Annotated in this window: 162 protein-coding genes and 6 tRNA genes (1 of these 168 running past the window's edge); 72 read left to right on the top strand and 96 right to left on the bottom strand. The window is 66.6% G+C overall.

Annotated elements, in window-relative coordinates:
- Positions 1-383 precede the first annotated feature (383 nt).
- The 15 genes from ML539_RS05340 to ML539_RS05270 all read right to left on the bottom strand — a co-directional run bounded on the left by ML539_RS05340 (position 384) and on the right by ML539_RS05270 (position 14,921).
- Positions 384-455 (bottom strand) — tRNA-Gln (locus tag ML539_RS05340).
- Positions 456-519: 64 nt separating this feature from the next.
- Positions 520-879 carry a SpoVG family protein gene (locus ML539_RS05335; protein ID WP_243321351.1) on the bottom strand — a complete coding sequence of 120 codons (360 nt, stop codon included), beginning with the start codon at positions 877-879 and terminating at the stop codon, positions 520-522.
- A 52-nt stretch (positions 880-931) separates the two neighbouring features.
- Positions 932-1,597 (bottom strand): polyphenol oxidase family protein, encoded by a 666-nt coding sequence (locus tag ML539_RS05330; RefSeq protein WP_243321348.1) that lies wholly within the window; start codon positions 1,595-1,597, stop codon positions 932-934.
- Positions 1,598-1,601: 4 nt separating this feature from the next.
- Positions 1,602-2,438 carry a serine hydrolase gene (locus ML539_RS05325; RefSeq protein WP_243321346.1) on the bottom strand — a complete coding sequence of 279 codons (837 nt, stop codon included), beginning with the start codon at positions 2,436-2,438 and terminating at the stop codon, positions 1,602-1,604.
- Between the two features lie 81 nt (positions 2,439-2,519).
- Positions 2,520-3,422: a UbiA family prenyltransferase gene (locus ML539_RS05320; protein WP_243321344.1), complete on the bottom strand. Its 903-nt coding sequence runs from the start codon at positions 3,420-3,422 to the stop codon at positions 2,520-2,522.
- The gene (locus ML539_RS05315) at positions 3,419-4,207 is read right to left on the bottom strand and encodes a DUF116 domain-containing protein (protein WP_243321342.1); all 789 of its coding nucleotides are present in this window, start codon (positions 4,205-4,207) and stop codon (positions 3,419-3,421) included. Before ML539_RS05315 ends, ML539_RS05320 begins: the two co-directional genes overlap by 4 nt.
- The gene (locus ML539_RS05310) at positions 4,204-5,670 is read right to left on the bottom strand and encodes an MlaD family protein (RefSeq protein ID WP_243321341.1); all 1,467 of its coding nucleotides are present in this window, start codon (positions 5,668-5,670) and stop codon (positions 4,204-4,206) included. The genes ML539_RS05315 and ML539_RS05310 overlap by 4 nt, the downstream gene beginning before the upstream one ends.
- The gene (locus ML539_RS05305) at positions 5,667-6,458 is read right to left on the bottom strand and encodes an ABC transporter ATP-binding protein (RefSeq protein WP_243321339.1); all 792 of its coding nucleotides are present in this window, start codon (positions 6,456-6,458) and stop codon (positions 5,667-5,669) included. Before ML539_RS05305 ends, ML539_RS05310 begins: the two co-directional genes overlap by 4 nt.
- 4 nt (positions 6,459-6,462) lie before the next feature.
- Entirely contained in the window at positions 6,463-7,239 is a 777-nt protein-coding gene (locus ML539_RS05300; RefSeq protein ID WP_243321337.1) for an ABC transporter permease, read from the bottom strand.
- A gap of 34 nt (positions 7,240-7,273) precedes the next feature.
- Positions 7,274-8,659, bottom strand: a complete 1,386-nt coding sequence (gene glmU / locus ML539_RS05295) for a bifunctional UDP-N-acetylglucosamine diphosphorylase/glucosamine-1-phosphate N-acetyltransferase GlmU (protein ID WP_243321336.1) — start codon at positions 8,657-8,659, stop codon at positions 7,274-7,276.
- 37 nt (positions 8,660-8,696) lie between these two features.
- Positions 8,697-10,682 (bottom strand): PAS domain-containing protein, encoded by a 1,986-nt coding sequence (locus ML539_RS05290; protein ID WP_243321335.1) that lies wholly within the window; start codon positions 10,680-10,682, stop codon positions 8,697-8,699.
- On the bottom strand, positions 10,682-11,386 hold the full coding sequence (locus ML539_RS05285; RefSeq protein ID WP_243321334.1) for an aminotransferase class IV: 705 nt from the start codon (positions 11,384-11,386) through the stop codon (positions 10,682-10,684). The genes ML539_RS05290 and ML539_RS05285 overlap by 1 nt, the downstream gene beginning before the upstream one ends.
- A complete protein-coding gene (locus ML539_RS05280; protein WP_243321333.1) occupies positions 11,383-12,531 on the bottom strand; it encodes a 4-hydroxythreonine-4-phosphate dehydrogenase PdxA in 1,149 nt (382 codons plus the stop codon). The genes ML539_RS05285 and ML539_RS05280 overlap by 4 nt, the downstream gene beginning before the upstream one ends.
- Before the next feature lie 27 nt (positions 12,532-12,558).
- Positions 12,559-13,041, bottom strand: a complete 483-nt coding sequence (locus ML539_RS05275) for an LSm family protein (protein WP_243321332.1) — start codon at positions 13,039-13,041, stop codon at positions 12,559-12,561.
- 194 nt (positions 13,042-13,235) lie between these two features.
- Entirely contained in the window at positions 13,236-14,921 is a 1,686-nt protein-coding gene (locus ML539_RS05270) for an ATP-binding protein (protein ID WP_243321331.1), read from the bottom strand.
- Between the two features lie 24 nt (positions 14,922-14,945).
- Here ML539_RS05270 and ML539_RS05265 point away from each other — a divergent pair, with 24 nt between their 5' ends.
- The 4 genes from ML539_RS05265 (at position 14,946) to amrB (ending at position 17,037) form a co-directional block, all read left to right on the top strand.
- Positions 14,946-15,380, top strand: a complete 435-nt coding sequence (locus tag ML539_RS05265) for a transcriptional repressor (RefSeq protein WP_243293660.1) — start codon at positions 14,946-14,948, stop codon at positions 15,378-15,380.
- A 36-nt stretch (positions 15,381-15,416) separates the two neighbouring features.
- Positions 15,417-15,491: transfer RNA gene (locus ML539_RS05260), tRNA-Gly, on the top strand.
- Positions 15,492-15,552: 61 nt separating this feature from the next.
- Positions 15,553-15,627: transfer RNA gene (locus ML539_RS05255), tRNA-Cys, on the top strand.
- A gap of 258 nt (positions 15,628-15,885) precedes the next feature.
- On the top strand, positions 15,886-17,037 hold the full coding sequence (amrB, locus tag ML539_RS05250; protein WP_243321330.1) for an AmmeMemoRadiSam system protein B: 1,152 nt from the start codon (positions 15,886-15,888) through the stop codon (positions 17,035-17,037).
- Between the two features lie 10 nt (positions 17,038-17,047).
- On the opposite strand, the gene mnmA is transcribed toward amrB, so the two are convergent.
- The 4 genes from mnmA to ML539_RS05230 form a co-directional block, all read right to left on the bottom strand.
- Positions 17,048-18,169 carry a tRNA 2-thiouridine(34) synthase MnmA gene (mnmA, locus tag ML539_RS05245; protein WP_279341518.1) on the bottom strand — a complete coding sequence of 374 codons (1,122 nt, stop codon included), beginning with the start codon at positions 18,167-18,169 and terminating at the stop codon, positions 17,048-17,050.
- Between the two features lie 45 nt (positions 18,170-18,214).
- Positions 18,215-20,161 (bottom strand): alkaline phosphatase family protein, encoded by a 1,947-nt coding sequence (locus ML539_RS05240; protein WP_243321325.1) that lies wholly within the window; start codon positions 20,159-20,161, stop codon positions 18,215-18,217.
- A 153-nt stretch (positions 20,162-20,314) separates the two neighbouring features.
- Positions 20,315-22,534 carry an LptF/LptG family permease gene (locus tag ML539_RS05235; RefSeq protein WP_243321323.1) on the bottom strand — a complete coding sequence of 740 codons (2,220 nt, stop codon included), beginning with the start codon at positions 22,532-22,534 and terminating at the stop codon, positions 20,315-20,317.
- A gap of 74 nt (positions 22,535-22,608) precedes the next feature.
- On the bottom strand, positions 22,609-23,595 hold the full coding sequence (locus tag ML539_RS05230) for a KpsF/GutQ family sugar-phosphate isomerase (RefSeq protein ID WP_243321322.1): 987 nt from the start codon (positions 23,593-23,595) through the stop codon (positions 22,609-22,611).
- 137 nt (positions 23,596-23,732) lie between these two features.
- Here ML539_RS05230 and ML539_RS05225 point away from each other — a divergent pair.
- Positions 23,733-23,808: transfer RNA gene (locus ML539_RS05225), tRNA-Ile, on the top strand.
- Positions 23,809-23,851: 43 nt separating this feature from the next.
- On the opposite strand, the gene ML539_RS05220 is transcribed toward ML539_RS05225, so the two are convergent.
- Positions 23,852-24,568 (bottom strand): FadR/GntR family transcriptional regulator, encoded by a 717-nt coding sequence (locus ML539_RS05220; RefSeq protein WP_243293666.1) that lies wholly within the window; start codon positions 24,566-24,568, stop codon positions 23,852-23,854.
- Between the two features lie 164 nt (positions 24,569-24,732).
- On the opposite strand from ML539_RS05220, the gene ML539_RS05215 reads away from it, so the two are divergent.
- The 8 genes from ML539_RS05215 to ML539_RS05180 all read left to right on the top strand — a co-directional run bounded on the left by ML539_RS05215 (position 24,733) and on the right by ML539_RS05180 (position 35,814).
- Positions 24,733-26,490 carry an L-lactate permease gene (locus tag ML539_RS05215; RefSeq protein WP_243321319.1) on the top strand — a complete coding sequence of 586 codons (1,758 nt, stop codon included), beginning with the start codon at positions 24,733-24,735 and terminating at the stop codon, positions 26,488-26,490.
- A gap of 95 nt (positions 26,491-26,585) precedes the next feature.
- Positions 26,586-29,441 carry an FAD-binding and (Fe-S)-binding domain-containing protein gene (locus ML539_RS05210; RefSeq protein ID WP_243321317.1) on the top strand — a complete coding sequence of 952 codons (2,856 nt, stop codon included), beginning with the start codon at positions 26,586-26,588 and terminating at the stop codon, positions 29,439-29,441.
- Positions 29,438-30,184, top strand: coding sequence for a (Fe-S)-binding protein (locus ML539_RS15640; RefSeq protein WP_243321315.1), 747 nt, complete (start codon positions 29,438-29,440; stop codon positions 30,182-30,184). Before ML539_RS05210 ends, ML539_RS15640 begins: the two co-directional genes overlap by 4 nt.
- Positions 30,174-31,607 carry a LutB/LldF family L-lactate oxidation iron-sulfur protein gene (locus ML539_RS05200; RefSeq protein WP_243321314.1) on the top strand — a complete coding sequence of 478 codons (1,434 nt, stop codon included), beginning with the start codon at positions 30,174-30,176 and terminating at the stop codon, positions 31,605-31,607. Before ML539_RS15640 ends, ML539_RS05200 begins: the two co-directional genes overlap by 11 nt.
- Positions 31,600-32,262: a lactate utilization protein gene (locus tag ML539_RS05195; RefSeq protein WP_243321312.1), complete on the top strand. Its 663-nt coding sequence runs from the start codon at positions 31,600-31,602 to the stop codon at positions 32,260-32,262. Before ML539_RS05200 ends, ML539_RS05195 begins: the two co-directional genes overlap by 8 nt.
- A 36-nt stretch (positions 32,263-32,298) precedes the next feature.
- Positions 32,299-32,375 (top strand) — tRNA-Met (locus tag ML539_RS05190).
- Between the two features lie 624 nt (positions 32,376-32,999).
- The gene (locus tag ML539_RS05185; RefSeq protein WP_243321309.1) at positions 33,000-33,362 is read left to right on the top strand and encodes a hypothetical protein; all 363 of its coding nucleotides are present in this window, start codon (positions 33,000-33,002) and stop codon (positions 33,360-33,362) included.
- Between the two features lie 79 nt (positions 33,363-33,441).
- Positions 33,442-35,814, top strand: coding sequence for a hypothetical protein (locus ML539_RS05180; RefSeq protein WP_243321308.1), 2,373 nt, complete (start codon positions 33,442-33,444; stop codon positions 35,812-35,814).
- A gap of 571 nt (positions 35,815-36,385) precedes the next feature.
- On the opposite strand, the gene ML539_RS05175 is transcribed toward ML539_RS05180, so the two are convergent.
- Together ML539_RS05175 and ML539_RS05170 are read right to left on the bottom strand one after the other, a co-directional pair.
- A complete protein-coding gene (locus tag ML539_RS05175) occupies positions 36,386-36,781 on the bottom strand; it encodes a hypothetical protein (protein WP_243321306.1) in 396 nt (131 codons plus the stop codon).
- 53 nt (positions 36,782-36,834) lie between these two features.
- Complete coding sequence (locus ML539_RS05170) at positions 36,835-37,518, bottom strand: hypothetical protein (RefSeq protein WP_243321304.1); 684 nt, start codon at positions 37,516-37,518, stop codon at positions 36,835-36,837.
- On the opposite strand from ML539_RS05170, the gene ML539_RS05165 reads away from it, so the two are divergent.
- The gene (locus ML539_RS05165) at positions 37,517-38,005 is read left to right on the top strand and encodes a hypothetical protein (RefSeq protein WP_243321302.1); all 489 of its coding nucleotides are present in this window, start codon (positions 37,517-37,519) and stop codon (positions 38,003-38,005) included. The genes ML539_RS05170 and ML539_RS05165 overlap by 2 nt on opposite strands.
- A gap of 287 nt (positions 38,006-38,292) precedes the next feature.
- On the opposite strand, the gene ML539_RS05160 is transcribed toward ML539_RS05165, so the two are convergent.
- The 7 genes from ML539_RS05160 to ML539_RS05130 form a co-directional block, all read right to left on the bottom strand.
- A complete protein-coding gene (locus ML539_RS05160) occupies positions 38,293-38,616 on the bottom strand; it encodes a hypothetical protein (protein ID WP_243321300.1) in 324 nt (107 codons plus the stop codon).
- A gap of 544 nt (positions 38,617-39,160) precedes the next feature.
- Positions 39,161-39,868: a hypothetical protein gene (locus tag ML539_RS05155; protein ID WP_243321297.1), complete on the bottom strand. Its 708-nt coding sequence runs from the start codon at positions 39,866-39,868 to the stop codon at positions 39,161-39,163.
- A gap of 9 nt (positions 39,869-39,877) precedes the next feature.
- Positions 39,878-40,996 carry an endonuclease NucS domain-containing protein gene (locus tag ML539_RS05150; protein ID WP_243321295.1) on the bottom strand — a complete coding sequence of 373 codons (1,119 nt, stop codon included), beginning with the start codon at positions 40,994-40,996 and terminating at the stop codon, positions 39,878-39,880.
- A gap of 22 nt (positions 40,997-41,018) precedes the next feature.
- Positions 41,019-42,662 carry a hypothetical protein gene (locus tag ML539_RS05145; protein ID WP_243321293.1) on the bottom strand — a complete coding sequence of 548 codons (1,644 nt, stop codon included), beginning with the start codon at positions 42,660-42,662 and terminating at the stop codon, positions 41,019-41,021.
- 56 nt (positions 42,663-42,718) lie between these two features.
- Positions 42,719-44,419 carry a restriction endonuclease subunit S gene (locus tag ML539_RS05140; protein ID WP_243321290.1) on the bottom strand — a complete coding sequence of 567 codons (1,701 nt, stop codon included), beginning with the start codon at positions 44,417-44,419 and terminating at the stop codon, positions 42,719-42,721.
- Positions 44,416-45,945, bottom strand: a complete 1,530-nt coding sequence (locus tag ML539_RS05135) for a class I SAM-dependent DNA methyltransferase (protein ID WP_243321288.1) — start codon at positions 45,943-45,945, stop codon at positions 44,416-44,418. Before ML539_RS05135 ends, ML539_RS05140 begins: the two co-directional genes overlap by 4 nt.
- A gap of 65 nt (positions 45,946-46,010) precedes the next feature.
- Positions 46,011-48,371: a DEAD/DEAH box helicase family protein gene (locus ML539_RS05130; protein ID WP_243321285.1), complete on the bottom strand. Its 2,361-nt coding sequence runs from the start codon at positions 48,369-48,371 to the stop codon at positions 46,011-46,013.
- 540 nt (positions 48,372-48,911) lie between these two features.
- Between ML539_RS05130 and ML539_RS05125 the strand changes: the two genes are divergently transcribed.
- The 6 genes from ML539_RS05125 to ML539_RS05100 all read left to right on the top strand — a co-directional run bounded on the left by ML539_RS05125 (position 48,912) and on the right by ML539_RS05100 (position 54,264).
- On the top strand, positions 48,912-49,802 hold the full coding sequence (locus ML539_RS05125) for a hypothetical protein (protein ID WP_243321283.1): 891 nt from the start codon (positions 48,912-48,914) through the stop codon (positions 49,800-49,802).
- A 542-nt stretch (positions 49,803-50,344) separates the two neighbouring features.
- Positions 50,345-51,040: a hypothetical protein gene (locus ML539_RS05120; protein ID WP_243321281.1), complete on the top strand. Its 696-nt coding sequence runs from the start codon at positions 50,345-50,347 to the stop codon at positions 51,038-51,040.
- Positions 51,041-51,252: 212 nt separating this feature from the next.
- Positions 51,253-51,474 (top strand): hypothetical protein, encoded by a 222-nt coding sequence (locus ML539_RS05115; RefSeq protein ID WP_243321279.1) that lies wholly within the window; start codon positions 51,253-51,255, stop codon positions 51,472-51,474.
- A gap of 415 nt (positions 51,475-51,889) precedes the next feature.
- Positions 51,890-52,651 carry a glucose 1-dehydrogenase gene (locus tag ML539_RS05110; RefSeq protein ID WP_243321277.1) on the top strand — a complete coding sequence of 254 codons (762 nt, stop codon included), beginning with the start codon at positions 51,890-51,892 and terminating at the stop codon, positions 52,649-52,651.
- A 25-nt stretch (positions 52,652-52,676) separates the two neighbouring features.
- Positions 52,677-53,717, top strand: a complete 1,041-nt coding sequence (locus ML539_RS05105) for an AraC family transcriptional regulator (protein WP_243321275.1) — start codon at positions 52,677-52,679, stop codon at positions 53,715-53,717.
- Between the two features lie 16 nt (positions 53,718-53,733).
- Positions 53,734-54,264, top strand: coding sequence for a hypothetical protein (locus ML539_RS05100; protein WP_243321274.1), 531 nt, complete (start codon positions 53,734-53,736; stop codon positions 54,262-54,264).
- A gap of 218 nt (positions 54,265-54,482) precedes the next feature.
- Here the strand turns inward: ML539_RS05100 and ML539_RS05095 are convergent, their stop codons facing one another.
- Together ML539_RS05095 and ML539_RS05090 are read right to left on the bottom strand one after the other, a co-directional pair.
- Positions 54,483-57,377, bottom strand: coding sequence for a hypothetical protein (locus ML539_RS05095; RefSeq protein ID WP_243321271.1), 2,895 nt, complete (start codon positions 57,375-57,377; stop codon positions 54,483-54,485).
- A 3-nt stretch (positions 57,378-57,380) separates the two neighbouring features.
- The gene (locus tag ML539_RS05090; protein WP_243321269.1) at positions 57,381-58,502 is read right to left on the bottom strand and encodes a hypothetical protein; all 1,122 of its coding nucleotides are present in this window, start codon (positions 58,500-58,502) and stop codon (positions 57,381-57,383) included.
- 174 nt (positions 58,503-58,676) lie between these two features.
- On the opposite strand from ML539_RS05090, the gene ML539_RS05085 reads away from it, so the two are divergent.
- Both ML539_RS05085 and ML539_RS05080 read left to right on the top strand, forming a co-directional pair.
- Positions 58,677-59,333, top strand: a complete 657-nt coding sequence (locus tag ML539_RS05085; protein ID WP_243321267.1) for an SOS response-associated peptidase — start codon at positions 58,677-58,679, stop codon at positions 59,331-59,333.
- 55 nt (positions 59,334-59,388) lie between these two features.
- Positions 59,389-59,757, top strand: coding sequence for a DUF6876 family protein (locus ML539_RS05080; RefSeq protein WP_243321265.1), 369 nt, complete (start codon positions 59,389-59,391; stop codon positions 59,755-59,757).
- Positions 59,758-59,806: 49 nt separating this feature from the next.
- On the opposite strand, the gene ML539_RS05075 is transcribed toward ML539_RS05080, so the two are convergent.
- Positions 59,807-61,423, bottom strand: coding sequence for a site-specific integrase (locus ML539_RS05075; protein WP_243321263.1), 1,617 nt, complete (start codon positions 61,421-61,423; stop codon positions 59,807-59,809).
- A 686-nt stretch (positions 61,424-62,109) separates the two neighbouring features.
- Between ML539_RS05075 and ML539_RS05070 the strand changes: the two genes are divergently transcribed.
- From ML539_RS05070 to dinB, 3 genes are all read left to right on the top strand, one after another.
- Positions 62,110-63,096 carry an aldo/keto reductase gene (locus ML539_RS05070; RefSeq protein ID WP_243321262.1) on the top strand — a complete coding sequence of 329 codons (987 nt, stop codon included), beginning with the start codon at positions 62,110-62,112 and terminating at the stop codon, positions 63,094-63,096.
- 131 nt (positions 63,097-63,227) lie between these two features.
- A complete protein-coding gene (locus tag ML539_RS05065) occupies positions 63,228-63,653 on the top strand; it encodes a nuclear transport factor 2 family protein (RefSeq protein WP_243321260.1) in 426 nt (141 codons plus the stop codon).
- A gap of 45 nt (positions 63,654-63,698) precedes the next feature.
- The gene (gene dinB / locus ML539_RS05060) at positions 63,699-64,865 is read left to right on the top strand and encodes a DNA polymerase IV (protein WP_243321259.1); all 1,167 of its coding nucleotides are present in this window, start codon (positions 63,699-63,701) and stop codon (positions 64,863-64,865) included.
- A 9-nt stretch (positions 64,866-64,874) separates the two neighbouring features.
- Here the strand turns inward: dinB and ML539_RS05055 are convergent, their stop codons facing one another.
- The gene (locus tag ML539_RS05055) at positions 64,875-67,418 is read right to left on the bottom strand and encodes a two-component regulator propeller domain-containing protein (RefSeq protein ID WP_243321256.1); all 2,544 of its coding nucleotides are present in this window, start codon (positions 67,416-67,418) and stop codon (positions 64,875-64,877) included.
- Positions 67,419-67,486: 68 nt separating this feature from the next.
- The gene (gene bshA, locus ML539_RS05050; protein WP_243321254.1) at positions 67,487-68,596 is read right to left on the bottom strand and encodes an N-acetyl-alpha-D-glucosaminyl L-malate synthase BshA; all 1,110 of its coding nucleotides are present in this window, start codon (positions 68,594-68,596) and stop codon (positions 67,487-67,489) included.
- A 50-nt stretch (positions 68,597-68,646) separates the two neighbouring features.
- Between bshA and ML539_RS05045 the strand changes: the two genes are divergently transcribed.
- The 3 genes from ML539_RS05045 to ML539_RS05035 are packed head-to-tail and all read left to right on the top strand — an operon-like array spanning position 68,647 to position 70,678.
- The gene (locus ML539_RS05045; RefSeq protein WP_243286192.1) at positions 68,647-68,904 is read left to right on the top strand and encodes a YggT family protein; all 258 of its coding nucleotides are present in this window, start codon (positions 68,647-68,649) and stop codon (positions 68,902-68,904) included.
- 8 nt (positions 68,905-68,912) lie between these two features.
- Positions 68,913-69,464 (top strand): DivIVA domain-containing protein, encoded by a 552-nt coding sequence (locus ML539_RS05040; RefSeq protein ID WP_243321252.1) that lies wholly within the window; start codon positions 68,913-68,915, stop codon positions 69,462-69,464.
- A gap of 41 nt (positions 69,465-69,505) precedes the next feature.
- Entirely contained in the window at positions 69,506-70,678 is a 1,173-nt protein-coding gene (locus ML539_RS05035) for a thiolase family protein (RefSeq protein ID WP_243321251.1), read from the top strand.
- A gap of 70 nt (positions 70,679-70,748) precedes the next feature.
- On the opposite strand, the gene ML539_RS05030 is transcribed toward ML539_RS05035, so the two are convergent.
- The 8 genes from ML539_RS05030 to ML539_RS04995 form a co-directional block, all read right to left on the bottom strand.
- Complete coding sequence (locus ML539_RS05030) at positions 70,749-72,248, bottom strand: outer membrane protein transport protein (protein WP_243321249.1); 1,500 nt, start codon at positions 72,246-72,248, stop codon at positions 70,749-70,751.
- A 138-nt stretch (positions 72,249-72,386) separates the two neighbouring features.
- Positions 72,387-73,142, bottom strand: coding sequence for a tryptophan synthase subunit alpha (trpA, locus tag ML539_RS05025; protein ID WP_243321247.1), 756 nt, complete (start codon positions 73,140-73,142; stop codon positions 72,387-72,389).
- Position 73,143: 1 nt separating this feature from the next.
- Positions 73,144-74,328 carry a tryptophan synthase subunit beta gene (trpB, locus tag ML539_RS05020; protein WP_243321245.1) on the bottom strand — a complete coding sequence of 395 codons (1,185 nt, stop codon included), beginning with the start codon at positions 74,326-74,328 and terminating at the stop codon, positions 73,144-73,146.
- The gene (locus ML539_RS05015) at positions 74,321-74,959 is read right to left on the bottom strand and encodes a hypothetical protein (protein WP_243321242.1); all 639 of its coding nucleotides are present in this window, start codon (positions 74,957-74,959) and stop codon (positions 74,321-74,323) included. The genes trpB and ML539_RS05015 overlap by 8 nt, the downstream gene beginning before the upstream one ends.
- Complete coding sequence (locus ML539_RS05010) at positions 74,956-75,792, bottom strand: indole-3-glycerol-phosphate synthase (protein WP_243321240.1); 837 nt, start codon at positions 75,790-75,792, stop codon at positions 74,956-74,958. The genes ML539_RS05015 and ML539_RS05010 overlap by 4 nt, the downstream gene beginning before the upstream one ends.
- Positions 75,789-76,823 carry an anthranilate phosphoribosyltransferase gene (trpD, locus tag ML539_RS05005; RefSeq protein ID WP_243321238.1) on the bottom strand — a complete coding sequence of 345 codons (1,035 nt, stop codon included), beginning with the start codon at positions 76,821-76,823 and terminating at the stop codon, positions 75,789-75,791. Before trpD ends, ML539_RS05010 begins: the two co-directional genes overlap by 4 nt.
- Positions 76,824-76,876: 53 nt before the next feature.
- Positions 76,877-77,497: an aminodeoxychorismate/anthranilate synthase component II gene (locus ML539_RS05000; RefSeq protein WP_243321236.1), complete on the bottom strand. Its 621-nt coding sequence runs from the start codon at positions 77,495-77,497 to the stop codon at positions 76,877-76,879.
- On the bottom strand, positions 77,494-78,879 hold the full coding sequence (locus tag ML539_RS04995) for an anthranilate synthase component I family protein (protein ID WP_243321234.1): 1,386 nt from the start codon (positions 78,877-78,879) through the stop codon (positions 77,494-77,496). The genes ML539_RS05000 and ML539_RS04995 overlap by 4 nt, the downstream gene beginning before the upstream one ends.
- A gap of 316 nt (positions 78,880-79,195) precedes the next feature.
- On the opposite strand from ML539_RS04995, the gene ML539_RS04990 reads away from it, so the two are divergent.
- The 8 genes from ML539_RS04990 (at position 79,196) to ML539_RS04955 (ending at position 89,805) form a co-directional block, all read left to right on the top strand.
- Positions 79,196-80,122 carry a hypothetical protein gene (locus ML539_RS04990; protein WP_243321232.1) on the top strand — a complete coding sequence of 309 codons (927 nt, stop codon included), beginning with the start codon at positions 79,196-79,198 and terminating at the stop codon, positions 80,120-80,122.
- Positions 80,103-80,900 carry a 5'-nucleotidase C-terminal domain-containing protein gene (locus ML539_RS04985; protein ID WP_243321230.1) on the top strand — a complete coding sequence of 266 codons (798 nt, stop codon included), beginning with the start codon at positions 80,103-80,105 and terminating at the stop codon, positions 80,898-80,900. The genes ML539_RS04990 and ML539_RS04985 overlap by 20 nt, the downstream gene beginning before the upstream one ends.
- Positions 80,901-80,908: 8 nt before the next feature.
- Complete coding sequence (locus ML539_RS04980; protein ID WP_243321228.1) at positions 80,909-81,838, top strand: metallophosphoesterase; 930 nt, start codon at positions 80,909-80,911, stop codon at positions 81,836-81,838.
- A gap of 165 nt (positions 81,839-82,003) precedes the next feature.
- On the top strand, positions 82,004-84,229 hold the full coding sequence (locus ML539_RS04975) for an NADP-dependent isocitrate dehydrogenase (RefSeq protein WP_243321226.1): 2,226 nt from the start codon (positions 82,004-82,006) through the stop codon (positions 84,227-84,229).
- A gap of 473 nt (positions 84,230-84,702) precedes the next feature.
- Positions 84,703-85,245: a DUF4402 domain-containing protein gene (locus tag ML539_RS04970; RefSeq protein WP_243321223.1), complete on the top strand. Its 543-nt coding sequence runs from the start codon at positions 84,703-84,705 to the stop codon at positions 85,243-85,245.
- Positions 85,246-85,312: 67 nt separating this feature from the next.
- Positions 85,313-86,158 (top strand): fimbria/pilus periplasmic chaperone, encoded by an 846-nt coding sequence (locus ML539_RS04965; protein WP_243321222.1) that lies wholly within the window; start codon positions 85,313-85,315, stop codon positions 86,156-86,158.
- Entirely contained in the window at positions 86,159-88,867 is a 2,709-nt protein-coding gene (locus tag ML539_RS04960; RefSeq protein WP_243321220.1) for a carboxypeptidase-like regulatory domain-containing protein, read from the top strand.
- Positions 88,864-89,805 carry a DUF4402 domain-containing protein gene (locus tag ML539_RS04955; RefSeq protein WP_243321217.1) on the top strand — a complete coding sequence of 314 codons (942 nt, stop codon included), beginning with the start codon at positions 88,864-88,866 and terminating at the stop codon, positions 89,803-89,805. Before ML539_RS04960 ends, ML539_RS04955 begins: the two co-directional genes overlap by 4 nt.
- 1 nt (position 89,806) lies before the next feature.
- Here ML539_RS04955 and ML539_RS04950 read toward each other — a convergent pair whose 3' ends face one another.
- Together ML539_RS04950 and ML539_RS04945 are read right to left on the bottom strand one after the other, a co-directional pair.
- The gene (locus tag ML539_RS04950; protein ID WP_243321215.1) at positions 89,807-90,226 is read right to left on the bottom strand and encodes a hypothetical protein; all 420 of its coding nucleotides are present in this window, start codon (positions 90,224-90,226) and stop codon (positions 89,807-89,809) included.
- Between the two features lie 271 nt (positions 90,227-90,497).
- Entirely contained in the window at positions 90,498-92,405 is a 1,908-nt protein-coding gene (locus tag ML539_RS04945) for a formate--tetrahydrofolate ligase (RefSeq protein ID WP_243321213.1), read from the bottom strand.
- Between the two features lie 108 nt (positions 92,406-92,513).
- Here ML539_RS04945 and ML539_RS04940 point away from each other — a divergent pair, with 108 nt between their 5' ends.
- The 5 genes from ML539_RS04940 (at position 92,514) to ML539_RS04920 (ending at position 96,271) form a co-directional block, all read left to right on the top strand.
- Positions 92,514-93,122: a YigZ family protein gene (locus tag ML539_RS04940; protein WP_243321211.1), complete on the top strand. Its 609-nt coding sequence runs from the start codon at positions 92,514-92,516 to the stop codon at positions 93,120-93,122.
- A gap of 200 nt (positions 93,123-93,322) precedes the next feature.
- Complete coding sequence (locus ML539_RS04935; RefSeq protein WP_243321209.1) at positions 93,323-93,748, top strand: hypothetical protein; 426 nt, start codon at positions 93,323-93,325, stop codon at positions 93,746-93,748.
- The gene (locus tag ML539_RS04930) at positions 93,745-94,455 is read left to right on the top strand and encodes a DUF5668 domain-containing protein (protein ID WP_243321207.1); all 711 of its coding nucleotides are present in this window, start codon (positions 93,745-93,747) and stop codon (positions 94,453-94,455) included. Before ML539_RS04935 ends, ML539_RS04930 begins: the two co-directional genes overlap by 4 nt.
- Positions 94,455-95,519, top strand: coding sequence for a histidine kinase (locus tag ML539_RS04925; protein ID WP_243321204.1), 1,065 nt, complete (start codon positions 94,455-94,457; stop codon positions 95,517-95,519). The genes ML539_RS04930 and ML539_RS04925 overlap by 1 nt, the downstream gene beginning before the upstream one ends.
- Positions 95,516-96,271 (top strand): response regulator, encoded by a 756-nt coding sequence (locus tag ML539_RS04920; RefSeq protein ID WP_243321201.1) that lies wholly within the window; start codon positions 95,516-95,518, stop codon positions 96,269-96,271. Before ML539_RS04925 ends, ML539_RS04920 begins: the two co-directional genes overlap by 4 nt.
- Before the next feature lie 13 nt (positions 96,272-96,284).
- Here ML539_RS04920 and ML539_RS04915 read toward each other — a convergent pair whose 3' ends face one another.
- The 5 genes from ML539_RS04915 to ML539_RS04895 all read right to left on the bottom strand — a co-directional run bounded on the left by ML539_RS04915 (position 96,285) and on the right by ML539_RS04895 (position 100,818).
- Positions 96,285-96,509, bottom strand: a complete 225-nt coding sequence (locus ML539_RS04915; RefSeq protein WP_243321199.1) for a hypothetical protein — start codon at positions 96,507-96,509, stop codon at positions 96,285-96,287.
- Positions 96,510-96,516: 7 nt separating this feature from the next.
- Positions 96,517-97,698, bottom strand: a complete 1,182-nt coding sequence (locus tag ML539_RS04910) for an SCP2 sterol-binding domain-containing protein (protein WP_243321197.1) — start codon at positions 97,696-97,698, stop codon at positions 96,517-96,519.
- 173 nt (positions 97,699-97,871) lie between these two features.
- Positions 97,872-99,188, bottom strand: coding sequence for a M56 family metallopeptidase (locus ML539_RS04905; RefSeq protein WP_243321195.1), 1,317 nt, complete (start codon positions 99,186-99,188; stop codon positions 97,872-97,874).
- The gene (locus ML539_RS04900; RefSeq protein WP_243321193.1) at positions 99,185-99,571 is read right to left on the bottom strand and encodes a BlaI/MecI/CopY family transcriptional regulator; all 387 of its coding nucleotides are present in this window, start codon (positions 99,569-99,571) and stop codon (positions 99,185-99,187) included. Before ML539_RS04900 ends, ML539_RS04905 begins: the two co-directional genes overlap by 4 nt.
- Positions 99,572-99,654: 83 nt before the next feature.
- Positions 99,655-100,818: a hypothetical protein gene (locus ML539_RS04895; protein WP_243321191.1), complete on the bottom strand. Its 1,164-nt coding sequence runs from the start codon at positions 100,816-100,818 to the stop codon at positions 99,655-99,657.
- Positions 100,819-100,949: 131 nt separating this feature from the next.
- Here ML539_RS04895 and ML539_RS04890 point away from each other — a divergent pair, with 131 nt between their 5' ends.
- Together ML539_RS04890 and ML539_RS04885 are read left to right on the top strand one after the other, a co-directional pair.
- Positions 100,950-102,446, top strand: a complete 1,497-nt coding sequence (locus tag ML539_RS04890; RefSeq protein WP_243321189.1) for a Ppx/GppA phosphatase family protein — start codon at positions 100,950-100,952, stop codon at positions 102,444-102,446.
- Between the two features lie 7 nt (positions 102,447-102,453).
- Complete coding sequence (locus ML539_RS04885; RefSeq protein WP_243321187.1) at positions 102,454-103,653, top strand: LeuA family protein; 1,200 nt, start codon at positions 102,454-102,456, stop codon at positions 103,651-103,653.
- Here ML539_RS04885 and ML539_RS04880 read toward each other — a convergent pair.
- The 5 genes from ML539_RS04880 to ML539_RS04860 all read right to left on the bottom strand — a co-directional run bounded on the left by ML539_RS04880 (position 103,622) and on the right by ML539_RS04860 (position 109,151).
- A complete protein-coding gene (locus ML539_RS04880) occupies positions 103,622-104,914 on the bottom strand; it encodes an NAD(P)/FAD-dependent oxidoreductase (RefSeq protein ID WP_243321185.1) in 1,293 nt (430 codons plus the stop codon). The genes ML539_RS04885 and ML539_RS04880 overlap by 32 nt on opposite strands.
- Before the next feature lie 6 nt (positions 104,915-104,920).
- Complete coding sequence (locus tag ML539_RS04875; RefSeq protein ID WP_243286159.1) at positions 104,921-105,229, bottom strand: hypothetical protein; 309 nt, start codon at positions 105,227-105,229, stop codon at positions 104,921-104,923.
- A gap of 24 nt (positions 105,230-105,253) precedes the next feature.
- Entirely contained in the window at positions 105,254-107,542 is a 2,289-nt protein-coding gene (locus tag ML539_RS04870; RefSeq protein WP_243321182.1) for a nitric-oxide reductase large subunit, read from the bottom strand.
- 141 nt (positions 107,543-107,683) lie between these two features.
- Positions 107,684-108,355 carry a hypothetical protein gene (locus ML539_RS04865; RefSeq protein WP_243321180.1) on the bottom strand — a complete coding sequence of 224 codons (672 nt, stop codon included), beginning with the start codon at positions 108,353-108,355 and terminating at the stop codon, positions 107,684-107,686.
- 1 nt (position 108,356) lies between these two features.
- Positions 108,357-109,151 carry a type III pantothenate kinase gene (locus ML539_RS04860; RefSeq protein ID WP_243286156.1) on the bottom strand — a complete coding sequence of 265 codons (795 nt, stop codon included), beginning with the start codon at positions 109,149-109,151 and terminating at the stop codon, positions 108,357-108,359.
- Between the two features lie 108 nt (positions 109,152-109,259).
- Between ML539_RS04860 and ML539_RS04855 the strand changes: the two genes are divergently transcribed.
- The 3 genes from ML539_RS04855 (at position 109,260) to ML539_RS04845 (ending at position 113,431) form a co-directional block, all read left to right on the top strand.
- On the top strand, positions 109,260-110,630 hold the full coding sequence (locus ML539_RS04855) for a tryptophanase (protein ID WP_243321177.1): 1,371 nt from the start codon (positions 109,260-109,262) through the stop codon (positions 110,628-110,630).
- 75 nt (positions 110,631-110,705) lie between these two features.
- Positions 110,706-112,106 (top strand): aldehyde dehydrogenase family protein, encoded by a 1,401-nt coding sequence (locus ML539_RS04850; protein WP_243321175.1) that lies wholly within the window; start codon positions 110,706-110,708, stop codon positions 112,104-112,106.
- A gap of 56 nt (positions 112,107-112,162) precedes the next feature.
- Positions 112,163-113,431, top strand: coding sequence for a chloride channel protein (locus ML539_RS04845; protein ID WP_243321173.1), 1,269 nt, complete (start codon positions 112,163-112,165; stop codon positions 113,429-113,431).
- Positions 113,432-113,467: 36 nt separating this feature from the next.
- Here ML539_RS04845 and ML539_RS04840 read toward each other — a convergent pair whose 3' ends face one another.
- From ML539_RS04840 to ML539_RS04800, 9 genes are all read right to left on the bottom strand, one after another.
- Positions 113,468-114,277: an SDR family oxidoreductase gene (locus ML539_RS04840; protein WP_243321171.1), complete on the bottom strand. Its 810-nt coding sequence runs from the start codon at positions 114,275-114,277 to the stop codon at positions 113,468-113,470.
- A 41-nt stretch (positions 114,278-114,318) separates the two neighbouring features.
- Positions 114,319-115,095 carry a PhzF family phenazine biosynthesis protein gene (locus tag ML539_RS04835; protein WP_243321169.1) on the bottom strand — a complete coding sequence of 259 codons (777 nt, stop codon included), beginning with the start codon at positions 115,093-115,095 and terminating at the stop codon, positions 114,319-114,321.
- Positions 115,096-115,123: 28 nt separating this feature from the next.
- The gene (locus ML539_RS04830) at positions 115,124-117,175 is read right to left on the bottom strand and encodes an ABC-F family ATP-binding cassette domain-containing protein (protein WP_243321167.1); all 2,052 of its coding nucleotides are present in this window, start codon (positions 117,173-117,175) and stop codon (positions 115,124-115,126) included.
- 107 nt (positions 117,176-117,282) lie between these two features.
- Positions 117,283-117,358, bottom strand: a tRNA-Ala gene (locus ML539_RS04825).
- A gap of 50 nt (positions 117,359-117,408) precedes the next feature.
- Complete coding sequence (locus ML539_RS04820) at positions 117,409-119,394, bottom strand: lytic transglycosylase domain-containing protein (RefSeq protein WP_243321165.1); 1,986 nt, start codon at positions 119,392-119,394, stop codon at positions 117,409-117,411.
- Positions 119,395-119,398: 4 nt separating this feature from the next.
- Positions 119,399-119,785: a glycine cleavage system protein GcvH gene (gcvH, locus tag ML539_RS04815; protein WP_243321163.1), complete on the bottom strand. Its 387-nt coding sequence runs from the start codon at positions 119,783-119,785 to the stop codon at positions 119,399-119,401.
- Positions 119,786-119,839: 54 nt separating this feature from the next.
- A complete protein-coding gene (gene gcvT, locus ML539_RS04810; protein ID WP_347710739.1) occupies positions 119,840-120,943 on the bottom strand; it encodes a glycine cleavage system aminomethyltransferase GcvT in 1,104 nt (367 codons plus the stop codon).
- Between the two features lie 39 nt (positions 120,944-120,982).
- Positions 120,983-121,723 (bottom strand): DNA/RNA nuclease SfsA, encoded by a 741-nt coding sequence (gene sfsA, locus ML539_RS04805; RefSeq protein ID WP_243321159.1) that lies wholly within the window; start codon positions 121,721-121,723, stop codon positions 120,983-120,985.
- Positions 121,720-122,271 carry an HAD family hydrolase gene (locus tag ML539_RS04800; RefSeq protein WP_243321157.1) on the bottom strand — a complete coding sequence of 184 codons (552 nt, stop codon included), beginning with the start codon at positions 122,269-122,271 and terminating at the stop codon, positions 121,720-121,722. Before ML539_RS04800 ends, sfsA begins: the two co-directional genes overlap by 4 nt.
- A gap of 81 nt (positions 122,272-122,352) precedes the next feature.
- On the opposite strand from ML539_RS04800, the gene ML539_RS04795 reads away from it, so the two are divergent.
- Positions 122,353-123,063 carry a CoA transferase subunit A gene (locus ML539_RS04795; RefSeq protein WP_243321155.1) on the top strand — a complete coding sequence of 237 codons (711 nt, stop codon included), beginning with the start codon at positions 122,353-122,355 and terminating at the stop codon, positions 123,061-123,063.
- On the opposite strand, the gene ML539_RS04790 is transcribed toward ML539_RS04795, so the two are convergent.
- Genes ML539_RS04790 through ML539_RS04760 form a run of 7 tightly spaced genes read right to left on the bottom strand, consistent with a single transcriptional unit; the run spans position 123,044 to position 133,121 of the window.
- Positions 123,044-124,864 carry a response regulator gene (locus ML539_RS04790; protein ID WP_243321153.1) on the bottom strand — a complete coding sequence of 607 codons (1,821 nt, stop codon included), beginning with the start codon at positions 124,862-124,864 and terminating at the stop codon, positions 123,044-123,046. The genes ML539_RS04795 and ML539_RS04790 overlap by 20 nt on opposite strands.
- Complete coding sequence (locus ML539_RS04785; protein WP_243321151.1) at positions 124,861-126,522, bottom strand: ATP-binding protein; 1,662 nt, start codon at positions 126,520-126,522, stop codon at positions 124,861-124,863. Before ML539_RS04785 ends, ML539_RS04790 begins: the two co-directional genes overlap by 4 nt.
- 49 nt (positions 126,523-126,571) lie before the next feature.
- Positions 126,572-129,121, bottom strand: a complete 2,550-nt coding sequence (locus ML539_RS04780; RefSeq protein WP_243321149.1) for a methyl-accepting chemotaxis protein — start codon at positions 129,119-129,121, stop codon at positions 126,572-126,574.
- Positions 129,084-129,614, bottom strand: coding sequence for an RsmD family RNA methyltransferase (locus ML539_RS04775; RefSeq protein ID WP_243321147.1), 531 nt, complete (start codon positions 129,612-129,614; stop codon positions 129,084-129,086). The genes ML539_RS04780 and ML539_RS04775 overlap by 38 nt, the downstream gene beginning before the upstream one ends.
- Positions 129,615-129,626: 12 nt before the next feature.
- A complete protein-coding gene (locus ML539_RS04770) occupies positions 129,627-130,655 on the bottom strand; it encodes a ketoacyl-ACP synthase III (protein WP_279341507.1) in 1,029 nt (342 codons plus the stop codon).
- A gap of 23 nt (positions 130,656-130,678) precedes the next feature.
- Complete coding sequence (locus tag ML539_RS04765) at positions 130,679-131,110, bottom strand: chemotaxis protein CheW (RefSeq protein WP_243321144.1); 432 nt, start codon at positions 131,108-131,110, stop codon at positions 130,679-130,681.
- Positions 131,103-133,121, bottom strand: coding sequence for an ATP-binding protein (locus tag ML539_RS04760; RefSeq protein ID WP_243321142.1), 2,019 nt, complete (start codon positions 133,119-133,121; stop codon positions 131,103-131,105). The genes ML539_RS04765 and ML539_RS04760 overlap by 8 nt, the downstream gene beginning before the upstream one ends.
- 93 nt (positions 133,122-133,214) lie before the next feature.
- Here ML539_RS04760 and kdsB point away from each other — a divergent pair, with 93 nt between their 5' ends.
- The 3 genes from kdsB to alr all read left to right on the top strand — a co-directional run bounded on the left by kdsB (position 133,215) and on the right by alr (position 136,211).
- Positions 133,215-134,000 carry a 3-deoxy-manno-octulosonate cytidylyltransferase gene (gene kdsB, locus ML539_RS04755; RefSeq protein ID WP_243321140.1) on the top strand — a complete coding sequence of 262 codons (786 nt, stop codon included), beginning with the start codon at positions 133,215-133,217 and terminating at the stop codon, positions 133,998-134,000.
- Positions 134,001-134,092: 92 nt separating this feature from the next.
- A complete protein-coding gene (gene trxB, locus ML539_RS04750) occupies positions 134,093-135,061 on the top strand; it encodes a thioredoxin-disulfide reductase (RefSeq protein ID WP_243321138.1) in 969 nt (322 codons plus the stop codon).
- 10 nt (positions 135,062-135,071) lie between these two features.
- A complete protein-coding gene (gene alr / locus ML539_RS04745; protein ID WP_243321136.1) occupies positions 135,072-136,211 on the top strand; it encodes an alanine racemase in 1,140 nt (379 codons plus the stop codon).
- Between the two features lie 9 nt (positions 136,212-136,220).
- Here alr and ML539_RS04740 read toward each other — a convergent pair whose 3' ends face one another.
- From ML539_RS04740 to ML539_RS04730, 3 genes are read right to left on the bottom strand one after another with little or no spacing between them, the layout of a single operon-like run.
- Positions 136,221-138,503, bottom strand: coding sequence for a putative LPS assembly protein LptD (locus tag ML539_RS04740; protein WP_243321135.1), 2,283 nt, complete (start codon positions 138,501-138,503; stop codon positions 136,221-136,223).
- A gap of 36 nt (positions 138,504-138,539) precedes the next feature.
- Entirely contained in the window at positions 138,540-139,262 is a 723-nt protein-coding gene (locus tag ML539_RS04735) for a ZIP family metal transporter (protein ID WP_243293735.1), read from the bottom strand.
- Between the two features lie 6 nt (positions 139,263-139,268).
- Positions 139,269-141,566: an Rne/Rng family ribonuclease gene (locus tag ML539_RS04730; RefSeq protein WP_243321133.1), complete on the bottom strand. Its 2,298-nt coding sequence runs from the start codon at positions 141,564-141,566 to the stop codon at positions 139,269-139,271.
- A gap of 348 nt (positions 141,567-141,914) precedes the next feature.
- On the opposite strand from ML539_RS04730, the gene ML539_RS04725 reads away from it, so the two are divergent.
- The 6 genes from ML539_RS04725 (at position 141,915) to ML539_RS04700 (ending at position 146,916) form a co-directional block, all read left to right on the top strand.
- Positions 141,915-142,760: a phosphate ABC transporter substrate-binding protein gene (locus ML539_RS04725; protein WP_243321131.1), complete on the top strand. Its 846-nt coding sequence runs from the start codon at positions 141,915-141,917 to the stop codon at positions 142,758-142,760.
- A gap of 68 nt (positions 142,761-142,828) precedes the next feature.
- The gene (gene pstC, locus ML539_RS04720) at positions 142,829-143,869 is read left to right on the top strand and encodes a phosphate ABC transporter permease subunit PstC (protein ID WP_243321129.1); all 1,041 of its coding nucleotides are present in this window, start codon (positions 142,829-142,831) and stop codon (positions 143,867-143,869) included.
- Positions 143,869-144,750, top strand: a complete 882-nt coding sequence (gene pstA / locus ML539_RS04715; RefSeq protein WP_243293739.1) for a phosphate ABC transporter permease PstA — start codon at positions 143,869-143,871, stop codon at positions 144,748-144,750. Before pstC ends, pstA begins: the two co-directional genes overlap by 1 nt.
- Entirely contained in the window at positions 144,750-145,532 is a 783-nt protein-coding gene (gene pstB / locus ML539_RS04710) for a phosphate ABC transporter ATP-binding protein PstB (RefSeq protein WP_279341438.1), read from the top strand. Before pstA ends, pstB begins: the two co-directional genes overlap by 1 nt.
- Positions 145,532-146,197 carry a phosphate signaling complex protein PhoU gene (phoU, locus tag ML539_RS04705; RefSeq protein WP_243293740.1) on the top strand — a complete coding sequence of 222 codons (666 nt, stop codon included), beginning with the start codon at positions 145,532-145,534 and terminating at the stop codon, positions 146,195-146,197. The genes pstB and phoU overlap by 1 nt, the downstream gene beginning before the upstream one ends.
- Positions 146,198-146,211: 14 nt before the next feature.
- Entirely contained in the window at positions 146,212-146,916 is a 705-nt protein-coding gene (locus tag ML539_RS04700) for a response regulator transcription factor (protein WP_243321127.1), read from the top strand.
- Positions 146,917-146,965: 49 nt separating this feature from the next.
- On the opposite strand, the gene ML539_RS04695 is transcribed toward ML539_RS04700, so the two are convergent.
- Positions 146,966-148,318, bottom strand: a complete 1,353-nt coding sequence (locus ML539_RS04695) for a HAMP domain-containing sensor histidine kinase (RefSeq protein ID WP_243321125.1) — start codon at positions 148,316-148,318, stop codon at positions 146,966-146,968.
- Positions 148,319-148,434: 116 nt separating this feature from the next.
- On the opposite strand from ML539_RS04695, the gene ML539_RS04690 reads away from it, so the two are divergent.
- The 8 genes from ML539_RS04690 to ML539_RS04655 all read left to right on the top strand — a co-directional run bounded on the left by ML539_RS04690 (position 148,435) and on the right by ML539_RS04655 (position 155,665).
- Positions 148,435-149,082, top strand: a complete 648-nt coding sequence (locus tag ML539_RS04690; RefSeq protein ID WP_243286126.1) for a DUF47 family protein — start codon at positions 148,435-148,437, stop codon at positions 149,080-149,082.
- Positions 149,083-149,095: 13 nt separating this feature from the next.
- Entirely contained in the window at positions 149,096-150,103 is a 1,008-nt protein-coding gene (locus ML539_RS04685; protein ID WP_243321123.1) for an inorganic phosphate transporter, read from the top strand.
- Between the two features lie 90 nt (positions 150,104-150,193).
- Positions 150,194-150,730 carry a GNAT family N-acetyltransferase gene (locus ML539_RS04680; RefSeq protein WP_243321121.1) on the top strand — a complete coding sequence of 179 codons (537 nt, stop codon included), beginning with the start codon at positions 150,194-150,196 and terminating at the stop codon, positions 150,728-150,730.
- Entirely contained in the window at positions 150,730-151,410 is a 681-nt protein-coding gene (locus tag ML539_RS04675; protein WP_243321119.1) for a lysophospholipid acyltransferase family protein, read from the top strand. The genes ML539_RS04680 and ML539_RS04675 overlap by 1 nt, the downstream gene beginning before the upstream one ends.
- Positions 151,400-152,338 (top strand): arginase family protein, encoded by a 939-nt coding sequence (locus ML539_RS04670; protein ID WP_243321117.1) that lies wholly within the window; start codon positions 151,400-151,402, stop codon positions 152,336-152,338. Before ML539_RS04675 ends, ML539_RS04670 begins: the two co-directional genes overlap by 11 nt.
- A 7-nt stretch (positions 152,339-152,345) precedes the next feature.
- A complete protein-coding gene (locus ML539_RS04665; protein ID WP_243321115.1) occupies positions 152,346-152,840 on the top strand; it encodes a hypothetical protein in 495 nt (164 codons plus the stop codon).
- Positions 152,841-152,874: 34 nt separating this feature from the next.
- Positions 152,875-154,803, top strand: coding sequence for a site-specific recombinase (locus tag ML539_RS04660; RefSeq protein ID WP_243321113.1), 1,929 nt, complete (start codon positions 152,875-152,877; stop codon positions 154,801-154,803).
- Complete coding sequence (locus ML539_RS04655) at positions 154,796-155,665, top strand: DUF2911 domain-containing protein (RefSeq protein ID WP_243321111.1); 870 nt, start codon at positions 154,796-154,798, stop codon at positions 155,663-155,665. The genes ML539_RS04660 and ML539_RS04655 overlap by 8 nt, the downstream gene beginning before the upstream one ends.
- Before the next feature lie 3 nt (positions 155,666-155,668).
- Here ML539_RS04655 and ML539_RS04650 read toward each other — a convergent pair whose 3' ends face one another.
- Both ML539_RS04650 and ML539_RS04645 read right to left on the bottom strand, forming a co-directional pair.
- Positions 155,669-156,337 carry a radical SAM protein gene (locus ML539_RS04650; protein ID WP_243321109.1) on the bottom strand — a complete coding sequence of 223 codons (669 nt, stop codon included), beginning with the start codon at positions 156,335-156,337 and terminating at the stop codon, positions 155,669-155,671.
- Between the two features lie 157 nt (positions 156,338-156,494).
- A complete protein-coding gene (locus ML539_RS04645) occupies positions 156,495-157,229 on the bottom strand; it encodes an SDR family oxidoreductase (RefSeq protein WP_243321107.1) in 735 nt (244 codons plus the stop codon).
- Between the two features lie 25 nt (positions 157,230-157,254).
- Between ML539_RS04645 and ML539_RS04640 the strand changes: the two genes are divergently transcribed.
- From ML539_RS04640 to ML539_RS04630, 3 genes are read left to right on the top strand one after another with little or no spacing between them, the layout of a single operon-like run.
- Entirely contained in the window at positions 157,255-159,813 is a 2,559-nt protein-coding gene (locus ML539_RS04640; protein ID WP_243321106.1) for a SpoIIE family protein phosphatase, read from the top strand.
- A complete protein-coding gene (locus tag ML539_RS04635) occupies positions 159,810-160,301 on the top strand; it encodes a hypothetical protein (RefSeq protein WP_243321105.1) in 492 nt (163 codons plus the stop codon). Before ML539_RS04640 ends, ML539_RS04635 begins: the two co-directional genes overlap by 4 nt.
- Positions 160,301-161,098, top strand: coding sequence for a transglutaminase-like domain-containing protein (locus ML539_RS04630; RefSeq protein ID WP_243321102.1), 798 nt, complete (start codon positions 160,301-160,303; stop codon positions 161,096-161,098). The genes ML539_RS04635 and ML539_RS04630 overlap by 1 nt, the downstream gene beginning before the upstream one ends.
- Before the next feature lie 7 nt (positions 161,099-161,105).
- Here ML539_RS04630 and ML539_RS04625 read toward each other — a convergent pair whose 3' ends face one another.
- From ML539_RS04625 to ML539_RS04615, 3 genes are all read right to left on the bottom strand, one after another.
- Positions 161,106-161,552 (bottom strand): PAS domain-containing protein, encoded by a 447-nt coding sequence (locus tag ML539_RS04625; protein ID WP_243321100.1) that lies wholly within the window; start codon positions 161,550-161,552, stop codon positions 161,106-161,108.
- Between the two features lie 88 nt (positions 161,553-161,640).
- A complete protein-coding gene (locus tag ML539_RS04620; protein ID WP_243321098.1) occupies positions 161,641-162,024 on the bottom strand; it encodes a DUF302 domain-containing protein in 384 nt (127 codons plus the stop codon).
- Between the two features lie 92 nt (positions 162,025-162,116).
- A complete protein-coding gene (locus ML539_RS04615) occupies positions 162,117-164,369 on the bottom strand; it encodes an NADP-dependent malic enzyme (protein ID WP_243321097.1) in 2,253 nt (750 codons plus the stop codon).
- Between the two features lie 181 nt (positions 164,370-164,550).
- On the opposite strand from ML539_RS04615, the gene ML539_RS04610 reads away from it, so the two are divergent.
- Both ML539_RS04610 and ML539_RS04605 read left to right on the top strand, forming a co-directional pair.
- Positions 164,551-165,099, top strand: coding sequence for a hypothetical protein (locus ML539_RS04610; RefSeq protein WP_243321096.1), 549 nt, complete (start codon positions 164,551-164,553; stop codon positions 165,097-165,099).
- 23 nt (positions 165,100-165,122) lie between these two features.
- Entirely contained in the window at positions 165,123-166,097 is a 975-nt protein-coding gene (locus tag ML539_RS04605; protein ID WP_243321094.1) for an alpha/beta fold hydrolase, read from the top strand.
- A gap of 15 nt (positions 166,098-166,112) precedes the next feature.
- Here the strand turns inward: ML539_RS04605 and ML539_RS04600 are convergent, their stop codons facing one another.
- The 5 genes from ML539_RS04600 to ML539_RS04580 form a co-directional block, all read right to left on the bottom strand.
- A complete protein-coding gene (locus tag ML539_RS04600) occupies positions 166,113-167,372 on the bottom strand; it encodes a hypothetical protein (RefSeq protein ID WP_243321092.1) in 1,260 nt (419 codons plus the stop codon).
- 108 nt (positions 167,373-167,480) lie between these two features.
- Positions 167,481-168,641 (bottom strand): aminotransferase class V-fold PLP-dependent enzyme, encoded by a 1,161-nt coding sequence (locus ML539_RS04595; protein WP_243321090.1) that lies wholly within the window; start codon positions 168,639-168,641, stop codon positions 167,481-167,483.
- Positions 168,642-168,646: 5 nt separating this feature from the next.
- On the bottom strand, positions 168,647-169,474 hold the full coding sequence (locus tag ML539_RS04590) for an alpha/beta fold hydrolase (protein ID WP_243321088.1): 828 nt from the start codon (positions 169,472-169,474) through the stop codon (positions 168,647-168,649).
- Between the two features lie 4 nt (positions 169,475-169,478).
- Positions 169,479-170,660: an alanyl-tRNA editing protein gene (locus tag ML539_RS04585; protein ID WP_243321086.1), complete on the bottom strand. Its 1,182-nt coding sequence runs from the start codon at positions 170,658-170,660 to the stop codon at positions 169,479-169,481.
- A gap of 9 nt (positions 170,661-170,669) precedes the next feature.
- Positions 170,670-171,185, bottom strand: a complete 516-nt coding sequence (locus tag ML539_RS04580) for a hypothetical protein (protein WP_243321084.1) — start codon at positions 171,183-171,185, stop codon at positions 170,670-170,672.
- A 94-nt stretch (positions 171,186-171,279) separates the two neighbouring features.
- Between ML539_RS04580 and ML539_RS04575 the strand changes: the two genes are divergently transcribed.
- Positions 171,280-172,641: a replication-associated recombination protein A gene (locus ML539_RS04575; protein WP_243321082.1), complete on the top strand. Its 1,362-nt coding sequence runs from the start codon at positions 171,280-171,282 to the stop codon at positions 172,639-172,641.
- Here the strand turns inward: ML539_RS04575 and ML539_RS04570 are convergent, their stop codons facing one another.
- Positions 172,642-173,508 (bottom strand): pirin family protein, encoded by an 867-nt coding sequence (locus ML539_RS04570; protein ID WP_243321080.1) that lies wholly within the window; start codon positions 173,506-173,508, stop codon positions 172,642-172,644.
- 9 nt (positions 173,509-173,517) lie between these two features.
- Positions 173,518-174,216, bottom strand: coding sequence for a pirin family protein (locus ML539_RS04565; RefSeq protein ID WP_243321078.1), 699 nt, complete (start codon positions 174,214-174,216; stop codon positions 173,518-173,520).
- A 115-nt stretch (positions 174,217-174,331) separates the two neighbouring features.
- On the opposite strand from ML539_RS04565, the gene ML539_RS04560 reads away from it, so the two are divergent.
- Complete coding sequence (locus ML539_RS04560) at positions 174,332-174,760, top strand: universal stress protein (RefSeq protein WP_243321076.1); 429 nt, start codon at positions 174,332-174,334, stop codon at positions 174,758-174,760.
- Position 174,761: 1 nt separating this feature from the next.
- On the opposite strand, the gene ML539_RS04555 is transcribed toward ML539_RS04560, so the two are convergent.
- The 6 genes from ML539_RS04555 to ML539_RS04530 all read right to left on the bottom strand — a co-directional run bounded on the left by ML539_RS04555 (position 174,762) and on the right by ML539_RS04530 (position 181,093).
- Positions 174,762-175,730, bottom strand: coding sequence for a patatin-like phospholipase family protein (locus tag ML539_RS04555; protein WP_243321074.1), 969 nt, complete (start codon positions 175,728-175,730; stop codon positions 174,762-174,764).
- A gap of 62 nt (positions 175,731-175,792) precedes the next feature.
- Positions 175,793-176,983 (bottom strand): acyl-CoA dehydrogenase family protein, encoded by a 1,191-nt coding sequence (locus ML539_RS04550; RefSeq protein WP_243321072.1) that lies wholly within the window; start codon positions 176,981-176,983, stop codon positions 175,793-175,795.
- 180 nt (positions 176,984-177,163) lie between these two features.
- Positions 177,164-177,751 carry a thymidine kinase gene (locus tag ML539_RS04545; protein ID WP_243286098.1) on the bottom strand — a complete coding sequence of 196 codons (588 nt, stop codon included), beginning with the start codon at positions 177,749-177,751 and terminating at the stop codon, positions 177,164-177,166.
- A gap of 9 nt (positions 177,752-177,760) precedes the next feature.
- Entirely contained in the window at positions 177,761-178,921 is a 1,161-nt protein-coding gene (locus ML539_RS04540; protein WP_243321070.1) for a DUF4388 domain-containing protein, read from the bottom strand.
- A gap of 1 nt (position 178,922) precedes the next feature.
- Entirely contained in the window at positions 178,923-180,788 is a 1,866-nt protein-coding gene (locus ML539_RS04535; RefSeq protein ID WP_243321068.1) for a tetratricopeptide repeat protein, read from the bottom strand.
- Between the two features lie 17 nt (positions 180,789-180,805).
- Positions 180,806-181,093 (bottom strand): DUF1844 domain-containing protein, encoded by a 288-nt coding sequence (locus ML539_RS04530; RefSeq protein WP_243321065.1) that lies wholly within the window; start codon positions 181,091-181,093, stop codon positions 180,806-180,808.
- A gap of 185 nt (positions 181,094-181,278) precedes the next feature.
- Between ML539_RS04530 and ML539_RS04525 the strand changes: the two genes are divergently transcribed.
- Positions 181,279-182,301: a carboxypeptidase-like regulatory domain-containing protein gene (locus ML539_RS04525; protein ID WP_243321063.1), complete on the top strand. Its 1,023-nt coding sequence runs from the start codon at positions 181,279-181,281 to the stop codon at positions 182,299-182,301.
- A gap of 60 nt (positions 182,302-182,361) precedes the next feature.
- On the opposite strand, the gene ML539_RS04520 is transcribed toward ML539_RS04525, so the two are convergent.
- The 4 genes in view from ML539_RS04520 to metG are tightly spaced (at most 14 nt apart) and all read right to left on the bottom strand, a layout consistent with a single transcriptional unit that may run on beyond the window.
- The gene (locus ML539_RS04520; RefSeq protein ID WP_243321060.1) at positions 182,362-183,138 is read right to left on the bottom strand and encodes an exodeoxyribonuclease III; all 777 of its coding nucleotides are present in this window, start codon (positions 183,136-183,138) and stop codon (positions 182,362-182,364) included.
- A gap of 10 nt (positions 183,139-183,148) precedes the next feature.
- Positions 183,149-183,490 (bottom strand): ArsC/Spx/MgsR family protein, encoded by a 342-nt coding sequence (locus ML539_RS04515; protein WP_243321058.1) that lies wholly within the window; start codon positions 183,488-183,490, stop codon positions 183,149-183,151.
- Between the two features lie 14 nt (positions 183,491-183,504).
- Positions 183,505-183,846 (bottom strand): hypothetical protein, encoded by a 342-nt coding sequence (locus ML539_RS04510; protein ID WP_243321057.1) that lies wholly within the window; start codon positions 183,844-183,846, stop codon positions 183,505-183,507.
- Positions 183,843-185,703, bottom strand: the 3' portion of a protein-coding gene (gene metG / locus ML539_RS04505) for a methionine--tRNA ligase (protein WP_243321056.1). 41 nt of this gene lie beyond the right edge of the window; 1,861 of the gene's 1,902 nt are visible here — the last part of the coding sequence; its start codon lies off the right edge, out of view; it ends in the stop codon at positions 183,843-183,845. The genes ML539_RS04510 and metG overlap by 4 nt, the downstream gene beginning before the upstream one ends.

Here is a 185,703-nt window from a genome sequence, read left to right as displayed (position 1 = left end):
CCCCGACTGGCCCTACCTGCGCGCCATCCCTGATTCGAATCCTCCATACGCTCCCCAACGAAAACGACCGCCTGGCGGGACCTCGGTAGGGAGTGCAAGCGAAAGGCCCGGTTATGCCGGGCCTTTCGCGCGGGGGCCCGGGGGTATGCGCGAAGCGCGGAACCCCCGGACAACATTGGTTGGGGAGGAAGGATTCCCTCCGCGTCATCCTGCGGGTGACGCTCCGGCCGCAGGGCTGGCTGCGCACGGGCCTCCGGCTACCGCCGGACCGCCGGGGACAGCCCCCGGGCTGTCCCCGGCTGGCCCTACCTGCGCGCCATCCCTGATTCGAATCCTCCATACGCCCCCCAACGAAAACGACCGCCTGGCGGCGGCCGTTTTCGTTGGGGAGGAAGGATTCGAACCCTCGGTACGCAGGATCAAAACCTGCTGCCTTACCACTTGGCTACTCCCCAGGCGGAAAGGCAAGCATAGCGCGGGTTCGCGTCCCGCCCAAGCCCTCAGGCCCGGGGTGCGGCCTCAGGAGCTGGTCTTGGGGGTGAAACCGAATTCCTCGACGCTCAGCAGGTCGGGACGCACCTGGGCGGCTTCGCCGCGCTCAAGGCGGCTGAGGGCGCGGTGGCCGGTGGCGGCCTCGTAGGCCAGCAGCACCTTCTCCTCGATCTGCTCGCGGAGGGGGTTGTTCAGGGGGTAGGCGATGTCCTTGAAGCTGCCGTCCCGCTTGCGGCGGCTGGGCATGGCCACGAAGTAGCCATCCTCGCCTTCCACCACCCGCAGGTCGCCCACCAGGAAGCAGTCGTCGATGACCAGGGCCGCGAAGGCCCGCAGCTTGTCGTCGCCTTCCACCTTGGTGATGCGGATATCGGTGATGTTGAGCATGGCGGTCCCCGGTTCCTCGGCCTCCGTCCTTGGGGCAGGGCCGATCTCCAGGTTAGCCGATCTCGATCCAGCCCCACTGGCGCCCGGTAGTCTCGCCACGGCGGTAGGAATAGAGCAGGTCGGGGCGGCACACGGTGCAGAGGGCCACGCTGCCCTCCTTCGCGGGATCCAACCCGAGATCCAGCGCCTGGGCGCGCAGGAACCCGTGCAGGTCGAGGTGGGCCTTGCCGGAGGGGCCTTCGCTGTGCAGGGCCTCGTGCCAGGCGGCGTCCTGCCGGGCGGCCTCGACGACCTCGTCGCCCACTTCGAAGTGGCAGGCCAGGATGGCGGGACCGAAGGCCCAGACGAGGTCGGCCGGGTGCCCTCCCAGGTTGCGGTAGCGTGCCGTGCCGCGGCGCAGGATGCCGCCGCCGGCCCCAGGGTCCCCGTGGCCTGTGGCGCCCCGCCAGCCCGCATGCAGGGCGGCCGCCCACGGCGTTCCGTCCGCCAGCGGCCCCGCCAGCAGCACGGGCACGCAGTCGGCCACGCGCACGCCGATGCGGACGCCGGGTGTGGTGGTCCAGAGGCCATCGCCCTCCACAACCCCATCCGTGGCCTCCACGATGCCGCAGCGATGCACCTGGTTCAGGCGCCGGGAGGGCAGGGCCTCCGGCGGATCAAGGCGGGTGGAGAACCCCCAGATCAGCGGGAAGGGGGGCTGGACGGATGGGACGAGCAAGGCCTCAGCCTTTGGAGCCGAGCTTGGCTTCCAGCCACGACTTGATGCGGTTGGCGTCGCCCAGCCGCGAGTACTTGCCCCAGGAATCCAGCAGCACGATGAGCACCGGGCGGTTGGCGAGCATGGCCTGCATGACCAGGCAGCGGCCAGCCTCCTCGATGTAGCCGGTCTTGGAGAGACCGATGTTCCAGCGGGGGCTGCGCACCAGGGCGTTGGTGTTGGGAAACTGGATGCTGCGGCGGCCCGACTGGAGGGTGGTCTCGGGCCGGGTGGTGAAGTCGCGGATTTCGGGATAGCGGTAGGCCGCTTCCATGATGCGGGCCAGATCGTGGGCGGTCGCCACATTGCCCGCGGAGAGGCCCGTCGGGTCCTCGAAGCGGGCGGCCTCCAGGCCAAGGGCCTTGGCCTTGGCATTCATGGCGTCGACGAAGGCGGAAAGGCCGCCGGGGAACGTGCGGCCAAGTGCGTGGGCGGCGCGGTTCTCAGAGGCCAGCAGGGCCAGGAGCAGGGCCTGCTCCCGGGGCAGGTGGGTGCCCACGGGCAGGCGGGACCTGCTGTGGCGAAGCATGTCCATGTCGTCCCGGGTGATGGTGAGCATCTCCTGGGGATCCAGGCGGGCGTCCAGCAGGACCATGGCCGTCATGAGCTTGGTGAGCGAGGCGATGGGCTGGATGGCCCCGGCCTGCTTCTCGATCAGGGCCTGGCCGGTGCTCTGGTCCAGCACCAGCGCCGAGGCCGACTTGAGCGACAGCTTGGCCTGGGAGCGGGAGGCCGCTTGCAGGGCGGTGAGGCCCACGAAGCACAAGATTGCCAGCCTCTGGATTCCGCGTTTGAATCCCATGCCTGCTCCATGAAGATAACGATTGTCGTCACTCGTTCCTAGTCTACTGGATCGAATGGTCGATTCCTTCAGAGAAAATGGTCAGGGCCAGAGCAGGACCAAAAGGCTGAGGTCGGTCACCGCCCAGGCACCCAGACCCCAGTACATGCCAGTTTCGTGCCGGTGGTCGCTCCAGGCGCGCCAGCCGGCCAGCCAGGGCAGGAGCACGGCCAGCCAGGCGGCCAGGGAGATCCCGAGGGGCCAGAGGTGACGCCCCAGGGCCATGACCGCGGCCCCGAAGAGCAGGTGGGCCACCAGGGCGGCAACCAGGGCCAGGGCGAGGCTCCGGCCCACGCCCATCCGGATCACCAGGGTGCGGTCGCCCCGGCGGGTGTCCTCCGCCACCTGGTAGATCTGGGTCATGGGGTAGAGGGTGGCGAAGAGGAAGGCGAAGCCCCAGGAGGCCCGCAGGATGGCCGCGTCGAAGGGCCGCCCCGTGATGGCCCAGCCCGCCAGGGGCGTGAACAGGCCGAATCCGATGCAGTTGATGAGCAGGTCCCAGCCGGCCCGGGCCTTCATGCGGATCGGGGGCACCGAATACAGCACGCTCATGACCACACAGCCGAGGTTGATCAGGGCGAAGGGCCGCGGCAGCAGGAAGCCCAGCAGGCCGGAGGCGGCCAGCAGGGCGGACGAGAAGGCCAGGAGATGCTCCGGGGGCTTCGGCGGCGCCTTCAGGTAGCCAATGTCGCCTTCGTCCTGGTCGAAGGCGCTGTTGATGGCCAGGGTGCCGCCGTTGAGCAGGGCGACGAAGACGAGCCATCCCAGCAGCGTGGGCGCGGCTTTCAAGGCCCAGCCGGCGGCCAGCAGCGTTCCCAGCAGGAAGTGGGCCGTCATGATGGGCCATTCCAGGGGCCGCAGGTGCAGCAGATAGGCCATGGTCCTGGGGCCCAGGAGGCGCTGGAAGAAGGCCCGGATGGGAAAGCCGCCGGCTCCTGCCGTCACGCGATGCCTTCGTGCCGCAGGGCCTGGACTTCGCCGGAAGGGCGCCGGGGCTCCACCAGGGTCTCCATGGCCGCCAGCAGGTGGGGCACGCTGAAGTCCGTGTCCACGCACATGCCATGGGGCAGAGACAGGGAAATCACATAGCAGGGGATCTCGGGCATTTTCGTGAGGCCCTTGAGCAGCCGGTCCGAGCAGCTGACCGCCACCACCAGGTCGGGCCGGTATTCCCTCGCTTCGCGGTAGGCCTTGTGGCTGCGGTTGGTGATGCGTCCCTCCCAGCGGTTCGTGAGCACCAGGTTCATGTAGTCGCCCACGGGGCACAGGCCGCAGTCGTAGCAGGCCTCGAGATCATCGAGGATGCCGGCCTTGCAGCGGGCCATCTGGATGCAGTGGGGGAGGAGGATGAGGGCCCGCCTGGCCCGGTGCCCGCTGAAGGCCTCGCGGACCTGCTGGTTGTTGTAGCCGCAGTAGGAGAGGATCCAGGCGTCCTCCTGCCCGAGCCAGCGGGCGATGGGCCTGAAGGCATGCGCCCAGATGCTGTCCTGGCGGCGGATCGCCGCCCCGTTCCGGAGGAGGGCTTCGCCTCGCAGGAAACTGGGCCAGGCCGCGGCGAGCGCGGCCACACCGGCCAGCAGCCACCACCCGCGGCCCGCGGAATGGAGCGCCGCCCCCGCGAACGCCACGACCGAGACGGCGGTGGGCAGGCCCCGGCGGACCCAGAGGAAGAGCGCGCCCCGTTCGTCCGGCAGGCTGCCGGGCTGAGGCAGGGCGCGGGCTTCCTTCACTTGGAGGCTCCGGCCAGGCCGATGATCTTCTTGAGATCGTCGTCCTTCCAGCGGAGGCCGCCGCCGAAGAAGACCGTGCGGAGGTCCTTGTTGCCGATGTCCTGGACGCCGGCCTGGACGTAGGCGCCCTTCCAGAACTGGTAGCTGGTGGTGAAGCGGTAGCGCGGATTCGGCTTCTCGGGGCGCTTGGTGAAGTCGTAGGCCAGGACGCCGAGCCGCAGGCGATCGTTGTCCAGGGTGCGGAACTCGATGCCGCCGCCGCCCTTGCCCTCCACGATGCCGGCGGAGAAGACGGCCGCGCCCAGGCGCTTGGCGAACTGCGCGGACACGGTGAAGCTCTGGTCTGTCGTGACGGACCTGGTCTTCTCCAGGACGGTGACGGGCAGGCCCGTGACGGGGTCGAGCTGGGTCACCGTGCGGGTGCTCTCACTCAGCTTCCCGTCGGGGGTGGAGGCAAAGCCCAGCGCGTACCAATAGTCCGGCTTGGGCGCGATCTCGAGGCCGAGGGCCACGCGGCTGTCGTTGCGCTTGTCCCACTGGGCCGCATCCATGTCGAGGCGGAACTCCATCTTGTTGAAGCCGCCCAGCAGACCGTTCACATTGTCCACCGCCTCGTTGATCTTCTTGATGGTGGTCTCGTCGTTGAGCAGCTTGCCGATGGTGCCCTGGCCGTTGTTGATGCGGTCGGTGAGGACCTTCAGGTTGTCCGCGGTGCCCTGGAAACTCTGGGCCAGCTTGCGGACATCCGTCATCACGCCTTTCAGTTCCGGTCGGTTCTCCTCGAGGATGGCGTTCAGGTTCTTGCCCACCGTCTCGAACTGCTGGGCCAGCTTGGGCAGCTTGTCCCGCAGGTCGGCGGTGATGGCTTCGACATTGCCCATGGTGTTGTTGATGGCGGCGTGGTTCTCCTGGGCCATGGACCGGAATTCGGCGGTGAGCACACGGATGTTGTCCACGATCTCGTCGAGCTTCTCCCGGCCCTGTTCCCCGCCGATGGATTCGTTCAGGGCCTGGGTGACGCCCTTCACGTTCTTTCCGATCTCGGAGAGGGTCTCCATGAGGTTGTCGAGGCTCACGCCCGCCTTGCTGGGCAGGGGCTGGCCCTCGGGGAAGAGGCCCTTGGCGCTGTGGCCCGCGTCCAGGTCGATGAACTTCTCGCCCAGGATGCCGATGGAGCCCAGCGACACGAAGGCATCCGCATAGACCGGCACGGAAGGGTCCAGGCCCACCACCACGCGGGCCTTGCCGTTCTCGAGGGCGATGGTGCGGACATCGCCCACCTTCACGCCGGCGATGCGCACGGCGCTCTGGACGTTCAGGCCCGCCACCGAGTCGAAGAAGGTGAACCGCTCGGACTGGTTCTTCTTGCCGCCGATCTCCAGCTTCTCGGAGCGGAAGACCAGCACGGCCAGAAGAACAATGGCTCCCGTGAAGAAGAGGCCGACCTTGGTTTCGGGCTTCATGCTTGGCCCTCCTTGGTTTTTCTTTTTGGCGGGGGCGGATCTTGAAGGAACGGGCCATCCGCGTCCCCCCGCAGGAACTGCTGGATGACGGGATGCGGGTTCACCTTGAAGGCGTCCGGCGGCTCGCAGGCGATGCACTCGCCCCGGAAGAGCAGGGCGATGCGATCGGCGATCTCGAAGGCGGACTTGAGGTCGTGGGTGATGGTGATGGTGGTGACGCCCAGCTCGTGCTTGAGGTCGAGGATCACGCGGCCGATGACGTCGGTCATCACGGGATCCAGGCCGGTGGTCGGCTCGTCGAACAGGAGGATCTTGGGCTTGAGGGCGATGGCCCGGGCGAAGCCCACGCGCCGCTTCATGCCGCCGGAGAGCTCCGCGGGCTTCAGCTTGTCTGTGCCCTTCATGCCCACCAGGGAGAGGCATTCATCCACGCGGGACCGGACCTCCTCCTCGCTGATGCTGAGGTGCCGCCGGAGCCCGAAGGCCACGTTCTCGAAGACGGTCATGGAGTCGAAGAGCGCGGCCATCTGGAAGCACATGCCGATGCTCTGGCGGACCTTGAAGAGCTCTTCCCGCTTGAGCTGGGCGATGATCTTGCCCTCGATGGCCACGTGCCCGGCGTCCGGCGTGAGCAGGCCCATGATGTTGCGGAGGAGCACGGTCTTGCCGGTGCCGGAGCCGCCCAGCACCACGAGGCTCTCGCCCTCCTGGACCTGGAGGTTCACGTTGGACAGCACGACCTTCGGACCGAAAGCCTTGGACAGGTTGACGACGTCGATCAGAGCCATGCCGTCACACCAGCAGGAGTTTGGTCAGGAAAAAGTCGGAGATCAGGATCCACAGCGAGCTGGTCACGACGCTGCTGGTCGGGGCGTTGCCCACGCCCTCGGCGCCGCCCTGGGTTCGGTAGCCCTTCCAGCAGCCCACGAGCGCGATGATCATGCCGAACACCAGGGCCTTGTAGAGCGCGATGCGGAGGTCCCGGAAGGCCAGCAGCTTGTAGAACTCGTGGCTGTAGACGAAGGCGCTCTGGCCTTCCACGCCCACCAGGATGAGGTAGCCGCCCCAGAAGCCGACGTAGATGGAGATCACCGTCAGCAGGGGGACCACCACGATGGAGGCCAGGAAGCGCGGCACGAAGAGGTAGTGGATGGGATCCGTCGCCAGGCACTCCAGCGCGTCGATCTGCTCGGTCACCTGCATGGTGCCCAGCTCCGCGGCCATGGCCGAGCCGATGCGGCCCGAGAGCATGAGGCCCGTGATCACCGGACCGAGCTCGCGGACGATGGCCAGGCCCTCTACCTGCGCGGCCAGGCCCTCGGCCTGGAACTGTCGGAAGCCGAAGGCCAGCTGCACCGCGAACACCATGCTCACCGCGACGCTCGTGAGGATCACGACCGGCAGGGAGTGGACGCCCACGGCCTGGAACTGGTTCAGTAGGTTCTTGCCGTCGAAGGGCCGCTTGAAGATGGCCACGAAGGTCCGCCCCGCCAGCGTGGCGAAGTCCCCCGCGGTATCGAGCGCACTGAGGACGCTGGCACCGGTCTTGTCGATGAAGGTCAGAACCATGGGGCTCCGGGGGCAAAAAACTAGCTTACCCGAGTCAGCCCTTCTTCTGCCGGGCACGGAGTTTTGATGCGCCGCCTTCTTTTTCCGTCTGGGCCGTCCGGCTCAGGGCCAGGGCATCCGCAGGCACGTCGCGGGTGATGGTGCTGCCCGCTCCGATGAGAGCGCCATCGCCGATGGTCACGGGAGCGACCAGCTGGGTGTCTGATCCCACGAACACACGGTTGCCGATGATGGTTCGGTGCTTGTTCACGCCATCGTAATTGCAGGTGATGACGCCCGCGCCGATGTTGGTGCCCTCGCCGATCTCCGTATCGCCGAGGTAGGCGAGGTGGTTGGCCTTGGCGCCGCGATGCAGCTTCGCCTTCTTGGTTTCGACGAAATTCCCGACGTGGACGTTCTCAGCCAGGTCCGTACCCTCGCGCAGCCGGGCGAAGGGCCCCAGCTTGGCCCCGGGGCCCACCAGGGCCTGCTCGATGACGCAGTAGGGCCGGACCTCCACGCCTTCACCCAGCACGGAGTCCACGATCACGCTCCCCTGGCCGATGCGGCAGCCCTCACCGACGCGTACTGCACCCTCCATGCGGACGCCGGGTTCCAGCAGGACGTCGCGCGAGAGGACCACCCGCGGGCCGACGAGCGTGCTGTCCGGATGGAGGAAGGTCACGCCCTCGGCCATCCAGTGCCGCTGGATGCGCCGCTGGGCCGCGGCCTGAAGGGTGGCCTGATCCTGCCGCGAGTTCATGCCCGCCAGCTCCTCGGGATCGCAGACCTCCACGGCCACGGGGAGCTCCCGGGCCACGGACGCCACGGCATCCGTGAGGTAGTACTCCTTCTGGGCGTTGTGGTTGGTGAGGCCCTGGAGGGCCCTCCTCAGGGCGGGCCAGGGGAGGGCATAGGCGCCTCCATTCACGCGCTGCACGGCCAGCTGCTCGGGCGTGGCGTCCTTGGCTTCCACCATGGCCGCCAGGCGGCCATCCGGATGCTGGATCACCCGCCCGTAGGAGCCCGGGGTCTGCATGTCCATGGCCAGGAGCAGGGCTTCCGCGGAGCAGAGGCGGGTCACCGTGGCAGGAGACGTGAGAGGGACATCGCCGCAGAGGATGACCACTTTGGAGGCGCCGAGTCGGTCGAGATCGGGGATGCAGACCTGCAGAGCGTGACCGGTGCCCAGGGGCTCGCCCTGATCCACGACCGTGACGGGGCAGGGCAGCAGGCCCGCCTTCCGCCAGGCTTCGAGCGCGCCCAGGACCAGTTCCTTGGCGTGGTGGACCACCACGATCGCCCCGCCCAGGTCGGGCGGCAGCGTTCGCAGGGCCCAGAGGAGGGAGGGATCGCCCAGGATCGGGTGCAGGACCTTGGGAAACCGTGATTTCATGCGGGTTCCAAGCCCCGCCGCCAGGATCACCGCTACCGTCGACATACTGCCTCCCGTCTCCAGCCTACAACAGCCACCAGGTTCACTCGGTCGGGGGCCGCAACAGCGCCAGCACGGATTTGGCGAAGTCCGCGGACTCGAAAGGCTTCTCCAGGAATGCGATCCGGCGCAGGCCCAGGGAGCCAGGATCCATGGGCAGCGGCTGGCCCATGCCGATCACCAGGGTCGGGATGGGCTGTTTCTGGAAGGCGCGGAGGGCCCGGTGGAAGCGTTCAAGCTTCGGGGTGCGCTCCAGGATCAGGGCATCGGGTTGCGGCTGCCCTCGGCTTCCCCTCAGGAGGTGCGGCAGATCCTCGAAGCTCTCCGATCGCCCTCCCAGAAGGTGGACGAGGTCGGCCAGCGCACTCCGGGCCAGGGGGTCGCCGTCCACGATCCAGAGCATTCGTCCGGCCAGCATGGGGCCATTCAATGGGCGTGCCGGCGTGACCGCGGGAAGGTACACCCTCGGGCGGACTCCCGCCTGGTGGTCCCGCTCCAGCTCCAGCATCCCCCCGGCCTCCAGCACGGATTCCCGCAACCAGCCCAGGCCGAACAGCTCACGGGACCAGCCCCCGGCTTCTCGTGCGGTTTCCGCATGGAGCAGGCCGAAGTCGTGGCCTCCCAGGTCCGCGGTCTCCAGGATCAGGACCAGATCCTCCCGGCCCGTGCGATCGCGGGCGTGGAGCAGCAGTTGGGTCGCGATGCGTTTCAGGGATTCCGGCGCCACGGCCAGCGAGAGGGGCACGGCGCGGAGATCCAGGCTCCGGCCGGGTGGCAGGACCTTCCGGAGGCCGGGAAGCAGGTTTTCCAGCGCTGGCCGGCCTTCCACCTGGCCGCGTGCGGTTGGAGGCGGGTACAGCCGGCCGGAGGCCTCCTTCACCCGCCCAGCGGCTTCGCGGAGAACTCCGTCGGGGGCGTCGGCCAACAGGCGGTCCGAGGCTGCGGAGAGGGCCAGCAGGGCGTTCGCGCCGAGCCTGCGGCGATCCTCGTCGCCGCTGGCGCGGAGCGCCCCGCCAGCCTGCAGGGTCAAGGCCCCGGCGGCGGAATGGGCGATCCACACGAGGCCCATGCCACGATCGAAGGCCGTGGCCTCCAGCAGGACTTCGCTGAAGGTTCCGTCCTCGCTGACCTGAGTCGCCACCACGGAGGCGCTCCCGAACTGGAGGAGCTGGTCCCGGATGGCCTGCCAGACGGGCTGGTCGCCTCCCTGGAAGAGCGCATCCATGACGTAGCCGCGCAGTTGATTGCGGGGCAGCCCCACCAATTGGCTGAAAGGGCCATTGGATTCGAGGACGCGACCCTGGTCGTCCACCAGCCACATGGGCTGGCGGGGATCGAGTCCCAGGGCCAATCCGGGGAGTTCCGCAGGTCGCGATTTCTCGATCAGGGCCAGAGCCATGCGGAGCCCCTGGCCCCGTCCCTCCACCCACGCTCCCTGCTCCCGCAGCCACTTCAGCTGCTGGAGGGCGACCAGGCCGAGAAGCAGTCCCGCGAGGAGGGCCGATGGCCAGGAGAACCGCGGCGCGCCTGGCGGCAGCAGGAGCTGGGCAAGCGCGCCCGCGCCCAGGGTGGCGGCCCCCACCAGGGGCATCCGCAACTCCAGTTGGCGACCGTGGGTCCACCGGTAGGCCAGGTCTGAGAGGACCAGCCAGAGCAGGGCTTCGAAGGCCGCACCGATCCAGAAGCGCACGACCTCCTGCCAGGGCAGGTGGAGCCTCGCCAGGAAGAGGGCGAGGAAGAGGCTCGCTCCGCCGACCCCCACGGCCAGGCGCCTCACCCCCTGGACGCCCTCCCGCTGGGCCTGCAGGAAGAGGGTGAATCCGAACAGGGCGGCGCCGAGCTGGGCCGCCGGCAGGGGCAGGCCGGTGAGGAAGGCCCACGGCTGTGCCAGCACGGCGAGAATGCCGCCCAGGAAGTAGCCATAGCTGAGGCCCACGCGCCCCCTGCGGCGGAAGATCCAGAACCCCAGCCAGGGCGGAAGGGGGAGCAGGAGGGCGGAAACCAGGTCCGCGAAATCCATGGCGTGCATCAGAGGAGCGTGGCGGGCCAGAGACCGCGGAGGGCGTTCAGGCACCAGAGCTGACCTTGAGCGCAATCTTCGAGGGCGATGGGAGCGTGCTGCACCCGCCAGCCCCGCTCCTCCGTCCAGCGGGGGAGGTCCATGCGCTCCGCCACGCTGGCCACGCGGCCTTCGATTGGCGGCAGGGTCAGGAATTCTTCACGCTCCAGGGCGACGGTGGCGATGGCGCTTTCGGCCAGGGTGCCGTCCGGCCACAGCAGCAGCGCATCCTCCGCCCCCTGCCGCCAGGCCTCGGAAAGAACCTGGGGCCGCCAGGGGCCGGAGAGCCCCTTGTGGAGTGCCAGGGGATCGGGCCGGAGATCTCCCATGGGATGCGGCATGGGCGCGAGCCGGTAGGGCGCCGTGGCCTGGGGAAGAGGCTCCAGCCGGGCATCCAGGAGGTTGAGGTCCAGGTGGAGTTCCAGCCGCAGCGCCGCCTCGGGAGCGGCATGGCGCTCCAGCCAGCGGCGGAGCTCCCCGGCGGCCTCGTCCAGCCACGCGGGAGATCGGCCCAGGGCGCCAGCCCCAGCCTGCAGGCGATCCATATGGGCGTCCAGGTGCAGGGGCGATCCGTGGCGCACGGGCAGCGCGGTGCGGGGGATCGCGCCGGCATGGACGTCCACGCCGGACAGCGTGGCGCCCGGCCCGAATTCGGCTCGCAGAGCCGGGCTCAAGAGCCGACCACCTGGGCGGCCCAGGGTTCCTGGCGGGCCCGCCCGGCGAGCCGCACCCCCAGCGCAGCGGCTTCGAGGAAATTCCTGGGATCCGCCGCCCACTTGCCCGCCTTGTCGAAGGCGGTGCCGTGATCGGGGCTTGTCCGGATGAAGGGCAGCCCCAGGGTGAGATTCACCGCCCGGGCTGGCTCCAGCAGCTTGATGGGGATGAGCCCCTGATCGTGGTACAACGCCACCACGAGGTCGAACTCGCCCGAGACGGCGCGATGGAACAGGCTGTCCGAGGGCAGGGGGGCCGAGAACCGTGGCGCCGAGGCGGCTTTGGAATCCCTCGGGAACGGGGACGGGAGGTCGGCGAAGGGACCCGCTGGCCCCGCTTTGCGAAATGCGGCCTCGGCTCGGTCGCGGGCTTCCGCCAGCAGGCCTTCCTCGTCCCCGAAAGCGCCAGCCTCACCCGCATGAGGGTTGAGGGCGCAGAGGGCCACGCGGAGATCCGGATTCCCCGTGAGCCGGATGAACTGGTCTGCCGAGAAGGCCAAGGTCTCGGCCACGGCTTCCGCGTCCAAGTCCTCCACGACGGAGCGCAGGCTTTGATGCACCGTATGCAACACGACGGACAGGCGAGGGCTGACGAAGGCCATGCGGACGATGGGCGCGCCGGCCAGGGTCTGGAGGAACTCGGTATGGCCGGGAATGGGGTACCCGGCGAGATGCGCGGCGGATTTGGCCATGGGCAGGGTTGTCAGGGCATCCACGCGGCCGGACAGGGCCATGCCCGCAGCCCATCGGATGGCTTCCACCGTGGCCCGACCGGAAGCAGCGGAGCCGCGGCCCAGCTCCAGACGCTCCACGCGGATTTCAGGGGTGGGATCCAGCCAGAGGGCGGTGGCCGACCCGCTGGGGTCGCCCACTTCGAGGCCGCAGGCCGTTCCCAGGAAGCCTTCCGGAGCGGGGGCCGGGGCGTCCGTCCACTGCCAGAAGGCGCGCCTTCCCTCCGTCCCCTGGAGCAGGTCCACACCGGCTCGGGAGCCTACGACGGTCACGTTCCCCCAGGAGCGCAGGGTCGGCAGCGACCTCAACAGCAGCTCGGGCCCGATGCCGCAGGGATCCCCCAAGGTGATGGCGATGTGCGGTGGGCGGCTCATGGTGGTCCCGGTCGGGCGCTTCCATCCTCAGTCGTAGGCGGGGATCTCCACCTCCGCGTTCAGCGCCTCCTCCTTCTTGGTCGGGCGGCTGCGGCGGATCCGGGGCTCCTCCTCCTGCTTGTAGATGTACTTGATGTTGTGCTTGGGCACCAGGACGTTGGGTTCCTTCACCCGATTGATCTTCAGGCAGTGCTTGTCGTACCACTCGATGACGCCACGCACCTTCTCGTCGTCCTGGAGCACGATCACCATCGGCGTCTTGGACTGCATCTGCTTGAGGTAGTAGAAGCTCTCGGCGTTGGTCTGTTCAGGCGGCGCGATCTTGCGTCGGGGGCTTCCCAGCCCCTGGGGCGCGGTGGCCGCCGCCGGATTGACGGCCGGATTCGGCTCTCCGCCCGCAGTGATGGGAGGCGGTACCGGCGTCATGACCTCCCCGCCGCCCCCCTTGGCGGGGATGCCCAATTTGTCCTTGAGTTCGGTGAGGTTCGGTCGGATGAGCTTCCGATTCATGGCAGATCCTGGCCCGGTGGGCGGTGCGGGGGCATGTCAAAGGCATTGGCGTGTGGCCATTCCTTCTCAAGCCGGGCGGTGCCTGCGCAATGGCAGGATCCAAAAGCCGTAGAAGGGATGAACCACTTTGGCAGGTGCCAAGTGGACCCTGCAAGGGTGTGTCTTGATTTAGATGACGGAAAGCTGCCGGAAGTTTACGCCTGATCCTTGTGCTGTGCCAACGGCTCTGCTTGGTGACACACGGGTAGGAAAATCCGGACCCGGGTGCCCGCTCCAGGGCGGCTCCGGACTTCGATTCGCCATCCCATGGCCTCAGTGAACTTGTAGACCAGGCTCATGCCCAGTCCCGACCCCTCCTCGAAGCTGCCGGAGAAGGGCACGAACAGGCGATCCAGCTGCTCAGGGGCCATGCCGCAGCCGTTGTCTTCCACTTCCAGCCGGACCTGCCCCTCGGAAAGGCTGGCGGTGAGCCGGACCTGGGGCCGTGGTACACCTTTCACGGCCTTGCGGGCGTTGCTGAGGAGGTTCATGAGCATCCGGTGGACCCCGACCGGATCCACAAGGATGAGCGCTGGAACCGGCTCCGGCATGTCCAGGGGGAGCCCTTCGGTCCGGGGGTCCATCTCCCAGCTCGCGCGGGCTTCTTCGAGAATCCTGCCGAGAGGGAGTATCTGGCCTGGGCCGGCTTCTGGCCGGGCGAAATCGAGGAAGCCCGAGACGATGGCGCCCACCCGCTGGGATTCCCGGTCCAGGATGCCCAGTACGCGCGACCTGACATCCTCAGGAGCCTCCGGTCGCCGCAGCAGCTGAACGCATCCGCTGATGGAGGCCAGCGGGTTCCTGAGCTCGTGGGCGAGGCCGGCCGCCAGCTGCCCGATGGATGCCAGCCGCTCGCTGATCCGCGTGCGCTCCTCGAGGGCCTTGATTTCCGTCAGGTCCTGGAACAGCAGCAGTTGACCCGTTTCCTGGCCGTTGGGGGCCCGGAGGGAGGTTAGATGTCCACCCAGGATCTGGGGAGGACGACCTGCCACCGGAAGCGCCACCTCGAAGCGGTGCTGAGCTGGGAGGGGTGGCGCCAGGGGAAGCACCTCGTGGACGGGGCGGCCCAGGGGCACGGGATGGCCCAGGATGGCGGTCGCGGCGGGATTCGCCGACGTGATGCGTCCATCCAGATCCAGTGTGATGAGACCGGAGGACATGGACTCGACGACTCGGAAGTGCAGGGCCGACAGCTCGTCCACGGTGGCTTCGCTGGCGCTGAGGTCTGTGCGCAGGCGGTCGAGGTTGCGGCGGATGAGCACCACCACCAAGGTGGTGGCGAAGATCTGCAAGGAGGCGATGCCGAGCAGGAAGGGCAGGTGCGTGCCATCGGGATCCGTGGTTTCGCCCGACAACCCGAAAGCCGGAAGCAGCCCGAAGGTGAAGCCCAGCACCAGGATGATGTGGGTGATGGATGAGACGACGCCCACCCAAACGATCTCCGAAGTGCCCAGGTAGAAGGCGGAGGCCAGCACGGGGAAGATGTAGAGGGTGGAGAAGCGCTCATGGGCCACCCCCTGGTACGCGATCACCAGGGTGACCAGGGCCAAGTCCAGCACCAGGTTCCACCAGATCCAGGGCAGGGCGGGCGTAGGGAAGATCTGGTCCCGGGCACGGAGGCCGAGGCTGGCCTCCCAGATCGACTCGAGAAGCAGCAGCGCCAGGCAGGTCAGATACAGATCCTCGCCTGCGCCCACGACGCGCCCTTCGGCGGGCAGGGCGAGATGCAGCACGAGCAGGCCGAAGCTGGCGTAGAGCCGGAAGGCGAGTGGAAGGAACGGCTGGCTGGCGTCCGGGGCGCCCAACCGCCCCAATGTGCGCTGGAGCATAGGGTCCAGCATGCCCGAATCTGGCATCCTAGGACCATGCCTGACCCTGCCCCCGTTCCCTCGCCTTCCCTGCGCGCCGCAGGCATGCGGCAGACGCCTCAGCGCGAGGGGATTCTCCAGGTCCTCCGGAATTCGGATCGTCCGCTCACGGTGGAGGAGATCTGGGAGCGCATGCCGGAACGCCGCTCGGGCCTGCCCACGGTGTACCGCAACCTCGAACGCTTCGTGCAGGAGGGCTGGGCGGAGAGCATCATGGGCCCGGACCAGGTGATGCGCTTCGTCCGCTGCGACTCGCGTCGGCATCACCACCACCTCCAGTGCGAGCGGTGCGGTCGCACGGTGGAAGTGGACGCGTGCGGTCTCGACGAATCGCTGATCGAACTCGAGACCCTGTCGGGATTCCGCATCACCCGGCATCAGCTGATGCTGTTCGGACTCTGCCCTACCTGCCGATCCGAAAAAGACCGTTGACCGTATCGCGCGCCATTGCTAGTCTTGATGTCTCACGCGGGTGTAACTCAGTGGTAGAGTGCAACCTTGCCAAGGTTGAAGTCGTGGGTTCAAATCCCATCACCCGCTCCACTCCACCCGGGCCGCGCAAGCGGCCCGGATCATGTCAGAAGCCTCATCGCACCAAACGCAAGGCGCCGTAGCCAAGTGGTAAGGCCCGGGACTGCAAATCCTGTATTCATCGGTTCGATTCCGATCGGCGCCTCCAACCAGCCCCCGCAAGGGGGCTTTTTCGCGTCGATCGGAATCGAAGTCGCGGATGGCGCGCAGGTAGGCCCCGCCGGGGACGCCACTCGATGTGCCGTCCCCGGCGACCAGGGCCGTGCGCAGCCAGCCGCGCGGCGGGAACCGGATTCCGATCGGCGCCTCCAACCACCCCCCGCAAGAGGGCTTTTTCGTGCGCCGATCGGGGTCGAAGTCGCGGATGGCGTGCGTTCGTGCTGTTACGGTGGTTCCGGAGATCCCCATGAAACGCGTCGCGGCCCTCTTCTGCGCCAGTCTCCTCGAATGCCTGCCGGGCCTCGCCCAAGCTTCGCTCTCCACGGTTCCCGCCCCCCTTCCGCGGCCCACGGTGGAAGAGGTGAGGAAGGCCATGGGCATTCCCTCCCAGGGAGATCTCCGGGGTCAGCAGGACGCCGTGGGGTTTGCCTCGACACCGAACCAGATGGCCAAGGTGTGGGAACGGGCCGCTCTTCCGCCGGCCCCAGAAGCGCTCGGGCCCATGCCTCCCCCTGGGGTGGCAGGTCTCATCTGCCCCCACGACGACTACCTCTATGCCGGCCGCGTATATCGCCGGCTGATCCCGTTGGTGAAGGCCAGGACCATCGTCCTGGTGGGGGTTTTCCACAAATACCGCCGCTTCGGCGCCAAGAACGCCCTGGTGTTCGATCCTTACCGGGCCTGGCGCTCCCCGGATGGCGAGATCCCTGTCTCCGGCCTGCGGGAGGACCTGCTGAAGCGGATCCCCGCCATGGATGTCATCCAGGACGCGGCCATGCAGGACAGCGAGCACTCGGTCGAGGCCATCGCCTACTGGCTGAAACACCAGGACCCGAGCGTCGAGATCGTGCCCATCCTCCTGCCCTCGGCCTCTTTCGAGCGGTTCCAGGAGTTGGCCTCCCACCTCGGCAGGGCCCTGGCGGAAAGCATGCGGGCACGTGGCTGGACGCTCGGCCGGGATCTGGCCATCGTCATCTCCTCCGACGGCATTCATTACGGCGAGGACTTCAAGTACACACCCCACGGCAGCGGCGGTGCGCAGGCCTACACCGAGGCCATCGAGCGCGACCGCCAGCTGCTGAAGGGGCCCCTGGCCGGGTCGGTGACGCCGGCGAAGGCCCGGGCCTTCTACGAGGCGGTGGTCAATCCGCAGGATCCCGACCAGTACCGCATGCCCTGGTGTGGTCGGTTCTCCATACCCTTCGGCCTTCTGCTCCTGGATGAAACGGCCAGGAGCCTAGGTCGGCCCGCTCCGGTCGGGCACCCCGTCGCTTTCGGCACCTCCATCAGCTTCCCCCAGCTCCCGGTTCGGGACCTGGGCCTGGGGGCGACCGCGGAGGCCAACCTCTGCCACTTCGTGAGCTACCCAGGCGTGGCCTACACCCTGGGCGGGCCGTGACCCCACTGTCTCACTCTGGCCGGGCGCTGATCCAGCCGCCGCCCAGCACATCCCCGTCCCGGTAGAAGACCACAGCCTGGCCCGGGGCGATGGCCCGTTGGGGTTCATCGAACACGACCTTCATCCGGCCATCCGGCAGGGGGATCACGAGGGCGTCAGCCTCGGGAGCCCGGCTGCGGATGCGCGCCTGGCAGACCAGGGGGCCTCGGGGCGGGGCATCCACCCAGCTCAGCTCTTGGGCCACCAGCTCCCGGCTGAAGAGTTCGGACTCGCCGCCCACCCAGACGGTGTTCGTGGCGGGTTCGACCCGGACCACGTACAGGGGTTCGGCGAAGGCGATTCCCAGCCCCCGCCGCTGGCCCACCGTGTGCCGCCAGTACCCGTGATGCCGGCCAAGAACGCGACCGTCGAGGTGGCGGATGTCCCCATCTCCCAGGCCTGGATCACGGCCCTCTGCTTCAAGGAAGGCATCGTAGCGGTCCTGGGTGACGAAACAGATCTCCTGGCTCTCGGCCTTTTCTGCCAGATGTAGACCCAATTCAGCACCTAGACTCCGAACTTCGGGTTTGGTCAGGTGAGCCAGGGGGAACAAAGTCCGTGCGAGGGTGGCCTGGGTGTGATGGAAGAGGAAGTAGCTCTGGTCCTTGGCCGGATCGGAGGCCTTCCGCAGGTGCCAGCGGCCATCTTCGAGCCGGATGGTCCCGTAGTGCCCCGTGGCGACGAAGGGAGCCCCCAGCGAATCGGCCCGCTCCATCAGGGCAGAGAACTTGAGGTGCTGATTGCAACGAATGCAAGGGCTTGGTGTTTCACCATCCAGATAGCTCTGGATGAAGCCCTCGATGACCGTATCTCTGAACTGGGTCTCGAAATCCATCACATAGTGGGCAAACCCCATCTCGAAGGCCACCCTGCGAGCGTCCTGGAAGTCATCAAGGGTGCAGCATTTCCCGTCTGAACTTTGAGTGGTCTTCTTGTCGAAGAGCTGCATGGAAATGCCGATGACCTCGTAGCCGCTCCGATGGAGGAGAGCGGCCATGACCGAGCTGTCGACCCCGCCGGACATGGCCGCAAGAACCCTGTCCCCAGGCCGGAGCGAGGGGTGGTCTTGGAGGGACGCTTGAGCGTGGGACAGCAGTGAGCTCACGATTCAGATCCCGAGGCGGTCAGAAAGCGGTGATCAGTTGTAATTCCTGGATTTGAAGAGCTCGTAGGCGGTTTGGTAGTAGGCCACGGTGAGGTCGTCATGCCCCTGTCCCGATGGGGCGGGGAGGTATCTGTCCTTCTCGAAGTCGTAGATCTTCGACACCCTGCTGCCGTGCAGGCCGAGGACGGTGAGGAGGCCATCCTTCATCAGGGCCACGTGATCGTTGTGATTGAACAGCAGGACCCGTCCCGATTCCGGCGTGTTCAGCGCATCCTGGCCGAACCAAGGCGCCGTGTAGGGCAGGCCAAGCAGGCCCATCAGGGTGGGGGCCAGGTCGATCTGGGACATGAGGCCATCCGAGCGCCTGGGGGACAGATGAGCCGGCGAGTAGAACATCAGCGGGATTTCGTAGGTCCGAAGGGGGATCTCTTGGCGGCCGTAGACCCTGGCACCATGATCCGCCACGACGATGAAGAGCGTGTCCTTGAACCACGGGTGCTTTTCCGCCTCCCGGAGGAACTGCCCCTGGGCGAAGTCGGCGTAGCGCACGCCGGACTCCCGGCCTCCTCCCGAGGCCTTCACGCCGATGGCTTCCAGGCCGGGACGGAAGGTGAAGGGCTTGTGGTTGGAGGTATTCATGATGTGGATGAAGAACGGGCCGCCCTTGGCCGACTGCTGATCCGCGTAGGACAGGGCCATGTCGAACAGATCCTCGTCCGAGACCCCCCAGATGTTCTCGAATCGGGGTTTGGTCTTCAGGTTGGTCCGGTCGAGGACGTCATAGCCGTTGCTCTGGAAGAATGCGTTCATGTTGTCGAAATAGCCGTAGCCGCCGTACAGGAAGGCGGTCTGGTAGCCCTGGGCCCGGAGGACGGACCCGAGGGTGGCCATGCCTTCGTGACCGGGCCGCCGGAGGATCGATTCGGTGGGAACCGGGGGCAGGGAGGTGGACAGGGCCTCCAGGCCGCGGACCGTACGGGTTCCCGTGGCGTACACATGGCTGAACCAGAGCCCCTTCTGGGCGAAATGGTCGAACTCGGGCGTCCAGTCCCGGGATGATCCGTAGAGGTGACTGAATTCGGCGCCGAAGGATTCGCTCGATACGAGGATCACGTTCAGCTTCCCCAGGCCGTCGGGGCGGGACGGAAACTGGCGATCCAGACGGCCTTCGGACAACCGGGTGAAGGTCCCACCCCCCATGGCCAGCTGGGAGGTGAGCCGCTTTAGGTTTTCGGCGCGGGGTCGGGTGGCGTAGTAGGCGTGATAGTCGATCTCGCTGGTCCGGAGCGCCCGGAAGAAGGTGGACAGACCGTTCTCCGCCAGCTCGTTGGTGACCCGGTTCTGGGAAGCGGCGACCAGGGTGGCGGGGATCCAGGCGATGGCGATCGCCAGTGCGGCACCATAGAGGGCCATGGCGTAGCTGCGCTTCTTGAGGGTCATGGGCGTGGACAGTGCCTTCGACCAGTGGCTCCGCAGCCGCCATGTGGCGATGGCCGCCAACACGGCGCAGGCGAGGAGGATCTTGACGACGGGGTATTCCGACCAGATGTCCCCGGCCACTTCCGTCGGGTACATCAGGTAGTTCACCGAAACCAGGTTGAACCTGGAGTTGAACTCTTCGAAGAAGAAGAACTCGCAGGCCGCGAGGAAGAGCCCGCCCAGCACGTACAGGAAAGTGGCGGCAGAGGAGGCGATGGGTGCCCCGGCGCGCCCGGGTTTGGCGGGAGCCTTGAGCCACAGGTACAGGGCCAGGGGGAAGAGCACGTAGAGAGCCTGGACGGCGTCGGAAACCAGCCCTGCCGGCAGGACCCAGAGCAGGGAAGTGATGGACACCTGCGCCTCGCGACCGGACGTCAACCAGAGGGCCACTCGGAGGAGCGACCCGAGGCCGAGGTACCAGGCGGCCAGCAGCAACAGCGGGCGGTATCTGGCGGCCAGGCCGTTGTCGGGGGAGGGGGGCGTCGGTCGGTCAGCGGTCAATCGGATTCCCAAGAAGGTTCCTTTCGAATTCAGCAGCAGAAAACAAGCACGCCACTAGGAAAAGCGTGGAATGCATTTTCCCATTCTCGCATCCCCCGCGGGACCTCGTCCATGAGACCGGCTCTCAAAAGCATCAACCGGCCCTAAGAAGCGTCAGGTCCGCAGCTTCGACACGCGGAGCAGGGCGCCGGCGCCCAGGAGGAGATAGGGGGCGAGGATCCCCCAATAGGCGGGCATTTCGGAGGCTCGGGCCGCGCCTCCGAACAGCGTCTGGAGGCCGAAGAAGACGAGCCCACTGACCAGTCCGGCCCCGATGGCCTGGCCGCGACCCCCACGGGGGCCCGGGAAGGTATAGGAGAGCATGGCCAGGACGAGCAATGGCCCAGCCAGCCAGCCCAGGAGGCGGCTCCACAGCAAGTACGAGCGCTCGGGATCCGGCGCCCACCGCTGCCATTGGATCAGGTCGAGGGTCGAGGCCTCGGCTGCGGAAGGAGCCGTCCGGAGGGCCCGGTCCGGGAAGAGGTCCTGGGTGGCCGGGCCAGCCACCAGATGGGCTCCCCCCCAAGCCAGAGCTTCCGACCGTTCGGCGCCGGGCTGCCACCGAAGGAGGATGGGGGCCTCGCCCGGAGCCTTCAGGGGGAAACCCCATCGGGTCTCCGGCGCCAGGTGCCACAGGACTCCTGTGGAGCCGAGGTACATCCACGGCGTGGATGAGGAAGATCCCCGTGGCCGCTGCAGGATCTGCTGATACAGGGCCCGGGCCTGGGTCCTGGCCAGCGGCGCCAGGCCCGCCTGGAGGAGGAAGGTGGCGAGGACCACCGCACCCCAGGCGAACCGACTGGCCCAGATCCACTGGAGCAGGCTGACCCCACCCGCGCGGATGGCCAGCCATTCCCGGTTGAGCGCGGCTTCAGAGAGGGCGAGCATGCTGCTCAGGAGGAAGGAGATGGGGAAGGCAACCTCCAGGAATGGTGGAAGATTCCACACCCAGTATTTAATGAAGACAAATAGATGGATGTTGTTCTTCGACAGGTCTCCAGCAAGGTTCGAGAACTCGATGAGGAGGTCCAGCGCCAGGAGGCTCCCCAGGGTCAACCCCCAGTTGCGCCACCAGGCCAACGTAGACCAGTGCCGAAAAATGCCGCGCCGCGTCCCCTGGCCGTGGATCCAGCGGAGGATTGAGGTTTTTGCGGCCGACCAGCGCGCATGCAAGGGAGTCAGGTGCAGGGCGCGGGTGAGCGGACGAAGCCATCGGGAGAGGATGCCCCGGCGGGTCCGGTGAGGTGAAAGCCGATGGCTGAGGATCAGCCAGCCAGCGCCAAGAAAGAGGAAGGGCAGGAGCAGGGTCGGATATATCGATTTAACTTTCCCGCTCAAGATCATGTTTTCAAAATATTTCATCAACAAGTAGTAGACGAGGATCACGCCCAGGCTCTTGAGGACGGCCCCCCCTCGGTAGAACCTCGGATGGCTGAAACCCAAGGCGATGCCCATGAGCAGCAGGGCAATCCCGGCCACCGGGAGGGTGAGTCGGCGACTGAGCTCCAGGGCCGACTGCTGGCGCTGGGTGTCCGGAACCGCAGTGTCCCGGTGGATCTGCATCAGGGCCCTGGAGGACTCGTACCTCAGCGGCACCGGAGCGAGGAGACGAGGGCCCGAGGGTATGGCGAACCGGAGGATCTGTTGTTCTTGCCGCAGATGGATGACACTGCCGTCCCCGGACGACTGGAACAGCACTCCCTGGAGGTCAGACAGGTGGAGCCGGATTTCCGAGCCCCCCGACAGCGTGTTCTCCAGGGCGTAGGTCATCCGGGACGCGGTCATGTGCTGTGTGCCCTGAGGCGTTGATTCCATCAGATGGATCTGGCCGTTCTCCGAGACCCAGATGGCGGTATCCGGGGAACCCGGGGGGTGCCAGGGGGGGCTCCCGGGGCGAAGGAACCTGGCCTTGGCCTCCTCGGACATCTTCTGGCGCAGGGTCTGTTGGAGGCCCGCCGAGACCGGCACCAGGACGTGGGCGTTGACGGAAGCCAGCACCAGGAGGCCGCAGGCCATGATCAGCCAGGGGAAGGACCAGGTTCGGCGCCCCGCGCCGAGCCCTTGAGCCGCAACGAGTTCGGATCCCTCCATCATCTGCTGCGTCCCCAGCAGCCCCCCGAGCACGGCCGCCATGGGGAGAACCATGGAGAAGGTTTCCGGCAGGGACAGAAGGAGAAGCGGGAACATCCAGCGCAGGGGGGCGCCCTGGGAGAAGATCTCCCGCGAGATGGCGATCATCTCCCACGAGACCAGGAGGAACCCATAGAAGAACAGCGCCCCCAGGAAGGGGGTCGCCCAGCGGCGCAGGATGTATCGGGTCAGAACGGAAGGCACTCGAGGTCCAGATTTAGCTTTCGATAATGTATATTATGTAACCTTGGAACCAACCTGGAAACCGGGGATGGAACTCACAAGACCTTTGCTGTCAAGAGGTCATGGATGTGGATGAGGCCGACAGGGCGATCTGGCTTCCCCACCATGAGGAAGGTGATCTTCCGGGCCTCCATGTCACTGGCGGCTTCCAGGGCCAGCGCGTCCTCCCCGATCATCGCGGGAGTCCGGCTCATCATCTGCTCGGCCTGGAGGTCGAGCGGGTTCCTTCCTCCCTTCTCCGCTCCCTCCAGGGCGCGGCGGATGTCCCCATCGGTGATGACACCCAGGAGCTTTGGGCCCTCCATCACGCTGGCCATCCCCAATCGTCCTCCCGTCATGGCCCGCAGCACCTCGGTCAACCCGGACGAGGCCGGGACCATCGGCCAGGTTGTATGCATCAAGGCCTTAACCTTCATGAGCTTCGCTCCCAAACTTCCAGCGGGATGATTCAAGGCGAAGCTGTCCCGGGTGAATCCTCGACGGGACATGAGGCTGGCGGCCAGGAGGTCTCCCCAGATCAGCTGGAGGGTCGTGCTGGCCATGGGGGCCAGATCCAGAGGGCATCCCTCACCCTGAGGGAGCCGGTAGCAGAAGGTCCAATGCGCTGCCTGCCCCAGGCTGCTTTCGGGACGGGCGGTGATGGCCGCCAGCGGGGTGCCCAGGCGGAGGAGGCTTGGCAGCAGCCGGACGAGTTCTTCGCTCTCCCCGCTGTTGGACAGGGCCAGCACAGAATCCTCGCGGGTCACCATCCCGAGATCTCCGTGCAGGGCTTCTGCCGGATGCAGGAACAGGCTCGGGCATCCCGTGGAGGCCAGGGTGGCGGCAACCTTTTGGGCGACGAGCCCGGACTTGCCCATGCCGGTGAGCACCACCCGGCCAGAGCGGGACAACACGCTGCCGCACCAGTCATCCACCTGGACGGGATCCCAGGTATCCCGCAATTCCTTGAGGGCGGCCTGAGCGGCCTCAAGCACCGCCTGTCCGGCTTCCTGGGCCCCTGTCGCGTGATTCTGATCCTTCACGGTTCCGGCTCCGATGGCATGGTGAACAAAGGGTTCATGCTACCAGTCATTCTCCATCCTCATGTCCCGGCCCGCGCCCCTTCCCTTCGCGGCCGATGCCGCCGATGGGCTGTCTCCGCGTTTGCTACACTGGCCCCGGCCCTGTAGCTCAGCGGTCAGAGCTGGCGGCTCATAACCGCTTGGTCGTGGGTTCGAACCCCACCGGGGCCACCATCTGCGCGGGCCGCTCTCGCGGCTCGCGCAGGCGGCGTCGGGCTCAGACGATCCACTTCCGCAATTCGCCTTCCGCGAAGTTCAGGTGCGCCAGCATGGCTTCCGAGGCCTTCTGGGGCGAGCCCGAACGGATGGCCTGCAGGATCTCCGAGTGCTGGTCGATGATCCTCTGCGCGTTCTGGACGTTGTCCTGGTACAGCTGGCGGCGCGCCACGGAGTTGGCCTTGGCGAACTCCTCCGACACCGTCTTGAAGAGCTTGGTCAGGAGGCTGTTGTGAGTGGCCTCGGCCACCGCGTAGTGGAAGGCGGCGTCGAACTCCTCGCCCTTCTCCGAATCCTGGAGGTTGAGCCGCTCCCGCATGTTCGCCAGCATGGACTCGATCTGGTCGAGCTCTTCGAACGTGGCCCGCTGAGCGGCCAGGCTGGCCGTGGCGGTCTCGAAGATCCGGCGCATCTCGAACATGTCCAGGAGTGAGTTGCGCTCCACCGCCAGGAACATGGCCAAGGGGCGGATGATGTCGTCGGTCTCAGTGCCCCGGACGAAGGTGCCCTCGCCGGGCCGGATGTCGATGATGCCGAGCATCTCCAGCGTCCGGATGGCCTCGCGCACCGAGGCCCGGCTGACCTGGAACCGGTCGGCGAGGTCCCGCTCGGCGAGCAGCTTGTCGCCAGGCTTCAGCTTCCCCTCGGCGATGAGGTGCTTGATCTGGTCCACGATCTCTTCGTAGAGGCGTTTGGTCTTGATCGGGGTAAGTTCCATACTCATAACATCCTAAGTGACGAAAAGCGAATGAGATGCGAAATGTGACCAAAAACCGGATTCTTGCGTATGGTCTGACCACTAGACCCATTGTAGGCTTCAGCCAGGCTCTTTTCCAAAACTCTACCTTTTCATCTCCTACCCCCCCTATCCCTGGAGGCTTCATGACCCCCTGGACCCAAGTCTATTCCCCGGTAGCGGGGAATATCTTTCTCTCCGCACTGGTGGCCGCGTTGCCAGTCTTCGTGTTGCTGGGCTTCCTCGCCAAGCACGTGAAGGCCCACTATTCAGCCATCCTGGGCCTGGTCACCTGTTACGTGGTGGCCGTCCTCGTCTACAGGATGCCGGCCGGCATGGCGGGCATGGCCGCGGTGCACGGCGCTCTCTATGGCCTGCTGCCCATCGGCTGGATCGTGCTCAACGCCATCTTCATCTACGACATCACGGTGAAGTCCGGCGATTTCGAGGTGGTGAAGCACTCCATTGCCGGTCTGGCGGCGGACCGCCGCATCCAGGCCCTGCTGATCGCTTTCAGCTTCGGCGCCTTCATTGAAGGCGCGGCCGGCTTCGGAACGCCCGTGGCAATCTCGGCCGCCATGCTGATCGGCCTGGGCTTCCGTCCCCTCCAGGCCGCGGGTATCGCGCTCATCGGCAACACGGCCCCCGTGGCCTACGGTGCCCTGGGCAGCCCGCTCCTGGCCCTCGCCGGCGTGACCGGCCTGCCGCTCGAGATGCTGAGCGCCGCCGCGGGCCGCATCCTGCCCATCTTCTCCCTCATCGTGCCCTTCTGGATCATTTGGACCATGGCGGGCCGCAAGGCGATGATGGAAGTCTGGCCGGCCTGCCTCGTGGCAGGCGGCAGCTTCGCCATCACGCAGTTCCTGGTGAGCAACTTCCACGGTCCCTGGCTGGTGGACATCATCGGCGCCATCGTTTCCATGGTCGCCCTGGTCCTGTTCCTCAAGGTGTGGCAGCCCAAGACCATCTGGCGCTATGAGCACGAGCGCGAGGAGGCCCACGAGTCCGGCCCGAGCCACAACACCGGCAAGGTCGTGAAGGCCTGGATGCCCTGGGTGTTCCTGTCCCTGTTCGTGTTCGCCTGGGGCACCCCGCAGGTGAAGACCTTCCTCAACGGCGGCCCCAAGGACAAGCCGAACTTCCTCGCCGGCTACACCGTCAAGAACTTCGAGATCCCCCTGCTCCACAACAACGTCCAGAAGGCTCCCCCCGTCGTGGCCAAGGTCCACAAGGAGCCCGCCGTCTGGACCTTCAACTGGCTCTCCCTCACGGGCACCAGCCTCCTGCTGGCCGGCATCTGCAGCGGCCTGCTGGCCGGGTTCGGCCCCGTGGAGCTGGTCAAGATCTTCGGCAAGACGGTCGCCCGCGTGAAGATCTCCCTGCTCACCATCGCCGCCATGCTGGCCCTGGGCTTCACCTCCAAGGCGGCGGGCCTGGACGCCACCATGGGCCTGGCCTTCGCCAGCACCGGCGTGCTCTTCCCCTTCTTCAGCGCCATGCTGGGCTGGCTGGGCGTGGCCCTGACGGGCAGCGACACCTCCTCCAACGTGCTGTTCGGCGGCCTCCAGAAGATCACCGCCCAGCAGCTGGGCCTGAATCCCATCCTCACCGCCGCGGCCAACACCACGGGCGGCGTCATGGGCAAGATGATCGACGCCCAGAGCCTTGTGGTGGCCTCCGTCGCCACGAACCAGCAGGGCGAGGAAGGCACCATCCTCCGCTACGTGTTCTTCCACAGCCTGGCTCTGGCGGCCATGGTCGGCGCCGTGATCTTCCTCTACGCCAAGGTCCTGCCCGCCAACTGGATGCCCCAGCTGCCTCCGGCCCCTGCCGCCGTGACCTCGGCTGCTCCAGCCGCCACGGCCGCTCCGGCCACCCTGCCCGCCCCCGCCCCTGCCAAGTAGGCCGGGCGGCATCTTGACGTAAGACCCGGGTCCCGCCGCGCCCAGCAGGCCGGCGGGACCTTTTTCCGCGATACCCCGACCAGAGGATGTTTCTCATGAGCACCGCCACCGCCACTTCCCTGAGGGATTCCCTCGTCTCCATCGTCGGGCCGGACCGCGTGCTCGACCGCCCCGTGGACCTGATCGCCTTCGCCGCCGACGCGAGCTTCTACCGCCTCATCCCCAAGGCGGTGGTCTTCGCGGCCGACGTGGAAGAGGTCAAGTCCCTGTTCCGCGTCAGCCACGAAACCCGCACCCCCATGACGTTCCGGGCGGCGGGCACCAGCCTCTCTGGCCAGTCCGTCTCGGACGGCATCCTGGTGGAGGTGGCCCGCAACTGGCGAGGCATCCAGGTGCTGGAAGGCGGCGCCAAGGTGAAGGTGCAGCCCGGCGTCATCGGCGCCCACGTGAACCATGCCCTGCGGGCTTACCGCTCGAAGATGGGCCCCGATCCGGCCTCCATCAACACCTGCACCGTGGGCGGCATCCTCAACAACAACTCCAGCGGCATGTGCTGCGGCGTGGTGCAGAACGCCTACCACACGCTGGAGTCCCTGACCTTCGTGCTTCCCTCCGGCACCGTGATCGACACGGCCGCGCCCGATGCCGACCAGCGCTTCCGCGAGGCTGAGCCTGCCCTGGCCGAGGGGCTGCTCAAACTCAAGGCCGAGATCGAGGCGAACCGCCCCCTGGCTGAGCGCATCCGGGCCAAGTACCGGATGAAGAACACCACCGGCTACTCGCTGAACGCCTTCATCGACTTTGCCCGGCCCGTGGACATCTTCCGGAATGTGCTGGTGGGTTCCGAGGGCACCCTGGCCTTCATCGCCGAGGCCGTGCTGAACACCGTCCCCGATCTCCCCGTCAAGGTGACGGGCTTCCTGATCTTCCCCGACCTGCATGCCGCCTGCGCGGCCATTGTCCCCCTGCGCGACGCCGGCGCCGCGGCCCTGGAGCTGCTGGACCGTGCCTCGCTGCGCTCCGTGGAGAACCAGGCCGGCACGCCCGCCAGCATCAAGACGCTGCCCGAAGGCGCGGCCGCGCTGCTGGTGGAGTTCCAGGGCAAGGACGAGTCCGCCCGGGCCGAGCTGGAGCGCTTGGCTCTGGACGCCGCCGCCCACCTGACGCTGCTCGAGCCCGCCCGCTTCACCCACGATCCCGTGGAGCAGGCCCTCATGTGGAAGATCCGCTCGGGCACCTTCCCCTCCGTGGGGGCGGTCCGCCAGCGCGGCACCACGGTGCTCATCGAGGACGTGGCCTTCCCCATCGAGAAGCTGGCGGATGCCGCGGTGGACCTCACGAAGCTCTTCGCGAAGCACCGCTATGACGAGGCCATCCTCTTCGGCCACGCCAAGGACGGCAACCTGCACTTCGTCATCACCCAGTCCTTCAACGACCAGGCCGCCGTGGACCGCTACTCCGCCCTCATCGACGACGTGGTGGAACTGGTGGTCAAGAAGTACGACGGCGCGCTCAAGGCCGAGCACGGCACCGGCCGCAACATGGCGCCCTTCGTGGAGGCCGAGTGGGGCCCCGAGGCCAAGGCCGTCATGGAGCGCCTGAAGGACCTGGTGGATCCTGCGCGGCTCCTGAACCCCGGGGTCATTCTCAACGCCGATCCCCACTGCCACCTGTCGAACCTTAAGCCCATGCCCGGCGTGGAGGAGGAAGTCGACAAGTGCATCGAGTGCGGCTATTGCGAACCCAAGTGCCCCAGTCGCGAGCTCACCCTCACGCCCCGGCAGCGCATCGTCGTGCGCCGCGAGATGGCCCGCCTGGAGGGCAACCGCGAGAACCCCACCCTGCTTTCCTCCCTGCAGGAGGCCTTCCCCTACATGGCGCTGGAAACCTGCGCCACCGACGGCCTCTGCGCCACGGCCTGCCCCGTGGGCATCGACACCGGCCAGCTCACCAAGCGCTTCCGCCGCGCCAGCCACAGCCGCCGGGCCCAGAAGATCGCCCTCTCCGTGGCCCGCCACTTCGCCACAGTGGAGCCGACCATGCGCCTGGCGCTCCGCTCGGGCCACCTGGTCCAGAGCATCTTCGGTCCCAAGGCCATGCCCTTCATCACGCGGACCATGAAGGCCTTCGGCGCCTCCCACCAGTGGAGCCCGGAGATGCCCAAGCCCGCGAAGGCGCCCCTGCCCTCCACCTCCCTGGAAGGGGCGCAGGCCATCTACTTCCCCGCCTGCCTCTCCCGCATGATGGGCCACCTGCCCGGTGAGCCCGAGGAGATGAGCCTGGTGGAAGCCCTGGTGAAGGTGTCCCAGCGGGCCGGCTACCCGGTCCACATCCCCTACGATGTGGAAGGGACCTGCTGCGGCGTGCCCTTCAGCTCCAAAGGCTATGACGAGGCCCACCGCTACACGATCAACCGCACCATCGAGAAGTTCTGGGAGTGGACCCAGCAGGGCCGCCTGGCCATCGTCATGGACACCAGCCCCTGCACCTACGGTGTGCTCACCAGCCGCGGCTACCTCACGCCCGAGAACCAGGCGAAGTTCGACAAGCTGAAGATCCTCGACAGCCCCTCCTTCGCCCATGACGTGCTGCTGCCCCGCCTGCGCGTCACGAAGAAGGTCGACTCCGTGGTCCTCCACCCCGTCTGCTCCATCACCAAGATGAACCTCCTGCCCAAGCTGGAGGGCGTCGCCAAGGCCTGCGCCGACAAGGTGCTTGTGCCTCGTGATGCCGGCTGCTGCGGCTTCGCCGGAGACCGCGGCTTCACCCACGCGGAGCTGACGGCCTCGGCCACCAAGCACGAGGCGCGGGAGGTGAAGGCGCAGGCCTTCGACGGCTACTACGCCAGCAGCCGCACCTGCGAGGTAGGCATGACCCGTTCCACAGGCCAGGTGTATCGTAGCTTCCTGTACCTTCTCGAATCCGCCACCCGACCGGAGGCCTCCAAGTGAACGGTACCAAGCCCAAGAAGGTCTACTTCTACGGAACCTGCCTCGTGGACCTCTTCTTCCCCGATGCCGGCATGGCCGGCATCCAGCTCCTTCGCCGGGCTGGCGTGGAGGTCGTCTTCCCCGACGGCCAGACCTGCTGCGGCCAGCCCGCCTTCAACTGCGGCTACTTCGAGGAGGCCCGGGACGTGGCCCGCACCCAGGTGGCCCTCTTCCCCGAGGACCTGCCCGTCATCCTGCCCTCCGGCAGCTGCGCGGGCATGATGAAGGTCCACTACCCGGAGCTGTTCCACGGCCAGCCGGACGAGGCCAAGGTCCGCGCCTTCAGCGCCCGTGTCTACGAGCTGACCCAGTTCCTGGTGGATGTGCTGGACGTGAAGCTCAAGGATCTGGGCGAGCCGGTGAAGGTCACCTGGCACAGCTCCTGTCATGCCGTGCGCGACCTGGGCCTGAAGGGTGAGCCCCAGGCCCTCATCGGCCAGCTTGCGAACGTAGAGCTGGCACCCCTCGCCCGGGAATACGAGTGCTGCGGCTTCGGCGGCACCTTCTCCGTGCGCCACCCGGAGGTCTCAGGGGCCATGGTCGCGGACAAGATCGCCGATGCCACCGCCACGGGGGCCTCCGTTGTCCTGTCCACGGACGGCGGCTGCCTGATGAACGTGAACGGCGCGCTGGAAGCCAAGCGCAGCGGGCTCAAGGTCCAGCACATCGCCGAATTCCTGTGGGAGCGCACCCGTGCACGCTGAGAACGAAATCCATTTCAGGGATGCCGCCGCCAAGGCCCTGCAGGATCCCCAGCTCCGGGCCAACTTCCGTCGCGCCATGGACGGCCTCATCACCAAGCGCAAGGCCCAGTTCCCTGATCCGCGGGATCTGCAGGACCTGCGCGACCTCAGCACAGCCATCCGCTCGCGCAGCCTCCTCTGCCTTCCGGAGCTCCTGGAACAGCTGGAGGCCAGCTGCACGAAGAACGGCATCAAGGTGCACTGGGCCGAAACCTGCGAGCAGGCCAACGAGTTGATCCTCGGGCTGCTCGAGGCCCGCGGCGCCAAGACCATGGTCAAAGGCAAGAGCATGGTCTCCGAGGAGATGCACCTCAATGCCTTCCTGGAGAAGCACGGCATCGAGGCGCTGGAATCCGACCTGGGTGAGTACATCATCCAGCTGGACGGCGAGACGCCGAGCCACATCATCATGCCCGCCATCCACAAGAACAAGGACCAGATCGCCCGGCAGTTCAGCCAGAAGATCAAGGACGCCAAATACACCGAAGACGTGGACGAACTCACCGCCATGGCCCGGAAGGTGCTGCGCGAGAAGTTCCTTCGGGCCGACGCCGGCCTTTCCGGCGTGAACTTCGCCGTGGCCGAGACCGGGACCCTCTGCCTGGTGGAGAACGAAGGAAACGGCCGCATGAGCACGCATGTGCCGCCCATCCACATCGCCGTCATGGGCCTGGAGAAGGTGGTGGCACGGCTCGAGGACGTGGCCCCGCTCTATTCGATCCTCACCCGGTCGGCCACGGGCCAGGCCGTGAGCACCTACTTCAACCTCATCACCGGCCCCCGCGGCGCGGATGAGAAGGATGGACCGCAGGAAGTCCACCTGGTCATCCTGGACAACGGCCGGTCGCGGATCTACGCCGATCCCCAGCTGCGGGCCACCCTGCGCTGCATCCGCTGCGGCGCCTGCATGAACCACTGCCCCGTCTACACCCGCGTGGGCGGCCACGCCTACGAGGCCATCTACCCTGGCCCCATCGGCAAGATCCTTACGCCGCAGATGGAGGGTGTGGGCGTCCGCCACGACCTCATCCACGGTTCGAGCCTCTGCGGCGCCTGCGGCGAGGTCTGCCCGGTGGAGATCCCCATTCCCGAGATCCTGGTGCGCCTGCGCCGGGAAGCGACCCACGAGGACCTGGGCTCGAAGGTGGCTGGCAAGGGCACGGGTCGCACGGCCACCGAGGACTGGGCCTGGCGCCTCTGGGCCGGCGTGATCAAGCGTCCGGGCCTGTACCGGCTGGCCACCTGGTTCGCCACGCGCTTCGGGAAGGCCCTGCCCGCCAATGCGCCCCTGATCAAGAACTGGACCCAATCCCGCACCAAACCCGTTCCGGCCCGCCGTTCGCTAAGCGAGCGCATGCGCGCCGAGGGAGTCCCCCATGAGTGATCCCCGCACCGCCATCCTCGGCCGCCTCCGCGCCTCTGGCGAATCCGGTCCCCTGCCCGAGCTGGACACTGCCGTCCTCGAACGCCGGCAGTGGCCCGCGGCCCAGCGTCCCGCCCAGCTCCGCAAGGGCATGGAAGCGGTCCACACGGAGTTCCTGGAGGCCACTCCTGCGGACTGGCCGGCTGTCGTCCGCGCCTTCTGCGAGCGCGAGGGCCTCAAGAACCTGCTCTACGGTCCCGCCAGCGAGGCCGGCGCCGCCCTGGCCGCCGCCTGGCCCGCCGGTGGGCCGACGCTGAAGCCCTATGACCGCCCCGTGGAAGCCTTCAAGGAGGAGCTGTTCAACGGCGTGGATGCCGGTTTCACGGGCACCGTGGGCGGCGTGGCCGAAACGGGCGGCCTCCTGCTGATGCCCGGATCCACCGAGCCGCGGCTCATGTCCCTGGTGCCGCCCATCCACATTGCCCTGCTTCGCACCTCCACCATCCACGACACCTTTTGGTCCGCCGTGAAGGCCCTGGGCTGGGGCCGGTCCCTGCCCCCCAATGCGTTGATGATCTCCGGCCCCAGCAAGACCGCCGACATCGAGCAGACCCTCGCCTACGGCGTCCACGGCCCCAAGCGCCTCATCGTGGTGCTCGTGGACGATCTGGCGTAGACGCAAGCCCACCCTCGCGCTACACTGCTCCTTCATGGCTGGGTAGCTCAGGTGGTTAGAGCGAGGGTCTCATAATCCCTAGGTCGGCAGTTCGAGTCTGCCTCCAGCCACCAACAACAGGAAAGCCCCGTGGATGCTGAATCCCGGGGCTTTTTTGCGGCCTATTGTGTTCAACACTTACAGGCACCAAAATCGACGCGGACTGAGGATGGGTACTACTCAGGGGTACTATCCCGGTCTGGGATGCCGATCCACCCTGCAGCGCAACGCCTTAGGCTTGGCCAAAGTCTCGGTTGCCAATCGAATGGCGCAATCCTGCGCCCTAAGTCGGAGGCACGCCGGCGTTCATGAATGTTCAATTCTGTTGGGGCGCAACCCGTTCAGCCTGACTATGGCCGTGAATGGATTCGTTTAGGTGGGAGGACCAGCAAACAGACGCGTGCTGGAATTCCAGAAGGCTCGCCTTGGCCAGGATCGGGAACCGGATGAGAGATTCCATCCGCGGTCGATTTCGTTCGGTTACCCAGGGAATCCCGATCTGCGTCGTCAGACATTTCTGGCATCCGCCGGCCTGTCTTAGAAAGAAAAATTAAAAAAAGACGCTTGACAAAGTCATGCCGTGTGGTTTCGCAGCTAGGCTTAGGTCAGCAGGGCAGCGATTGACTCCACCGAGACCGGGGCCAGCGTTAGCTCTGCATACACCAAACATAGGCGCCTTTCAGCGCCAAGGAGGATCTATGGCAATCCGCAAGCTGGTCATCTCCTCGAAGCCCCTCGTCGTTCAGTGCTCGATCTCCCTCCGGGACTTGATCCGGCATGAGGAGAAGGCCCAGGCCCTGGACCCGACGGTGCTGCTGACACGCGTCGTCACAAAAATCCTCCGGCTGCCCACGGTCCCCCCTGGTGGATACGTCTCGCTCGGGGTCGTCCCGCTGAGCCCGAAGAAACCCGCCCTGCACGTCCACGGGGGAATTGCCCAGGCCGCAAGGCGGATCGCGGCCGAATGCGAGACCACGCCGGGCAAGCTCCTGACCGGCCCCATCTTCGAGGAGTTGATGCGCCCCTACACCCCTCCCATGTTCGAGCCCGGCGAGATCTAGACGCGACCAGGTCATTGGCGGCCATCCACCGTGGGTGGCCGCCCCAGTCTCACGACCAGACAGATGAAACGGATGGCGCATGGGCATTGAAAAGCTGAAGAACCTCATCCAGAAGATTTTCCTCGCTGCTGGCTTCACGGAAGCGGGGGCCGTTAAGGGTTTCGAGGTTTCGCCGATGCTTGTCTGGCCCCTGCTCTCAGGGGCGTTCCTCTCTCGGTTCTTTGGCGTTCCACCGAAAATCCTCACAAAGTTGGGCATTCCCTGTGGACAGGGATCCCTGGCCCAGAGCCCATTGTCGGCATTGGGGGCTCTTTTTGAGAGCATCAACAACGAGATGAGGTACCGGGTAGCTGGTGCGTGGCACGCACTGATTTCGGCAGATCCCCACATCGTAATCCCCGGGGAAGACCTACACCGGTTGAATGTCTTCACCGCCCTTACCGTGGCTGGGCTGCCCTGGGACGAATTGTTTTATCTTCTGGAATCGGGCACCGAATACGTCATCCCGACTACGGGCAAGATCCGTCGGCTGATCACCCCTACGGGCGGTGGCGGTCAGCCTCGCCTTGTGGATCGATGGGCTCACCTGGCTGCCGTCAGGTGCCTCCACGGCGGTGCGGGCCTTCGCTATAAAAGGGCCCTGCTTCCCGAATCGGACAGCCATATCAGCCTGCCGCACGTTCGCATGATTCTGAGCACCATGGATGATCCCAATAGGGCATCTTCCGACTTCGCCATCTGCGTCCCACCAGTTGCCATCGCCCAGGCTGTGGGGTTGCGCCTGCGGCTGGCACGCCACGCGCGAATCGAGCCGAATTCCTCCGAACCTGCCCAACTCCTTCTGGCGATGTCGGACAACATGTCCGACCCCGCAAGGCGGCTGACACTGCACCTTCTGGCCGCTGCTAGAAGTCGTCCCATGAGGGGGGTCGATGAAACGCAGGCGGACCCCTTCAAGCACCTGGAGGATCCGTGGCTTCAAGCCGCCCTGCTAGGCGCCGCCACCACCACCATGAGCGCCCCAAACCGCAAAGATCTGAAGCAGCGCCTTTCCAATGCCGCGGAAGAGGTCCTGATCCAAACGGACCTGGGACCTTTTAGGAAGGTGTTGGCACCGACCCTCGTTAGACACTGCAGGCGAGCGACAGCTTTTCCCACTGGCCGCTCATCGGCCCTCAACGAGGGGCACAACGGTGATGCCCCCCCTGCGGCACTGCCCCCTGACCATACTTCGTCAGGCGATACACTTCCGGGAAACACACCCCCACCCCCTACCCTGCCGGACGGACAGCGGAACCATACCCCGGAAGTGGCGGGAGTATGTCCCCACTTTGACGGGAGTATGTCCGCTAGTGCGCGGGACCATGTCCAGGCCACTAGCGTAAATGCTGTTAAACAAACAGATGGACGCTTGTTCAAGAAGAAGGATTTAAGGATTTATTTAGGAACCGTCCTCGGGCAGGTGACTGTTGGATGGCAGCGCGTGGCGGTCAGCTTCCTACGGGGTTGGCGTACCGTCGTCGACCTGATTACTTCAATACACACACATAAAATTGAAATAAAACAACAGATAGACCGCGAAATGGTCGAACCTGCAGCAACGGAAGAAGCCGTCGATTCCCAAGGGGGGTGCATTTCCCGGAATCCGTGGGAAGTGGCCGAGGACCGAACACCGTACGCCCTTTCTAACGGCGCATGCAGGCCCCTGGATCCGGTGGAACTGGACCAAATAGATCATCTCCGCCTGAACTACCCATTCGCTGTCCGCTGGCCTAGGGAACTTGTCGTCCTTCTGACTAGCTATCTCCCCCCTGGAGAAACCACTCCCCTGTCCGCGACGACAGTCAGTGAAACCTTGGCCAATGCGGACGAAAGGATCACACCCGGTCATGTCTACGCGCTTTTGCGGTGGGTAGACCAGTGCCCGGTTGTGCTTTTGGCGGCGAAACACCACCACATGCTGGAAGCCATCAATTCGATCACAATCATGGCTGGCTGGATGAGGTCAAAGGTCACCAAGGGGGTCCTAGCCGATTGGCAAACCTTTGATTTCGTAGACCCGACAAGGCTCTTCATCGGCTACCTCTGGCGTCACAACGCACCTTCGGCTTGGCGAACGGAAGAAGCCGCCCGGGCATTCGCCGAATGGTGGGTTGCGACCAAACTGCCGCATCGCGCTGGACCTGGTCCGGATCCGGCACTGGAGGCAGCACAGTACCTGCTCTCGGCCTTGGGACCCCTAATTGGTGCCTCAAGGTGGGAATGGGCCCAGTTCGCGCTGCGGGACGCTGCCTCCAACCAGGGTAGGGCAAGGTTTGACTCTTTCTGGCGGGCATTGCCCGTTCAGCTCAACAGAATCTACCGGGACCCTATCAATGACAGAAGTGAAGGTGACCGCTTCCCCGCTGAAAGGGGGAATGGGGCAGGCGAGGCTGATGCCCCTTCACACTAGTCTCTCGTGTCGGGTCGCCAGGCTAGGTCCATCGCGGCTTGGATTTCCTTCGAGGCCTGCTCATAGGCCCTCAAAAGGCCATGAAGATCATCCTCAGTAGCTTCGAACTCGCGACCGTGATCCGTCAGAAGAATTGCCCGCCGTCCATCGGCATATTCAACGACCCATCAAAAGGGATCGCATTCCCAGGCGTGTCGTAGAACCCGGAACCTCATCAATTTGACATGGGCTTGGGCCCTTGGTGCATCTGCCATTTTGCCTCCCATGGAAGCCTTAGGCAGCCTACAGAGTCGCTACCCGTTTGGGAGCCCCAGCAACTTGATGGTGCGGTCCGCCTTCCGGAATCCCCTGCCCTCCCCGTCCCTGGCCCTGCGCCGTCGGTCCTGCCCATCCTGCTCGGCGGTGCCTGCGCCGGATGGGTCCCTCGGCCCTTTGGCGCCTCCGCCTGCGGCTCGGGCGCCCAGGGCTATGCCTGGGCGCTTCCCGCCAGCCTGGGGCCACGTCCGGCTCCCGCAAGGGCTGTCCTCAGGCTACCCGTCTGGAGATGGCTTTGAGGGAATGCGCAACGCCGTCAGATCCAGTCGAGAATTCCAACGACTTCATCTAGGTCGGTTTCGATGCTGAGCAGGGTTTCGTCCATTACCTTTGCCTGGTCTGCCAGCGCAAGCCGGTCAGCACGTACTGTGTCGCGCAGGTGCCGGATGAGGTCCTCCGCGTAAGTCATCGCATCGCGATCCTGCAGGGCTTGGGCCACCACACAGGTGTCCAGATGCCCCTGAGCCGGAAAGCGCGAACACCCTGGGCAGGGTCCCCGGCCATTCAAGGCCTGCGGGCCTCCCCATTGGATGTGGGCGAGCACCGCCTGAAGCTGACGTGCCCGGAGGCCCAGACGCGCGATCTCCCTGGCATGGGATGGAACACTGCTGCCGTCCCGAATGACATAAGGATCATGAAGCTCTTCCATCATCGCTAGTCCCCCCCGTCTCAAGCCTGGCGAGATTGGTCGCTAAGGGGAGCCACCTATTTCGTTCGGGTCTCCAGGAGGGAGAAAAGCCAGCCGTGGTATTCGGCCGCCTCACCCCAGGGAAGGATCTGGTGGAGCGGAAGGGCGGCAGAGTTCAGGATCACGAGATCGTAGGCTTCGCCCATGTTGCAATAACGACTGTTGCTCGCGCGCACCAGAGGCACCCTGGGGTTCAAGTGGAGCGCGGCCCGGAACTTGCTCGGGTGGTCGTACACGAAGAGCAGTCCGATATCCGTCTGGCAGGCGAAAAGGTGGCGCCCTTCCTCGCTGATGAAGGGAGAGATGCAGGCCTTGCGAAGTCCCAGGAGTTTCGCCTCCCGTTCCAGGACGATTTTGGGGTCCGGGTATTGATCTTCGGCCTGTTCCCGAAGAAGGTCGGCGATGGCCTGCAGTCGCGCCTGCTGATCTTCTCGCGTCTTCTTGCGAAGTTTCAGCCACTCCCAGAGTTCACTCCACCGGGCCATCAGTTCCAGGTTGGCGCCAATTCCCACCATCACGGGGATGGGATTAGAAATGGCCCCAGGGCTGATCTCCAGCCCAGAGCCCTGTTCGAGGTCCCTAGACCAAAGGCCGGTGGAAGATACCAGCCGCTCGAAGGCTCCGCCGCCAGCCCCGAGTGAAATCGTAGGGCGCGATCCGATCAGGCCGGAACGTGGATCCACCGCGGTTGTCGTGTCCATGAATGCCTCCTATGCGTTCAAAGAACCGTTTGGCTGCGTATTCGGTCCCCAACCGCGCTCCTGCGAAGCGTCGGCCCGTAGCAACATCCGTAAAGGAAATCCCGACCAGCGCGCCATTCCTCCAGACGGTGAAGGGGTCGTATCCAAGCCTGGCGATCTCGATCAGCGCCTCCCCCTGCCGAAAACCCGCGTCGATCACCCGATCGATTGCCTGTCGAAGAAGTTCCTTTCGAGGTGTTTTCCCGGCCCGATTCATCTTCTTCTCACGGCAGGTTTCTCGCTTCGGCCTTGGCACACGGCCGTGAGGGTTCCTTGGGGCCTTTGGCGACTCGACGCGGCGCAGGTTGAAACGGTGCTCCAGTCGCCGCAGGCAACGCATGATGATCCGGACGTCTCGAAGCTGTTCCGAGAACACCCTCCCTTCGGAAAGCCGCGTGCCCACAATGTGAATGTGCTCGCAGGCCGTGTCCTCGTGGCCGATCACTGAGTAATGCCCCCATCGAAGGGAACGGGCAAGGTCGCTGGCAACGTCCAACCACTGCAGGGGCGTCAGAGTTTCACCAGGTGGCAACGACACATGGACGTGATGAACAGGGTTCGTGACATCCGGACGGAGCCGCTGCAGGCCTTCGTAGAAATGAACAAGATCTTCTGGATGGCTGGCCAACACCGTGCCGCCGAAGAGGTAACCCCGCATGTCTTTCTGATCCCCCTTGCCCCAGAACAGGTAGTGGAACAGCCCGCGGAAATCCTTCCCCTTCTGGGCCCCGGCGATCACAGGCGCCTCAGCTCTTCTTGAAGACTGGCCACCACCCGCAGTGTCTCCTCTACAGCGACGGCGGATGACACCGCGCCATCCCGGTAGAGGAGCCTGACTGCCTGGTTGAGGTTGTTCCCGATGGGCCCCAGGGCCTTTGCCAGCGCGAGGTGACCTTCCGATGGAAGGGGCCGCCCTGCCTGGGCGCGAAGCCAGATGGCCTTGCTGAGACTGATGCCCATGGCCTCCGCATCCCGCCGCCAGTCCTGGATATCGCGGACCCGGGCCGTGATGGTCACCTGGACGCAGCGGCATTCTTCCGGATCGCGATGCCAAGGCACAGTCCCTCCCAGGGCCTGTCGTCGTCCTCCGCGACGGACTCGCGAAGAGGAAGAGGATCAAAGCCACGCATGAACCTTCCCTTTAAGCCTGGTCCTCATCCACATGAATATCCAGGCTTCACGGAGGATGTCGCGATTTCAGCGGGGATTCGCATCAGAAGCCCGACCTAGAACTCCGTGATCCCGCCGGACACCTTCACCCCTTGCCATGGACTAGAACGCATCCTTGCTTGAGGCGATTCCCAGTCAATGATCGGAGATGGAGGTAACCTCGATCACCACGCCCAGGCCATTCATGATCGTTCCAGCAGGAAAGTCAGTGCGTGACTTTGAGATTGTTCGAGGGCTTCATGGATGACTTTGTCATCGTAGCGATGGCTCGAGATTGGCACCGCCGGCGGCCAAACGATTTCACGGCGAGTTGACGTTCAAAGCCGGGTTGGTGTTCCCAGCGAGCAAGGTATTCCCACTGGGCCGGTTTCGCGTGCAGCGCGCGGTCCCTGGGTATACAGGTGTTGAATTGGCCCAATCCCACTGGATGGGTCTAGCCTGCGTCGACCTGAAGGGCACGCATCAGCAAGGCATGAATGAATTCCGTCCCCTCGAAGATCGTCATTGGCATTGGTGGGGGTTCAATTCTTCGTAGGCCGTGCCTGGCCTTCAAGCCGGCAGCCTCAGCGCTGTTGGCGGTCTGCTTGAAACGGCCTCGTTGGGAAGCGGAAGCCCATCCTTTCTTGTCCACGGTTTGCCCGATGGCATACTCGACTTCCTCAAGTACCCCGTAAAGCTGCGGCCAGCCGCGTTGTGGATCAGCCCATAGGCGCAACGCACGCTCCAAGTGCGGATTAGCTGTTGCACCGTGCACCATGCTGTCGGCCACAGAAATCCCTGGTGGCACCGCCTGGCCGCCCACCGTGGTGGAGATGAGCGAGGATCCCTTCATTCGCAACTGGGCTCCCTCGGGAAACACGAAGGCGTCCGCCCTTCCATCTTCGTGTACGCGCTTTACGTGCCCCAGTTGAGGTCGTTTCAGGTTCGATTGCAGAAGCCGAAGGGCACCAAACTGGAGTTCTAGGAAATGCCCAGCCCGTTCCCGCACCAGGGCGGCATCCTCGATCCCTTGGAATGCCGAGCCGGTCAAGTAGGTTCTGCCTTCCTGTTCCACAACGACGCATTCCCCGGACCGGAAGTTACTCGGGAATTCCTCCAAATCAAATGCGTCCCCAAGAATCTCCACAAACCATTGGGCCATCGGAATCACCTAAGGCTGACTGATGTTCCAGACCTGTTTCAGCCGCTCCACCGTGTGATCCCACTTCGGGTCCGAGGGCCTGCATACCGTGTTCTGGTTGCCGAAGAACCCGACTTCCTTCACGGCCTTGGTCAGCGGGACCGTGTGTTCCCAATTCACGCGCACCAGGTACTCAGCAGCGTCATCGTCCTCGGCGTTGTTGAACATGCCTTTGGATGCCAGTTTCAGATTCGGATTGGCCAGGTCCGTGAGTTCCCCACCCGGGAGTTCCACCTTGAAGTCCGTCACCTTCACGGCCGGTTCTAGCACCCGGCCCACGCCCACATAGCCCTTCTTGGGGACGTTGACCCACACGCGGTCACCTGGCTTCAGGTAGTTCAGGGTGTTGCTGTACCAACGCCCACCACCACCTGAAATGAACCCGATCTGGACGGCATCCTCCCAGGTGCGGCGCTCGTCCACGCCGAATGAAACATAGAACTCCCCGTTCCAGGGGCCGCGCTCCTTGGGCTTGGGCGGGTCCACCAGGGGATCCGTGGCTTCCAAGGGATCCTGAAACCAGACGCGGCTCAGGAACTGGGCGGCGCCATCGGTGAAGACTTCGAAGAAGACGGCGTTGATGGGGATGCCGCGTTCGCCAAGATAGGCCAGGATGCGTTCGGTCTGGCTGTCCAGCTTGGCGGCCACGACCACCATCCGGTGTTCCTCATTCAGATTCACTTCGTCCAGGCGGGTGTTGAACTTCTCCAGGAAGGCCTGGTCCAGGCTCTGGCTGCCCAGCTCTGGGCGGTAGTTCTTCACGAAGCCCTGCCAGATCTCCGCGATCTGCTGGGGCTCCAGGTGTTCCACCCAGGCGGCGTAATCCAGGGCCTGGGCGGTCACCTCCCGGGGGGTCATGTGCTTCTTCAGCTCGATGACGACAAGGGAACCGTTCTCGTCCACGGCCAGCAGATCAATGAACTTCCCATAGTCGGTCCGAACTTGGCGGCCAATGAGTAGCCATCGCTCATTCAGAATGCTGACGTCCTGGAAGATGAAATCCTCCAGGAGCTCCTCCTTCCCTAGGCTTGTGGGACTCAATGCTTTCAGGCCTTGGTCGATGCGGTAAAGGGTGTGTTGGAAGGGCATGTTATGCGCTCCGTTGTAGCGTCTACTTGAGGTTCGGCTCCCTAATTCCTAATACACGCCAGAAGCACCTGTGGACATATATTCGTGTCTGCTCGTTAATCTCGCTAACGGATACGGTTCGAGCCCCTATGGTTGACCACGCGATGGAATCATAACTGTCGATTTTCAACCCGATCAGACCAACTCTATAGAAAATAGTCAAAATTTCACGTTTAAACCGGAATACATCTATAGTTCCTTCCGTATATTTCTTCGCTAGCTCCGAAATGCAATCTACCTTGTGATCAGGCATTGTCGTAAGAAAATCTAAAACTATATCTTCACATTGATTTACAAAAATTTCAGATACCGGAAATGCCGAAGGCCTATTTTTCAGTATGGAGGAAAATGTAAGTAAATTTGGATAATCGGCCGACCATTCATCCGCAAGGGAGCGGAGGCGATTTCTAGAATATTCCCCTTCAGCATCTTGCAAAATTTGGGTATTTATCGTCGAACGGCCATCTGCCTTCTGTATGCATATGTTGAAAAACATTATAACATCACGCGGCCTCATCAGGGAAATTTCACAGATATAATCTATCACCTTCTTACCAAGATGCTTCTGGGGAAGAATATCCCGGTAACTGATACGTGCCGTTGTATATCTGGATCGGATTAGTTGATTGACCCTAGAATCCAGAATCTGTTCCAATTCTTCCTTTTTCCACACGAGATCCAAGTATAAAGATTCATATTTTTCCTCTTGAAAGCCGGAGTCCCTTGTGTGCTGATATACGCGATCCAACAAATCTCTGCGAATGGCAATAATAATTTTGGCATTATGAATTCGTTTGAAATCCCTAACCGTTTCAATCAATGCACGAATTAGATAGTTCTTTAATCCATCATCCACCCACTGTTCATCCAATTTATCAATTAAAATATAATATTTAATCTGTGGATCCGATAGTATGTCGTCAATTAGTTCTATAATTTTGGCTAATTCTTGAATTTGAACCTTATTGATAACCTCTTGAGCACGGTGAATAATTTCAATTTTTTCTTCTTCAGTGGATTTGCCAGACGCCGATGATTCAAATTTAAAACCAGGTATCATCGATTGAATGGATGCCTTTAATTCGAGTTCCAATTTTTCGGTGATTTCCTGTACCCTATAATCTGTCTGCAGCCAAAATGATTGTCCCCAATTTTCAAGATACGAAAGAACCCTGTCATGTTTTTTGTTTCTGAACATTCCCTTAATTTTATCTACAACCGTCTCCTTTGACTGTTGGTCCATGATGTGAAAATGCCGCTTGATTAATTCGATCGCAAATACATGTCTCCATAGCAATTTGTAAAAAATATCTAATTTGACGCCAAGAGAGTGCAAATAACGCAAAATGGTTGAATTTGAAATATATGATAAGGCGAGTGAATCGGGTAGTAAATAAATAGAACGTTCCGTGGACTCAGAAATCCTTCTAATCAAAGCGGTCTTCCCCGCTCCTGTCCTGCCGACAATGAGCCGTTTTGCATCGAGTGTGTCCATTAAGACCTCGGTCACCCCGGTGTCAACGAAGCAATCCTCAAGAAGCGAATCGTCATCTGCATCAGTAGCCCCAATTGAATCGTTTCGCCTAAATTTGAATGGCGATTTTTCAGGGACGCTCTTTGATGACATGATGGCTTCCTTTTTTAGTTGGTATCATTTTGAAGAAAATTTGGTTTAATCCAAACCTAAAAATTCAAATAATGAACGGCCGCCTCAGAAAAAGCGCTCGATTGTTCGAGTTCCCATTTCATCCCTTTGCTCAGTCGGTCCAGAACGCCTAATAGATCATTCACCTTGCATACGATCCGCTCCTGCTCGGCGACTGGAGGCAGTGCAACGGGAAAGCCGGATAAGGATTGACCCGTGAGGTGCCTAATCGTGGCACCAGTGAAAGCTCCGCTGAGCCGCCCGGACCCAGCATCCGCTTGAATGTGAACCATGTAGAAGGCTGAATTGATTCCACCCATGGGCCTAGCTCGGTGACAGGCTTTCTGGATCACAATCGAATCCTCGGAATCCCATACCGCACATCTCCCAGGTTCGCCCCCTTCACACAATACAAGGTCGCCTCGGACGACGGAGACATCATCCAGTTCGGATTCCTCGATGCGCATCATCGAGAGATCGGTGAGATCGAACCAGCCCCATCGCACATTCGCGTTGCGAAGGTATGGTCGAGGAATTCCACGGTTCTTGCTTTTGTCGAGCATCTTGCCCAAGCGGCAATCGAAGAGGTCTCCGAATCGAACCCATTCCCATGACCGTGGTAACGCAAAGGCCCTTTCAGTCTCTGTGACCGGAACAATCGGGCTTGGCTTCCCGGCCTTGCGTTCCTTCGATTTACGCGCCCACTCGTTCCGGAGCCGAGCGAAAGCCACGGCAGCGGGCTCTGCAGATTCATCCTCGGGCAGCAACCTTCCACGAATCGCAAGCTGAAGAATCGCCTGCCGCAGGGGGGCGACATCCTCGTGTGTCGCGAAGAGTTCCTGGAATCGTTCCTGAATGCGGAGCCAGGCGGTTTCGACGTCTTCGGGGGTGGGGGCTTCGCGTAGGGCGGCCAGGGCGGAATCGCGGGCGGCGGTGCGGGCGGCTTCGCGGTCCTGGCGCTTGGCCTCTAGGCGGTCCAGCAGGGCCATCAATTCGTCCACGCGAGCGACTATGCGGCGCTGCTCGCCGGTTGGTGGGAGAGGAAGCAATGCACTCTCTAGTTTGGTGAGTGTGACTCGAGGGATCCCGACTCCAGCCATTTGGTCGCGGAGCTGTTCAAAGAAGAATCCAGAACGAATCGCATAACAAGCAAACCAAGGAACAATGCCGTCAGGAGTCTTTAAGAGACCAACGCTTGATAAAAGCGAAAAGGGTTCAGTGAGGTCATTTACGGTCACTACGCCAGTAGTCGCGCCGTCTTTGATGTAGAGGATATCTCCTGGCTCTGGATTACATCGTGAGTAAATCTCATCATGAATCGCCTTGGAGACGTAAGTAACACCGGAAAGCATTACCCCGCTGGGTTTGATATTTTTCGCCGTGACATATAGGAAGTTACCCGAAGAGCCATTTGGCGGTGAATGGTGTGTCCCGTCAGTGATCTTCAGGAATACATCAGTGAGGCGAGTCCACATCCAGCCTGAAGGTAATTCATATGGAAGGTCCGAGTTGGTGATCGGTTCCGATGCCTTCACTCGTTTGAGAGTCCCTTCTTTCACTTGCCGCAGCTTCTCGGTCTTAATTCGCTTCACCAAATGTTCAGCCGATTCCTCATCAGGGTCCTGTTCTACTAGCTTCCCCCGCACCGCCAGTTCCAGTACCAGTTCTCTCAAACGCTGGATGCCATTGGGCGCCTCTGCTAGGGTCTCGAAGTTCGCCAGCAGGTCATGGGGGGTCACTGGTCGCCCCGCAGCAGGCACGCGGCCAGGGCGGTTTTCAGTTCTCCCCGAATTCGGTCAGCCTCAGCCCGTGCCTGGGTGTAGCGCTCCAGCAGCACATCCGGGTCTTCATGGGTGTCCTGAGGGGCGTTGGGGTTCTTCAGGTCCAGGTTGTAGTTCCGTGCCTTGAGGTCCTCCACCGACACCCGCCAGGCGCGCTCATGCTCGACGCGCTTGTCCCACCAGGCGATCTCGGGGGCGAACTCCTCGAAGCGCATGGGCTTCGTCTTGGAGTAGGACTTGTAGCCTTCGGGGTAGGGGTGCTCGTAGTACCAGACATCCTTGGTGGGCTCGCCCTTGGTGAAGAAGAGCAGGTTGGTCTGGATGCTGGTGTAGGGCGCGAAGACCCCCTTGGGGAACCGCACGATGGTGTGCAGGTTGCAGGTGGTGAGCAGGTCTTCCTTGATGCGGGTCTTGATGCCCTCGCCGAAGAGGGTGCCATCCGGCAGCACCACGGCCGCCCGGCCGGTGTCCTTCAGCAGGGTCATGATGAGCACCAGGAAGAGGTCGGCGGTTTCCCGGGTGCGGTAGCCGCTGGGGAAGTTCAGCTCGATGCCATCCTCCTCCATGCCGCCGAAGGGCGGGTTGGTGAGGATGATGTCCACCCGATCCTTGGGGCCGTATTCCCGCAGGGGGCGGCTGAGGGTGTTGTCGTGACGGATCTGGGTGGGGATCTCGATGCCGTGCACGATCATGTTGGTGGTGCAGAGCAGGTGCGGCAGAGGCTTCTTCTCCACGCCACGGATGTTGGCCTGGATCTGGCGCTCCTGGTCGGGGGTCTTGGCTTGCTTGCGGAGGTGCTCGATGGCGCAGGCCAGGAAGCCACCGGTGCCGCAGGCAGGATCCAGGATAGTTTCACCCAGCTTGGGGTTGATCCGATTCACGGCGAATTCGGTGACAGCCCTGGGCGTGTAGTACTCGCCCGCGTTGCCAGCACTCTGGAGGTCGCGTAGCAGACTTTCGTAAATCTCCCCGAAGAGGTGCCGGTTCCGGGAATCGTTGAAATCGATGTCCGACTGCACCCGGTTGATGACCTGGCGCAGCAGGGTGCCGTTCTTCATGTACTGGTAGGCGTCCTCGAAGACGCTGCGGATGAGTTGGCGGCGCCGGCGCAGCAGGTCCGCCTGTCGGGCCGCGGCACTGTCCCCCTCGACCTTGGGCCCCACCTCCAGGCCCTTCAGGGCCGGGAACAGAGTGTTGTTGGCGAAGTCCAGCAGGCCGTCCCCGGTGATCCCTTCGGGATTCGCCGCCCAGGATCGCCAGCGGAGGTCCTTGGCCGTGCGAGTGTCTTCCCCTTCCTGCCAGCGGACGTTCACCAGGGGGCTCTGGAAGCCGGGTTCGACAAGTTCCTGTTCCTGCTCCCGGTCATCCCAAATCTTCAGGAAGAACAGCCAGACGAGCTGGCCGATGCGCTGGGCATCGCCATCCACGCCGACATCTTTGCGCATGATGTCCTGGATGGCTTTGACGGTGGTGCTGAGAGACATGGGATTCCTTCGGGTAATGCAGGCCAGGTGAGCCTAGCCGGTGGGAATGGACACTGGACGTCGAATCAGCCGGCCGGAGTGTAGAGGGCGGTTTCAAGGTCCCGCAGGGCCTGGTCGAACTGGGGTTTGCCGCCAAAGGCGCGCACCAGCTCCACGGGGGTGCCCAGGTCGCTGAGGGGCTTCAGGCGAAGGATCTGGCCGTCCTCCACGGACTCGATCCCGGAATCGGCGTACTTGTCCAGGAGGGCGTTCAGGACCGCCTGAGCCTGGGGGCCGTACTTCGTGAAGACATCCCGCTTCCGGACCTGGTCGGCCCGTTCCTTCCGGGTCAGAGGGGGGCGGTCGTAGACGACATGGCAGATGAGATCGAAGGGATCCAGGTCCTTGCCCACCTGCTCCTGGAGATCCTCCAGCAGGATCCCCTGCTCGCGCAGCTCCTGGAGGATGGTGTCCTTCCGGTCGGCCTCAGACCACCGCCCCAGGAAGGCATCTAGGCTGGCGAACTGCTTCCTGACGCTGGCGCGGGTGTAATCCTTCAGGGATTCGGTGATCAGCCGCCCGTCGGGGCCCAGATACTGCACCCGCTCGGCGATGACCTTCACCGTGACATTGCTGACGCGGTAGACCACCCGAGGGTCCACCGGCTCCCCAGGACCCTCCGGACCTTCGGGACCGCCGGGGTATTCGCCCTCCGGGCCTTCAATGTCATCCGGCGGCACCACATCGCCGCCGTCCGGGGGTTCGTAGACCACTTCGGGCAACCCATCGAACTCGGGATCGGCGAACTGCCGGGTGGCGCCCCGGAAATCCAGAATGGTGAACCAGAGCTTGCCGGCGTCCTCCAGGATGCGGCTGCCGCGGCCCACGATCTGCTTGAACTCGATGGAGGACTGGATGAACTGGTCCAGGACAATGAGCTTGCAGGGCTTGGTGTCCACGCCGGTGGTGAGCAGCTTGGAGGTGGTGGCGATGACGGGGTATCGCTTCTCCCCGTGCATGAAGTCGTCCAGCCGATCCGTCCCTTCGGGGCTGTCGCCGGTCATCCGGACCACAAAGCGGGCCTCGTGGCCCCGTTCCTCCGGCAGGAACTCCGGGATCAGGTTCACGAAGGCGCTGCGCATGCGCTCGGCGTGGGCGATGTCCTCACAGAACACGATGGTCTTGCCGTAGGGATCCACGCCCTTCAGGTATTCCATGACCCGGCGGGCCACGGTCATCGCACGCTGGGTGAGGATCAGGTCGCGGTCCATGTCGGCCTGGTTGAATTCCCGATCCTCGATGAGCTTCCCCTCGTCGTCCCGCTGGCCCGCCATGGGGCGCCAGCCCAGCAGGTCCCGGTCCAGCCCAACCCGGACCACCTTGTAGGGCGCCAGGAATCCGTCTTCGATGCCCTGACGCAAGGAGTAGGTGTAGAGAGGATCCCCAAAGTAGGTCTGGGTGGAGACGTCCTTGGTTTCCTTCGGAGTGGCCGTCAGGCCAAGGTGAACCGCCCCATTGAAGTAGTCCAGGATCTCCCGCCAGGCGCTGTCGGCACGGGCGCTGCCGCGGTGGCACTCGTCCACCACCACCAGATCGAAGAAGCCTGGGCTGAACTGCCGGTAGATGTTCTGGGCTTCTTCCGTGCCGGTGACGGACTGGTAGAGCGCCAGGTAGATTTCGTAAGAGGTGTCCACCTGCCGGTTGGTGATGCGGGTCATGGCCTTGCCGAAAGGGGCGAAGTCGTTCCGGTAGGTCTGCCCCAGGATGGCGTCCCGATCCACCAGGAAGAGGATCCGCTTGGCCTGGCCGCTCTTCCACAGGCGCCAGATCAAATGGAAGGCGGTGAGGGTCTTCCCGGTGCCCGTGGCCATGACCAGAAGTAGCCTGCGCTGGCCCCGGGCAATGGCCTCGATGGCCCGCTGCACGGCCACCCGCTGGAAGTAGCGAAGCTCCTTGCCATCGGCGTCCAGGTAGGGCTGGGTGGTCGCCAGCTTGGCCCCGTCGTCGTCGAGCCCCTTCCATGCGCAGTAGCGTCGCCACAGCTCGTCCGGGGTCGGGAACGCGCTCATGGCGACTTCCCGTTCGACGGAATCCCCTGCCCCGGTGCGATCGTGGATCAGGAAGCCGTTACCGTTGCTGCTGATGGCGAAGGGGGCATCCATGTCCTCGGCGTAGGCCAAGGCCTGTTGCATGCCTGCCCCGACGGTGTGGCTGGCGTCCTTCGCCTCAACCACCGCCAGGGGAATGCCCGCCCGGTAGGACAGCACATAGTCCGCCCGCTTCCGCTTCTTGCCCCGGCTGGCCATGCGGCCCTGGACCCAAATACGGCCCGCGGTGTAGGTGACTTCTCGGCGAACCTGCGTCGCCCCATCCCACCCGGCCGTCAGGATGGCCGGGGTGATGAACTGATCGCAGATGTCGGATTCCGTGAGTTGGAAGTTGTCCATGGGCAGCAATGGATGGCAAGGTCGTGGATCCAGATAAACGACCATGGTGGCGGGTTCAAAAGAGTCTACCTGTCGGGGGGTGGCGGCCGCATCCCAATTCGAATCATGGATTTCATGCAACTGCAGGGTGAACGAGGGAAACGAAATGCAAAATTCAGATACGCTTCCGATTCGTTCACAGCGTAGATGCTGCTCAACGCCTGGCCTATTACCTCTTTGAGGGGAGGGCTCAATGAATCTCGGGCGAGGTCTCCAGTCGAATTCCAGGTCCCGACCGCGGGAATCCAAGTGAACGGGAAAGCAACCGCGGACCAGGTGTTGGTGTGATTAGTGGGTCAGGTGATCCAGAGGAATGATGGGTCTGCCTTAGACCGGAAAAGGGGGGCTCAAGCAATGAAATTTTGCATTAACCAGTTATTATTCAATCACAACCAAGTGAATTGAATTCATGGTAAAAAACGAGATTAAACAGAAAAAACAGGCATTTCAAATTTTTGGGAGACCATGTGATGTGCAGCGGTTCAGCACAGAAGGATCCCCATGGACATTTCCCCTGTTATTGGGATGGCAATCACCCTGGTGGCAACCGGGGCAACCGAAACGCGGGAAGGGATTGAAGCCTTCTTGACCCAGTTCATGAAAATGCTTTCACCCTCGGCTACAGGTACTTGGAGCGAAATCTTCAAGCTGCTTGGGAGGCAGCATCCCGGCCCGGGCCGATTCCTGATTCTCGATGGAGCCTTCCTTGCAATCATGGGGGCAGACGATCCAATCAACTGGTTGATCTCATGGTTACGGGTCATTTCCGCAGCCGAAATTCATCCCATTTCCATGCCGCTGTGTGCATTGAATCTGAGTGATGGGTTCAGACGTGCAACCCTCGATGCGTATAATTACTGTTTTCCAGATGCCACAAAATTTCCAATGATCATCCTTGACGAAATAAGCCTCCTAAGGGGTCCGATCGATACTGTTCAAATTGAATTACCGCCTCATAGTTCAGTTGCCAACCTGGTAAGCAGCGTGGACCTAAAGGTTGGGGAACGAAGCCCCGGCACCGTTCGTTCCATTGGATCGGGTTGGTGTGTTCATGGCTTACGATTCTTAGAAATGCCATCATTAATGTACATTGATTCGAACTTTATAGTTCTTAATCATTTATATTTATTCGGAGTAAAGAATATTCGTACAATCGGGGATGGATCCAGGGTAGGTGGGTTTACAATGGTTTTGGCAAATAACAAGCAAGGTTGGTCGAGTGCACGACACAAGCTTCCCAAAGGGAATTGGGAAACCGGCGTCGGGATCAGGATGTTTGGACGGGATATGTCTTGGCGACGATCACTTGCGATTCGAATTGTTGATGAAGGACTTAAGGATCCAATCATTCTTCCTGATAGTTTAGGTTATTTTGAATGGTTCTGGTATTAACAGCCTGATTGATTTGACACATCTATTGCACCATTTTAGGTATTTTAAACGATATTAATGTCATATTAATATAAAGGTTTCATTCATCTGGAATTGGCGAAACCAATGATCCTTGTGACGGTTGGGAATGGAATGGAATGGAATGGAATGCAATCAGAGGAGTGAATTCCATGCCTAGGGAGGATTGCTGGCGCAATCCTACTGGTTTTTCGGACCGCCTCAAGCTCCCAGGGGTAGGCAACCCGTTATTGATCCTTTGGTGAGTCCCGGAAGATGGTCGCAACCGGATGAGCCGAGTAGTCGGACATTTTCCTGGTGGATGCGTTCACCGCGCATCGTAGCCCCTCCCCCTTCCCCAACCACGGCGGATCCCGCTTCACCCGGCTGGTCACGCCTCCCGAAAATTCGCCCCGTCTACCCGGCAATCGGCCTCACGGCCTGCGGGTCCGCGGAGCACGAATTTGCCAGGAGGAGTTTCCATTCGGCCAGCCGCCAGCCGGGCTCGCCTTGGGTGCTCCCCATGGTGGGGTTGAGGAGGTGATATGAAACCTGAAGCAGAACGTCGTCCGATCATCGTTGAAGATGAGGTCGTCAACCCGGACAACTTGCGCGCCGCGGATGCCGGCGTTGATGTTCGCACCTGGCGCGAAGCAATGCTGCTGGCGCCCATGCTTCACGAGAACCCCTTGGATCGTGCCGTGGAATTTCTTCGCATCACGGGTGGGTTGGGCCGTTTCCTTTCTTCGACGCCGGCGGACCTTGAAGCTCTGGGGCTGGAAGAAGTTGAGGTCGCCAGGATCCACGCCCTTCCCACCCTTGCAGCGAAGCTTCTGAACCACCACTACCAAACTGGTGACCTTTCGACTCGAAAGCAGCTCGCCGACGAGATCCGCCTGCGTGCAATCCAAACGGGCTGGGACACCGCCAAGGTCCTGGTGATGGGCTGGACCGAGGGAAGTCGCCGAGTTCTGGACCGGATCCTCTTTGAAGGTCACCCAAAAACAATCTCGATCGATGCCCAGCATGCGGTGCGTCTGGCTCTGACCGCCAACGTGGCGGCGTTCGCCCTGGTCGTGTGGTCCCCAGAGCCGATCTCCCTGACGGGCTGCAATTTCCAGCGGGCTGCCGACGACCTTCGCATGGCAGGAGCATTCTTCAAGCTGACGGCCACGGATTTCCTGGTCCTTACCCGCGACGGTTACATTTCCCTGGCGGTCGAGGACCAATGGATCGAATGAGTCGGGCAACGTGCAATCAGGGCCCTGGGAGCAATATGGGCTGGTACATGCACCTAGGCGGGACCGCCCCGACGCCGCTTCAACAATCGCCAGTTGGTTGTTACCTGAGTCCGTGAAGCATTCCGCTCCCACCATAGCGAAGACTGAGACCTGGCGCGGGTTTGCGGCATCCTGATTCCGAGTGGCCGGTTTCACCCGCGGGGTGAAAGCAGATGCGGATCAAGTTCGTGAAATCGGAGAAGCTGGACCTGCTGTCGGGCGCGGGGCTGAACCTGTTGGGCCAGATCCTGGAGCGGCACACTACGCTTCGCCGGGACCTGAACCGCCAGTTCCTGAAGCAGCCGCACGGCCTGGGCACCGGCGATGTGGTGACGGCCTATCGAAACAAGCTTGTCCCGATATCCAGCAACGAAGCCTGGAAGACCATCCATTGAAAGAGGAAGGAAGTGAGCAAGTAAGACTTTGGGAGCCAAGGATCGAAGGCTCAAATCATTTCGCCCCGACCACAAGACAGTCATAACATCGATTTTTGCAATACCTGAAAGCCTAGTCGCGCAAGTGGCCGGACTCTTCCCTGTCAGGCAGATGTCCCCAAATGTAAACGTAAGTCCAATGGGAGCTTCTGATGTAGTCGATCTCATACCAGACCGATCAACCCAGTGGCCCAAGGAGAGAACCTCACATGGCCTGGATTGAGGCCCTTGTTGGGAACCTTGTATTCTGGGTCAAAGGAATGAGTTTGGCGCACTTTGCAATAACGCTGGCGCCTTGGGATAAAGCCTCGAAGGCGTATTCTCCTTACGCTTGGGTCCATGGGGCGACACCCGCCCACTCACCCAGGAGGCCAGCATGACCCAGCCCGTAGCCCTCATCACCGGCGGCGCCACCGGAATCGGCAAGGAGACCGCCAAGATCCTTGCCGCCAAGGGCGCCATCGTCTACATCAGCGGACGCCGCAGCGACGTCGGAGAGGAGGCCGTGGCCGAGATCCGGGCGGCGGCTGCCGGGAGTGGCGGCGACGCCTTCTTCGTCCAGAACGACGTGGGCGACGAGGAAGCGGTCGCTAGCATGTTCTCCGACATCGTGTCCCGGCATGGACGCCTGGACATGGCCGTGAACAATGCGGGCATCAACACGGAGTCCAAGACCCTGGCGGATTCCGACACCCATGCCTTCCGGGCGATGCTGGAGACGAACGTGCTCGGGCTTTACCACTGCATGAAGCTCGAGATCCGGCAGATGCTCGCACAGGGGCACGGCTCCATCGTGAACCTGGCCTCCATCGCCGGGCTCAACGGGATTCCCTGGACCGGCACCTATGCCGCCACCAAGCACGCCGTCGTTGGCTTGACCAAGAGCGCCGCGCTCGACCACGCCACCCAGAACGTCCGTATCAACGCCGTCGCCCCCGGCGCCATCCACACCGACATCATCGACGCCTCCATCGCCCTCGGGGTTTACGACACATCTGCCATCGCGGCCATTCACCCCATGCAGCGGATGGGCAGGCCCGAGGAGGTCGCCCGCGCCATCTGCTGGCTGCTTTCCGACGAGGCTTCCTTCGTGACCGGCCACATCATGAACATCGACGGCGGCTTCCAGGCCAAGTAGACGTCCGATCTGCGGGAGGTTCCCCATGGCCATCCAGAGTGCAGACCAGGTCAAGATCCCGCAGGCCACCTGGATCGGGCTGACGGCCTTGGGCATCCGCCCGGCGGAGGCGCTCCGCCAGGCCCGGCTGCCCGCGGCCCTGGTGGCCAAGGGGAGTGCCCTCACCACGGAGCAGTTCTTCGGTCTTTGGCAGGCCATCGGCCAGCTCACGGCCGATCCCGCCGCCGGGATCAAGCTCGTCACGGGCATCGACCCTTCGCAGCTTCCGCCCTCCCTCATCGCGGCCTACCACGCCCGCGACCTCCGGGACGCCCTGGCCCGCGTGGCCCGGTTCAAGCACCTGTGCGCGCCGGAACTGCTCCATGTCACCGAGGATGGCGACACCTGCGTGGTCGAGCCGGAGTGGGTCCACGCGGATCGCGAGGTCCCCGGGCTTCTGGTGGATGCCACTTTCAGCTCCCTCGTCGAGCTGGCGCGGAAGGGAACCCGGACGGAGTTGCGGCCCGTTCGCGTGGAGCTGAAGCGAGACGGTGGTAAGTCCGAGGCGCAGCGCGAGTTCTACGGATGCCCCGTGCGCTTCCGGTCCACGGGAAACCGCCTCGTCTTCCGCCGGGAGGATCTGGACCTCCCCTTCGCCTCCTACAACGCGGAACTGGTGGAGATGCTCACGCCGCAACTGGAGCTGGCCTCGAAGGTCCCTTCGCCCAAGGCGACGGCTTCCGAACAGGTCAGGAGGCTCCTGCGCCAGTTCCTGTCCGCCGGAAGACCGGAGATCGAAGCCGTGGCGAAGGAGCTGGGCATGAGCGGGCGGACGCTGCAGAGGCGCATCACGGAGGAGGGGAGCACCTTCCGGGACCTGCTCTCCCAGGCCCGCCGGGAGCTGGCCCAGGAATACCTGGGGGATCCCACGCTGGACCTGAAGGAGATCGTCTACCTCCTCGGCTACGAGGACGCGCCATCCTTCTACCGCGCCTTTCGGCACTGGGAGGGGACGACGCCCGCCATCTGGAGATCCCGCAGATCGCGGGTCGAGCACGACCGCCTGGGGCCGTCACCGGGCCATTGATGAAAGGAGTGGAACGATGAACGACGCGAGGGTCCTCCAGTTGTCCCAGGCCATCCAACGGTATTTCGACGGGGAGAAGGGCGAGATGCTGGCCATCCTCGCCGGTTCGCTCGCGATGCTGATCCTGGCCGCGGGGCTGTTCATTCACTTCAGGGATGGCTTCGCCCGCGGCTTCGGGCTCGCCGTCCTGGCCGGGGTGTTGCTCTTCTCGAGCGCGGCCACCTCGCTCCTGCTGCGGGACCGGGCGCTCCAGGCCGTCCTGCTGGAGGAGCTGCGGTCCGGTGCCACTGAAGGGGTGGCCGCCCGGGAATCCGATCGCATCGGGGTGGTCATCTCGAAATACCCGGCCTACCGGTATGCCTCCGTGGTGCTGGGGGCGATCGCCCTGGCTGCTGCGGCCTGGATCTCACGTGGGTGGGTGATGGGGAGTGCCGTCGGTGTGCTGCTGATCGCCGCAGCCCAACTGACCATCGACCACTACTCGGAAGCCAGGGCTCGGGCCTACCTTCAGCAGGTATGGCATGGTTCAAGCGCAGCCCAGAGTTGAATTCACAGGAGTGGTGCGAGCGACTGTTACCGGAATAATGACCTTGAGGATCTGGTATACGAGACCCGTGTCCCTTCCTGTAACTCTAGTCGCCTCGCTGTCCACGGAAGCACCTGGACGGTCCATCACCCGAACTGGAGCGCAGCGAGTCTTGAACGACTTTGCTTCTCGGATCAGCACAGTCAATCTGGGCAATGCAACGGGACCCGAGGGCGTGATCACGACCACTGCAGGATCACCACCCCGTCCTGAAGATCCCCCACACCTCGAGCAGGGACAACTTCCCCAACCGTAAATCCCTGGCCCCGACGGCGAAAGGCGTCGGGGAAAACGACGGCCTCGACGAGTCCGGTTTCGTCCTCCAGGGTCACGAACTGCATCGGGAGGTCGTCCTTGGTGAGCACGAGCTTCTCGGCCACGACGAGCGCCCAGAAGCGGCTCTCATACCCGATCCGGTGGGCAACCTGCCCGGCGCGGTGGGGGTAGTCCTCCCCAGGGCGGAGCCCCCGGGTGAGCGCCGCCGGGTGTAGCTCAAGTGTGATACCCAGCAGATCCATCTCCTGGTTGGCCCTCTGCACCAGGCCGGTGGGCCTCGGCGCGACCCCCTTGGGCAGGCCGCCCACGCTGTCCCAGAGAAGGCGGGTGCGATCTCCATCGGGTGCCCACCGGTCGAAGGCCCCTGCCCTGGCCATCAGTTCCATGGCCTTGGCCGAGGTCTTGGCCCGGACCTGGAGGTCCTGGGGGTCATGGAAGACACCGCCCTCCCGCCTGGCATCCAACAGCCGTTCGAGGTCAGCCTTGGGTAAGCCTTTGATGAAGGAGAGTCCGACACGGAGGAGGTGGTCGCCGTCCGGGGCATACCCGCCGTCGCTCTCGTTCACGTCCGGGCCCAGGACCTTCACCCCGTGGCGCCGGGCGTCCCCCAGGTAGGCGATGGCAGGGTAGAACCCGCCCTGGTTGTTGATGACGGCGGCGTAGAACGGCGCGGGGTGATGCGCCTTGATCCAGCCGCTCTCGTAGCTCACCCGGGCGTAGCTGGCGGAGTGCGGCTTGCAGAACGAGTACCCCGTGAAGGTCTCGATCATCGACCAGACCTCCTCGGCTCCCTTTTCGGGGATCCCGTTGCTCCGGCACCCCTCCATGAAAGCGGCCTTGTAGTCGGGGACCCGGGCGGCGTGGTCCTTCTTCCCAAGGGCCTTCCTCAGCTTGTCAGCCTGCTTGTAGGTGAACCCGGCCATGCCTTGGGCCACCCGCATCACGTCCTCCTGGTAGACGAGGACGCCGTAGCTCTCGCTCAGGAGATCGTCCAGCGAGGGGTGGATGGGCTCGTAGGGCTCGCCCTTGGTGCGGGAGACGTAGGCGTCCACCCAGCGGTTCGCGGCGGGCCTGATCAGCGAGCTGTGGATGGTCAGATGCTCGTAGTCGCCTCTACCTACGCGCTGTTGAAGGATCCGACTGGCCGGGCTCTCCACGTAGAAGACGCCGATGGTGTCCCCCCGGGCCATGAGGTCCTGGGTGACTTCGTCCTGTTCGGGGAACCACGTGCGGCGTTCAGGGGCCTCGCCCCGGGCCTCCAGGACCGCGAGGCCGTCGCGGACGACCGCGAGGGACCGGTTGCCCAGGAGGTCCAGCTTCACCAGCCCGTAGGACTCCACGCCGTCCTTCTCCCACTGGAGGATCGAGACGCCGTCCTTCGCCGGGGCGGGCTGGCTGGGCGCGTGCTCCCACAGGGGGCCGGGAGTGATGACGGTGCCGCCGGGGTGGACCGACAGGAGGTGAGGCTGGCCGACGAGGCGGGTGGCCATCTGGATGATGTCCGGCCAGGGCTCGGGCATCGGGGCGTCGGTGCGGGTCGTCCGACCGAGCTTCACGGACAGCCCGGCCTCGTCCTCCCAGCCCCAGGTCCGCAGCCGCTTCGACATCCTGGCGATCTCGCTCTCGGGTCGGCAGTGGAGCTTGGCGACCTCGCGGATGGCTGCCCGGGGCTGGAACATGTTGTGGTTCGCGACCATGGCGACGTGGTCGCGCCCGAACGTCTCGAACACCCACTTGAGCACGTCGTCCCGCTCGTCCCATGCGAAGTCCACGTCAAGATCGGGTGGGTCCTCCCGGTCCTCGTTCAGGAACCGCTCGAACATCAAGTTGGCCCCGACGGGGTCCACGTTCGTGATCCCCAGCAGGTAGCTGAGAAGCGAGGCGGCTCCGCTCCCTCTCCCGCATGTACGAGAGGCGTTCCGCGTGATGGCCTGCATGACCAGGAAGTAGCCACCGAAGCCCTTCCGCAGGATCAGGTCCATCTCCTTCTCCAGGCGACGGTGGACCTTCGGGTCAGAGACCGCACCGTAGCGGCGTCGGATTCCCTCGCGGGCTTCGGCCCACAGCCGCTCGGCCAAGTCTTCGCCGGGGCCAAGATGCGGGGGGTTCGGCAGCACCCACTTCCCCCATGGCAAGGTCCACCCCGATAGCTGTGCTTCGAGGCGCCGAGTCCCCTCGTTCACCTCCTCGGATAGTCCCTGTTCCCATGTGGTGCAGGTCTTGGCGCCCAGGCGCGGCTCCCAGTAGTCCTTGGGCTTCAGATCCTGGAGCATCGCGTTCATCGCGATCGCCCGCTTCACCTTGTGAATGGCCAACCCCTCCGACTTCAGGAACCGCAGCACCTGGGGGCCCGCCACGGCGATGCCCTCGGCGCGGGCCCGCTGGGCGACCTGCCAGCCACCGGCCCCGATGAGGATGGCGACCAGTCCGGTGGCCGGGGCTTCATCGCGGAGCTGCAACGCGACGCCCCACCTGTCAGCTAGGAGCACGCAGCTCCCAGGCCACACCCAGGACCGCCCGTGGGCCTTGTCCGTCAGGGCCTTGTTCATCCCGGTGTAGCCCTCGCCGTCCAGCGGGAGAACGTAGACCTCACCATCACCCAGCGGCAGGCGACAGCCGACGTGGAGCCGGAGGCCGAGCTTGTCGGCGGCCTCGCGCATCCGGGGCAGGCCGTGGAGCCCACGGTCCACCAAGGCGAGGTCGGTGTAGCCGAGGCGGAGCGCGAGCTTCCCCAGGTCCTCGGGGAGGTAGACCCCCTCCATGAGGGAGTAGGCGGAGACGCCGAGGGCGAGCGCCATGACCTACGCCCCCTTCCGGAGGGCCTGCTGGCCGAAGCGACGGTGGAGTCGAAGGGCAGTTGCTTCGAGCGCCAGCCTCTTCTGGACGTGGTCCTCGGCGAGCAGGAGCGGGGTGCCGGGCGTCTGACCCAACCACGCTTCCAGCTCTAGGCGCTGGATGAGCACCCGCCGGGTGGCCTCGGCGATGAACTGAAGTTCGAGATCCCGGCAGGACGCCCACAGGTCCTCGCCGCTGAGGCCGAACGGCAACACGTGGTGGAGATCATCGACGTCCCACCAGGACAGGCGGAGGCGATGAACGAAGCGGCCATCCAGGCGCCACGCCCACGCCGCCTCCCAGACCCAGGAGGCCAATCCCAGGTCGTGCTTGTGAGCGGGAGGCATGATGACCTTCCGGAAGGTTTCGGACGCCTGAACGGTTTCCAGCGGAGGAAGGCGGTCCTGGTCCTCGCCTCGGGCCTGACGAAGCACCTGAAATGCCTCAGGTGCTGGGATGATCCGACCGAGTTCCTGGACCGCCATGGGCTGAACCTGGGCGACGCGGTGAAGCCCGAAATGCTGGAGCCGATCCCGCGACCGGACTTCCAGTGCGGACAGAGCCCCGAGGGGATAAGGGGCCAGAAATGATGCTTCCTGGCCGGCTTCGATCATCCGCACCTGATCCTCGGTTTTCGCCGCCAACCGGGAAGCGGAGAAGCTCTGGCTAAGCCCGCCGTGGGCACTCCACCCTGCCCCCTTCAGCAGATCGGACCGGAGCCGCTCAGCGGCATCGAGCGCCGGCCCATGAAGACGCTCGGTGCCCCGAAGGTCCACGAACCCCTCGCCAAAGCGCCCAAGGCGTCCCAGCGGACTGTAGGCCAGGAGATGCCGGCCTAAGCAGGCGCGGGCGTCCAACCAGGTCGAGGGCATGGGATCGAGCACAACCAAGCCGGGATCCTGGTGGAGGGCGATGTCCACGGGAATGCCTGGCTTCAACCCGGCCTTTCTGGCAATGCGATCCACCATCCAAAGCAGTGGAGTCCGACCCTGCTCAGGATTCCGGAACCCCAGGGGCCGCCCGATCAGCCCCGACTCGCGCTGCCGCGCGAGCTGGAACGGGAGCTCGGGAACCCACACCGCCAACATGGACAGACCTTAGACCCCACCGTGGGGGGATCCAAGAATGGCGAAATTTTGGCGAACACGCTACCCTTCTTCTTCGAGAAGATCTCCGGCTCCGGCTGGTTGGCGTTGCCTTGGTCGAGCGCCCTCACCAGCTAGGACGGGGGCATGATGGTGGGCGCGTAGGTGGAGGCGAGGATGTGCGGTCGCGTGGGGGTGAAGAAGGGCATTGAGGGCCTCGTGTTGAAGCACCTCGGCGCCGCTGGGGCGACCGAAGACTGGGCCGTGCCCAGCCCGAACGTCTCCCCGACCAACGCCATCCCCGGCGTCCGCCTCGTGAACGGCGCCCGGTTGGCCAAGAGCTACATGTGGGGGTTCTTGCCCCCGAACGCCACCAGCCGGGCCTTCATCTCCGAATACTTCACCTTTAATGCCCGTGCCGACAAGATCGCTTCGGGCCGCCTCTACTCCAAGCCGTTCAAGAGCCAGCGATGCCTGATCGCCGTCAATGCATGGTTTGAGTGGCCCAAGATCGGGGGCGCCAAGAAGGGGACCCCGTGCACGATCACCCCGACGACTAGCGACCTCTTCGTATTCGCAGGGTTGTGGGGCCCATGGAAGGATCCCGGGACTGGCCTCCACCACGACACGGCCACCGTAATCACTACCGAGCCCAACAACCTGATCGCTGAGTTGCCTCACCATCGAATGCCGGCGATATTGCCTGAATCCGAATGGGCTGCTTGGCTTGATCCAGCGACCCCGGTGTACCACCTCCAGGAAATCCTTAGGCCATGCCCATCGGAATGGCTGGATATCGTGGCGCGCGGGCCAGGTGAGTTCTTGATAGATTGATCAACAACTGAACAGCCGGTCATTCACGCCAATCGCATCATTCAAAGGAAGACCCATGCTCCCTGCTGAAGAGATCCAGACCAAGCTAGAGACATTCCACGGTTCGGATTCGTATTTCCAATGCCATAACCCTAATTTTCTCATGTCAGAAGGTGTCCATTACCTTGTCGATGCAGCGGAATGTGGTTGGTTGCTTGATGCCATCCCGCCTTACATTTTGAGGCTCAGGATGCCCTGGGCCGTTCTTGAACTCAGGAAGTCCGGCAATCGATGGACCCTCACTCTTACGGACGCTGAGGGGAAGGTTTGCGTGACCGAGCCTGTCGACTACTGCACATTCCCCTTACCGGAAATCAAACTGCTCATCGAATGGTCGGAATTGTGCGGGAATAAATGGGTCGTCTACCTTCCCTCCGAGCACTAGTTCTCCAGGTCTCCCTCATGCAATTCACCCACTGCCTTAATTGAGACAACTAACGGGCGCGACCCAAGTGGGGTACTTTTGTACCCCTAGTGAGTCTCCCTACGGGCTTAGGATTCTTATCCTTCATGGGCAAGACTGATTCGGTTGAATCAGAAGCTGCACCGCTTTTCTTCGGTGTGTCCAACTTGGTTGCTTGGGCCTTTGCCAACCGGGCCTTCCGCTTTTCGGCAATGGCACGGATCGACTCCTTAAGGTTTTCCTCGTAGGCGTGTAGATACCTCAAGGCTGTTTGACTAGATTCCCAACCCATCGCAGCTTGGAGGTCTTTGACGCCGAGCCCCCCGGGGCGGGCCAGTTCACAGGCCTCCGTGTGACGGAAGTCGTGAATTCGAACCTTAGGTAAATCAAGATGCGCTCGGACCCGCTCCCAAGCATCCTGCAAATTCGAAATGTGGCCGGAGGCGCTTGCCTTCCCTCGTCCATGCGAGGGGAATACCCACTCTGAAGTCCTCGGCTGCCGTTTCAGGACTTCCAGAGCGTCATCCGTCAGGAAGGTTTCCTTGTAAAGCAGCCGGGTGGTCTTTCTTGCGCCCTGTTTCGTTCTGGCGGTCTTTAGAAGGTCCTCATCTTCATTGATGGCGTCCCAACGCATCGCCTTCACTTCCCAGCTACGGAGACCGGTCAGGAAGCAAAGGAGGAGGGCGTCGGCCATCATGTCCTCAAGGACAAAGTCAGGCTGACGGAGTTCCTTGCGCTTTTGCCGCTGCGCCTTCGCCAACCGGCGAGCCTTTCGCTCCTGCTCCCACCAGAAAGACTTGCGGTTCATGGGGTCACTAAGGAATTGGAGCAGGCGGATTTGCTCTACATCAGTTAAATGGACGCCCCGATCAGTCTGTTCCGGATTCATGACAACGCTAAGAACATGGTTTTCCGTCAGCCCCATCCGTTTGTTCACCGGCCGGCTCATGACCCAGCCCAGCATTGAAGAAAGCATATCCAACGTTCGATTCGCCTCGATGGGGCGGCGATCCTTCTTAGGGTCCTTCTTTGCCACGCTGGGTTGCTTCTTGGCGTGAATTCGTTTGTTGGGATCCCGTTTGTTGGCAGGTTTCTTCCGCGCCCGGCTATTGGTGATAGTGCGGAGGAGTCCTTGAAAATCGGTGACGTCCAGCTCTGATATATATTTGTTTTTTAATGGTTTGGGGACATTTTGGGCCCACTGTCGTTTATATTTCTTCACCGTGTTCCCCGCCATGTTTCCGCTCAGCACGAGTTGGTCCAGTTCCTTAAACCACGCCTCCGCGAGGTCCTGCAACCGCGCGAGTGCCAACTCTGGTTTGACGCGGTGGGCGAGCGGGGGAAGCCCCTTCCCCACGTTCTGCTTGATGACCATCGCCTCTTCACGTGCCGCCTTCGTTTTGTACTCGTCCTTATAGGTTCCAATGACAACCCATCGCATCCTTCCCCCGGGAAGGTTGAACCTGACACCGAACACTATGGTGCCGCTGGCATACACCTTCACCCCGAAGCCCCGAATTTGCTCGTCGAAATAGAATCTGGCCTTCTCATCCTTGGTAGGGATTTCGATGTTCCGGTCGAGGAACGTATCGGAAATTGGATACCGCTGCTTGGGGGCACGGGATTCTGCCTCTGCCAGTACGGTCATGACATCCTCCAACGTCACACTATTGGGGTACTACCTAGGGGTACTATTTCTGCATTGCAATTACTGGGGTTCAGGATGGCATTCATTTCGACTTTGTCAACAACAATCGCAGCTAAGTCATGTGCTCACTTCACTATAATGGCTTATTAAGCCATTCCAAGGTAATGGTCAAAAGGGTCTCATAATCCCTAGGTCGGCAGTTCGAGTCTGCCTCCAGCCACCACCAAGAACACCGGAGCCGATCGGCTCCGGTGTTTTCGTACGCCCACCGCAGCCTGCAGACTCGGACTGCCGAGAAGCAGTGGCGGCCAGGTAGCCCGCAGCGAGCAAGGCCCCAGTAGGGCCTGCGCAGCGTCCGCGGGCGTGGCCAGCCACGCGCCAGTTCGAGTCTGCCTCCTTCGGGCCACGCGGACGTGGCCCGAAGTCTTACGTCAGCCACCAACAAGAAGATCGGAGCCGCGGCTCCGATCTTCTTCTGTACGCCCGGCAGAGAATGCAGACTCGGACTGCCGAGAAGCAGTGGCGGCCAGGTAGCCCGCAGCGAGCAAGGCCCCAGTGGGGCCTGCGCAGCGTCCGCGGGCGTGGCCAGCCACGCGCCAGTTCGAGTCTGCCTGCCCGAGCCCTCCCCTACCTCTTGGCGGATAATGGCTCCTGCATTCATCCACGCCCACCCTCCGGAGGTCCCCATGAAGACCCGAACCCTCGGCCGCTCCGATCTGACCGTCTCCGCCCTCGGCCTCGGCTGCATGGGCATGAGCGAGTTCTACAAGGGCGCCACGGAGCCGGAATCCGTGGCCACCATCCACCACGCGCTGGACTGCGGCCTCAACTTCCTCGATACCGCCGACATGTACGGCCCCTTCAGGAACGAGGAACTGGTGGGCCGGGCCATCAAGGATCGGCGGGATCAGGTGGTGCTGGCCACCAAGTTCGGCAATGTGCGGGGCGAGGACGGCAGCTTCCGCGGCGTGAGCGGCCGGCCCGACTACGTCCGCGCCTGCTGCGACGCGTCCCTGCGCCGCCTGGGCGTGGACCACATCGACCTCTACTACCAGCACCGGGTGGATCGCACCGTGCCCATCGAGGAGACTGTCGGAGCCATGGCTGACCTCGTGAAGGCCGGCAAGGTTCGGTTCCTCGGCCTGTCGGAGGCCGCGCCAGCCACCATCCGCCGCGCTCACGCGGTCCACCCCATCACCGCCCTTCAGACCGAGTACTCCCTTTGGACCCGGGATCCCGAGGACGAGATCCTCCCCACCACGCGGGATCTGGGTATCTCCTTCGTGGCCTACAGCCCGCTGGGCCGGGGCTTCCTCACGGCTCGCTTCCGCACGGTGGAGGATCTCCCGGAAGGGGACTACCGCCGCAACGCACCCCGCTTTCAGGGGGATAACTTCCAGAAGAACCTGGACCTGGTGGCGAAGATCGAGGGGCTCGCGCACCAGAAGGGCGTGAAGGCCTCCCAGCTGGCTCTGGCCTGGGTGCTGGCCCAGGGAAGGGACATCGTGCCCATCCCGGGCACCACCCGGCGCAGCCACCTGGATGAAAATCTGGCGGCCCTGGAGATCGCCCTCACGCCCGGGGAGCTGGTCCAGATCGAGGCGGTGGCGCCCAAAGGAGCGGCCGCCGGCCCGCGCTACCCGGAAGCCACCATGGCCCACGTGAACGGCTGACCCGGGATCGGTTTCGGGAACCAAATGGGACTCAACCTCATCGTTGGGATGCGGGTCTATTCCGTCAACCGGAGGACACCATGCCACGGGGCGCTTTGAAATCATCCTTGCTGCTTGTCGGGACCTTGGGCATGACCGAGGCGCCCGAGGACTCCACGCCCATCCCTGCGGCGCTTTCACTCAGGCCTGCTCCGCGGACAGAGGGCATCGCCTCCGTGGTCAAGCAGTGGGCCGCGGCCTGGCTCGAGGGGAACACGGAGGCGATGTACGCCTGCCTCCACCCCTCCCTGGCCAAGCACATCCTGGGGATGGAGGCCGCTTCCAGCCGGGAGGCCCTCCAGCGGCTCATTGGCGTCCAGTCGGTGCTCGGAAGGGCGGTCAGGGGCCAGTTCCCCGAAGGAGACGTGAAGATCCTGGACATCCAGGGCCGCAGCGGGAGTGCTCGGCTGGACCTGGGCCCGTGGACGGCCTACATCCACCTGGCAGCCCATCATGAAGGCTGGGCCATCGCGAACGTGCTCTGGGAATGGCGGAGCGGGGCAACACCCAGGCACTGACGGGCCGCCTTGGCCAACGGAGCCGATCCCGCCAAACTGGATCGCATGCCTGAGACCCGGCTTCCCGCCGCCAGACGCATCGCCCACCTGGACATGGACGCCTTCTTCGCCTCGGTGGAGCTCCTCGAGCATCCTGAGCTGAGGGGCCTTCCCGTGGTGGTGGGCGGGAGGCGGTCCGTGGCCGCCGCGGGGGGGCGCTTCCCCAGGCTGAAGGAGTACGCGGGCCGGGGCGTGATCACCACCGCCACCTACGAGGCCCGGGCCTTCGGGGTGCGCAGCGGGATGGGGCTCATGAAGGCGGCTGCGCTGGCGCCGGATGCGATCCTCCTGCCCGCGCACTTCGAGGCCTATGCCCGGGCCTCCCGAGCCTTCAAGGCCGCGGTGGCAGAGGTTGCCCCCCTCATCGAGGACCGCGGGATCGATGAGATCTACATCGACCTCACGGAGGTGCCCGGGGATCCGCTCGAGCTGGCCCAGCGCCTCAAGGCGGCCGTGCGGCAGGCCACCGGTCTCACCTGCTCCATCGGGATCACGCCGAACAAGCTGCTGTCCAAGCTGGCCTCCGAATTCCAGAAGCCCGACGGCATCACCCTCCTCGGGTACGACGACATCCCCACGCGCATCTGGCCCCTGCCCTGCTCCGCCGTCAACGGCATCGGCCCCAAGGCCACCGCGAAGCTGGCGGGCCTCGGCATCCGCACCATCGGCGACCTCGCGAAGGCCGAACCATCGTGGCTGGTGGACCACTTTGGGCGAAGCTACGGGCCCTGGCTCCACGAGGCGGCGAACGGCCGGGACGACCGCCCCCTGGCGATCCAGCGGGAGCCCAAATCCATCAGCCGGGAGACCACCTTCGAGCGGGACCTCCATCCCAGGCTGGACCGGGAGGCGCTCTCCCGCATCCTGCGGGACCTCTGCGAGCGGCTCGCGGGAGATCTGGACCGCAAGGGCTACCTGGCCCAGAACGTGGGCATCAAGCTGCGCTTCGAGGATTTCACCACCGTCACCCGGGACCATGCCCTGCCCTGTCCCGTGGCGGATGCAGCCTCCCTGCTGGAAGCCGCCCGTGGGAACCTCCGGCGCGTGACCCTGGACCGCAGGCTGAGGCTGCTGGGCATCCGCGCCGGCGCGCTGGTCAAGCCTGGCCAGCCGCTCTCTCCGGAACAGGAACGTCCGGCCACGCCGGGGCTGTTCGATGCGCTCGAGTCATAAACCCGCTCATCACACCGAGGGCTCGTCCCCATCATGCCGCTTGGTCTGGCGACGCTCCGGGTACAGGGCATCGGCGCAATCGGGGCAGATGCCGTGCGTGAAATCGGCGTCGGAGTGGGCGCTGATGTAGTGTTCCAGCTGGTTCCAGTATCCCGTGTCATCGCGGATCTTCTTGCAGCTGGCGCAGATGGGGAGCAGCCCCGAGAGCTGCTTCACCTGGCTCAGTGCCGAGGAGAGCTCGGCGTTCCGGGCTTGGAGTTCCATGGTCCGCTTGGCCACCAGGGCCTCCAGCTCGGCCTTCCCCCGGGCGAGGGAGGCCACGCGCAGTCGCAGGGTAAGGACGCCGAGACCAAGGAAAGCCAATCCACTCAGCCCCATGGCCCACCAGGTGCGCCACCAAGGCGGCCGGACGCGGAAGTCGAGGCCCACGACAGGTCCGAAGGCCCCATCGCCCTGGGCAGCCCGGACTTCGAAACGGTACTGGCCACCTGGCAGAGCGGGGTATCGCACCTGGCTGCCATCCACTTCCCGCCAGGCGTCTTCCAGGCCAAGAAGGCGCACCTGGAACCGGACCTGGGATTCGTCGAGGTAGGTGGGCGCTGCCACGCGGAACGTCACCGTCGCTTCACTCCGAGGGAATGGGGTGAGTCCGAGGAAGGGCGGCTCGGCCTGCCGGGTTCCATGGGTGATCTGGACGATGTGCGCCGTGGGCGGAACCATCGGCTGATCCGGCCCGACGTCGTAGCGCACCAGGCCGGCGGCGGTCCCCACCCAGATGTGTCCGCCTTCGGCCAGAAGGGCCTGGATGGCGCAGTCCTCGCTGACCATGCCCTCCTGCCGGCCGATGTGCAACGGCGGATCCACCCGGTCCAGGCCCTGGTCCGAGGTGGCCCAGGTCCGGCCCTGCGCATCCACCTCCACGGCGTAGAGGAGGTTGGAGTGGAGGCCCTGCCCCTTGACCCGCTGCTCTAGCACCGTCAGGCGCCCCTGGTCGATGCGGATCCGGGTGAGGCCCTGGGGTTCCTGGTAGTGCACCCAGGCGCTGCCGTCCGGAAGGAAGGCCAGGCCATAGAGCCCGAAGGGCTTCAGTCCATCTGCCTCGGTGAAAAGCTTCCAGGTTCCTGAGGTTTCGCGGAGGTAGAGGCCCGCCGTGGTGGCGGCCCAAAGGCGGCCCTGGCCGTCCTCGCGGATGCGGAAGACCCCGAGCGGGGTGGTCCCCCTTGGGCCGACCTCCTGGACGAGCTGTCGCGCCATGGGGTCCCAGCGGAGCACCCCCTGCCGGCCATGCCCCAGCCAGGTCCGTCCCTGCGTGTCGGTCATCACGGTGTTCACAGCGAAACCAAGATCGCCCAGGGGCGCGGTCTCCGCCTGGCGGCTGCCGGGGTGGAGCCAGAGGGCAGGACCGATGGTGCTGACCATCCAGAGGGTGCCCGCACGGTCCATGGCAAGGCTCTTGATGCGGTGGCCCTCCGTGCCGGGGATTCGGGTCAGGCCTGCCGTCCCCACCCGCAAGGCCCCGTTGTCCGTGGCCGCCAGCAGGGTGCCCCGGGCGTCCCGCGCGATGGACCAGACCACCTCGCCAGAGATCCCCGCACCCAGGCTGTGATTCCAGACCCGCCCCCCGCCCTGCAGCCGGGCCAGCGCCGTCCCGAGGATCCACAGCGTGCCCTCCCGATCCCGGAAGACGGTGCGGACCCATCGGAACGGCAGTCCCCCCGAGGCATCCAGCAGCGTGGTCTCCGACCCGGACACGTGGAGGGCGCCGCCCTGGGTCGGCAGCCATACCGATCCGTCCGGATCGAGGAAGGGAATGCTGTTGGGGGAAAGGCTCGCCCCCAGGCGCCGGGACTCGTCCGTGAACCAGAGGTCCCCGGGCGCCTTCATGGCCAGGGACCGGCCCGACCCTGCCCAGATGCGGCCAGCGCCGTCCTCCACCACCATGGCGACGCCCGTGGCGGGAAGGCCTTGGTCCGCCCCCCACTCGCGCTCTGAGCCGTCGGGCAGGAAGGCCTTGAGGCCGGCCTCCGTCCCCAGGTACACGGTGCCACTGGGCCCGCTGCCGAGGGTGAAGACCCGTCCCTCTGGGCGTCCGGTCCGCTGGTGGAACCGGAGGCCTTCCTCCTCGACGAAGAGCCCCTGCTGGGTCAGGGCCCACAGGCGTCCGCCCTGGCCCAAGGCCAAGGCGACCGCGACCGAGGGCTGCCCGGCTCCATTGAGGGTGATGGTCTCGATGCGGCCTTCCCGGACCCTCACGAGGCCCCGGAGCGTGGCCACCCAGACGCCACCGCCCCAGGCCGGAAGCACCCGGTGGATGAAGCCGGAGGGAAGGCCGTCTTCCCGGCCCCACCGGCGGCAGTGCCCACCTTCGTAGCGCAGGAGGGCGCTTTCAGTCCCGACCCAGAGGAACCCGTCCGAATCCTGGGTCAGGCAGGTGATGGCGCCGGAGGGCAGGCCCTGGTCCGGGCCAAGCACCGCAATGGGGCGGCGCCAGCCGTCCGCGGACAGATGGAGCGCCCCCAGGGCCACCATCAGAACGATCCGCAACCACGCCATGTCCACTCCCATTGCCATCCGACTGAACGGCAGCTCAAGCCGCGAGCCTGACTCCAGGACGCTTCTGGTCAGACCTGGCCCAGCACGCGCCGGTAGAGGGCCTCGTACTGGTCCACGATGGGGCCTTCCGCGAAGGTTCCGAGCGCGCGCTCCCTGGCCGCGTCCCCCATCTTCCGGCGGAGGCTTTCGTCGCGCAGGAGCTTCACCGCGTCGGCAGCCATGGCCTCCACGTCCCCGACCGGTTCCAGGAAACCATCCACGCCGTGGCGCACCACTTCGGGTAGCCCGCCCACCCGGCTCGCGATGACGGGCACCCGGTGGCCCATGGCCTCCAGGGCGGCAAGGCCGAAACTCTCCGTGGCGCTGGGCAGCAGGAACAGGTCCGAGCAGGCGAGGACAGTGCCGATGTCGAGCTGCTTGCCCGTGAACCGCACCTCCGAGGCGAAGCCGCGATCCCGGCAATAGGCTTCGGCTTCCACGCGGTCGGGTCCGTCTCCCACCATCACCAGGCGGGCCGGGATCTCCCGGCGGACGCGCTCGAACACCTTCAGCACGTCCATCACGCGCTTCACCGCGCGGAAATTGGAGATGTGCGTCAGCACCGACGTGGCCTTCGGCGCCAGCCAGGCCCTGCAATCCGGGCGTTCCTGGCCCGGAGGCTCGACGAAGTTCCCGATGACGTCGATCTCGCGCGCCACGCCGAAGGTCCGATAGGTTTCGTCCCGGAGGTACTCGGAAACGGCCGTCACGCCGTCGCTTTCCCGGATGGCCATGCGGACCATGGGCAGGTAGCTGGGATCGCTGCCCACCACGGTGATGTCCGTGCCGTGGAGGGTCGTCACGACCTTCAGGCCCGGGATGGCCATCCGCGCCAGGAGGGCCGCCATGGCGTGCGGGATGGCGTAGTGGGCGTGGATGATCTGCAGGCCATGGTGCTCGGCCACGTCCGCCATCTTGGAGCCCAGGGCGATGGAATAGGGGGCGTCCTCGAAGAGGGGGTAGGTGGTGGCCCGGACCTCATGGAAGCTGATGCGGTCCTCGAAACCCAGGAGGCGCGGGGGGACGCTGGGGCTGAGGATGTGCACCTCGTGCCCCCGGGCCGCAAGGGCCTTGCCCACTTCCGTGGCCACGACGCCGGAGCCGCCGAAGGTGCTGTAGCAGGAGATGCCGATGCGCATGTGGAACCCTCACTAGCAGCTATGATGAACGGGTCCCAGGAATCCTGCCCATGCCTCTTCTGTTCTCCATCGCCTATTACGCCCTTGACGTGATGATCTACCTCCTCCTGGCGGTGGCCATCCTGTCCTGGTTCCCCATCGATCCCCGGAACCGGTGGATCCGGCTGCTCCACACCCTCACCGACCCGATCCTGCACCCCATCCGGGCCCTCGTGCCATCCATCGGAGGGTTCAGCTTCGACATCCTGATCGCCGTGATCCTGCTGGGGCTCATCCAGCGGGTCTTCCTCCGGGCCCTGGTCTCATGAGGTGAACCATGAAGTACACGCCCCTCGACATCCAGCGCCGGGAGTTCGAGAAGGCCTTCCGGGGCATTGAGGAATCCGAGGTCCGGGCCTTCCTCCACGAGGTGGCCGCGGAGTGGGAGGAGCTGCTGGCCGAGAACCAGAAGCTCAAGGAAGAGATCATCGATAACCGGGAGCGCCTGCGCCAGTACCAGGAGCAGGACCGCATCTTCCGGGAGACCCTGCTCCAGGCCCAGCGCACCCGCGAGGACGTGCTGGACGGTGCCAACCGGGAGAAGGAACTCATCCTGCGGGAAGCCCAGTTCAAGGCCGATGAGGTCATCCGGGAAGCCCAGCAGCATGTGGTGGAGCTCGAGGTCCAGATCCGCAACCTGAAGATGGAGCGCACCCGGTTCGTCCGGGAGGTGGAGACGCTCATGGAACGGACCCGCCGCCACATCCAGGACGAGGCGCCGGACATCTATCTCGCCCCCCCGCCCACCCTGAAGCTCGAGGGGCTGGATCTCAGCTCCCTCGACGAGCCCGCCATCCCGCCCGTCCGGCGCCCCAAGCCCACGAATTAGCTCTCAGCCGATCACTGACAGGTGACACCCCCGGAGTTCGCATGTCCCACGCGGTCATTCTCAAAGCCCTTCGCAGCCCCATCGGAAAGTTCCAGGGCTCTCTTGCAGCCCTTGCGGCCCCGGACCTGGCCGCCCAAGTGGTGAAAGCGGTCCTGGCGGCCGCGCCGGGCGTCGAGCCCACTGAGGCCATCTTCGGCCATGTGGTCAGCGCCGGCGTGGGCCAGGCTCCTGCCCGTCAGGCGGCCCTGCGCGGCGGCCTGCCCACCAGCGTCTCCGCCCTCACCATCAACAAGGTCTGCGGCAGCGGCCTCAAGGCCATCCAGCTCGCCGCCAATGCGGTGCGCCTCGGCGACCACGACGTGATCCTGGCGGGCGGCATGGAATCCATGTCCAATGCGCCCTACCTCATGCCCAAGCTCCGCGCCGGGGCCCGCATGGGCCACACGGAAGCCAAGGACGCCATGATCCTCGACGGCCTGTGGTGCGCCATGACGGACCAGCACATGGGGCATACGGGCGAGCTGGTGGCATCCAAGTACGGCGTGGGCCGGGAAGCACAGGATGCCTGGGCCGCCGAAAGCCACCGCAAGGCCGTGGCGGCGATCCAATCCGGCGCCTTCAAGGCTGAGATCGTGCCCATCGCCGTGCCCGGCAAGAAAGGCGACGTCATCGTGGCCGAAGATGAGGGCCCACGCGCGGACACCACGCCCGAAACCCTGTCCAAGCTGCGCCCCGCCTTCAAGAAGGATGGCACGGTCACCGCCGGCAATGCACCCAGCGTGAACGACGGCGCGGCGGCCGCCCTGGTGACGACCGAAAGCTACGCCAAGGCCCACGGCCTGCCCATCCAGGCGCGCATTCTCGGCGCCGCTACCGCCGGTCTGGACCCCGAGTGGGTGCTCATGGCGCCCGTGGAGGCCATCCGGAAGCTCCTGGCCCAGGTGGGCTGGAGCGTGGCGGACGTGGACCTCTGGGAGATCAACGAGGCCTTCGCCGTGCAGCTGGTGGCCACCATGAACGAGCTGAAGCTGCCGGCCGACCGAATCAACGTCCACGGTGGCGCCGTGGCCCTGGGTCACCCCATCGGCGCCAGCGGCGCCCGGGTCATGGCCACCCTCCTCCACGCCTTGGAACGCCACGGCAAGCAACGCGGGATTGCTGCCCTCTGCCTCGGCGGCGGAAACGCCATCGCCATGGCTGTCGAGCGGGTGTAGTTCCGCAGCAAAGCGCGTACATGCAGAAGGGGCCCGGTATGCCGGGCCCCTTCTGCATGCCTGTCCCAGACTAGAAGCTGTACCGCAGCTGCGCGCCCAGGATGTCGATGGTGGCCTTCATGGTGGCGTTGAGGCTGCCCCGGGTGAGGTTGTCGCCCGCAGAGGTCAGATTGATCTTGGCGTCATCGATGAACAGGTGGGTGTAGCCCACATCGAGGGACATCTTCTTGGAGAAGGTGTAGCTCATGCCCACGGAGAGCCACTTGCGGTCGTTGTCGGGGATGCGGGGGGTGCGGTGGTTGTCGTCCACGGCGCCCTGGTCGAAGCCCACGCCGGCCCGGAAGGTCCAGGTCGGGTCCATCTTCCAGGTTCCGCCCAGGGAGTAGAACCAGGTGTCGCGCCAGCTCTCGTCGGTGACGGAATCCGCGAGGCCCGTATCGAACTTCACGCGGAGCTCCTTGAACCGGGACCAGGTGCTCCGGGCCACTTCACCCTGGAAGGAGAAGGCGGGATCCACCTGCCAGTCAAAGCCCAGGGAGGCGGTGGCCGGGAGGGCGAGATCGGCCTGGCCCTTGCCATTGCGGAGTCCAGCGCCCTGGAGGGCGGCCAGATCCGTGGAGGGCATGGTCGAGGGATACTCGAAGGTGGCATCACCCTTCAACGTCATGGTCATGGCCGCGGAGTAGGCGCCGCCCAGGCGGAAGGCCTTGGTGGGCTGCCAGGTGAAGCCCGCCTTCCAGCCGTAGTCCCAGCCGTTGCCCTTCAGGCCGGCCTTTCCGTCCCAGGCGCCGGGGATGGCGTAGCCCGGAGTGCCGAAGGTGGCATTCGGGGTTCCCATGGCGACAGTGGCCACGGGACTGTTCTGGGTGGGGCCCGGTGCCACAGGGGACAAGCCGGCAGCGGCCAAGCCGGAGCCAACCTTCAGGGCCAGGGCGGTGCCGTAGTCCACGCCATTGGTCAGCTCGGCGTCGGCATAGCGGGCGATGAAGGCGACGCCGAAGGAGAACTGGTCGTTCACCCGGTAGGCCAGGCTGGGCGCAATGTCGATGACCTTCAGATCGGACTTCAGGCCGTGGTACCGGCCGATCCAGTTGGCGTCGTACTCGGTGGTGAGGCCGAAGGGCACGTTCACCGAGAGGCCCAGCTTCAGGTCTTTGCTGGCGCTGTACATGATGTTGAACTCAGGGAGGATGGCGGACTGCCCTGAGTTCCCGTGGCTGGAGGGGCCCGAAACCGGTATCAGGCTCGTCGTGGTGTTGGGGTACACATTGAAGCCGAGCGCGGTGAGCGCGGGGGTGCGGTTGGCCGACATGCCATCGAGCTTCACGTCCAGGCCCACGTAGGTGCCGCCGAGGGAGAACTGCCAGCCCTCGTACTGGGTCATCACCGCGGGGTTGAAGAACAGGGTGCTGATGTCGTTGCCCCCCGCGCTGACGCCGGCGAAGGCATTGCCCTGGGAGCTCGGGCTCTGCTCGCGGAGCTGGAAGCCGGAGGCCTGGGCCTGGGGAGCGAAGGCGCCGGCGGCGATGAGGGTCAAGGCCGTGAGGGTGAGGCGTGAACGGTGGGTCATGGGCGCATGGCTCCTAATCCCGGGTGGGGGTGGGTGGCTGTTGGCAGCCGATTCCGAAGGTGGAAGATGGACCACAATACCAAATCGATGCAGACCTGCAATCACTCCCGAGAGCCTACCCTAAGGAAGGATTGCGACCTATAGGTCACCATCCATGAGCGGAATGAGACACCCCGACAGGCTCTCCCCCCCGGCCAGTTCCCGCACCAGCGCGGAGCCGATGACCGGAGTGGCGCCCATCGTCCGCACCGCCGCCAGGCTGGCGGCATCAGCGAGCCCGAACCCCACGGCCAGGGGCCGGCTCGAGATGTTCCGAAGGTGGCTGACCCGCTCGCTTACCGGAGCAAGGTCCGTGTCCTGCCCCGCGCCGGTGACACCCAGGCGAGCCACCACGTAGGCGAAGCGCTGCGCGAAGGGCGCGGCCGGTCCGGGATCCGGGCGCTCCGCCAGCACCTGCCGGGCCCGGCTCAGCGTGGTGGTGGGTGCCAGCAGCGGCACCATGGGATAGCCCGCGGTGCGCAGGTCCGCCTCGAAGGCCGGCTCCTCCCCGAAGGGCAGATCCACCACCAGCAGGGCTTTCACCGGCGTGGGGGCCAGCAGCGTCTTCAGGCGTTCCGCGCCGATCTGGAGCAGCGGGTTCAGGTAGGTGAACAGGATGAGATCCGGGCTGTCCGTGAGGCCGGCCAACGTCTGCAGCACACGAACCGGCGTGGCCCCGCGTCCGATCGCGCGATGCGCGGCCGCCTGGAGCACGGGGCCGTCGGCGATGGGATCGGAATGGGGCAGACCCAGTTCAAGGGCTTCGATGCCGAGGGATCTGGCCTCGGAGAGTTGGGCCGGCAGAGCCTCGAGGCTGGGATCGCCAGCCATCAGGAACGGGAGGAGGGGGTTCATGTCAGATCTCCAGGCGCGACTGGTAGGTGGACAGGTCCTTGTCGCCGCGGCCACTGAGGCCCAGCAGGACCGTGGCGACGCCTTCGGCGGCGAGGGCGGGAAGCGCGGCCAGGGCATGGCTGCTCTCCAGGGCGGGCAGGATGCCCTCGCGTTCGCAGAGCAGGCGGGCGCCGGCGAGGGCCTCCTCGTCGGAGGCACGGCGCACCTCCACCAGCCCATCCATCGCGAGGGCGGCCAGCTCGGGGCCCAGGGCCGGATAGTCCAGCCCGGCGCTGATGCTGGCGGTCTCGGCCGTGTGGCCGTGTTCGTCCTGGAGCAGCAGCGTCTTGCAGCCGTGAAGCACGCCCATGCGCCCGCCATCCAGACGGGCTGCGTGCTCGCCCAGGGCCCGGCCGTGGCCACCGGCCTCCACCGCGAGGCGGCGCAGGCCATCCCCCAGGAAGGGCACCAGCAGGCCCAGGCCGTTGCTGCCGCCGCCGGCGCAGGCGATCACCGCTTCGGGGAGGGCCCCGGCCTGCTCCAGCGCCTGGGCCCGGGCTTCCTCCCCGATGACCGTCTGGAAGGTCCGCACCAGCGTGGGGAAGGGATGGGGCCCCAAGGCCGATCCCAGGATGTAGTGGGCCTGGTCGCACCGGCCCGCCCAGCCCCTGAGGGCCTCGTTCACGGCCTCCTTGAGGGTGCCCTGCCCCGCCTCCACAGGCACGACCTTCGTGCCGAAGAGCCGCATGCGGGCCACGTTCGGGGCCTGGCGGGCCATGTCCGTGACGCCCATGTACACCGTGCAGGCCAGTCCCAGCCGCGCGCAGGCCGCGGCCGTGGCCACGCCGTGCTGGCCCGCGCCGGTCTCCGCGATGATCTCCGTCTTGCCCATGCGACGGGCCAGCAGGGCCTGGGCCAGGGCGTTGTTGATCTTGTGGGCGCCGGTGTGGGTGAGGTCCTCCCGCTTGAGGTAGAGGGCCTTGAATCCCAGCTCCGCAGCGAGACGGGGAGCGACCGTCAGCGGCGTAGGACGGCCCACGAAGTGGCGCAGCTCGGCCTTCAGCTCCGCTTGGAACGCTGGGTCGGCGAGGGCCGAACGGAAGGCCGCCTCCAGGTCCAGCAGAGGCTGCATGAGCGTCTCCGGGGCGTAGCAGCCCCCGAGGGACTCGGCGCCGAAGCGCGTGGGAAGCGTGAATGCATCAGCCATGGGTTCCCTTTCCTGCCCGTGATTCCTGCCTCACAGCCGCCACGAAGGCGGCCACTTTCGCTGGATCCTTCCGCCCGGGTCCGATTTCGAGCCGGCTTGCCGCGTCGAAGCCCCGCAGCCCGAGCCGGGCACTGGGCGGAAGCGCGGCGGCCCGGTCCGCCAGGTTGAGGCCATCCATCCCCCCCGCCAGCAGGTAGGGCCCCGGTGGTGGGAAGGCCATGGCATGGCTCTGTCCCGAGCCTCCCACCACACCCGTCTGGACTGCGCTGGGCTCCCACAGGTAGAGATTCGCGGGTACCGGCGCCTGACCCGGCTCATCGGCCCAGGGCAGCAGGACGACGAGACCGGCCTCGCGCAGCAGGGCGATGCCCTGCTCCCGCTCGGACACCGGCAGGTAGGGCTGGACCCTCCGGAAACCGCGGCGGCGGGCCATCTCGAGCACGGACTCCGCATGATCCGCGACCATCACGAGGACGGCCCGCTCCAGAAACGGCCGGGCCACGGACAGGTCCGCACAGTGGCGAGGGCTGGGGGGGTGGCACACGAAGCCCAGCAGATCCGCACCCTCCCCCGCGGCGAAGGCCGCGTCCTCGGCCCGGACGAGCCCGCAGACCTTGGCCAGCAGGCTCATCGGGCCTCCTGGCGCAGGTCCGCGAAGACGCGTTCCAGGAAGCCCTTGGGATCCGCGCTGCGCATGAGCGCCTCGCCGATGAGCACGGCGTCGAAGCCGGCCCGCAGGGAGGCCTGGGCATCCTCAGGCGTGGCAAGACCCGATTCACGGACCAGCACCGCTTCGGGGAAGGCCATCCTAAGGGGGGCGGCGGTGGGCTCGCCCAGGGTGAAGGTGGAGAGGTCCCGGGCGTTGATGCCCACCATGCGGGCCCCGGCCTCCTGGGCAAGGGGCACCTCCGTGAGGTCGTGGAGCTCCACGAGGGCCTCCAGCCCACGTCGGCGAGCGGCTTCCAGGAAGGCGGCCGTGTGGCCCTTCAGCACCCGGACGATAAGCAGCACCGCCTCCGCGCCGCAGGCTTCGGCCTCCGCGAGCTGAGCCTCGGAGATGACAAAGCCCTTGTAAAGCCGCGGCAGGCCGAAGGCCGCCGCGGCGGTCAGGTGGGCGGCCGCCCCACGGAAGTAGGTCGGTTCCGCCAGGATGGAATAGGCTGTCGCGCCGCCTTCCCGATAGGCCTGGAGCTGGGCCTGGAGCGGGGTTCCGGCGGCGAAGGGGCCGAGGGAGGGCGAAGCCTGCTTGTACTCGGCGATGACGGCGCCGCCTCGGGCCGCGGCGTCCCGGCGCAGGGCCGATTCGAAGGGTCCAGGACCGTCCAGGGTGGCGCGGAGGGCTGCCGCCGCGGGCCCGGCTGAGGCCAGGCGAGCCAGTTCCGACAGCAGCACCCGCTGGAGGTGCGAGCTCTTCGGCAGGCCGGTGCTGCGCACCAGGGAAGCTGGTTCCGGCAGGGCGCTCACGGGTTCACCCCGGCCGCGGGAAAGGGCGGGACGAAGCCGCCGTCGAGGGCACTTCGCATCTCGCGGAAGCTGGCATCCACGCCCTCAAGAGTACCGCCGCGGTGCAGGGCCAACCCCAGGGCCGCCTGGAGGGCCACGGCGTCCGCCACGGCGGGCCGGAAGTCTGGGTGCCGAGCTCCAGCGAAGATCCCCCGGGCCACGGTCAGGGCTTCGGCCCGGTCCGCCACGCGCAAGGCGTGCCGGACCGGCTGGACGATGCCCAGCTCCCGCGGCACCAGCACATGGGGCGCCTGCACCCGGCCGTCGGCGACCGCCAGGATCGTCGTGGGGCCTTCGATGGAGGCTTCGTCGAGGCCCTTCCCTTCCGCGTCCTTGCCGTGGATCACGAAGGCCCGCCGCAGTGTCGGCCGCCGGGCCAGGGCGCCGGCCATGGGCGCCAGAAGGTCCTCCCGGGCCACACCCAGCAGCTGCAATGGCGGGTTCGCCGGATTGATGAGCGGGCCCAGCAGATTGAAGATCGTGGGGATGCCCAGGCGACGGCGGATCTCCCGTAGGCGGCCCATGAGCGGGTGGTAGGCCGGGGCGAAGAGGAAGGCGAATCGGTGGGTCTGCAGGTCCTGGGAAAGGTCGGCGCTGGCGCGGGCCAGGTCGTACCCCAGGGCCTCCATCAGGTCGGCGCTGCCGCAGACACCGGTGGCGGCGCGGTTCCCGTGCTTCACCACGGGTATGCCGAGGGCCGGGAGGAACAGTGCCGTGAGGGTGCTGAGGTTGGCGGTGGAAGCCCCATCACCGCCCGTGCCCACCACGTCGATGGCGCTGTCGGGTACCGGAGGGAAGGGCACCGCCACTTCGGCGAGGGCCTTCGCGAACGCCGCGAGCTCGTGGGCTTCGGGCACCCGCTGGGCCAGCAGGGCCAGGCAGGCTCCCACCAGCAGGGCGTCCGTGTCCTGGTCGATGAAGATGCGCATGAGCTCCGAGGCTGTCGTTTCAGGCAAGGGACGGATGGGATTGTGGGTGGTGAGCAGGGTCATCGGGATTCCTTAGGGGGCGTTAGGGGAAAGCCAGCGCGGTACTGGGTTTCCCCTTAGGGCCCCTTATGTCGCCCAGCCGATCGGAACGAATCGATGGCCTGCGAAGGCGACGTCGCCATTCGGAGGAAATTGGCGAGCATGGCCGGACCGTCCGGCGTGAGGATGCTCTCGGGATGGAACTGCACGCCCCAGCGGGGCAGCTCCCGGTGGGCCATGGCCATGATCTCCCCGCCGGGGCTGCGGCCCGTGACGCGCCAACAACCGGGAAGCGTGGCGGAGTCGGCGATCAGGCTGTGGTACCGGCCCACGGGGAGGCCATGGGGCAGACCCTGGAAGAGGCCCGTCCCGTCATGCTCCAGGGGCGTGGCTTCGCCGTGGAGGGGTTCCTGGGCGCGGATGACCTTCCCCCCGCTGGCCGCCGCCAGGGCCTGGTGGCCCAGGCAGACGCCGAGCATGGGAATGTCCCAATCCGAGCCCGCCAGGGCCATGTGGGCCGGGCTTTCGGTGGGGTGGCCGGGCCCCGGCGACAGCACCACCGCCTCGGGCCTGAGGGCCCTGGCCTCGTTGAGGGTGATGGCGTCGTGGCGGACGACCTTCACCGGGGCGCCCAGCGTCTCGAAGGCCTGCACCAGGTTGTAGGTGAAGGAATCCAGGGCATCAATGAGGAGGATCATCGGGAGGCTCCGGGCAGCTGGACGCCGAGGGCCTGCGCGATGGCGCCCAGCTTGTGCAGGGTCTCGAAGTATTCGGATTCGGGCTTGGAGGCCCGCACCACGCCGGCGCCGGCCTGAATGTGGGCGACGCCGTCCGCATAGACTGCCGTTCGCAGGATGAGGGCCGTGTCCAGGGCGCCATCCGTCCCCAGACGCAGCAGCACGCCGCCGTAGGGCCCGCGCATCTCCCCTTCCAGTTCCGCGATGCGCTGGCAGGCGCGCAGCTTGGGGGCGCCGCTCACGGTGCCTGCCGGGAAGGCTGCCGCCAGCACGTCCAGGGCATCCACGCCCTCCCGGAGCTTGGCCTTCACGGTGGTGGTGAGGTGCAGCACGTGGCTCGTGCGCTGGAGGGCGAGGGGCTTCTCCACCCGGACACCGCCGGGAACGGCCACGCGGCCCAGGTCGTTGCGGGCCAGATCCACCAGCATCTGGTGCTCGGCCAGTTCCTTGGGGTCTCGCTTCAGGGCCTCGAACCGCGCCGCATCCTCCTCCGCGCTCTCGCCGCGGGGCACGGTGCCGGCGATGGGGAGGGTCTCGGCCTCGCCGTCCTGCACCCGCACCAGCATCTCCGGCGAAGCGCCCACCAGGGAGAAGTCCCCCCACTCCAACAGGAAGCCATAAGGGCTCGGGTTCAGGCGGCGGAGGCGGCGGTAGGCTTCCAGGGGCCGCGGCGGATTCTCGATGCGGAATCGCTGGCTGGGTACGAGCTGGTAGACGTCGCCGTCCAGGATCCGATCCTGGGCGGCGCGGACCATGCCTTCGTAGGTCTCACGGGCCACCTGGGCGGCGGCTCGCGGAGCCGGCGCGGCGGAACCCGGATCGCGGACGCCCGCCAGGAGCTGCTCCCGGAGGCCGCGGAGGCGGCGGAACCCGGCCTCCGGTTCTGCGTCCAGCGTCTGAAGTTCCGCCACCTGGTGCAGGTGGTCGAAGACCAGGGCCGTGTCGAAGCGGCGCACCCAGAGACCGGGAAGGCCGAGGCTGTCCCGGGCGGGCTGGGGCAGTGACGGTTCCATGGCCCCCACGGCCTCGAAGCCGAGGTAACCAGCGCAGCCCACGCCGATGGGAAGGGGCACCTTGAACGCTGGCAGCTCCGCGGCGGGATCATGGAGGGCGCCGGCGGGCGGCGGCCCCGCCAGGGCCCGCAGAGATTCGATCCAGCCCCGGGCCGGAGGGGCCAGGCGGCATTCGGCGGAACCCTCCAACAGCACGAAGCTGTGGCGCCCCACCCGCTCGCCCTGATCGCAGGATTCCAGCAGCAGGCTGGCGCCCGCCGGGCGCAGGGCCAGGTAGGCGGCGAGGGGCGTAAGCAGATCCGCAGGAAGCGAGTGTCGGATCAGGTGCATGGGGAAGACCTTGAGAAAACCACAGACCGGCTTTGCCGGGTGGGGTGTGTGGGGGCTGGGGGGTGTGCGCGAAGCGCGGAACCACCGGAAAACATCAAAGAAAAAGCCCGACCGGATGGTCGGGCTCGGAAGGTCCGGGTTGGCGTGGGCCGCTAGGCCTCGCACAGGGAGCCGTCCGAGCCCGCACGCCACCACCAGGCCCCGTGAAGGGAGCCCTGGCGAAGGGACAGGGAGGACAGCGTCATGGAACCGATGTAACCCCATCCACGCGGGCCCTGTCAAGTGTGGTTTGATGAAGGATTGCTTGCGGACGGCCATGACCGAGGATCGCCCCACCACCATCCACACCGAGGATTCGCTTGCGCCCAGGGATCCCTGGCGCTTCCTCCGCCCCGCCCTGCGCGGCGGCTTCAGCCGCTGGGGCTGGGGCCTCATGATCGGGTGGCTGCTGGTGCTCCTGGGACCCGTGCTGGGCTGGGCCGGCCACCTGCGCCGGGCCGCGGGCTGGAGCGCCCTGCCCAGCCACTGGGGCGAGCGCATCAGCGCCCGGGACGTCTGGGAGCTGTGGGAGAACGGCGGGCTTCAGCATCGCCTGGCGAATTCCCCGACGGTGCACCTCTTCGGCCTGGGCCTCGTGATTGTCCTGTGGTGCGGCTGGCGCATGCAGGCGGAGCGTGCGGGCTTGAAGGCCCGGCTGGGCTCCTGGCTGCTGGGCGCCCTGGACACGGTCCTCATCGGATTTCTTCCGATAGGCCTCCTCGCCTGGCTCGGGGACATCGTCCTGACCTGGCTCGGAGGCCTCGGAATCGACGGTCTGGGCTGGACCGCCTTCTTCGGCCGGCCCCTGCTCTGGATGGCGGCGGTGGCGGCCCTGAACCTCCAGTGGTGGTTCTGCCGCCTGGGGCGCGCAGCCGGCCCGCCCCGCGGCTACCGCGCCCACCTGAGCGACTGTTTCCTTCGGCTGTGGACGCACCCTGTCCAGTGGAGCCTTCTCTCCCTTGGCGGCGCGGCCCTGAGGTCGCTGCTGCCCTTCCTGGTGCTGGTCCTGGCTTGGCGGATGGGAGGCGGGACCCCATTCCGCGTCGGCCTGTTCCTCGCCCTGCAGCTGGCTGTCACCCTGCTCAACGGCTGGCTGATGGGCTGGCTGTTGCGCGCCACCGCCCTGTACTGGGCCCATGATGCCGCCGTTCGCACCGCCCGCACCGCCCTGAAGGACCTGTCCCGTGAAGCCATCGCCAGCTAGCGCCCTGGTCGCCCTCCTGCTTGCCGCTCCCCTGGCGGCCCAATCGCCGGACGCCAAGGCCGAAGTCATCCCCGTCACCGAAGCAATCCCGGATGACCCCGAGATCCAGAAGGTCATCGCGCCTCTGGCGGAGGAAATCCGGGCCAGCTTCGGCCAGCCGCTGGTGCAGGCGCCCCAGGGCGTGTTCCGCGGGAGGCGGGGCGAGGAGAACCTGCTGGGCTACTGGGTCTCCGACGTCATGCGCCAGGCGGCCCAGCCCCTGGTCGGCGCCCCGGTGCGCTTCGCCATCACCAATGGGGGCGGGCTGCGGGCCAACCTGCGCCCGGGACAGCTGAAGGTGGGTGACATCTTCGAGCTGATGCCCTTCGAAAATGAGTTGGTGGTGATCGAGCTCACCGGCGCCGAGGTCATCCAGGTGGTGAAGGAGGGACTGCTCCGCCGCGGCGGCGAACCCTGCTCCGGCGTGAAGGTGAAGGTCGAGGGCACGCCCCAACAGGCGACGCTCATCGTCACCTGGGAAGACGGAACTCCCATCGACCCCACCGCCGTGGTGAAGGTCGCGACCACGGACTACCTCTACGGAGGCGGCGACTCCATCCCCACCCTGAAGAAGGGGCGGAAGCCGTTCACCACCGGCGTCACCCTGCGGCAGATGCTCCTGGACCAGTGCGCCGCCCTGGGCAAGGCGGGGAAGGACCTGCTGCCGCCCGCGCCAGGGCGCTACATCGTGCCTGTGCCGATCCTGGAAGCCATCCGCGACAAGACATTCAAGCTCTAGGAACGCCCATGGACCGCCGCCATTTCCTCGCCTCCCTCGGTGCCGCCGCCGTGGCTTCCCAGGTGCCCCTGAAGGCCGCGGAAGCCCCGGCCGCGGGTCGCATCACCCTGCTGCACACCAACGATACCCACTCGCGCATCGAACCTTTCGGCCCTGGCAACGGGGCCATCAGCGGCAAGGGCGGCATGGCCCGCCGGGCCACCCTCGTGAAGCAGCTCCGGAGCCAGCTGGGACCCGTGCTGCTGCTGGATGCCGGCGACACCTTCCAGGGGACGCCCTACTTCAACCGCTACAAGGGCCGGCTCGACTACCAGCTCATGCGGATGATCGGGTACGACGCCACCACCCTGGGCAACCACGACTTCGACAACGGCGTGGAGATGCTGGTGGAGGCCATGGCGTCCATGGAAAAGCTCCAGCACCGGAACCCGCCCTTCGCCTTCCTGAACTGCAACTTCGACTGCAAGGGTGCCCCCGAGCTGGCCAGGCGGATCCGCCCGTACATGGTCCGGGAGTTCCCGGGCGTGAAGGTGGGCATCACGGGCGTGGGCGTGGCCTTCGCGGGCCTCGTGGCCCCGAAGAACCACGAGGGCATCATCTGGAAGGACCCCTTCGAGAGCCTGAAACCCGTGGTGAAGCGGCTCCGGGAGGTCGAGAAAGTGGACCTGGTGGTCGTCCTCTCCCACCTGGGCTACGACGTGAAGGACGCCGCCTACGATGACCTGCGGATGCCCGGCCGAGTGGCGGGCATCGATGCCATCATCGGCGGCCACAGCCACACCTTCCTGGACGCGCCGGTGAAGGTGAAGCAGGCCCAGGGGGAAACCCTCGTGTTCCAGGTCGGATTCGGGGGCGTGAACCTCGGCCGCATGGACTTCACCCTGGCGCGCGGCGAGGTCAGGGCAGCCTCCGGAGCTGCCATGCCGGTGGTGGGCTGAGGGGCTTGCCCAGGACCGGAGTGACGGAAGTCCCAAATCCCCGTCCCCACAGGGAAACCCGCTTGATGGCGGGCTTTTGCCGTGGGAGCCTGCCTTGAATGCCCTGTGCCGGAACAGCGGGGGTCCAGGCCCCGGCGCTGCCGTAAACGCCCATAAGGAGAGCCCATGACCACGCAGAAGATCATCTGGACGGAGATCGACGAGGCGCCCGCGCTGGCGACCTATTCCCTGCTGCCGATCATCCAGGCTTTCACCAAGGGCACCGGGATCTCCGTCGAGACCTCCGACATCTCCCTGGCGGGCCGAATCCTCGCCACCTTCCCCGAGAACCTGAGCCCGGCCCAGCGTGTCCCCGACAACCTGGCCGCCCTCGGCGCCCTGGCCCTGAAACCCGAAGCCAACATCATCAAGCTCCCCAACATCAGCGCCTCCATCCCGCAGCTCAAGGCCGCCATCAAGGAGCTCCAGTCCCAGGGCTTCAACGTGCCGGACTACCCGGAGCAGCCCACCGAGGAAGTGGAGAAGGCCATCCAGGCCCGCTACGCCAAGGTGCTGGGCAGCGCCGTGAACCCCGTGCTCCGCGAGGGCAACTCCGACCGTCGCGCTCCGCTGTCCGTGAAGAACTACGCGAAGAAGCACCCGCACAAGATGGCCGCCTGGGCCCCCGATTCCAAAGCCCGCGTGGCCCACATGACCGCCGGCGACTTCTTCGGCAGCGAGACCTCCACCACCCTCGGCAAGGCCACGACCGCCCGCATCGAGTTCGTGGGCGCGGATGGCGCTCTCAAGGTCCTCAAGGACAAGCTGCCCCTCCAGGCCGGCGAGGTCCTCGACGCCTCCGTCATGAGCGTCAAGGCCCTCCGCGCCTTCTATGCCGAGCAGATCGACGCGGCCAAGCGCGACGGCCTCCTGCTCTCCCTGCACCTCAAGGCCACCATGATGAAGATCTCCGATCCCGTCATGTTCGGCCACGCCGTATCCGTCTTCTACCAGCCGGTCTTCGAGAAGCACAACGCCACCCTGCGCGAGCTGGGCGTGAACACCGCCAACGGGCTGGGTGATGTCTACGCCAAGATCCAGGCCCTGCCCGAAGCCCAGCGTGCGGCCATCGAGGCGGACATCCAGGCCGTCTACGCCACCCACCCGGCCCTGGCCATGGTGGACTCGGACAAGGGCATCACGAACCTGCACGTACCCAATGACGTCATCGTGGACGCCTCCATGCCCGTGGTGGTGCGCGACGCAGGCAAGATGTGGGGCGCCGACGGCAAGCTCCACGACACCCTGGCCATGATCCCGGACCGCTGCTACGCCACGATGTACAAGACCATCATCGAGGACTGCCAGAAGCACGGCGCCTTCGATCCCGCCACCATCGGCAGCGTGCCCAATGTGGGTCTCATGGCGCAGAAGGCCGAGGAGTACGGCTCCCACGACAAGACCTTCTTCGCCCCGGCCGCCGGGACCATCCGCATCGTGGACGAGTCCGGCGCCACCCTGCTCTCCCAGAAGGTGGAAGAGGGCGACATCTTCCGCGGCTGCCAGGCCAAGGACGCCCCCATCCAGGACTGGGTCAAGCTGGCGGTCACCCGCGCCCGCCTGACCGGCGCCCCCGCCATCTTCTGGCTGGACAAGGCCCGCGCCCACGACGCCCAGATGATCGCCAAGGTGGAGACCTACCTCAAGAACCACGACACCAAGGGCCTGGACATCCGCATCCTGTCCCCGGATGAGGCCATGAAGGTCTCCTGCGAGCGCATCCGCAAGGGCCTCGACACCATCAGCGTCACCGGCAACGTCCTGCGCGACTACCTCACGGACCTCTTCCCCATCATCGAGCTGGGCACCAGCGCCAAGATGCTCTCCATTGTGCCCCTGCTGGGCGGCGGCGGCCTCTTCGAGACCGGCGCGGGCGGTTCCGCCCCCAAGCACGTCCAGCAGTTCCAGAAGGAGGGCTACCTCCGCTGGGATTCTCTGGGCGAGTTCTCGGCCTTCTGCGCCTCCCTGGAGCACGTGGCCAACGCCTTCAAGAACGCCAAGGCCGGCGTGCTGGCTGAAACGCTCGATGTGGCCATCGCCAAGTTCCTCGACAACGACAAGTCCCCCGCACGCAAGGTGGGCCAGATCGACAACCGCGGCAGCCACTTCTACCTGGCCCTCTACTGGGCCCAGGCCCTGGCCGCCCAGACGAAGGACGCCGAACTCCAGGCCCGCTTCGTCAAGGTGGCGAAGCAGCTCGGGGACAACGAGGCGAAGATCAACGAGGAACTGATCGCGGCCCAGGGCAAGCCCGTGGACATGGGCGGCTACTACCACCCGGACCACGCCAAGACCGGCGCCGCCATGCGGCCCAGCACCACCCTGAACGCCATCATCGACGCCATGGCCTGATCCAGGCCGGAACAACCAGAGGCACCTCGCGGGTGCCGGGATGCACGGTGTCCCGGCACCCGCTGGCTTTTCGACCAAAACTCAGGTGTGGGGCGAAGCTGGCCGTCAAGCCGGGTATGACGTGTTCGCCCATCCCTGATCTAGCCCAGCACCCTCCCTCTCGAAGGCTCGCCAGGCCTGGTTTCGCGCCTGGCGTCGCGTGTGGAGCGGCCTCCGGCGTTCCATCTGGATCCGCCTGAATTCGACTGGCTCTGAGGCTGGCAGGGCATGCATGGCCCATTCCTGCGGCCGCCCCGGAAGAAATTTGCCGGGCATTGATCCTCCTGGGCAATTACCGCACTCAGTATAAATTTCCCATGAATATTCACGATTTATTTATGCAACCCTAACGGAAATGCCTCGGGTCTGAGGTGAGGGAGCCATGGGGCATCCTCGCTCACGTCCGCCCCTCCAAACACCTCCAGGAGCCACTTATGCACACGCTCTCCCGTATCTTCGCGGGCGCCCTTCTTCTGGCCGCGCCGGTCGCCTTCGCACAGTCCGCCACCGCCACGGCGTCCAGCGTCCCCGCCTCGGCCCGCATCTATGTGCCCATCACCGTGAGCCTCACCAATGGTGGCCTGAGCTTCGGCGACATCTTCGCGAGCACCGCGGGCGGCGACGTGACGCTGGACCCCCAGAACAACACCCGCACGACCACCGATCCGGCCCTTGGCACCACCGGCTCCGTCAGCGCGGCGACCTTCAAGGTGACCGGGAAGCGCAACGCGACCTATGCCATCACCCTCCCGAGCAATGGCAGCGTGACCTTGACCGGTGCCGGCACCGCCATGCCTGTGAACAATTTCACCGCCTCGGTCGAGGGCGCCGCCGCCACGAGCAACGCCACGGGCCTGCTCCCCAATGTGGCGAACGCTGCGCAGATCTTTGCGGTGGGTGGCACCCTGACCCTCGGCGCCAACCAGACCGATGGTGACTACACCGGCACCTTCAATGTCACGGTCGCCTATAACTGAGGTCCGCTGATCCGCTGGTCACCCAGGGCGTACCCGCGCCCTGGGTTTTCTCCGTACTTGAGGTCTCATGCTTCGTCTCCGTCCCCGGGCCATCGCCTGCCTGTTTCTCGGTCTGCTCGCACTCGGTCTTCCGGCCCAAACGCCGCCGCCTCCCGCCGACGGAGGCATCGGCGACCTCCTGGTGGCCCCGACCCGGGTGGTGTTCGAGGAGCGCAAGCGGAGCGCCGAGCTGAACCTCTCCAACATCGGGCAGACCCGGGCCACCTTCCGGATCTCCCTCGTGCGCATGGAGATGGACGAGACGGGTGGCATCAGGGAGCTGGCATTCGATCCGGGCACCGAGAACCTCCGGTCGCTGTTCCGCTTCTCCCCGCGACAGGTGACCCTCGACCCCCGGGAATCCCAGACGGTGCGCATCCAGGTGCGCAAGCCGGCCCAGCTGCCCGAGGGAGAATACCGCCTGCACATGACCTTCCGCGCGGTGCCTCCCGAGGCGCCCGCGCCCCAGGCCGCGGCGGAGGCGCCCAAAGGAATCGCCATCAAGCTCACGCCCGTCTATGGAATCGCCATCCCCCTCATCGTGCGGCACGGCAAGACATCCGCCACCGTCTCCATCACCGCGCCCACCTTTGACCTCAAGAGCGGCGTCTTGCGCTTCCGCTTGAATCGCGACGGCAACCAGTCGGTCTACGGCGACCTCAAGGCCACGCTTCTCCCGGCCGCCGGAGCCCCGGAAGTCCTGGCAGAGGCCTCGGGCCTGGCCGTCTACACCCCGAATTCTGGCCGGACCGTGGCCCTGCCCATCCGCGGCGGCCGTTCCATCCCTCCGGGCAGCCGGATCCGAATCGCCTACTCCCAGCCCGTGCTGGATGGCGGCCGCCTGTTCGCCGAAACCATCCTGACGACCCCCTGAATGGGCCGCCTCGCCGTCCGCAAGGCCCTCCTGGGCCCGACCCTCATGGGGGTGGCGGCGATGCTGCATGCCGGAGGCTTGGCTCCCGCAGACGCCACCGTCCAGCCGGGGATGCTCGTGAACCGCTCCGAGGAGGAGGTCTTCCTTTTCGCCCTGCGCCTCGACCAGGCGACGGTCAGCAGCACCTTCCCGGGATTCCCCGTGAAGGACGGCGTGCTGGTGCCTCTGGGTGAGCTGTGCCGCTTGCTGGACCTGGCCATCGAGGTCGACCCCAACCGCGGACGGGCCACGGGCTTCTTCATCGACGAGAAGCGCCGCTTCAATCTCGACGTCGCGGCGGGAACGGTGGTGGTGGCGGGCCGCGGCCTTCCGCTCGACCGGTCCTTGATGGAACTCCACTCCGATGACATCTACGTGGACACGCGCCTCCTCGCCGCGTGGCTGCCCCTGGATTTCCAGGTCGTCCTCCGCAGCTCGTCCATCACCGTGTCGCCAAGGGAGCCACTCCCCATTCAGGAGCGCTGGAAGCGGGAGCGCATGGTCGGCCGGTTCCGCCCCTCGGAAGGTCCGAAGGTCTTCCCGCGGTCGCCGGACCCCTATCGCCTATTCGAAGCTCCGATGGTCGACGAGACCCTGCGCCTGACCGCCCGGACATCGCCCGATGCGGATCGCCACGTCCGGGCCCAGAGCACCACATTCGCCGCGGGGGATTTCCTGGGGCTGTCTTCGAACCTCTACGCGATTCTCGATACCGAGAACGGCCTCTCGGAGTTCCGGATGGCCATGGGCCGCCGCGATCCCCATGCGGGCCTGCTCGGCCCGCTCAAGGCGACGGAGTTCGCCTTCGGTGAGGTGCTCGATCCAGGCCTGAACCTGCTCACCCTGCCCATGGCCGGCACGGGAGCTCTGCTCACCAACTACCCGCTCCAGCGGGAGAACGCCTTCGACCGCCATTCCTTCCAGGGGAACCTGTCGCCAGGCTGGCAGGTGGAGCTCTACCGGAACCAGGCGCTCCTGGGCTTCCAGGCCTCCCGCCCCGATGGCCGCTATGAATTCCTGAACGTGCCGCTCTACTTTGGCTGGAACGATTTCCGCCTGGTGTTCTATGGCCCCCAGGGCCAGCGCCGCGAAGAGGTGGTGCGCTTCGATGTGAGCGAGAACCAGACCCCGGAAGGCGAGTTCCAGTACCGGCTGGTGGGCGTGGATCCCCGCCAGGCTGGAAAGCGGGGCCAGGTCGAAGGGCGCTACGGGATCTCCCGGCAGTTCACGGCCGGGTTCTCCCTGTCCAGCCTGGACCTGGACGGGCGCCATCACGCCTACCGTGGGATCGATCTCCAGGGATTCTGGAAGCCGCTTTCGGCGACCTTCAGCGCCGTCAGCGACCAGCTTGGAGGCAGCGTCGCTCAGCTGGGCCTCCGGAGCCGCCTGGGCTCCACCAGCCTCACGGTCAAGCATGCGGAGCTCCAGGATGGCTTCTCCAGCGAAGTGTTCCGGCCCATCTACGGACCGATCCGGAGCCGCAGCGGCCTGGAGACATCCTCCCTGCTGCCCAGCCTGGAGCGCAGCCTCGTCACGCTGGACCTCGGCGCCGCCCGGGACCGGCTCGTGGCGGGCGGCAGCATCGATCGCCTCTACAACCGCGTCTCCACCTCCTTCCAAGGGTACTTCCTCTCCAACGAGATCACCCTGACCCGGGGCCTGGACACGGCGACGCCCTTCCCCGCCATCACCATCGGTGACTTTCTCGCCAGCAAGTTCTTCCGGACCTTCTCGCTGCGGGCGCAGGCGAACTATCAGCTGAGCGGCGGCGCCCGGCGCCTGAACGCCCTGTCCACCTTCCTGGAAACCCCCGTCTTCATCCCCTTCAACCTCCGGGCCGGGCTCACGCACTCGGTGGCCTCCCACGACACCCTGGTGCAGCTCGGTGCCTACAAGACCCAGGGCGCCTATGCTCTCAGTGTGGAGCTGGGCTACTCCACCCACAGCCGCCTGTCCCTGGACCTCACCTTCCGCGTGGGCCTGGCCAGGGAGCCCCGGAACGGCCGGATCCATACGCAGGCGCAGAGCATCGCCGGGCATGGGGCTGTCTCCGCCCGCGCCTTCCTGGATGCCAACGGGAACGGCGTGATGGATGGCGACGAGAAGCCCCTCCAGGGCGTCGGCTTCCTGGCGAACGGCGCCTCGCAGCCAGGCACCACGGATGCGAAGGGCGTGGCCTTCCTCACCAATCTCTCCGGCGATCTCGACGCCAACCTGTCCGCCAACTCCACCACCCTGGAAGATCCGTTCATGCGGCCCCAGGGCCCGGGCCTGCGCGTCACCCCGCGCCAAGGCCATGTGGCGCAGCTCGAGGTCCCCGTGGTGCTGTTCGGCGAGGTCACGGGAACGGCCTACCTGAAGCGTGATGGCGCCTCCGGGGAGCTTCCCGGCCTTCTCCTGGAGCTCGTGGACAGCCAGGGCAAATCCATCAAGACCACCCGGACGGCCTTCGACGGTTTCTACACCCTGTCCGATCTTCCGCCCGGCACCTACCAGCTCCGGGCGCCTGACGCCGAGATCCAGCGACTCGGGCTCTCGAAACTGCCGCCCATCCCCGTGATCGTGACCTCCGAGGGCACGGTCGTGGATGGCCTCGATCTCCTGTTCACCCCAGACCGCTCCAACACGCCCCTTCCGGGGCAGGACGGCCGGAAAGAAGATCAACCATGAGCTTCTCCGCCCTCTCAGCGCTCTCCCGACGGTTCTTCCTGGTGGCCCTGGCACTCGCGGCACTCCCCGCCCACAGCCAGGCCTGGGTGCCGGTCATCAACAAGTACTCGGACATCTCGCTGGGCTATGTCATCCCCAGCGCTTTCGGGGGGACGGTGGTGCTCGCTTCGCCATCCGGCAGCCGGAGCGCCTCAGGCGGAGCCACCCTGGGTTCCTCCGCTGGCGTCAGCCTGGGCAGCTTCACCTTGTCCGGCAAGGTGGGCGACAATTGGTTCGCCTCGGCGGGCAGCCCCGTTCCCTTCCCCCTCGTGGGACCAGGCGGCGCGACAGTGGTCGTCACGGCCGTGGATTGCCAGCCCGCCACCAGCGGCACCTTCCCTTCCACGGGCACCACCGGCTACTACTACCTGGGCGCCACCGTCTCAGTCGGTTCGAGCGCCATCACGCCGGCGGGAACCTACACCGGCAGCTACACCCTGAATGTGATGGACCCCTTCAAGGGAGCCATCACCCCCATGGCCTTCTCAGTGCAGATCCAGATCGCGCCGGTCATCAGCCTCACGGAGCTCACAGGACTGCGGTTCGGGGCGGTCTTCACGAGTCCGGCCCCTGGAACTGTGGTGCTCAGTCCCGCAGGCACGCTCAGCACGACGGGCGGCGTGAGCCTGGGTTCCCAGCTGCCGGTCGGACCCGCCACCTTCTCCGTGACCGGTGCCGCCAACGCCACCTACGCCATCACCCTTCCGGGCAGCGTCGTCCTCAGCTCTCCGGATGGGACCCTCACGGTGACGGCCTTCACGAGTTCTCCGGGACCGACGGGCCGCCTGGACCTCGCCGGGCGGCAGACACTGAGCGTGGGAGGCACGCTGAACGTGGCCGCCGGCCAACCCGACGGCGACTACGCCGGGACCTTCAGCGTGACCGTGGCCTACAATTGATCTAGAGCGATCCGGCCTGGATGGGCGTCCCGAAGGCGTCCCGGATCATCAGGACGCCCCCCGCATGACGAATCTCACGGGCGAGGAACCGCTGCCGGCCGTCGACCACACTCCTGGACGCGAGGACCTCGAGAGGGGTTCCCGTTTGGAACAGCCCTGAGGTGTTCCAGGCGCCGGTGTCCACCCGCAGGACTCCAGCCGCCAGGCGGATCCGGATCGACCGGCCCTCCCAGCCTTCGACCAGGCCGTGGATGGTCACTTCCGTCGAAAGGTCATAATCCGCCGCTTCGCGGGGGCGGATCCGGACCGTACAGGTGGCGCCGCTCGTGCTCTGGGCCATGGCCACGGCTTCCGAGCCACCGGCCAGGGCCAGCAGGAGCCCCAGGCGGCAGGTCGATCGGAAGGTTCCAAGGCGGCCCATTGGGCACTCCTCGCAGGTGGTCAACCCTCTTTTCGACCCTGGGGAAGGCCGCGATAACACCCCTGATTAAAAAAGAATGGGTCAATCGGGGCCGGCAGCCCGAGACCAACCTCGGTTTAAGTGTTGTTATTAAGACTATTAACATATATTTGAGGCCACGACAGGCTCTCCCCGGCTTCCGTTGCCGACCCGGCCATCAGGTGGCCCGAAGGCAGTACCGGAGGAAGGCTTCACACGACCAGCGGCCGTTTCTGTTCGCGGTCACGCAGGGTCAGAACAGCCCCACCACGCGGCCTGTCTCCGGATCGATGTCCACATCGTAGAAGCCGGGCCTCGTGGGGAGGCCTGGCATGGTGGCCATCTTGCCCAGCAACGGATACAGGAACCCGGCCCCGGCGCTGAGGCGGACATCCCTCACCGGGATGCGGAAGCCCGTGGGGACCCCCTTCAAGGCCGGGTCGTGGCTCAGGCTCAGGTGCGTCTTGGCCATGCAGATGGGCAGGCGGTCGTAGCCAAGCCGCGTGTAGGCATCGATCTTCGCTTCGGCCTCCGGCGCGTAGTCCACGCCGTCGGCGCCGTAGACCTCCGTGGCGATGGTTTCGATCTTCTGCTTGATGGGCTCGTCCACGCCGTAGAGGAAACGGAACTCCGAGGGGCGCTCGCAGACGCGCATGACGGCCCGGCCTAGATCCAGGGCCCCTTCCCCGCCCAGGGCCCAGTTCCGGCAGACCACCGCGTCCTCCGCGCCGCTCTCCAGGGAGGCCCGGCGCACCAGGTCCAGTTCCGCGGGGCTGTCCGTGGCGAAGCCGTTCACCGCCACCACCACGGGCACACCGAACTTCCGGGCGATGCGGATGTGGTGCAGCAGGTTGGGCAGGCCCTGGCGGAGCAGGTCCAGGTTCTCATCCACATAGACCGGATCCAGGGGCTTCCCCGCCACCACCTTGGGCCCGCCGCCGTGCATCTTGAGGGCGCGCACGGTGGCCACCAGCACCACGGCGTCAGGCTTCAACCCGGAAACGCGACACTTGATGTCGAAGAACTTCTCCATGCCCATGTCAGCGCCGAAACCCGACTCGGTGACCACGTAGTCCGCCAGCTTGAGGGCGATCTGGTCGGCCAGGATGGAGCTGTTTCCATGGGCGATGTTGGCGAAGGGGCCCGCATGCACGAACACGGGCGTGCCCTCCAGCGTCTGCATGAGGTTCGGCTTCAGCGCGTCCTTCATGAGCACGGTCATGGCGCCGGCCACGCCCAGATCCTCGGCGGTCACCGCGCGCCCCTGTCGATCAAGGCCCACCACCATGCTTCCCAGCCTGCGCCGCATGTCCTGGAGGCCCGTGGTGAGGGCCAGGACGGCCATGATCTCGCTGGCCACGGAGATGTCGAAGCCCGTCTCCCGGGCGAAGCCCTGCTCCTCCTCGCCCTGCCCCACGGTCACGCCCCGAAGGAACCGGTCGCTGGTGTCCAGGATGCGGCGCCAGGTGATGGCGGCGGGGTCCAGATCCAGCCGGCAGACGCGACAGCGCTCCTCCGGCGTGAAATCGTCGGGATTCCCCTTGGTGATGCCCAGCCTCGCGCAGCGCAGCTGCAGCGACCGCGGGAACTTCCTTCCGGATTTTCCTTTCGGGAAGATCCGCTCGAACAGCTGCTCGTCCGAAGCGCCGGCCTCATGGAGGATGCGGGCGTCGATGGCCGCGGCGCACAGGTTGTGGGCCGCGGTGATGGCGTGGATGTCCCCGGTGAGGTGGAGGTTGAAGTCCTCCATGGGAATCACCTGGCTGTAGCCGCCGCCGGCGGCTCCTCCCTTGATGCCGAAGGTGGGACCCTGGCTGGGCTGGCGGATGCAGGTCACCACGCGCTGGCCCAGGTGCGCCCCCAGGGCCTGGCTGAGTCCCACCGTGACCGTGGTCTTGCCTTCCCCCAACGGCGTCGGGGTAATGGCGGTGACGTCGATGTACTTGCCGTCGGGACGGCCCTGCAGACGGTCCCGCACCTCCAGCCGCACTTTGGCCTTGGTGGGGCCGTAGAGCTCCAGCTCGTCCGCCTCGAGGCCCAGCTCCGCGGCCACCTGGCTGATGGGCTTGAGGGTCGCCGCCTGGGCAATGTCCAGATCCGAGGGCACAGGGGTTCTGCGCTGCAGGACCGTGGGCGTGAAGGGCCGCGTGACGGTGGTCATGCCGTCTCCTCGAAAAGATCCACCCCAACTATAAGTAAAAAACGACTGAATGGTCGCCATTGAGCCGCCTGTGTTGATTCACGTCACAGCCACCCGCATGCTGGATCCATGCGTCGTCTGACCGGGGTCGCCACCCACCGCTTCAGGGAGAAGGCTTCGGTCTTCCTCACCGAGCTGCACCCCGCATTGGATGCTGAAGACCGGGCCGTCGTGCTGGCCTCGCTTCGCAAGCGGGACTTCGACGCCACGCACCACTGCAGCGCCTGGCGGGAAGGCGTCCCGGTCGCGGCTTTCGGCGCCGATGATGACGGCGAGCCCTCCGGCACGGCCGGGAAACCCATGCTGGTGGTGCTGGAGGGCGCCGAGGCCACCGACCTCATCGCGGTCTGCATCCGATGGTACGGGGGAACCAAGCTCGGCACTGGCGGTCTGGTGAGGGCCTATACGGAGGGTGTCCAGGGCGCCCTGGCCGAAGCCGCAGCCCAGGGCCTCTGGGAGGAGGTCCGGATCCTCCGCCAAGGGGAGATCCGTGTCCCCGCGGCCCAGGCCCATCTGCCCTTCGCCCTGCTGGGAGGCTTTCCCGCCGCTGCCGTGACCGGCCAGACCTTCGAGGGAGACGCAGCCACCATCCGCTTCGAGTGCCCGCCGGAACTCTGTCCCGCCCTCGACCATGCCTGGCGGGAGCGCAGCCGGGGCGGGACGATCGCCTGGGCTTGACCACTCGCCGATCCCCACCCGCCGTTCGCCGATCCCGGCCCGGTTTCCTGTCAAGACGCCCGTAGCTTGGTCATGCGGAAGGAGGCGCCCATGATCCAGCTGGGATGGTTCATCGACAGCCCCTGGTGGTGGCTGGCCCTGTGGCTGCCCACGCTCGCCTTCAGCTTCTCCGCGGGTTCCGGCCGAAAGGAGCGCCACCCATGAACGTCCAGGAACGCCCCCCTGTCTTTTCCGTCAAGTTGGTCCTCGGCCTGGTGGTCATTACGGTGGGCCTGATTCTTCTGGTGGACAGCCTCCACTGGCTCGACGCCTGGCACCTGCTGGCCTGGTGGCCGCTGGCGGTGGCCGCCGTGGGCCTCGCCCGTCTGGTCCAGGATGGTCTCCTCAGCCTCCGCGGTCACATCTGGCTGGGCTTCGCCGTCGCGGGCTTCATCTCCCAGTTCGGCCCCTGGGGGCTCCTGGAGCGCTGGTGGCCGGTCTTCCTGGTGTGGGGCGGCCTCATCGTCACGCTCCGCGCCCTGTTTCCCCAATGGAGCCCGCCGCCCCGCTGCAGGCGCCGCCGGCCGTCGCCATCCGAGCCCGATTCCTGTGATCCTGATTCCGGATCCACGCAGGTGAACCCATGAACGCCGCCGACGACATCCGGACTCCGAGTCCGTTCAGCCCCAAGCTGGTGCTGGGCGTCGCCATCATCGTGGCGGGCCTCGTGCTCACCCTGGACAACCTGGGCCTTGTCCAGGCTCATACCCTCTTCAAGCTCTGGCCGCTGGTGCTGGTGGCCGTGGGCATCGCCAAGATCCGCCAGGACCGGCAGGGCAGCAGCACGGGCGGCTGGTTCCTGGTGTTGGGCGGTGCCTTCCTGCTGCTCTTCACCTTCGGCCACGGCCACCTGGCGGATGCGCTAGGCCCCATGCTGGTGGTGGGCCTTGGCATCCTCATCGTCACCAAGGCCCTCAAGCAGAGCCGCGGCATCCCGCCCGAGCTGGCCCGCTCCGACGACTTCCTCCAGGGCACGGCCATTTTCGGCGGCTTCAAGCGGCGTGTGGTGACCCAGGCCTTCAAGGGCGGCGAGCTGACGGCCATCTTCGGCGGCTACGAGGTGGACCTCCGGCAGGCGGCGATGGAGAACGGCCAGGCCCGCATCGATGTCTTCGTGCTCTTCGGCGGCGGGGAGATCCGTGTGCCGGAGGGGTGGGAAGTCGTCCATCGCGCCACGGCCATCGCCGGCGCCCTCAACGACGGAACCCACCACGGTCCCGCTCCGGCGGAGGGCCGGCCCCGCCTGGTGATCACGGGGCTGATCCTCTTCGGCGGCACCGAGGTCAAGAGCTGATGCATCCCCTCCTGGCCAACCGGGCGCGTCTGGGGGCCTACCTCCTGGGGTGGGCCCCCATCGCCCTGCTGCTGATGGGAATCGCCCGCACCCAGAACTGGAGCTGGGCGGAGGCAGCGGCCTTGGCCCTGCCCCTCTGCCTGATCGCGGCCTTCCTCTTCCTGTCCGCCTGGTTTCTCTGCCGGGCGCTCCCGCTTGGCCAGCGGGTGGAAACGCTGGGCTCCCACGGAGCGGCCTGGGGCCTGGCAGCCGTGCTCATGGGCAGCATCTGGGCGGGGCTGGCCTGGCTGCTGGCCCGGATCCTGGCCTGGATCCCCGGCCTTGGCACCCTGCCCCGCCACGTGGACATCGCCCTGCCCGTGCTCACGGGCGTGGGCATCCTGCTCTACCTGGCCTCCGTGGCCCTCAGCTACCTCATGCTGGCCCAGGAGCGCGCCCTGGAAGCCGAACGGAAGGGTGCCGAGCTCCAGATCCTGGCCCAGGAGTCGGAGCTGAAGGCCTTGCGGGCCCAGCTCAATCCCCACTTCCTGTTCAACAGCCTGAATTCACTGTCGGCGTTGACCGCCGTGGATCCCGCCCGGGCGCGGGAGATGTGCGTGCTGCTTTCGGATTTCCTCCGCCGCAGCCTGGGCCTGGGCGAGCGCCGCCAGGTCGTCCTGCAGGAGGAGCTCGAGCTGGCTCGGGCCTACCTGGCCATTGAGCAGATCCGCTTCGGCAACCGCCTGAAGCTCGACTGGCGCATCGATCCCGCCGCGGAACCGGCCCTCCTGCCCACCCTGCTGCTGCAGCCGCTGGTGGAGAACGCCATCAAGCACGGCATTGCGGCCCTGCCGGAGGGCGGCACCCTGGCCGTGGCTGCGGAGGTGGTGGAAGGACACGTTCTGCTGAAGGTGGATAACCCGCTGGATGCCGACGCTCCGGTCCCCCAGGGTCTGGGGCTCGGGCTGCGCCAGGTCCGCCAACGCCTGCTGGGCCGCTTCGGGAACCGGGCCCGGTTCGAAGCCACGGCCCAGGACGGCCTCCACCGCGTCACGCTGGTCTTCCCTTTGGAGATGGAGCCATGAAAGCCCTGATCATCGACGACGAGGATCTCGCGCGTTCCGTCGTGCGCGAGCACCTGGCCGCCCACCCCGATGTGGAGGTGGTGGGTGAATGCGCCAACGGCTTCGAGGCCCTGAAGGCCGCCGCCGAGCACCACCCAGACCTCGTCTTCCTGGACATCCAGATGCCCAAGCTGGACGGCTTCGAAGTGCTGGAGCTCCTGGAGGCGGAAGGGAAGCGCCCCGCCGTGGTCTTCGTCACCGCCTACGATCAGCACGCCATGCGCGCCTTCGAATCCCATGCGGTGGACTACCTGCTGAAGCCCTTCTCAAAGGAGCGCTTCGACGCGGCCCTGGCCAAAGCCCGGGTTCTCCAGGCCACCCAGCCTGCGGCTCCGGTCCCGTCCGCGACGGATCTCGCCTCGGCGGCACGCCAGGGAAAGCCTTTGGAGCGCATCGTGGTGAAGGACGGCCCGAAGGTGACGGTGGTCCACCTGGACCGCCTGGACTGGATCCAGGCCCAGGACGACTACGTGCTCCTCCGCACCGAGGGCCGGAGCCTGCTCAAGCAGCAGACCCTGGCCAGCCTGGAATCCCAGCTCGATCCGAACCGGTTCATCCGCATCCACCGCAGCTACATCCTGAACCTCGACCGCCTCGTGCGGATCGAGCAGGACAGCAAGGAGCACCGGGACGCGATCCTCCGCGACGGCACCACCCTCCCCATCAGCCGCGCCGGCTACCAGCGGCTGCGAACCCTATGGGAAGGTGCCTGAATGCGACAGGCCCTCACACCGCGCCGTGCAGGCGGCAGGGATGGTGATGGCAGTGCCCGCAGCGCCCCTCGCAGGGCAGCCCCGGCGCCAGATCCTCCTCACGGTCGATCGCGCCCTTCACGCTGGGCCTGGGAGCGGGCAAAGGCACAATGCACTTGGCCACGCGAATGGTCGCCGCAGCCGCCTTCCCGGGCCTCTGGGCCGGGGACTTCTTGCGGGAAGGGGCGGCGGGAGTCATGGAAGGCTCAAGCTTCAGGGCGCTTGAAGCTCTTCGCGACCTTCTGCATGAGCAGAGGGTCACCCTCGATCTGGATCTTGCCGGTCATGAAAGCCTCCTGGGCGTTCAGCGTTCCGGTGCTCATGGCAATGAAGTCGTCGGCCTTGGCTTTCAGGAGCGTATCACAGGGTTTCATCAGGCGGGGGAACACCATGCAGGCCCCATTCCGGATGAAAAGCGTGTAGCCCAGGTCATCAATCTGATAACCCACGGCCGCTTCAAGATCTCCGGCTTTTTCGGCGTTGAAACGCTCAGGCATGGATTCCAGGAGCGCCTCCGCCGGATTCACGGCCGCCTCGAAGTGGGCCGTGTAGGACGCCACCTGGCTCACGTCCCCCTTCACTGTGATGGCGCCGCCCAGAAGGGCCGCCACCAGGTTCAGCTTGCCGACGTTGAGGGCCGCGAAGTCCGCGTCGGTGATGCCCAGGGCCGCGCCGCCCTCCACCTCTCCCGGCCGCACGGAGAGCCCCTCCGGGCTGAAGTCCAGGCGGTAGGGCACACCGTCCACCTTCACTTCCATGGTGCCGGTGGCGCCGCCCTTGTAGCGCTTGCGGAGCGTGGCCAGGGCCTTGCCGCCGGGCGTGTCCGGGAAGGTGATCTCCGGCTCCTGCGACCAGGCCTTCCAGGCCTTGCGAAGGACGGCCATGTCACCGGAGAAGCGGAGCTGGCCGCCCAGCAGGGCCGGTCCAGGATCCGAGATTCCGCAGACCAGGGCGCGCACGGCCGCGTCGTCGCCGGCCACTTCGGCGCCATCACCCCAGGTGTCGCCGCCCACGGTCACCTTGATCCCGGCCCCGGCCAGCGCGAGCCGCGCGGGCACCAGGTCCTTCAGGGGCTTCACCGGACCGCTCTCCTTCTGGGGCTTCTTGAAGAACTTCGGGAATTTCTGGAGCAGGCCCAGGTCGCCGGTACCCTTGAGCTTGCCGGTCATGAAGGCCTGCATGGGATCGAGCTTGCCTTCGTTCAGCGCGATCCAGTCCTCGGCGCCGATCACAACCACGGAGGTGGCATCCGGCTTCGCCTCGCGGGCCAGGGAGAACACGCCGTTGTCGATGCGGCAGGTGTAGTCGCCACCGCCCTCGCCCGTCACCTGGTAGTAGACGGAGACTGTGAGTCCCTGTGCCTTCTCAGGCAGGAAGAGTTCAGGCATGAGCGTAAAGATGCCATCCACCGTCAAAGCCATTTGATCACCTCGGAATGTGGGATCGAGCATGGCCGGGGGCTTGAACTTCATGCAACGGTTACCAGAGGTCAAGCTCCGCCATGCCTTTCTCCCGATGCAAAAGGGGCCGGATGGCCCCCTTTGCGTCCTGGCGAAAAACCTCACCTCAGACGGAATGGCATGGTGAGCTTGAAGCGGGCAGCGACGGGCTTGCCCTTCACCCTGGCGGGTTCGAATTCCCAGGTCCTGGCATAGCCCACGGCGCAGGCATGCAGCTCGGGCGGCCCCGAGATGGCTTTGGCGTCCTGCACCTTCCCCTGGGCATCGATGGTGACGACCACCACGACGGTGCCCTGAATGCGCTGGGCCTTGGCTTCGGGCGGATAGGCAGGCGCATCGGGCTGATGCTTGACCTTGATCTTCTTCCAGTCCATCTCCACGGGATCCGAGGCCGCGGGTGCGGACTTCGGGGCGTTGGTGGCGGACAGCGTGGTGAGGCCGAGGACCGCCGCCAGCAGGAGGGCGGGGATGAGCGCGGCCATGGGTGAGGCCGCGGGATGGGTGGGATGGGGGCGCAGCAGACGCTGGATTCGGAGCATGAGATGACCTCCACTGGCCGCGGGGGCCAGATCGGGAATCAGGTTCGATCGGGATCGGAGTTCCTCCAGCCCGACGAGGGCGGAGGCGTAGAGGATCGGGTCGCCGCAGGCGCGCACGGCCGCATCATCGCAACAGTGCTCGCGCTCCTGGCGAATGCGCCGGGAGAGCCACCAGACGGCGGGGTGGTAGAACAGCACAGCCTCCGCGAGGGTCTGGGCCAGGTTCGCGAGAAAGTCCCCGCGGCGGACGTGGGCCAGTTCGTGGGCCAGCAAGGCATCCAGCGCCTCTGGAGGGAGGGACAGGAAGGCCGCGGCGGGGACCAGCACCACGGGTTTCAGCCAGCCCAGCACCACGAGCGAATCCACCCGGTCGGACAACCCGAGGCGGACTGGGACCCGCACGCGCGCGCTGACCCTCAGAGCCTCGAATCGCCTCGGCCATCCGGCGGGCGGCGGCTGGAGGCTGCTAAGGCAGGGCCCGTAGAGCCAAGCCATGGCATGCCCCATCCGCACGAGCCGGAGGCTGAATCCCAGGACCCATGCCAGGAACAGCCAGGGGATCCAGGGAGCGAGCGCGGCATGCAGCCGGGCCATCCATCCTCCGAGGCCGCCTCCCCCGCCCATGGGGGCGATCAAGACAGGATCGGCGGTGGACAGAGGGTCGCCACCGGCCGAGATCCACACCAGGGTTCCCGCGAAGGCGAGGACCAGCAGGCCGAGGGTGACGAACGCGATGGCGTACCGGAGTTCAGCGGAACGGCGCCGCGCCAGCCGGAGCGCCAGCGCCGCCAGCAGGGCCAGCAGCGCGTCCTGCCATAGGCTGTGGAGCAGAGCCCAGCCGGTGCTCCGAAGCAGAGAGAGGGAGGCCCAGTCGCTCACCGGGCCCTTCCCTTGGCTTCGTTCAGCAGGTTGCGGATGTCCTCCAGCTCCTCGGCCGAGGCGGGCTCGGCTTCGAGGGCCTGGAGGACGAGTTCCCGGCGGCTGCCCGCGAAGGCCTTCTGCAGAAGTTCCTTCAACAGGCAGCGCTGGGTTTCAGCTTCCCCCTGGAGAGCCTGGTAGGTGTGGGAACGCGCGCGTTCGTCCCGGGCCACCAGGCCCTTCTCCACCATGATCTGCATGAGCTTCAGCACGGTGGTGTAGCCCATGTCCCGGTCCTTCGAAAGCTCGGTGTGCACGTCCCGAACCGTCGAGGTTCCCCGCGACCACAGGACCCTGAGGATGGCGAGCTCGCCATCGGAAGGGCGGATGGGCGTGGTGGACATAGGGCCTCCAGGAGATCTGGAGATAACATACGAACCGATTCGTAAGATGTCAACGAATCGATTCGTACGATTTTGGGAAGCTTCTACCGGAGAGTCGGCACCAGGAGCTTCACGCCTTTCCGGGTGGTTTCGATGTCGAGGGGCAATGCCTTCCCCGGAACCGAGTCCTCATTCCACTGCAGCAGGTATCTGGATCCGAACATCTGAATGCCCTGCCCGAAGCGGGCTTCCACCCCGTTGCCCAGGGGGAAGGCATAGCCCCCCGTGGCCGGTGCGACGGACCCCACATGCCCCATGACATTCTGGCCCGCGCCCGCGACGGAATAGACCGTCACCCCAGTGGCCGCTGCCTTGGCCTTCAGCGACGCCTGCAGGAGTGTCATGTCCCTCGTGGCGAGGGTCGCGGATTCCGCGGGCCCGCCTGCGTCTCCCCGTTCGCGTCGGAAGGACTGGGTCATGGCCCGCTTCACCATGGGGTGGGTCATATCATCCATCTCGCAGCGCGAGAATACGACGAGATGCTTTTGGCCCGGCACCGCCGCCACAAGGTCGAGGATCGACTCGAGGGCCTTGGATTCCCTTCCGATGGTCGCCAGCATGCCGGTCACGAAGGATGGATTATTGAGGTTGAGCCGATCGAGGACGTTGACCCCACGCTGGTCCGTCGTTCCGCGGGCCCATCCCGGCGCTCCGCTCCGGAACCGGGCCAGCACCGCGTTCAGGGCATCCTGGCCGGCATCACCATCCGACACGTCCGCGAAGTCCGTATTGAACCCCGCCCCCTGCAGGGTTTCCTTCGGGGTACCGATCAGATTTTCAGGCAGGAGGTCCGGGACCTTGGCCATCGCCTCGGCCCAGCGGGCCCGGTTGACCGAGAAGCCCGGCATGAGGGATTCCAGCGAGTCCTTGCCCCGGGCTACGATCAGGACGCGGTCACCGAGCGGGACCTTCGTCAGGAAATCCGCCGCAGCCAGGAAGGCCGTGGTCCGGTGCCCCGTATCCCGGATGGGCTCGAACACGAGGATCCAGGACTGGGGAGCCTCCGCTGTCTGGGCCGGTGTTTTCAGCTGAACGATGGGCCTGGCCTTGCCATCCACCCGCACCTTGAAATCCTCGGCCTTGAGATCGGCAACCACGCCCCCACGCTCGTCGAGAGCCAGCACCCAGGCCTGCGTCCTGGCCGGGACAGGCTGACCTGCGACCAGAGCCGCGCCTAGGGTCAATCCGAGGTACCAACGGTGGAACATTTGAGGCTCCTGGTTTGGGGATGAATGGATCTTCATTAGATCACGGCGGTGCAGGCCGCAATTAAACTGAAGATGCGTCCCATCCCCAAGAATCTTTTGGTCGTGATGGCGGCACAGACCACAATCGTTCCATGCGGATCGCGGCCGTGGACGTTGGGTCGAACTCCATCCATCTGGTGGTGGTGGAGGCGGACCCCATGGGCGGGCAGCAGATCCTGGCCCGGGAGAAGGCCATGGTTCGGCTGGCCCGGGGCGAAGCGACCTCCGGCGAGATCGGGGCCGAGGCCTTCCAGGCGGGCCTCGACGCCCTGGCCCAGATGGCCAGGATCATCCGCGGCTTCGAGTGCGAGACCGTCATGGCTTGCGGCACGGCGGCCCTGCGGGACGCGAAGAACGCCCAGGCCTTCCTCATGGAGGCGGAGAAGCTGGGCATCTCCATCCAGGTGATCTCCGGCGAGGAGGAGGCCCGGCTCATCCACCAGGCGGTCTCCCATGCCATCCCCTTCCCCCTGGAGCCCGTGGCCCTGGTGGACATCGGCGGAGGCAGCACGGAGCTGACCTGGGTGCAGGCGGGGCGCGTGGCGGCCAGCATCTCCCTGCCCTGGGGACTCCAGCGGCTGGCGGATGCCGCCCGGACCTCGGACCCTCCGTCCGCCCACGACCTCAAGCAACTCCGGAAGATGATCCGCCGCATCCTGAAGAAGGCCCGCAAGGACCTGCCCACCGAGCTGCCCGAGCCCACGCTCCTTCTCGGCACCTCCGGCACGCTGGAGGACCTCGCCCGGGGCTCGGACGACGGCCTGGGCTTCACGGCGGAGCAGCTCCGCGCCTACGCCCTGAAGCTCTGGCGGGCGGACGCGCAGCAGCGCATCGACCGCCTGGGCGTGGATCCCAAGCGGGCCGAGGTGCTGCACGTGGGCGCCATCTGGGCCCTGTCCCTGATGGAGTGGCTGGGCACGCCGCCCCTGCGCCACCTCGCGGTGGGCCTGCGGGAAGGCATGATCTGGGAGGCCCTCCAGCATGGCGGCGCGGCCATCCCTCCCCTGTCGGACCGCCGCCGGGCTTCCATCGAACAGCTGGCGGCGCGGCTGGACCCCGATCCCGGCCACAGCCGCCAGGTGGCCCGGCTGGCGGACCAGCTCTTCCTGGCACTCCAACCGCAATTCGAGCTGGGCGACACCGAACGCCAGTGGCTCGCCTTCGCGGCGCGCCTCCACGACATCGGCTTCTCCCTCTCCGAGAAGAACCACCACAAGCACGGCGAATACCTGGTGCGGAACGCCACCCTTCCCGGCTTCTGGCCCGAAGAGATCGACCTCATGGCCCAGGTGGTGCGCTTCCACCGGGGCAAGCCGCCCCACCATGCCAAGCACGAGGCCTTCCGCGCCCTGCCGCCCTGGCGCCGCCAGGTCGTGCGCAAGCTGGCGGCCCTCCTACGAGGGGCCGACGCCCTTGACCGCCGCCGCCGGCAGGCAGTGCGGGATCTTTCCGTGGTCATCGACGACGAGTCGCTGAAGGTGCGGTTGGACGCCATCGGTGACGCGGATCCCGAGATGGAGGCCTTCCGGGAGAAATCCGCTCTCCTGGCCACCTTGCTGGACCGCAGGATCGAAGTCACCGTAGGCTGATTCCTCCATGACCCTCGACGAGCTGATCAACGACTGGAACGGACCGCTGGCGGGAGGCCGCGTTCCGGTCCTGCTGGACGAGACCCTGCGCGACGGGCTCCAGAGCCCCTCGGTGCGGGATCCCGACATCGCCGCCAAGCGTGACCTCATCCATCGCCTGGCGCGCCTGGGCGTGGACGCGGTGGACCTGGGCATGCCCGGTGCCGGCCCCAAGGCCCTGGCGGCGGTGCGGGCGCTCATGGTGGAGATCCGCGACCACCGCCTGCCCCTCCGCCCGCAGGTGGCGGTGCGGACCATGGAAGCGGACCTGGCCCAGGTGGCCGAGATCCAGCAGCGCGTGGGCACCGCGCTGGAGGCCGGTGCCTTCCTGGGCTCCAGCCCCATCCGCATGGACGTGGAAGGCTGGGACCTGGCCTTCCTCGTGGACATGGCACGGAAAGCCGCCGCCTTCTGCCGCCGCCATGAGGTCCCCCTGATGATGGTGACGGAGGACAGCACCCGGGCCCGGCCGGACGTCCTGAAGGCCATCTACGGGGCCGCTCTGGAAGAAGGCGCCCAGTCCATCTGCCTGTCGGACACCTGCGGCCATGCCACGCCCGATGGCGCCCGGCGCCTGGTGCGCTTCATCAAGGACGAAGTCGTCAAGGACCGCTCTGTGCGCATCGACTGGCATGGCCATAACGACCGGGGCCTGGGCGTCGCCAACGCCATCGCCGCTTTCGAGGCCGGTTCGGACCGCCTGCACGGCACGATCCTGGGCATCGGCGAACGCTGCGGCAACGTGGCCCTGGACCAGCTCATGATCAACCTCCACCTCATGGGCTTCCCCAAGGGGGACCTCTCGGACCTGCCGGCCCTGGCGGAACGCGTGGCGGAGTTGTGCGACGTCGAGATCCCGGCCAACTATCCCGTGCTGGGCCGCGATGCCTTCCGCACGGGCACGGGCGTGCACGCGGCGGCCATCGTGAAGGCCCTCCACCGGGGCGACGTGGAGCTGGCGGACACGGTCTATTCCGGCGTCCCCGCCGCCCTGGTGGGTCGCCGCCAGGAGATCGAGATCGGCCCCATGGCCGGGCACAGCAACGTGGTCTACTGGCTGGAGCTCAACGGCTACGACCCCAGCCCCGACCGGGTGGAGCGCATCCTCCAGGCCGCCAAGAACAGCCCGCGGATCCTCAGCGAAGGGGAGATCCGGGCGGTGCTGTAGGAGCCCTCCTTCCGACGATGAGCCGGGCTCGGGGCTGGGTGGTCAGGTAGGCCCACAGCCACTCGAAGAAGACGAACACGCGGCTGCGGAAATCCACGAGCAGCATGAGGTGGATGAAGAGCCAGGCCAGCCACGCCGGATAGCCCGTGAAGCTCAGGCCGCCCACACGGGCGACGGCGCGGCCGCGGCCCAGGGTCGCCATGCTGCCCTTGTCCCGGTAGCGGAAGGGCCGCCGGGGCTGGCCCGCCAGGGTGGCCAGCAGGTTGGCTGCGGCCCATTCCCCTTGCTGGATGGCCACGGGCGCCACGCCGGGCAGCGGGCCCCCGGTGCCGTGGGTGAAGGCCGCCAGGTCGCCCACCGCGAAGACCTCGGGATGGCCCGGAAGGCTCAAGTCCGGCTCCACGATCACCCGCCCGAGGCGATCCACGGGAACACCGAGGCCCGCGCCCAGGGGCACCGCCGACACGCCCGCGGCCCACAGTACGGTCCGCGTGGGGATGCGCTCCCCGCCCAGCTGGACAGCCCGCTCATCGATGCCCGTGATGGGCTGGCCCAGGCGCACCTCCACGCCGATGCGCTCCAGGCTCTCCACGGCCTTCTCGGACAGCCCGGAACCCAGATTGGCCAGGATGGCCGGCCCCGCCTCCACCAGGATGACCCGGGCGCGATCCGTGCGGATGCGCCGGAATTCCCGCGGCAGGGTCAGCCGGGCCATTTCCTTCAGCGTGCCGGCCAGCTCCACGCCCGTGGGGCCGCCCCCGACGACGACGAAGGTCAGCCACTCGCGGCGGAGCTCCGGGTCCTCCTCCTGCTCCGCCTGCTCGAAGCTGAGCAGGAAGCGCCGGCGGATCTCCAGGGCATCCTCCAGGGTCTTGAGACCCGGGGCCAGGCCCGCCCAGGCATCCCGTCCGAAATACGAACTGCGGGATCCTGCCGCGAGGATGAGGAAGTCATAGGACAGGCCCCTCCCGTCCGCCAGGAGGACCCGCCGGGTGTCCAGGTCCACAGAAACGACCTCCCCGAGCACCACCTCCGCGTTGCCCTGTTCGCGGAGGATGTGGCGGATGGGGGCGGCGATGTCCGCCGGCGAGAGGGTGGCCGAGGCCACCTGGTAGAGGAGAGGCTGGAAAAGGTGGTGGTTCTGGCGGTCCACCAGCACGATGCGAACCGCCGCGCCGGCGAGGGCCCGGGCGGCCCGCAGCCCCCCGAACCCGCCGCCGACGATGAGGATCGTGGGCCGGTCGACCCCCTGATCCGCCACCGGCCTTCAGTCCCGCATGTGCGTCACGAGGACGTAGGAGGACTCGATCCCCGTGAGGGCGTGGGGCTGGTCCTTGTCGAAGACCACCCGGTCGCCAGGCGCCATGGGAATCCAGGTCTCGCCCTTGAGCACCTCGATCCGCCCGGTCAGGAGCTGGGCGGTGGCGACGTAGGGGGCCTTGTGCGGGGCGATCTTCACCCCTCCGGGCAGGGCCACGAGCACCACTTTGACGCCGTGCTCCACGTCGATGAGCGGAAGGGTGGCCCGCTGCGATTCGGGCATGGGCAGCGCTTCCTGGAGGTTCGTGATGGGCATGGAGATCCTTTCGCCGCGGCCGATTCAGGCCGCATCTTTCGGTTCGGGAGAGAACACCAGCCGCAGGGTGGCGTAGGCGATGGGCAACGCGCCCGCGAGCAGGAAGATCGTATCGGCCAAGATGCGGATCCACTCCAGGGTGTGGAAAGCGCCGCCCATGAGGTACTCCACGCGGCGGGCGTGCCAGTAGCCATGGGACAGCACGTCCCAGAGCTGGATGACGCCGCCGGGGAACAGGTCCAGGAGCAGCATCAGGCCCAGCCCGACGTTGAGGCCCCAGAAGCCGAAGCGGATGGCCGGCTCTACTCGCTCCCAGGCCCGGTCGCCTTTGAGTTCCCGCAGGCAGAAGGCCAGCACGGCCAGGGCCAGCGTCCCGAAGACCCCGAACATGGCCGCGTGTCCGTGGTTGGCCGTGAGGGTGGTGCCGATCTCGAAGTAGGACACGATGGGCAGGTTGATGAGGAAGCCGAAGACGCCCGCCCCCACGAAGTTCCACACGCCCACGGCGATGAGGAACTTGATCGCCCAGCGCTGCCGCGCCGCCAGGGGCTTGCCGCAGTCCTCGCAGTTCTTGTCCTGCAGGCGGATGAAGTCCCAGGCGTCCAGCGTCAGCAGCGTGAGTGGCACCACTTCCAGGGCGGAGAAGCTGGCGGCCAGGCCCATGTTCAGGGTCCCCTGCCCCGTGAAGTACCAGTGATGGCCGATGCCCATGATGCCGCCGGCCAGGTAGAGGATGGCGTCGAGGTACACCAGCCGCGTGGCGGACTTCGCCGTGACGAGGCCCAGCTGGTAGAACATCACCGCCACCAGCACCGTGGCGAAGAGCTCGAAGAAGCCCTCCACCCACAGGTGGATGATCCAGAAGCGCCAGTTGTCGATGACAGCGAAGTTGGTGCGGGGCCCGTAAAACAGAGCCGGCACGTAGAAGAGCGGGATGGCGATGGCCGCGTAGAGGAAGAGGGTGGGCAGTTCCCCCTGCTCGCCGCCCTTCATGGCCGGGCGCAGCGCCCGGAACATGAGGAAGAGCCAGAAGATGAGCCCCACAGCCAGCAGCAGCTGCCAGAAGCGGCCCAGGTCGAGGTATTCGCTTCCCTGATGGCCGAGCCAGAACCACAGGCTGCCCAGGTAGCCGTTGATCCCCGCGAACTCGCCGAACAGGCTGCCAAAGACCACGATGGCGAGGGCCCCGAGGAGCAGGAGGGCACCGGCCTTCTGGCCTTTGGGCTCGCCCCCTCCCACGAGCGGCGCCAGGAAGAGGCCGCCGCCCACCCAGGCCGTGGCGATCCAGAAGATGGCCAGCTGCAGGTGCCAGGTCCGCGCCAGGTTGTAGGGCAGGACGCGGGCCAGGTCGAAGCCATAGAAGCCCCCCGGCTCGACGCGGTAGTGCGCCAGAGCTCCGCCCAGGGCCGCCTGGCCGAGGAACAGCAGGGCCACCACGGCGAAGAAGAGGCCCACAGCCTTCTGGCTGGGGGTGAGGGTCCAGGCATGGAGCCGGCCCTCCTCCGCGTGCTTCCAGCCCGCCTCGCCGCCCCAGCCCAGGTAGTCGAACTTCCCGAAGATGAAGAGAATGAGGCCCAGGCCGCCCAGCAGCGCGATAAGGCTCATGGCGCTCCACAGGTAGGTCGAGGCCGTGGGCGTGTTGCCCACCAGCGGCTCGTAGGGCCAGTTGTTGGTGTAGGAGTAGTCCTTGCCGGGACGCGGCGCTACCGTGGCCCAGGTGGCCCAGGCGAAGTAGGCCGTCAGGTTCCGCAGCTCCCCCTCGTCCTCGATGAACTTCGCGGGCAGGCCCACCGCAGGCTTGTCACCGGAGAAGTAGGCCTTCCATTCGGCCGTCTGGGTCCGATATGCCGTGGTCTCGGCCTCGGTGAACCGGAGGGTGTCGCTGCCCGGGTCGTAGCGGTTCTGCTTGGTCTGGGAGGCCAGCAGGCCTCCGACCTCCAGGGCCTGGGCCGCATCGAGGTCCTTGAAGGCCTTGCCATACCGGGCCTGGGCCAGGACGTCCCGACCGATCTCGGCCTGGCGGTGCAGGTATTCGGCGGTGTAGTCGGGGCCCAGGTAGGCGCCATGGCCCCAGAGGGTGCCGTGCTCCATGAGACCGTATTTCAGGAAGACCTCCTGACCGTCCTTGATGTCCTCGCCCGTGAAGAGGACATGGCCCGCTCCGTCCACGACGCGCGCTGGAATCGGGGGCGCGCCGGCGTAGGTCTTGGCCGTGACCCAGATCAGCAGGCTGAAGCCGAAGATCATCACGAGGATGACGGCCTGGCGCCAGCGGGGGGAGAGGGGTGTGGAATCCTGATGGGAACCGCTCATGGCGCGCATCTCCTTGGTGGATTCGGAAAAACCCATCAAACAGTGCGCTTGAACGACACAATGCTCAAGAGGAATTCGGATACGTGGGTTTGAAACCAGGCGCCTGCCTTCGTTCCAGGCTTTTTCACCCGATGGACCGCCCTACCCCAGCCCCGTGACCTCACCCGCGCTGAGGCGCCGGATGCCCTCGGCCGTAGCCACCTTCAGACGGCCGTCCGACTCCCAGCCCAGGCACGTGCCCTGCCCGTCCTCCCAACGGATGGGGAGGCCGGCTTCGGGCCAGCGGAAAGGTGGTTGAGAGTCCTGCGCTAAATCCGTCCATGATTTGGCGATATTAACTGCCAATTCATGGATGGGCGGAAGCTCCAGGCCCAGGTCGCGCAGGCAGGCGGGGGGGAAGGCCCGACCGGGGATCTCGGGAGCAGCGGTCAGATTCACGCCCAGGCCCAGGATCAGCCGGCCGCCGATCTGCTCGCCAAGGATGCCACCCACCTTCACCAGACGACCCGCTTTCCAGGCCACGAGATCGTTGGGCCACTTCAGGCCCAGGAGACTGCCCTCGGGATCCAGCACCTGCGCAGCAGCGGCCATCGCACGCTGGAGCACCAGGCCCGGCGCCACCCCCGCGGAGGCGGGCAGTGCGACCGACAGCCAGAGCCCGGCTCCCGCGGGGCTTTCCCAGCGGTTGCCCTGGCGACCCCGGCCTTCGGTCTGAAGGTCCGCCAGCACCGCGCAAAATCTCAGCTGCGGGTGCCGCCGCAAAAAGGCCTGGGTGGAATCCACCGAGGCCAGGCGGATCAGGGGCAGGTCCACGCTACTTCCGGCTGCCCTGGTTGCGGAGCCAGAGGATGCGCAGGCCATCCAGGGTGAGGTCCGGCGCCTCCAGGCGGATGTGCTGGGTATGGGGCCCGATCACCTTCGCCAGCCCGCCCGTGGATACCACCTTGGCCTCCGGGCACTCGGCCAGCAGGCGGTCCAGGATGCCATCCACCATGCCCACGTAGCCGTAGAAGATGCCAGCCTGCATGGCCTGGACGGTGTTGCGGCCCACCAGCCGATCGGGCTCGGCCACCTCCACCCGGGGCAGGCGGCTGGCCCGCTGGAAGAGCGCGTCAGCGCTGATCTTCAGGCCCGGGCAGATGAGGCCGCCCAGATACTCCCGCTTGGCGTTCACCACATCGAAGGTGGTGGCCGTGCCGAAGTCCACGACGATGACCGGCGCCCCATAGGCCTCGATGGCCGCCACCGCGTTCACCAGCCGGTCGGCGCCCAGCTCCGCGGGGTTGTCGATGAGGACCTTCACGCCGGTCTTCACCCCCGGCTCCACGTAGAAGGCGTCCACCCCGAAGTAGACCGAGGACAGGCTCATGAGGATGGGGTGCAGGGGCGGCACCACGCAGGAGATGGCCACATGCTTGATCTGGCGGGCCTCGATGCCCTGGTGGCGCATGAGGGCCAGGGCTGAGACGCCGTACTCGTCCACGGTGCGCTCGCGGCTGGTGGCCAAACGCCAGGAGCAGACCAGCGGAGAGTCAGGTCCCTTTGACAGATCGTAGATCCCCAACACCACGTTGGTGTTGCCCACATCAACGGCCAACAGAAGACTCATGCGCGCTCCGAGCCATTTAGGATCGCCTGACGAGGGCGCGCCCGCCACCCCCTTGTGATGCCGATTCCCGGCCCCTCCATTACCCTGGTGGTTCCGCCTGGAGCCGCCATGCCCCGCACCCTGATCGAACCCTTCCGCATCAAGTCCGTGGAGCCCATCCGCATGACGACCCCCCGGGAACGGCTGGAGCTCCTGGAGGCCGCCAAGCTGAACGTGTTCAAGCTGCGGGCCGAGGACGTGCTGCTGGATTGGCTGACGGATTCCGGGACCGGCGCCATGAGTTCCGCCCAGTGGGGGGCCATCATGGTGGGCGATGAGAGCTACGCCGGGGCCCGCAGCTTCTTCCGGCTCGAGGCCGTCCTCCAGGACATCACGGGCATGACCCACTTCGTCCCCACCCATCAGGGACGTGCCGCCGAGAAGGTGCTCTTCACGGCCGTGTGCAAGAAGGGCGACCTGGTGCCCAACAACTGCCACTTCGACACCACCCGGGCCAACCTCGAGTACAACGGCGTCGAGGCGGTGGATCTGGTGATCCCCGAGGGCCTCCAGCCGAGCCGCATCCACCCCTTCAAGGGCAACATCGACCTGGAGCGCGTGGAGGAGGCGCTGAAGAAGGACGGCCACCGCATCCCCTTCGGCATGATCACCGTCACCAACAACACCGGCGGCGGCCAGCCGGTGTCCATGGCGAACCTGCGGGCCTACGCCGCCCTCCTGAAGAAGTACGGCAAGCCCCTCATCATGGACGTCTGCCGGTTCGCCGAGAACGCCATGTTCATCAAGCTCCGCGAGGACGGCTACCAGGACACCCCCATCAAGGCCATCTGCCAGGAGATGTTCAGCTACGCCGACGGCTGCACCATGAGCGCCAAGAAGGACGGCATGGTGAACATCGGCGGCTTCATCATGCTGCGCAGCGACGAGTGGCTGGATCCCGTGCGGAACATGCTCATCCTCACGGAGGGCTTCCCCACCTACGGCGGCCTGGCCGGCCGCGACCTGGAGGCCCTGGCCGTGGGCCTGGAGGAAGGCATGGAGGAGTCCTACCTGCGCTACCGCCTGCGCACGGCGGAATACCTGGGCGAGAAGCTGGAGGCGGCCGGCGTGGGCTTCGTGAAGCCCACGGGCGGCCATGCCGTCTACATCGACGCGAAGACCGTGCTGCCGGACATGCCCGTGCAGCACTACCCGGCCTGGGCCCTCTGCAATGCCCTCTACCTGGAAGGCGGCATCCGCGGCGTGGAGATCGGCTCGGTCATGTTCGGCAAGCACCTCGACGACGGCACCGAGACCTACCACAGCATGGAGCTGGTGCGCCTGGCCTTCCCGCGCCGCATGTACACCCAGAGCCACTTCGACTTCGCCGCGGAGGTCATCGCCGAGGTCAAGGCCAAGGCCAAGGAGATCCGGGGCGTGAAGATCGTCAAGCAGAGCAAGTACCTGCGGCACTTCACGGCGGAGATGGCCTGGGCCTAGGATTCCAGGAGTCTTCCGCGCAGTCGCGGGGATTCTTCGCTAGCATGGGCGGAACTCACCCATTCTGGAGCGCCCGTGACCTCTGAGGTGGAAGCCCTCTTCACCCGTCAGCGAGCCGCCCGCTGGCGGGTGGCGGCCACGTCCGCCGACCAGCGGAAGGGGAAGCTCAAGGCCTTGCTGGATGCCCTCATGGCCCACCGGGCCGAGGCCCAGGCGGCCCTGGCGGCGGACTTCCGAAAAGCGCCGGAGGAGGTGGACCTCACGGAGCTCTACCCCGTCATCTCCGAGATTCGGGATGCTCTGCGCCATCTGCCGCGCTGGATGAAGCCCCACCGGGTGCCCACCCCCATCGGCCTCCTCGGCAGTGTGGGCACCATCGTCCACGAGCCACGGGGCGTGGTCCTCATCATCAGCCCCTGGAACTACCCCATCTACCTGACGCTCGGTCCCCTGGTATCCGCCCTCGCGGCGGGCAACTGCGCCGTGCTCAAGCCTTCGGAATTCACCCCTCACACCAATGCCTTCCTCCGGAAGCTGCTGGCTGGTCTCTTCCCGGAGGAGGAAGTGGCCCTGGTGGAGGGCGAGGCCGAGGCGGCCCAGGCCCTGCTGGCCCTGCCCTTCGACCACATCTTCTTCACAGGCAGCCCGGCCGTTGGGAAATCGGTCATGAAGGCGGCTGCCGAGCACCTGGCCTCCGTGACCCTGGAACTGGGCGGCAAGTCCCCCGTGCTGGTGGACGCGGACGCCAACCTGCGCGAAGCCGCCCGCAAGGTCGCCTGGGGCAAGGGACTCAATGCGGGCCAGACCTGCGTGGCGCCGGACTACGTGCTGGTCCACGCACGGGTGCATGACGCCTTCGTGAACGAGCTGAAGGGCGCCTTCGAGGCCTTCTACGGCGCCACCCCCGAAGCCCGCAGGGCCAGCCCGGATCTGGCCCGGATCATCAACGACCGGCATTTCATGAGGATTCATGCCCTTCTGAGCGGGTCCGAGGCCCAGGTCGCCTTCGGCGGGGAGACGGACGCCGCCACGCGCTACATCGGCCCGACGGTGCTCACGGACGTTCCCCCCACCGCGCCCGTCATGCACGAGGAGATCTTCGGGCCCCTGCTGCCCGTGCTGAAGGTGGAGGACATGGATGAGGCCGTGGCCTTCGTGAACGCCCGGCCCAAGCCCCTGGCCCTCTATGTGTTCAGCGGCAGTGGCCGGACAGCCAGGGCCCTCGTGGCCCGCACCACGGCCGGGGGCGGTTGCATCAACGACGCGGTGCTGCACTTCGTCCACACGGGCCTCCCCACGGGCGGCGTGAACACCTCGGGCTCCGGCAAGGCCCACGGCCGCCACGGCTTCGAGGCCTTCTCCAACGCCCGGGGCATCCTGCGCCAGCCCACCCGCCTCTCGGCCATCCAGCTCATGTACCCGCCCTACACCGGTTTCGTACGGCGTATGATCGACTTGACGCTGAAGCACTTCTGACCTGACTCGGGCGCCATTCTTTCCGCGAGGCCCTCGAGGGCCTCTTGAGACGTTTCATGCAACTAAGCCACCTCCTCCAGTCGCGGGCCAAGCGCAGGAACCTCAGGGTCCTGGCGCACGGGCGCCGGATCGTCTTCCTCATGCTCCCCCTGGGCGCCTTCACCGGGTGGGTGATGGGCCTGGCCGCGGCCGCCTACCTCGCCCTCTTCGATTGGTTCAGGGAGAGCCTGACCCGGAACCATCTCGTTCTCCTGCTTCCCTTGATCGGCCTGCCCCTCGCCACCACGATCCTGGCCCTGGGCGGGGTCGGCGAGGTGACCTTGGCCGAAGACATCGAGATCTCCCACAAGGACCCCTACCGGGCCTTCCCTTTCCGGACCTCGTTCATCAAGGTGCTGGCCTGCTTCGCCACCATCTTCCTCGGGGGAAGCGCGGGCCTGGAAGGGCCGGGAAAGTGGTTCGGCGCCGCCATCGGGCTCCAGTGCCACCGGCTGGTCCGATCCCTGTCCCGCCGGCTCCAGTTCTTCCGCAGGCTCCTGATGGACGCGCACACCATGGTGGCCTGTGGCGCGGCGGGAGCCCTGGCCTCAGTCTTCCGGGCGCCGCTGAGCGCGGCCCTGTTCGCGGCCGAGCATGATGGCACCCTCCGTTCGCTCAACCTGGTGCCCACCCTGGTGGCCTCCGCCGCCGGCTACCTGGTCTTCGCCGCGATGATGGGGCACCAGCCCCTGCTCACCCTCACCCGGCCCTACACCCTGGCCTGGCACGAGATCTGGATGGCCCTTCCGCTTGGATTGGCCTGCGGCCTGGGCTCCAGTTTCTTCAGCGCCGCCCAGGCCACCTTCCGCAGGCGGCTCGCCTGGATCCCCCTTCCCCTGCGGGGACTGGCGGGTGGGGTGGGACTGGTGGTGCTCATGCTGCCGGGGCACCTCCTGCTGCCCGGCATTCCCGTGGCGCGGGGCGGGGGCGTGGAACTTGTGAACCACCTCCTGGCGACTCCGCCCGACCTGCGCATGGCCCTCATCTTCCTGGGCGTGAAGATCCTGGCCACCGCCCTGACCCTCGGGTCAGGCGGCATCGGGGGCACCTGGCTGCCGGCCGTGGCCATGGGTGCCTGTCTCGGCTCTGCCTTCGACGCCTGGTTCCTGCCGGGCTATCCCGGGCTGCTCACGATGCTCGGAGCCACGGCCTTCGCAGGGGCCTTCAACGAGACGATGCTGGTCCCAGTCGTGTTCCTGGCGGAGACCACGGCCCAGGCCGCCCTGGTGGTGCCTGCCCTCGTGGCCACCGCCGTGGCCTTCCTGGTGGCCCGTGAATGGGACTGAAGTCGTCACCCCTTCATAGCCTCGGTGCCCGTTCCGCTAATGCCGTCCCACGAACTCGTCCATGCTGCGGTTCACGCCGAAGAAGCCGAGCACGGCGTCAAAGAGGAAGGGCGGGAGCACGCGAATGACCGGCACGGTCATCACGAAGCGGGGCATGATCAGACGGGAGCGGTTCCCTTCAATGGCGCCGAGGATGCGCCGCACCACGTAGTCGGGCCTGAGGATGGGAAGCAGCCATGCGAAGCGGGTCTTCACGCCTTCGAACATGCCGGTGTCGATGAAGAAGGGGCACACCACCGTCGTGCGCACAGGACTCCCCAGGCGCCTCAGTTCCATGCGCAGGGATTCGTCAAAACCCACGGCGGCGAACTTCGAGGCGGAGTAGTCCACCAGGCGCGAGGTCCCCGCCAGTCCGGCGGCGGAGGCCACCGTGACGATGTGCCCTTTCCCCGCCGCCATCATGTCCGGCAGGAAGGCCCGCACAGTCCAGAAGTTCGCCAGGACGTTCACCTGGAAGGTACGCTCGATGGCCTCGTCGCTGCACTCCAGGAGCGTCTTCCCGGACACGATGCCCGCGTTGTTGATGAGGATGTCCACCCCGCCGCGGTGCTGGCGGATCTCCGCGCAGGCGGCCTGGACGGCCGCGCGTTCGGAGAGGTCCACCACGTAACCCTTGGCCTCCCAGCCCTTGGCCAGGATCGCCTCGCAGAGCGCATCCAGGCCCTTGGCGTCCCGGTCCAACAGGCTCACGCGGGCGCCGCGAGCGGCCACTCCCAGGGCCATGAGCCGGCCCAGGCCGCTGGCCGCACCGGTGATGAGGACGTGGGCGCCGCGAAACTGAGTCATCGAAAGCCTCGGGATGGGTGGCCCCATCCTATCAGCCGGGATCAGAGAATGAAGGTTCCCTCCAGGACCTTCACGGCCCGGCCGCCGATGGCCACCCGGTCGCCCCGAAGCTCGCAGATCAGTTCCCCGCCCCGCGGTGAGACCTGCAAGGCCCGCAGCCTTGAGCGTCCCAACCGCCGGGCCCAGAAGGGGACCAGCGTGCTATGGGCGCTCCCGGTGACAGGATCCTCAGGAACGCCAACCCGTGGCCCGAAGAACCGCGACACGAAATCCGCCGTGTCGCCGGGGGCCGTGGCCACCACCGCGAAGTCGTCCATGCGCGCCACCGCCGTCATGTCTGGGCTCAGGTTCCTCACGGCGGCTTCGTTCTCGAGAACGGCCACCAGATCTCGCGCCTTCCAGACTTCCACCACGGCTGCGCCGAGGGCTTCCTCCAGGCCTGGCAGCGGCGCCACAGCCACCGGCGGGCGGCTGGGAAAGTCCAGCACCAGCAGGTCCCCCTGGCGGTCCACCGCCAAGGGACCGCTGCGTGACTGGAAGGTGATCCTGACCAGGCCTGGATCCTGCTCGAACAGCACGTGGGCCGACGCCAGGGTGGCATGACCGCAGAGATCCACCTCGCAGGCGGGTGTGAACCAGCGAATGCGCCAACCCTCCGGTTCCCGCACCACGAAGGCGGTCTCCGCCAGGTTGTTCTCTGCGGCGATGGCCTGCAGGATCGCCTCGGGAAGCCAGCCGTCCAGCAGCATCACTGCCGCTGGGTTTCCGGCGAAAGCGCGGTTTGCGAAGGCATCGATCTGGTAGATGGGGAGTCGCATGACCTCTGGATACCACGGATCCAGGGAATCAGCGCTGAGCTTCCTCCAAGGCCCCCTGGGCCGCTTCCCAGTCGCTCATGGCATAGGCCAGGTCCGCTTCCAGCGTCTTCTGGGCATCCAGCTTGGCGCTGAAGGCCTGCCAGTCGGCAGGGTCCATGGCGGCCATCTCTTTCTGGAGGCCCGCCAGCTTCGCTTCCAGCTCCGCCACCCTGGCCTCGGCCTCGGTCACGTGCTTCTCGAAGCGCTTGATGGCCCGCTGCTTGTCCTTGTCGATGGGTTTGGGAGTCTGAGCCTGCGGCTTGACCGGCCTCTGCAGGTTCGCAGCAGAGCTAGGCTTCGCCTGGGGCGAAGCCGGTTTCCGGGCAGGCTCGGGGTCGGGGCTCCCGCTCCCTCCGCCGGACGCGCCGCGCCCCGTGCGCCGCTCCCGCTCGCCCTTCGGGCTCTCGGAGTCGGAGCCTCCGTCCGCACTCAGATCCAGGTCCACCCAGGCCTGGTGATCCTCATAGCCGCCTTCGCGGAACTCGGCCCGGCCTTCGTGGATGCGCAGCAGCGAATCAGCCACGCGGCCCAGCAGGTAGCGGTCATGGGTCACCACGATGGCCGCGCCGGTGAAGCTCAGGATGGTGTCCTCCATGGCTTCCATGCTGGGGATGTCCATGTGGTTGGTGGGTTCGTCCAGCAGCAGCAGGTTCACGCCCTGGCGGATGAGGGTGGCGATGCTGAGCCGGGCGCGCTCGCCGCCGGAGAGGGCCGTCACGGGCTTGTCCACGTCATCGCCGCGGAACTGGAACTTGGCCAGGAAGCCGAGCACGTCCTGCTTCAGGGCCTGGGGGTTCACGGCGTGGATCTGCTGGAACACGGTGTTGCGCGGGTCCAGGTTCTTGTGGTGCTGGTCGAAGTAGCCCAGCTTCACCTGGCTGCCCAGGCGGGCCCAGCCGGTGATGAAGGGGATCTCCTCAGAGATGGCCTTCAGCAGCGTGGACTTGCCGGTGCCGTTGAGGCCCACGATGCCCATCTTCTGGCCACGCTTGATCTGGAGCTGCTCCAGCGGCGCATAGAGGGCCTTGCCGTTCCAGCCCACGCTGGCGTTCTCCAGCACCAGGGCCACGTCGCCGCTGCGCTGGGTCTCGGGGAAGCTGAACTTCACCTTCCGCCGGTCCCGCAGGGGTTTCTGGATGCGTTCCAGCTTGGCGAGGTGGGTGCGGCGGCCCCGGGCCTGCTTGGTGTTCTGGCCCGCGATGTTGCGGCGGATGTACTCTTCCTGGTTCTTGATGTAGGCCTGCTGCTGCTCATAGTGGCGCTCCAGCAGCTCGAGCTCCTGCTCCTTCTTCTCCATGAACTCGGAGTAGTTGCCGTCGTAGGCCCGGGAACGGCCCAGTTCCAACTCCAGGATCTCGGTGGCGATCTTGTCCAGGAAGTAGCGATCGTGGCTGATGACGGCCACCGTGGCGTCCGTGTCCTGGATGAACGACTCAAGCCAGCGCAGGCTGGGCAGGTCCAGGTGGTTCGTGGGCTCGTCCAACAGCAGCAGGTCCTGCCCCTGGAGGATGGCCTTGGCAAGCATGACGCGGCTCTTCTGGCCGCCGGACAGGGTTTCCACGGGACGCTCAAAGTCCGCGGAACCGAAGCCCAGCGCCTGGAGGATGCTCTCGGCGCGGGCGCGGATGGTGAAGCCGTCGAGGTGCTCGAAGGCTTCCGTCACCTTCTGGTAGCGGGCCATCACCTCATCGAGGTCGGAGCCCGCTTCGCCCATGCGGTGCTCCAGCTCGCGCATCTCGTGCTGCAGCTTCTCCACGTCGCCAAAGGCCGCCAGCGCCTCCTCCAGCACGCTGCCCCGGGTCTCCGGGACCAGGTCCTGGGCGTAGTGGCCCATGCGGATGCCGCGCTCCTTCGTGGGCTTCACCACCGTGCCGCTGTCGGCTTCCAATTCGCCCAGCAGGAGCTTGAAGACGGTGCTCTTGCCTGCGCCGTTGCGGCCAATGACGCCCCAGCACTCGCCCTCCTGGATGGCCCAGGTCACATCCTTCAGCACCTCCTGGGGGCCGAAGCGGAGATCGACATGGTTGAGAGAAGCGAGCATGTGGTTTCGGCTTTCGGCTTTCGGCTATCAGCTATCGGTGGGAGGTTCGCTGACAGCTGATAGCTGAAGCCTGACAGCAAGAAGGCCACCTTTCGGTGGCCTTCGTTTGGTGGAGCCAATCGGGATCGAACCGACGACCTCTTGCATGCCATGCAAGCGCTCTCCCAGCTGAGCTATGGCCCCAATGGGGAAGACCCAGTATCACACTCCTTTGCGGCTTCCGCAAGCACAGATCATCGGGGTGCCAGGCGGAGCTTCTGGCCCGTCTTGACACGGTCGCCCTTCATCCGGTTCCAGGCCTTGAGATCCTTGGGATCCAGACCGTACTTCCGGCCGATGGCAGCGAGCGTCTCACCGCGATGGACAACGTGGATGCGGGGCGTGGCTTCCGTCTTTCCAGTGGCACCGACCCCCTTGGCGCCAGGCAGCAGCACGCTGTCCCCGGGGTGCAGAGCCTTCACGGCTTCCGGGTTGAGTCGCATGAGCTCGCCCAGTGAGATCTTCCGGGCCCGGGCGATCTTGGCGAGGGTGTCGCCTGGCTTGGCTCGGTAGGTGGTATCGGTGGATGTCGGCTCGGAGGATGAGGCGTCGGTCCGATCGGCCTTGGCTACGGAACCGGGCCCGCCCGCGGATGCCGGAGGAGGAGCCTCGGGCCGGGCGGGAACTTGAGCAACCGCGGCGGCGGTGCCGCTGCCTCCTTCGACTGCCGGAGCCGGAGCGCCATCCGGAGGAGGGGCGGATACCAGGGGAACGACCGGGAGGGGATCCAGGGGCCGATCGCCCAGCAGCTTCACGCGTTCGATCCTGGGCGCGAGGTCCCGCGCATCCAGAAGCAGGCTGGGCGCCGGAGGAATCAGCAAACGCCTCCCAGGCTTGAACTGCCGGGCGGTGATGTCATTGGCATCGAGCAGGTCATCGGGTGTCAGTCTGAACCGTTTCGCGACTTTCACGAGGGTGTCGCCCCGCCGGACGGTGTAGTGCTGGAAATTCAGCCGCCGTCCGGCCGGCATGCGGGCAAGCTGCCGAATGCACTCCAGCGCCTTGCCCGGGGGCACGCGGAGGGTGTAGCTGCCTGGAGGCGTAGAGCCTCTCAGCAGCTCGGGGTTCAGGGCCTTCAGGGTGGAGGCGTCCGTCCCGGCGCACCTGGCCAGCACCGCTAGACTGGTCTGGTTGGGGACGGGAACCGTCTCGTAGACATAAGGCGCAAGCGGAGCGATGTTGAGGCCGTACCGGGCTGGGTTTCGCCCCACCAGGATCGCCGCGCAGAGCTCCGGCACGTAGTTCTTGGTCTCGGTGCGCAGCCAGCGGGAGCGGGCCAGGTCCCAGAAGTTGCGCGTGCCCACGTTCTGGATGGCGCGCTCCAGGGTCAGGGGGCCGGCGTTGTAGCCGGAGGCCGCCAGGTACCAGTCCCCGGAAATCTCGTAGAGGCGCTTCAGATAGCGGGCCGCGGCCCGGGCGGACTTGACCGGATCGCGCCGTTCTTCGATCCAGGCATTGGCGGTCAGCCCGTAGATCCGCCCGGTGGAGCGGATGAACTGCCACATGCCCACGGCCTTGGCCCGGCTCTTGGCTTCGTTGCGGAAGCCCGATTCGATGACCGCGAGGTAGGCCAGGTCCGAAGGAACGCCCTCCTCGGCGAAGACTTGCCGGATCATGGGCATGTACACCGAGGCGCGACCCAGGGCGTTCTCCATGAAGCCGCGCTTGGTGGTGGTGAAGACGCTTACCCAGGTGAGCACCTTGTCGTTCAGGTCGATGGGGAAGTCATAGGTCGCCCCCTGTTCGGCCGCGCGCACCTTCTCCAGCTCACTCTTGAGCTCCTCGCCGCTGATGGAGATCACCTCCTCGGCGGCCTTCAGCCCGGGTTCTGCCTCTCCCGGCGCCTCGGGCTCTTCCGCACCCAACTGGTCCTGCACTTCCTTCAGGCGCTGGATCAGCTCCAGCACCTCCGGCCTGCGGAGCAGCTCGGGAGACCAATCGGCCATGAGGACGTCGGCCTCATCCGAGCGGGTTCCGGCCGTGTCTTCATCGTCCGCCTCCAGAGCCTTCTCGGCGGCCTCGACCAGGGAGCGCAACCGCGCGATCCGCGTCGCATCGGATTCGGGCGCCCGGGCGGGAGCGACCACCACCTGGGGCACTCCCGGAGGCTGGGCGGACGGCAACGGTCCCGGGACCGGCACCGTCCCCCAGAGCAGGGCTGTCAGAAGCGGAAACGGCATGAGCCTAGTGGCTTTCCGCGCTCACCAGGGCTTCGTAGGCGGCGGCGTCCAGCAGGTCGGCGGAAAGGGCGCCGGCCAGCTTGATCTTGACCATCCAGCCCTTGCCGTAGGGATCCTCATTCACGGCTTCCGGATGGTCGGCCAGGGCCGCGTTCACCTCGAGGACTTCGCCAGCGGAGGGCATGTTCAACTCGGACACCGTCTTCACGGACTCCACCGTGCCGAACTCCTCGCCAGCTCCGAAGGAGGCGCCTGCCTCCGGCAGGTCCACGAACACCACGTCGCCCAAGGCGTCCTGCGCGTAATGGGTAATGCCCACCAGCGCGGTGCCGTCGCCCGCGGGCTTCACCCACTCGTGGTCCTTGGTGTACTTCAGATCGGCAGGGAACATGAATCCTCCAGGTTGGTCTATGGGAACAGATAGCTGAGAGCTGATGGCCGAGTGCTACTTCTGGCGCTTGTAGAACGGCGTGGGGATGATCTCCGCATCCACCGCCCTGCCGCGGATCTCGATCTGGATCCGCCCGCCGACCTTGGCCAGCTCGGTGGGGACGTAGGCCAGACCCAGGTTGAAGCCGCAGGTGGGCGAGGGCGCGGCGCTGGTGACGAAGCCGATCTGCTTGCCGGCCTGAACCACGGGCATGTGGTCGCGGGCGATGTCGCGCTTCTCCAGGGTCTTGAAGCCCACCAGCTTCCTGGGCGCGGGTGCCGCCTTCGCCGCCAGCAGGGCCTCGCGGCCGATGAACCCGCCCTTGTCCAGCTTCACGATCCAGCCGAGCCCCGCCTCCAGGGCGTGGATGCTGTCATCGATTTCATGCCCGTAGAGGGCCATCTTGCACTCGAGGCGCAGGGTATTCCTGCAACCCAGACCCGCGGGAACGAGTCCAGCAGGCTTTCCGGCCGCCAGGACGGCATTCCAGAGCTTCTCCGTGTCCGCGGCGGCACAGTAGAGCTCGAAGCCGTCCTCGCCGGTATAGCCCGTGCGGCTGATGAGGCACTTGATCCCCGCCACCTCGCCATGGGTGAAGAAGTAGTAGCCGATGGGCTCGAGCTGGGTCTTCGTGAGGGGCTGGAGGATGCCCACCGCCAGCGGGCCCTGGAGGGCGATCTGGCCCGTGGCCGGGCTCTCGTTCACCACCGTGCAGTCGAACGCCGCGGCGTGCTTCTGAACCCAGGCGAAGTCCTTGTCGATGTTGCCGGCGTTCACCACCAGGAGGAATTCCTGCTCGCCCTCGCGGTAGACCAGCAGGTCGTCCACGAAGGTGCCGTTCTCATAGAGGAAGGCGGTGTAGTGCACCTGGCCCAAGGCCAGCTTGGAGACGGCGTTCGGGGTGAGGTGCTCCACCAGGGCCAGGGCTCCGGGGCCCTTCACGCGGAACTCCCCCATGTGGCTCACGTCGAAGAGGCCCGCCTTGGTCCTGACCGCTTCATGTTCCGCGATGATCCCTGTCGGATACTGGACGGGCATATCCCATCCGCCGAAGTCCACCATCTTGGCGTTCAGGGCGCGGTGGGCGGCGTTCAGAGGCGTCTTCATCAGCTCGGACACAGATACGGACATGGGGAACTCCGGTTGGGAAGCCCCAGTCTATCGCCGGGGAACCCAGGGCAGAAGGCCCGGTAATTCCCATCCCAGCCTCCACAGACCGCTCTCCTCCTGCCTTGTGATCAGGCGCACAGCCAGCGGCAGGACCAGCACGCCGGTATCCGCTGCGCGATCAAGTTCCTCGGCATAGGTTGCATCGATCTCGCGGGCCGCATCGAACCGGTCCACGTCCGTGCGGTGCACGAACAGGGCGATGGCGGCGCGGTGACCTTGGTGGACCATGGCCTGGAGTTCACGCAGGTGCTTGGTTCCACGTTCGGTCACAGCGTCGGGGAAGAGGGCCCAGGGGCCGTCCTTCAAGGTGGCGTTCTTCACCTCGATGAAGACCTGGCGGCCTTCTCCATCCTCGGCCAGCACATCGATGCGGCTGTTCTCAGCGCCGTATCTCACCTCCGTGCGCACCCCCTGCAAGCCAGGCAGCCCAGGCAGCGCATCCCACCGGGCGGCCTCGGCCACCACCCGGTTCGGCATGCCGGTCTCCACGCCCACCCAGCCGCCGGCCCGCTCCACCGCCAGCCAGGTGAACTTCAACTTGCGATTGGGATTCGAGGAGGGTTCCAGCAGCACCCGGTCCCCGGCCTCCCAGCACGTCTTCATGGAACCCGTGTTGGTGGTATGGGCGGTGACAATGGAACCATCCCCCAGCCGCACGTCCGCCAGGAACCGCTTGTAGCGCGTGATCAGCGATCCCGGCACCAGCCCGGACTTCTCGACCAGGATCATGGCCACTGGGCCAGGATGCGTTCCACGGCTTCCGACAGGTCCGCGGCCACCAGGTCGGCCATGGACCCATCCACCTCGACCCCATAGCCCGTGCGGACCAGGGCCACCCGACACCCCGCCCGGCGGCCGGCCTCCAGATCGATGGCCTTGTCTCCGACCATCCAGGACCCGGTCAGATCGAGATCATGCTCTTCCGCCGCTTTCAGCAGCATGCCCGGGTTCGGCTTGCGGTCCGGGTGGTCCGCCACGGCATACTCCCCCTGCCCCTTCTCGTGGTGGGGGGCGGCGTACACCGCGTCGATCCAGGCGTTCTCCATGGCAAGCAGCGTCCCCATGCGGCTCATGACGGCGGCGAAATCCTGCCATCCGTACTTCCCCCGCCCGATCCCGCTCTGGTTCGTGACCACCACCACCGGAATGCCCTTGGCATTGAGACGGGCCACGGCCGCTGCAGAGCCCGGAATCATCGCCAGGCGGTCCGGTTCGCTGAGGTAATCCACCTCCTCGTTGAGGGTGCCGTCACGATCCAGGAACACTGCTGCCTTCACGGGGCCTCCTCCCGGTTCAAACAGGGACTGGAGCAGGATGCCAGAGATGGCACACTGTTGGGCCGCTCCGAGGTTCCCCCCATGATCGACAAGCGCATCAGCACCGCCCTGGAAGCCGTGAAGGACATCCCCGACGGGGCCCACCTCGCCGTAGGCGGCTTCGGCCTCTGCGGCATCCCAGAGCACCTCATCGCCGCCCTGGCCCAGACCGGCGTCAAGGGTCTGACCTGCTATTCCAACAATGCCGGCGTGGATGATTTCGGCCTGGGCATCCTCCTCCAGAACCGCCAGATCCACAAGATGGTCAGCAGCTATGTGGGCGAGAACGCCGAATTCGCCCGCCAGTTCCTCAGCGGCGAGTTGGAGGTGGAGCTGGTGCCCCAGGGCACCCTGGCGGAACGCATGCGGGCCGGTGGCGCCGGCATTCCAGCCTTCTTCACGCCCACGGGCGCCGGCACGAAGGTGGCGGAAGGGAAGGAAACCCGGCAGTTCCATGGGCGCGATTGCGTGCTGGAACAGGGCATCTTCGCCGATTTCGCCCTGGTGAAAGCCTGGAAGGCGGACCGCCTGGGCAACCTCGTCTACCGGAAGACCGCCCGCAACTTCAACCCGATGGCCGCCACCTGCGGCAAGGTCTGCATCGCGGAGGTGGAGGAGATCGTCGAGGTGGGTGAACTGGATCCCGATGCCATCCACACCCCCGGCATCTTCGTCCACCGGCTCGTGCTGGGAACAGCCTACGAGAAGCGGATCGAGAAGGTGGTGACGCGCGTCAGTCCATCCGGAGGCTGAGCCGGACGATGGTTCCGTGAGGGGCGGCCATGAGCTCGACGGCGCCCCCGTAGGCGGTCATGAGCTGGGCACAGGACGGCAAACCAGCCCCGGGGCGTCGCCCCGGCTCCGGGGCCGGAGCCTCGGGCCGCAGCCCTGACAAGGGTTCGAACGCCCGCTCCAGGAGTTCCGGAGCGATGGGACCACCGTCGTCCTCCAATTCAAGGCGGAAGTGCCGTTTCCCTCCCCAGGAGCGCAGCTGGATCCGGCTCGTGGCGCCTCCCAGTGCATGGGCCACGAGGTGCCCCAGCACGTCCGAGAAATCGGTGGAAACCCCGAAGATCAGGTCCCTGGGGGCCTGGAGGTTGAGTTCCATCGGGAATTCCGGAGGGAGCGTCCCGTCCACGTGCAATATCTCCAGTTCCTGATGGATCAGGTCGTGCAGGTGGATCCACTCCGGGGCGCTGGCTTCGACCTGACCCGTCCGGCGGAGCAGGACCCGAACCAGGTCGTCCACCTGGGCGATGGCGCGGCGGATCGATTCCATGGAACGCTGGCAGGCCTCCCGCTCGTCGGGAGGCGGGATGTCGGCCCGCTCCATATGGACGGACAGGACGTGGCTCTCCTCCTTCAGGGTCCGAACCGGCATCTGGAGGCGCTGGGCCATCTGGAGGAAGAGGGCGCCGAGGGCGGTCTTCCGGTCCTGGGCCACCAAGGCACGCTGGGCGTTCTTGAGCGCCGCATAGGTGGATTCGAGCCCCTCGTAGCTGGTGCTGAGGGCCCGACTGGTCTCGTCCAGGTGGCTGATGAGTTCGGCGTTCTCCACTGTGACCTGGAGGCTGCCGGCATAGAGGGCGGCCAGCTCCATCTCGAAGGCCTGGAAAGCCGCGCCGGAGCGATCCGCCGCGAGGAACCCCCAGAGCCGGTCCTCGCCGGAGCGGCTGCGAAGGGGCAGCAGCAGCGCCTGGGCCCTCGGGTCCCACAATCCCAGATCGATCCCCTGCTCCCAGGCTGCAGTCTGCCGGAGCTCCGTGTTCATGAGGACCAGGCCGGCCGGAAGCGCCTCGACTCCGGTGGCCAGGGGCTGCTCCCTCGGCAGCACGGGCGTCTCCACCATCCCATCGGAACCCCAGGTCCAGCCTTGGAAATAGGCCCCGCTCGAGTGGAGATGGTAGGTGGTCAGGTGCTCAAGGCTCAGTTCTTCCCGCATCTGCCCCAGGATCCGCGAGCGGATCTCGTCCACGTCCCTGAGGGGAATGGTCTCCCTGCTGAGGGCCAGCAGCCTTGAGAGGTGGTGGCTGCGCTGCTCCAGCACGGCCTGCACCTCCAGGAGCTTCCGGTTGCCCTCCTGCGCCTCCCGAAGCTGGGCCTCCAGATGGTCGACCACCTGATGGGTGAACTGCCGGAGGGCCGCGCCTTCCCGCCCCTGCTCGAGGCGATCACGCTGTCCGCCGAGGTAGGCCTCGACCTGACCCACAAACAGGAACGGATCGATGGGTTTGGAGATGAATCCATCGCAGCCGGTCACCAGCGCGGTCTCCCGGTCGCTGCGCATGGTCTTGGCCGTGAGGGCGACAATCAGCACGCCGTTCATGGACGGGTTCTGGCGCAGCTTGGTGGCCACCTCGAACCCTGAAAGGCCAGGCAAGTTGATGTCCAGCAGGATCAGGGCCGGCTTAAGCTGCACGGCCATCTCGTACCCCTTCAGGCCGTCGTCCGCCCAGTGCGGCTCGAACCCCGCCTGGGAAAGCAGACGGTGGACCAGCCGCCAGTTCATGGCGTTGTCCTCGATGCATAGGATCTTCCGGAGGTCCCCGGTCATGCCGCCACCCCGGAGACCAGGGGCAGCTCCACCTCGAAGACGCTGCCCTCCCCCTTGCGGCTGGAGGCCCGGATGCGGCCGTTCATGAGGCCCATGAACCGCTGGCTGATGGCCAGGCCCAAGCCCGTCCCGCCGAAGCGCCGCGAGATGCTCCCATCCACCTGCTGGAACGGCTTGAACAGGCGGCCCAGATCCTCTTCCGTCATGCCGATGCCCGTGTCCTCGATACGGACGAGGAAGCGGCCTCCGACGGCCTCCGCAGTGATCCGCACCGAGCCGCTTTCGGTGAACTTGACCGCGTTGCCCACGAGATTCGTGAAGACCTGCCGGAGCCGGTCCCGGTCCCCCATGACGCGAAACAGGCCGTCGGGACGCTGGTATTCCAGGGTGATGGGGCGGCCCTGGACTAGGCCTGCCGCCATGGCTTTCACTTCGTCCAGCAATGCCACGGGATCCACCTCCTCGAGGTCCAGGGCCATCTTGCCTGCTTCGATCTTGGAGAGGTCGAGAATCGAGTCGATCAGACCCAGAAGGGACCGCCCGTTTTGGTAGATGATCTGAAGATCCTCTTTAACCTCCTCCCCCAGCCTTCCGCTGGGATCCTGCATGAGCATGCCCGAGAATCCGATGATGGAGTTCAGGGGGGTCCGCAGTTCGTGGCTCACGTTCGCCAGGAATTCGTCCTTCAGGCGGTCCACCTCCTTCAGCTTCTGGTAGCTGGTGAGCAGGCTGTCATTGAGATCCCGCAGCTCCCGGGTCTTCTCCTGGACCTTCTCCTCCAGGGTGCTGGCCCAGGCCTTTAGCTCCATCCGGCTCTGCTCCAGCCCGCGGGTGCGCTCCTGGACGAGCTGCTCGAGGTTGGCGCGGATCTCCTCCAGTTCCCAGATGGTTTCCATGAGCTGGCGGGTGCGCTCCTGGACGCGGTATTCCAGCAGGCGGTTCTGGCGCTCGATCTCGTCCCGGGAAACGCGCAGCTTGTCGGTCATCACCTCGAAGGATTGGCTCAGGTCCTGGATCTCGTCTCGCGTGGAGACCTTCACGGAGACCGTCTCCAGGTGGCCCTGGGCCACTTTCTGGGCGGCCTCGGTCAACTGGATCACCGGCCGGAGGTAGCGGTTCGACAGGAAGATCGCCGCTCCGATGCCCAGCACCAGGGTCACCAGGCCCACGGCCAGACTCGCGCGGATGTTCTCCCGGACGGCCCGCTGGATCCCCTCGGTGGTGAAGCCGAGCACGAGGGTGCCCACCTGGTCGGCCCGCGGCTCCTCGTAGAAGACCGGCGCCACGGCCACCAGCATGTTGCTTTCCCGGCGGGTGTACGTGTGGGAGATCCCATCCCGCAGCACCTGGCCCGTGGCCCACTCGGGGGTGGTCGGCGTGCTGTCCAGGGCTTCCCCGTCGTAGCCGTAGACAGCGCTGAACCGGAAGGAGGGGATGTTCTGGACGCCCTGGAGCACCTTGGCGATGTCCCGGGTGTTCCCCTTGCTCACCGCCGGGCCCAGGGCATAGCTGGCCGTCTCGGCCACCTGGCGGGCGCTCAGTTCAGCCTGGGCGCGGATCTGCTGTTCCACCCACCGCGGGTAGTAGAGCAGGTTGAAGGCGATGAACGAGAGGACCAGGATGCTGATGACAGCGCTCAGCTTGGTCTTGATGGACAAGCGGTACATGCAGGGGCCCGGGGAAGCGGCTTCCAGCCTAACAGTAGCGCTACAACTTGAAGAGGTTCACCTCTCGGTTGAGCATGTGGACCTGGACCCCCAGCTGTTCCACGGCTCCGCTGGAGTCCTCGATGGCCCGTTCGCTCTCCAGGGCCTTGCCCAGCACCCGGTTCATGGTCTCCTTCAGGGACAGCACGTGGTTCTCCTGGCGGGCCAGGATCTCGTGGAGGCTGCTGGCCAGGGTCCTGACCTGCTCCGTGGCCTTCGCGATTTCATCGCTCCCCGCGCTCTGCTCCCGCGTCGAGTCCCGCACCACGCTGGTCGCCTGCTGGACGTTCATGGCCAGGGACAGGATGTGGTTGCTGGTCTGCTGCTGCTCGTCCATGACCGAGCGGATCGTCTCCACCTGGTGGTGGATGTTCCGGTTGGCCTCGTGGATCATGCTCGCCTGGCCGCCCTGCTGGAGGGTCTCGCTGAGGATGCTCTCCACGACCCGGTCCATGCCCCCGACGGATTCGAGGATGGCCCGGAGGGCCTCTTCGCTCTGGACCACGGATTCCGCCCCGTCCCGGACGGCGTCAATCCCCAGCTCCACCTGCTGGTAGGCCTTCCGGATCTCCGCCTGCAGGGTGCCGATGATCTGCTGGATCTCCTGGGTGGAACGTCCGGTCTGCTCGGCGAGTTCCTTGATCTCGTCGGCCACCACGGAGAACCCCTTGGCCTGCCCCTCCCCTGCCACGCCGCTCTGGGACGCGATGATGGCTGCGTTCAGGGCCAGCAGGTTGGTCTGCTGGGCGTGGCTTCCGATGTAGTCCAGGATCTTCGCGATGTCCGTTCCCTGCTGCAGCAGGGTGCGCGTGGTGCTCTGGAAGTCCTGGACGACCCGGTCGATCACCTGGATCTTGTCCCGGTTCCTCGCCACCAGCTCCATGCCCCGGGCCACGGTGTGGATCACGTTCTTGGCGTAGCGCCGGGCGATCTTCACGTTGTCGTCGATGGCAGAGGCGCTCTGCTCCAAGTTCTCCGCGAACTCGCGCGTGTGCTCGGCGTGACCGGCGAGGTGGTCGACGTTCTTGCCCACGTTCTTGATGGAGATGTCGAAGTCGCGGATGGCGGAGGTGATCCCCTCGACCACCAGCAGCAGCTCATCCATGCTCCGGTTGATCTGCTGCACGCTGGCGGCCATCTGGACGATGGTCGAGTTGGTGTTCTCGGAGGCCAGGCTCAGCTCCATGGAGCTGGCGCTGATGCTGATGGAGGTGTCCGTCAGCTCGTTGATCTCCTCATGGAACGATTCGATGAGCTCGCGCTGGCCATGGCTGGACTGGCGGACACCGTCCGCGGACTCCCGGATCGCGCTGGAGGCCCTGGCCAGGTCGCGACTGGCCGAACGGATCTGGACCACCATGCCCCGCAGGCTCCCCACCATGCGGCCGAAGCCTTCGGCCAGGGTTGCCACCTCGTCATCGCTGTAGACGGCTTCGAGGGTATCGATGCGCCCCTCCCCCACCCGCTTGGCGTTGCGGCTGAGCAGCAGCAGCGGCTGCTGCACGTCCCGGAGGATCAGCTGGATGAAGTAGATCAGGAAGATCCCGGCCAGGAGCAGGATGGCCAGGCTGGGCCGGAACGCCTTCCAGATGGCGTCCGCGTACTCGGCCTCGGGAATCACCGCCCGGAGCTTCGAACCGTCCGGGAGGGGCTGGATCACGACGATGTCTCCGCCTCCCCCCGGTTGGAGGCGGGAACCGAGCAGGTTCCCACCCTTGCTCGCAGGGAGCTGGAGCGAAATGCCGCCGCCGGTGCCCAGCCTCAGCGTGCCCATGAAGGCATCCAGGTCTTCCGGGGTGGTGTTCATCTCCTGCACGAAGGCCACGGAATCCTCGAGGTTGGCCAACTCGTTCCTGGCATAGCTCGTGACTTTGGTTCGGATGGAGGACTGGAGCGTGAGCCCCGACACCAGGAGGGAGAGCATGAGCACGCCCCCGGTCATGGCCAGGATGCCGAAGCCGAACTTCGCCCGCAGGCTGGTGGCGAAACGCGCATCCGATGCAGTGAACCCGGGCTGCCCGGCCATGAGCCGGTAGATCTTCATCAGGTTCTGCTTGGTCAGGAAGTACTGGCTGATGGCAGCCAGCGCCACCACAACCAGGAAAATGGCCGCCATGACCGAGCTCACCAGGATGCTCTGGCCCAGGCGCAGCTTCACCCATGAGTAGGCCCCGGCGCTCAGGCAGGCCCCAAGGTAGAGGAAGAGCAGCGAAGAAGTCTGGGGGAACCGGGTCAGGGAGCGGTAGAGGTCCGCCCTGAGAATTCCCCCCGCAAGGAGGCCGTCCAGGCGGTGGATCTGAAGCATCGAGGCCCCCACCGCCAGCGCCAGCAGGCCCGCCATGGAAGCCAGCCCCGGAAGGGTCAGCCGGAATTCCAGAGGCGCCGTGAGCACGAACAGCAGAAACCCCACCAGAAAGGCCGAAAGCCAGACCAGCCCCGTGCTCCGCTTCAGTCGGGTGAGCACCATGGCCAGGACGGACGCATCCACCTTGGCGGGAACCTCAGCCTTGAAATCAAGCTGGGGTCCAGAAATGGAATCGGGCTGCACCATACTCGCGTGTTTCGGCCAGAGCCCAGCCGTCCTGTAATTCCAGCCGGATGCCCCGCTCCGTCTCGAACACGAGGACGCCTCCCTCCGCCATCCAGGGCCTCAGCCGGGCCGCCATCCGGCCCCAGAGAGCCTCAGCCTGGTCGTAGGGAGGATCGAGGAAAACCACCGCCTGGTCGCGGAAGGCATTCCCGGGCAGTCGGCGGAAATCCACGCGCATCGTCTTGATTTCGGTCGCGTTGGCATTCTTCAGCAGGCAGGACCACCCGGGTTCGGCGGCCTCCACGCACGTGACTGGCCCGTACCCCCGGGAATACGCCTCGAGCCCCACCGCGCCGGTACCCGCGCACAGGTCGAGGAAAGGGCCCGGAGGCCATCGCTGGAGAATGGAGAAAAGCGCCTCGCGGGCCCGGTCGGAGGTCGGCCTGACCCGGAGATCGCCGGCCGGGGGGGCCGTCAGGCGCCGCCCTTTCAGGCTTCCGGCGATGATCCGCATGGTGCCGGAAGCTCAGTAGGCCCAGCGCAGGAGCGTGGAGCCCCATGTGAAGCCCGCACCGAAGGCGGACAGCACCACCAGGTCGCCCTTGGCCATGCGCTTCGCCTCCACGGCCTGATGAAGGGCGGTGGGGATGGTGGCCGTGGTGGTGTTGGCGTAGCGGTCGATGTTCACCATCATGCGGGAAGGGTCGAGCTCCAGCCGCTTGGCAGCGGCATCCATGATGCGGATGTTGGCCTGATGGGGCACGAACAGCTTCAAGTCGCTGCCGCGGAAGCCGTTGCGGTCCAGAAGCAGCTTGCTGTTGTCGGCCATTTCGCGCACGGCGTTCTTGAACACTTCGCTGCCGGCCTGGTGGATGTAGTGCTCCTTGGCCGCCACAGTCTCCGCGGTGGCAGGCTTCAGCGAACCACCCGCAGGCATGAACAGGAAGCAGCCGCCGGAACCGTCCACCTTGTGCTCGAAATCGAGGATGCCGAGGCCATCGTCCACCCGCTCCACGATCACGGCGCCGGCGCCATCCCCGAACAGCACGGCGGTGGCGCGGTCTTCCTTGTTGATGATGGTGGACATGATGTCCACGCCCACCACGGCCACCCGGCGCACGCCGCCGGCGGCCACCAGACTGGAAGCCGTGGTCAGGGCATAGAGGAATCCCGAGCAGGCGGCATTCAGGTCGAACCCGAAGGCGTTGGTGGCGCCCACCATGTCCTGAATGCGGCAGGCCGTGGCCGGGAACAGGGTGTCGGGGGTCACGGTGGTGACCAGGATCAGGTCCAGCTCCGAAGCCTTGATGCCACGGTTGTCCAGCGCCATCTGAAGGGCCGGTGCGCCCAACTGGGAGGCGCCGGTGCCGGGCTCAACCCAGCGGCGCTCGCGGATGCCGGTGCGGGTGCGGATCCACTCGTCGTTGGTCTCCATGATCTTGGAGAGATCGTCGTTGGTGACCACGTTTGGGGGAAAACATTGCCCAGTTGCGGTGATTCCGACGGGGGCGGCAAGGCGACGGTTCAAGGGAGCCTCCGGGCACGAAACCCCCATCATCGCATGGACGCCCCAGGCAGTCAGCGGGCCTTGCGGAGGCGGTGCAGGAGCGCCAGGAGCCGATCGGCATCCAGCACCGGCAGCTCCTGATCCTCCAGCTGACACAGTCCGGCCAGGATGGGCCTCCAGGCATCCTCGGCGGGGGAGTCGTTCAGGCCCCCCTCCGGGGCCTCCACGGTGCCTGCCACCCCCTCCAGGGGCAGACCCAGCCGGGGCCGGAGAACCGCCAGCACCGTGGGGGGTGCCGCGTGGTCCGGGTCTCCTCCGACCACGCCCCAATCCAACACCGGGAGGAATTCCCCGTGATGGAGCACCACGCCCTGGATGCCTGGGGGACCGCTGGGAATGGGCGCCACTGGGGCGCCCGGAACCACCTCCCGGAGTTCGGACAAGGGCAGCAGGAAAGCCCGCCCGGCGGCCCTGGCGTGGAGGAGGAGGCGTGAATCAGACATCGGCCACCCGCTTCATGAGGGAATCCATGGCCAGGCCCATGACCGCCTCCGGATCCAGCACCCAGAGGACACCGTCCTCCTGGAGGCTCCCACCCATGATTCCCGGGGTATGGGCCAGTTCGGGCAGGCTCCGGAGCAGGAGCTCGACGCGGCCGGCGACCTCGTCCACCCCCAACGCGAGGTCCAGCCCTGCCTCGGCGGCAGCACCCTGCTGGCGAAGCACCACGAAGAACTGCTGGCCGGCCGGCTCGGGCAATCCCAGGCAGGCCTGGAGCGATTCCATGGGCAGGTCCCGGCCCAGGACCTCGATGCGCCCGCCCCCATGTACGGGAGCGAGGCTCGACTGGACCCGGAGCACATGGTTCAGCGGCACCCCAAAGGTCTGCTGGCCGCAGCGGACCTTCAGACAGGCGATCACGGCCCTGGACAGGGGCAGGCTCAGCCGGACCAGGCTGCCCAGGCGGGGTTCGCTGGAGATCTGGATGTCGCCGCCCATCCCTTCCACCTCGGCCCGCACGACGTCCATGCCCACACCCCGACCGGAGATCTGCGAGGCCCGCTCCTTGGTGGAGAAACCTGGCTCCAGGGCCAGCCGATGGAGGTCTTCAGCAGAGTGGACCTCACCCTCCTTGAGCAGCCCCATGGCGATGCCGCGCGCCTCGATGCGCGCCAGGTCGAAGCCGCGCCCGTCGTCCCGGAGGTCGAAACGGAGGTTCTGGCCCCGCTGGGAGGCCGAGATCCTCAGGGAACCGGTTTCGGCCTTGCCCTGGGCCACCCGTTCCGCAGGGCTTTCGAGCCCGTGGTCGAGGGCGTTCCTCACGAGATGCAGGAACGGCTCGGCGAGCCGCCCGAGCAGGCTGCGCTCAAGCTCCAGATCCCCGCCCTGGAAGGAGAGCCGGACCGGCTTGCCCATGTCCCGGCTGAGGGCTTTCACCATGGGTTCGATCCTCTGGAACAGGCTCTCGACCTTCACCATGCGCATCTGCAGCAGGGCCTTCTGGACCTCCAGCAGGCCAGCCTCGATCTCCCCCATCATGGCCATGGGCCGGGCCAGGCCGGGATCCTGGACCTCTCGGAGGGCCAGGCTCGCCGAGTCCCGCACTTGCGCGACGGCCATGAGCCTGGCCTCCAGGGCATCCACCCGCTGGGCCGGCAACCTCAGCACCTCGGCATCCTGGGGCAAGGCCACCGGGGGATTGGAGGCCGCCTGCGCCGGTTTCGGCGAGACCAGGGGACCGGGATCCGCCTTCAAGCTGGCCGGCACCCGGTCCGGATCCGCCAGCGCCATGACTTCCAGGTTCTCCTCCGGAAGGGTGCCAAGACCCTCGGCCTCCAGAGCCGGCGTGGCCACCAGCAGCAGGAAAAAAAGGCCGTCGCGATCGTCGTGCATCTCGAGCGGCAGCGTGGAAATCAGCTCGCCCTGGGCGCCCGCCGCCTCGCTGATGCTCCTGAGGCGTTCATCGAAGGTCGCCAGGTCGAGCCGCACGCTGACACCTTGGATGGGCATGCCCGCCAGGAGCACCGCCGTGACCCGCGTCCGCTCGTACTCAGACAGGGCCTTCAGGAGGTCAGGTGGGAGGTCCAGGAGCCCGGTGAGGTCCAGGACCGCGCCTTCGGACGGCCTGGCCAGCGCTTCCAGCTCGCCGAGCTGGCGCCTGATGGCGTGCAGGTAGTCCTCAGGCTCCGGCCGCCCCCGCCGGAGCTCGGCCAATCCGGACTCCAGGGCCTGGATGCCAACCTCGAGCGTTTCGATCAGCGAATCCGTGGACCGGAGCCGCCCCTGGCGCATCAGGTCGAAGATGTCCTCCATGCGGTGGGCAGCCTGGCTGAACCGGGGGAAGCCAAGCATCCCCGCCATGCCCTTCAGCGTATGGGTGGTGCGGAACAGGGCGTTGACGGAGGCTTGCACCACGTGCGGCGGCTGGGGCGACTTCAGCGAGGCCAGCCTCTGCCGGGCCTGCACGAACAGGTCCTCGCATTCAGCCCAGACATCGTCAAAGGAGGGATCCATGGAACTCCCGATGAAGTGGCATCGGCAGGAGCGTCCGGGGACTGGAGTCCGGGGGGGTCAGCCCTGAGGCCTCATCCCGTCTAAACTGCTCCCATGCGCACCCTCGCCGTCCTCCCCTCCCGATTCCAGGCCTCCCGCTTCCCGGGCAAGCCCCTGGCCCTCATCGCCGGGAAACCCATGATCCAGTGGGTCTTCGAGGCGGCCAAGCGGGCCCAGGGCGTGGACCGGGTGGTGGTGGCCACGGACGATGGCCGCATCGCCGACACCGTGAAGGGCTTCGGCGGCGAAGCCGTGATGACGGACCCCGCCCTGCCCTCCGGCACGGACCGCACGGCGGCGGCCCTCGCGGCCCTGGGGGAGTCCTTCGACTGCGTGCTGAACATCCAGGGCGATGAACCGGCCATGCACCCCGACACGGTGGCTGCCGTGGTGGGCCTCATGCGCGACCAGCCGGACCTGCCCATGGGCACGGCCGCCTGCCCCTTCGCACATGCCGACGAGCTCTTCAATCCCAACGCCGTGAAGGTGGTGGTGGACGACCACCGGCGGGCCCTCTACTTCAGCCGCAGCCCCATTCCCTACCTGCGCAACTCCTCGGTCTTCGAACCGGATTTCCGGCCCTGGATGAAGCCGGAGCAGCTGGCCCACTTCAAGCGTCATCTGGGGCTCTACGCCTATCGACCGGATACCCTCAAAGCCTTCACCCGGCTGGCGCCCCACCCCCTGGAGCAGCTGGAGATGCTGGAGCAGCTCCGGGCCCTGGCCGCGGGTATCGCCATCGGCGTGGCGGACACGCCCTTCCTGAGCCTGGGCGTGGACGTGCCCGCGGACGTGCCCGCCGCCGAAGCCCTGCTGCGGGAGCGGGGGCTGGCCCGCTAGGCGCCGCCCGTCCAGGCGCTCTAGGCGCCAGCCGATCCAGGCGCGCTAGACTCGAAGGACGGCTGAAGCCTGTTCCTTGCCAGGAGAATCTTGTGAGCCACCACAAAGTCGTCGTCATCGGCACCGGCCCCGCGGGCTATACCGCGGCCCTGTATGCCTCCCGGGCCAACCTGGCGCCCCTGGTGTTCGAAGGCGCCCAGCCCGGCGGCCAGCTCACCATCACCACGGAAGTGGAGAACTTCCCCGGCTTCCGCCAGGGCGTCGCGGGCCCGGCCCTCATGGACGAGATGCGGGAGCAGGTGCTCCGCTTCGGCACCACCATCAAGTCCGAGACCGTCCTCAAGGCCGACCTCCAGTCCCGCCCCTTCAAGCTCACCACCGACAAGGGCGAGTACACCGCAGATGCCGTGATCATCGCCACGGGCGCATCCGCCAAGTGGCTGGGCATCAGCAAGGACGAGCAGCTCTCCCGCACGGGCGGCGGCGTGAGCGCCTGCGCCACCTGCGACGGCTTCTTCTTCCGCGGCAAGGAGATCGCCGTGGTGGGCGGCGGCGACACCGCCATCGAGGAGGCCACCTTCCTCACGAAGTTCGCCACCAAGGTCCACCTCATCCACCGCCGTGACAAGCTCCGGGCCTCCAAGGCCATGCAGGACCGGGCCCTCAAGAACGAGAAGATCCAGCCCGTGTGGAACAAGGTCGTGCTGGATGTGCTGACCGCCACCCACGAGACGCCCATGGGCGAGAAGGTGGAGAAGATCCGCGCCCTCAAGCTCAAGGACACCGTGGACGGCTCCGAGTCCGAGCTGCCTGTCGAGGGGCTCTTCGTGGCCATCGGCCACCAGCCCAACACGGGCCTGTTCAAGGGCCAGCTGCCCATGGACGAGACCGGCTACCTCCAGGTCGAGAAGGGCTCCACGCGCACGGCCATTTCCGGCGTGTTCGCCTGCGGCGACGTGCAGGACCATGTGTACCGGCAGGCCATCACCGCCGCGGGCAGCGGCTGCATGGCCGCCATCGACGCCGAGCGCTGGCTGGTCGATCAGGGCCTTGCCGAGTGATGGCCGCCTGGTGAATGAGCAGCACCTCGAACCCCTGAAGCCGCATCCGGAGGGCCGGGCCCTCCGGGCGGAGGTGGATTTGGGCCGGATCGCGCGCAATCTGGGCCGCGTCCGCACCCTTGTGGGCGGACGGCAGATCTGGGGCGTGGTGAAAGCCAACGCCTACGGGCACGGGGCCGTGCCCGTGGGCCGGACCCTGGAGTCCGCCGGAGCCTACGGGCTCGCCGTCTCCAGCCTCGAGGAAGGCCTGGAGCTGCGGCGGGGAGGCATCACCTGTCCGATCCTCGTCCTGGGAGGCCTCCGCCCCGAGGCCCTGCCGGCCGCCAGCGCGGAGAACCTGACCATCGCGGTGGTGGGGCCGGAGCATCTGGAGGACTATGCCCGCCTCCTGCCCCAGCACCCCGTGCGGCTCCACCTGAAGCTGGACACGGGCATGGGACGCTTCGGCCTCCTGCCCTCGGAGCTGGGGGACTGCCTTCCGGCCCTGCGCCGCCTCTCCCCATGGATCGAAGGCGCCATGGGCCACTTCGCCACGGCGGACGATCCGGATCCTGGTTTCGCCCACCGTCAGCGGCGGGTCTTCGATGCCTGCCTGGCGCAGCTGGCGGACGGAGGCGTCCATCCGGCCCAGCGCCACCACGGGAACAGCGACGCCTGTCTGCGGGGCCTGCTGGACCAGGACACCCACGTGCGACCCGGCTTGGCCTTGTACGGCCTGGCCATGGTCGCCGAAGGCCGTGCGCTCGGCCTGGAGCCGGCCCTGGAGCTGGTGGCCGAAGTGGCCCGGGTAAAGGCCATGCCCGCGGGCACGACGGTGGGCTATGGCCGCACCTTCGTCGCGCCTCATCCCCTGCAGATCGCCACCCTGGCCTGCGGCTATGCGGACGGCTACCGCCGCGACCTGGGGAACCGGGCCGTCGTCGGCTTCCGCGGCCGGACCTTTCCCGTGGTGGGCCGGATCTCCATGGACTACCTCACGGTGGCCCTGCCTTTGGACGTGCCCGTGGCGCCCGGGGAGCCGATGACCCTGTACAGCGGGGACCCCGCGGCGGCGCATAGCCTCGAACGGCTGGCCCAGCTCCTCGGCACCATCCCCTACGAACTGAGCTGCGCGCTCCACCGCAGGATCACCCGCCGTTTCCTTCCGTAGGAATGGTTCTCAACGCCGGAAGCTGAAGAGGTCCCCCAGCCCGCGGAGGGTGAGCGTCAGGTCGATGCGATCCTCCCGCCCGCCGGACACGAGGTTGGTGTTCAGGGCCACGTGGGTGTACTTCAGCACGTAGGCCACGCAGGGCTCCACGTAGGCCAGGGCCACCTGGCTGGAGGCGAAGGCGCTCATGTGGAAGTCGTAGCTGGCGCTGAACTCCAGGCGGAGCCGGTCGTCCCAGAAACGCTGGACGCCGCCCGCCTGCAGCCCCTTCTGGCGCACCAGGAACCGGTTGATGCCCGTGGAGAAGTAGGCCAGGTTGAACCGGCTTCCGTCCTTGACCTTGAAGTCCATGCTCAGGGCGTTGTCCGAGCCGCCGGCGCCCAGGTCCGAGGAACGGCGGAGGCTGATCCGCAAGCGCTCGTCGGGTTCCACGTCCAGGTCCGTGTCCACGCTGGACCAGCCCTTCTTGTAGCGGCCGTCGCTGAGGATGATGGGCGACGCATGGTAGCGGGTGGCGATGCGGAGGCGCGCCAGGTCCGTGAACCCGGTGCCAGGCCCCGGGCGGCCGAAGATGTGCTGCTTGAGGCCCACTTCGAAGCTCCGTTCGCCCGAAGCGCTTTCATTCACGCCCGGGAAAGCGTCCACCGAGTCGAACCGGGGCAGCCTGCCCGCCTCGCCGTACAGGCTCGTCTGCGTCCAGCCGAAATAGGGCTCGGCGACATGCTTGAGTTCGCCCTTGTATCCGAGGAGCGAGACATCCTTGAAGGTCCGCCCCACCTGCGGTCCTGACAGCCGCAGATGTCCCGAGCCCAGGAACCGCGTCGCCGCCGCCCCATCCACCTGGAAGGGGCTGGTGGCGGGGTTCACCACGGTGTCGGTGGCCCCGCCCTCCGGATCGAACACGGAAGAGCCCAGGCTGGCGCTGTAGTGGGTCGCGCGGCCCATGGCCTCGAAGTCCGCGCGGAAGGGTCCCCACTGCCCCAGGCGGCCGTGGATGCGGGCATTCGCATCCTGGCGGTCCCAGGCGTAGGTATCCGCGGGGGCCGTGGCGCTGCCTTCGATGCGGTAGGCGAACCGGCCCACCCGGACGCCGCCATCAAGGTACAGGGGGCCGACCAGGGAGACGGGAAAGAAGCGGAATTCCGCCTGGGGCAGCGTCTGCCGGCGGAGAGAGGCCGGAAAATCCGGACTGTAGAAGGGATCCCCCTGGTCCTTCGTGTAGAAGAAGCTGCGCTGCTCGGCGGCCGAGAGGTTGAGGTTCCCGAAGGTGTAGGTGCGCCCCAGGTAGATCGCCGAATCGAAGCTGGTGGCGCCGAGGTAGCCGATGCCCTTCCCGAAATCTGCATCGACGAGATTGTCCGAAGCCTGGTTGACGTCCGCCGTGAGCTGCCAGCCATCCTCACGCTGCCACACCTCCTTCAGCGAGTAGCGGTAGCGGCGCTCGTCGAGGCTCTTCTGGTGGATGGTCTGGCCGGAGAAGCTGCCCTGGTGGGTCAGGTCCGGCCGCCAGCGTACTTCCCCGCCCCAGAGGACGCCCTCCTTGGTGAAGTACTCCGGCGACAAGGTGGCGTCCACCGAGTCGCCCATGACCTGGTAATAGGAAAGTCCCAGGGTGGTGCCGAAGGCGCTGGACATCCCGATCTTCGGGGGGAGCAGGCCCGAGGTCCGCTCCGCCTGCGCCGGATACAGGGCGTAGGGCACATAGTAGATCGGGACGGCTCCCAGGAGCACCCGGGCGTTCCACATGCTGGCGAAGCCATCCAGGTCGACCTTCAGGGAGGAGAGGCGGGCCTTCCAGCCGGGCTTCTCCTCCGGGCACGGGCTCAGTTCCACGGCATCGAAGGCCCAGGTGCGCAGCGTGGTGAAGGCCACGTGGCTGGAGCGCAGGGTCCAGCTCGGAGGCAGGTCCATCTGCAGCGCCCAGGCTTGGCCGGATCGCCGCTCCCAGTCCATCTCCAGGCGCTCGCCCCGGAGCCGCAGGCCCGGGCCCTCCAGTCGGATGTGTCCCTCCGCCACCAGGCGGCCGTCCGGGATGTGGTACCGGATGCGGTCCGCCAGCAGCAGCAACCCCTCGGACTGGATGGCACCCTGCTCCAGCGTCCAGACATTGGCCTCCTCGAAGACCCCTTCCCCTCGGTAATCGAAGGGCACCCTGGCCAGACCCGGCCCCCGGTCCACGCGGAAGGGGCGGAGGGGCAGCAACTCAGCGGGCGTGGGCGCATCCAGCGGAAGGGGCTGCGGAAGATCAGGCAGGCCCTGGGCCGCCAGCAGGGCCTGCACGGCACCCAGCATCAGGCCTCGGGTCCTCCCGGGGATGGCCATGGGTGATCAGTGATGGTGCGGCAGCAGCCGCGAGCTGACGAGGAAGATGCCCACCCCGGCCAGTAGCGCCACCGTGCTGCGGAAGCCGGAGACCTTCTGCACTTCCGGCAGGAGGTCGGAGCTGGACACGTAGAGCGCCAATCCAGCCGTGAGCCCCAGCACCGGCCCCGTGGGAAGGCCCAGCATGGACTGCCCCGCCGCTCCCACCAGGGCCGCCAGGGCCAGGGTCGCCGCGGCCAGGATGGCGCCCCGGTTCCCGAAGCCCCGCACCAGGAAGATCGACGCGATGGTGCCGCCCTCGGGAATGCGGTGGAATAGGATGCCCAGCACCACCAGGGGACCGAGGTTGCTATGGGTGGCCAGGGCCGCGGCGATGGCCACACCATCCATGAGGCTGTGCAGGGAGAGCCCCACCAGGGCGAGGACGCCGCTCAGGGGCGTCCCATCCTTGTGGGTCTCCTCTCCGTAATGGAAGTGGAGCGTGATGCCGTGCTCCATGATGTGGACCAGCAGGTAGCCGGCCAGGACCCAGAAGGCATTGCCCTCGCCGCCCTTGGCCTCCATGCATTCCGGGATGATGCGGACCACGGTGACGGAGAGCAGGTAGCCCGCCGCCACGCCCGAGAGCAGGCGCATGAACTGCGCCCGTCCCTGGAGGAACCGCACCACGCCCCAGCCGCCCAGAAGGGTGGCCAGGGACGCGAGAGGGGCCAGCCAGTAGATCGACATGGACGGCTACTCGGCCTTGGGTTTCTTGGCGCGCGTGGCTTTGGCCTTGGCGGCGACGGGAGCTTCCTCAGCCTTGGCGGGAGCCTCCTCGACCTTGGCCCCAGCCTTGGCCGCAGCCTTGGGGGGGGTCTTGGCAGCGGTCTTGGCCGGTGCCTTGGCCTTCGGCGCGGCCTTCTTCTTGGCCGGAGCTTCCGCCACGGGTTCAGCGGCCTGGATCGGCTCGGGGGCAGGCGTCACCGCCGCCAGGGGTTCCGGCAGGGCGGCTACCTTGGCCCGGGGCGTGCGCTTGGGCTTGGCCGGGGCCGCCTCGGGCTCGTGGGCCGCAGGCGCGGCGCCACCAATCTTCGGCCTCGGGCTGGGAGTCAGGAGGCTGGCCACGAGGTCCGCCGTGGCTTTCGGCGGCTCGGGCTGGGCCTCGTACGAAGGCTCCGGGCGGGAGGTCGGCTCGATGGAGTCAGCGGCCAGAACCACCGCCACCTCGCCATTCCGCTCGGCGCCGCCCTTCCGGCGACGACGGCGACGCTTGCGCTTGGCGCCGTCGCCCTTGGATTCGCCCCCTTCGGCGCCCCCCTCGGTATCGGTCCCTTCCTCGTCTTCCTCGTCTTCGGGCTTGGCGCTCTCGAAGAGGGCGCGCAACCGCTCCCGCTCATCCAGGGCGGCCCGCTGAAGGTCCCGCCGGTCGTACTTGAAGGCTTCCTTCTTGGGCTCCTTGGCGGGCTCGCCCGGAGTACCCAGGGCCTTCTCGAAGGAGATCGGGCTGTCGCCGCCCAGGACCACGGTCTCGTCCTCTGGAGCGCCCTTTTCGCGGTGCGGCTTGGGCGCGGCCTTCTCGACCGGGGCTTCTTCCGCCCGCTCGATCTCGGCGGCCATCTCGCCGTAGGACATGGACCAATCCGCCTGGATGAGGATCCTGGCGTCGCTCTGTTCCTCCATCTGGGCCAGGTCCCGGCGCTTCTGGTTCTGGACCGCCGCGGCGATGGCCGGGGCCAGCTTCACGCGGATCTCGCCGATGCCGCCCTTGGCCAGGATGCCCTGCAGGCGACGCACCACGGACAGCACCAGGGCTTCCAGGGTCTTCACCTTGCCGGTGCCGGCGCAGGTGGGGCAGGCCTCGTGGTTCACGTGCTGGAGGCTGGGCCGGATGCGCTGGCGGGTCATGACGAGCACGCCGAAGCGGTTGATCTTCCCCACCTCCATGCGGGCCTTGTCGGCCTTGAGGCAGTCCACCAGGCGGTCCTGCACGGCGCGGATGTGGGAATCGCGCTTCATGTCGATGAAATCGATGGCGACCAGGCCGGCCAGGTCGCGCAGGCGCAGCTGCCGAGCCACCTCCTCGGCGGCTTCCATGTTCGTCTTGAACGCCATGTCCTCCACGCCGTCGCCGGAGGTCTTGCCGCTGTTCACGTCGATGGCCACCATGGCTTCGGTCTGGTCCAGGGCCAGGGCGCCGCCGCTGGGCAGGGGCACCTTGCGGCCGTAGATGCGGTCGATCTGCTCTTCCAGCTGGAAGCGAGAGAAGAGGGGCTTCTTGCCCGTGTAGTGCTTCAGCACGTCCAGGTGCTGGGGCATGGTGCGCTTGAAGAAGGACTGGGCCGCATGGAACGTGTCCAGATCGTCGATCTGGACTTCCTCCACATCGGCGCTGAAGGTGTCGCGCAGGGTGCGGGTGACGACGTCATCCTCCTGCCAGACCAGGCCAGGGCCGTGGCGGTGCTTGTAGCGGTTCAGCACTTCCTTGTAGGTGTCCAGCAGGTACTCCAGATCGCGCTGGAAGTCCTCCTTCGTGACGCCCAGGCTGGCGGTGCGGACGATCACGCCGATGTCCTCAGGGATCTCGAGGGTGTCAACCAGCTGCTTGAAGTGGCGGCGTTCCTCCGTGCCCTCGATCTTGCGGCTGATGCCGTTGACGGGGTTCCCGGGCGTGATCACCAGGTACCGGCCGGCGAGGCTGATCTGGCCGGTCATCATGGCGCCTTTGGTGCCCAGCTCCTCGCGGACGGCCTGGACGAGGATCTCCTGGTCCCGCTGGAGAATCTCCTGGATCCGCCCCCGGCGGCCTTCGCTCAGGTCCCGGGGCAGCTCCCCGAGGGGCAGGAAGCCGTTCTTCTGGCCGCCGAAGTGCACGAACGCGGCCTGGAGGCTGGTGTCCACCCGGACGACCTTGGCCTTGTAGAGGTTGCCTTTGATCTTCTCGTTGTGGAGGAACTCGACGTCGTAGTCGAACAGCACGCCGTCGATCAGGCTGGCCACCCGGATCTCTTCCGGATCGGTGGCGTTGATCATCATGATTTTCTTGGGGTTCAAGGATTCTCCTGTGGGTTCCCAGGCTACGGCTGGCGCATGGCAAGCGCGGCGGCCTTCCTTGGGGCTGGATATCGGGATGGGAGGTCGGGAAACCGAAGGGGGCCCTGCCCTGGCTTCGGCCACCCGGAATGGAAAAAAGGGATGGTCGTGATCCCCGGGGGCAAAGGGCGTGGCCTCGATCTGCCCGCTGGATCTTCAATCATTAAATCCACTTATTCCCTCGGGGGCAAGCCTGGAACCCCCGGGGGGGGCCAAGGGCGGCCCGGCGGAAGTTACAGGGATGTCACACCCATGGTCACAGGCCTTTACCCATGCCCTTCAGAGTCGAGGTCATTGAAGGAGGCAACGATGAAGATCCGATTCATGGCCCGGGCCATCCTGGCTGGCCTGCTGGTGACCGGGGCCGCCCAGGCCCAGACCGTGACCGTCATGGGTTCCACCGCCCTGGGCCCGATCGTCAAGAAAGCGGCCGAGGACTACATGAAGTCCCATCCCGGTGTCCAGATCGCTGTGAGCGGCGGCGGCTCCATGACCGGCCTGAACCAGGTGACCAGCGGCGGCTGCCAGATCGGCATCTCCGACGTGTTCGCCACTCCCGACCAGGAGAAGGCCGGCATCAAGAACCACAACATCGTGGTCCAGCCCTTCACCCTGGTGGCCCACCCGGGCGTTGGCGTGAAGAACCTTTCCGCCCAGCAGGCCGAGCAGATCTTCACCGGCAAGATCGTCAACTGGCAGGAAGTCGGCGGGCAGAACCGGAAGATCGTCCGAGTGATCCGTCCTGAGTCCTCCGGCACCCGCGCCGTCCAGAAGAAGACCATCCTGCACGACCAGGAGTTCGCCAAGGACGTGCTGATCCAGGACTCCACCGGCGCCGTCGTCGCGGCCGTGGCCACCACGCCTGGGGCCATTTCCTTCGTGGAGCTGGAGCACCTCGAGAAGAACAAGAACCGGATCGCCGGCATCGCCTACAACGGCGTGGCCTGCTCCAACGAGGCCGTGAAGTCCGGCAAGTATCCCGTCTTCTCCTTCGGCCACGCCTACACGAACCCCGCCAAGCTGGGCGATCCCAAGGTGAAGCAGGCCGTGGAGGACTTCCTGGCCTACATCCTGAGCCCCTCGTTCCAGCGGAACGTGATCAAGGCCGGCTACCTGCCGGTGGATTACGTGAAGTCCCTCAAGACCAAGCTTTGAGATCCATCGGGACCACCCTTGCCCACCCGGCGGCCCTGCCGCCGGGTGGTTTGCGGAAAGGCGAGCCCATGCCCCAGGCACCTGAAGTCTCCATCGCGGCCGCCTCCGAAGGCGGCTATCCCGTGCTTGAGGATGGGCTCAGCCCGGCCGGTGCCGGCGCACCCGCCTTCAAGCACAGCCGGCTCCAGCGGCTGGCGGACCGCTGGGCCCACCTCGGCTTCCTGGTCTGCAGCCTCCTGGTGGTGGGCCTCATCGGAGGCATCCTCTACTTCCTGGCCACCCGCGGGCTGGCCGCCTTTCTGCCCATGGCCGGCAACACCGGGAGGACCCTGAGCTTCTCCGAGGTCTTCCTGTCCACGGACTGGGCCCCCTCCTCGGATCGCTTCGGCATCCTGCCCTTCATCGCGGGCTCCCTGGGCGTCACCGGGCTGGCCCTTCTCATCGCCGCCCCGGCCGGCGTCCTCACGGGCGTGTTCATCGCCAAGATGGCCCCGGCCTGGATGCGCAACCTCATGCGCCAGGTCATGGATCTGCTCGTGGGCATCCCGTCGGTGGTCTACGGCATCTTCGGGCTCACCGTGGTGCTGCCCCTGGTGAGCCGGACCTGGCTGGCAGACGCCCCGGCTTCCGGCTTCGCCGTGTCCGCCCTGATCCTGGCGGTCATGATCGTGCCCACCATCGTCAGCCTGTCCACGGACGCCTTCGAGTCCCTGCCCGCCGCCCTGGACGAAGGCGCCCAGGCCTTGGGCTCCAGCCGCTGGCAGGCCATCTGGCGCGTCCTCATCCCCGCGGCCCGCCCCCGCCTGCTCACCGCCATGGTGCTGGGCCTGGGCCGGGCCATCGGCGAGGCCATGGCCGTGCAGATGGTCATCGGCAACAACCCCCAGTGGGTGGCCCTCATGCGGGAATCCACGGACCGGGCTCCGTTCCTCCGCGCCCTCTTCACGCCGGCGGCGACTCTCACCACCGAGCTGGTGCAGGAGCTCCCCAACACGGCGGCCGGCTCCACCTGGAACAACGTGCTCTTCGCCATGGGCCTGCTGCTCTACCTGCTGACCATGGTCCTGATCCTGGCCACTCGTCGCCTGGGCCGCGGGAAGGAGGCCTGATGAACGTCGCCGTCCCCGTCTTCCGCCGCTCCCGGACCTCCAAGGTCGTGGACCGCCTCATGCGCGGTGTCCTCTGGGCCATCGCGCTGACGTTCGTGGCCGTGCTGATCCTCTTCGTGGGGGCCATCCTCAAGCAGGGCTGGCCGGTCCTGAACCTGGGCTTCCTCACGAAGATGCCCGAGACCCTCGACGCCGGCGGCGGCATCAAGCCGCAGATCTTCAACTCGATCTACCTGGTGGTGCTCTCCCTGGGCATTTCCCTGCCCGTGGGCCTGGGCGCCGGCATTTACATGGCGGCGTATGCGGGCCAGGGCCGGGCCCTGCGCTTCCTCCGGCTCTGCATCGAGACCCTCGCGGCCACCCCCTCCATCGTGCTTGCCCTCTTCGGCATGATCGTCTTCGTGCAGGCCATGGGCTGGAGCTTCTCCATCCGCTCCGGCGCCCTCACGCTGGCCCTCCTGAACATCCCCGTCATCACCCGCGTCACCGAGGTGAGCCTCCTGGCCGTGCCCCGGGAACTGAAGGAAGCCAGCTACGGCCTGGGAGCCACCAAGCTCCAGACCATCCTCAAGGTGGCCCTGCCCTACGCCGCCACCGGCATCCTCACGGGCCTGGTGCTCACGGCGGGCCGGGCCTTCGGCGAGAGCGCCATCCTGGTCTTCACCGCGGGCACCAACGCCAGCGCCCAGTTCCCGGACTTCCGCCTCACGGTGCCCGGTGAGACCCTCTCCGTGCACCTCTGGTACGTCACCTCGGACGGCACCCTGCCCGACGCGCGGGAAATCGCGGCGGGCACCGCGGCCGTGATGATCCTGGTCCTCCTCACCCTGAACCTGCTGGTCCGCCTGGTGGACCGCGCCATCCGACGGCGGACACGCTGATGCTCACCCCCACCCTCCCGGAAACCAAGCCCATCAAACTGTCCGTCCGCGACATGGCCTTCAGCTATGGCCCGAAGAAGATCCTGGATGGCCTCTCCCTGGACATCCATGCCGAGCGCGTGACGGCCATCATCGGCCCGAGCGGGTGCGGCAAGAGCACTTTCCTCAAGTGCTTCAACCGCATCCACGAGGTCGCTGCAGACGTCAACGTCGGGGGCGACATTCAGATCGACGGGGTGGACATCTACCGGGGCGGCATCGACGTGGTGGACCTCCGTCGCCGCGTGGGCATGGTGTTCCAGAAGCCGAACCCCTTCCCCAAGTCCATCTACGAGAACGTCGCGTTCGGACCGCGCCTCTTCGGGGTCAAGGATCGTGCGACCCTGGACGGCATCGTGGAGGACGCGCTGCGCAAGGCCGCCCTCTGGGATGAGGTGAAAGACCGGCTCAAGGAGAGCGCCAGTGGCATGAGCGGTGGCCAGCAGCAGCGGCTCTGCATCGCCCGGGCCCTGGCGGTGAATCCTGAAGTGCTCCTGATGGACGAGCCCTGCTCGGCGCTGGATCCCATCGCCACCTCGAAGATTGAGGACCTCATTGGCGAACTGAAAGAGAGCCTCACCATCGTCATCGTCACCCACAACATGCAGCAGGCCGCCCGGGTCAGCGACTACACGGCCTTCTTCTGGCTGGGCAAGCTGGTGGAGATGGACCTGACGGAGCGGATCTTCACCACACCGAGGGTTCAAATGACGGAAGACTACATCACGGGGAGGTTCGGCTGATGCGGCAGTTCGACACGGAACTGAAGGAACTCCGGGAAGGCATCATGGCCATGGCCGGGGTGGCGGAGGAGATGCTCGAGCTCACCATCCAGGCCCTGGCAGAGCCGTCCCAGGCCAAGGCCGACCAGGTGAACCACCTGGACCGCCGCATGGACGAGTGGGAGCTGAAGCTCGATCAGCAGTGCATCGATCTCCTGGCCCTCCGGAACCCCGCGGCCTCTGACCTGCGCCGCATCGCCTCGAGCCTGAAGATCATCCCTGAGCTGGAGCGCATTGGCGACCACTGTTGCAACATCGCCCGCCGCGTGGGCATGGTCCATCCGCCCATCCTGGCCGGGAATGATCTGGAGCGCCTGGGCACGGAGACCCGGAGCATGGTCCGCCGGGCCGTGGACGCCTTCGTGAGCAACGACGCCGCTCTGGCCCATGCCGTCATCCTGAGCGACGACAGTGTGGACGCCCTCTACGGAAAGCTCTATCGCGACTTGCTGCGCAGCATGCTGGCGGATCCCCTCTGCATCGAACGGGCCAGCCACCTGATCCTCGTCATCAAGAACTGGGAGCGCATCGCGGACCAGGCCACCAACATCGCGGAGGAAGTGCTCTTCATCCTCGAGGGGCGTAGCGCCAAGCACACCTACCTCCGCGGCGATTCCGTAGAATAGGGGGGAAGGATCCCATGCCCCACATCCTCCTCCTGGAAGACGACACCGAGATCCGTCTCGGCCTGGAACAGCATCTGCGCCGCGAAGGCTTCAGCCTGACCAGCGTGGGCACCGGCCGGGAGGCCCTCCAGGCGCTCGGCGCCACCGGATCCCGTCTGGACGCGGCCCTCCTCGACCTGAGCCTGCCCGACATGGACGGCCTCGATGTGCTCCGGGCCATTCGGGCCCACAACGCGCACCGGAGCCTCCCCGTCCTCCTCGTGACGGCGCGGAGCGAGGAGATCGACCGGGTCCTCGGCCTGGAGCTGGGTGCGGACGACTACATTTCCAAGCCCTTCTCCACCCGGGAACTGGCGGCCAGGCTCCGGGCCATCCTCCGCCGGTCCACGCCTGCGGAACCGTCCGAACGCCCCCGCCAGCTCACCTTCGGCCCCATCACGGTGGATCTGGACATGCACACCACCCGCGTGGACGGCCAGCTGGTAGACCTCACGCGCCGCGAGTTCGAGCTCCTGGTGTACTTCCTCGCCAATCCCCGCCGGGTCCTCACCCGCGAGAAGATCCTGCAGCAGGTCTGGGGCCTGGAATACCTCGGCGAGAGCCGCACCATCGACGCCCACGTCCGCCGGGTCCGGGCCAAGATCGGCCCCGTGGCGGCGGAGCAGATCGAAACGGTGGTGGGAGTCGGCTACCGCCTGGGCGGGCCCAGCGAGGCTTGAGGACACCCGGAAGGATGTGGCGGCGGCGCACGGGATCCCGTCCGGTCCGCTAGGCCTGGTCGCGCTCTCCGGGCTGGGGCGGCAGGATCACCCGGAAGGTGGCCCCTTCCCCCGGTCGGCTCTCGAGGGCGACCTCGCCCCCCATCAGGCGGCAGAGGTGCTTCACGATGGCCAGCCCCAGGCCCGTCCCGGGCTTGGCCTTCGCGGCCTGGGCCCGGTAGAACCGCTCGAAGATGCGCCCCTGCTCCGCCTCTGGAACGCCCGGTCCCTCGTCGCTGACTTCCCAGACCTGCCCCTGGGCCGATAGGCGGACGCCGAGCCGCACACGGCCTCCAGGCGGGCTGAACTTGATGGCGTTCGACAGAAGGTTCTCCAGCACCTGGCTCAGGCGGAGGGGGTCTGCCATGAGGGTGGCCCCATCCGGGGCCTCGACGTCCACGTCCAACCGGACGGAGGCTTCCGCCAGCCGGGCCTGCTGATCCTTCACCACCGTGGCGATGAAGGCGGCGAGGTCAAGCCGGACCGGCTCCAGATGCATGGCCCCGCTTTCGATGCGGCTCAGTTCCGACAGATCCCCCAGCAGCATGGCCAGCCGATCCACGGACCGGAGGATGGAACGCGTCCCACCCAGGGCAGCCTCGGGCAGGTCCTCCTCCTGCAGGTTTTCCGCCGCGATCCGGATGGCCGTCACCGGCGTCTTCAGCTCGTGGCTGACGTTGGAGATGAACTTCTGCCGGGTGGTCTCCAGGGCCTCCTGGCTGGTCACATCGTCGACGGTCAGCAGCACGCCGGAGATGCTGCCCACCGGCGCGAAGGGGATGGCCCGCACCCGGAGCGTGCGGCCCGCACGCGCCAGCCGCCATTCGGAAGGGACGCCCTGGTAGGCCCGCTGCACCGCAGGAGGGCTGTCGGGATCCCTGAACACCTCGGCCACGGCCATCCCCTTGTCCAGGGGCGCCCCCAAGCCCAGGTGCCGCTGGGCCGCCGGGTTGAACTGCTCCAGGCCGCCCGTGGGTCCGAAGAGCAGCACGCCCTCCTCGAGCCGGGCCATGATGCCGGGGAGCAGGCGATCTTCGCGGGCCGCGCGCTCCCGCAGGTCCAGGTTCTCCTGTTCCAGCGCCGACCATGCCTGGGGAAGATCCGCGATGGCGCTGGGTCGCGACCCGCCCAGGAGGCGACCCAGGGGTTCCGCCACCAGGCGCACCTGCCAGCGGGCCATGAGGATGACCACCAGGACCACCGTGGCCACGAGTCCCAGGACCCAGGGCGCGGACACTCCTTTCTGGACCGTCATGCCCAGTCCCAGGCCCAGGAACAGCACGGCTCCCAGGCAGACGAGGGCGCGTTCCAGGAAGGCCCTCACGCCGGGCCCCGTCTCGCGATGTGAGCTGCGTTCCGCCATGCCTTCTGACCATACACCGTCTACGGGGTCACAACCCACCGGCCAGCGGCCAATTTACGCTCCGTTTACGCTCCCGGAACCGGTACAGTGGAGGACGGAATCTGTTGGGAGTGGTCATGTCCTTAAATGCCGTGATGCGCTGGCTCAAGCCCCGGGAGATGGTTTTCTTCGATCTCCTGGAATCCGCTTCGGGCAATGTCTACCAAGCAGCGCAGCTCTTCGATCGTGAGATCCGCAGCGGCGACCCGGACCGGTTCGCGGAGCTGCGCCGGCAGATGAAGGACCTGGAGCATGCCGGCGACGACATCACCCACGAGATCATCGACCGCCTGAACCACACCTTCGTCACGCCCATCGACCGGGAGGACATCCTGGCCCTGGCGCATTCCATCGATGACGTGATCGACCGCATCCATTCGGTCTGCGAGCGCCTGATCCTCTACCGCATCAGCCACGTGATGCCCGCCGTCACGGAGATCAGCTCCATCATCGTGGAGGGCGCCGGCGAGATCCTCCACCTCACCCGGTCCCTGCGCAACATGTCCAACCAGAAGGAGATCGGGGACCGCATCCGCCGGGTCCACGCCCTGGAGAACAAGGCCGACTCCATCTACCACGCGGGACTGGCCCAGATCTTCCAGGATCCCAAGGATCCCATCGAGCTCGTGAAGTGGAAGGAAATGCTCGAAAAGATCGAGGACGCCACCGACAAGATCGAGTTGGTGGCCAAGGTCATCGGTTCAACCGTCATGAAGAACGCGTAGGCCGGGGCCATCCATGCTTGAAGGCATCGCTCCGGCCCTGGTGCTGATCGTCGGGCTTGCGCTCGCGTTCGACTACATCAACGGTTTCCATGACACCGCCAATGCCATCGCCACGGTCGTTTCAACCGGCGTGCTCAGCGCCCGGAACGCCATCCTCATGGCGGGCGTCCTGAACTTCGGCGGCGCCCTCCTGGGCACTCAGGTGGCCACCACCATCGCCAAGGGCATCGCGGACAGCCAGTTCGTGGTGCCCGCCGTCATCGTGGCGGCCCTGCTTTCCGCCATCGTCTGGAACCTCATCACCTGGTATTTCGGCATCCCTTCCAGCTCCAGCCATGCGCTCGTCGGTGGTCTCGCCGGCGCCGTGGTCGCCCAGGCAGGACGTGGAGCCCTCCACACCGCCAAGCTCGAAGAGGTTGGGACCTTCCTCATCGTGAGCCCCGTGGTCGGCTTCTTCATCGCCATGCTCCTCATCATCGTCATCCTGTGGATCGTGCGCCATACGGCCGGGCACCGCGTCAACCTGGCCTTCCGGAAGCTCCAGCTGGTCTCCGCCGGCGCCATGGCCTTCACCCACGGAACCAACGACGCGCAGAAGGCCATGGGCATCATCGCCCTGGCCCTCATCACCTACGGGAAGCTCCACACCCATGGCGTGAAGGTCGACGTCCCCGTCTGGGTCAAGCTGGCCTGCGCCACGGCCATGGGCCTCGGCACCATGTCCGGCGGCTGGAAGATCATTCGCACCATGGGCGCCAAGATCGTCAAGCTGAGGCCCATCCATGGGTTCGCCGCGGAGACGGCCTCGGCCATCGTCCTCTTCGCCACCGCCCACATGGGCATTCCGGTCAGCACCACCCACGTGATCAGCGGCGCCATCATGGGCGTGGGCGCCAGCATGAACGTCTCCGCCGTGCGCTGGGGCGTGGCCGGGAACATCGTCGTGGCCTGGGTGCTCACCATCCCCATCAGCGCCCTGCTCGCCGCGGGCTTCCTCAAGCTGCTGGCGCCGTTCTTCTGATCCGCAGGAATGTCGCGGCAAAATCGCCGCGCCTTCGCAGGCCCGTCATGACTGCCTCCGATCCTGGTGCAAACACCAGGGAGGCCCGCCATGACCATCGCGACCCTCAGCCCTCATCCTGAAGGCGCCCGCTACACCGTCCGGCCGCTCGGCAGCGCCGACTTCGCCCACCTCCAGCGCCTCGAGTCCGAGATCTGGTCCGGGGACGGGGCAGGCCAACTGTGCCCCCACTACCTGCGCCTCTGCACCGAGCTCTACGGCGACTGGTGTTTCCTGGCCATGGATGGCGGCCGGCCCGTGGGCTACGTCCTCAACTTCGTGAAGGGGACCACGGTCTACTGCGCCACGCTGGCCGTGCATCCCGACTTCCAGAAGGGCCGGGTGAACTACCTGCTCATCCGGGCCATGGTGGCCAAGCTGCTCCAGGAGAACGTGGAGGAGTGCCGGTTCCTGGTGGAGCCTGGCAACGATGACGCCCGCAGCGTGCACCACGCCCTCGGCGCCCGCGTGGTGGCGGAAGTCCGCGACTACTACGGCCCCGGCGACACCCGGCTCTGGTCCGCCATCACCCGAGACGACCTGGAGCGCGTGCGGGCCCGCTACACCCGCCTGAAGCTGGTGAGCTAGTGAGCTGGGCCGGCGTCCTCTGGCCGACCTTCGCCCTGCTGCCCCGGCTGGCGGCCGGGGCGGAGCCGCAGCCCGGCCTGCATCGCTGGGCGCGTCGGCTCCTCCCGGCCCTGGGTGTGGACCTCGAAGTGGCGGGATATCCCAGGAGAGACATCCCCCTCTGGGTGGCCAACCACCTCAGCTGGGTGGATCCCGTGGCCCTCATGAGCCTCCGCCCCATGGGCACCATCGCCAAGGGCGAGGTCACCGGCTACCCCGTCATCGGCCGCTGGGCGCGAAAATCCGGCATCCACTTCGTGGATCGAGACGACGCCACCAGCCGGGCGGCGGCTCTGGCCCGTTTCGCCGCCTCGCTGCGAGAAGGCCGGGACATGCTGCTCTTCCCGGAGGGCACCACGACCCGGGGCGAGCGTCTGGCGCCGTTCTACGAGGGTGGCCTGCGGACGGCTTTTGAACTGGGCCTTCCCGCTCAGCCCTTCCGCCTCAGCAGCCCGGCTCCCCACTACCCGTGGACCGGCGAGGAGACCCTGCTGCCGCACCTCCGCACCCTCTTCACCACGCGCACGCCCCTCACCGTGGTGGCGGAGCCACCCCTTCATCCGGCCGGATTCAAAGATCCGGACCAGTGGATCGATGCCTTCCACGCCGCCCTCGAACCTCGGAGCCGCCATGTCCACTGATGTCCTCATGCAGGGCCTCCGCACGGGGCTCACACCCTTCCTGGGCCTGCCCCTTGTTCTCGACCCGCAGCCCGCTACGGGCGTGGTGCTGGGGGCGCCCTGCGACGCCGGCGTGATCAACCGCCCGGGCGCCCGCCTGGGGCCCTGGGCCCTGCGGGCGGCTTCCATGGGCCTCGGGACCCATCCCATGCCCGACCATCTCCGCGAGGGCCGCCCACGTCTGGGTCCCGGCGCAGCCGACGGGTGGCTGGATGGCGGCAACATCCCCACCCTGCCCTTCTCTCTGGCCGAAGCCATCGAGACGGTCCAGGCCACCGTGGGCGCCTGGGCCATGACCGGCTGCCGCACGCTGATGCTCGGCGGCGATCACAGCCTCACGCTCGGAGCCCTGCGGGCCCTGGCCCTCCAGCACGGTCCCCTGGGCCTCCTGCACCTGGATGCCCACCCGGACGCTGGCGAGGGCGCGGCCTGGGGCACGGATCTCCATCACGGCACCTGGGTTCGGCAGGCCCTCGAGGAAGGTCTGCTCGATCCAGGACGGGTGGTGCAGGGAGGCCTGCGCGCGCCCCGGTTCGACGACGGCGAGCTGGGCTATCTCCAGGCCGCCGGGGTGCGGATGTGGACGCCCGCGGACCTGCGGGACCCGCGCCTGGCCTCGCGCCTTGCCGCCGATATCGCCGCCGTGGGCCGGGGCCCCGCCTACCTGAGCCTGGACCTCGATGCCCTTGATCCTGTCCTCGTGCCCGCGGTGGCGGAGCCGGTCCCCGGAGGACTCAGCTTCGAAGAGACCGTACGTCTCATCCAGGCCAGCCGCCTGTGGACCAATCCCTGGGTGGGTGCGGACCTCATGGAACTGGCTCCCATGCTGGATGGCGCTGACACCAGCGCCAGGATCGGCGCCCACCTCGCCCTCCACCTCCTTGCCTGAGGTCCCCATGAGCGCCCTCGACGCCTTCCGCACCTGTCATGGCGAACCCGGCTGGGATGACATCGTCATCGGCCACGACTTCGGGCTCCTCGAGGCCGCCGAGATCCAGGCCTGGGTGGCGGGCGAAGGCCCGGCGGCCAGGCGGCTGCGCCTGCTGTGGGGCGAGGCCCTCCGGACCTTCGAGGCCCACCTCTGGGCGGCCTGCGCCGAGGCCGTGGGCAGGACGCCGCGACCGGGGAGCACGGGCTGGTCCCGCGCCCAGGATCGCTGGCGGGAGGCCCTCCTGCGCGAAGCCCTGGCGGGAGAATGCACCGCCGCGCAGCTGGCGGCCAAGGTGGAACGCATCTACGAACAGGTGGGCTGTCCCGAGGACATGCTGCTCATGCTGCGCCCGTCCCAGCCCTGGTCCGGCACTCCCGCGACAGTGGATCCCAAAGCAGTGCAACAGTTCCTAAACAAGACTAGTCCCTCCTCATCCAATCGGACGAAGCCTGGATTCTAAGGTTGTGGCACCCTGTGGGCTCCCCGGAGTCCCGATGCCCCTGTCCGACCCCAGGCTGGACCAACTCCTGACCGGCGGCGCACCGAACCTGGAGCAGCTGCTGCGGTGGCTGCTGGAAGCTTCGCCGGTGAGCTCGGTGGACGGGGAGCCCCGGCGCACGACGCGGCTGCGGCGGCTCCACGGGGGCCTGGTCTTCCGGGGGCTCACGGGCCCGCTTTCCGACGCCTGGAATCACGCATCGGCCATCCGCCTCCTCGCCGAGACCGGCCTGCCGGACCGCACCACCCTGATGGGCGAGGGCTTCCTGCGGATCGTGGACCGGATCATCCCCCGTCTCGATCCCGAGGGCGACCTCTACGCGCTGCTCGACCGCCTGCACCTGGATGAGGAGGATGCCGCCTGGGTGGAAGGCCTGCCGGCGGATCTCAAAATCCTGTGGGCTCCCCTGCTGGCGCCTCCGCCGGACATCTGGGCCCATGCGGCCCGCCTGCTGGCCCACCGGGCGGCCGCCGTGGGCCTCTCCCGCGACCTCCTGGCCCTGGATCCCGAGGGCAGCGACGCCGATTCACCCTTCTTCCGCCTCACGAGAGTGGTCCACGATGTCGGGGAGCACCCCCACGATCCCGCCGCCCGGGCCGCCTGGGAGGCCTGCTGGACGGCCTGCGTCGCGACCCTGGCCGAGGCCCACGCCCGACTCGACGAGCGTGGCGTCTCCACGGACCTGGTGTTCCGGCTGGAGCTGCTGGAGGCCCAGCTGACGCGGATCGGCCAGATCCTCGATTTCGCGGCGGGCCGAGGGGATGGCGCGGCCTTCGCGGCCGAACTGGTGCGGGGCAGCGCCGCGCAGCATGGGCTGTTGTCCCTCCTGCGCACCACCGTCAAGCGCCTGGCCCGCAAGGTCGTGGAGCACACGGGTGAGACCGGTGAGCACTACATCGCCCGGGACCGGTCCGAGTGGTGGGCCATGGGCCGGTCGGCGGCGGGTGGCGGCCTTCTCACGGCGGGCACGGCTCTGTTCAAGGTCGGCCTTTCCGCCCTGGCCATGGCGCCCCTGCTCTCCGGCCTCACCCTGACCGCCAACTACGCGGTGAGCTTCTGCGCCATGCAGCTCCTGGGATTCAGCCTGGCGTCGAAGCAACCGGCCATGACGGCCTCGGCCCTGGCACGGGCCCTGGAGATCGATGATGGCCAGACGCGGGAGATCGAGCTGGTGGCGTCCATCACCCGCACCCAGGTCATCGCCACCCTGGGCAACGTGTTGATCACCATGCCTGTGGCGGTGGGTCTCGTGGCGGCGTGGGTCTGGCTGACGAGCCACTCGCCCCTGAACCAGGAATCAGCCCTCCACAGCCTGCGGGGCACCCACCCCTTCCACGGCTGGACCCTGGTCTTCGCGGCGCTCACGGGCGTGCTGCTCTGGCTTTCCAGCCTCGCGGCCGGGTGGACCGCCAACTGGAGCGCCTACCGCTGCCTGCCGGAGGCCCTGGCCCAGAATCACCGCATCCGCTCCTGGCTGGGGCCCGAGAAGGCCGACGCCCTGGGCCGCTTCATCCAAAAGCACCTGGCGGGTTTCGCGGGCTACACGGCGCTCGGCGCCCTGCTGGTCTTCGTGCCCATGGCCTTCGCCTTCGCCGGGATCCATGTCGAGGTCCGCCACGTCACGCTGCAGGCGGCCTCGCTGGCCCTGGGCTCCGCCACGTTGTGGTTCCATGGATCCCTGGCCTGGTCGGATGTCCTCTGGAGCCTGCTGGGCATCGGCCTCATCGGGGTGATGAACTTCGCCGTGTCCTTCGCCCTCGCGCTGTGGACGGCTTTGCGCGCCCGCGATCTCAGCGGCCGGGCGAGCCGCCGCCTCTGGTGGGACATCCTCAGGGCCTTCAACCGGAATCCGGGACGATTCCTCCTCCCGCCGCGCCGGGATGCTACCCTCGACAGCCGCCTCCCCGGAGATTCCCATGCGTAGCGTCTTCCTCCCCATCCTGCTGCTCGCTTCCACCGCCCTCCCCTCCGCCGCCCAGGACAAGCCCGCCCCCGTGCGCCTGACGCCCTTGCGCGTCAGTCCCGCCTGCACCGTGTCCCAGGACATCGGCATCAGCCGGATCGAGGTGGCCTTCGCCCGCCCCGCCGTGAAGGGCCGGCAGATCTGGGGCGGCCTGGTTCCCTACGGCCAGGTGTGGCGGGCCGGCGCCAACAGCGCCACCACGATCACCCTCAGCCACGCGGCGCAGGTGGCCGGGAGGGCCGTCCCTGCAGGCACCTACGGGTTCTTCGCCATCCCCGGCGCGAAGACCTGGACGCTCATCCTCAACAAGAAGGCCAAGCAGTGGGGCGCCTACGACTACAAGGCCGAGGAGGACCTCCTGCGCTGGGAGGCTACCCCCCAGGCCGGCCCCTTTCTCGAGTACCTGGACTACCGGGTGGTTCCCACGGGTACCGGCAGCGCCACGGTGGAGCTGGGCTGGGAGAACCTCCGCGTGAGCTTCCCCGTGGTGTTCGACACCAAGGCCATCTACTGGGCCCACCTGGAGGACACGCTGAAGAAGGCGCCGGACACGGACTGGGTGCCCTGGTACCAGGCCGCGGCCTACTGCCAGGCCCAGGGCATCGAGCCCCAGAAGGCCCAGGCCTGGATCGAAAAGAGCCTCAAGGCCGGCGACAGCTTCTGGAACCACGAGACGGCCGCCCGGATCTACAAAGACGCCAAGCGCATGCCCGACGCCCTCGCCCAGCTCCAGAAGGCCATCGACCTCTCGAAGGGCAAGGCCCCGAAGGAATACACCGAGAACCTGGAGAAGGAACTGGCGGTCTGGAAGGGCGGGAAGTAGGGCTCAGACCCCCTTCTTGTCCGCCCCCCAGATGACTTTGTGCAGCTGCATCTGGACCCGTACGGGAAGGCCGTCGGCGACAACCTGCTCGGCGAGCCAGGCGGGGTCGAGGCTGCCCCAGACGGGGCTGAAGAGCACCTCCAGGCGATCCCACACCTTGCGCTCGGCGCACCAGGCCCGGGCCCATTCGTAGTCTGCCTGGTCGCAGAGCACGAACTTCAGCTCGTCCTGCCCCGCCACCATGTGGTCGAGATTCGTTTCCAGCCAGCGGTGGACCTCCCCGCTGCCTGGGGTCTTGCGATCCACGATCTTGATGACCTCCCGGGGCACCGGCGCCAGATCGTGGCTGCCAGCCGTCTCCAGCGCCACCTCGTAACCCAGGTCCAGCAGGGCCCGCAGCAGGTCGGGGGCGTGGGGATGGGCCATCGGCTCTCCCCCCGTGAGCTCCACGAACGGGGCGCTGGGGCCCTTCCGCGGGGGGCCGAGGCGCTGCCGGGTCTCGATGAGGAGCTCTTCCAGACTCCGCAGGGTCCCGTCGTAGAAGGCGTACTCCGTGTCGCAGTACGAGCAGCGCAGGGGGCAGCCCGTGAGGCGGATGAACAGGCAGGGGCGTCCGATGCGGGCGCCTTCCCCCTGGATGCTGTGGAACACCTCATTGACTTTGAACTTCATGTTCACCCAACCTGCTTCATTGTCCTCCGCTCCCGCCCTGCGGGCGATCGCGGGGCGCCCATGACTACCCCCGGATCGGACGCGCCACTGGCGCGTTCGCGGACGGGGCCCCGTCCCTCCCCCTGGATGCTGTGGAACACCTCGTTGACCTTGAGCTTCATCGATCCACCCAGCGCCGCCCCCCGTCCAGGGTGAGGATGTCTCCCGTGAGGAAGGGGCTGTCGGCGGCGTAGCGCACCGCTCGGGCGAGATCCGCAGGGTCGCCCAGGCGCTTCAGCAAGGTGCGGTCCGCCAGGAACGCCTCATCGCTGCCTTCCGCGGGCAGGATCGCTCCCAGGGCGTGGCCCACCACGCGCACCTTGGGCCCCAGGAGCTGGGCGAGCCCGGGCACCAGGGCCGCGAGCCCGGCCTTGGCGGCGCTGTAGGGCAGGCGCTTCAGCCAGGGATGGTGGATGGACGTGTCAAGGAGGACCTGGATGCAGGCGCCCTCGCCAAGGTGCGGGGCCAGGGCCTGGGCGCAGAGGAAAGGAAAGCTGAGGTTCATGCGCCAGGTGGCATCGAGCCGCTGGGAGGTCCAGGTTCCGAGCGGCTGCTCGGGGAAGGTCCCGGCCAGCAGCACGGCACCTGAAATCAGTCCGCCAGCCGCCTTCACGGACTGGAGATCTGCCATCATTCTGGAGCTCACCTCCGGGTTCTCGGCATTCCATACAAGCGTCTGGATCGCCGCCCTCTTCGAAAGGTCCTCCACCCACGTTTCCCCATCCCAGGGTTCCGAGCTGGTCAGCACCAGATCATGGTCCCCGGCCAGATCCTCAGCCAGGGCCCGCCCCAGGCGCCGCCGTCCTCCCACCAGCACCCAGCAGGGCCTGCCGTTTCGCGAGATCCGCTCCATCGGGGCATTCTTCCACAAAGGTCCCATGAACCCCTACCTCAAACGCATCCGCTGGCGCCTGCTGTGGATCAGCTTCGCCTGCCTCGTGCTCGCTCTGGGGTCGTTCGGCCTGAACCAGTGGGTGTACGCCCCCTCGGACGACCAGTGTTCCTGGGTGGTGGAGAACGGCAAGATCGTCATCCGCGAGATCCTCCCGGACGGGGTGGCGGAGGAGGCCGGACTGCTCGAGGGCGATGAGCTCCTGAAGATCCAGGGGCGCGCCTTCGAACCCACGCTGGAGGGGACCCTCAAGGCGCAGCGGTTCATCAACGCCAAATCCCAGGGCACCATCCTGATCTACACCGTGAAGCGCCAGGGGCGGGCGATCCTGCTTCCCATCCGGCTGGTGAAGCCCCTGGATCTGGAGCAGGTGGCCCTGCTCCTGAACGGCATCCTGGCCTGGGCCATCTCCCTCCTGGTGGTCCTGTCCGCGCCCGAAAGGAAGACAGCCCGGCACTTCTTCTACCTGGCGGCCACGGCCCTGCTGATGTCGGGCGCCACCGTGGGGCTGAACGCGCCGGAGGCCCTGCGCATCGCCGTGGGCATCATGGCGTCCATCACGGCGGCCGTGCTCCCCCCACTGTGGGTCCACTTCTTCCTGCGCTTCCCGCATCCCTTTCACCTGCGCAAGAACCGGCGATTTCTCCAGGCGCTCTACGGAACATTCGCCCTGGTGGCTCTGGTGCAGTTCCTCGTGCGCCTCTGGGTGGTCCTCAGCGACGGTAAGCTCCACACGCCCGCCGGCACGCCTCCGGAGGGGCTCCTCAAATCCCTCCTGGCTGGCTTCGGCTACCTGCCCATTCCCCTCTACCTCGGGGCAGCGCTGACGGGCCTGGCCTTCTTTCTCGTCGGTACCTTCCGGACCCACGAGCGCTTGCGCCGGGCCCTGTTGCCTTCCCTCATCGTGACGGCGGCGCTCTGCCTGGATCTCCTGGCCTGGACCGTGCTCCGGGCGCGGTACGGCAACAGCCTCCTCTTCCGTCGCCAGGTCTTCATTTTCATGCTGCCGGTGCCGCTGTTGCCGTTGAGCTTCGCCTTCGCCATCTTCCGGCATGGCCTCTTCGAAGTGCGGAAGGTGCTGCTGCGGTGGGTGAGCTACATGGCCATCCTGGCGCTCACGGTGGCGCTGTACCTGGGCGGGCTTGCATGGGCCTTCTCCCATCTCTCCTCCATCCCGCCGGGTTGGGCTGGCGCCCTCATCGGGCTTCTGGCCCTGCCCCTGGGCTGGGCCCTGCGCCGCCTGCTGAAAGGCATCCGCCGCCGCTTCCGGCGGGACTTCGCCAGCACCCGCGAGATCGCCCTCAGCGCCGTGCGCGAACCCCGGAAACGCTTCAGCGAGGAAGCCCTGCTGAAGTCCCTGCGGAAGGCCCTCGACGAGGCCTTCCGGCCCCAGTTCCTCGAGGTGCTGCCCATCGAGTCGCGGCAGATCCTCCTGCCCGCCGCCGAGTCCATGGATCGGGAGGATCGGCGCAGGCACTTCCCGCCTCAGCCCCTCCGGATCCCGCCAGGACTCCTCCGGCTGGCCCGGGAGAACCGCGAGCTGGTGCTGGGACTGGGCAGCGAGGAGGCCGACTGGATCCGCGAGCAGGGCGAGGGTCTCCGGGCCCATGTGGACGCCCTGGAAGCCCAGCTTCTGCTGCTGATCCTGGCCGGAGACCACCCGCACAGCGCCGTGCTGCTGGGTGGCAAGTACTCGGAGCTGAACTATGGCCGCGAGGACCGCGAGCTGCTGCGCGAGGCGGCCCTGGCGGCCGGCCAGGTGCTGGAGACGGCCGTGATGCACCAGCGCCTGTTGGCCCAGGAGCGCCTGAGCCAGGAGCTGGAGACCGCCAGGCGCATCCAGGAGGGCCTCATCACCTCCCATCTACCGCCCATTCCCGGATTCCAGGTGGCCCTGCGCCTGGAACCCGCGCTGGAGACCGGCGGGGACCTGCTCTTCGTGAAGCGGAGGCCCAGCGGCAAGTGGCTGGCGGCCGTGGGTGATGTCTGCGGCAAAGGCCTTGCGGCGGCCCTCTACATGGCCCAGGCGACCGCCCTGCTCGAACAGGCGGCCCAGCGGGAGGACCAGGGGCTGGAGGAGATGCTCCGCGCCATGGATCACACCCTCCGCCAGCTGCTGGGTCAGAGGGGCTTCCTCACCCTCGTGCTGCTGGAGTGGGATCAGCAGGGGAACTACCGGCTGGCCCGGGCCGGCCATCCGGGCGCCCTCCTGCTCCAGGGGGTCGTGGAGGACTGTTCGACCGAAATGACGCCCCAGGGCCGTGGCCTCGGCCTCCGTCCGGCGGCCCCGGGGAACTGGGAAGTGGTCGAAGGCGTCCTTCCCCCCAAGGGCTGGGTGGTGCTGTACAGCGACGGCCTGTCCGAGGCGATGAACCGGGAAGGCGAGCTCTATGGCGTGGCCCGTCTCTGCGGCCAGCTCCGCCGCCTCTGGGGCACGGGCAGCCCCCGGGCGGCCTGCGAGGCCATCTTCCGGGATGTAGCGTCATTCGATACTCAGAACCGGGATGACCGGACTCTGTTTATCCTGGGAAGGGAGCATTCATGACCCGCCGCCCACTCCAATGGACCATCCCCACCCTCCTGGTGCTCCAGCTGCTCATGCTCTGGCTGCAGGGCGCCCAACTCCACCGCCAGAACCAGGTGATGCAGGGCCTGCGGGAGGACATCCAGGCCCTCACCGAATCCCTGGATTCCAGCCAGGGCCCGGTTTCCGACAGCGACGAGTGTGATGTGGTGCCCGCCAGCACCGGACCCAAGGTCCAGCCCCAGAGGCATGTCGCGGTTCTGGGCATCCAGGAGGAACAGGAGGCTGCGGCCAAGGAGCTCCAGGCCTCCCGTGAATCCGGCCAGAAGGCCGTGAAGGATGCCCGCGAGGCGCAGTCCAAGATCTCCATCGAAGAGAACGCCAGGAAGGCCGAGGAGGCCAAGAAGGTCCAGGCCGCCACCAGCTCGTGGATGAACTGGGCCTGGGGCGCCATGGGCCTGGTCGCAGCGGCCCTCGTGGCCCGCGCGGTGATTCGCCGGAGGGGCTGATGTCCCTGCTCGAATACCTCCGCCTGGATCCGGAGTGCCGGAACCTGGCCGAAGGGGCCATCCACGCCGTGGCGCCGGCCCTGGAAGACCCCGATCCCGCCTCGGTGGTGATGCAGCTCAACGAATGGGCCTTCACCCTCGCGGGGCGCATGCCCCTGCCCTGGGACACCGGCCGGGCCCTGGAGGCCCTCAACCACCTGCTCTTCGAGGAGCTCGGCTTCGACGGGGATCGAGAGACCTACGACGATCCCCTGAACGCTCTGCTCCCCGCCGTGGTGGCCCGGCGCAAGGGCCTGCCCATCTCCCTATCCATCCTGTGGATCGATCTGGCCCGGCGCATGGGCTTCGATGCCGTGGGCGTGGGCCTGCCGGGCCACTTCATTGCCGCCCTGCGCTCGCCGTCCGGCCTGCTGTGCTTCGATCCCTTCAACCGTGGGCGCGCCGTGGGCGAAGAGGGAGGCGCTGCCCTGGTGAAGGCCGCCAGCGCCGGACGGATCACCTTCCACCGCGACATGCTGAGGCCCGCCACAGACCGCCAGATCCTCATCCGCCTCGTACGCAACCTCCACCTGCGGTTCATGCACGCCGAGGACTGGGAGGAGGCCCTGTGGACGGCCACCCACCTGATCCTGCTGGATCCCGGCGATGCCCGGTCCCACAAGGAACGCGCCTTCGTGCACCTCCAGAGGGACGAACCCGCCCCCGCCCTGGCTGACCTCCGCGAGGCCCTGCGCCTCAGCCAGGACCCCGATCCCGAGATCCGGGCCTGGCTGCAGCAGCTGGAGTCCTCCAGCTAGATCGCCCTCAGGCAGCCGGATCGGTCCGTTTCCGGACGGCGACGACCACGTCCGTGCCTCGGTGGAGGAAAACGATCTGCACCCGGACCGAACCAGTTGGAAAGTGGAAGGTGAACTGGAACGTCCTGGAAGCATCTTCCCTCTCGCAGAATTCGCGGAAGACGCCCTGGAATTCCCGGACCGAGGTGCAGGGGGCGATCTCGGTGAAGAAATGGCGGCCGATCACCGCGCTGGGCTCGCGGCCCGCGAGCGCGCCTTCCGCGGGGTTATAGGCGAGGACGGTCCCGTCCTTGGCCAGGATGATCACCCCGAACGGCAAGTCGTCCAAGGCCTCCTCGGACAGATCCGGAATGCGAAGCAGCTCCCGGTAGCAGGCGCGGCAGATGCCATGGGAATGGTCGACCTCGCTCTGGCCGACCACGGCTCCGCACCACGCACACAGCACATCACCCATCGCAACCCCGGCTCATGGAAAGTGGATCGGAGCGGCCTGCAGGGCGGCCCGCGCCGCGCCACCGGCCACTCGCGACCGATGGCACGGGTCAGCGGGCCGCATCCACCATCCGGATCAAGGCCGTCTCCACCTCACGGGCGGTGGGAAGCAGCGCGGGATCCTTCGACAGGCCCTCGAGCAGATCCGAAGGTGGAATGAGGCCGATCCGGGTGCGTCCCTGATCCGTGTAGACGGAGATGCGGCAGGGCAGCGCCATGTTCAAGCGCAGATCGAGTCCAAGGACCTTGGATGCCTGGCCCGGGTTGCACACCTCGAAGACCCGGCAGGCCTCCGTGAATGGAAAGCCCTTGCTGCGCAGGGTGTTCCCCAGGTCGTGGACGTGGAGCACACCGAAGCCGCCGGCCTGCACCGCAACCTCCAGGTCGGCCGAGGCCTGCTCGAAGGGTTTTTCGGATTCGACGATGTAGTACATCTCCGCCTCCTGTCGATCACGTGCACGCCATCATACAGAATGCGGGGGCCGACCGGCCCCCGCATTTAAACCTGAAAGCTGACAGCTGACGGCTACTTCTGCTGTGCCTCCACGACGGTGAGCGCCGTGAGGTGGATGATGTCGTTCAGGTCGCTGTGGCGCTGGAGCACATGCACAGGAGCGGCCATGCCGCAGGTGATGGGGCCGATGACCTCGGCGCCCGCCAGCCGCTGCACCAGCTTGTAGCCGATGTTGCCGCTGGTGAGGTCGGGGAAGATCAGCACGTTCGGGCCGCCCGGGAGGTCCACCCAGGGGTAGCTCTCGGCCAGGATGCCATCCCCGAGGGCCGTGTCCGCCTGCATCTCGCCATCGCACTTGAGGTCGGGTCGCTGGACCTTGACGATCTCCACCGCCTTCTGGACCTTGCGGACCAGGGGATGGTCCACGCTGCCGAAGTCGGAGAAGGACAGCATGGCCACCTTGGGCTCCATGTTGAACCGATCCTTGGCCAGGTCGGCCGTGAGCAGGGCGATCTCGGCCAGTTCCTCGCTGCTGGGCTCGATGTTCATGGTGGTGTCGGAGAAGAAGAGCACGCGGTTCTTCAGCACCATGGTGTAGACGCCGCAGACGCGCTTGACGCCCTTGCGGGTGCCGATCACCTCCAGACAGGGCCGGATGGTGTCGGGGTAGTACATCGTCAGGCCCGCGATGAGGCCGTCGGCCTTGCCCAGGCGGCACATCAGTGCGCCGAAGTAGATCGGCTCGAGCACCTTCCGGCTGGCCTCGTCGCGGGTGACGCCCCGGCGCTTCCGCAGCTCCAGGTAGGCGTCCTCCGCGTCCTTCCGCCAGGAGACGGTGGCGGGATCCTGGATCTCGACGCCCTCGATGGAGATGCCGTGATCGGCGGCCACGGCCTTCACCTTGGCGGGATCGCCCAGCAGGATGGGCACGCAGATGCCTTCGTCCACCATCTGGGACACGGCCTGCAGGATCAGCGGGTGGGTGCTCTCGGGGAAGACCACGCGCTTGGGATTGGTCTTGGCCCGGTGGACCACGCTCCGGATCACGTCCTTGCTGCGGCCCTGGAGGCCTTCGAGGCGCTCCTTGTAGGCCTGCATGTCAGGGATGGGCTGCTTGGCGACGCCGTTCTCCATGGCCGCCTTGGCCACGGCCGGAGCCACCCACAGCAGCACGCGGGGATCGAAGGGCTTGGGGATGATGTACTCGGGACCGAAGGTGAACTTCTGGCCCGAGTAGGCCTTCACCACGGCATCCGGCACCTCTTCCTTGGCCAGGGCCGCCAGGGCCTTGGCGGCGGCCAGCTTCATCTCCTCGTTGATCTCCGAGGCGCGGACATCGAGGGCGCCGCGGAAGATGAAGGGGAAGCCCAGGACGTTGTTCACCTGGTTCGGGTAGTCGCTGCGGCCCGTGGCCAGGATGATGTCGTCGCGGGTGGCCTTGGCCGTGGGGTAGTCGATCTCGGGATCGGGGTTGGCCAGGGCGAAGACGATGGGGTTCTTGGCCATGCTCAGGAGCATCTCGGGCGTCAGCGCGCCCTTGCTCGAGCAGCCCACGAAGACATCGGCGTCCTTGATCGTGTCCGAGAGCGTGCGCCAGTCGCTGGGCTTGGCGAACTTGTCCTTGTACTTGTTCATGCCCTCCTTGCGGCCGGTGTAGACCAGCCCCTTGGTGTCGCAGAGCCACAGGTTCTCGAGCTTGACGCCGGCGCGGATCATCATGTTGGCGCAGGCGATGGCGGAGGCCCCGGCGCCGCTGAACACCACCTTCATGTCGCCCAGCTTCTTCTTCACGATCTCGGAGGCGTTCATCAACGCTGCCGTGCTGATGATGGCGGTGCCGTGCTGATCGTCGTGGAAGACGGGGATCTTCATCTCCTTCTTCAGGCGGGTCTCGATCTCGAAGCACTCGGGGGCCTTGATGTCCTCGAGGTTCACGCCGCCGAAGGTGGGCTCCAGGGCCTTGACGACCTGGCAGAACTTGTCGATGTCCTTCTCGTCCACTTCGATGTCGAACACATCGATGTCGGCGAAGCGCTTGAACAGGACTCCCTTGCCCTCCATCACCGGCTTGCCGGCCACGGCGCCGATGTCGCCCAGGCCCAGCACGGCGGTGCCGTTGGAGATCACGGCCACCAGGTTGCCCTTGGCAGTGTAGGTGTAGGCAAGCTCGTTGTCCTTCTCGATCTCCAGGCAGGGTTCCGCCACGCCCGGGGAGTAGGCCAGCGACAGGTCCCGTGCGGTGGAGCAGGGCTTCGTGGCAATGACTTCGATCTTCCCCTTCCGTCCCTGCGAATGGTAGTCGAGGGCTTCCTGCTTACGTTTCATGGCCACACTCCTTGAATTGAGTGCCCTCATTTTGGGCTGAATGCCACCAAGCTTACACCTCGTGTTGCGCGATCCTGCCTGCAAGGTCATCAATCCACGCCTTTGTTGCACGGATCACAAGAGATGCTTTCGCGATGCGCCGCGCCGGAGTACGATCCGACGATCCCCACCCGGAGTCCCCATGCGCGTGCTGCCCTTCATCCTGCCCTGCCTGCTGGTTCTTCCCATGACCGCCCAGAAGGCCAAGGCCCCGGCCAAAACCGCCTTGCCCGCCAAGGAAGACAAGGTGGACTGGGACGGGGAGTGGACCCTCTCGGCTTCACAAAGTGACAAGGTCGAAGAGCGCATCGACGAGCACGTCAAGGACCTGAACTTCGCCATGAAGCTCCTCTGGAAGAAGAAGCTGCAGGGCGCTTGCCGGGAGTTCAACAAGCTCGACATCCTGGCCGGCGAGACCTTTTCCGTGACCATGGGGAGGGAGCGCCCCATCGATACCCCGGCCGACGGCACCGAGAGCGACTGGAAGCGAAGCGACGAGAAGGTGTTCAAGGCCACCCTCACCAAGGACGGTCCCACCATGGTCCAGACCATCGCCGGCGACGGGTACACGCTGAAGTACGTCTACTCCATGCGGAAGGACGGCAACTCGCTGGCCCTCCAGGTGACCTATACCCACCCCAAGCTGGACAATCCCTTCAGCTACAAGCTGGTCTTCAAGCGGAACGACTGAGCCCGCTCGGGCACACTAGGCGGATGCGCAAGCTCGCCCCGCCGCCCCTGCCCTGCCGGCCCCCCTGGTGGGCTCCATCAGGCCACCTGCAGACCATCCTCGGCAACTACCTGCCCGGAGAGCCCTCCCGCCATCCATCCGAGCCCTTCCGCATCCTGCTGCCCGATGGCGATCAGCTCACCGGCCGCCACTACCCTGGCGAGACAGACGCGCTGGTGATGGTCTTCCATGGCCTGGGAGGCGATGACCAGGCCCACTACGTGCGCCGCACGGTCGCCCTCGCGCGCAAGCTGGGCCACCATGTCTGGGCCGTGAACCACCGCGGCTGCGGCGAGGGCCGGGGCCTGGCGAAGCATCCCTACCACAGCGGTTCCGGCGACGACCTGGGCGCAGCCTTCACCGCCGCCCGGGAGCGGCATCCGGATCTCCGCCAGCTGGCCATCGGCTACTCCCTCTCCGCGAACGCCCTCCTGCTGAACCTGGGCGACGGCCTGCCCAGACCAGTGGCCCGACCCGATTGTGCGATCGCCGTGAACCCACCGGTCGATCTGGGCGCCTGCTCCCTGGCGATCCACACGGGGCTCAGCCGCCTCTATGAGCTGCGTTTCATCAAGCGCTGCCGCAAGGCCATCCGCCAGCGGGTGGAGGACGGACTCATCCCGGACATCTACCGGACCGGCCCCTTCATGAGCCTGCGCGAGTTCGACGATGCCTACACCACGAAGGCCGCGGGCTTCGAGGACGCCGACGACTACTACGCCAGGTGTTCCGCGCGACACCACCTGTCCAAGATCACCGTGCCGACGGTGGTCCTCATGGCCAAGGATGATCCCTTCATCCCCTGGGAACACGCGGCCGGGGCCAACCCCTCGCCTGCCGTCCATCTCCACCTGGAGACGCATGGCGGCCACATGGGCTACCTCAGCCGTGATCTTCCTGGCCACCGCTGGCTGCCCTACGCGGTGGAGCACTACGCCAAGGAATTGCTGCAAGCCTGAAGGCCTCCCTCTGCATCAGTGGGAGCCCACCGCCACCAGCGCCTTCTCGGATCCCGTACCCTGCATCCAGAGGAGGGACATCCCTTGGGGGGAGACCGCGATCCTGGGTGAGGAGCAGGCTCCTTCCCGGCATTCGGCCATCACCTTCGGCTTGGACCAGGCCCCCAGGCGAGTGAGGAGCACGACCTGGTCCCCGTCCTTCCCATGCTGCACCACCAGGGCACCTGCCCGCCCGTCGCTGTCCAGGCCGATGGCATAGTCATGGCTCCGGCCTCGGCTGCGGTCGAGACATGCCGCGCCTGACTCCCAACCACCATTCTGGAAGGCCCTGGCCAGCAAGTGCGAGCCTTCCCCGCTCTCGCGCTGGCACCAGGCGGCCAGGGCCTCCCCGGACCCGTTCATGACCAGACGTGGCAGCGATATCTCCTGGGCCTTCGCCAACGTGGTGGGCTCCCGCCACTCTCCCGCCACGACATCGAAGAAGCTGGCTTCCAGAATGCTCCGCTGGCCGTAGGGCGCGTGAACCCAGAGCGCCACGGCATTCCCATGATCGTCCATGGCCACTTGGTGGTGGCGGGAGGCGTGCGTCACCACGGGCATCGGACGGTCGGACCAGATCCGATCCTTGGGCCAGTGATGACTGGCCAGCAGTCCGTCGAAGAGGCTGTCCCGGGCCTCCCAGACCACCATGGCGTGCTCGCGGTGATTGACCGCGAGCTGTGGCGAGGCCGCGGGATCCGAGGCCAGTCCGAGAATCGTGGGCCCTTTCTCCCAGGCCTCACCCCTCGTGTCGAAGGACTGGACCATCACTTCGATCCTTCCCACCTTCTCGTGAAGCCAGACCACCAGCGCGTTGCCCCTGCGGTCCACGGCGACCTGGAGCTTGCGGACCCAGCCAGGCGTCCGGAACACCACATGCTCCTGGTTCTCACTGGATCCGAGGGTCTTCCCGAGGATCTGCCGTTCCTCTCCGAGGTCGGCCAGCCAGACGGCCAGCCCCCGGCCTTCATGATTGATCGCCAGGCGCGGCGTGGTTCCCGCGCCGAAGGGAGTGCGCCTGAGCGCCGGCGCCGAGACGGCCCCCACGGGCAGGGTCCACAAGGTCCCGTGATTCTCCCAGAGGGCGATCCCCTGAGCCCGGTGATCCACGGCCAACCGGGCCTCGCCCAGATCCCCGCGGTCAAGGTGAGCTGGCCTCGACCATGTGCTGGCGGACGAGGCTTCCGGAGCGGAACGGAATCCCCGAGTCAGGCGCTTGAGGAGGTCCAGGGACATGGTGCGCTTCCATGCTGGTCGGATAGGGGCTGATGGGCTCAGGCCACCTCACCACGCACCGACGACCATGTCAACAGAGGCCTATGTCACGATGAGCCTACTTGGCATTTATCGATGCATTCCAATCCCATACCCTCCCTGCCGCAAGGCCTCCACAAGGCCTGGAAGCAGACCAGCCACCGCCCGGATCTGCGGGTCAGTGGTGCCCAGCCCCAGGCTGAAGCGCACGGTGCCTCGCGCGTGGGCATCGGGCACTCGCATGGCACGCAGCACATGGCTGGGCTCCCGCATGCCCGTGCTGCAGGCGCTGCCGGTGGACACGCAGATGCCGTGTTCCGCCAGCTTCAACTGCAGCGCTTCGCCCTCAAGACCCGCGAAACCCACCAAGCTCGTGTTGGGCAGGCGGTCCGTGCCCGCGCCGTGGATGCGAACCTCCGGGATCTCCGCGAGGATACGGGCCTCCAGGGCATCCCGCAGGCCGCGCACCCGGTCCATTTCCGGCAGTCGCGCCAGGGCCCGTTCCGCGGCCCTGCCCAGACCCACGATGCCGGGAACGTTCTCCGTGCCCCCGCGGCGGCCCCGCTCCTGGGAGCCGCCCAACATGAGCGGCTTCAGCCGCACGCCCCGGCGGATCATGAGCAGGCCGGTGCCCTTGGGCCCATGGAACTTGTGGCCGCTGAGGCACAGGAGATCCGCGCCCCAGGCTGTGGCATCCACCGGGACCTTGCCCATGGCCTGGGTGGCGTCCACCAGGAAGAGGGCGCCCTTCGCCTTCGCGACCTTACCCGCTTCGGCCACCGGAAACAGCACGCCGGATTCGTTGTTGGCGGCCATGACGGCCACCAGGGCCGTATCCGGGCGCACGGCGGCTTCCAGGGCGGCCAGGTCGAGTCGGCCCTCCCCATCCACGCCCACGTCCGTGGCTTCGCCGCCCTGGACCCTCCACCAGGCCACCAGGGCCCGCACGGCGGGGTGCTCCACGGCGGTCGCCACCAGGTGGCGCTTCGTCGGGAAGGCCTCCCACACGCCACGGAACGCGTGGTTCAGGCTCTCCGTGCCGCCGCTGGTGAAGACGATCTCCGCAGGCGAGCAGCCCACCAAGGCTGCCGTCTGATCCCGAGCGGCCACCACGGCGCCATCCGACAGGTGTCCGAGGGCATAGGCCGCGCTGGCATTGCCAAAGCGCTCTGTGAACCAGGGCCGCATGGCCTCGAAGGCCTCGGGGTCGAGGGCGGTGGTGGCGTTGTGATCGAGGTAGATCAGGTCCATGGGCCCTATTGTTTCATCCCAGCGCGCTCGTGGAGAAAGGCCAGGGCCAGGGACCAGGGCGGCCGGCCCGGGGTCAGGGGCAGGCCGTTGTGGGTGGCCCGGGGGACCTCCCAGATCCGGACGGGCCCCGGGCATCCCTGGGCCAGGCGCCGCCCCTGTTCCGCACCCACCACCTCGTCCTGCCCGGCGATCACCACGGCCACGGGTCCGCGGTAGCCGCGGATGGCCCCCAGGCTGTCCCAGCGATCCCGCAGGATCAGCTTCATGGGCAGGTACGGATAGTGACGGGCGGCCACCTCGGTCATTCGGGCGAAGGGCGCGGCCAGGAGGAGCCCCGCCACCAGCTTGGGCTCGGCGGCGGCCACCTGCGCCGCCACACCGGACCCGAGGCTCTCCCCCAGCAGGATCACCGGCGCGCCGGATTCCACCTTCAGCTGCCGCACCGCCGCCCGGGCATCGGCCACCAGGGAGGCCTCCGACCGCTCGCCCTCCCGGGGACCGTAGCCCGGATACTCCAGCAGCACCCCCTCGAAACCCGCGGCCTCGAGCATGGGAAGGTAGTCCTCGCGACCCAGAGCATCGCCCGCATTGCCGTGCAGGACGAGGATCCGGGGCCCGCCCGACCTCGCGGCCCGTCGCCAGCCGAGCACGGCACCCTTTCCGTCACGCCAGGGCACCAGGCGCGCCTCCAGGGCCCGCGGGACGGCCTCCGGCTCAGGCTCGCGATCCGGGAAGTACATCATCCGACGCTGGGCCAGGAAGGCCAGGAGGCAGAGCCCCGCATAGAGCCCGACGCCCCAGGCCAGCAGTTTGAGGAGGCCCGCCGCCCGCATGGGATCAGCCCTCGCGCAGCCGGGCCAGCGCCTCGGCCCGTGCCGCCAGACCCGGCGCCTTGCCCTGGAAGGTCTTCCCCGAGCCGCCCCCCTTGGCGCCCAGGAGCGCCGCCACGGCCTTCCCGAGGGCAGGCACGTCCAGCGCGCACGCCTCGCCCGCGCTCAGCAGGAAGAGGCCCTGCCCGCCGGTTTCCGAGGTGAGGAACACAGCCTTCGTCGGGGCCGCCGAGACCGCCTGCTTCGCCAGCTTCTGGAGGAAGGCCATGTCGCGCCCTTCGAGGTGGGCCTCCACCAGCGCCTCCGGCCGGGTGGCCAGAGCCGTGGCCTGGACCTCGGCCAGGTCATCCTCGAGCCTGCGCACACGGCGCTCGGCGGCTTGGAGCTGGTCCAGCTTGGTCTGGAGGGCGGGTGCCAGGTCCTCGTCCGGCGCGCCCAGCAGAGCCCGCAGGGCCGCATTGCGCTTTTCATGCGCGTCCAGGCGCAGTCTGGCGCGCCTTCCGGCCACATAGAAGAGGCGCGTACCTCCCCGGATGGGTTCGGTGCCCAGCAGCTTGAGGACCTCGATCTCGCCCGTGTGGCGCAGGTGCGTGCCGCCGCAAGTGTTCAGGTCCACCCCGGCGATCTGCACCAGGCGGATGTCCCCCGTGTGCCCCTCCGGCAGGCCCCGGGAGCGCACAGCTTCCAGCTTGTAGGTCTCCGGACTCACCCGCCGCGCCGAGATCCCGCGGCAGGCCCGGATCTCCGCGGCCACAGCTTCTTCCAATACCTCCAGGTCGCGCAGCGACATGGAGGCCGCTGTCACCTCGATGTCGCAGACCGCTGCCCCCAGGTGGAAGGCCGTGGTGCCCCAGCCAAAGCGGTCCTGGGCAACAGCCGTGAGCAGGTGCTGGCCTGTGTGCTGCTGCATGTGGTCGAAACGGCGGGTCCAGTCGAGTTCCATCAAGGCGGGTCCTTCCGCCAAAGGCGAAGCCAGGAAGTGGCGGATTTCGCCCTCCCGCTTCTGGACGTCCAGGACCGTCACGCCGCCCAGCGTTCCCCGGTCCGCGGGCTGACCACCCCCCTCCGGATACAGGATGGTGTCCTCCAGGATCGCGAAGGGACGGCCCTGCTCCGCCCCCGTTCGGAGCACGCGGGTCTCCAGGGTGGCGGCGTAGGGATCGCGTTCGTAGGCGGGGATCGTATCCATGGGACCAGCCTACCTCGGAGTGATCCCCCGGTCTTTTCCCTTCACCGCGCGTGGCCGGACCAGGACCGGCAGCAGCGCCAGTGGCAGAAACAGAAGGAAGATCCGCCCGGGCGGTACCATCCAGAAGGGGGCTCTGGCGAACCAGGCGGCCGCTTCCCGCGTGTTGGCCTGGGGTCCGAAAGCTGCCCCGCCCAGGGCATAGCCAGGTGAAGCGGCCAGGCCTCCCTTCGCCGCCTGAAGACCGAGCGCAAGCCCGCCCATGGCCCACACTCCGATCGAGCAACCGCCCAGTGCGAGTCCACCGATGGCGCAACCACCGATGGCCAGGCCGCCCAGGGCGAGCCCACCGAATGAGACCGTGCCGAAGGCCAAGCCACCGATGGCCAGGAAGGGGCTGAGAGCGAGATCCCCGATGGCGACCCAGGCGCAGGCCGGCCCCTTCAAGTGAGGACTCGCACCGACCTCCGCCACCGCGAATTCGAAGACAGGCAGCCCGAGAAAAACAGTCTTGGAAGTGATCCTCATGACCAGACTCTCCGGGGATGGTCCCATCCTACGCGCAGACAGGACGCGCTAGGCTGGAAGGACTGTGAGCCACACCACCCCGCTCCCCGAACGCATGCGACCTTCGACACTGGACGAGGTGGTGGGCCAGGCCCACCTGCTGGGCCCCAAGGGCGCCCTGCGGCGGCTCACAGCCGGGGGCCGGCTGCCCTCCATGGTGATGTGGGGGCCGCCGGGCACGGGCAAGACCACCCTGGCCCGCATCCTGGCGGAGGCCACGGGGCATGGCTTCATGGAGTTCTCAGGCGTGAGCGGCAGCGCCGCGGAGCTGAAGAAGTTCCTCCAGGACAGCCGCGAGATGCCCCTGTTCCGCACGGTGCCACCGGTGGTGTTCCTGGACGAGATTCACCGCTTCAACCGGGCCCAGCAGGACATCCTCCTGCCCTTCCTGGAGCGGGGCGAGGCCATCCTCATCGGCGCCACCACGGAGAACCCGGCCTTCTACCTGAACCCGGCGCTCCGCAGCCGCTGCCAGCTCATCGCCCTCAAGGCCTTGGAACCGGCCCACATCCAGCAGGTGCTCAAGCGGGCCTGGGCCAAGGAAGAGCCTGGCAAACCGGAGCCCGCCGAGGTCTTCGAGTGGCTCTCCCACTGGGCCGGCGGCGACCTGCGCTCGGCGCTCTCCGGACTGGAAACCTGGATGGAGATGCCGGATCCCGACCTGGAATCCCTCCAGGGGGCCCTGGGTGGCCGCATGATGTTCGACCGCGCCGACGGCCACTACGACCTGGCCAGCGCCTTCCAGAAGAGCCTGCGGGGTTCCGATGCCGACGCGGCCCTCTACTACCTGAGCCGGATGATCCGGGGCGGCGAGGATCCCCGCTTCATCGCCCGGCGCCTCATGGTCTGCGCCGCCGAGGACGTGGGCAACGCCGATCCCCAGGCCTTCATCCTCTGCGAGGCCGCCAGCCGCGCCGTGGAGCAGATCGGCTGGCCCGAGGCCCGCATCCCCCTGGCCCAGGCGGTGATCTACGTGGCCAACGCCCCCAAGAGCAACGCCACGGTGCTGGCCATCGACACGGCCCTGGCCGCCGACGACGCGCCCATCCCCGAGGCCATTCGCGACGCCCACACCGCCACCGCCCGGAAGGCCGGCCGGGGCGCGGGCTACCACTACTCCCACGATGACTACGACCGGGAGCAGGTCTTCCTGCCCGACAAGCTGCGAGACCAATCGTTTTACGAACCGAAGCGCCCCCAGGAACGCAGCTGGCGGGACCGCCAGGAGCCGGATGCGGCAGCCCTCGCGGCCCTCTGGGAGGCCTGGCTGGAGCTGCATCCCGAAGGCGGCGAGCTGCCCCTGGATGCCTGGAGTGTTGAGTTGGCCTGCAGCCGCGAGGCCCTGGCGCGGGCCATCCAGAAATTGGCCCAGGGCAAGTTCACCCTGGGCCGGAAGCTGGAAGCGAAGCCGATCTGATCAGTCGAGGTGTCCCATGCGCCCTTCCTGGTAGTCCCGGATGGCCTCCTCGATCTCATCCCGGGTGTTCATCACGAAGGGACCGTAGTGGGCGATGGGTTCCCGGATGGGTTCCCCCGCCAACAGCATGAGGCTCGCGGGTGTCGCCGTTTCCAGCGCCAGAGTGTCTCCTTCGCCCAGCAGGGCCACGGTATCCGCGGGAACCTCGGTGCCCTCCACCCGGACGGTGCCGTGCAGGGGCACTACGGCGGCGATCCAGCCCTCCGGGATCGCCTGCTGGAAGCGGGCGCCGGCTTCCAGCTCCAGGTGGGCATAGGCAATCCGCGCCGGAGTCTGCGCGGGACCCGTCACGCCGGCCCAGGTGCCCGCCAGCACGCGAAGCCGACCGCCGGGCAGGGCCTGCCAGGGCATGGCCTCCGGCTGGAGGTCCGTGTAGCCGGGCGCGGATCCCTTGGCCGCCTTGGGCAGGTTGATCCAGAGCTGCACACCTTCGATGGGGCCGCCGGTCTCGAGGTGTTCGGGCACCGGCATCTCCTCGTGGACGATGCCCGAGCCCGCATTCATGAGCTGGGCGCCACCGGGCCGCAGCAGACCGGATCCGCCCGTGCTGTCCCGGTGCCGGAAGGCCCCCTGGATGAGGTAGGTGAGGGTCTGGAAGCCTTTGTGGGGGTGGGGCGGGAAGCCCGCATCCGTGCCCGGCGGCAGCACCATGGGACCGAAGTGATCCATGAGCAGGAAGGGATCCATGGCGCGGAAGGCGTCGGCCCCCCGGTGTCCCTGACCGGGCACCAGACGGGTCAAGGGAACACGATTGCCGTCCTCCGTGGGGAGGCCGGACACGAGGGTGGCGACAGGTTTGATGGTCATGGCGGAACCTCAGGCGAGATCGAAGAACAGGACTTCAGCGGGCGATCCGGCCGCCACGGTGAGGGAGGGTTCCCCTTCGATGCGCGCCGCGTCTCCGGCGTTCATGGCCGCGCCGTTGAGCGTCACGGTTCCCTTGGCCACATGGAGGAAGCCGGCGCGCCCGGCTGGCACCGTGGCCTGGACTTCGCGGCCGGGATTGAGACGCGCCGCGAAGACCTTCACATCCTGGAATAGCTTCACGGACCCCTCCGCCCCGTCCGGGCTGGCGATGAGCCGGAGGCGGTTTTCCAGCTCAGGGCCGGGGAAGGCCACCTGGTCGTAGCGGGGGGCAAGGCCTTGGCGCTCGGGTACGATCCAGATCTGGAGGAAGTGCACCGGGTCTGTGGCCGAAGCGTTGAACTCGCTGTGGCGGATGCCGGTGCCGGCACTCATGACCTGGGCTTCGCCCGGCCGGATGACGCCATGCGTCCCCAGGCTGTCGCGGTGCTCCAGGGCGCCTGAGAGCACCCAGGTGAGGATCTCCATGTCCCGGTGGCCATGGGTGCCGAACCCCTTGCCGGGCTGGACGCGGTCTTCGTTCAGCACGCGCAGGGCGTGGAACTGGGTGTGCTCGGGATCGAAGTATTCCCCGAAGGAGAAGGTGTGGCGGGTGTCGAGCCATCCGAAATCGAAGTGGCCCCTGGCTCCAGCAGGTCGCAGCGTGATCATGGCGCCTCCTGGATCCATTTTACGTGTTTAAACTCGTATTTCAACCCCCTCCTGAAAAAAAACGGCACCGATGGATGACCTGGACGTATCTTTGGGGCATCCGACGGAGGCCGCCGTGATCACGCGGGTGCTGGTGGGTGTGGACTTCTCCGAAGCCTCGAAGCAGGCGCTGGAGCGTGCCGGGAACTGGGCATCCCGTTGCGGCGTGCCCCTGGTAGCCATGCACGTGCTCCAGCCTCCCGCCCCCATGCTGCCCGAAGCCCAGATCGCCCTTCCCGACCCCGCCTGGCTGAAGAACATGGAAGACCATGCCCGGGAGCAGCTTGAATCCTGGGTCAAGCCGTTCGGCGGCACCGAGGTCATCGTGAAGTGGGGCGGGCCCGCGGAGGAGCTGGTGTCCGCGGCGGACCCGACGACCCTGCTGGTGGTGGCCCAGGTGGGCCATTCCACCCTGGAGCGGCTGCTGTTCGGCAGCACCGCGGCCCGGGTGGTGAGGCTCGCGCCCTGCGACGTGCTGGTGGTGCGCACCGAGAAGGCGCGGTAGCTCAGAGCGACGCCACCAGCGCCTCGAAGGCCGGGGCCTGGCGGCGGAGAATGGCCTCCGCCGCGCGTCGCAGGCCTTCGAGATGCTCGGGGCTGGCGTCATCCATCTCGCTGAGACCTGCATCGAGGTCCGTCTGGAAGCGGAGGTAGCGCGGCCTGCCGTCCGCACCGGCAGGAAGGAGCTGGCGCAGCTGGTAGTCCACGGTGTCCGCCACGCCATCGAAGATGACATCCAGGATGGGCCGGGCCCAGCCCGCCACGCCCCAGCCCTTCGCCTCCTCGTAGCGGTAGGGCGTGGCGTGGATGCCCGTGCCCAGGGACACCAGCAGGATATCCTCGGCGCTCCCGCCCAGTCCCTGCCGGGCCTCCGCGTAGGCGCACATGGCCGGGTTGTTCGCGAAGACGCCACCGTCCACCAGCACGTCGCGATCCCCAGGCCAGGACACCAGCAGGGGCTCGAAGTAGGTGGGCGCAGCGCTGGTGCCGCGGGCCGCCACGCGCATGGGCACGTCGTAACGGGCGTTCGCACGGGCCCGCCGGCGGCGGTAGAAGAAGGCGTCCCGCTTCTCGAGGTCGTAGGCCGTCACCAACACCTCCACCAGAGCGTCCTTGAGGCGGGCCTCGCCGAAGTACTGCGCCAGGACGCCCTCGAGGCCGTCCGACGGGTACTTCGCCGCCCGCAGGCCCATGGGATTCGTAAGGCGCCGCCAGAGGCTCTCGTCGAAGATCCGGGCCCCCTCCTTCAGGTAGAGGCCGCCCAGGTCCTGGGCCGAGTAGCGGGGACGCCCGCCCTGACCCGGCACCGCGAGCCCCAGGGCCAAGATGCCCCCTGTGCTGGTGCCGGCGATGAGGTCGAAACAATCGGAGATGGACCGCCGAGTCCGCCGCTCCAGCTCCGCCAGCACCAGCGCGGGAATGAGGCCGCGGATACCACCGCCGTCGATGGAGAGGATGCGGAAGGGTTTGGGCATCCGGCATTTTATGCGCAGAAAAACGGGCCGCGCGGCCCGTTTTTCTGCGCCGGAAACCGCGATCAGCGGTAAGCGGGAATCCCAGTCACTTCCTGGCCGATGACGAGGGTGTGCATATCGTGCGTGCCCTCGTAGGTGTAGACGCTTTCGAGATTGGCCATGTGGCGCATGACCGGATACTCGTCGAGGATGCCGTTGGCGCCGAGGATGGTGCGGGCTTTGCGGCAGATCTCGAGGGCGACGTTCACGTTGTTCATCTTGGCCATGGAGACCTGGGCAGGCGTGAACGTCTTGGCGTCCTTCAGGCGGCCCAGCTGGTGCACGAGCAGCTGGCCCTTGGTCAGCTCGGTGACCATCCAGGCCAGCTTCTCCTGCTGGAGCTGGAAGCTGGCGATGGGCTTGTCGAACTGGATGCGGGTCTTCGCATAGTCCAAGGCGCACTGGTAGCAGGCGTCCGCGGCACCGAGCGCGCCCCAGGCAATGCCGTAGCGGGCCTGGGTCAGGCAACCCAGGGGGCCCTTGAGGCCCTTCACGTTGGGGAGCAGCGACTTGGCCTCGTCCACGATGACGTCCTCCAGCACCAGCTCGGAGGTGGTGGAGGCGCGCAGGCTCCACTTGCCCTTCATCTCGGGGGCGCTGAAGCCGGGCGTGCCCTTCTCTACCAGGAAGCCGCGGATGCCGTCTTCGGTCTGGGCCCACACCACGGCCACGTCGGCCACAGTGCCGTTGGTGATCCACATCTTCGTGCCATTGATGCGCCACTTGCCGCCGGGCTCACGGACGGCCTTCGTGAGCATGCCGCCGGGGTTGGAGCCGAAGTCGGGCTCGGTGAGGCCGAAGCAGCCGATCTTCTCGCCCGTGGCCAGCTTGGGCAGCCAGTACCGCTTCTGCTCCTCGCTGCCATAGGCGTAGATGGGCCACATGACGAGGCTGCCCTGGACGGAGGCGAAGGAGCGCAGGCCGGAATCGCCCCGCTCCAGTTCGTACATGAGGATGCCGTAGGCCACGTTGGAGACGCCCATGCAGCCGTACTCCTCGGGCAGCGCAGGGCCGAAGAAGCCCAGCTCGCCCATCTTGGGGATGAGGTGCTTGGGGAAGGTCTGATCCTGGGCATGCTTCTCGATGATGGGCAGCACCTCGGCGTTGACGAACTTCCGCGCGGTCTCGCGGATCATCCGTTCTTCCTCGGTGAGCAGGCCCTCGAAGCCCATGTAGTCGGTGATGTGGGTGAACGTGGCGTAGGCGCCGGCCATGGAAACCTCCTGGATTGCCCTGAAGCCTCGGGCGGGGAGTGGGAAAACGACGCTGCGGCAGCGCGTCGGGGCCAGTCTAGCGCCCCCCAGAACCCCAGACAGCAGAGCAGCCGCCCCCACGCCCCAGCTTCCTGTCGCGGCAGGAATCGCTTTGACGGAGTGTCAATATTCCCAGGAGAGTCACTCCCCTTCGAGCATCCGCGGGCCGGTGGCGTGGGGCGTCTCGTGGCAGTGGCGGCAGCGGGCCTCGTAGGCCTCGGCGGCGCCCACCAGCACCTGGCCGCCGGTCTGCACCATGCGCTGGGTGCGGCCGGCCAGGGCCCCGCACACCATGCAGATGGCCTGGAGCTTGGTGACGTACTCGGCCTTGGCCAGAAGGATGGGCATGATGCCGAAGGGCTCGCCGTTGGAGTCCTGGTCGAGGCCGCCGGCGATGACGCGCACGCCCCGGTCGGCCAGATCCTCAATGATGGGGATGAGGCCCTCGTCCATGAACTGCACCTCGTCCAGGGCCACCACCTCGGCTTCCGGATCCAAATGACGCGCCAGCTCCACGCTGTCCTTCACCGGGATGGCGTCGTGCTTGCGCTGGCTGTGGCTGGCGATGGCGGAGACGTCGTAGCGGTCATCCAGGGCCGGCTTGAAGACCTGGACCTTCTGCCGGGCGATGATGGCCCGCTTGATGCGCCGGATCAGCTCCTCGGACTTGCCCGAGAACATGGGGCCGCAGATCACCTCCAGGCAGCCCTGGCGCTGGTGCACGAACATCGGAAATCCTTATCGCTTGTCCCGCGGGGCGGGGTCGGGAGCCTTGGCCGGGGCCATGGGGTCAGGGAGGCTGGTCAGGTCGGGAACGGGATTCTTCCCGTCCACGGAGCTCCCCAGCAGCTTCGCCAGCGCCGATCCGCCGCCCTTGGGAGCGGCCATGCGGAGCGCCCATTCATGCCGGAGGCGCGTGGCCCCTTCCGGAACGACCCGGACATCCACCGGCTGGAGGCTGGCCAGCCCCAGGTTCACGGAGCCGCGCTGGTTGGGCACGTACATCGCCAGCGGAACGGCGAATCCCAGCACGACCAGGGGCCACAAGAGCGGGCTGGGCTCCCAGGTCTCGGGCGCCAGGTCGGGGTGGCCTTCAACCCAGGGTCGGATCACCTTGACCGCGGTGTCTCCCGATTTGGTCTCCAGCAGGCCCGCCTCCAGGAGATCCGCGATGGCCTTGCAGGTATCCAGCTCCTCGTAGCGGCTGATCTGCGTGATCTCCCGGGCGCTCTGGGGATGGTCGAAATAGGAGAGGACCATCTCCTGCTCATGGGTGAGCCCCGAGGATCCGTGCACCTGCCCCTTCCCATCCAGCACCGACGAGACTTCGCGGTCGATGTCGAGGTGGAGGGCCTGGGCCCTGGGCGATTTCCCGAGAGGCGTGTCGAGCCCCGGCAGGCGGCGCTCCACCTCGGGCCACTCGTCCTGGATGCGGGCGGCCTCCATCAGCACCGTGTCCACGGGGATCGGTACGAAGTGCTCCCGATCCAGGTCCGTCGGCAGGAAGGAATCGAAGCGGTAGTCCCCCTCCACCCAGCGGAAGGTGCGGTGGAGGATGGCGGTGGCCTGGTTGAAGAGCGCGTCCTGGAGATCCGTGGGGGTGACCTTGCCGCTCTCGAGGAGCAGAGTCCCCATGCGCTTGAGGGTCTGCCGCTGGACCTGGACCATGCCCAGGAGCTCCTCGCCGGTGAGCCGCCCCAGGCGAACGAGCATGGTGCCCAGGCGGTCCTCCATGCGGACCTGGTTCGAGTCGCAGCCGACGATCTCGCCGTTCTCGAAGAAGACTTTGACGAACTCCTGCCCCTGGGACAGCACCAGGGTGCCGTTCTTCCCCTGGATCTTGATCATGTTGAACAGGGAGAAGAGGTCGAAGTCCCGGAGGGATCCTTCCAGCGCCATTTCAGGCCCTCCTCAGGAACAGTTTCAGCCAGGAGCGGAGGTAGAACACGGCGACCAGGACCGCTCCGAGGGCCATCCACGTGGAGGTGGGATCGGGGATGGCCTCTCCCGGGTACCTCACCGAGCGTCCGGTAGCGAGGACCATGCCCGCGGCGAGGCACAGGGGGATGAACTCCATCAGGGCCTCCCGCGTCTCCCCCAGGAAGGCCAGATCGCAACCCGGCAGCAGGACGATCAGGGTCTTGTGGATCCACCGCGTGTTCCGCTGGTGCTCCGCCACCTCATCGAGCTTCTTGCGCCGGCTCTCCGTGTGGAGACCGTCCCGCAGGACGAAGAGGTGGTGGCACTTCGAGCAGACTTCGGGATCGGGGCTGTCCGTGGTGTGGTAGGGCTCCCCGCAACGGATGCACTGCCCCGGATGGGCCAGGCGGACGCTCCTCCGGACCCGCAGGAGGAAGGCGGAGATGCCCAGGAGAGGCAGCAGGAAGGCCGCCAGGAAGGCCGGCTCGGAGAGGGGCAACCGGCCCGCCTTGCTGTGAGTCCCGGCGGCTTCCGCGAGCGCCTCGGACCGGGCGGCCGTGTCGGGCATGGGGATGGGGTAGGCGCGCACATCCTTCCGTGCGTCATTCAGGGCGATGAGACTTGCATAGGCCTCGGGATCCGCCGCCTTGGCCTCGTCCTGCTTGGAGGCTCCCAGCGTGGTATCGAGCCGGTTGAAGGCGAGGACGCTCTGGTTCAGGAGGATCTCCATCCGGGTTCCAGCGCGCAGCGCCTCCTGGAAGGTCTTCTCGGCGCCTGCGGTATCCCCCAGCTGGTACCGGGCGACGCCGAGGTTGTTCAACACTTCCGCCTGGTCAGGATGGCGGCCCACCAGGTCGTGGAAGGTCCCTTCGGCTTCCTTCCATTGCTGGTTCTGGAGCTGTTCCCACCCAGTGAGGAATGCCTGATCGGTGGGGGGCAGCAGCCTCAAGGCCTCCGCCGGGATGGGCTGTACATGAGGCTGCAGCTGAAGGGTCTCGATGCTGGGCGCCGGATCGCGGGCCGCGAGAGGTTCCATGACGGCGAGGACGGGATGGACCATCTGGAACAGCATGATGAAGACGGTGACCTTCACCTCGATGGGCAGCAGGAAGGGGGCCAGCAGGAAGAGCCAGACCAGGGCGGCCACCAGTGGATCCAGGCCCAGGAGCACCGGCCCCGCAAGGATGATCGCCCCGATCAGGGCGGCCAGGGTCGGATCGATCCCTTTGCGCTGGAGCGGTTCCTCCCAGATGTGCCGGAGCACGTGGCGATAGCGCAATCCCATGGTGAGGGCCCAGCCCCATAGCAGCAGCGTGGCGCTCAGCCGGAGGATCCCCAGGTGCTGCAGCAGCCAGAGCCAGCGGTGGGCAGGCTGCTCGAGGCGCTGACGGGTGAGGCGGAGGAGATCCGGGAAGCTCCAGAGCCAGCCCCGAGGCCCCTGCTGGCGCATCAGCGCGATCCTGGTCCCGAGCAGGGTCGGGTGGTCTGGCGCCCACCGCTCCACGGCCTGGAGCGCCTCCAGCCCGAGCTCGGGCCGACCGGCCAGGCCTTTCTGGCGGGCCCAGAAGGCCGCGGCTTCCACCAGCGGAGTGACATCCATCGTGGAATAGGTGCGGCGAAGCATCTCGACTTCAAGCTGGGCGGCCCTCACTGCTTCGGGATCCCCCTTCGACAGGGCCTCGAACAGATGGTTCGCGCGATGGCTGAGGGCGATGGCCGATTCGGTGGCCGTCGCCGCAGGCGCCACAGCCTGACCGGTGGTCGAGGGCGCAGGGGCGGCCTGCAGGACGCCAATCCCTGCGCAAGCCGCGAGAACCAGCGCGCGGAAGATTCGGGTGAGTCCCATGGTCTTCCTTTCGAGGTTCATGACTTGGGATCCTCGGGGACGCCTGCCGCCGGCTTCAGGTCCATCAGTCGCATGCGCAGTCCGTACAGGAGGTCCTCGAGCTGGCGCGTTTCCGCATCGTTCCGGGAAGCTTCGGTCTTGTCCTTGAGCACACCGAGCAGGTCCACGTAGAAGCGGGCCACCGCCGGGTTCGCGGGAGGGATCTCCTTCATCATCGGATGGGGCACACCAAGGGCCAGAAGTGCCTGCTCCGCCAGGAGATGCATCAGGGCGGTCAAGGACGCTTCCGGCACCGCAGGATTCATGTGCTACCTCAAACACTCTCAGGACTTGTCTGCCGGGAAGCCTACCACAGCCCTGCTTTTCCCGCACCTGACGCGAAATACCCCGGGATGGGCGGCAGGGGAGACCGGGGAAGCGCTTTTTTGACGAAAAGCACTCGGCACCGGAGCAGCCCTGTGGAACGATGGATGGGTTTGGAGGAAACCCCATGCGACGCCTCATCTCAGCGCTCCTCATTCCGGCCGCCTGCCTGTCCCTGTACGCCGAGACCACCGGTCGCATCAGCGGCAAAGTGACGGCCAAGGACGGCAAGCCCATCGCCGGAGCCAAGATCATCCTGAAGCGCCTCGACCGTGCCTGGACCAAGGAACTGACGTCCGACAAGAAGGGCAGCTTCCTCCAGGTGGGCCTGGACCCGAAGGAGTTCGAGCTCACCGTCAAGGCTGAAGGCTATGTCGAGCACAAGGAGATGATCCGCATTCCCCTGGCCGATGTGCTGGTCAAGGACGTCACCTTGTACACGCCGACCGAAGCCCGCACGATGGCCCCCGCTGCAGGCGGCACCCAGGCCGTTCCCGAGGATCCCGGAGCCGCCCTGGACGCCGAGGGCCGGGATGCGTTCAACGCCGCCATCCCCCTCTACAACGAAGGCAACTACGCCGAAGCCCTCCCCCATGTGGACAAGGCCTACAAGACCCTCACCGATGCCATGGCCCAGCTGAAGGACGAGGCGGCCAAGACCGAGCTGGCGCCCGAGCTCCTGAAGATCGAGCGCGTGCTGGGCATCTGCATGGCCCAGGCGGGCGAGAAGAAAGAAGCGGCCGAGCCTTACCTCCTGAAGGCCCTGGAGCGGAACCCGAAAGACGAGCGTGTGATCGCCGGCCTCATCGAGACCAGCAAGGCCAAGTCCGACAAGGCTGCCGAGCAGAAGTACACGGCCATGCTGGAAGCCATCCAGGGGCCCAACCCAGACGTGATCTACAACAAGGGCGTCGAGGCCTTCAACGCCGGCAAGACCAAGGAGGCGAAGGCCCACTTGCTGAAGGCCCTTGAAGTGGACCCCAAGTACGCCGAAGCCCACTACCTGCTGGCCATGGTCGAATTCGGCGAGAACAACCTGCGGGGAACCAAGCACAACCTGGAGAAGTACCTCGAACTCGCGCCCACCGGCAAGAACGCCGCCACGGCCCGGGAGATGCTGAAGGACCCCTCGCTGAAGAAGATCAAGTAGTCATCCGCGGCAAAAAGAGGGGCCCCGGTCGGGGCCCCTCTTTTTGCCGTCGAGCCGAAATCAGAGCAGCTCGAGACTGATGGGGCAGTGGTCAGAACCCATCACGTCGGCGTGGATGCGGGCGTCCTTCACGCGGTCGAGCAGCGTGCGGCTCGCGAGGAAGAGGTCAATCCTCCATCCCACATTCCGCTCCCGCGCACCGCCCCGGGCGGTCCACCAGGTATAGAGACCCGGCACCTCGGGATTCCGCTCCCGCAGGACGTCCGCCAGACCCGCGCCCAGATAGAGCTTGAAGTCCTCCCGCTCCTCGGGGGTGAAGCCCGGGTTCTTCACGTTGTCCTTCGGGCGGGCGAGGTCGATCTCCTCCGGGGCCACGTTCATGTCGCCGGTGAGGATGATCTGGTCTCCAGCCTGGTGGTGCTTCGCCACGATGGCGGCGAGGTCACGGGCGAACTGGCGCTTGAAGGGAAGGCGCACCAGACCTTGGGAGGCGTTGGGGAAGTAGCCGCCGATGAAGACGAGCTGGTCCTTCCGCGAGACGATCATGCGGCCCTCGGCGTCGTAGCCGTCGATGCCCAGGCCCTTGGCGTGGGTGAATCCCAGCTCCTTCTTTGAAAAGGTCGCCGAGCCCGCATAGCCCTTCTTGCTGGTGGCAGGGAACCAGCAGACGTCGTAGGCGCTCTCGATCTGGCGGCGCACGCCCAGGTCCGCCTCTTCCCACTCGCAGCGGATCTCCTGGAGGGAGAGGACATCCGGTTCCGTCTCCTCCAGCCAGTCCATGAAGCCCTTCTTCAGGACCGACCGGAAGCCGTTCACGTTCCAGCTGTAGAAGCGCATGGATCCTCCCTCAGGGGACCAGTCTGGCATAGGCTTCCGGATCGAAACCAATGACTGTGCCCTTGGGATGCACCAGGATGGGCCGCTTGAGCAGGTTGTTGTCCTGGACCATGAGGGCGATGGCCTCGGCCTTGGACAGCTGCCGGTCCTTCAATCCGAGTTCCTTGTACTTCGGGCTCTTCGTGCCGAGCATGGGCGCGGGGTCCGCGGGCAGCAGGCCTTCCAGTTCCGCGGCCGCCAGGGGCTTCCTGAAATAGTCCCGGATCTCCACCTCGATGCCCAGCTCCGCCAGCTTCGCCCTGGCGTTCCGGCAGGTGGTGCAGCTCGACTTCATCCAGAGGACCGGCTTCAAAGAAACTCCAGTCTTCACAGTTCCCCCACGAAGCGGTCCAGCAGCCGGTCCGTCCGCCAGCGCAGCCAGCCCAGCAGCAGGAAGCCGGTCCATCCCTTCAGGCGGCCCTCCAGGCGGAGGTGGGCGCCCTTGGGATCCGGGGACAGGACCAGAGCTCCGGATTCCTGGCTGCCCGCCAGGTTCCGGGACCAGCGGAGCACCAGGCACTCCCCTTCGGTCGCGGGCCCTTGCCAACCCTGGAGAGCACGGAGGCAGCGGAAGCCCGCGGGTCCGGGATCGCGCAGCCTCCCGGCCACCAGGTCGAAGGGCGCGTCCGTGAGGAGTTCCGCCTCGAAGCTGAAGACGGGCTGCTTCACTTCACCAGGAACCCGGGGAGGGCGTCCGCGGGCGGCGCCACCAGGTAGGGCTTGCTGGCGCTGTCGCTGGCCGCCAGCAGCATCCCGTGGCTCTCGATGCCCATGAGCTTGCGGGGGGCCAGGTTCGCCACCACCACCACCAACCGGTTGAGCAGGTCGGCGGGCTCGTAGGCCTTGCCGATGCCGCCCACGATGGTGCGCTGCTCCAGGCCGATGTCCACCTTCATCTTGATGAGCTTGTCGCTCTTGGGCACGCGCTCGGCCTCGAGGATTTTCCCCACGCGGAGGTCCACCTTGAAGAAGGTGTCGGCGTCCACCGTCTCGCGGATCTCCGGCACGTCCAGGGTGGGCTTGGTTTCGACGGGGGCCGCGGAGGCCTCGAGGTCACTCATTTCCTTCTCCTTGTCGATGCGCTGGAACAGGGGCTTGGGCTCGCCGATGGGGCCGATGGCTGGGCCATCAAGCGCGAAACCGTGGAAGGTGCGCTGGCCCACCTGGTCCGCGTGGCCCAGGGATTCCCAGAGGCTCTGGGCCATGTCGGGCATGACCGGCGCCACCAGCAGGGCCGTGGCGCGCAGGGCCCGGTAGAGGTTCGCCAGGACCGCGTCCAGCTTGGGATCGTTGGCGGGGTCCTTGGCCAGCTTCCAGGGCTCGGCCTTCACGATGTAGCCGTCCAGGGCGCGCAGGTAGGTCCAGAGTGCGTCCAGGGCGCCGTGGAAGTTGTTCGCCCGCGCCTGCTCCAGATATTCAGGGAAGACCGCGAGGAGCTGCTGGGCCATGTCCCGGTCGAGATCGTCCATCGCGGCGGGCATGGGCACCACGCCGCCCCGGTAGCGCTGGATCATGCTGAGGGTGCGCGAGGCCAGGTTGCCCAGGCCGTTGGCCAGGTCCGCGTTGAGGCGGTCCATGAAGCCCTCGTAGCTGAAGCCCCGGTCGTGGCCCACCTGCATGTCGCGCATGAAGTAGAAGCGCAGCGCGTCGTTGCCGAAGCGCAGGAGAGTGTCGGGACGCACCACGTTGCCCTTGCTCTTGGACATCTTGTCCTCGCCCATGAGCCACCAGCCGTGGGCCAGGATGGTGGTGGGCTGGAACATGCCCGCGGCCATGAGGAAGGCGGGCCAGTATACGGCGTGGAAGCGGAGGATGTCCTTGCCCACCAGCTGAAGGTCCGGTGGCCAGGTGTTGGCCGGGCAGCCCGTGAGGTAGTTGAGCAGCGCGTCGAACCACACGTAGATGACGTGCTTCTCGTCGCCGGGCACGGGGATGCCCCAGGTGATGCTGGTCCGGCTGATGGAGAGATCCTGCAGGCCGCCCTCCACGAAGCGCTTCACCTCGTTGAAGCGGAAGTCCGGCTGCACGAACTCCGGGCGTTCCTCGTACAGCTTCAGCAGACGATCCTGGTAGGCGCTGAGGCGGAAGAAATAGGTCTCCTCCTCCAGCTCCACCAGCTGGTGGGCGAGGCCCTGGGCCTGCAGCTCCTTGGCCTGGGTCTCGGTGACATAGGCCTCGTCGCTGACGGAGTACAGCCCCTTGTAGGTGGCCTTGTAGATGTCGCCCTTGTCCAGCAGGCGCTTGAAGAGGCGCTGCACCTGCTCGCGGTGGTCCTGGTCCGTGGTGCGGATGAAGCGGAAGTGGGTCATGCCCATGCGCTGCCAGAGGTCCGTGTAGTTGGCCACCACCTCGTCCGCCAGCTGCTTGGGCGTGATGCCCCGGGCGGCGGCGGCCTTCTCCACCTTCTGGCCGTGCTCGTCCGTGCCCGTGAGGAAGTACACCTCTTCGCCGCGCATGCGGTGGAACCGCGCGATCACGTCCGCCAGCACCGTGGTGTAGGTGTGGCCGATGTGGGGCCGGTCGTTC

It is taken from the genome of Geothrix sp. SG200 (assembly GCF_022808935.1).
Classification (GTDB): domain Bacteria; phylum Acidobacteriota; class Holophagae; order Holophagales; family Holophagaceae; genus Geothrix; species Geothrix alkalitolerans.
The sequence above is the reverse complement of the archived record's forward strand: the minus strand, read 5'-3'. Positions and strand labels throughout refer to the sequence as shown.

Bases quoted from the DNA above. Each gene is read 5' to 3' on its own strand.
- ML539_RS04960 (WP_243321220.1), top strand. From the start codon at position 86,159: ATGGGCCGCCTCGCCGTCCGCAAGGCCCTCCTGGGCCCGACCCTCATG.
- ML539_RS04615 (WP_243321097.1), bottom strand. From the start codon at position 164,369: ATGAAACGTAAGCAGGAAGCCCTCGACTACCATTCGCAGGGACGGAAG.
- ML539_RS05300 (WP_243321337.1), bottom strand. From the start codon at position 7,239: ATGGTTCTGACCTTCATCGACAAGACCGGTGCCAGCGTCCTCAGTGCG.
- ML539_RS04550 (WP_243321072.1), bottom strand. From the start codon at position 176,983: ATGGCCGGCGCCTACGCCACGTTCACCCACATCACCGACTACATGGGC.
- ML539_RS04950 (WP_243321215.1), bottom strand. From the start codon at position 90,226: ATGGGCCGCCTTGGAACCTTCCGATCGACCTGCCGCCTGGGGCTCCTG.
- ML539_RS04630 (WP_243321102.1), top strand. From the start codon at position 160,301: ATGTCCCTGCTCGAATACCTCCGCCTGGATCCGGAGTGCCGGAACCTG.
- ML539_RS04870 (WP_243321182.1), bottom strand. From the start codon at position 107,542: ATGAGCGGTTCCCATCAGGATTCCACACCCCTCTCCCCCCGCTGGCGC.
- ML539_RS04555 (WP_243321074.1), bottom strand. From the start codon at position 175,730: ATGCCCAAACCCTTCCGCATCCTCTCCATCGACGGCGGTGGTATCCGC.
- ML539_RS04910 (WP_243321197.1), bottom strand. From the start codon at position 97,698: ATGCCTGAACTCTTCCTGCCTGAGAAGGCACAGGGACTCACAGTCTCC.
- ML539_RS05210 (WP_243321317.1), top strand. From the start codon at position 26,586: ATGAGCACCGCCACCGCCACTTCCCTGAGGGATTCCCTCGTCTCCATC.
- phoU (WP_243293740.1), top strand. From the start codon at position 145,532: ATGCGGCAGTTCGACACGGAACTGAAGGAACTCCGGGAAGGCATCATG.
- ML539_RS04735 (WP_243293735.1), bottom strand. From the start codon at position 139,262: ATGTCGATCTACTGGCTGGCCCCTCTCGCGTCCCTGGCCACCCTTCTG.
- ML539_RS05105 (WP_243321275.1), top strand. From the start codon at position 52,677: ATGGCCATCCAGAGTGCAGACCAGGTCAAGATCCCGCAGGCCACCTGG.
- ML539_RS04590 (WP_243321088.1), bottom strand. From the start codon at position 169,474: ATGCGGGCGGCGGGCCTCCTCAAACTGCTGGCCTGGGGCGTCGGGCTC.
- ML539_RS04650 (WP_243321109.1), bottom strand. From the start codon at position 156,337: ATGAAGTTCAAAGTCAATGAGGTGTTCCACAGCATCCAGGGGGAAGGC.
- glmU (WP_243321336.1), bottom strand. From the start codon at position 8,659: ATGTCGACGGTAGCGGTGATCCTGGCGGCGGGGCTTGGAACCCGCATG.
- ML539_RS05070 (WP_243321262.1), top strand. From the start codon at position 62,110: ATGAAGACCCGAACCCTCGGCCGCTCCGATCTGACCGTCTCCGCCCTC.
- ML539_RS05135 (WP_243321288.1), bottom strand. From the start codon at position 45,945: ATGTCTCTCAGCACCACCGTCAAAGCCATCCAGGACATCATGCGCAAA.
- ML539_RS05335 (WP_243321351.1), bottom strand. From the start codon at position 879: ATGCTCAACATCACCGATATCCGCATCACCAAGGTGGAAGGCGACGAC.
- ML539_RS04725 (WP_243321131.1), top strand. From the start codon at position 141,915: ATGAAGATCCGATTCATGGCCCGGGCCATCCTGGCTGGCCTGCTGGTG.
- ML539_RS04935 (WP_243321209.1), top strand. From the start codon at position 93,323: ATGAACGTCCAGGAACGCCCCCCTGTCTTTTCCGTCAAGTTGGTCCTC.
- ML539_RS05130 (WP_243321285.1), bottom strand. From the start codon at position 48,371: ATGGACAACTTCCAACTCACGGAATCCGACATCTGCGATCAGTTCATC.
- ML539_RS04925 (WP_243321204.1), top strand. From the start codon at position 94,455: ATGCATCCCCTCCTGGCCAACCGGGCGCGTCTGGGGGCCTACCTCCTG.
- ML539_RS04795 (WP_243321155.1), top strand. From the start codon at position 122,353: ATGATCGACAAGCGCATCAGCACCGCCCTGGAAGCCGTGAAGGACATC.
- ML539_RS04780 (WP_243321149.1), bottom strand. From the start codon at position 129,121: ATGGTGCAGCCCGATTCCATTTCTGGACCCCAGCTTGATTTCAAGGCT.
- ML539_RS05195 (WP_243321312.1), top strand. From the start codon at position 31,600: ATGAGTGATCCCCGCACCGCCATCCTCGGCCGCCTCCGCGCCTCTGGC.
- ML539_RS05035 (WP_243321251.1), top strand. From the start codon at position 69,506: ATGTCCCACGCGGTCATTCTCAAAGCCCTTCGCAGCCCCATCGGAAAG.
- ML539_RS04875 (WP_243286159.1), bottom strand. From the start codon at position 105,229: ATGCCCATCACGAACCTCCAGGAAGCGCTGCCCATGCCCGAATCGCAG.
- amrB (WP_243321330.1), top strand. From the start codon at position 15,886: ATGAAACGCGTCGCGGCCCTCTTCTGCGCCAGTCTCCTCGAATGCCTG.
- ML539_RS05165 (WP_243321302.1), top strand. From the start codon at position 37,517: ATGAATGCCTCCTATGCGTTCAAAGAACCGTTTGGCTGCGTATTCGGT.
- ML539_RS04970 (WP_243321223.1), top strand. From the start codon at position 84,703: ATGCACACGCTCTCCCGTATCTTCGCGGGCGCCCTTCTTCTGGCCGCG.
- ML539_RS04660 (WP_243321113.1), top strand. From the start codon at position 152,875: ATGCCCCTGTCCGACCCCAGGCTGGACCAACTCCTGACCGGCGGCGCA.
- ML539_RS04580 (WP_243321084.1), bottom strand. From the start codon at position 171,185: ATGAGGATCACTTCCAAGACTGTTTTTCTCGGGCTGCCTGTCTTCGAA.
- ML539_RS05155 (WP_243321297.1), bottom strand. From the start codon at position 39,868: ATGGCCCAATGGTTTGTGGAGATTCTTGGGGACGCATTTGATTTGGAG.
- trpB (WP_243321245.1), bottom strand. From the start codon at position 74,328: ATGGCTGATGCATTCACGCTTCCCACGCGCTTCGGCGCCGAGTCCCTC.
- ML539_RS04700 (WP_243321127.1), top strand. From the start codon at position 146,212: ATGCCCCACATCCTCCTCCTGGAAGACGACACCGAGATCCGTCTCGGC.
- ML539_RS04840 (WP_243321171.1), bottom strand. From the start codon at position 114,277: ATGACTCAGTTTCGCGGCGCCCACGTCCTCATCACCGGTGCGGCCAGC.
- ML539_RS04545 (WP_243286098.1), bottom strand. From the start codon at position 177,751: ATGTTCGTGCACCAGCGCCAGGGCTGCCTGGAGGTGATCTGCGGCCCC.
- ML539_RS04635 (WP_243321105.1), top strand. From the start codon at position 159,810: ATGACCCGCCGCCCACTCCAATGGACCATCCCCACCCTCCTGGTGCTC.
- sfsA (WP_243321159.1), bottom strand. From the start codon at position 121,723: ATGATCCTGGTCGAGAAGTCCGGGCTGGTGCCGGGATCGCTGATCACG.
- ML539_RS04920 (WP_243321201.1), top strand. From the start codon at position 95,516: ATGAAAGCCCTGATCATCGACGACGAGGATCTCGCGCGTTCCGTCGTG.
- ML539_RS05175 (WP_243321306.1), bottom strand. From the start codon at position 36,781: ATGATGGAAGAGCTTCATGATCCTTATGTCATTCGGGACGGCAGCAGT.
- ML539_RS04765 (WP_243321144.1), bottom strand. From the start codon at position 131,110: ATGTCTGATTCACGCCTCCTCCTCCACGCCAGGGCCGCCGGGCGGGCT.
- ML539_RS04965 (WP_243321222.1), top strand. From the start codon at position 85,313: ATGCTTCGTCTCCGTCCCCGGGCCATCGCCTGCCTGTTTCTCGGTCTG.
- ML539_RS05030 (WP_243321249.1), bottom strand. From the start codon at position 72,248: ATGACCCACCGTTCACGCCTCACCCTCACGGCCTTGACCCTCATCGCC.
- ML539_RS04835 (WP_243321169.1), bottom strand. From the start codon at position 115,095: ATGCGACTCCCCATCTACCAGATCGATGCCTTCGCAAACCGCGCTTTC.
- ML539_RS04640 (WP_243321106.1), top strand. From the start codon at position 157,255: ATGAACCCCTACCTCAAACGCATCCGCTGGCGCCTGCTGTGGATCAGC.
- ML539_RS04820 (WP_243321165.1), bottom strand. From the start codon at position 119,394: ATGCCGTTTCCGCTTCTGACAGCCCTGCTCTGGGGGACGGTGCCGGTC.
- ML539_RS05220 (WP_243293666.1), bottom strand. From the start codon at position 24,568: ATGGAACTTACCCCGATCAAGACCAAACGCCTCTACGAAGAGATCGTG.
- ML539_RS05305 (WP_243321339.1), bottom strand. From the start codon at position 6,458: ATGGCTCTGATCGACGTCGTCAACCTGTCCAAGGCTTTCGGTCCGAAG.
- ML539_RS04690 (WP_243286126.1), top strand. From the start codon at position 148,435: ATGTCCTTAAATGCCGTGATGCGCTGGCTCAAGCCCCGGGAGATGGTT.
- ML539_RS04770 (WP_279341507.1), bottom strand. From the start codon at position 130,655: ATGGGGGTTTCGTGCCCGGAGGCTCCCTTGAACCGTCGCCTTGCCGCC.
- bshA (WP_243321254.1), bottom strand. From the start codon at position 68,596: ATGCGCATCGGCATCTCCTGCTACAGCACCTTCGGCGGCTCCGGCGTC.
- ML539_RS04575 (WP_243321082.1), top strand. From the start codon at position 171,280: ATGCGACCTTCGACACTGGACGAGGTGGTGGGCCAGGCCCACCTGCTG.
- ML539_RS05270 (WP_243321331.1), bottom strand. From the start codon at position 14,921: ATGCTGGACCCTATGCTCCAGCGCACATTGGGGCGGTTGGGCGCCCCG.
- ML539_RS05110 (WP_243321277.1), top strand. From the start codon at position 51,890: ATGACCCAGCCCGTAGCCCTCATCACCGGCGGCGCCACCGGAATCGGC.
- ML539_RS04585 (WP_243321086.1), bottom strand. From the start codon at position 170,660: ATGGATACGATCCCCGCCTACGAACGCGATCCCTACGCCGCCACCCTG.
- pstC (WP_243321129.1), top strand. From the start codon at position 142,829: ATGCCCCAGGCACCTGAAGTCTCCATCGCGGCCGCCTCCGAAGGCGGC.
- ML539_RS04775 (WP_243321147.1), bottom strand. From the start codon at position 129,614: ATGCGGATCATCGCCGGAAGCCTGAAAGGGCGGCGCCTGACGGCCCCC.
- ML539_RS05170 (WP_243321304.1), bottom strand. From the start codon at position 37,518: ATGGACACGACAACCGCGGTGGATCCACGTTCCGGCCTGATCGGATCG.
- ML539_RS04695 (WP_243321125.1), bottom strand. From the start codon at position 148,318: ATGGCGGAACGCAGCTCACATCGCGAGACGGGGCCCGGCGTGAGGGCC.
- ML539_RS04930 (WP_243321207.1), top strand. From the start codon at position 93,745: ATGAACGCCGCCGACGACATCCGGACTCCGAGTCCGTTCAGCCCCAAG.
- ML539_RS05075 (WP_243321263.1), bottom strand. From the start codon at position 61,423: ATGACCGTACTGGCAGAGGCAGAATCCCGTGCCCCCAAGCAGCGGTAT.
- ML539_RS05085 (WP_243321267.1), top strand. From the start codon at position 58,677: ATGTGCGGTCGCGTGGGGGTGAAGAAGGGCATTGAGGGCCTCGTGTTG.
- ML539_RS04520 (WP_243321060.1), bottom strand. From the start codon at position 183,138: ATGCGCTTCTACAGCTGGAACGTGAACGGCTTCCGGTCGGTCCTGAAG.
- ML539_RS04530 (WP_243321065.1), bottom strand. From the start codon at position 181,093: ATGAATCCTGCGGTGCCGGAAGCGTCCTTGACCGCCCTGATGCATCTC.
- ML539_RS04665 (WP_243321115.1), top strand. From the start codon at position 152,346: ATGAGCGCCCTCGACGCCTTCCGCACCTGTCATGGCGAACCCGGCTGG.
- ML539_RS04860 (WP_243286156.1), bottom strand. From the start codon at position 109,151: ATGAGTCTTCTGTTGGCCGTTGATGTGGGCAACACCAACGTGGTGTTG.
- dinB (WP_243321259.1), top strand. From the start codon at position 63,699: ATGCCTGAGACCCGGCTTCCCGCCGCCAGACGCATCGCCCACCTGGAC.
- ML539_RS05150 (WP_243321295.1), bottom strand. From the start codon at position 40,996: ATGCCCTTCCAACACACCCTTTACCGCATCGACCAAGGCCTGAAAGCA.
- ML539_RS05275 (WP_243321332.1), bottom strand. From the start codon at position 13,041: ATGAATCGGAAGCTCATCCGACCGAACCTCACCGAACTCAAGGACAAA.
- ML539_RS05120 (WP_243321281.1), top strand. From the start codon at position 50,345: ATGAAACCTGAAGCAGAACGTCGTCCGATCATCGTTGAAGATGAGGTC.
- ML539_RS04540 (WP_243321070.1), bottom strand. From the start codon at position 178,921: ATGGCGCTGGAAGGATCCCTCCGGGACTTCGACCTCTTCTCCCTGTTC.
- ML539_RS04980 (WP_243321228.1), top strand. From the start codon at position 80,909: ATGGACCGCCGCCATTTCCTCGCCTCCCTCGGTGCCGCCGCCGTGGCT.
- ML539_RS04990 (WP_243321232.1), top strand. From the start codon at position 79,196: ATGACCGAGGATCGCCCCACCACCATCCACACCGAGGATTCGCTTGCG.
- ML539_RS05180 (WP_243321308.1), top strand. From the start codon at position 33,442: ATGGGCATTGAAAAGCTGAAGAACCTCATCCAGAAGATTTTCCTCGCT.
- ML539_RS04645 (WP_243321107.1), bottom strand. From the start codon at position 157,229: ATGGAGCGGATCTCGCGAAACGGCAGGCCCTGCTGGGTGCTGGTGGGA.
- ML539_RS04600 (WP_243321092.1), bottom strand. From the start codon at position 167,372: ATGTCCCTGGACCTCCTCAAGCGCCTGACTCGGGGATTCCGTTCCGCT.
- ML539_RS04900 (WP_243321193.1), bottom strand. From the start codon at position 99,571: ATGTCCACCACGCCCATCCGCCCTTCCGATGGCGAGCTCGCCATCCTC.
- pstA (WP_243293739.1), top strand. From the start codon at position 143,869: ATGAACGTCGCCGTCCCCGTCTTCCGCCGCTCCCGGACCTCCAAGGTC.
- ML539_RS04955 (WP_243321217.1), top strand. From the start codon at position 88,864: ATGAGCTTCTCCGCCCTCTCAGCGCTCTCCCGACGGTTCTTCCTGGTG.
- ML539_RS05185 (WP_243321309.1), top strand. From the start codon at position 33,000: ATGGCAATCCGCAAGCTGGTCATCTCCTCGAAGCCCCTCGTCGTTCAG.
- ML539_RS05145 (WP_243321293.1), bottom strand. From the start codon at position 42,662: ATGTCATCAAAGAGCGTCCCTGAAAAATCGCCATTCAAATTTAGGCGA.
- ML539_RS04975 (WP_243321226.1), top strand. From the start codon at position 82,004: ATGACCACGCAGAAGATCATCTGGACGGAGATCGACGAGGCGCCCGCG.
- trpD (WP_243321238.1), bottom strand. From the start codon at position 76,823: ATGACCCTGCTCACCACCCACAATCCCATCCGTCCCTTGCCTGAAACG.
- ML539_RS05045 (WP_243286192.1), top strand. From the start codon at position 68,647: ATGCCTCTTCTGTTCTCCATCGCCTATTACGCCCTTGACGTGATGATC.
- ML539_RS05090 (WP_243321269.1), bottom strand. From the start codon at position 58,502: ATGTTGGCGGTGTGGGTTCCCGAGCTCCCGTTCCAGCTCGCGCGGCAG.
- ML539_RS04625 (WP_243321100.1), bottom strand. From the start codon at position 161,552: ATGGGTGATGTGCTGTGTGCGTGGTGCGGAGCCGTGGTCGGCCAGAGC.
- ML539_RS04890 (WP_243321189.1), top strand. From the start codon at position 100,950: ATGCGGATCGCGGCCGTGGACGTTGGGTCGAACTCCATCCATCTGGTG.
- ML539_RS04790 (WP_243321153.1), bottom strand. From the start codon at position 124,864: ATGACCGGGGACCTCCGGAAGATCCTATGCATCGAGGACAACGCCATG.
- ML539_RS05265 (WP_243293660.1), top strand. From the start codon at position 14,946: ATGCCTGACCCTGCCCCCGTTCCCTCGCCTTCCCTGCGCGCCGCAGGC.
- ML539_RS04940 (WP_243321211.1), top strand. From the start codon at position 92,514: ATGCGTCGTCTGACCGGGGTCGCCACCCACCGCTTCAGGGAGAAGGCT.
- ML539_RS04655 (WP_243321111.1), top strand. From the start codon at position 154,796: ATGCGTAGCGTCTTCCTCCCCATCCTGCTGCTCGCTTCCACCGCCCTC.
- ML539_RS04885 (WP_243321187.1), top strand. From the start codon at position 102,454: ATGACCCTCGACGAGCTGATCAACGACTGGAACGGACCGCTGGCGGGA.
- ML539_RS04605 (WP_243321094.1), top strand. From the start codon at position 165,123: ATGCGCAAGCTCGCCCCGCCGCCCCTGCCCTGCCGGCCCCCCTGGTGG.
- ML539_RS04830 (WP_243321167.1), bottom strand. From the start codon at position 117,175: ATGCTCGCTTCTCTCAACCATGTCGATCTCCGCTTCGGCCCCCAGGAG.
- ML539_RS04525 (WP_243321063.1), top strand. From the start codon at position 181,279: ATGCGACGCCTCATCTCAGCGCTCCTCATTCCGGCCGCCTGCCTGTCC.
- ML539_RS05040 (WP_243321252.1), top strand. From the start codon at position 68,913: ATGAAGTACACGCCCCTCGACATCCAGCGCCGGGAGTTCGAGAAGGCC.
- kdsB (WP_243321140.1), top strand. From the start codon at position 133,215: ATGCGCACCCTCGCCGTCCTCCCCTCCCGATTCCAGGCCTCCCGCTTC.
- ML539_RS04945 (WP_243321213.1), bottom strand. From the start codon at position 92,405: ATGACCACCGTCACGCGGCCCTTCACGCCCACGGTCCTGCAGCGCAGA.
- ML539_RS04610 (WP_243321096.1), top strand. From the start codon at position 164,551: ATGCGCGTGCTGCCCTTCATCCTGCCCTGCCTGCTGGTTCTTCCCATG.
- ML539_RS04915 (WP_243321199.1), bottom strand. From the start codon at position 96,509: ATGACTCCCGCCGCCCCTTCCCGCAAGAAGTCCCCGGCCCAGAGGCCC.
- ML539_RS05125 (WP_243321283.1), top strand. From the start codon at position 48,912: ATGGACATTTCCCCTGTTATTGGGATGGCAATCACCCTGGTGGCAACC.
- ML539_RS05055 (WP_243321256.1), bottom strand. From the start codon at position 67,418: ATGGCGTGGTTGCGGATCGTTCTGATGGTGGCCCTGGGGGCGCTCCAT.
- ML539_RS05325 (WP_243321346.1), bottom strand. From the start codon at position 2,438: ATGGGATTCAAACGCGGAATCCAGAGGCTGGCAATCTTGTGCTTCGTG.
- gcvH (WP_243321163.1), bottom strand. From the start codon at position 119,785: ATGTTCCCTGCCGATCTGAAGTACACCAAGGACCACGAGTGGGTGAAG.
- ML539_RS04845 (WP_243321173.1), top strand. From the start codon at position 112,163: ATGCAACTAAGCCACCTCCTCCAGTCGCGGGCCAAGCGCAGGAACCTC.
- ML539_RS04670 (WP_243321117.1), top strand. From the start codon at position 151,400: ATGTCCACTGATGTCCTCATGCAGGGCCTCCGCACGGGGCTCACACCC.
- trpA (WP_243321247.1), bottom strand. From the start codon at position 73,142: ATGAACCCCCTCCTCCCGTTCCTGATGGCTGGCGATCCCAGCCTCGAG.
- ML539_RS05000 (WP_243321236.1), bottom strand. From the start codon at position 77,497: ATGATCCTCCTCATTGATGCCCTGGATTCCTTCACCTACAACCTGGTG.
- ML539_RS05280 (WP_243321333.1), bottom strand. From the start codon at position 12,531: ATGAGCCGCCCACCGCACATCGCCATCACCTTGGGGGATCCCTGCGGC.
- ML539_RS04535 (WP_243321068.1), bottom strand. From the start codon at position 180,788: ATGGGACTCACCCGAATCTTCCGCGCGCTGGTTCTCGCGGCTTGCGCA.
- ML539_RS04570 (WP_243321080.1), bottom strand. From the start codon at position 173,508: ATGACCATCAAACCTGTCGCCACCCTCGTGTCCGGCCTCCCCACGGAG.
- ML539_RS04760 (WP_243321142.1), bottom strand. From the start codon at position 133,121: ATGGATCCCTCCTTTGACGATGTCTGGGCTGAATGCGAGGACCTGTTC.
- ML539_RS04685 (WP_243321123.1), top strand. From the start codon at position 149,096: ATGCTTGAAGGCATCGCTCCGGCCCTGGTGCTGATCGTCGGGCTTGCG.
- ML539_RS05310 (WP_243321341.1), bottom strand. From the start codon at position 5,670: ATGAAGCCCGAAACCAAGGTCGGCCTCTTCTTCACGGGAGCCATTGTT.
- ML539_RS04595 (WP_243321090.1), bottom strand. From the start codon at position 168,641: ATGGACCTGATCTACCTCGATCACAACGCCACCACCGCCCTCGACCCC.
- ML539_RS05065 (WP_243321260.1), top strand. From the start codon at position 63,228: ATGACCGAGGCGCCCGAGGACTCCACGCCCATCCCTGCGGCGCTTTCA.
- pstB (WP_279341438.1), top strand. From the start codon at position 144,750: ATGCTCACCCCCACCCTCCCGGAAACCAAGCCCATCAAACTGTCCGTC.
- ML539_RS04895 (WP_243321191.1), bottom strand. From the start codon at position 100,818: ATGTTCCACCGTTGGTACCTCGGATTGACCCTAGGCGCGGCTCTGGTC.
- ML539_RS04855 (WP_243321177.1), top strand. From the start codon at position 109,260: ATGCCCCGCACCCTGATCGAACCCTTCCGCATCAAGTCCGTGGAGCCC.
- ML539_RS04565 (WP_243321078.1), bottom strand. From the start codon at position 174,216: ATGATCACGCTGCGACCTGCTGGAGCCAGGGGCCACTTCGATTTCGGA.
- ML539_RS05115 (WP_243321279.1), top strand. From the start codon at position 51,253: ATGCGGATCAAGTTCGTGAAATCGGAGAAGCTGGACCTGCTGTCGGGC.
- ML539_RS05290 (WP_243321335.1), bottom strand. From the start codon at position 10,682: ATGCACGCCATGGATTTCGCGGACCTGGTTTCCGCCCTCCTGCTCCCC.
- ML539_RS04680 (WP_243321121.1), top strand. From the start codon at position 150,194: ATGACCATCGCGACCCTCAGCCCTCATCCTGAAGGCGCCCGCTACACC.
- ML539_RS05080 (WP_243321265.1), top strand. From the start codon at position 59,389: ATGCTCCCTGCTGAAGAGATCCAGACCAAGCTAGAGACATTCCACGGT.
- ML539_RS05095 (WP_243321271.1), bottom strand. From the start codon at position 57,377: ATGGCGCTCGCCCTCGGCGTCTCCGCCTACTCCCTCATGGAGGGGGTC.
- ML539_RS04740 (WP_243321135.1), bottom strand. From the start codon at position 138,503: ATGCTGGGTGCCGTGCAGGCCCTGCTGGCGGCCCAGGGCCTGCCTGAT.
- ML539_RS04995 (WP_243321234.1), bottom strand. From the start codon at position 78,879: ATGCACCTGATCCGACACTCGCTTCCTGCGGATCTGCTTACGCCCCTC.
- ML539_RS05100 (WP_243321274.1), top strand. From the start codon at position 53,734: ATGAACGACGCGAGGGTCCTCCAGTTGTCCCAGGCCATCCAACGGTAT.
- ML539_RS05015 (WP_243321242.1), bottom strand. From the start codon at position 74,959: ATGAGCCTGCTGGCCAAGGTCTGCGGGCTCGTCCGGGCCGAGGACGCG.
- ML539_RS05215 (WP_243321319.1), top strand. From the start codon at position 24,733: ATGACCCCCTGGACCCAAGTCTATTCCCCGGTAGCGGGGAATATCTTT.
- ML539_RS04620 (WP_243321098.1), bottom strand. From the start codon at position 162,024: ATGTACTACATCGTCGAATCCGAAAAACCCTTCGAGCAGGCCTCGGCC.